The 230,686-nt window shown below is 60.0% G+C and carries 208 protein-coding genes and 1 tRNA gene (2 of these 209 only partly in view); 73 read left to right on the forward strand and 136 right to left on the reverse strand.

Annotation, left to right across the window (positions count from 1 at the left end; genetic code table 11):
* The 9 genes from IEV53_RS06100 to IEV53_RS06140 form a co-directional block, all read left to right on the forward strand.
* Positions 1 to 9, forward strand: partial view of a hypothetical protein gene (locus tag IEV53_RS06100; RefSeq protein WP_188425919.1) — the 3' portion only. Its footprint begins 402 nt before the window's first position; the window shows 9 of its 411 coding nt (coding positions 403-411); its start codon lies beyond the left edge, outside the window; the stop codon is at positions 7 to 9.
* A gap of 36 nt (positions 10 to 45) precedes the next feature.
* Positions 46 to 726: a cell division ATP-binding protein FtsE gene (locus tag IEV53_RS06105; protein WP_188425920.1), complete on the forward strand. Its 681-nt coding sequence runs from the start codon at positions 46 to 48 to the stop codon at positions 724 to 726.
* Positions 723 to 1,631, forward strand: a complete 909-nt coding sequence (locus IEV53_RS06110) for a cell division protein FtsX (RefSeq protein WP_188425921.1) — start codon at positions 723 to 725, stop codon at positions 1,629 to 1,631. The genes IEV53_RS06105 and IEV53_RS06110 overlap by 4 nt, the downstream gene beginning before the upstream one ends.
* Positions 1,628 to 2,218, forward strand: a complete 591-nt coding sequence (locus tag IEV53_RS06115) for a YdcF family protein (protein ID WP_229719706.1) — start codon at positions 1,628 to 1,630, stop codon at positions 2,216 to 2,218. Before IEV53_RS06110 ends, IEV53_RS06115 begins: the two co-directional genes overlap by 4 nt.
* Positions 2,219 to 2,450: 232 nt before the next feature.
* Complete coding sequence (locus IEV53_RS06120) at positions 2,451 to 3,194, forward strand: lysophospholipid acyltransferase family protein (RefSeq protein ID WP_188425922.1); 744 nt, start codon at positions 2,451 to 2,453, stop codon at positions 3,192 to 3,194.
* 330 nt (positions 3,195 to 3,524) lie between these two features.
* Positions 3,525 to 4,586 carry a hypothetical protein gene (locus IEV53_RS06125; protein ID WP_188425923.1) on the forward strand — a complete coding sequence of 354 codons (1,062 nt, stop codon included), beginning with the start codon at positions 3,525 to 3,527 and terminating at the stop codon, positions 4,584 to 4,586.
* An 84-nt stretch (positions 4,587 to 4,670) separates the two neighbouring features.
* Positions 4,671 to 6,080, forward strand: a complete 1,410-nt coding sequence (locus IEV53_RS06130) for a cytochrome ubiquinol oxidase subunit I (protein ID WP_188425924.1) — start codon at positions 4,671 to 4,673, stop codon at positions 6,078 to 6,080.
* An 8-nt stretch (positions 6,081 to 6,088) separates the two neighbouring features.
* Positions 6,089 to 7,111 (forward strand): cytochrome d ubiquinol oxidase subunit II, encoded by a 1,023-nt coding sequence (cydB, locus tag IEV53_RS06135; RefSeq protein ID WP_188425925.1) that lies wholly within the window; start codon positions 6,089 to 6,091, stop codon positions 7,109 to 7,111.
* Between the two features lie 12 nt (positions 7,112 to 7,123).
* On the forward strand, positions 7,124 to 7,255 hold the full coding sequence (locus IEV53_RS06140; protein WP_188425926.1) for a DUF2474 family protein: 132 nt from the start codon (positions 7,124 to 7,126) through the stop codon (positions 7,253 to 7,255).
* Here the strand turns inward: IEV53_RS06140 and IEV53_RS06145 are convergent.
* Positions 7,236 to 7,835 carry an HAD family hydrolase gene (locus IEV53_RS06145; RefSeq protein WP_188425927.1) on the reverse strand — a complete coding sequence of 200 codons (600 nt, stop codon included), beginning with the start codon at positions 7,833 to 7,835 and terminating at the stop codon, positions 7,236 to 7,238. The genes IEV53_RS06140 and IEV53_RS06145 overlap by 20 nt on opposite strands.
* A gap of 17 nt (positions 7,836 to 7,852) precedes the next feature.
* Positions 7,853 to 8,572: a hydroxyacylglutathione hydrolase gene (gloB, locus tag IEV53_RS06150; protein WP_188425928.1), complete on the reverse strand. Its 720-nt coding sequence runs from the start codon at positions 8,570 to 8,572 to the stop codon at positions 7,853 to 7,855.
* Between the two features lie 192 nt (positions 8,573 to 8,764).
* Here gloB and IEV53_RS06155 point away from each other — a divergent pair, with 192 nt between their 5' ends.
* The 3 genes from IEV53_RS06155 to IEV53_RS06165 all read left to right on the forward strand — a co-directional run bounded on the left by IEV53_RS06155 (position 8,765) and on the right by IEV53_RS06165 (position 11,214).
* Positions 8,765 to 9,529 (forward strand): methyltransferase domain-containing protein, encoded by a 765-nt coding sequence (locus IEV53_RS06155; RefSeq protein WP_188425929.1) that lies wholly within the window; start codon positions 8,765 to 8,767, stop codon positions 9,527 to 9,529.
* Between the two features lie 34 nt (positions 9,530 to 9,563).
* Positions 9,564 to 10,289, forward strand: coding sequence for a phosphatidylserine decarboxylase (locus IEV53_RS06160; protein ID WP_332362575.1), 726 nt, complete (start codon positions 9,564 to 9,566; stop codon positions 10,287 to 10,289).
* 142 nt (positions 10,290 to 10,431) lie between these two features.
* On the forward strand, positions 10,432 to 11,214 hold the full coding sequence (locus tag IEV53_RS06165; RefSeq protein ID WP_188426271.1) for a CDP-alcohol phosphatidyltransferase family protein: 783 nt from the start codon (positions 10,432 to 10,434) through the stop codon (positions 11,212 to 11,214).
* Between the two features lie 175 nt (positions 11,215 to 11,389).
* On the opposite strand, the gene IEV53_RS06170 is transcribed toward IEV53_RS06165, so the two are convergent.
* The 8 genes from IEV53_RS06170 to alkB all read right to left on the reverse strand — a co-directional run bounded on the left by IEV53_RS06170 (position 11,390) and on the right by alkB (position 21,074).
* Positions 11,390 to 13,825, reverse strand: coding sequence for a TonB-dependent receptor (locus IEV53_RS06170; RefSeq protein ID WP_188425931.1), 2,436 nt, complete (start codon positions 13,823 to 13,825; stop codon positions 11,390 to 11,392).
* A 427-nt stretch (positions 13,826 to 14,252) separates the two neighbouring features.
* Positions 14,253 to 15,200, reverse strand: coding sequence for an ion channel (locus tag IEV53_RS06175; protein WP_188425932.1), 948 nt, complete (start codon positions 15,198 to 15,200; stop codon positions 14,253 to 14,255).
* Between the two features lie 19 nt (positions 15,201 to 15,219).
* Positions 15,220 to 16,554 (reverse strand): glutamate--tRNA ligase, encoded by a 1,335-nt coding sequence (gltX, locus tag IEV53_RS06180; protein WP_188425933.1) that lies wholly within the window; start codon positions 16,552 to 16,554, stop codon positions 15,220 to 15,222.
* Between the two features lie 75 nt (positions 16,555 to 16,629).
* On the reverse strand, positions 16,630 to 17,388 hold the full coding sequence (locus IEV53_RS06185; RefSeq protein ID WP_188425934.1) for a transcriptional initiation protein Tat: 759 nt from the start codon (positions 17,386 to 17,388) through the stop codon (positions 16,630 to 16,632).
* Positions 17,388 to 17,762, reverse strand: a complete 375-nt coding sequence (locus IEV53_RS06190) for a hypothetical protein (protein ID WP_188425935.1) — start codon at positions 17,760 to 17,762, stop codon at positions 17,388 to 17,390. Before IEV53_RS06190 ends, IEV53_RS06185 begins: the two co-directional genes overlap by 1 nt.
* Positions 17,759 to 18,964, reverse strand: coding sequence for a nicotinate phosphoribosyltransferase (locus IEV53_RS06195; RefSeq protein WP_188425936.1), 1,206 nt, complete (start codon positions 18,962 to 18,964; stop codon positions 17,759 to 17,761). The genes IEV53_RS06190 and IEV53_RS06195 overlap by 4 nt, the downstream gene beginning before the upstream one ends.
* Entirely contained in the window at positions 18,961 to 20,355 is a 1,395-nt protein-coding gene (locus tag IEV53_RS06200) for a class II 3-deoxy-7-phosphoheptulonate synthase (RefSeq protein ID WP_188425937.1), read from the reverse strand. The genes IEV53_RS06195 and IEV53_RS06200 overlap by 4 nt, the downstream gene beginning before the upstream one ends.
* 62 nt (positions 20,356 to 20,417) lie before the next feature.
* Positions 20,418 to 21,074, reverse strand: a complete 657-nt coding sequence (gene alkB, locus IEV53_RS06205; protein WP_188425938.1) for a DNA oxidative demethylase AlkB — start codon at positions 21,072 to 21,074, stop codon at positions 20,418 to 20,420.
* 137 nt (positions 21,075 to 21,211) lie between these two features.
* Here alkB and IEV53_RS06210 point away from each other — a divergent pair, with 137 nt between their 5' ends.
* The 5 genes from IEV53_RS06210 (at position 21,212) to IEV53_RS06230 (ending at position 30,284) form a co-directional block, all read left to right on the forward strand.
* Complete coding sequence (locus tag IEV53_RS06210) at positions 21,212 to 21,598, forward strand: hypothetical protein (protein WP_188425939.1); 387 nt, start codon at positions 21,212 to 21,214, stop codon at positions 21,596 to 21,598.
* A 1,243-nt stretch (positions 21,599 to 22,841) separates the two neighbouring features.
* Entirely contained in the window at positions 22,842 to 23,831 is a 990-nt protein-coding gene (locus tag IEV53_RS06215; protein ID WP_188425940.1) for a glycosyltransferase family 2 protein, read from the forward strand.
* 350 nt (positions 23,832 to 24,181) lie between these two features.
* Entirely contained in the window at positions 24,182 to 25,513 is a 1,332-nt protein-coding gene (locus tag IEV53_RS06220) for a hypothetical protein (RefSeq protein ID WP_188425941.1), read from the forward strand.
* Positions 25,514 to 26,973: 1,460 nt separating this feature from the next.
* Entirely contained in the window at positions 26,974 to 29,367 is a 2,394-nt protein-coding gene (locus IEV53_RS06225; protein WP_188425942.1) for a TonB-dependent receptor, read from the forward strand.
* 86 nt (positions 29,368 to 29,453) lie between these two features.
* Positions 29,454 to 30,284, forward strand: coding sequence for an alpha/beta fold hydrolase (locus tag IEV53_RS06230; RefSeq protein WP_188425943.1), 831 nt, complete (start codon positions 29,454 to 29,456; stop codon positions 30,282 to 30,284).
* 39 nt (positions 30,285 to 30,323) lie between these two features.
* On the opposite strand, the gene gorA is transcribed toward IEV53_RS06230, so the two are convergent.
* The 3 genes from gorA to IEV53_RS06245 form a co-directional block, all read right to left on the reverse strand.
* Entirely contained in the window at positions 30,324 to 31,715 is a 1,392-nt protein-coding gene (gene gorA / locus IEV53_RS06235) for a glutathione-disulfide reductase (RefSeq protein ID WP_188425944.1), read from the reverse strand.
* Positions 31,716 to 31,816: 101 nt separating this feature from the next.
* Entirely contained in the window at positions 31,817 to 32,701 is an 885-nt protein-coding gene (locus tag IEV53_RS06240; protein WP_188425945.1) for a ferredoxin--NADP reductase, read from the reverse strand.
* A gap of 117 nt (positions 32,702 to 32,818) precedes the next feature.
* Positions 32,819 to 34,480, reverse strand: coding sequence for a S10 family peptidase (locus IEV53_RS06245; protein WP_371869843.1), 1,662 nt, complete (start codon positions 34,478 to 34,480; stop codon positions 32,819 to 32,821).
* 101 nt (positions 34,481 to 34,581) lie between these two features.
* Between IEV53_RS06245 and IEV53_RS06250 the strand changes: the two genes are divergently transcribed.
* Positions 34,582 to 37,047, forward strand: coding sequence for a helicase-related protein (locus IEV53_RS06250; protein WP_188425946.1), 2,466 nt, complete (start codon positions 34,582 to 34,584; stop codon positions 37,045 to 37,047).
* 127 nt (positions 37,048 to 37,174) lie between these two features.
* Here IEV53_RS06250 and IEV53_RS06255 read toward each other — a convergent pair whose 3' ends face one another.
* The 11 genes from IEV53_RS06255 to IEV53_RS06305 all read right to left on the reverse strand — a co-directional run bounded on the left by IEV53_RS06255 (position 37,175) and on the right by IEV53_RS06305 (position 49,706).
* Positions 37,175 to 38,404: a Gfo/Idh/MocA family protein gene (locus tag IEV53_RS06255; RefSeq protein ID WP_188425947.1), complete on the reverse strand. Its 1,230-nt coding sequence runs from the start codon at positions 38,402 to 38,404 to the stop codon at positions 37,175 to 37,177.
* A gap of 905 nt (positions 38,405 to 39,309) precedes the next feature.
* Positions 39,310 to 39,582 (reverse strand): hypothetical protein, encoded by a 273-nt coding sequence (locus tag IEV53_RS06260; protein WP_188425948.1) that lies wholly within the window; start codon positions 39,580 to 39,582, stop codon positions 39,310 to 39,312.
* Between the two features lie 10 nt (positions 39,583 to 39,592).
* The gene (gene dld / locus IEV53_RS06265) at positions 39,593 to 41,329 is read right to left on the reverse strand and encodes a D-lactate dehydrogenase (protein ID WP_188425949.1); all 1,737 of its coding nucleotides are present in this window, start codon (positions 41,327 to 41,329) and stop codon (positions 39,593 to 39,595) included.
* A 137-nt stretch (positions 41,330 to 41,466) separates the two neighbouring features.
* Complete coding sequence (gene serS / locus IEV53_RS06270) at positions 41,467 to 42,729, reverse strand: serine--tRNA ligase (protein WP_188425950.1); 1,263 nt, start codon at positions 42,727 to 42,729, stop codon at positions 41,467 to 41,469.
* Positions 42,730 to 42,751: 22 nt separating this feature from the next.
* Positions 42,752 to 43,531, reverse strand: a complete 780-nt coding sequence (gene tatC / locus IEV53_RS06275; protein WP_188425951.1) for a twin-arginine translocase subunit TatC — start codon at positions 43,529 to 43,531, stop codon at positions 42,752 to 42,754.
* Positions 43,528 to 44,160 (reverse strand): Sec-independent protein translocase protein TatB, encoded by a 633-nt coding sequence (gene tatB / locus IEV53_RS06280; RefSeq protein WP_188425952.1) that lies wholly within the window; start codon positions 44,158 to 44,160, stop codon positions 43,528 to 43,530. The genes tatC and tatB overlap by 4 nt, the downstream gene beginning before the upstream one ends.
* 38 nt (positions 44,161 to 44,198) lie before the next feature.
* Complete coding sequence (gene scpB / locus IEV53_RS06285) at positions 44,199 to 44,774, reverse strand: SMC-Scp complex subunit ScpB (RefSeq protein ID WP_188425953.1); 576 nt, start codon at positions 44,772 to 44,774, stop codon at positions 44,199 to 44,201.
* Positions 44,774 to 45,607 carry a segregation and condensation protein A gene (locus IEV53_RS06290; protein WP_188425954.1) on the reverse strand — a complete coding sequence of 278 codons (834 nt, stop codon included), beginning with the start codon at positions 45,605 to 45,607 and terminating at the stop codon, positions 44,774 to 44,776. The genes scpB and IEV53_RS06290 overlap by 1 nt, the downstream gene beginning before the upstream one ends.
* A 5-nt stretch (positions 45,608 to 45,612) precedes the next feature.
* Entirely contained in the window at positions 45,613 to 46,695 is a 1,083-nt protein-coding gene (locus tag IEV53_RS06295; protein WP_188425955.1) for an SPOR domain-containing protein, read from the reverse strand.
* The gene (gene argS, locus IEV53_RS06300; protein WP_188425956.1) at positions 46,692 to 48,497 is read right to left on the reverse strand and encodes an arginine--tRNA ligase; all 1,806 of its coding nucleotides are present in this window, start codon (positions 48,495 to 48,497) and stop codon (positions 46,692 to 46,694) included. The genes IEV53_RS06295 and argS overlap by 4 nt, the downstream gene beginning before the upstream one ends.
* 39 nt (positions 48,498 to 48,536) lie before the next feature.
* On the reverse strand, positions 48,537 to 49,706 hold the full coding sequence (locus IEV53_RS06305) for a deoxyguanosinetriphosphate triphosphohydrolase (RefSeq protein ID WP_188425957.1): 1,170 nt from the start codon (positions 49,704 to 49,706) through the stop codon (positions 48,537 to 48,539).
* Positions 49,707 to 49,764: 58 nt separating this feature from the next.
* Here IEV53_RS06305 and erpA point away from each other — a divergent pair, with 58 nt between their 5' ends.
* Complete coding sequence (erpA, locus tag IEV53_RS06310; protein WP_188425958.1) at positions 49,765 to 50,136, forward strand: iron-sulfur cluster insertion protein ErpA; 372 nt, start codon at positions 49,765 to 49,767, stop codon at positions 50,134 to 50,136.
* A 10-nt stretch (positions 50,137 to 50,146) separates the two neighbouring features.
* Positions 50,147 to 50,914, forward strand: a complete 768-nt coding sequence (gene xth / locus IEV53_RS06315; protein ID WP_188426273.1) for an exodeoxyribonuclease III — start codon at positions 50,147 to 50,149, stop codon at positions 50,912 to 50,914.
* A 151-nt stretch (positions 50,915 to 51,065) separates the two neighbouring features.
* Here the strand turns inward: xth and IEV53_RS06320 are convergent, their stop codons facing one another.
* Positions 51,066 to 52,259 (reverse strand): globin domain-containing protein, encoded by a 1,194-nt coding sequence (locus IEV53_RS06320; protein WP_229719716.1) that lies wholly within the window; start codon positions 52,257 to 52,259, stop codon positions 51,066 to 51,068.
* 79 nt (positions 52,260 to 52,338) lie between these two features.
* On the opposite strand from IEV53_RS06320, the gene IEV53_RS06325 reads away from it, so the two are divergent.
* Positions 52,339 to 52,785 (forward strand): RrF2 family transcriptional regulator, encoded by a 447-nt coding sequence (locus IEV53_RS06325; protein ID WP_188425959.1) that lies wholly within the window; start codon positions 52,339 to 52,341, stop codon positions 52,783 to 52,785.
* 173 nt (positions 52,786 to 52,958) lie between these two features.
* On the opposite strand, the gene IEV53_RS06330 is transcribed toward IEV53_RS06325, so the two are convergent.
* Positions 52,959 to 54,374, reverse strand: coding sequence for an aminotransferase-like domain-containing protein (locus IEV53_RS06330; RefSeq protein ID WP_229719717.1), 1,416 nt, complete (start codon positions 54,372 to 54,374; stop codon positions 52,959 to 52,961).
* Between the two features lie 211 nt (positions 54,375 to 54,585).
* On the opposite strand from IEV53_RS06330, the gene IEV53_RS06335 reads away from it, so the two are divergent.
* A complete protein-coding gene (locus IEV53_RS06335) occupies positions 54,586 to 55,035 on the forward strand; it encodes a UrcA family protein (protein WP_229719721.1) in 450 nt (149 codons plus the stop codon).
* Positions 55,036 to 55,037: 2 nt separating this feature from the next.
* Positions 55,038 to 55,889 (forward strand): PhzF family phenazine biosynthesis protein, encoded by an 852-nt coding sequence (locus IEV53_RS06340; protein ID WP_188425962.1) that lies wholly within the window; start codon positions 55,038 to 55,040, stop codon positions 55,887 to 55,889.
* Positions 55,890 to 55,974: 85 nt separating this feature from the next.
* Here the strand turns inward: IEV53_RS06340 and IEV53_RS06345 are convergent, their stop codons facing one another.
* The 5 genes from IEV53_RS06345 to IEV53_RS06365 form a co-directional block, all read right to left on the reverse strand.
* Positions 55,975 to 56,775, reverse strand: coding sequence for an EipB family protein (locus IEV53_RS06345; RefSeq protein WP_188425963.1), 801 nt, complete (start codon positions 56,773 to 56,775; stop codon positions 55,975 to 55,977).
* A gap of 19 nt (positions 56,776 to 56,794) precedes the next feature.
* Positions 56,795 to 58,609, reverse strand: coding sequence for an aspartate--tRNA ligase (aspS, locus tag IEV53_RS06350; RefSeq protein ID WP_188425964.1), 1,815 nt, complete (start codon positions 58,607 to 58,609; stop codon positions 56,795 to 56,797).
* An 86-nt stretch (positions 58,610 to 58,695) separates the two neighbouring features.
* Entirely contained in the window at positions 58,696 to 60,216 is a 1,521-nt protein-coding gene (locus IEV53_RS06355; RefSeq protein WP_188425965.1) for an FAD-dependent oxidoreductase, read from the reverse strand.
* A 120-nt stretch (positions 60,217 to 60,336) separates the two neighbouring features.
* On the reverse strand, positions 60,337 to 61,119 hold the full coding sequence (gene surE, locus IEV53_RS06360; RefSeq protein WP_188425966.1) for a 5'/3'-nucleotidase SurE: 783 nt from the start codon (positions 61,117 to 61,119) through the stop codon (positions 60,337 to 60,339).
* A 130-nt stretch (positions 61,120 to 61,249) separates the two neighbouring features.
* Positions 61,250 to 61,990 carry a DUF2076 domain-containing protein gene (locus IEV53_RS06365; protein WP_188425967.1) on the reverse strand — a complete coding sequence of 247 codons (741 nt, stop codon included), beginning with the start codon at positions 61,988 to 61,990 and terminating at the stop codon, positions 61,250 to 61,252.
* Between the two features lie 215 nt (positions 61,991 to 62,205).
* On the opposite strand from IEV53_RS06365, the gene IEV53_RS06370 reads away from it, so the two are divergent.
* From IEV53_RS06370 to IEV53_RS06380, 3 genes are all read left to right on the forward strand, one after another.
* A complete protein-coding gene (locus tag IEV53_RS06370) occupies positions 62,206 to 63,078 on the forward strand; it encodes a LysR family transcriptional regulator (RefSeq protein ID WP_188425968.1) in 873 nt (290 codons plus the stop codon).
* 206 nt (positions 63,079 to 63,284) lie between these two features.
* Entirely contained in the window at positions 63,285 to 64,262 is a 978-nt protein-coding gene (locus tag IEV53_RS06375; protein WP_188425969.1) for a putative oxygenase MesX, read from the forward strand.
* Between the two features lie 50 nt (positions 64,263 to 64,312).
* On the forward strand, positions 64,313 to 65,344 hold the full coding sequence (locus IEV53_RS06380) for a methionine synthase (RefSeq protein WP_188425970.1): 1,032 nt from the start codon (positions 64,313 to 64,315) through the stop codon (positions 65,342 to 65,344).
* Between the two features lie 209 nt (positions 65,345 to 65,553).
* On the opposite strand, the gene IEV53_RS06385 is transcribed toward IEV53_RS06380, so the two are convergent.
* Complete coding sequence (locus IEV53_RS06385; RefSeq protein WP_188425971.1) at positions 65,554 to 66,960, reverse strand: glycosyltransferase 61 family protein; 1,407 nt, start codon at positions 66,958 to 66,960, stop codon at positions 65,554 to 65,556.
* A 408-nt stretch (positions 66,961 to 67,368) separates the two neighbouring features.
* Between IEV53_RS06385 and IEV53_RS06390 the strand changes: the two genes are divergently transcribed.
* From IEV53_RS06390 to glyS, 3 genes are all read left to right on the forward strand, one after another.
* Positions 67,369 to 68,220: a methylenetetrahydrofolate reductase gene (locus IEV53_RS06390; protein WP_188425972.1), complete on the forward strand. Its 852-nt coding sequence runs from the start codon at positions 67,369 to 67,371 to the stop codon at positions 68,218 to 68,220.
* Positions 68,221 to 68,361: 141 nt separating this feature from the next.
* On the forward strand, positions 68,362 to 69,249 hold the full coding sequence (locus tag IEV53_RS06395; RefSeq protein ID WP_188425973.1) for a glycine--tRNA ligase subunit alpha: 888 nt from the start codon (positions 68,362 to 68,364) through the stop codon (positions 69,247 to 69,249).
* On the forward strand, positions 69,249 to 71,318 hold the full coding sequence (gene glyS, locus IEV53_RS06400; RefSeq protein ID WP_188425974.1) for a glycine--tRNA ligase subunit beta: 2,070 nt from the start codon (positions 69,249 to 69,251) through the stop codon (positions 71,316 to 71,318). The genes IEV53_RS06395 and glyS overlap by 1 nt, the downstream gene beginning before the upstream one ends.
* A 3-nt stretch (positions 71,319 to 71,321) precedes the next feature.
* On the opposite strand, the gene IEV53_RS06405 is transcribed toward glyS, so the two are convergent.
* Positions 71,322 to 71,723, reverse strand: coding sequence for a hypothetical protein (locus tag IEV53_RS06405; protein ID WP_188425975.1), 402 nt, complete (start codon positions 71,721 to 71,723; stop codon positions 71,322 to 71,324).
* A gap of 91 nt (positions 71,724 to 71,814) precedes the next feature.
* Entirely contained in the window at positions 71,815 to 72,753 is a 939-nt protein-coding gene (locus tag IEV53_RS06410) for a LysR family transcriptional regulator (RefSeq protein WP_188425976.1), read from the reverse strand.
* A 76-nt stretch (positions 72,754 to 72,829) separates the two neighbouring features.
* Between IEV53_RS06410 and IEV53_RS06415 the strand changes: the two genes are divergently transcribed.
* From IEV53_RS06415 to IEV53_RS06435, 5 genes are all read left to right on the forward strand, one after another.
* Positions 72,830 to 73,621 (forward strand): DODA-type extradiol aromatic ring-opening family dioxygenase, encoded by a 792-nt coding sequence (locus IEV53_RS06415; RefSeq protein WP_188425977.1) that lies wholly within the window; start codon positions 72,830 to 72,832, stop codon positions 73,619 to 73,621.
* A gap of 312 nt (positions 73,622 to 73,933) precedes the next feature.
* Positions 73,934 to 74,392: a YdcF family protein gene (locus IEV53_RS06420; RefSeq protein ID WP_188425978.1), complete on the forward strand. Its 459-nt coding sequence runs from the start codon at positions 73,934 to 73,936 to the stop codon at positions 74,390 to 74,392.
* A 243-nt stretch (positions 74,393 to 74,635) separates the two neighbouring features.
* Positions 74,636 to 76,009 (forward strand): FAD/NAD(P)-binding protein, encoded by a 1,374-nt coding sequence (locus IEV53_RS06425; RefSeq protein WP_188425979.1) that lies wholly within the window; start codon positions 74,636 to 74,638, stop codon positions 76,007 to 76,009.
* Positions 76,006 to 76,380 carry a YidH family protein gene (locus IEV53_RS06430; protein WP_188425980.1) on the forward strand — a complete coding sequence of 125 codons (375 nt, stop codon included), beginning with the start codon at positions 76,006 to 76,008 and terminating at the stop codon, positions 76,378 to 76,380. Before IEV53_RS06425 ends, IEV53_RS06430 begins: the two co-directional genes overlap by 4 nt.
* Complete coding sequence (locus tag IEV53_RS06435; RefSeq protein ID WP_188425981.1) at positions 76,377 to 77,267, forward strand: LysR family transcriptional regulator; 891 nt, start codon at positions 76,377 to 76,379, stop codon at positions 77,265 to 77,267. The genes IEV53_RS06430 and IEV53_RS06435 overlap by 4 nt, the downstream gene beginning before the upstream one ends.
* 5 nt (positions 77,268 to 77,272) lie before the next feature.
* Here the strand turns inward: IEV53_RS06435 and IEV53_RS06440 are convergent, their stop codons facing one another.
* The 6 genes from IEV53_RS06440 to IEV53_RS06465 all read right to left on the reverse strand — a co-directional run bounded on the left by IEV53_RS06440 (position 77,273) and on the right by IEV53_RS06465 (position 83,442).
* The gene (locus tag IEV53_RS06440; protein ID WP_188425982.1) at positions 77,273 to 77,659 is read right to left on the reverse strand and encodes a DUF3293 domain-containing protein; all 387 of its coding nucleotides are present in this window, start codon (positions 77,657 to 77,659) and stop codon (positions 77,273 to 77,275) included.
* A gap of 12 nt (positions 77,660 to 77,671) precedes the next feature.
* Entirely contained in the window at positions 77,672 to 78,826 is a 1,155-nt protein-coding gene (gene rodA, locus IEV53_RS06445; RefSeq protein WP_188425983.1) for a rod shape-determining protein RodA, read from the reverse strand.
* Entirely contained in the window at positions 78,826 to 80,748 is a 1,923-nt protein-coding gene (mrdA, locus tag IEV53_RS06450; protein WP_188425984.1) for a penicillin-binding protein 2, read from the reverse strand. The genes rodA and mrdA overlap by 1 nt, the downstream gene beginning before the upstream one ends.
* A gap of 111 nt (positions 80,749 to 80,859) precedes the next feature.
* A complete protein-coding gene (locus IEV53_RS06455; RefSeq protein ID WP_188425985.1) occupies positions 80,860 to 81,426 on the reverse strand; it encodes a hypothetical protein in 567 nt (188 codons plus the stop codon).
* Between the two features lie 3 nt (positions 81,427 to 81,429).
* On the reverse strand, positions 81,430 to 82,374 hold the full coding sequence (gene mreC, locus IEV53_RS06460) for a rod shape-determining protein MreC (protein WP_188425986.1): 945 nt from the start codon (positions 82,372 to 82,374) through the stop codon (positions 81,430 to 81,432).
* Positions 82,375 to 82,395: 21 nt separating this feature from the next.
* Positions 82,396 to 83,442: a rod shape-determining protein gene (locus IEV53_RS06465; RefSeq protein WP_188425987.1), complete on the reverse strand. Its 1,047-nt coding sequence runs from the start codon at positions 83,440 to 83,442 to the stop codon at positions 82,396 to 82,398.
* A gap of 409 nt (positions 83,443 to 83,851) precedes the next feature.
* Here IEV53_RS06465 and IEV53_RS06470 point away from each other — a divergent pair, with 409 nt between their 5' ends.
* Together IEV53_RS06470 and IEV53_RS06475 are read left to right on the forward strand one after the other, a co-directional pair.
* Positions 83,852 to 84,121 carry a hypothetical protein gene (locus tag IEV53_RS06470; RefSeq protein ID WP_188425988.1) on the forward strand — a complete coding sequence of 90 codons (270 nt, stop codon included), beginning with the start codon at positions 83,852 to 83,854 and terminating at the stop codon, positions 84,119 to 84,121.
* A gap of 24 nt (positions 84,122 to 84,145) precedes the next feature.
* Entirely contained in the window at positions 84,146 to 84,601 is a 456-nt protein-coding gene (locus IEV53_RS06475; RefSeq protein ID WP_188425989.1) for a hypothetical protein, read from the forward strand.
* 231 nt (positions 84,602 to 84,832) lie between these two features.
* Here the strand turns inward: IEV53_RS06475 and IEV53_RS06480 are convergent, their stop codons facing one another.
* Both IEV53_RS06480 and IEV53_RS06485 read right to left on the reverse strand, forming a co-directional pair.
* Complete coding sequence (locus IEV53_RS06480) at positions 84,833 to 86,404, reverse strand: 2-isopropylmalate synthase (protein ID WP_188425990.1); 1,572 nt, start codon at positions 86,402 to 86,404, stop codon at positions 84,833 to 84,835.
* A gap of 239 nt (positions 86,405 to 86,643) precedes the next feature.
* Complete coding sequence (locus IEV53_RS06485; protein WP_188426275.1) at positions 86,644 to 87,483, reverse strand: N-acetylmuramoyl-L-alanine amidase family protein; 840 nt, start codon at positions 87,481 to 87,483, stop codon at positions 86,644 to 86,646.
* A gap of 554 nt (positions 87,484 to 88,037) precedes the next feature.
* On the opposite strand from IEV53_RS06485, the gene IEV53_RS06490 reads away from it, so the two are divergent.
* A complete protein-coding gene (locus IEV53_RS06490; protein ID WP_188425991.1) occupies positions 88,038 to 90,893 on the forward strand; it encodes an Rne/Rng family ribonuclease in 2,856 nt (951 codons plus the stop codon).
* 395 nt (positions 90,894 to 91,288) lie between these two features.
* Here the strand turns inward: IEV53_RS06490 and IEV53_RS06495 are convergent, their stop codons facing one another.
* Complete coding sequence (locus IEV53_RS06495; protein WP_188425992.1) at positions 91,289 to 92,077, reverse strand: LytTR family DNA-binding domain-containing protein; 789 nt, start codon at positions 92,075 to 92,077, stop codon at positions 91,289 to 91,291.
* Between the two features lie 209 nt (positions 92,078 to 92,286).
* Here IEV53_RS06495 and IEV53_RS06500 point away from each other — a divergent pair, with 209 nt between their 5' ends.
* A complete protein-coding gene (locus IEV53_RS06500) occupies positions 92,287 to 93,273 on the forward strand; it encodes an alpha/beta hydrolase family protein (protein ID WP_188425993.1) in 987 nt (328 codons plus the stop codon).
* Positions 93,274 to 93,281: 8 nt separating this feature from the next.
* On the opposite strand, the gene IEV53_RS06505 is transcribed toward IEV53_RS06500, so the two are convergent.
* Positions 93,282 to 93,647, reverse strand: a complete 366-nt coding sequence (locus IEV53_RS06505) for a hypothetical protein (RefSeq protein WP_188425994.1) — start codon at positions 93,645 to 93,647, stop codon at positions 93,282 to 93,284.
* Entirely contained in the window at positions 93,644 to 95,083 is a 1,440-nt protein-coding gene (gene xseA / locus IEV53_RS06510) for an exodeoxyribonuclease VII large subunit (protein WP_188425995.1), read from the reverse strand. The genes IEV53_RS06505 and xseA overlap by 4 nt, the downstream gene beginning before the upstream one ends.
* A gap of 58 nt (positions 95,084 to 95,141) precedes the next feature.
* Here xseA and purD point away from each other — a divergent pair, with 58 nt between their 5' ends.
* Complete coding sequence (gene purD, locus IEV53_RS06515; protein WP_188425996.1) at positions 95,142 to 96,398, forward strand: phosphoribosylamine--glycine ligase; 1,257 nt, start codon at positions 95,142 to 95,144, stop codon at positions 96,396 to 96,398.
* A gap of 279 nt (positions 96,399 to 96,677) precedes the next feature.
* Here purD and IEV53_RS06520 read toward each other — a convergent pair whose 3' ends face one another.
* The gene (locus tag IEV53_RS06520; RefSeq protein ID WP_188425997.1) at positions 96,678 to 97,043 is read right to left on the reverse strand and encodes a hypothetical protein; all 366 of its coding nucleotides are present in this window, start codon (positions 97,041 to 97,043) and stop codon (positions 96,678 to 96,680) included.
* 292 nt (positions 97,044 to 97,335) lie between these two features.
* Here IEV53_RS06520 and IEV53_RS06525 point away from each other — a divergent pair, with 292 nt between their 5' ends.
* Positions 97,336 to 98,055, forward strand: a complete 720-nt coding sequence (locus IEV53_RS06525) for an acyltransferase family protein (RefSeq protein ID WP_188425998.1) — start codon at positions 97,336 to 97,338, stop codon at positions 98,053 to 98,055.
* 10 nt (positions 98,056 to 98,065) lie between these two features.
* On the opposite strand, the gene IEV53_RS06530 is transcribed toward IEV53_RS06525, so the two are convergent.
* Genes IEV53_RS06530 through polA form a run of 3 tightly spaced genes read right to left on the reverse strand, consistent with a single transcriptional unit; the run spans position 98,066 to position 103,132 of the window.
* Complete coding sequence (locus IEV53_RS06530) at positions 98,066 to 99,766, reverse strand: ABC transporter substrate-binding protein (protein WP_188425999.1); 1,701 nt, start codon at positions 99,764 to 99,766, stop codon at positions 98,066 to 98,068.
* Positions 99,767 to 100,393: an SCO family protein gene (locus IEV53_RS06535; RefSeq protein WP_188426000.1), complete on the reverse strand. Its 627-nt coding sequence runs from the start codon at positions 100,391 to 100,393 to the stop codon at positions 99,767 to 99,769.
* Positions 100,394 to 100,396: 3 nt separating this feature from the next.
* On the reverse strand, positions 100,397 to 103,132 hold the full coding sequence (gene polA, locus IEV53_RS06540; RefSeq protein WP_188426001.1) for a DNA polymerase I: 2,736 nt from the start codon (positions 103,130 to 103,132) through the stop codon (positions 100,397 to 100,399).
* 190 nt (positions 103,133 to 103,322) lie between these two features.
* Here polA and IEV53_RS06545 point away from each other — a divergent pair, with 190 nt between their 5' ends.
* Together IEV53_RS06545 and IEV53_RS06550 are read left to right on the forward strand one after the other, a co-directional pair.
* Positions 103,323 to 104,306 (forward strand): alpha/beta fold hydrolase, encoded by a 984-nt coding sequence (locus IEV53_RS06545; RefSeq protein WP_188426002.1) that lies wholly within the window; start codon positions 103,323 to 103,325, stop codon positions 104,304 to 104,306.
* 136 nt (positions 104,307 to 104,442) lie between these two features.
* Positions 104,443 to 104,519: transfer RNA gene (locus tag IEV53_RS06550), tRNA-Arg, on the forward strand.
* 196 nt (positions 104,520 to 104,715) lie between these two features.
* On the opposite strand, the gene IEV53_RS06555 is transcribed toward IEV53_RS06550, so the two are convergent.
* The 5 genes from IEV53_RS06555 to IEV53_RS06575 all read right to left on the reverse strand — a co-directional run bounded on the left by IEV53_RS06555 (position 104,716) and on the right by IEV53_RS06575 (position 108,531).
* Entirely contained in the window at positions 104,716 to 105,090 is a 375-nt protein-coding gene (locus tag IEV53_RS06555) for a GlcG/HbpS family heme-binding protein (protein WP_188426003.1), read from the reverse strand.
* Positions 105,091 to 105,191: 101 nt separating this feature from the next.
* Positions 105,192 to 105,449 carry a hypothetical protein gene (locus IEV53_RS06560; RefSeq protein WP_188426309.1) on the reverse strand — a complete coding sequence of 86 codons (258 nt, stop codon included), beginning with the start codon at positions 105,447 to 105,449 and terminating at the stop codon, positions 105,192 to 105,194.
* Between the two features lie 514 nt (positions 105,450 to 105,963).
* Positions 105,964 to 106,104, reverse strand: a complete 141-nt coding sequence (locus IEV53_RS06565; RefSeq protein WP_188426004.1) for a hypothetical protein — start codon at positions 106,102 to 106,104, stop codon at positions 105,964 to 105,966.
* 241 nt (positions 106,105 to 106,345) lie between these two features.
* Positions 106,346 to 106,660 carry a DMT family transporter gene (locus tag IEV53_RS06570; RefSeq protein WP_188426005.1) on the reverse strand — a complete coding sequence of 105 codons (315 nt, stop codon included), beginning with the start codon at positions 106,658 to 106,660 and terminating at the stop codon, positions 106,346 to 106,348.
* Positions 106,661 to 107,004: 344 nt separating this feature from the next.
* Positions 107,005 to 108,531, reverse strand: coding sequence for a glycoside hydrolase family 32 protein (locus IEV53_RS06575; RefSeq protein ID WP_188426006.1), 1,527 nt, complete (start codon positions 108,529 to 108,531; stop codon positions 107,005 to 107,007).
* Between the two features lie 203 nt (positions 108,532 to 108,734).
* Here IEV53_RS06575 and IEV53_RS06580 point away from each other — a divergent pair, with 203 nt between their 5' ends.
* Both IEV53_RS06580 and IEV53_RS06585 read left to right on the forward strand, forming a co-directional pair.
* On the forward strand, positions 108,735 to 109,277 hold the full coding sequence (locus tag IEV53_RS06580) for a hypothetical protein (RefSeq protein WP_188426007.1): 543 nt from the start codon (positions 108,735 to 108,737) through the stop codon (positions 109,275 to 109,277).
* A 403-nt stretch (positions 109,278 to 109,680) separates the two neighbouring features.
* Positions 109,681 to 110,754: a PD-(D/E)XK nuclease family protein gene (locus IEV53_RS06585; protein WP_188426008.1), complete on the forward strand. Its 1,074-nt coding sequence runs from the start codon at positions 109,681 to 109,683 to the stop codon at positions 110,752 to 110,754.
* Positions 110,755 to 110,903: 149 nt separating this feature from the next.
* Here IEV53_RS06585 and imm45 read toward each other — a convergent pair whose 3' ends face one another.
* The 5 genes from imm45 to IEV53_RS06610 form a co-directional block, all read right to left on the reverse strand.
* A complete protein-coding gene (gene imm45, locus IEV53_RS14940; protein ID WP_188426009.1) occupies positions 110,904 to 111,248 on the reverse strand; it encodes an Imm45 family immunity protein in 345 nt (114 codons plus the stop codon).
* A gap of 452 nt (positions 111,249 to 111,700) precedes the next feature.
* A complete protein-coding gene (locus IEV53_RS06595; protein ID WP_188426010.1) occupies positions 111,701 to 113,119 on the reverse strand; it encodes a DUF2252 domain-containing protein in 1,419 nt (472 codons plus the stop codon).
* A 77-nt stretch (positions 113,120 to 113,196) separates the two neighbouring features.
* On the reverse strand, positions 113,197 to 113,646 hold the full coding sequence (locus IEV53_RS06600; protein ID WP_188426011.1) for a hypothetical protein: 450 nt from the start codon (positions 113,644 to 113,646) through the stop codon (positions 113,197 to 113,199).
* Between the two features lie 1,042 nt (positions 113,647 to 114,688).
* Positions 114,689 to 115,927: an SLC13 family permease gene (locus tag IEV53_RS06605; RefSeq protein WP_188426012.1), complete on the reverse strand. Its 1,239-nt coding sequence runs from the start codon at positions 115,925 to 115,927 to the stop codon at positions 114,689 to 114,691.
* A 12-nt stretch (positions 115,928 to 115,939) separates the two neighbouring features.
* Complete coding sequence (locus tag IEV53_RS06610) at positions 115,940 to 117,208, reverse strand: MFS transporter (protein WP_188426276.1); 1,269 nt, start codon at positions 117,206 to 117,208, stop codon at positions 115,940 to 115,942.
* A gap of 304 nt (positions 117,209 to 117,512) precedes the next feature.
* Here IEV53_RS06610 and IEV53_RS06615 point away from each other — a divergent pair, with 304 nt between their 5' ends.
* Positions 117,513 to 117,758: a hypothetical protein gene (locus IEV53_RS06615; protein WP_188426013.1), complete on the forward strand. Its 246-nt coding sequence runs from the start codon at positions 117,513 to 117,515 to the stop codon at positions 117,756 to 117,758.
* 66 nt (positions 117,759 to 117,824) lie between these two features.
* On the opposite strand, the gene IEV53_RS06620 is transcribed toward IEV53_RS06615, so the two are convergent.
* The 7 genes from IEV53_RS06620 to IEV53_RS06650 all read right to left on the reverse strand — a co-directional run bounded on the left by IEV53_RS06620 (position 117,825) and on the right by IEV53_RS06650 (position 125,871).
* Positions 117,825 to 119,153 carry a lipopolysaccharide biosynthesis protein gene (locus IEV53_RS06620; protein ID WP_188426014.1) on the reverse strand — a complete coding sequence of 443 codons (1,329 nt, stop codon included), beginning with the start codon at positions 119,151 to 119,153 and terminating at the stop codon, positions 117,825 to 117,827.
* A gap of 33 nt (positions 119,154 to 119,186) precedes the next feature.
* A complete protein-coding gene (locus IEV53_RS06625; protein WP_188426015.1) occupies positions 119,187 to 120,413 on the reverse strand; it encodes a glycosyltransferase in 1,227 nt (408 codons plus the stop codon).
* 164 nt (positions 120,414 to 120,577) lie between these two features.
* Positions 120,578 to 120,910 (reverse strand): hypothetical protein, encoded by a 333-nt coding sequence (locus IEV53_RS06630; RefSeq protein ID WP_188426016.1) that lies wholly within the window; start codon positions 120,908 to 120,910, stop codon positions 120,578 to 120,580.
* Between the two features lie 78 nt (positions 120,911 to 120,988).
* Positions 120,989 to 122,860, reverse strand: coding sequence for a potassium transporter Kup (locus IEV53_RS06635; protein WP_188426017.1), 1,872 nt, complete (start codon positions 122,858 to 122,860; stop codon positions 120,989 to 120,991).
* A 30-nt stretch (positions 122,861 to 122,890) separates the two neighbouring features.
* Positions 122,891 to 123,106, reverse strand: coding sequence for a hypothetical protein (locus IEV53_RS06640; RefSeq protein WP_188426018.1), 216 nt, complete (start codon positions 123,104 to 123,106; stop codon positions 122,891 to 122,893).
* A gap of 74 nt (positions 123,107 to 123,180) precedes the next feature.
* A complete protein-coding gene (locus tag IEV53_RS06645) occupies positions 123,181 to 124,614 on the reverse strand; it encodes an ATP-binding protein (RefSeq protein WP_188426019.1) in 1,434 nt (477 codons plus the stop codon).
* 51 nt (positions 124,615 to 124,665) lie between these two features.
* Positions 124,666 to 125,871, reverse strand: a complete 1,206-nt coding sequence (locus tag IEV53_RS06650) for a TIGR03862 family flavoprotein (RefSeq protein ID WP_188426020.1) — start codon at positions 125,869 to 125,871, stop codon at positions 124,666 to 124,668.
* Between the two features lie 204 nt (positions 125,872 to 126,075).
* On the opposite strand from IEV53_RS06650, the gene IEV53_RS06655 reads away from it, so the two are divergent.
* Positions 126,076 to 127,560: a mannitol dehydrogenase family protein gene (locus IEV53_RS06655; RefSeq protein WP_188426021.1), complete on the forward strand. Its 1,485-nt coding sequence runs from the start codon at positions 126,076 to 126,078 to the stop codon at positions 127,558 to 127,560.
* Positions 127,561 to 127,611: 51 nt separating this feature from the next.
* A complete protein-coding gene (locus tag IEV53_RS06660; RefSeq protein WP_188426022.1) occupies positions 127,612 to 128,664 on the forward strand; it encodes a thioredoxin family protein in 1,053 nt (350 codons plus the stop codon).
* A 56-nt stretch (positions 128,665 to 128,720) separates the two neighbouring features.
* Here IEV53_RS06660 and IEV53_RS06665 read toward each other — a convergent pair whose 3' ends face one another.
* The 6 genes from IEV53_RS06665 to IEV53_RS06690 form a co-directional block, all read right to left on the reverse strand.
* The gene (locus IEV53_RS06665) at positions 128,721 to 131,057 is read right to left on the reverse strand and encodes a TonB-dependent receptor (protein ID WP_188426023.1); all 2,337 of its coding nucleotides are present in this window, start codon (positions 131,055 to 131,057) and stop codon (positions 128,721 to 128,723) included.
* 631 nt (positions 131,058 to 131,688) lie between these two features.
* A complete protein-coding gene (nadC, locus tag IEV53_RS06670; protein WP_188426024.1) occupies positions 131,689 to 132,549 on the reverse strand; it encodes a carboxylating nicotinate-nucleotide diphosphorylase in 861 nt (286 codons plus the stop codon).
* A complete protein-coding gene (locus IEV53_RS06675) occupies positions 132,546 to 134,042 on the reverse strand; it encodes an L-aspartate oxidase (protein WP_188426025.1) in 1,497 nt (498 codons plus the stop codon). Before IEV53_RS06675 ends, nadC begins: the two co-directional genes overlap by 4 nt.
* Before the next feature lie 10 nt (positions 134,043 to 134,052).
* Positions 134,053 to 135,030 (reverse strand): quinolinate synthase NadA, encoded by a 978-nt coding sequence (nadA, locus tag IEV53_RS06680; protein ID WP_371869851.1) that lies wholly within the window; start codon positions 135,028 to 135,030, stop codon positions 134,053 to 134,055.
* Between the two features lie 165 nt (positions 135,031 to 135,195).
* Positions 135,196 to 136,083, reverse strand: a complete 888-nt coding sequence (locus tag IEV53_RS06685) for an NUDIX hydrolase (RefSeq protein ID WP_229719731.1) — start codon at positions 136,081 to 136,083, stop codon at positions 135,196 to 135,198.
* Positions 136,080 to 136,562 carry an NADH-quinone oxidoreductase subunit B family protein gene (locus IEV53_RS06690; RefSeq protein WP_188426027.1) on the reverse strand — a complete coding sequence of 161 codons (483 nt, stop codon included), beginning with the start codon at positions 136,560 to 136,562 and terminating at the stop codon, positions 136,080 to 136,082. The genes IEV53_RS06685 and IEV53_RS06690 overlap by 4 nt, the downstream gene beginning before the upstream one ends.
* 237 nt (positions 136,563 to 136,799) lie before the next feature.
* Between IEV53_RS06690 and IEV53_RS06695 the strand changes: the two genes are divergently transcribed.
* From IEV53_RS06695 to IEV53_RS06705, 3 genes are read left to right on the forward strand one after another with little or no spacing between them, the layout of a single operon-like run.
* Positions 136,800 to 137,606: a 3'(2'),5'-bisphosphate nucleotidase CysQ family protein gene (locus IEV53_RS06695; protein ID WP_188426028.1), complete on the forward strand. Its 807-nt coding sequence runs from the start codon at positions 136,800 to 136,802 to the stop codon at positions 137,604 to 137,606.
* Positions 137,603 to 138,613 (forward strand): L-threonylcarbamoyladenylate synthase, encoded by a 1,011-nt coding sequence (locus IEV53_RS06700; RefSeq protein WP_188426029.1) that lies wholly within the window; start codon positions 137,603 to 137,605, stop codon positions 138,611 to 138,613. Before IEV53_RS06695 ends, IEV53_RS06700 begins: the two co-directional genes overlap by 4 nt.
* Entirely contained in the window at positions 138,613 to 139,149 is a 537-nt protein-coding gene (locus IEV53_RS06705; RefSeq protein ID WP_188426030.1) for a hypothetical protein, read from the forward strand. The genes IEV53_RS06700 and IEV53_RS06705 overlap by 1 nt, the downstream gene beginning before the upstream one ends.
* Before the next feature lie 56 nt (positions 139,150 to 139,205).
* Here the strand turns inward: IEV53_RS06705 and IEV53_RS06710 are convergent, their stop codons facing one another.
* Both IEV53_RS06710 and IEV53_RS06715 read right to left on the reverse strand, forming a co-directional pair.
* Positions 139,206 to 139,706 carry a hypothetical protein gene (locus IEV53_RS06710; RefSeq protein WP_188426031.1) on the reverse strand — a complete coding sequence of 167 codons (501 nt, stop codon included), beginning with the start codon at positions 139,704 to 139,706 and terminating at the stop codon, positions 139,206 to 139,208.
* A gap of 215 nt (positions 139,707 to 139,921) precedes the next feature.
* Positions 139,922 to 140,449 (reverse strand): hypothetical protein, encoded by a 528-nt coding sequence (locus tag IEV53_RS06715; RefSeq protein ID WP_188426032.1) that lies wholly within the window; start codon positions 140,447 to 140,449, stop codon positions 139,922 to 139,924.
* Between the two features lie 206 nt (positions 140,450 to 140,655).
* Here IEV53_RS06715 and IEV53_RS06720 point away from each other — a divergent pair, with 206 nt between their 5' ends.
* The 3 genes from IEV53_RS06720 to IEV53_RS06730 all read left to right on the forward strand — a co-directional run bounded on the left by IEV53_RS06720 (position 140,656) and on the right by IEV53_RS06730 (position 145,687).
* Positions 140,656 to 141,486 (forward strand): ABC transporter ATP-binding protein, encoded by an 831-nt coding sequence (locus IEV53_RS06720; protein ID WP_188426033.1) that lies wholly within the window; start codon positions 140,656 to 140,658, stop codon positions 141,484 to 141,486.
* Between the two features lie 20 nt (positions 141,487 to 141,506).
* The gene (locus IEV53_RS06725; protein ID WP_188426034.1) at positions 141,507 to 142,907 is read left to right on the forward strand and encodes a hypothetical protein; all 1,401 of its coding nucleotides are present in this window, start codon (positions 141,507 to 141,509) and stop codon (positions 142,905 to 142,907) included.
* 80 nt (positions 142,908 to 142,987) lie between these two features.
* Positions 142,988 to 145,687, forward strand: coding sequence for a M16 family metallopeptidase (locus IEV53_RS06730; RefSeq protein ID WP_188426035.1), 2,700 nt, complete (start codon positions 142,988 to 142,990; stop codon positions 145,685 to 145,687).
* 212 nt (positions 145,688 to 145,899) lie between these two features.
* On the opposite strand, the gene IEV53_RS06735 is transcribed toward IEV53_RS06730, so the two are convergent.
* The 4 genes from IEV53_RS06735 to IEV53_RS06750 are packed head-to-tail and all read right to left on the reverse strand — an operon-like array spanning position 145,900 to position 148,181.
* A complete protein-coding gene (locus IEV53_RS06735) occupies positions 145,900 to 146,127 on the reverse strand; it encodes a hypothetical protein (protein ID WP_188426036.1) in 228 nt (75 codons plus the stop codon).
* A 2-nt stretch (positions 146,128 to 146,129) separates the two neighbouring features.
* Entirely contained in the window at positions 146,130 to 146,771 is a 642-nt protein-coding gene (gene upp / locus IEV53_RS06740; RefSeq protein WP_188426037.1) for a uracil phosphoribosyltransferase, read from the reverse strand.
* A gap of 32 nt (positions 146,772 to 146,803) precedes the next feature.
* Entirely contained in the window at positions 146,804 to 147,190 is a 387-nt protein-coding gene (gene msrB, locus IEV53_RS06745) for a peptide-methionine (R)-S-oxide reductase MsrB (protein ID WP_188426038.1), read from the reverse strand.
* A gap of 55 nt (positions 147,191 to 147,245) precedes the next feature.
* On the reverse strand, positions 147,246 to 148,181 hold the full coding sequence (locus tag IEV53_RS06750; protein ID WP_188426039.1) for a LysR family transcriptional regulator: 936 nt from the start codon (positions 148,179 to 148,181) through the stop codon (positions 147,246 to 147,248).
* A 128-nt stretch (positions 148,182 to 148,309) separates the two neighbouring features.
* On the opposite strand from IEV53_RS06750, the gene IEV53_RS06755 reads away from it, so the two are divergent.
* The 6 genes from IEV53_RS06755 to IEV53_RS06780 all read left to right on the forward strand — a co-directional run bounded on the left by IEV53_RS06755 (position 148,310) and on the right by IEV53_RS06780 (position 155,271).
* Positions 148,310 to 149,188 (forward strand): 3-hydroxyacyl-CoA dehydrogenase family protein, encoded by an 879-nt coding sequence (locus IEV53_RS06755; RefSeq protein ID WP_229719733.1) that lies wholly within the window; start codon positions 148,310 to 148,312, stop codon positions 149,186 to 149,188.
* Entirely contained in the window at positions 149,185 to 150,063 is an 879-nt protein-coding gene (locus IEV53_RS06760; RefSeq protein ID WP_188426040.1) for an SMP-30/gluconolactonase/LRE family protein, read from the forward strand. The genes IEV53_RS06755 and IEV53_RS06760 overlap by 4 nt, the downstream gene beginning before the upstream one ends.
* Before the next feature lie 169 nt (positions 150,064 to 150,232).
* Positions 150,233 to 151,771 (forward strand): 2,3-bisphosphoglycerate-independent phosphoglycerate mutase, encoded by a 1,539-nt coding sequence (gene gpmI / locus IEV53_RS06765; RefSeq protein ID WP_188426041.1) that lies wholly within the window; start codon positions 150,233 to 150,235, stop codon positions 151,769 to 151,771.
* Positions 151,753 to 153,051 (forward strand): murein hydrolase activator EnvC family protein, encoded by a 1,299-nt coding sequence (locus IEV53_RS06770; protein WP_229719734.1) that lies wholly within the window; start codon positions 151,753 to 151,755, stop codon positions 153,049 to 153,051. The genes gpmI and IEV53_RS06770 overlap by 19 nt, the downstream gene beginning before the upstream one ends.
* 192 nt (positions 153,052 to 153,243) lie before the next feature.
* Positions 153,244 to 154,731: a S41 family peptidase gene (locus tag IEV53_RS06775; protein WP_188426043.1), complete on the forward strand. Its 1,488-nt coding sequence runs from the start codon at positions 153,244 to 153,246 to the stop codon at positions 154,729 to 154,731.
* 54 nt (positions 154,732 to 154,785) lie between these two features.
* Positions 154,786 to 155,271 carry an RNA pyrophosphohydrolase gene (locus IEV53_RS06780; protein ID WP_188426044.1) on the forward strand — a complete coding sequence of 162 codons (486 nt, stop codon included), beginning with the start codon at positions 154,786 to 154,788 and terminating at the stop codon, positions 155,269 to 155,271.
* Here the strand turns inward: IEV53_RS06780 and IEV53_RS06785 are convergent.
* From IEV53_RS06785 to IEV53_RS06795, 3 genes are all read right to left on the reverse strand, one after another.
* Positions 155,266 to 157,041: an ABC transporter ATP-binding protein gene (locus IEV53_RS06785; RefSeq protein WP_229719766.1), complete on the reverse strand. Its 1,776-nt coding sequence runs from the start codon at positions 157,039 to 157,041 to the stop codon at positions 155,266 to 155,268. The two genes, IEV53_RS06780 and IEV53_RS06785, sit on opposite strands and share 6 nt — an antisense overlap.
* Positions 157,042 to 157,122: 81 nt before the next feature.
* The gene (locus IEV53_RS06790; protein ID WP_188426045.1) at positions 157,123 to 158,370 is read right to left on the reverse strand and encodes a CCA tRNA nucleotidyltransferase; all 1,248 of its coding nucleotides are present in this window, start codon (positions 158,368 to 158,370) and stop codon (positions 157,123 to 157,125) included.
* 45 nt (positions 158,371 to 158,415) lie between these two features.
* Positions 158,416 to 158,982, reverse strand: a complete 567-nt coding sequence (locus IEV53_RS06795; protein WP_229719736.1) for a DUF1285 domain-containing protein — start codon at positions 158,980 to 158,982, stop codon at positions 158,416 to 158,418.
* A 166-nt stretch (positions 158,983 to 159,148) separates the two neighbouring features.
* Between IEV53_RS06795 and IEV53_RS06800 the strand changes: the two genes are divergently transcribed.
* The 5 genes from IEV53_RS06800 (at position 159,149) to IEV53_RS06820 (ending at position 166,570) form a co-directional block, all read left to right on the forward strand.
* A complete protein-coding gene (locus IEV53_RS06800; protein ID WP_188426047.1) occupies positions 159,149 to 160,162 on the forward strand; it encodes an AAA family ATPase in 1,014 nt (337 codons plus the stop codon).
* A gap of 2 nt (positions 160,163 to 160,164) precedes the next feature.
* Positions 160,165 to 161,091, forward strand: a complete 927-nt coding sequence (locus IEV53_RS06805) for a DUF58 domain-containing protein (protein WP_188426048.1) — start codon at positions 160,165 to 160,167, stop codon at positions 161,089 to 161,091.
* A complete protein-coding gene (locus IEV53_RS06810) occupies positions 161,088 to 163,838 on the forward strand; it encodes a DUF4159 domain-containing protein (protein ID WP_188426049.1) in 2,751 nt (916 codons plus the stop codon). The genes IEV53_RS06805 and IEV53_RS06810 overlap by 4 nt, the downstream gene beginning before the upstream one ends.
* On the forward strand, positions 163,835 to 165,895 hold the full coding sequence (locus tag IEV53_RS06815) for a VWA domain-containing protein (protein WP_188426050.1): 2,061 nt from the start codon (positions 163,835 to 163,837) through the stop codon (positions 165,893 to 165,895). The genes IEV53_RS06810 and IEV53_RS06815 overlap by 4 nt, the downstream gene beginning before the upstream one ends.
* An 87-nt stretch (positions 165,896 to 165,982) precedes the next feature.
* Entirely contained in the window at positions 165,983 to 166,570 is a 588-nt protein-coding gene (locus IEV53_RS06820) for an ankyrin repeat domain-containing protein (protein WP_229719767.1), read from the forward strand.
* Positions 166,571 to 166,661: 91 nt separating this feature from the next.
* On the opposite strand, the gene IEV53_RS06825 is transcribed toward IEV53_RS06820, so the two are convergent.
* From IEV53_RS06825 to IEV53_RS06840, 4 genes are all read right to left on the reverse strand, one after another.
* The gene (locus IEV53_RS06825) at positions 166,662 to 168,929 is read right to left on the reverse strand and encodes a beta-glucosidase (RefSeq protein WP_188426052.1); all 2,268 of its coding nucleotides are present in this window, start codon (positions 168,927 to 168,929) and stop codon (positions 166,662 to 166,664) included.
* A gap of 328 nt (positions 168,930 to 169,257) precedes the next feature.
* A complete protein-coding gene (locus IEV53_RS06830) occupies positions 169,258 to 170,346 on the reverse strand; it encodes a site-specific DNA-methyltransferase (protein WP_188426053.1) in 1,089 nt (362 codons plus the stop codon).
* Positions 170,346 to 170,987 (reverse strand): ribonuclease HII, encoded by a 642-nt coding sequence (locus IEV53_RS06835; protein WP_188426054.1) that lies wholly within the window; start codon positions 170,985 to 170,987, stop codon positions 170,346 to 170,348. The genes IEV53_RS06830 and IEV53_RS06835 overlap by 1 nt, the downstream gene beginning before the upstream one ends.
* Before the next feature lie 200 nt (positions 170,988 to 171,187).
* A complete protein-coding gene (locus IEV53_RS06840) occupies positions 171,188 to 171,481 on the reverse strand; it encodes a CsbD family protein (protein WP_188426055.1) in 294 nt (97 codons plus the stop codon).
* 264 nt (positions 171,482 to 171,745) lie between these two features.
* Here IEV53_RS06840 and IEV53_RS06845 point away from each other — a divergent pair, with 264 nt between their 5' ends.
* From IEV53_RS06845 to IEV53_RS06860, 4 genes are read left to right on the forward strand one after another with little or no spacing between them, the layout of a single operon-like run.
* Entirely contained in the window at positions 171,746 to 173,059 is a 1,314-nt protein-coding gene (locus tag IEV53_RS06845) for an efflux RND transporter periplasmic adaptor subunit (protein WP_188426056.1), read from the forward strand.
* Positions 173,060 to 173,067: 8 nt separating this feature from the next.
* On the forward strand, positions 173,068 to 176,247 hold the full coding sequence (locus IEV53_RS06850) for an efflux RND transporter permease subunit (protein ID WP_188426057.1): 3,180 nt from the start codon (positions 173,068 to 173,070) through the stop codon (positions 176,245 to 176,247).
* Positions 176,244 to 179,522, forward strand: a complete 3,279-nt coding sequence (locus IEV53_RS06855; RefSeq protein WP_188426058.1) for an efflux RND transporter permease subunit — start codon at positions 176,244 to 176,246, stop codon at positions 179,520 to 179,522. The genes IEV53_RS06850 and IEV53_RS06855 overlap by 4 nt, the downstream gene beginning before the upstream one ends.
* Positions 179,519 to 181,057: an efflux transporter outer membrane subunit gene (locus IEV53_RS06860; RefSeq protein WP_188426059.1), complete on the forward strand. Its 1,539-nt coding sequence runs from the start codon at positions 179,519 to 179,521 to the stop codon at positions 181,055 to 181,057. The genes IEV53_RS06855 and IEV53_RS06860 overlap by 4 nt, the downstream gene beginning before the upstream one ends.
* Before the next feature lie 85 nt (positions 181,058 to 181,142).
* On the opposite strand, the gene IEV53_RS06865 is transcribed toward IEV53_RS06860, so the two are convergent.
* From IEV53_RS06865 to fzlA, 49 genes are all read right to left on the reverse strand, one after another.
* A complete protein-coding gene (locus tag IEV53_RS06865; RefSeq protein ID WP_023978976.1) occupies positions 181,143 to 181,316 on the reverse strand; it encodes a DUF1328 domain-containing protein in 174 nt (57 codons plus the stop codon).
* A gap of 89 nt (positions 181,317 to 181,405) precedes the next feature.
* The gene (locus IEV53_RS06870; RefSeq protein WP_188426060.1) at positions 181,406 to 181,816 is read right to left on the reverse strand and encodes an ASCH domain-containing protein; all 411 of its coding nucleotides are present in this window, start codon (positions 181,814 to 181,816) and stop codon (positions 181,406 to 181,408) included.
* 78 nt (positions 181,817 to 181,894) lie between these two features.
* The gene (locus IEV53_RS06875; RefSeq protein WP_188426280.1) at positions 181,895 to 183,256 is read right to left on the reverse strand and encodes an MFS transporter; all 1,362 of its coding nucleotides are present in this window, start codon (positions 183,254 to 183,256) and stop codon (positions 181,895 to 181,897) included.
* Positions 183,257 to 183,554: 298 nt separating this feature from the next.
* On the reverse strand, positions 183,555 to 183,980 hold the full coding sequence (gene rplQ, locus IEV53_RS06880) for a 50S ribosomal protein L17 (protein ID WP_062164123.1): 426 nt from the start codon (positions 183,978 to 183,980) through the stop codon (positions 183,555 to 183,557).
* Positions 183,981 to 184,018: 38 nt separating this feature from the next.
* The gene (locus IEV53_RS06885; protein WP_023978980.1) at positions 184,019 to 185,038 is read right to left on the reverse strand and encodes a DNA-directed RNA polymerase subunit alpha; all 1,020 of its coding nucleotides are present in this window, start codon (positions 185,036 to 185,038) and stop codon (positions 184,019 to 184,021) included.
* Positions 185,039 to 185,194: 156 nt separating this feature from the next.
* Entirely contained in the window at positions 185,195 to 185,587 is a 393-nt protein-coding gene (gene rpsK, locus IEV53_RS06890; RefSeq protein WP_023978981.1) for a 30S ribosomal protein S11, read from the reverse strand.
* A gap of 92 nt (positions 185,588 to 185,679) precedes the next feature.
* Complete coding sequence (rpsM, locus tag IEV53_RS06895) at positions 185,680 to 186,057, reverse strand: 30S ribosomal protein S13 (protein ID WP_023978982.1); 378 nt, start codon at positions 186,055 to 186,057, stop codon at positions 185,680 to 185,682.
* A 224-nt stretch (positions 186,058 to 186,281) separates the two neighbouring features.
* On the reverse strand, positions 186,282 to 186,857 hold the full coding sequence (locus IEV53_RS06900) for an adenylate kinase (protein ID WP_188426061.1): 576 nt from the start codon (positions 186,855 to 186,857) through the stop codon (positions 186,282 to 186,284).
* Entirely contained in the window at positions 186,854 to 188,233 is a 1,380-nt protein-coding gene (secY, locus tag IEV53_RS06905; RefSeq protein WP_188426062.1) for a preprotein translocase subunit SecY, read from the reverse strand. Before secY ends, IEV53_RS06900 begins: the two co-directional genes overlap by 4 nt.
* A gap of 110 nt (positions 188,234 to 188,343) precedes the next feature.
* Positions 188,344 to 188,829 (reverse strand): 50S ribosomal protein L15, encoded by a 486-nt coding sequence (gene rplO, locus IEV53_RS06910; RefSeq protein WP_188426063.1) that lies wholly within the window; start codon positions 188,827 to 188,829, stop codon positions 188,344 to 188,346.
* Between the two features lies 1 nt (position 188,830).
* Positions 188,831 to 189,016: a 50S ribosomal protein L30 gene (rpmD, locus tag IEV53_RS06915; protein WP_025840910.1), complete on the reverse strand. Its 186-nt coding sequence runs from the start codon at positions 189,014 to 189,016 to the stop codon at positions 188,831 to 188,833.
* Positions 189,009 to 189,590 carry a 30S ribosomal protein S5 gene (rpsE, locus tag IEV53_RS06920; RefSeq protein WP_188426064.1) on the reverse strand — a complete coding sequence of 194 codons (582 nt, stop codon included), beginning with the start codon at positions 189,588 to 189,590 and terminating at the stop codon, positions 189,009 to 189,011. Before rpsE ends, rpmD begins: the two co-directional genes overlap by 8 nt.
* Positions 189,591 to 189,603: 13 nt before the next feature.
* A complete protein-coding gene (gene rplR / locus IEV53_RS06925) occupies positions 189,604 to 189,966 on the reverse strand; it encodes a 50S ribosomal protein L18 (RefSeq protein WP_035446907.1) in 363 nt (120 codons plus the stop codon).
* Complete coding sequence (gene rplF, locus IEV53_RS06930) at positions 189,966 to 190,502, reverse strand: 50S ribosomal protein L6 (protein WP_188426065.1); 537 nt, start codon at positions 190,500 to 190,502, stop codon at positions 189,966 to 189,968. Before rplF ends, rplR begins: the two co-directional genes overlap by 1 nt.
* A gap of 10 nt (positions 190,503 to 190,512) precedes the next feature.
* Positions 190,513 to 190,911 (reverse strand): 30S ribosomal protein S8, encoded by a 399-nt coding sequence (gene rpsH / locus IEV53_RS06935; protein WP_188426066.1) that lies wholly within the window; start codon positions 190,909 to 190,911, stop codon positions 190,513 to 190,515.
* 11 nt (positions 190,912 to 190,922) lie between these two features.
* Positions 190,923 to 191,228 (reverse strand): 30S ribosomal protein S14, encoded by a 306-nt coding sequence (rpsN, locus tag IEV53_RS06940; RefSeq protein WP_188426067.1) that lies wholly within the window; start codon positions 191,226 to 191,228, stop codon positions 190,923 to 190,925.
* A 115-nt stretch (positions 191,229 to 191,343) separates the two neighbouring features.
* Complete coding sequence (rplE, locus tag IEV53_RS06945; RefSeq protein WP_188426068.1) at positions 191,344 to 191,910, reverse strand: 50S ribosomal protein L5; 567 nt, start codon at positions 191,908 to 191,910, stop codon at positions 191,344 to 191,346.
* Between the two features lie 10 nt (positions 191,911 to 191,920).
* On the reverse strand, positions 191,921 to 192,241 hold the full coding sequence (gene rplX, locus IEV53_RS06950; RefSeq protein ID WP_025840917.1) for a 50S ribosomal protein L24: 321 nt from the start codon (positions 192,239 to 192,241) through the stop codon (positions 191,921 to 191,923).
* On the reverse strand, positions 192,241 to 192,609 hold the full coding sequence (gene rplN / locus IEV53_RS06955) for a 50S ribosomal protein L14 (protein WP_025822040.1): 369 nt from the start codon (positions 192,607 to 192,609) through the stop codon (positions 192,241 to 192,243). Before rplN ends, rplX begins: the two co-directional genes overlap by 1 nt.
* Before the next feature lie 14 nt (positions 192,610 to 192,623).
* On the reverse strand, positions 192,624 to 192,905 hold the full coding sequence (gene rpsQ / locus IEV53_RS06960) for a 30S ribosomal protein S17 (protein ID WP_025885438.1): 282 nt from the start codon (positions 192,903 to 192,905) through the stop codon (positions 192,624 to 192,626).
* A gap of 13 nt (positions 192,906 to 192,918) precedes the next feature.
* Entirely contained in the window at positions 192,919 to 193,152 is a 234-nt protein-coding gene (rpmC, locus tag IEV53_RS06965) for a 50S ribosomal protein L29 (protein WP_025822036.1), read from the reverse strand.
* 2 nt (positions 193,153 to 193,154) lie between these two features.
* Positions 193,155 to 193,571 (reverse strand): 50S ribosomal protein L16, encoded by a 417-nt coding sequence (gene rplP / locus IEV53_RS06970; protein ID WP_023978997.1) that lies wholly within the window; start codon positions 193,569 to 193,571, stop codon positions 193,155 to 193,157.
* Between the two features lie 47 nt (positions 193,572 to 193,618).
* A complete protein-coding gene (rpsC, locus tag IEV53_RS06975) occupies positions 193,619 to 194,296 on the reverse strand; it encodes a 30S ribosomal protein S3 (RefSeq protein WP_023978998.1) in 678 nt (225 codons plus the stop codon).
* A gap of 1 nt (position 194,297) precedes the next feature.
* Positions 194,298 to 194,729 carry a 50S ribosomal protein L22 gene (gene rplV, locus IEV53_RS06980; RefSeq protein ID WP_188426069.1) on the reverse strand — a complete coding sequence of 144 codons (432 nt, stop codon included), beginning with the start codon at positions 194,727 to 194,729 and terminating at the stop codon, positions 194,298 to 194,300.
* A gap of 2 nt (positions 194,730 to 194,731) precedes the next feature.
* Positions 194,732 to 195,010, reverse strand: coding sequence for a 30S ribosomal protein S19 (gene rpsS / locus IEV53_RS06985; RefSeq protein WP_023979000.1), 279 nt, complete (start codon positions 195,008 to 195,010; stop codon positions 194,732 to 194,734).
* Positions 195,011 to 195,027: 17 nt separating this feature from the next.
* Positions 195,028 to 195,858, reverse strand: coding sequence for a 50S ribosomal protein L2 (rplB, locus tag IEV53_RS06990; RefSeq protein WP_188426070.1), 831 nt, complete (start codon positions 195,856 to 195,858; stop codon positions 195,028 to 195,030).
* A gap of 16 nt (positions 195,859 to 195,874) precedes the next feature.
* Complete coding sequence (locus tag IEV53_RS06995) at positions 195,875 to 196,171, reverse strand: 50S ribosomal protein L23 (RefSeq protein ID WP_188426281.1); 297 nt, start codon at positions 196,169 to 196,171, stop codon at positions 195,875 to 195,877.
* Between the two features lie 41 nt (positions 196,172 to 196,212).
* On the reverse strand, positions 196,213 to 196,827 hold the full coding sequence (gene rplD / locus IEV53_RS07000; RefSeq protein ID WP_188426071.1) for a 50S ribosomal protein L4: 615 nt from the start codon (positions 196,825 to 196,827) through the stop codon (positions 196,213 to 196,215).
* 12 nt (positions 196,828 to 196,839) lie between these two features.
* On the reverse strand, positions 196,840 to 197,523 hold the full coding sequence (gene rplC, locus IEV53_RS07005) for a 50S ribosomal protein L3 (protein WP_025822021.1): 684 nt from the start codon (positions 197,521 to 197,523) through the stop codon (positions 196,840 to 196,842).
* Positions 197,524 to 197,533: 10 nt separating this feature from the next.
* A complete protein-coding gene (rpsJ, locus tag IEV53_RS07010; protein WP_007282720.1) occupies positions 197,534 to 197,842 on the reverse strand; it encodes a 30S ribosomal protein S10 in 309 nt (102 codons plus the stop codon).
* A gap of 123 nt (positions 197,843 to 197,965) precedes the next feature.
* Positions 197,966 to 199,156 carry an elongation factor Tu gene (gene tuf, locus IEV53_RS07015; RefSeq protein ID WP_188426282.1) on the reverse strand — a complete coding sequence of 397 codons (1,191 nt, stop codon included), beginning with the start codon at positions 199,154 to 199,156 and terminating at the stop codon, positions 197,966 to 197,968.
* Between the two features lie 105 nt (positions 199,157 to 199,261).
* A complete protein-coding gene (rpsG, locus tag IEV53_RS07020; protein ID WP_025822017.1) occupies positions 199,262 to 199,738 on the reverse strand; it encodes a 30S ribosomal protein S7 in 477 nt (158 codons plus the stop codon).
* Positions 199,739 to 199,752: 14 nt separating this feature from the next.
* The gene (rpsL, locus tag IEV53_RS07025; RefSeq protein ID WP_023979007.1) at positions 199,753 to 200,124 is read right to left on the reverse strand and encodes a 30S ribosomal protein S12; all 372 of its coding nucleotides are present in this window, start codon (positions 200,122 to 200,124) and stop codon (positions 199,753 to 199,755) included.
* Between the two features lie 366 nt (positions 200,125 to 200,490).
* Positions 200,491 to 204,741 (reverse strand): DNA-directed RNA polymerase subunit beta', encoded by a 4,251-nt coding sequence (gene rpoC, locus IEV53_RS07030; protein WP_188426072.1) that lies wholly within the window; start codon positions 204,739 to 204,741, stop codon positions 200,491 to 200,493.
* A gap of 88 nt (positions 204,742 to 204,829) precedes the next feature.
* Positions 204,830 to 209,005 (reverse strand): DNA-directed RNA polymerase subunit beta, encoded by a 4,176-nt coding sequence (gene rpoB / locus IEV53_RS07035; protein ID WP_188426073.1) that lies wholly within the window; start codon positions 209,003 to 209,005, stop codon positions 204,830 to 204,832.
* Positions 209,006 to 209,243: 238 nt separating this feature from the next.
* On the reverse strand, positions 209,244 to 209,618 hold the full coding sequence (gene rplL, locus IEV53_RS07040; RefSeq protein ID WP_023979011.1) for a 50S ribosomal protein L7/L12: 375 nt from the start codon (positions 209,616 to 209,618) through the stop codon (positions 209,244 to 209,246).
* Between the two features lie 78 nt (positions 209,619 to 209,696).
* Positions 209,697 to 210,215 carry a 50S ribosomal protein L10 gene (gene rplJ, locus IEV53_RS07045; protein ID WP_062165691.1) on the reverse strand — a complete coding sequence of 173 codons (519 nt, stop codon included), beginning with the start codon at positions 210,213 to 210,215 and terminating at the stop codon, positions 209,697 to 209,699.
* Between the two features lie 292 nt (positions 210,216 to 210,507).
* Positions 210,508 to 211,200: a 50S ribosomal protein L1 gene (gene rplA / locus IEV53_RS07050; RefSeq protein ID WP_188426074.1), complete on the reverse strand. Its 693-nt coding sequence runs from the start codon at positions 211,198 to 211,200 to the stop codon at positions 210,508 to 210,510.
* 4 nt (positions 211,201 to 211,204) lie between these two features.
* Entirely contained in the window at positions 211,205 to 211,639 is a 435-nt protein-coding gene (rplK, locus tag IEV53_RS07055) for a 50S ribosomal protein L11 (protein WP_023979014.1), read from the reverse strand.
* Positions 211,640 to 211,742: 103 nt separating this feature from the next.
* Positions 211,743 to 213,365, reverse strand: coding sequence for an efflux transporter outer membrane subunit (locus IEV53_RS07060; RefSeq protein ID WP_188426075.1), 1,623 nt, complete (start codon positions 213,363 to 213,365; stop codon positions 211,743 to 211,745).
* Entirely contained in the window at positions 213,362 to 214,642 is a 1,281-nt protein-coding gene (locus IEV53_RS07065) for an efflux RND transporter periplasmic adaptor subunit (RefSeq protein ID WP_188426076.1), read from the reverse strand. Before IEV53_RS07065 ends, IEV53_RS07060 begins: the two co-directional genes overlap by 4 nt.
* Positions 214,639 to 217,809: an efflux RND transporter permease subunit gene (locus tag IEV53_RS07070; RefSeq protein ID WP_188426077.1), complete on the reverse strand. Its 3,171-nt coding sequence runs from the start codon at positions 217,807 to 217,809 to the stop codon at positions 214,639 to 214,641. The genes IEV53_RS07065 and IEV53_RS07070 overlap by 4 nt, the downstream gene beginning before the upstream one ends.
* A 239-nt stretch (positions 217,810 to 218,048) precedes the next feature.
* Positions 218,049 to 219,470 carry a sensor histidine kinase gene (locus IEV53_RS07075; RefSeq protein ID WP_229719737.1) on the reverse strand — a complete coding sequence of 474 codons (1,422 nt, stop codon included), beginning with the start codon at positions 219,468 to 219,470 and terminating at the stop codon, positions 218,049 to 218,051.
* Positions 219,457 to 220,182, reverse strand: coding sequence for a response regulator transcription factor (locus IEV53_RS07080; RefSeq protein ID WP_188426078.1), 726 nt, complete (start codon positions 220,180 to 220,182; stop codon positions 219,457 to 219,459). Before IEV53_RS07080 ends, IEV53_RS07075 begins: the two co-directional genes overlap by 14 nt.
* Positions 220,183 to 220,229: 47 nt before the next feature.
* A complete protein-coding gene (locus IEV53_RS07085; RefSeq protein ID WP_371869845.1) occupies positions 220,230 to 221,462 on the reverse strand; it encodes a DNA recombination protein RmuC in 1,233 nt (410 codons plus the stop codon).
* A 112-nt stretch (positions 221,463 to 221,574) separates the two neighbouring features.
* Positions 221,575 to 221,826 (reverse strand): hypothetical protein, encoded by a 252-nt coding sequence (locus IEV53_RS07090; RefSeq protein ID WP_188426079.1) that lies wholly within the window; start codon positions 221,824 to 221,826, stop codon positions 221,575 to 221,577.
* A gap of 94 nt (positions 221,827 to 221,920) precedes the next feature.
* Positions 221,921 to 222,457, reverse strand: coding sequence for a type 1 glutamine amidotransferase domain-containing protein (locus IEV53_RS07095; protein ID WP_188426080.1), 537 nt, complete (start codon positions 222,455 to 222,457; stop codon positions 221,921 to 221,923).
* Between the two features lie 107 nt (positions 222,458 to 222,564).
* Positions 222,565 to 223,743: a BaiN/RdsA family NAD(P)/FAD-dependent oxidoreductase gene (locus IEV53_RS07100; RefSeq protein ID WP_188426081.1), complete on the reverse strand. Its 1,179-nt coding sequence runs from the start codon at positions 223,741 to 223,743 to the stop codon at positions 222,565 to 222,567.
* Positions 223,744 to 224,412, reverse strand: coding sequence for an FtsZ-binding protein FzlA (gene fzlA, locus IEV53_RS07105; RefSeq protein WP_188426082.1), 669 nt, complete (start codon positions 224,410 to 224,412; stop codon positions 223,744 to 223,746).
* Between the two features lie 98 nt (positions 224,413 to 224,510).
* On the opposite strand from fzlA, the gene minC reads away from it, so the two are divergent.
* The 4 genes from minC (at position 224,511) to IEV53_RS07125 (ending at position 226,855) form a co-directional block, all read left to right on the forward strand.
* Positions 224,511 to 225,260, forward strand: a complete 750-nt coding sequence (gene minC, locus IEV53_RS07110; RefSeq protein WP_188426083.1) for a septum site-determining protein MinC — start codon at positions 224,511 to 224,513, stop codon at positions 225,258 to 225,260.
* 112 nt (positions 225,261 to 225,372) lie between these two features.
* Positions 225,373 to 226,188 carry a septum site-determining protein MinD gene (gene minD / locus IEV53_RS07115; protein WP_188426084.1) on the forward strand — a complete coding sequence of 272 codons (816 nt, stop codon included), beginning with the start codon at positions 225,373 to 225,375 and terminating at the stop codon, positions 226,186 to 226,188.
* Positions 226,185 to 226,457 (forward strand): cell division topological specificity factor MinE, encoded by a 273-nt coding sequence (gene minE, locus IEV53_RS07120; protein WP_127100476.1) that lies wholly within the window; start codon positions 226,185 to 226,187, stop codon positions 226,455 to 226,457. The genes minD and minE overlap by 4 nt, the downstream gene beginning before the upstream one ends.
* On the forward strand, positions 226,454 to 226,855 hold the full coding sequence (locus tag IEV53_RS07125) for a YidB family protein (RefSeq protein WP_371869852.1): 402 nt from the start codon (positions 226,454 to 226,456) through the stop codon (positions 226,853 to 226,855). Before minE ends, IEV53_RS07125 begins: the two co-directional genes overlap by 4 nt.
* A 227-nt stretch (positions 226,856 to 227,082) precedes the next feature.
* On the opposite strand, the gene IEV53_RS07130 is transcribed toward IEV53_RS07125, so the two are convergent.
* On the reverse strand, positions 227,083 to 227,442 hold the full coding sequence (locus IEV53_RS07130; protein WP_188426086.1) for a hypothetical protein: 360 nt from the start codon (positions 227,440 to 227,442) through the stop codon (positions 227,083 to 227,085).
* Positions 227,443 to 227,611: 169 nt separating this feature from the next.
* The gene (locus tag IEV53_RS07135) at positions 227,612 to 228,793 is read right to left on the reverse strand and encodes an SMP-30/gluconolactonase/LRE family protein (protein ID WP_188426087.1); all 1,182 of its coding nucleotides are present in this window, start codon (positions 228,791 to 228,793) and stop codon (positions 227,612 to 227,614) included.
* A 217-nt stretch (positions 228,794 to 229,010) separates the two neighbouring features.
* On the opposite strand from IEV53_RS07135, the gene IEV53_RS07140 reads away from it, so the two are divergent.
* Positions 229,011 to 230,686, forward strand: partial view of a TonB-dependent receptor gene (locus IEV53_RS07140; RefSeq protein ID WP_188426088.1) — the 5' portion only. It continues 670 nt past the right edge of the window; the window shows 1,676 of its 2,346 coding nt (coding positions 1-1,676); its start codon is at positions 229,011 to 229,013; its stop codon lies beyond the right edge, outside the window.

Here is a 230,686-nt window from a genome sequence, read left to right on the forward strand (position 1 = left end):
AATATGTGATTTTCCACACGAGACGTTCATGATCCAGGGCCGTTCATGATCCGGTTTCGCAATGTGAGCTATCGGCATGAAAGAGGCCGCCGGGCCCAGGGGCGCCCGGTCCTGGAGGGGATAACCCTCGATATCCCCCAGGGCAGTTTCCATTGGCTGACCGGCCCATCCGGCGCCGGCAAGTCGAGCCTCCTGAGACTGATGCATCTGGAATCCCTGCCCTGTGAGGGGCACGCCGAGATACTGGGTGTCGATGTCAAAAGCGCCAAACGGCGACAACGCGCCCAGCTACGGCAGAAGATCGGCTTTATCCCGCAGGATCTCCGCCTTCTTTCAGAGCTGGATGTCTTCGACAATATTGCGCTTCCCCTGCGACTGGCAGGCGCCAGATTTGAGGCGATCGAAAGCGAGATCGTCTCCATTCTCGACTGGCTTGGCCTGGGTGGCAAGAAAAGCAGCCTGCCTGACCAGCTCTCCGGCGGCGAGCGTCAACGTGTGGCCATTGCGCGTGCGCTTGTCATGCGGCCCTCTCTCCTTCTTGCCGACGAGCCCACAAACGCCCTTGCCGAAGAGCAGAGCTGGCAGCTTGTCGACGCTCTGCAGGCCCTGAGCCGGTCAGGCACAACCGTCATTGTCGCGACCCATAATGAAGCCCTGCTTCGTGCCGTGAACCACCCCTGCATCGCGCTGAAAAATGGCCGTCTTGCAGGAGTGGCGGCGCGATGAGGCGCGTCCTCCCCGATGGCCTGCATCTCGGCAGGCGCGACCATGGGCTGATTCCGGTCATTGCGGCCGTTGCCGCCATTGCTGCCCTCGCGCTCGGTGGATGGAATGCCGCCCGCAGCCTCTCGCGAGAATGGGAAAATGGCGCAGCGCATCATGTCACGATCGAAATACCTGACTTTACGGGCGATGCCGGAGAAACGGCGAAAAAGCTGAGCGCCGTTTTACAGAGCGATCCGGGCATTGCGCTCGTCGAAACCCTGCCGGAAGCGCAGATTCGCGCCATTTTGCGCCCATGGCTTGGAGCAATGCAGGGTGAGCTGTCGGATCTGCCAGTCGTTTTGGCTGTCACGCGCAAGGACGGAGCGCCGGCCACCGACCTGCCTGCCATACTCGACACGGTCGCCCCTTCTGCCATTCTTGAGGAAAATGCCAAATGGGGCGAGAGGCTAACCCTTCTGGGCCATAGCCTTCAGGCCTGTGCCTGGCTGGCGGTGCTCCTTGCCGGCTTCGCCACAGCGGGGGTAACCACACTCTCGGTGCGCATGACACTGATCGCCAGACGCCGGACGATCGAGATCCTTCACGGCTTTGGTGCCCGTGACGGCCTGATTGCGCGGCGCATCGCCTGGCGCAGCGCGGGGCTTGGCCTTGCTGGCGGCGTGCTCGGCACGGTCCTGGGCGGTGCGACACTCGCGGTTCTGCACCGGCTCATACTGCCCTTCATGGATCAGCACAGCATCGGGCTATCACTATGGCCTCAAGGCCTTTCTGAGTGGCTCTCCGTGTGGACCAACCTGCCGCAACCGCTGTTCCAGTCTCTGGCCTGCGTACCGATTCTGGTCGCTCTACTGAGCTTCACCGTCGCTCATTCGACGGTTCGGCTGTGGTTGCGGAGGCTGCCGTGAAGTTCTGGCTGGCGTTGCCGTTTCTGGTTCTCGTGCTTGCGCTCTCCTGGTGTGCGGGATTCGCCTGGTTCTGTGCTGACGCGCTTCACCCGTTATCCGAGCCGGTTCATTGCGACGGCATCGTCGCCCTGACAGGCGGGCGCGACCGGATAGAGGCGTCGCTTACACTGCTCGACAAGGGCATTGGCAGAAAGCTGCTCATTTCCGGTGTTGGCCCCCATGCCACGCTCGCTCAACTGGCCGAGCATGCCCCCATCACCCTCACCTCCGAGCTGGCCTCGCGAATCACACTGGGGCGCAGAGCGGTTTCGACAATCGGCAATGGCTCGGAAACGGCAGAATGGGCTGCCAGGAATGGTATCCATTCGCTGCTCGTGGTCACGGCGGGCTATCATATCCGGCGCGCCATGCTCGAACTGCATCGCGCTGCACCCGGTGTGGTGCTGCATCCTTTTCCGGTGCGCTCGCCCGCCCTCAGGCGTAGCCCCGACAGAGCGACTTTCAGGCTTCTGTTTCATGAATACATGAAATGGATCGGCTCCCATCTCGGCCTCTCACGCGGGATCAACCTGACACCGCCAGCGTAAGGCGACCAGTGACACCCGAGGCGTGACCGTAAGGATTGCCTCTTTTTCGGCACGAGCGTCCCCGCACATAATTCCATCAGGGCGCCTGTTGCTCTAGAGCTTCTCGGATCGAACGGAATCGACCGACCGGATCGGGACGCCCATCCAGACCATGTGCGCCTGCCCCGCAAGCCAGCGCAGATGAGAAGGGCGCTGGTGACGATCGGATACAGAGCCGGCACTGGGAGAGGTCATGAACCGGATACGCGCCCTTTTCTTCATCATCTATTTCGTGATCCTGACCCTGGTGATGGGGCTGGGCGCGCTGCCGATACGCGCCCTCCGCCGTCAGGAGGCCGCGCTGCGCTATGCGCAGCTCTGGTCATCGCTCACACTCAAGGGGCTTAAATTCTTCTGTGGTGTCAGCGTACGCATCACAGGAGCAGAGAACCTGCCAGACGGCGCCTGCCTGATCGCATCCCAGCACCAGGCCTATTTTGACGGCTTCATCTGGATGGTTCTGGTTAGGCGCCCAGCCTATGTCATCAAGCAGGAACTCACCAGAATTCCCTTCATCGGTCCGATGCTGCTGCTCTCGGGCATGGTGCCTGTCGAGCGCGCAGCAGGTGCCAAGGCCCTGCGCGCCCTCATGAAGGCAACCCAGGCGCATTTCGACGAAGGGCGGCAGATCGTGATCTTTCCGGAAGGCACACGCACCCGCCCCGGCGAACGTGCTGCATTGCAGCCCGGGATCGTGGCGCTGGCCAAACAGGCCGCTGCTCCGGTGATCCCGGTAGCCACCAATTCCGGATTGCACTGGCCGCGCCGAGGCTGGGTCATGACCCCCGGCGAGATCGTCATCGCCATCGGCAAGCCTCTTCCCGCCAATGCCGGACGACTCTCGCTGATCGACTCGATCTACAAATCCTGGGACGCCCTGTGTGTGGAAAACGGATTGCCACGCCCTGTGGATAACTCTGTGGACTCGCCTCGCTGAGCAGAGACTAACCTGTTAGGAAGCGGGGTATGGATTGGGGAGAAAACGCCGCCTGCTCCATAAGTGCCTGATCTGGCGGGCCGGAAAGCGAGTCAAGGGACAATCGCCTTAAATGCTGGGTTTTGTCCCGATATTGTCCCGGCAGAGACGGGCGGAGGCGGCATCTAACACAGGCATTTGCGCTTTCATAGCCCCCAGTCGAAGAGTCTTTTCCTTTCTGTCACATCCTCTGTCTCACCTCTGGGGATAAATTGTGCTCTTTCTCGAAAGATGTGTGAAATCGGCCTGTGGAGATCCCGAGTTGCGCAGTAATCGCGGGGGTTTACTCGAGTGAGAAAACCCCTCTTCTTCGCCGCATTTTCTGTTGCGATCTTGCTGCTCGCCGCGATCGGTGCAGACACTTGGCGTCTTGTCAGGCTCGACCGCCAGCTCGCTGCCCTGCCCTCTGAGCTCGACTCCAGAGGGTGGCACCTCACCTGGCAGGAAAAGCGTGTCCTCTGGCGCCCCTGGGGCTCGCAGATCGTTTTCACGCGACCGATCCTTGCAGGGCCGCAAAGCCGCCTCTGGGCAGGCGTGCAGCTCAGCATCGCAACCAGCCCGGTTCATCCCTTCTCGCTTTCCTTCACCGCGGAAGGAACGCAGATCGTCAGGTTGAGTGAAACCCTCTCGCTGACGACCGGGGCATTGCATGGTCGTTTCATCCCCTCGACGCGCATCGCAACCCTGGCTTCGGAAACCGTCACGGTTACCGGGGTGCCCATTGAGGGGATCGAAGCGCTCTCGCTCCAGACCCTGACGGCGCGGCTGATCCCCGGCACGCAGAGCGGGCCGGGCAGTTCTGCCTGGGCTGTCGACCTGCGCGCGCAAACAGTGCTGCCCCAGTTTGCCCCTGACGTCGCGGCTCCCGACCAGACCCTGCCCGGTCACGCTCTGCCCGACGCGGCTGTGATCGCGTCACCGGGGCGTCTGAAGGCGCTTCTTGCGCTGCTGCCGCCCCCTCGCGACCTGCATCTCATCGTGACCGCGCTGAACGGCGATGATCCCGAGTCAGGGGCGCAATTGACCCATGATATGGGAAATGGACGCTATTTAATTCAGGCGGCGTCTTTCAGCCTCGGTCCACTGACGTGCATCGCCAGAGGGACACTCTCCCATGAGGGCGAAGGGACGCTTTGGGCCCAACTGACAGGCTTGCAGGGCTTTGTTCGTTACGGGATCGCCCACGCCCCGGAATCGCTCCGTATCGACCCGGAATATGCAAGGCTATTCAAGGCGCTCGATGAACAAACGGCAAGGATACCGGACCAGCTCGATCTGCCTTTTCCGGTGAGCCGCCATGACATTTCATTGCAAAATCACATCTTCGCGATATTAACAGGGCATTCTCGATGAACCGGAGGGGAAGCTGACGCCTTATGGCGGATGCTGTTTCCAATTCCCCTTCACGACTGGCCTTGATGGCCGCGGATCACTGCAATGCCCGATTTGAGTGCCCTCTTCCTTGCACGATTGCAATTCGCGTTTACCGTCGGATTTCATATCGTCTTTCCCGCTTTTTCCATCGGTCTGGCCGCGTTTCTGGCTGTGCTAGAAGGCCTGTGGCTCAAGACGGACAAGCCCGTCTATCTCGACCTTTTCAAATACTGGCTGCGCGTCTTTTCGGTCGTTTTCGCCATGGGCGTCGTCTCGGGGCTGGTCATGTCCTACGAGTTCGGCACCAACTGGTCGCAATTCTCCCAGAAAGCGGGGCCAATCCTCGGCCCGATGCTTGCCTATGAGGTCATGACGGCTTTCTTCCTTGAAGCAGGCTTTCTTGGCGTGATGATGTTCGGCCTCAACCGCGTGGGCAAGCATCTGCATTTTGCTGCCACCTGCATGGTCTCGATCGGCACGCTGATCTCTATGAGCTGGATTCTGGCCTCGAATTCCTGGATGCAGACGCCGCAGGGCTACAAGATCGATGCTGCAACCGGTCGCTTCCTGCCGGCTGACTGGTTTGCCATCGTCTTCAACCCGTCCTTCCCGTTCCGCCTCGTGCACATGGCTCTGGCCGCATTCCTTTGCGTGGCCTTCATCGTTGGCGGCGTTGGTGCGTGGCATCTGCTCAAGGCCAAGCGCCAGAACCGCGCGCCGACCGATGCGGTCAAGGTCATGTTCTCGATGGCCATGTGGATGGCCGCCATCGTGGCCCCGCTCCAGATTCTGGCTGGTGACGCCCATGGCCTGAACACGCTGAAATACCAGCCAGCCAAGATCGCGGCGATGGAAGGTGACTGGGAGTCCGAGAGCCGGGCCCCGGAGCTGCTTTTCGGCGTGCCGGACATGGAACACGAGGTCACACGCTACAAGATCGGCATTCCGCTCGTCGGCTCGCTGATTTTGACGCACAGCCTCGATGGCAAGGTGCCGGGCCTGAAGGACTTCCCCAAGGACCAGCGCGCGCCGATGTACGTCGTGTTCTACACCTTCCGCGTGATGGTGGCCCTTGGCAGCCTCATGGCGCTGCTCGGCTTCTTTTCGCTGTTTCTGCGCTGGAAAGGCGGGTTCTACACCAACCCGATCCTGCTGCGCGGTGCGCTGCTCATGACGCCGGCCGGGTTCATTGCGCTGCTGTGCGGCTGGGTGACCACGGAAGTCGGCCGTCAGCCTTTCACAATCTATGGCCTGCTCCGCACTGTCGACAGTGTTTCCCCCGTGACGCTGCCGAATATGGAAATATCGATGGTCGCCTTCGTGATCGTCTATTTCATCGTGTTTACCGCCGGTATCGGCATTCTGCTGCGCGACTTCGCCAAGGAGCCCAGCTCGGACGAGCACGAACCCCCGCGTGATCAGCCGCACCGTGCTGCAGGCATCACCCAAATTTCTCATCACCCGGCGGAGTAAGCGTCTCGATGAACACCCTCGCCTATTGGTTGCCCATTATCTGGGCAACCCTCGCCGCCCTCGCCATCTTCATCTATGTCTGCCTCGACGGGTTCGACCTGGGTATCGGCATCCTGTTTCTTGGTGAACATCGCAAGGATCACCGCGATGTCATGGTCAACACCATCGCCCCTGTCTGGGACGGTAACGAGACCTGGATGATCTTCGGGGGCGCCACGCTCTATGGTGTCTTCCCGGTTGCCTATGGCACCATTCTGCCGGCGCTCTATCTTCCGATCCTGTTCATGCTGCTCGCGCTCATCCTGCGTGGCGTGGCTTTCGAATTTCGCGTCAAGGCGAGCGGTGTTTTCGGCACGACCTTCTGGGACCGCTCCTTCTGCCTCGGCTCGCTTGTGGCCTCGATCATGCAGGGCGTCATCCTGGGTGAGCTGATCCTTGGCGTGAAGGTCGAGAACAACGTGTTTGTCGGCAGCGCCTGGGACTGGGTCGCTCCCTTCCCGCTCTTCTGCGGTTTCGCGGTTGCCGTTGGCTATACGCTGCTTGGTGCCACGTGGCTGGTCTGGCGTACCGAGACCGATCTGAAGGCTGTCATGCAGCGGCTCTCGGCCCCGCTCGGCATCGCCATGCTCGTCCTGATCGCCATTGTCTCGGTCTGGACGCCTTATCTGCATGCCAATTACATGCATCGCTGGACCGATTTCCCCGAGATCATCTGGGTGGCGCCGGTGCCTGTCGCCGTGATTGTTCTGGCGGCGCTCTTCTTCCTGTCACTGCGCAAGGCAACCACCCGCCTGACGCCGTTCCTCTGTGCGCTTGGCTGGTTCTTCCTGTGCTTCTCGGGGCTCGGGATCAATGTCTGGCCCTATATCGTGCCGCCGACAGTCACGATCTGGTCTGCCTCGTCGCCGCCTGAGAGCCAGCTCTTCCTGCTTGCCGGGGCCTCGATCCTGCTGCCGATCATTCTCGCCTACACGATCTATTCCTACTGGGTTTTCCGCGGCACCGTGACCGCTGACCATCACTACCACTAAGGGAGCCTGATCATGCCTGCCACTACAGCGTCTTCTTCGTTCCTGGCCCGTCTCGGGTGGTTTGTCGGGCTCTGGGCAGGCGGGGTCGCGACCCTCGCCGTGGTCGCGACCGCAATCAGGATCGTTATTTTTCACCAATGGTGAAAGGGCGGACGTCCACGGCGTCCATCCCGGCAGCACGCGCTGCCTCAAGCCCCTCATCGGTGTCTTCAAAGACGAGACATCTTTGCGGGGCAACCCCAAGCTTTTCAGCTGCAAGCAGATAGAGATCAGGCGCCGGTTTGGGGCGGCTGACATCTTCTACTGTTACGACATGCTCGAAGAGTTCGAGCAGATCGAGCGTTCTGAGCGTTGCCGTCACCACGCTCTTCTGCCCGGCCGAGGCCACGGCCATCGGGACATGCCCGAACTGGCTTCTGGCGATATCTGCCGCAAATCCGTGTTCGCGCAACGTATCGAGATGATTTTCGTAGAGCGCACGTGAGCGCGTGAGCAGGGCATCGCGGTCGAGTGTGACGCCATGGGCCTGCTCATAAGCTGCAAACAGCTTGCCGCTCGAAAGCCCCGTGCGCGCATGGTACCATGCTTCATCGAGCGTATGGCCGTGCTCTCCGAGCGCCTCCTTGAAGGTAAGGTAATGCACGGGCAGGGTGTCGGCGATGGTGCCGTCGCAATCGAAGATGATCGCGTCGAAATCATGATCGGCCAGCGTAAAATCGGGCATGGGAGTCCCTCCTTTCCTCAGAAATGATCCTTGGCCGCACGCAGGGCCGCGAAGGTTTCGACATCTGGTGCCATCAGAAACGGATTGGTCTGCCGCTCGACGCCAAGCGTGACCGGCAGGGTGGGCAGACCCTGCGCGCGCAACGCCTGAACCTCTCCTGCACGCTGCTGCAGCGCCTTGTTGTCCGGCATGCGTGACAGGGCGAACGCCGCATTGGCAGCCGTGTATTCATGCCCGCAGCAGACCAGCGTTTCATCGGGCAGCGCGTCGAAACGGTGCAGACTTGCAAACATTTCTTCCGCCGTGCCTTCGAGAAGACGCCCGCAGCCGAGACTGAACAGCGTGTCGCCGCAGAACAAGGCCGGGACCGAGCGAAAATAGAAGGCGATATGGCCGCGCGCGTGGCCGGGAGTTGCGATCACATCACCCAGATCATGACCGATCGCGATGCGGTCCTCATCATGCAGCAGCAGATCGAGTGATGGCAGGCGGGCAGAATCGGACTCGGCACCGGCGATACGCGCGCCATATTTCTGGCGCAAGGCCTCGGCACCGCCGATATGATCGGCGTGGTGATGGGTCAGCAGAATGAGATCGAGACGTCCATCGCCGATCACGGCGCTGACCGCATCGGCATCACCCGGATCGACAATGGCCACGACACCTGTCGCAGGGTCGGTCAGAAGCCATGCATAATTATCCCGTGCATAGGGAATTGCCCTGACAGCAAGACTCATGGCGGTGTCCTCCTCTTTTCACAGACCTGTCTGTTGCCCAACATGGTTCTGATCATTCTAACTCTTGAGATGTTACGCTCGTTCATTTCCGAACGCATCAGCCTGACTGCCTATCGGTCGATCACGGTTGCGACGGCTGGAGCATTCTTTCTTGCTCTGGCCCCTGCCTGCCGTTCGGGGTAGCGTGACGCCATGCAGACGCGTCCTTCCCTGCCCGTGCCGTCAGACGCCGCCGGGTTTTATGCCAGCAGACGGGGTGAGCAGGTGACGTCTCTGCTGATGTCGCGGCTTCTGCCCCTTCTGCCGGACCCGAAGGGCTTTCGGGTTCTGGGGCTTGGCTATGCAGCGCCTGTGCTCTCGCAATGGCGCGCCCTCAGCCAGGCGCAGTGGGTGGCCTCGGCGCGGCTCGACACTCCCCTGACCAGACGGCAGGGTATCCCGTCTGTGGCAGGGCATGACTGGCCGGGCTGTGTTGTTGCTGCCGATGCGCTCCCTTTCGATGATCTGAGCATTGATCTCGTGGTTCTGATGCATGGCCTGGAACTGGTGGACCCGCACCCGCTGCTTCGCATGGTGTGGAAGCTCCTTTCCGATCACGGGCGGCTCGTTCTGGTGGTGCCCAACCGGACCGGGCTGGCCGCCAAGGACGATACGCTTCCTTTCGGGCATGGAAGCCCCTTCTCGACGGGGCAGCTCGACCGCGTGCTGCAACGCGCCCTGTTTCGTGCCGAAGCCTGCTCGACAGCGCTGAGTGCGCCGCCGGGGCTGCTCTCGCTTGGCGAGCAGGCCGGTTTCATGGGGGACAGGCTTTTCAGCCTTCTGGGGCGCCGCCTCGGCGGGGTGCATCTGGTGACGGCCTGCAAGGATCTCTATTCCGGCATGCCTGTGGAAGCCGAGCGCGCCTCGCTGAATTTTGCGCGCCGCGTCACGACGCTCGCAGGTTCGGCAAAAACCTGACCCGACCTGCCAGAAGCACCGAATTTCCGGCCTTCTGTCCCAAAAGCTTGACCGCAAACCACGGTGTCGTAAGACTGCGCTCATGTCCCTGATTCAATCGATCAAATCCGTTCTGGCTCCGCCGCATCGCGCAGCCATCCCGTTTCTCGCGCTGACAGGCGGCCTGACCGTTCTGGGCCGTGCGACGCCCTGGCGGGCCACACGCCTGATCGGCAATGTGGCGCTGGGCGGGTTTGCTTTCTGCCTGTATTTCTTCCGCGATCCTAAGCGTTTCCCACCGGCGCGGACCGATCTGGCTCTGGCACCGGCTGATGGCCGCGTGGTTTCGGTCGAGCTGGCAACGCCCCCGGCAGCGCTTGGCATGGGCAGCGACCCGGTCTGGCGTGTGGCCACGTTCCTCTCGGTGCTGAACGTCCATATCAATCGTATGCCTGCCGCGGGCACGGTAACGAAGATTGCCTATCATGCCGGTCAGTTTCTCAATGCCAGCCTGGACAAGGCTTCGGACCTGAACGAGCGCAATGAAGTGCGCCTGACGCTCGAAGACGGACGCCACATGGCGATCGTGCAGATTGCCGGCCTGATTGCACGCCGCATCGTCTGCTATGTCGAAGAAGGCAGCACAGTGGAACCCGGCGACCGCTTCGGCCTGATCCGCTTCGGATCGCGCACCGATCTGTATCTGCCGCCCGGCGTGACGCCTCTGGTGAGCACCGGGCAGATCATGGTCGGCGGCGAAACCGTCATAGCCCATCTCTGATCCGCGGTCGCCCGTGTCGGAAGCGCCCCTTACGCCCGCGCCGGATCTTCCGGTGTCCAGATCTGACAACCCGGAAAGCGGCGCCACGCGACCGGGGCGCAAGCGCCGTCGCCTGAGGCGCATCCGCCCCCGGCGTGTGCGTGTGCGTGGGCCCTCCTTCAACCGGCTGATTCCGAATCTGCTGACCATGCTCGGGCTTTGCGCCGGGCTAAGCAGCCTGCGCTACGGGCTGGAGCAGCAATTCTCCTATGCCGCTGTGGCGCTGGTGATTGCAGCGTGCATCGACGGGCTGGATGGCCGCATTGCCCGGTTGCTGCATGGCACATCGCGTTTTGGCGCCGAATTCGACTCGCTGTCGGATTTCGTCTGCTTTGGCGTGGCACCGCCCTTCCTGCTCTATCTCTGGACGCTGCATGGCGACGGTGGCCGCTATGGCTATGTGCCCTGCATTCTCTTCACCGTCTGCATGGCGCTGCGTCTGGCTCGATTCAATGCCAGCCTCGATGACGAGGAAAAGCCGGAATATTCCTATAATTTCTTCACGGGCGTCCCTGCCCCGGCAGGTGCGGGTATTGTGCTTTTTCCGATCTTTCTTGGCCTTGAAGCCGAAAAGATGCATTGGCCCCTGCTCGATTCCATTGCCCGCTCTCCCATACTGGCGGCCGGAGCGCTGATTTTGACGGCGGCTCTTCTTGTCTCGACCCTGCCCGTCTGGTCGTTCAAGAACTTCAAGATCGCATCGCGCTATGTGCTGCCGCTGATGCTCGGCACGCTGCTTTATGCCGCCATTCTTCTGGCCGATCCCTGGCTGGCCCTTGCAGCTGCCGGGCTGATCTATCTGCTGATCCTCCCCTTCAGCCGGCGCAGCTTTCATCGTCTGAAAGCCCAGGCAGAGGCCCTTTCGGAAGACGTGCCCGAAGCCTGATGCCTGGTGCCTGGTGCCTGGTGCCTGGCGCCCGATGTGGCCGCGCATGCCAGGGATTTGTCACCCTGCATGCGCTCCTTCCTGGCGGCACCGGAGCATTGCCGGGATGCCATCAGGCTTCCAACACAGGCGATACATCTGCGGATGAGCAGAACCACACCCGCAGCTGTCGCACTCAGAAGGCCAGTTCGACCTGACCACCGAACTGACGCGGTTCGTTGAAATAGCTCTGCAGACCGGTCGTGACGCCCAGAGACTTGAAATAGGCGTGCTGCTCGGCAAACAGATTGCGTGACCACAGCGAGAAGGTCGCCTTGGTGCCGGTATTACCCAGCTGAACATTCGAGATAGCGATACGTCCATTGACGATCAGGCCGCTATCACCCTTTGGCTGATAGACGTTCTTCGCGTTGCTAACACCCAGATAAACCGGATCGGTCGTATTGGCATAATAGCCGCTGTCGATATTGCCATCGAGATGGGCAAGAAGCGTGAAGCCATGAAACGGCCGCGTGTAATCGACCTGGAAACTGCCCGAATGGGCGGGCGTGTAGTTCTGGTAGATCGGCACGAGCATGGTGCTGATGACGCCGAGCGAGTTCTGGTAAGGGTTCGCGGTCGGCGGGATATGCACATAGTTATAGGCATAGGAAAAGCCGACTGTCAGATAGCGCATGGGCGAGACATTCAGCTCGGCTTCGACACCGCTCAGATCGCCATGACCGGGGGCGTTGATGGTCGATGTCGTGGTGCGCGTCGTGAGCTGGTTGCCGATCTGATAGGGCTTGCTGAAATCGACCTGGATGTCCTTGTAGTCACCCCAGTATCCCGCGACATTGAAGCGAACGCGCTGGTCGAGAAACTCGGTCTTGGAGCCGAATTCGAACATCGAGACCGATTCAGGCCCGAAAGCCTCGTAATCCTGAGCGCGTGAATTGGCGCCGCCGGGCTTGTAGCCTGTGCTCCATTTTCCATAAAGCAGCACGCGCTTTGTCAGATCGCCGCTGACTTCGAGCAGTGGATCAACACGTGACCACGCCGCATCGAAATCGATCGGACCCGAGACACCCGCCGTGTTGATGGGGGCGCTGTTGTTGACCGTGGTGAGCGTGCCATGCTTGCCGTCATGCGACCAGCGAAGCCCTGCCGTCAGATGCAGCTTGTCGTAGAGAATGGGCGGCGTATAGACCGCATTGCCATAGACACCCCAGCTTTTGGACGTGACGTGGCTGGCGCGGTCGATGGGCTGAAGAGCCCAGTCATCATAGGCTGGACCGGTGAGCAGCTTGTATTCGCTGCCGGAAGCATTGGTGAACTGATTGGTGTAAAATGCCTGCGCGTTATCGGCGGCATGCTCGCGGAAATAGATAAGGCCGCCCTGATATTTCAGCCGTTTGGTATGGCCGAAAGCCTGAATTTCCTGACTGATCTGGTTTTGCCAGAAACCGGCAAGCGAGTTGCGGGCAAAGCTTACCCCGGTGAATTTGCCACTCGTGTTGGACATGCTGCCCGCAGCCATACCGTTATCGAACTGGCTCTGGCTCAGCTCGCGATAGGCCGTGATGGATCTGAAGGAGAGATATTGCGGGATGGCCTTGTAGTCGAGCGTCATGCGGTGGCCGTTGGTCTTGCCGATGCTCGGCTCCTCCGGAACGCCTACAAAGGCGTGCTTGGCGCGGGTCGTCTGCAGCTGGGCAATCTGCGCCAGCTTGTTGGTGCCCGGTTTCAGCAGCTGCATCCACAGGGTGGTCGTGCTGTCATAGGAATTGTCATAGGCATAATCGGCGGTGAAATTATCGACCGGGTGATACATCGCTTCGACATGGAAGCCATGCTTGTCATACTGGTTGAACCCGCCCGTGTCGGGCAAGGGGTTCGTTACCAGCGGCGCACGATGGGCCGTGACGGCGTCGATCTTGATGGCGAGATCGTGGAATGCCGGAAGGTCGAGATGCAGCTCGCCCTTGTTGCTATTGTAATTGCCGAACCCGCCGAGAAGACGCATGCCGAACTTGCCGGTCGGCCTGCGCGTGATGATGTTGAGCGCGCCGGCTTCGGTATTACGCCCGAAGAGCGTGCCTTGCGGTCCCTTGAGCACTTCCATGCTTTCGACGTCGAAAAGCGCTGTGCCGAGTGCTTGCGGGCGGGCCACATAGACGCCATCGATATAGACACCCACCCCCTGATCGCGCGCAGGCTGGTTGCTGTCACCCAACACACCCACGCCACGGATATTGACGACCAGCGCCGAGTTGCGGCCCGAGAACTGCGCGATACGCAGCGACGGGATGGAACCATCGCCCAGATCGGTCAGTGAGACGACATGACGATTGGCGAGCTGTTTTGCCGAGAAGACCGTGACCGAGCTTGGGTCTTTCTGGAAGTTTCTGGCGTGTTTTTGCGCCGTCACGTCGATGCTCTCGGGGTCACTCTTGAGCATGACGGTTTTCTTGGAGGCCGACTTTTTGACCTGACCGGAAGAGCCTGTCTTCGCTGCGGGTGTCGCCGCGCCCTGTCTGGCAGCGGCGTGGGCCCGGTCATGTGCCTGTGACTTCTTGTCGCTTTTGGTCGCGGAATAGGCAGAGCCGGTGCAGCAAAGAAACGTAAACACCAGGCACAGTCTTTTACCCTTCAACACAAACATTTCTCCCGCCCCTGCCCGACTGTATTCTGCCCAGTCGAGGCTTCCGGCTTTCTTCGATCCGCACGAAAACCGGGGCATCGCTCATGGTGACGCACATCCGGCGCGCATGACTTAATGCGGTTTGAGAATAGTTTTATGTCGAAACAAGTATGTAGTATGAAATATATGTTGTAATGACTTATATATTTAACAATAGTTTTTCTTGTTTTTCATAGTTTCGTTTCTGAATGAAATTTAGCGCAACAAGAGTTTTTATATGAATTTTTTATTTACTCTCCCTGAAAACAACCTATTGCGAATTAAGAAACGTAGTGCGGTGTCGACAGGCTTCTGGCCTACCACGTCAGCAGGCAGGGACAGGGCAGCGCGCGCTTTTCATTGAAACGGTCGGGCCTCAGCTGTCGAATGCAGGTTCGCGCTCATGCACATGCAGACGTCGATAATCGATCAGGTAGTTTCCCTGACTGTCCTGCGAAACCATATCGACAAAACGCCTGCCCGCCAGAATACGGGCTGGCTCATAGGCATGTTGCGACAGTACCGCCTGACCCGTGGCCTCGTCGGTGCCGCGCACAGTGACCAGGATCTGGGCATAGGTCGCATCGAGCTGCTCACGGTTGAGCAGCGCGAGGGGGCTGTTGCTGTCGATGGGATGCGCCAGTGTCTCGATGAACCGCAATTCCGGCATGCGCGACTGCAGCAGCTTCAGCGGCGTGAAGATGCGTGTCGGATAACCGCCCTCGCCAATCACGAATTGCGAGAGGGAGAGTTCGGCATCGACCGCCAGAACAGCGCTCTTTCGCGCATTGGCTATTCTGAGACACAGGACAGGCGGGGCCGCACGCTTGCTGATGACCGCTGCCTTGCTGAACACGATCTGCGCACGCGGGCGCGAAAACCGGGCGAAGACCACGCCCGTCGAAAGCGCATTGATCATCATACCCAGCAGGGCCTCAATCGAGACAAGGGCATTGGCCATATGGCCCGTTGGGGCCATGACGCCATAGCCGACGGTCGAGAGCGTCTGCACGCTGAAGAAGAACAGCGACAGCAGATCGAGATCCGCAGCATTGTTGATGCGCGCATTGCACAGCCGATACAGCAGCGCGAAAGCCAGATTGATGACAAAATAGGCAACAGTCGACCACCCCATGAAGCGGGGCCACGAGGTGGTCAGGGCATGATGATAGAGATCGGTCCAGAAATTGCTTCCAATCCCCACGCGCGTCACAGAGGCGCGCGCGCGATCCTGCAATCCATCAGCTGAGTCGGTCAGGAGCCCAAGGGCTTCCGGGGGTGGCACCTTGCCCTGCTCCGCCTTCTCAGCCGGATCATCAGTCATGACAGCGCCCCCCGATTTCTCAGGTCAGGGCTGCTTCCTGCAGACGCCGGATGACGCGCTCGCGACCCATCAGAGGCAGAAGGGCGTGAAGTTCGGGCCCCGCATCCTCTCCTGTCAGGGCAAGACGCAGCGGGTGGAACAAGGCCTTGCCCTTGCGGCCCGAAGCCTCCTTGAGGGCATTGGTCCAGAGCTTCCAGCTCTCCGAGTCCAGAGGGGCTGCGGGCAGGGTCTGCTCTGCCTGAGCAAGGAAGGCAGCCTCATCGCTCAGAGCGGGGGGCGCGATTTCGCCCTGCACCACATCCCACCAGAAAGCGATCTCGCCGGTGAGATCGACATTGCCACGAATGGCGTTCCAGAAGGCCTCATCGGCGCCCTGCGGCAGACGCACTTTTACATCCTCGAAGGACAGGCTGTGCAACAGGCGGCGATTGAGGCCGAGCAGATGCTGCATATCGAAGCGCGCTGCCGATTTCGAGACGTGAGACAGATCGTAGCTTGCGATCGACTGCTCAAGCGTCATCGGCACCGGGTCGTCAGAGCTGCCGATTTTTGACAGATAGGAAACGACCGATTGTGGCTCCATGCCGTCATGACGCAGGGCGCGCAGCGAAAGGGCGTCAAAGCGTTTGGACAGCTTGCCACCGCCCTCATCGAGAAGCAGGGGCAGATGGGCAAAGGTAAAGCGGTTCGGTCTGCCACCCAGCGCCTCGATGATATCGAGCTGGACACCGGTATTGGTGATGTGATCCTCACCACGGATGATGTGGGTCACGCCCAGCTCCATGTCGTCGACGACCGAGGCAAGCGTGTAAAGCACCGTGCCGTCCGCGCGCACCAGAACGGGATCGGATATGGCGGTGAGCTTGACCGACAGATCGCCCATCACGAGATCGCGCCAGCTTTTGTGGCCGTCGGAAAGGCGGAAGCGCCAATAGGGCGTCTTGCCATTGGCTTCTGCCCGCTCGCGCTGCTCAGGCGTCAGGCGCAGCATTGCACGGTCATAAATGGGGGGTTTGCGCGCCTTGAGACGGGCCTCGCGCTTGGCCGCGAGTTCGAGCTCGCTCTCAAAGCACGGATAGAGACGCCCTGACGCCTTCAGAGCCTCGATGGCAAGCGCATAGCGGTCGAGGCGCTGTGACTGATGGGCAATTTCATCCCAGCCCAGACCGAGCCATTCCAGATCGGTCTTGATGCCCTGCTCGTATTCCGCCTTTGAGCGTTCGACATCCGTGTCGTCGATACGCAGCAGGAATTTGCCGCCATGGTTGCGGGCATACAGGGCGTTGGCAATGGCCAGTCGGGCATTGCCAACATGAAGATAGCCGGTCGGGCTGGGGGCGAAGCGCAGTTTCATGCTGCTTCTATGCCAAGCGCTTCGGCAATTTGCCAGAGCCTCTGCACCCCCGGATGTTCAGAAAACCGGGGGTTCTCAGAAAATCCGCGAGAACCCGGCCCGCTGCAACTCTGCCAGGGCGCCCAGCGCGCTTGGCGTCACGATGGCGCGCGGGTCGAGCGCATTCGTCAGTTCTGCGGCGAGTTGCTCCTGACTCAACCCTGCAGGCCCGGCGCCGAGGGCGATCAGCCTGCCTGCATGCGCCCAGATGGCGTTATGACAGGCCAGGAAGACAACGCCACGCGCCTGGAGCGCGGGAATGCTGCGCCCTGCAGCGCCATAGGCACCCTGCTCATCCTGATGATGGCGCGATGTGCCTGCCGGTGTCTGATGCAGTGGAGACGCGGTCTGGCCCGGGGCAACCAGCTTGGCCAGATCAAAATGGGACCAGGCAGCCTCGTTATAGAGCGCGAGCTGCGCTTCGCCCCACAAGGCCATCACCAGCAAGGCATCAGGGTGAACAAACGAGAAAATCTCGCTGTTGAGCAGGTTCTGCGCCTCGCTCGGCCAGTTACCTGCCAGCGACGTGCCCGTGCCGAGCATTTTCTGCTGGCCGCGATAGGCGAGCAGCGCATCGAAGGCCACATCGTCCCATAGATCGGGGTGATCAAGCAGGCGCGGCACGGTGGTGAACTGGCGGCGCCGCGGCAGGGATGCAAGCAGTCGGCTCAGATCCGAGAGGCCGTTCTGCGGTGCGGGGGTGGGTGGCAGCACGGTTGCGGCAAGACCTGACACAGGCGCAGCCATGCCGAGTGACGCTGCGGCGAGAAGGAGTTTACGGCGGTCGAGAGCCATCAGAGTTCGACCTGCTCGTCGTCTTCCACGAGGCGGCGCGGGTCGAGGGTGCGCCAGTCGCGTTCCATGGGAGAGGCGGGCGTTGCCGCAAAATCCTCAAGCTCTGAAGCCGATTTCCAGCCATCATCGCCTGCTTCGACAACGATCGCGTCTTCACCGAACGAGAACCAGGATTCGAGAACTTCGCGCCCTACAGCGCCGCCGACACGGCAGCGCTCGATGCTGTCACGCACATAGGCGCGCGCATAGGCATTGGCATGGGCGAGATCCTGGAAGTCCTTGACCTCCTCTACGATTCCTTCTTCCGCACCGCCCGAATTATCGAGAATGCGGACAAACCAGCCGCGATCGGGCTCTGCTTCAGAACTGCTCACGCTTCATTCTCCTTTGTTCTGGACGGGATTCTCTGCAGGAGGAACTCACGCCCGACCTTCACCCGCTTTTCGCCGTCATAGGCAACGATATCGGCTGTGGCATAGGTTTCGTTCCATTTGACCGGAATGAAAGATCCTGTCCCGACCACATCAAGCGGAGCATGAGAGTCGCGCATGGTCATGCATTTCTCAAGGCCGAAACCGGACGAGACGATGATCTTCACTTCCGTGAAACCGGCGGCGTTGAGCGATTCGCGCATCCACCAGATAGCCGCTGCCGACACCCCTGTGCCGACGAGGTCTTTCAGCTCGTGATCGGAGCGATAGCGCCTGATCGTGCCCGGCGTATGACGCTCGAGCACGCCGTAGGAAGATTGCGGGTCGAGCCCTTCGATGAAGCGCCCGCCATGGGTGTCGAGACGCACGCTGATGCGCCCTTCCGCTGCCAGTTCGGGGAAGCGACGGCAGACGGCCAGGGCATCGGTGATTTCCTGCCCAAAATAATCGACGAGCACCACCAGAGGATCATTGGGATAGACCTCATGATACATCTCGGCAGCACGCAGGGTCGAACCGGCATAGCCGATCAGGGCATGAGGCATGGTGCCCAGCCCGTGCTCGCAACCGAAGAAACCGGCAGTCACGTCATTGGCGCAGCCGATAAAGCCTTTGGCCCCCTCGCGTCGTGCGGCACGCGAACCTACGGAGGCCGCGTAGCCCATGATTTCCTGCATTTCGAAACCGGCACAATGCCGTGCTTCCATGGCAAGGAACGCCGCATCAGGCAGCGCGAGCGCCATCTGATAGGCATTATGGGCTGCGACGCAGGCAGAGCCGAGCTTCTGAAGCAGCAATGTCTCAAGCGGGGCCATTCGGGTGAAGGGGCCGGTCAGATAGACCAGTGGCTCCCCTGCCCCGACCCAGCTGCCTTCCGGTGTCACGATCTCGATTGCGACCGAAAAACCCTGCTCGCGCGCAACGTTTTCGAGCCATTCGATCATCAGACCATGGGCAGCGATAACCGGCCGACGGATGAAGATCGCATAAGTGACTTCGCACTCGCCGAAATGCGAGACGATGGCCTGGGTGCGGTTGAAATACGCATCGGTGCGCGCCGCGATCTCGCCTCTGGTCAGAGCGAGTTTCGGGCCGACCGCCGCCTTGATGGCCGTATTTTCTTCATCGGGCCGGTTCGGGCTCATTTTTGCAGCACTCCATGATCACGGAAATGCCCTGTCAGCTCTTCAGCGAGCAGAAAGGCCATTTCGAGTGACTGCTCGGCATTCAAGCGCGGATCGCAGAAGGTTTCATAGCGCCCGGCCAGATCGGCTTCGGTGAGGCACTGGGCGCCGCCGACGCATTCCGTCACGTCTTGGCCTGTCATCTCGATATGAATGCCACCCGGTCGCAGACCGGCCTGCTGGAACACCGAGAAGAAGCCCTTCACCTCGCCCAGAATGGAGTCGAAAGACCGCGTCTTGACCTTGTCTGCCGTGGTGATGGTGTTGCCATGCATCGGGTCGCAGAGCCAGGTGACCGTGCGGCCGCTGGCCTGAACCTTGTCGAGAAGCGGCGGCAGGAAATCGCCCACCTTGCCCGCACCCATGCGCGAGATGAGGGTGATACGCCCGGCCTCGTCTTTCGGGTTCAGGATATCCAGCAGCTTTTCGAGGTCATCGAGGGTCGTTGTCGGACCCACCTTGATGCCGATCGGGTTGCCGACACCACGCAGGAACTCGACATGAGCGCCATCGGGCTGACGCGTACGGTCGCCGATCCAGAGGAAATGCGCCGAGCAGTCGTACCAGTTCTCGCTCAGGCTATCGATGCGCGTCAGGGCCTGCTCGTAAGGCAGAAGCAGCGCCTCATGCGAGGTATAGAACTCGGTCTCGTTGATCTGCGGTGCGCTCTGGTTGAAGCCGCAGGCCCCCATGAAGGACAGCGTCTCGTCGATACGCTGGGCAAGATCCTGATAGCGCTCGGCCAGAGGCGAACGCTTGACGAAACCCAGATTCCAGCGATGCACTTCGTGCAGATTTGCATAGCCGCCAGAAGCAAAGGCGCGCAGCAGGTTCATGACACCCGCAGACTGGAAATAACCGGTTTCCATACGGCCCGGATCGGGCAGACGGGCGGCTTCGGTGAATTCCGGCCCGTTGATGATATCACCGCGATAGCAGGGCAGCGTCACGCCATCGAGCGTTTCAGTGTCGGAAGAGCGCGGCTTGGCATATTGACCGGCCATGCGCCCGATCTTGATGACCGGCACCTTGGCACCAAAAGTCAGCACGACGGCCATCTGCAGCAGCACACGGAACGTGTCGCGCACGATATCAGCCGTGAACTCATTGAAGCTCTCGGCACATGCCCCGCCCTGCAGAACGAACGCCTCGCCGCGCGCCGCCTTGGCGAGCTGGCTTTTCAGGCGCCGCGTCTCGCCAGCAAACACCAGCGGCGGATAGCGCCGCAGTCGGGCTTCGACAGAGTCGAGCGCGGCTGCATCCAGATAATGCGGTGCCTGGCGAATGGGGTGCGACCGCCAGCTCGACGGCGTCCAGCCGGCGTGCTGGGCGGGTTCGCGGTTCGGGTGCATGAGAGCGTCTTCCTTCGGTTCAAAAAGAGGGGGGCTAGTATGAAACGGAATATCCGTGCCGCCTAGGGGCTATCCTCGGCACAGACACGGCGGAAGGTCAGATTCCAGCGACAGGCGCCCGTCAGGGGGTGATGACCGGGGGGCAATGGCGCAATCCCGTGATAGAAAAGACGGGAGGGACCACCCCACACCACCACATCGCCACTGACAAGGCGCAATTTGCGAACGGGGTCGGAGCGCTCGCCTCCGCCGAACAGAAACTGCGCTGGCAACCCCAGTGAGACAGAAACGATCGGGGAATCGAATGCCGTTTCGTCCCGGTCCTGATGCAGCCCCATGCGCGCACCGGGAACATAGCGGTTGAGAAGACAGGCCTGTGGCTCGAACCTATCGAAACCCGCCTGCGCCGCCATGTCACGCGCAAAAGTGATCCACTCAGGCGGCAAGGCCGGCCAGTCCCTGCCGGAAAGCGGGTCTCGGGACTCGTAACGATAGCCGGCGTCATCTGAATGCCAGCCGAGCGAGCCACAATTTGTCATTTCAACGGAAAAGCGACGCCCGCCCGGTGTCATGAGCTGGCGCAACGCCGCCTGCGACACGACATCATTCACCTGCGCCAGAAGGCTTTGCTGATGCGAGGCGGCAGCACCGGGAAAAAACACCGCCCCTGGCGCGAGGACCTCGGGGGCCCGTAGGGCAGTGAACAGATCATCCATCATAATAGACTCTTGCCGCCTCCCGCCTCACCGCTTACTTGACGTTCTTACAGCGCCAGAGATCGGGCTTATTTCCGAATTGGCAACCACCGTTCCCGTACGCCATGCGAAACGGGACGAAACTGCAAGGGAATGCTTCGATGGCAAAGCTCCGACGCGGCGCCTTTCTGGCCGCCACTCTCATCGCCCTGCCAGCCGGTACGGCCTGGGCTCAGTTCACGGGGCAGAACGCCCCCAATGATGCTCATGCCCCACAGAGCACGACCAATGACGGCGGCGTCGAGTATCATGGTAAAGGCGAGCATCTGACCGCCAAGGGACGTCACTCCCTGCCCCCCGGCTATCAGGAAACGCCCAGCACCGAATTCAACCACGGTCCCGACCCCGATCACGCCGATAACGTGCAGCGCGATGCCGTAACGGGTGCCGATCTCAGCAAATTCGGTTCTGCCTATTCCAATAGCAGCCCGGTCCAGAGCGGCCAGCTCGGCGATGCCTCCGGCAATGGCTGGGTCGCCCCGCGCTGAATAAAATGAAGTAATTACCTAACCAAGATCGCGACGAAATTTCTATTTCACGCTCACCACTCACTGATTTCTTATTCAAGATCTGGCATAGATTCTGCGGGGAACCTGTAAATTGGCGAGCCGCATCGACTGCCGGACGAGCGAATTACTCGTCTGGAGTCACTTTCGCACAGGCACCGCGCAAGGCACCGCAACGATAAATCAACGCGAATAGAACAATGATTACGCACATAAGCTTTGCCAGCATGAGCGAATCAGATCCCAGCGCTAGGGCATGGCCGAGTCGCAAAGCAAACGCTAACCCGGCATTCGGACGTTTGTCATCTTATGCGATGTTCTAATGGCCAAGGCCCGCACGCTTCTAAGCAACGGCCGATAGACCTCTGATTTTAAGAGAAAGCAATCTTAATTAATGCCTACCATAGGCAGCGCGGACGCGAAATTTTATCGCAGCGCAATCGAAAACCTGCCCACTGGCTCGGCGCCTTCACAACGATGGGGCCGGCCGGTATTATACAAAAATCACGGACGTAATGGATGAGCACCTGTCGGTAGAAACGTCTCACAACCGAGCGCCGCCCAGGCGATTACGCATCACGATAAATGCCCCCATATCCTTATCCAACGTTATATATCGCCGAGGCACTCATATTGTGACCGCTGATCCCGGATCTTGGTAAGGTCTCTACGGGATGACTAGGTCACGTTGACAAAAGGTCTATACGATCTGCCCGAGATCTGATTCACTTCCTGCCTTTGGGATAAGGAGCAGGGAGAACAGGCATCGGCCGAGGCGATCTGACAGACCAGGAATGGGCGACAATTGGTCCGCTTCTGCCGCCCGAGCGAGGACGTTGGGCGCGACCGGCTGATCGCGCCCAATAACCACGTTCAGAAGGACGGCGCGGGCCAATCATCGCCCATTCCTGATCCTTCAGAACGACTCGTGCCATACCTGTTTTCTCAGACTGTTATTCCACAGGCAGGAAGTGAAACAAATCTTACCCCAAAACGATAGGCATTTTGTCAACATAACCTAAGATTAGTGCAGAGCATGAGACGACACGCCCTCCACGACTCTCGAATATTTTAAGGACGCCATGTGCCGGAAAACCAAAATTGCACTACGCCAATTTTCTACTCGAGATTGACGTGCTAAAATCGGGCAACGCAACCTCTGGCACAGTTTCGCAGGATACCCCGCTGTAATGTGCTTCGATCACGATGAAAGTATGATTATAGCATGCCTGCTAGAGTAGAAACCTATCGCGCTGATGTCGTAATCCCATGCTATCAGGAACAAGATGCGCTTCCGCTCACGGCGCCGGATATTCTCTCATACTTCCGTAAGCTGCAAGTCAGCCCCAAAAATAGTATGTCTTCCTTCCGACTGCTACTTATCGATGATGGAAGCAAAGATAAAACCTGGGATATAATCGAAAAAATCTCTAGAAATAATCATGAAGTCATAGGCATAAAGCTATCGCGCAACTACGGCCATCAAATGGCAATGCTTTCGGGTCTTTCCCACTCTAGCGCCGATATCATTATTACTATGGATGCTGATCTCCAGGACGATATTCAGGCTGTCGAACAAATGCTGGCGGCATATGAGAGCGGCAGCCATCTTGCGCTTGGTGTTAGAGAAGATCGAACCAGCGACTCTCCAGCCAAGCGGTGGACCGCCAATACGTTTTACAGGGTTCTATCCCTTCTCGGGGTCAACATTATTGAAAACCACGCCGATTTCAGGTTGATGTCCAGACGCTCGCTCGATGCTCTACTTGATCACAGCGAGGTTAACCTTTTCCTGCGCGGACTAATTCCCGCCATCGGCTTTCCAGTCACTCTAATTCCTTACACGCGCAAAGTAAGGGTAGCCGGTGAGACGAAATATACTATCAAGAAAATGCTACACCTCGCGTTGGACGGTGTAACATCTTTCTCCGTAGCTCCCCTAAGAGTAATCGCAGCTTTAGGCGGCATCATATTCACACTTTCCATATTATCTGGATTATACGTGATAGTGGAACGTGTTTTCTTTCCGCAAAATACAATACCTGGATGGGCATCAACGGTATTTCCTCTCTTATTGTTGAGCGGAATGCAAATATTTTCAGTTGGCGTGGTTGGTGAATACGTCGGGAAAATATATATGGAAGTCAAAAAGAGGCCACGTTTTATTGTGGAGGAAATTACGCCCCCCAATATTGATGGCAATACACGCCACTGATCCTGTTCAGATCAGGGAGAACGATGGTGTCAAAGGCGATCAGCCCACCGCACGATCATAGATTCCCGTGTTAATCCATAAATTTTCGAGACAAAAACACCGTCACACGTCGAGGAAAAAATGTAGAGATAGCTTTTTACTTAGTTCTAACGATATCGATTCGCGGAGTAATTATGCGGCTTGGAATCTCCGGCCACTATGTTCAACCTCCAACCCCATGCCGATATGACTTCCGACACAGACCTTCATTATTGCAACCTTATTGATACCCGCCTTCGCAGAGAAACGTCATACAAGATGAATTACACGACTTTTATAATTTTCCCTATCTACACGGTGAGAGAGTCCTCATGATAGACGCGAGACTAGACGAGAACATTCGCAATCATGCTTTTCTTACAATCGCGTTCCTCTCGATCATCTTCCTATATCTGTTAGGAAAGGGACAACTTGATCATACCTTCGTACAATTGGACGATTGGGAGTTTATGACGTTAGTTCCCAGTGATTTGCCTACGCATGGAGGGCCTTGGGAAAAAACACTTTGGGAAGGGCGATGGTTAAATTTTTTCTGGGCAAAAATTGCAACGCATTTTTCCGTTAGAGAAAATTATATTATTTTCGTATCTGGCTACAGCCTATTTTGCTTGTCATTCAGCTCTATGCTAGTCAAATCGCCCTTGTATCGATTAATAATTTCTTTGGTTGTTTTTATATCCCCGGAATATGGCGATTTATCTCTCTGGCCTGCAACACTTGCGCCTTCCGTCTGGATCATTGCGATTTCTATCTTCCTCTTCAAGAAGACAGAGAACCTTTATATTATTTTCATCTCTCAGATCCTCCTAATCTTATCCTACCCCCCGGTGTCTTTATTGCTGTTCGTTTCGGTATCTCTAAAATGTGATACCACTCTTCAGATTGCGAGAAACGCTCTCAGCTTTTGCGTTGCATACTTTATATCCGTGATATCCATTTATACGCTCAACTATTTTTTCCATGGCGTGTTTGGGGTGCAAATAGCCGGATGGCGCCATCCGCATAGCATCCATGACTTTACAGACCTCATAGCTAATTTCGCAAACTCATCGAAAGGTTTATACCGCCAGTATGCTACTGAAGGTCATTATATTCAAATATTGTTTATATCTTTTCTTGTATCGGCATTAATTCGTCCGCTTGGAAAGATTAAAATATTTATTCCAATATCACTATTCTGTGTTTTTGTAGATTTCTCTATACCTTTCCTTACTGGCACCGACGTCGTCGGGCGTACCATTTTGTGGCCTTGGCTGGTCATTGTAGCCATTGCTTTGGGCAATTTGGAAAATATGAACACTAAAGCTCACGCTATGGTAATACTTTCATTTTGTATTGGTATATTAGTATACGGGAACGTTATGTGGAACAAATATTACATTCCCGCAGTTCATAAAGAATCCGTAATCGAAAATATAGGGAATACAATTTTGCAACATGGCGAGGAAAGAGTCTTTATCTGCGGAAATGTTGCAGACATGAATCCATTTAAAGGAGAAGACTATTATAATACCTATATCCCATTCGTATTAAATATATGGAAAAATTATCACGTAAAAATATTTCCATATTATAACTGCAATGCAGTTTCCAGCTACGGATTCAGTCAAATGGGGAATGATCTCGTACTCAAAATCAATTAGCATTTAAGATAAAATTTGATGACGCTGAACGAAACTGATTGCACTCCGTCACTTAATAATTATATCGGAATAAAATCGGATACGACAAATACTGATTGACCGGAAACTACCTGCTGAGACGGGAAATAGTTGCAGTCCTTCTGACGCTGATTATTATTTCTTCAAAGGAATAATCAGCGTTGCGCTAGGAGGCTCTCAGCAGCGTCATCTCCGGCAACGGTCTGGCAAGGGATGTTGCTGAGTTGAGCAAGGCTCGTTCAAAGTTTCGCTCAGCACCTTGGAAAGAATGGTCAATTGTGACCCGTCGGAACGCTCGATCGGCAGCATCTTGGCACGCGCCGCGCGCCAGGCCGCTAGGATAGCAAGTAGACTGATCATCAAGGAACGCGGGCTCTGGCTGACCTTCAATCAGGCACAGATTCAAGCTGGGGGTCATGTTCAGAAGGATCTTGGACTGCAGTGTCGGGCCTTTGGCGCTTGTCCCGACACATCTCTAGTAAATCTCAAAGACGACGCCAGACCAACATGACCTAAACCAATACCGCTCGGTGATCCCAGCCAGACGAGAGTCCCCGCGCCGCCAGCCGCGATCATCATACTAAGTCACGTTGACAAGAGATCTGACCCAGTGTTTTGCTGCGGCGAGGTTGAGGAAACTCATCAAATAGAGGGCGGCCTTATCGTAGCGGGTTGCGATACGGCGCATCTGCCTGGCCTGTTGAACATCCGCTTGATACGATTTCGGCCCCGATAGAGTTGCCAGTCTGTTTGCTGAGGCGCTTTACGACCTTTGGGTGATGAAATAACCGGCAGTGTCCCCTATACTATAACAAAAGCGCCTGACGGAAACAGTCGCTGTCATAGCTCCGATCAGCCAGCATGGCCTTCGGGTTTGGGGCAGGCCAACATGAGCAGAGAGTCTGTGGCTTTGTAATCCGGGACCTGGCCTCCGTTCAGGACAGAGCCAAGAGGACGCCCCCAATTGTCGCATCGGGCATGGATTTTGTTCGTAAAGCCGCCGCGTGATCGACTAAAACCCTCCGAATGAGCCCCCCCTTCTACGCCTGTGGCCTGTGAATGAGCACGAGCCACGATGCTGTAGAACATAGGTTGCCAGTTATCGGTCAGTCCCAGATCTACCAGCGTTTGTAGGTGGGCATCTCAGACACGCCGTTCAGCCCAGCGTCGAAGCCGGACATAAACCGAGTTCTATTCATCGTAGCCCGCATGCATATCCCGGCAGGGATAGCCTATGCGCAGAACGTACAGCATGCCATTGAGAACTTATATTCAATATCAAGAGTCTAAATACAGTCCGGGTCGCAAGAAATCCAGTTAACAAATCCATCATAAAAACGAAATAAAATCGTGGTTTGAAAGAAAACGATCGTTTCGACACCGTCGCGTCCGCATCGGGCGGCGTGAGGTTGCGTCTGCCCTGAGACCATCAGGATCAGGCCATGTCGTTTTCGCGTTCCGCCCGCAAACGGGCTCTTCTTCCTCTCGGCACGTTCGGGTTTGTCGCTCTCGCAGCTGCCGGGACGTGTCATCCGGCAGTCGCGAAGGCGCATCACAAGCCCGTTCCGGTAGCCGCACGGCGCAAGGCGGCGCCAAAGACACAGGCAAAACCGCATGACCTCATGGCCACGCATGACGAGAATGTCAGCGTCTCGGCTCATCGCGCCGTGCAGGGAGGCGGCCTCATGACCCGACAGACCGAAGCAAAATCGGTCAGCATGGTGACGCAGGACTATATCGCCAAGCAATCGCCTCTGGTTAACCCCGGTGTGCTGGTGTCCAGCCTTCCCGGTGTTCAGGGCACAAATGAAGGTCCGCTCAGCACCACATCGGAAACCGTCCATATCCGTGGTCTCGATCAGACGCAGATCGGCATGGTCTATGAAGGCATGCCACTGGCCGACCCATTCACCTACAGCGCCTATACGTCTGCCATGGTGGATAATGAGGACCTTGCCAATGTGGCCGTCAGTCAGGGGTCATCAGACCTCACAGCACCGACCTATAATGCCGATGGCGCGCAGATGACCATGAGCCTGCGACACCCGGGAGCGCATTTCGCTGCCTATGCTGAAGGCTCGGGGGGCACCCACAGCTCGAACAAGGAATTCGTACGCATCGATACCGGCGAGTTTGGTCATAGCGGTGTCACGAGTTTCGTATCGGGTTCCTATTCCAGCGGCAATCTGTGGCGTGGGCCCGGCAGTCTTTATCGCTGGCATCTCGACGCGGCGGTCGAAAAGCACTGGACGCCCAAAAGCAGTTCCGAGCTCATTTTCGGCTATAACTACGCCAACCAGACGGAATGGCTTTATCCCAATCTCGCGCAGTGGCGCCAATATGGCACCAGCTATAACACCCATGGCCAATACACGCCTGGCGATACGCTTTACTACAAGCTCAACACCAAGGCGACGAATGCTGTCGTCGGGACACTGAAGAACCATTTTGATCTGGGAGACGGGTTTGCGCTCGATGCCCAGCCCTATGCGGTCGAAACATACGGGCCCAATAATTACGGTGCCAATATTCCCATCACAAACGGCTATCGCGGGACCGAACAATATGCCGTGCTTGATGGCTATACGCCCGCGAAAGGGTCCGTGACGGCCATCAGTATCCATCCCTGGGTGCAGACATCGAGCGGCCTGAACCTGATTGGCTCATGGCACCGTGGCATCAACACGTTGAAATTTTCCTACTGGTACAGCTATGCAGTCCATACCGAATTTCAGAACCACTACGCGGTCAGTGCACAGGGGCAGTATACTCAGAATAACGGCTACCTGACCGCAGGCGGCAAGGCGATCACCCAATATGACATCAACGGTTTCCAGCAGCTCAACGCGCTAGGCTTCGAAGACCAGATCAAGCTGTTCCATGACCGTCTGACGATTGATGCCGGGCTGCGGGCCAACATGATTTCACGCAGCTTCACCGAAGATCTCCCCGGCGCCCAGCCGTATAAATCGGTGAAGAACATGTTCATCCCGGCCCCTCAGGTGCTGATTTCCTACCAGCTTACGTCTGACAACCAGATCTATATCAACGGGACCACGGGCTATCGCGCGCCCTCTTCCTTTCAGGCGCAGGTGCCTGTCTATACCTTCACGACGCCGGTGCCGGTCACCCAGCCTCTGGCCAATTTCACGCCAGAATACATGATTGGTGAGGAAATCGGCTTTCGTCATTACGGGCCAGTCATGGCGACGATTTCGGGCTTCAATTACAACCTGACGCACCACCAGATCAGCAGCGTGTCCTATATCCCCGGCACAAGCATCCTGACCTCACAGCCTATCGATGCTGGCGGTGAATCGGCCATGGGCATTCAGGCTGAACTATCGACCCGCCCCTGGCACCATCTGAGCGCCTATGCCTCAGGCCAGTACATGCATACGAAGATCGGCAATAACATAGCCTATATGGGCGATGTGCTGCCGACCAAGGGCAAGCAGGAGGTCGCTTCGCCCAAATTCCTGGGCGCGCTGGGGCTGACCTATGATGACGGCACGACTTTCGGCAATTTCAACCTTCGCTACTCTGACTCGCAATATTCAACACTGATGAATGATCAGAGCATTCCGGCCTATTTCACGGCCGATGCCTCGATCGGCCGCTGGCTGCCCCGTTTCGGCCGCGTGCGCCCCAAGGCCATGGTGAGCCTGATGAATATCGGTGACGTGCATTATCTGTCTTCCATCACCGGATTTACCCCGACAGCCGCCGCCTCGATCAAGGGCATGGGCGGCAAGACCCTTGTCGGGTCGCAGCCCGCCTATGCGGTTGGCACGGGCTTTGCGGCCATTGCGACGGTCTCGGCCAGTTTCGAGTGATCACGCTCCTGTCGTAGCGGGAACTCCCCGGTTTCAGGCCAGTTCTGGCCTGAGACCGCTTTGGCTCTCTTAAAAAGGATGCAACCATGCCTTCGCTGAAACTGCGTGACGGAAACAGCCTCCATTACAAGGATATGGGCGCAGGCCGCCCGGTCCTGCTGGTTCATGGATGGCCCCTGACCGGCGATATGTGGGAATATCAGACACTGGCCCTGCTCGAGGCCGGTTATCGTGTCATCACCTATGACCGACGCGGCTTTGGCCAGTCGAGCCACCCTTTCGGCGGTTATGATTACGAGACGCTTACCGCCGATCTCGCCGAGCTGATCGACTATCTCGACCTGACCGATCTAACCCTTGTCGGGTTCTCGATGGGTGGTGGTGAGGTGACGCGCTATGTCAGCCGTTTCGGCACGACCCGTCTGGCTGGCGTCGGGCTGATCGCCTCTGTCGTACCGTTCCTGCTTCAGACAGATGACAATCCCGATGGGGTGCCCGTCGATGTGTTTGCCGAGTTCAAGGCGCAGATACGCCGCGACCGCTTTCACTTCCTCGCCGAGTTCCTGAAAGGGTTCTACGGCGTCAGTATGATCCGCAAGCCGGTCAGTCAGGCCCTGATCGACTGGAGTTTCACGCTGGGCATCATGGCAAGCCCGAATGCAACGCTGGATTGTATCGACAGCTTCAGCCGCACCGATTTCCGCCCTGATCTGGCCGCTCTCACCCTGCCCGTTCTGGTGGTGCATGGCACGGGCGACAAAACCGTGCCCTATGAGCTGACAGCAAAGCGTGTGAGCGAAGCCGTGCCTCATGCGCGCTATGTCGAATATGACAGCGCCCCGCATGGTCTGTTTGCTACCGATGCCGAGGCGCTCAATCGTGATCTGTTTGCCTTCCTGAACAGCACGAGAGGCTGAGCGCGGTTTTCCCGGCCCTTAGCCGGGCCGGGAAAAGAGTTACGAGGTGCGGCTGACCTGACGGGTCGGGCTGCGCATTGTCACAAACTCCTCTGCCGTCGTCGGGTGGATACCGATTGTGCGGTCGAAATCGCGCTTCGTCAGCCCGGCCGTTACGGCGATGGCCACACCCTGCATCAGTTCGGCAGCAGCATCACCCATCATATGCGCGCCGACGACCTTCTGACTGTCCCGTGACACGATCAGCTTCATGAATGCCTTGCGGTCACGGCCGATCAGCGTCTGACGCAACGGACGGAAAGAGGCCGTGAAAACGTCGAGATCCGACTCTTTCGCGGCTTCTTCTTCCGTTAGCCCGACACTGGCCAATGTTTCAGAGAAGAACACGGCCTTCGGGGTGGTCTCATAAGCCCAGTCGCGCGGCGTGTGCGATGAGAACAGGCGCTCGGCCAGCGTATGCCCCTCCGCAATGGCAACCGGCGTAAGGTTGATGCGATCGGTGACATCGCCAATGGCGTAGAGGTTCGAAACCGATGTGGCCGAGTGTGCGTCGACGACGACCGCCCCTTTCTCGGTTTTGACACCAAGCGTTTCGAGGCCCAGCCCGTCGGTAGCAGGCTTGCGGCCTGTCGCGAAAAACACGCAGTCAGTGTCGATCGTGGTGCCATTGGAAAGGCTGACTCTTCTGGCGCCAGCCTCCAGCGCCTCGATCTTCTCGGGAGAAACGCCCGCATGGACGGTAATCCCGTGTTTCGGGAGCGCCTCGAGCAGCTTCTCACGCAATTCCTGATCGAAACCGCGCAATGGCAGATCCTGGCGGAAAACGAGATCGACCTTCGATCCGAGCCCCGCGAAGATTCCGGCAAACTCGATGCCGATATAGCCGCCACCGATAATGCAGACGCGCTCGGGCCGCTCTGTCAGATGAAAGGCCTCGTCGGAGATAATTCCGAGTTCAGCGCCTTCGATTGGTGGGCGCACGGGGCGGCCGCCGGTCGCGATGACGATCTTCTCAGCCGTGACACGTTGAGGCGTTGCCTTTTCATCGAGCGGGCCCGGGCCGATTTCGATCGTATGAGCGTCGATCAGCTTTGCCCTGCCGACAAAGAGACCGACCCCGGCCTTGTCGAGCATGGATTTGTAAATCCCGTCGAGCCGCGTGATTTCCTTGTCTTTTGCCGCGATGAAGCGGGTCCAGTCATGTGCGCCGATCTCGACATCCCAGCCATAGGCGCGGGCGTCTTCAGCGGCTTCGGCCCCCTCGGAGGCATAGACCATCAGCTTCTTGGGCACACAGCCCAGATTGACACATGTGCCTCCCCAGTGGCGGCTTTCAGCTATGCCGACGCGAGCCCCATTCTGTGCTGCAATACGGGCGCAGCGCACGCCGCCCGATCCGGCACCTATCACGAAAAGATCGAAATCCGGCATGTGGCCTGTCTCCAAAAGAAAACGCGGCCGGAAAAGCTCCCGGCCGCGCATGTCATGGTCATCAATAAGGTCTGCGCCCGTCCAGAACGGACAAGACGGGCTCAGCGTTCCGCAAAAGCCTTTTCGACAACATAAGAGCCCTGCTTGCTCATATTGCCTTCCTCGAAGCCCATCGAAACGAGAAGCTTTTCGGTATCGGCCAGCATTTCAGGCGACCCGCAGATCATCACGCGGTCATGCTCTGGGTCGAGCTTCGGCAGGCCGAGATCCTCGAAGATCTTGCCGTTTTCAATCAGCGTGGTGATGCGGTCGGTCACGGCAAAGTCTTCACGCGTGACGGCCGGGTAGTATTTGAGCTGCTTGGACACGAATTCGCCAAGGAATTCATGGTTCGGCAGGTCGTGGCGGATATGGTTCATATAAGCCAGTTCGCCCGAGATACGCACGGTGTGGCTCAGCACCACATTCTCGTAGCGCTCGTAGCACTCGGGGTCTTCGATCAGGCTCATGAACGGTGCAAGACCGGTGCCGGTCGACAGGAAATACAGGTTGCGACCCGGGCGCAGATTGTCGAGCAGCAGCGTGCCGACCGGCTTGCGACCGACCAGAACCGTATCGCCCACCTTCACATGGCGCAGACGCGAGGTTAGCGGACCGTCTTCCACCGCGATGGAGAAGAATTCCAGCTCTTCCTCATAATTGGCCGAAGCGATGGAATAGGCGCGCAGGAGAGGCTTGCCCTCAACCTCGATGCCAATCATCGTGAACTGGCCGTTCTCGAAGCGCAGGCCGGGGTCACGCGTGCAGGTGAAGGTGAAGAGACGGTCGGTCCAGTGATGGACGCTCAGCACTTCGCAGGCCTGAAGGTGACCATATTCCTTGCTGGGCGGCGCCAGATGGTACTGGCCCGGATGGCCATCGACGGGCAGGAGCCCGGTCAGTGGCTCGGAGATAGTCGGCATGGGCAGAGAGACGGGGGCGTTCATCTGGTATCTTTCGAAAGGCAGCAGGGGGCGGGCGGTCTGACACCGCCCAAAGTGGCGAAATTTCTAAAACATCCTCTCGCCCTTTGAAAACCCCACAGCCCCGCCTGTTCTAAAATATTACGACGATTTCGGATGCGTCCTTGCGATAAACTGCGAAACATTATCGTGCATTTCATGCAGCGCCGGCAGATGCGCATAGACCATATGCCCCGAGGCATATTGCTTGATCTCGATATTCTTCGCGAGCGCACGCGGGATCGGCAGATGCCGCATCTCATAAACACCCTCGAAATAGGGCGTCCCGAGATCGTAATACCCCTGGTTCAGCATCACCTGAAGCGCCGGATTGGCCTTCATGGCCGCTGCAAGATCGGGCAGCACATTCGGCTCTCCCCGTGCAGGGCCACGCTGGTCGGGCTGCTTGTGCGTAAAGCTCCATTTGCCGATGCTATGGGCGCTGACGCGATATTCCATATAGCCGTCACCAAAGGACGGGTCGGCGCCATAATGCAGCGTCGTATGGGCGTAGTCATTGAACGCCGCCACATAGGCGGACTCCATGGCGGCCGATTGCGGGTCATATTCGGGCGTCTGGCCCAGCGGGTCCATGCTCGGGCCGGAGAAACGACTGTCTAGACGACCCGTATCCATGCCCTGATCGCCCAGCAGGGTCTTGGCAAATTCGCCGCCATTGACGCGCAGATTGGCCTTGATGATGTAATCGACCGGCAGGCCGGTATAGCGGTGCAGTTTTTCTGCTGTCGCTTTCAGCTTGTCATCGCTGATGCCGGTGCCATCCTGGAGCGCCGATGTGTAATCGGTCAGCGCAAAATGCTCGACCTCGGCCAGAAAGGCTTTCAGATCGGTGGGCTGGTCGGGCAGCTTGTGGTGATACCAGGCTGTTGCGGCAAAGCTTGGCAGGCCAAGCACATAAGGCTGATCGTTGCTCGGGTTATTCTGTGCCCGGTCGATGGAATTGCCGTAATTCAGGATCTGCGATAGCAGGATGACGCCGTTGAGGTCGATCCCCTTATCCTGACGCAGCGCATTGGCGATGATGGCCGAGCGCGTCGTGCCATAGCTTTCACCAAAGAGATATTTGGGCGAATTGAAGCGCCCGTGCCGCGAAAGGAACTGCGCGATGAAATCGGTAAAGGCGGCGGCATCGGGGTCTGTGCCATAAAATGCCTTGTCGCGATCCTTGCCAATGACGCGGCCATAACCCGTGCCGGGCGCGTCGATGAAGACGAGATCGGTCGCATCGAGCAGGGAGTCGTCGTTATTGACCACCTTGTAGGGGGCGGCTGGGGTTGGCTGATCGTCCACCGTCACGACGCGCTTGGGGCCGAGCGCGCCCATATGCAGCCAGACAGTCGAGGAACCGGGGCCACCGTTATAGACGAAGGTGATCGGGCGGTTTTCGGGATGCGCGCCCTTCTTGAAATAAGCGACATAGAAAACCGAGGCGACAGCCTGAGGCGCCTTAGGGTCCGGATTGGCGTCATCCCACCCGGCCGGATGGATGATGAGCGTGCCGGATTCTGTCTGGTACGGGATCGCCTGCCCGCGAATGGTCACGCTGCCCTCGCTCAGCACGTGCTGCGGCTTCATCAGGAAAGCTGGTCCCGGAACGCCACCGGGGCCACCATCGGGGCCGGGCGGCGGCGGGGGCGGTCCCATATGGGGCGGCATGTCGGGCGCGGCCAGAGCCGTGCCTGCGAGAAGGGTCGTCAGACCGAGAATAGCAGAGAGTTTCGGGGCTTGCTTGAACCGCACCATGGGCTCCTTCAGATCGTTTCGCACTCGTATAGGAGAACGAAACGCCCGCTCGGACAAGTCTGCCGTTGCAGCAAACCGTGTCATAACGCACAAACACATTCATGGATTCTGCACGCTCCCCCGCCGATCACGCTCTCGCTTTGGCCGTTGAGGACACTGGCCTTTCTCCTACGCCCAAAGAGGAGCCGCGCCTTCTCAAACTGATCGCCCGAAGCCTTGTGCCGGGGGCAGAGCGCATTCTGCCTTCGGAATATGAGCGTCTTCTCTGCGACGTGCGCCGCAAGGACTGGGCCGCCCAGCTGATGAACGCCACCCGACGGGCGGGCGAGTTGTGGATCGGCAAGGCGGATATTCTCGATGCGGTAGGCCGCGTGCATGACCCGCGCGCCGGGCTCGACCTGCTGCGCAGCACGCTCGATGACACGCTGGCAGGGCGCCTGCGCGAGATGGGTCATACGCCGCGTGACGTGCTCGAGGCCGTGCAGGCCGATCTGAGCGATGCCGGGACTTTCCTTTCGGGCGGGCAGATCGACCGTCTGGCCCAGATTGTTGCTTCCGCCTTTGGCGTTGAGGATACGGGGTTCGAAGCCGAGCTGATCGCCAGCGAGAAAGCACGGCGGGAAGAAGAAGAACGGATCGAGGCACGCGCCGAAGCCCGTCGCAAGCGCGAGAATGAACGCCTCAAGGCCTGGGAAGAAAGCCTTGTCGGGTTCGATCAGGTGCCAACCATTCTGCATTGCACCCCACGTGAAGCCTTGCGCTGGATTGCTGAAAACCGCCTGCCGGTCACGCGCCGCACGCCGCAGCCCGATGGCACGGAAAAATTCGAATTCGACCCCGAGATCCTCAAGCGCCTGCGCCCGCAGCTTGCGGAATGGCGCGGCGGCGCACGCGGCACCCCTGCCCTCACGGGTCGCAAGGTCGGTAATGCCGTCATTGCCCGCGTAGCAGCGCTTGACCGTTACGTCGCGCATTTCCGCACGGCGCGCTCGCTCAAGCGACGGATCACGCTCGTGACCGGGCCCACCAATTCCGGCAAATCCTATACGGCGCTCAATGCGCTGGCCAATGCCGAGAGCGGTCTGGCCCTCGCCCCGCTGCGTCTTCTGGCGCATGAATTCCGGGAGTCGCTTCTGTCTCGCGGCGTGCCTGCCTCTCTGGCGACTGGTGAGGAACGCATCGATTTCCCCGGTGCGCGCCATCTGGCCGCGACGGTGGAGATGTGTCCGTTCCATAATCCGGTCGATGTGGCGCTGATCGATGAAGCGCAGATGCTGATGGACCCTGACCGTGGGGCTGCCTGGACGGCGGCGATCATGGGTGTCCCTGCACGCCATCTTTATATTCTGGGTGCGCCTGACTGCATTCCTCTCATCAGGCGCATTGCCGAACTCTGCGACGACCCGCTTGACGAGATCACCCTTGAGCGCAAATCGCCGCTGCGGGCGGCCAGCGCCCCTGTGCGGCTGCGCGACCTCGAGGCAGGCGATGCGCTGATCGCATTCTCGCGTCGAGAGGTACTCGACCTGCGCGCCGAATTGCTGACACTCGGCAAGCGCGTGGCTGTGGTCTATGGCGCACTCAGCCCGGAAGTGCGCCGTGCCGAAGCGGCGCGCTTCAATAACGGTGAGGCGGAAATTCTGGTGGCGACTGACGCCATCGGCATGGGCCTCAACCTGTCAATCAAACGCGTCGTGTTCAGTGCGCTGCGCAAATATGACGGCAAGCAGACCCGCGACCTGACAGCGCAGGAAATCAAGCAGATTGGTGGGCGTGCCGGGCGATACGGGCACCATGAGAACGGCATCGTGGCCGTTCTGGGTGAGGCGGGAACCCCTGCCCATATCCGCAAGATGCTCGCCGCCCCGCCTGAGCCGATCACCGAACTGCGCCCCCTTGTGCAGCCCGATTCCGATATCGTGCGCGCTGTCGCCGAGGAAATCGAAACGGACAGTCTTTACGGTGTTCTGGTGCGCATCAAACGCGCCGTTTTGCGCGCCGATGACCCGAATTACCGTCTTGCCGATATGGATCAGGCCTTCGAAATCGCCTCGGCACTGGAAGGTGTGGAAGGGCTCAGCCTCACGCAACGCTGGGTCTATGCGATGTGCCCGATCGACGAGCGCGATAACGGCATTGCCCGGCTTGTCGGCTGGGCGAGCGACCATGCCGCCGGCAGACGCGTGCCACCGCCTGGCACAGGACGTCTCGTCCAGCCGTCACAGGCAGGCCGAGAAGAGCTGGAGCGCGCCGAAAAGCGCCATAAGCGCCTTGTCGCGTGGCGCTGGCTCTCGCTGCGCTTTGCCGATGCCTATACCGACAAGCAGGCGGCAGAGGATAATACAAACGCGCTGAATGACTGGATTGAAGCGGTTCTGCGCCAGCAGAGCCGTGAGCGTGAACATCAGCGGCGGGCAAGACCGGGGCAGAGACCCGGAGGTCAGCGGCCGGGCAGCCAGAAGCCGGGGGGCAAACGCCCCTTCGGGAAACGCCCGGCAGAACGGGACGCGCAGCCGCCCCGCGATGGCCGTGGACCAAAAAGCACAAGAAAACGCGGGCGCAGCTGAAGCCGCGCCGTCGCTCCTCTGACCCGAAAGCTGAACTGACAGTACCCTTCTGCTCTGGCCCCATCACCACGCCAGAACACAAGGGTCGCATCTCGACACAGTCAGGTCATGACACGACCTGAAAAGGTCAGGCCTTCCTGCGCCAGTCGCCCCAATCTGTTGAGACCGGTCGACGCGTCGCAGCGGATTGATAAATGGCCTGTATCAGCCTGATGTCCTGCATCCCCTCCTCACCCGTGGCGAGCGACGGCTTTCCGCTTCCGAGAACATCCGGCAGGTGATCGAGCTGGGCAGAAAACTGGTTGAGCGCCGGAATCTGGAACATGGGATCGGAAAGGATATGCGTTTCCTCTCCGGCAACGGTTTCGAAGCGATTATTATAATATCCGGTGGCAGGGTTGAGCATTCCGGAGAGCTTCTCCGCCTGAATGCCGAAGCGCGATGTCGCGGCAGCGGTGAAGGACGAATTGCCATGGGCGAGAGCGCCCGAGCGATAACGGAATGTCCAGGAAATGATGTCTTCCACCTCGTGGAAAACAGGATTGGTGCTCTCGGCCCTGATAGCGCTGACTTCGATCGGCTCTTCATTCAGCAGATAGCGTGCACCGTTCACGCCATAGATACCGAGATCCATAAGGGAGCCGCCGCCTGAGAGGCTGCGTTTGACACGCCACTGGCCGGACGGATCATCAATGCTGAGGACATCGGTATTCTCGGTCGTCACGGCACGCAGCTTGCCGAGCTTTCCCGCACGGATAGTCTGGATCGCGCGCTGGGTGATCGGGTCGAAATGGCAGCGATAGCCGATCATCAGCTGCTTGCTGGCGCGCCTGGCGGCGTCGATCATGCGCTGGCAATCCCCGACGCTGGTTGCCATCGGCTTTTCGCACATCACATGCTTGCCCGCACGAAAGGCCCGCACCGCGAAATCGGCATGGAGCGCATTGGGCAGGATGATATAGACAGCATCGATCTCGGGATTGTTCCGGATGTCGTCGAAATTGTCGTAGCTGTAGATGTTCTTTTCGGGCACGCCATAGGCCGATGCGACCTTGCGCGCCTTTTGCGGGTCGCCACTGACCAGACCGGCCAGTCGCGCATGCTGGCACTCGCCGAAGGCGGGCAGGATCTGATTGATCGCATATTTTCCCAGACCGACAATGGCATAGCCAAACGGGCGGCGGCCTTCCGGAAGCGGGCGTATCGGCTGGGGCGACGGGCGGGGTGCCAGATGATCCGGCGGTGTCGTCTGCGCCGAGGCGCTCTTGCCCAGAACCAGCCCTGCAACACCTGCGGCCTGCAGGAATCTGCGACGTATCTGCGACGCAGGCTGTTGGTGAGTGTCGTTGTCGCTCATCTCATCTCTCTCAGCGTTTCAGAATCGTTCCGCCTCATTCGGCAGCCCCACTTCACAAGCGCGTGATGAGCGTCGTGGTTCGCCATGGGATTGGCTCAGACCGATGACAAAGTATGACCTTTGACGGCCTGTACTCCCGCGCCACAATGGCACTCAGCCCGCTTTCCGGGTCTGGCTGGCGATGGAATCAGACGGACCTAGCAGCATGTCGTGCTGTCATTCAGATGTGGCGGAACGAGATCGCCGCCGCTGGTGACCGATCAGACGGATGCCTCCCCTTAGCCGCAAGGCGCTTAAATGGGCAGGTTCATCCCCAAGCGGGAGATTCCGGCTCCCGTGGCTGGATACGCAGAACCTCTCAGACACAAGACGCGTCAAACGGCACAGCAAGATCGGTAGGGTCCGACGCGAAAAGGGAGCGTCAATTGCCCGTCGACTCGCTTTTGAAGCCTTTTTTTGCCCTCTCACATCGCTAGAAAACCCTTGTGCCATCTGGTTTTTGGGCAATTGTGCTTTCTACGGGGCAGATTTTTCGCCGAAACGACGCAGAAAGTTCTTCCATTCTTCACAAAAACCGCGCTAGCGTTCTTTTGCGGCAACCGAGGTTGCTTCAAATAATTCTTCGAGAATCACTTCGAAGAAGAAAGTAAAGTACGGCCGCCGCAAAATAGTGCGCATTTCGCGCCATGTGAAGAAGGAATACAGATATGTCGTCTGGTCTTTCCGTAAGCACATTTTCGTCGAAAACCATGATTTCGGTCAGGGTTTTCTCCGCAGAAGCCAAATATCAAGGGGTCGGCCCCCCATAAGGGAGCCACGCAGTCCTTAGGTTTCTCTCATCGGCTAGAGTAATCACAGGATCTGAAACACCCGTTTCTTCCTCAACCTCTTTTCGTCTCTCTATTTCAACCCTTTGCCAACACTCCAACGCCAATACTTCCATAGCATTGACGATAGTGAAGTAAGTCAAACACGAAATAGGGCGCATCTGGCGCCATGTGAAGAAGGAATACAGATATGTCGTCTGGTTTTTCCGTAAGCACATTGTCTTCGAAAACCATGAAAGCGTTCAGGGTTTTCTCCGCAGATGCCAAATATAAAGGCGTAGGGCCGCCGTAGATCAGCGAACCGGCTCCGGCGTTTGCCTCCTCATGCAGGTGCAGCGCCGGGCCCCTCATATTCGGTCCTTCAGACCTCTTCTGCTTTCCAGTTTCTCTTTCTTGTCGACTTCCCGATACCGGGATTGAGGCAATTGCACGGGTCGAGATCCCGGTAATGGCTGAGTATTTCAGCCCCTGCTTCATAAAGATGCCCGAGATTATGCTCTGCCGGATAACGCGCCCCGCGTGCATCCAGCAATTTGAGCATTTCGTGCTCCACATCTTCCGCTGACTCGCCGGGCTTCAGAACATAATCCTGATGCATCACGTGGCACAGGAAATGACCGTAATAGAGCTTGTGCTCTATGCGTTTCTCAATCGCTTCCGGCAAAGTCTCGAACCACGCCTCGTCATTGCGTCGCAGGGCGATATCCAGAGCGACGATTTCCCCCGCTTCCTTTCCCAGCACATTTCTGCAGCGTAGCGCTGCACCAGCAGCCGCAAAGCGATGCAGGAAGGCGCGTTTGCCCTCATCATCGGTACAGGCAAACCAGTCGAACGCGTCCTTATCACCCACCTGCCCTGCACTGAGCGTTGCAAAATAGGCCTGGAGCTTTTCCGCCAGAGAACGGGAAACGCGCAGCATCAGATGATGCTCGAACCGCTTTTCGAACGCGTGCATCTTTGCCGGAATCTGATTGGGCAGAAGGCGACCCAGTTTCTGCATGATCCGGTCGGTCAGATGCGGGGGCAGAAATCTCGACCCGGAGAAGAGATCATCGAGCCATGCCTTGGCGGCGAAAAGACGCGGAATGGACCGCGTGCCCGCATAGCGGATGAGGGCCACCGTATCGCGACCATAGATCTCGGCGATGCGAAAGGCATCGCGATGCATGTATTCGCCCGCGATGGGCAACTCGTCATAGGCCGTCAGCAGGTGGCGGCGCAGGGATTCGAGCGCATTGGTGCTGTTCGTACCGATGTAGAAAACCTGGCTGTTCTTCTCAGCCGGGAAGGTATCGACACGCACGGCAAAAACGATCAGCTTGCCAGCACAGCCCGATGCATCGAACCAGCGGGCGCTGTCCTGATTGTAGCGTGCCGGGGTGTCGGCTTCGACGTCGCGCACATGGGTGACATAGCCATCGTCATGCCCCCTGGCGTCAGTCCACTCGATCTCCTCTTTGCTGAGAGCCCCGCTCTCAAGGCGGGCGAGAGCCTTGACCGGATCGGCATCGAGCCTGATGCCCAGACGATTGACCAGTTCCAGCCGCCCGTCTGCCGTCACCCGGCCAAACAGTGCCATCTCGGTATAGGCGGGGCCTCGCTGCACCAGCGCACCACCTGAGTTATTACTGATCCCTCCCAGAACCGACGCGCCGATACAGGAAGACCCGATGACCGAATGAGGTTCGCGCCCATGGCGTGCAAGGACGGTCTCGAGCTTGTGCAATGTGGTACCGGGCAGGCAGATAACCTGCCTGCCGCCTCCGAGCAGATGTATGCCGCGCAACCGGCGGGTATTGATCAGAATGACGGGGCGATCATAATTCTCGCCATCGGGGGTCGACCCTCCGGTCAGACCCGTATTGGCAGCCTGCACGATCATGATCTGATCGGCGGCTACGCAGAGTTCGGCCACACGCCAGAACTCGACCAGGGTTCGGGGGCGAATGACCGCCCTCACCTTGCCCGAGCCGAAACGGTACCCCTTCGTATAGGGTGCTGTCGCATGGGGCGCGACCAGCACATGCGGCGTACCGACGACCTGCCGCAGCAGAACCAGCAGGCGGTCTGCATGCAAGGTGGGTTCTGTCAGGCGCATGATCGTCTTCCTCTGTCTGGCGATGCCAAAGGCCGGTTCAACCCCGGCATCGATCGTTCGACGCGTGCGCTCGAACGGGAAAGATAGGGCTTCTCGCGAAGCCCTGTCACGCCCTTGCAGGCGCGACAGGACAAGGCTCAGCCGATACGGGTCAGCCCGCCCATATAGGGCTGAAGGGCTGCCGGAATCTCGATGGTACCCTCTGCCGTCTGGCCGTTTTCCATGACTGCAATCAGCGTGCGACCGACAGCCAGGCCAGACCCATTGAGCGTATGCACGAAGGCGGGACCGTTCTCGGTGCGATAGCGCGCATTCATGCGGCGGGCCTGAAAATCACGCGTGTTGGAGCAGGAGGAAATCTCGCGCCACGCCTTCTGCCCCGGCAGCCAGCCCTCGAGATCGAAAGTCCTAGCAGCACCGAACCCGGTATCGCCCGCGCAGAGCAGCATGCGACGATAGGGAATATTCAGACGCTCGAGAATGCTCTCGGCGCAGCGTGTCATGCGCTCATGCTCGTCAGCGCTCGCCTCTGGCGTCGTGACAGAGACAAGCTCGACCTTGCTGAACTGATGCTGGCGCAGCATGCCGCGCACATCACGCCCCGCGGAACCCGCCTCGGAACGGAAGCAGCTGGAGAGCGCCGTCATGCGCAGCGGCAGCATTTTGGCGTCAAGTATTTCACCCGCCACACTGGCGGTCAGCGGCACCTCGGCCGTGGGGATCAGCCAGCGGCCATCGGTCGTCTGGAATGAATCCTCGGCAAATTTGGGCAGCTTGTCGGTGCCATACATCGCGGCATCATTGACGAGCAGCGGCACGATGGTCTCGCTATAGCCGAATTCCTGCGTGTGGGTATCGAGCATGAACTGGCCCAGTGCCCGCTCGAGACGGGCAAGCGCCCCGCGCAGCACGGTGAAACGCGCGCCCGAGAGCTTGGCAGCGGTCGGGAAATCCATCAGGCCGAGCTGTTCACCGAGTTCGAAATGCTGCTTCGGCTCGAAATCGAAAACCGGCACCTCGCCCCATTGATGAACGACCTGATTGGACTCTTCATCGCGGCCTTCAGGCACGGTCTCGTCAAGACGATTGGGCAGGCTGGCAAGCACGCCGCTGATATCGTTTTCAATCTGCGCGGCGCTGGCCTCAAGGGCAGCGATATGGTCGCGCAGCTCGACGGCTTTCTGCTCAAGCGCGGTCGTGTCCTGACCAGTCTTCTTGCCCTGGCCGATTTCCCTGGCCAGCACCTTGCGCTGTGCCTGCTGTTCCTGCAGGGCCTGAAGGGCTGCACGACGCTCTTCATCACGACGGACCAGATCACCGGCAACGGGCGACAGGCCACGACGGGCCAGAGCGGCATCAAAACCGGCCGGATCGGCGCGAAGGGCGCGCAAGTCATGCATCGTAGTCGTTTCCCGTTATTGCCTAGTCGATCGCGACAGCGCGCGGCTCGACAAGTCGTGCCGTAAAGATCGAGATTTCATACAGAAAGATCAGCGGCACGGCGAGACCTACCTGGGTAATCACATCGGGGGGCGCCAGTATGGCAGCGATAACCGTGGCCCCCACAATGGCATAGCGCCTGAATTTCTTGAGCCCTGCCGAGGTGACAATTCCGACACGCGCAAGAAGCGTCAGCACCACAGGCAGCTCGAAAGCCGCGCCGAAAGCCAGGATCAGCTTCATGACCAGCGAGAGGTAGTCGGACACCTTGGCCTGCAACTCGATATGCATGCCATGAGATCCCACCGGCGCTGTCTGGAACGACAGGAAAAAGCGCCAGGCGATGGGGAAGATGAAGTAATAGGCCATCGTTGCCCCAAGCAGGAACATGGCCGGCGTGGCGATCAGAAAAGGGGCGAAGGCACGCTTCTCGTTCCTGTAGAGGCCCGGCGCGATGAAGATCCAGGCCTGCATGGCGACGATCGGGAAAGACAAGAAGATCGCGCCGAAAACGGCGACACGCACATAGGTAAAAAATGCCTCTGACAGGGCCGTATAGATCAGATGCGGCTGCTCACCCTGCTGCCGCATGATCTTGGCCAGTGGATCGGCCAGGAAGAGATAGATCTGCTCGGAGAAATGATAGCAGACCAGAAAGGCAACAATGAACGCCGCCAGTGACCAGATGAGGCGCTTGCGCAACTCGACCAGATGTTCGAGCAGCGGCATCGCCTTGTCGTCGATGGAGTTTTCGTTCGTCATGGCGCGGTCGGGCAGTCTGGCTGGGTTGGGGTCGCAGGCGACAATATGGGCGTTTCCGCTGGCGTGGCGGAGAGCGGGGCAGCCTCTGGGGGCGGATCGAGCGCAACGCGACGCCCATTATGAATGACACGCAGGGGCGGTATGACCGCAGGGGCGTGCCAGAGCGTCTTTTCGTGATTCAGGCGTCGCGCCGTCAGAGGCGGCAGGATTGCGGGGGCCGATGCTTCTTCCTGCCGGGCCGGAACAGTCTCGGTATTGCTGACGCCCGGCCCGCTGACCGGAATAACGGCAGGCGCTGTTGACGCAACCGATGCCGAGGCGGGCGCAGACAGCGATGGCGGTGGCCTGAAATCGAGGCTCTTGCTGATGGTCTGGTCTGAATCGATGGTGCGGGCGATGCGATCGCGAAAATCGAAACGTTTGAGATCACGCAAATGATCGCGTGCCTCACCGAGATCGGCCTCACGCACCATTTCGTCCACATGGCCCTGAAACTCGGAAGCCATGCGGCGCACGGCCTTCAGCCCCCGGCTGACAGCGCGTATGGCGGTCGGCATGTCCTTGGGGCCGATGAAAACCAGCGCCACAATGACGATCAGCGCAATTTCCGACCAGCTAAAATCGAACATCTTCCCCACTCATACCAAAAGCCCGATCAACGAGGCGCCTACTGAATGCCCTGCTGGGTCACGACACGCCCCGTCTGCCCCGCTGCGTCAGGATCGAGCAGCAACTCGTCACGACGTGGAAGGGCGCCGAGATCGCTCAGGCCGAAACTGCTGAGAAAATGCGCCGAGGTTCCCCAGAGAATAGGCCTTCCCGGAACTTCCTTGCGCCCTTTCGGCATGATCAGTCCATCCTCGATCAGCGTGTCGAGCACGGTCTGACTCAACGAAACACCGCGTATGCCTTCGATATCGGCACGTGTGCAGGGCTGATGATAGGCGATGATCGCGAGCGTTTCCATGGCGGAACGGCTCAGGCGCCGGGGTTTCTCGATGATGCGCGTCAAAGCGGGGGCGATTTCGGGCCGGGTGCGGAACTGCCAGCCCTTGGCGATCGCTATGAGCTCGACCGCGTGATCCTCGTAACGGGCCATGATTGTCGCGAGAACAGGCCCGAGAACGGTTTCTTCAGCACCTTGCGTGACAAGAAACTGCCTGAGCGCGTTCTCCGATACGGGTTCTGCACTGGCAAAGATCAGCCCCTCCACCAACCGGGACAGGGTCATCAGCGCATCCATTACGTTTCGTCCTTTTCGGAAACCTGCCCGGCGGATGCTTTTTCGAAAACATCGTCCTTCTGCGGCGCCCTGAGCATGATCTCGGCGAAAATACCTTCCTGCTTCAGCTCGACCGCGCCGCTCTTGGCCATTTCCAGCCCTGCCACAAGCGCGCTGGCCAGAGCGGCAGCGCGCGCACGTGGCGCTGTGCTTTCCTGGGCAGGCAGCAAGGCGGTCAGTTTCTGCCAGCCAGCCACTTCGCTCGCATTGAGCAGACGCTGCAGCGCCGATACCGCCTCGGTCACGGTCCAGTAGCGCGGGCGTGGCGGCGCATAGAAACGTTTGCGCCCCCTCCGACGCGTCATGGCGAGATAGGCTGTGATGAGCCCGATCATGTCGACACGCAGGCCGGAACGGTCGATCTGGGTCATGCTCTCGCCGCACCCACGGGCAAAGACATGCTCGCCAAGGCGGGGACGGTTATCCAGCCACCGGGAAAGACCGCGTATGGCCTCAAGCTCGAGCAACCTGCCCTGAAGCAGTTCGGCCGCTTCTTCGGCTTCGCCATCGGGTTCGTTTTCAGCAGGCAGCAGGAGGCGCGATTTGAGCCAGGTCAGCCATGCCGCCATGACAAGCCAGTCTGCTGCCAGTTCGAGCCGGATCTGGCGCGCGCCTTCAACGAAGGCGAGATATTGTTCGACCAGCTGCAGGATCGAGATCTGGGCCAGATCGACTTTCTGGGCGCGCGCAAGATCGAGCAGCAGATCGAGCGGCCCCTCGAAACCCGTCAGGGACAGGTGGGGCGCGGTTTCCGGTTCCGCGCCCGTCGGAAAGACGAGACCCCCCTCACCCATTGCGATCAGAAGACCGCCGGTGTGCAGGCAATGGAGCGGGCATGCAGACGCACGCAGAAAGCACGGGCCGCCTGTGCTGAGTCGAACCCGCCAACGCGCAGTCTATAGAAGACATGACCATTGATCGTCTTCTGCTCGATGACCGGCTCATGGCTCGACAGCAGATCGCTCGCTTGCTTCGAAAGCCTGGACCAGGTCGCCTTCGCGTCGGCATCGCTGCCCAGAGCCGCCAGCTGCACCATGTGACCGGCGCTGTCCGCCTTGGCCGCAGGCGCCACCGGAGCCGTCTCGGGGGCAGGTCGGGCTGCTTCCTTCTGCGCCGGGGGTGCGGCCTTGGCAGCAGGCTCGGCCTGACTTGATTCCGTCTTGCGAGCGGGCGGTGAAGCAGGTGCCTCTTTCGGCTCAGGTGCGGCGGCGGAAGGCGCTTCGGGGGCGGCAGAAGGCCCGGCATTGTCTGACGCGCCAGCGCTCTCTTTTGGTGCCGTGCCGGATGCCGCGCCTGTCGAAGCCGCCTCACCGGAAGTAGAGGATGACGCTGCCGGTGCCTCGGGGGCTGTGCGGGCAGCAAGCGCCTCGGGGCGCGGCTGTTCGGGCTCGGGCGCCAGATGCGCTTCACCCTGCCCAGTCACATCGAGATCGGTGCCATCGCCCATGATCTGCATCCCGCCCGGATCGGCGGGGCGATCACGCACGGGGCCAGGGGGCGGCCCGATGACGGGAATACCGCCGGAATGACCGCCGAGTAGAGACCAGCCCCCCACGCCCACGACCAGAAGCGCGCCAAGCCCTGCTGCGCCATAGACCAGACGACGTGTCATCACGTCAGAGCCGAGCAATGCGCCCAGACCGCCACCCGTCGCAGCACGACGGCGAAAGACGGGCTCTTCGTCATAATCGGCGCTCAGGCGCTCGCGCGGTGACGAGGCGCGGGAATTGTCGCGCGCCGATGAGGACTCAGCGCTGTAAGACGGGGGCCGCGTATCGGTAAAACGCGGGTCATTGGCGCGTCGGTCATTGCCGCCGGGTTGACGGGGGCGCTCATCGCCCCCCTGCCGGTCGTCGCGCCAGTCTGGCGTGTCGTCGTTCATCGCATCTCCTCAACCGGCTCGACACCGAGAATGGCCAGGCCACAGCGCAGCACGCTGGCAACCGATGCCACGAGCGCGAGCTTGGCCAGACTCGCCGCCTTGTCCTGCTCATGCAGGAAGCGCAGCGTCGTATCCTCACGCCCCTTGTTCCACAAGGCATGGAAATCCGCTGCCAGTTCACCACAGTAATAGGCGATGCGGTGCGGTTCGCGCGTCTGGGCTGCGCCTTCGACCACGCGGGGGAAAGTCGACAGACGGCGCAGCACGGCAAGCTCGACATCGGAGTCGAGGCGTGACAGCTCGGCACCGGCCAGGGACGCATCGCTCGTGACCTCGGCGCCAAACATGGTCTCGGCACTCCGCATGACCGAGCGGCACCGCGCATGGGCGTACTGCACGTAGAACACGGGGTTGTCGCGCGTCTGGGCTACGACCGCATCGAGATCGAAATCCATCTGCGCATCGGCCTTGCGGGTCAGCATGGTGAAACGCACAGCGTCACGTCCGACTTCGTCAAGCAGGTCGCGCAGCGTGACGAACGTGCCCGCGCGCTTGGACATACGCACAGGCTCGCCGCCCTTCATGATACGCACGATCTGGCACATCACGACTTCGAAACCCGTCTTGCCATCGGTCAGGGCACTGACGGCCGCACGCATACGAGAGACATAGCCGCCATGATCGGCGCCAAGAACGTCGATCAGCTCGTCGGCGTTGCGGGCCTTCTGGGCGTGATAGCCGATATCATTGGCAAAATAGGTGTTGCTGCCATCGGATTTGCGCAGCGCACGGTCGACGTCATCGCCGAACTGCGTGGAGCGGAACAGGGTCTGGGGGCGTGGCTCCCAGTCTTCCGGGGTCTTGCCCTTGGGGGGCTCGAGTACGCCTTCATAAAGCAGGCCCTTGGCGTCGAGGGCGTTGATGGCCTCATCGACCTGACCGCTGGCCAGCGTCTCGGCCTCGGACGAGAAAACCTCGTGATGGATACCCAGAAGGCCGAGATCGGTGCGGATCTCTTCCATCATGACCTTGAGCGTGGCTTCACGCACGATCTCGAACCAGACAGACGGATCGGCGGGCTGACCTGCTGCATCGGCAAGGCCCTTGCGATGCGCGGCGGCCAGGGACTCACCGATGGGGATCAGGTAATCGCCCTGATATTGCAGACCTGTCGGCGTAAGCGCCGAGAAGGCCTCGACATCGATCCGGGTGCCGATGGCCTGCAGATAGCGCCAATAGGCCGCCCAGGTGAGCGCGATGACCTGCGCTCCGGCGTCATTAATGTAATACTCCTTGGTGACGATGTGCCCGGTCTTGGCCAGTAGATTGGCCAGCGCGTCACCCACCACGGCGCCACGGCAATGACCGACATGCATCGGGCCGGTCGGGTTGGCCGAAACATATTCCACATTCACGCGGCGATTGGCGCCAAGGCGCGATTCACCAAAGCGCGGCCCGGCCTCGATGACAGAGCGCGCAACGGATTGCAGCACGTCCGGGCTGAGCGTCAGATTGACAAAGCCTGGCCCCGCCGCTTCTGCCTTGGCGACACCGGGCAGCGCCGAGAGCAGCGGCACCAGATCAGCCGCGATATCGGCCGGGCGGCGACGGGCGAATTTCGAGGCCAGAAGCGCAGCATTGGTGGCCATGTCACCATGGGAGGCGTCACGCGCCGGGGTGAGTTCGACACGTGCGGCAATCTCGTCCGGCAGATCTGCCACGACAGATCGCAGCGCCTCTCGCACCTGCCCCTGGTAACGGGCGAAAAGGCAATCTGTGGTGGGCGCTTGTGTATCGGACATGAGGGCCTTGCGTTCCTGACGTGGTTCTTGCTGCCTGTATCAACCCAGCATGGAGAGTTCCGTCAACCGTCGATGTTCATCCATCGCAAAACGATCGGTCATTCCTGCTATGTAATCCGCCACCACGCGACGCCGGCCAGCCTCGTCTGCGGTCTTTGCCTTCTCCCGCCAGCCATCGGGCAGCAGGCTCGGATCTTCGGACAATATTTCGAAAACCTCGGTCGTCGCCAAGCGCGCCTTGCGCGTCATGCGGTTCACCTTCCAGTGACGATACATGCGCGCATAGAGAAACTTGCGGATCTTCTTGTTCTCACGCGCGATCGTCTCGCTGAAAGCCACGACAGGCATCGGCGCATTGCGGATGTCGTCAGCCGATTCCGGTTTCAGCGCTGTGATATTCGCCCGTGTCTGCTGCGTCAGATCGGTTGCGAGGACATTGATGACCTGACGGATCGTCTCATGCCTGATGCGGCGTTCGCGCTCATAGCGGTCATCTGTCCGGGCTCCTGCCATGGCGCGTTCGAGCGCGGGGCCGACAATGGGGAGGCCCGCAATATCCTCGAGCGCCAGCAACCCGGCGCGAAGCCCGTCATCAAGGTCATGACCGTGATAGGCGATATCATCGGCAAGAGCGGCCACCTGCGCTTCGGCCGAGGCATAGCTGGACAGGTTGAGATGATGGCGCTGGTCGTATTCGAACAGATAGGGGGTCGGGCGCTTGACCGGACCGTTATGCTTGGCGAGCCCTTCAAGCGTCTCCCATGTCAGATTCAGTCCGTCGAAAGCGTGGTAACGGCCTTCGAGATGGGTCACGAGACGCAGCGATTGGGTGTTATGATCGAACCCGCCCCAGTCTTTCATGCAGAGCTTCAGGGCATCTTCGCCCGCATGGCCAAAAGGCGTGTGACCGAGATCATGCGCAAGCGCGAGTGCCTCGGTGAGATCCTCATCGAGCTGCAACTGGCGGGCGATGGAGCGCGCAATCTGGGCGACCTCGAGAGAATGGGTCAGCCGCGTGCGAAAGAAATCGCCTTCGTGATTAATGAAGACCTGGGTCTTGTATTGCAGAGTACGAAACCCTGCCGAGTGGATCACACGATCGCGGTCCCGCTGCCAGGGCGAGCGCGTGGGAGCGTCTTCCTCGGCGTGTAGACGGCCTCGCGCGGTCTCGCGACGCACGGCATAAGGGGCGACATCCTGGCTGATCATCCGCTTTCTCCACATCACCCGCTTTGAGCGGGCGCACTGGCGCATTATATGGGAAAAAATGAGCCAGACCACGCCCCCCTCCGCAGCGCCCCTCGCGGGACGCTTCTCGGTTTCCGCCGGTGCCGCTGCCCGGATTTCGGAGATCATCTCGCAGCAGGCCGATCCGTCGGGACTTGCCCTGCGCGTGGCGGTTCTGGCCGGGGGCTGTAACGGCTTTCAGTATCAGTTCAAGCTCGACACCGAGCGGGCGGCAGATGATGTCGTAATCGAACAGGATGGCGCGACCGTTCTGGTCGATCCGGTCAGCCTCGATCTGCTCGAAGGGGCGCAGCTCGAATTTATCGACAAGCTGATGGGCGCGCATTTCGCAGTGACCAACCCCAATGCCGCCTCGTCATGCGGTTGCGGCACCAGCTTTTCGCTGGCGTGACCCGTCTGCCATGAGCTTCACTTTTGCCAGCTGGAACGTCAATTCCATCCGCCAGCGCGAACGCCATGTCCTTGACTGGCTCGATCGCGTCAAACCTGACCTGCTCTGCCTGCAGGAACTAAAATGCGAGACCGGGGTCTTTCCGGCAAGCTTCGCCGAGGCAGGATATCACCCGGTTGTGGTCGGGCAGAAAGCCTATAACGGCGTCGCCATGCTGACGCGCGAACCGGCTGAAGTGATCAATCTGAGTCTGCCGGGCTTTGAAAACGACGCCTCGCGCTATGTCGAGTTGCGCATGGCGGGCATGGTGATCGGCAATCTCTATCTGCCCAATGGCAATTCGGGCGGCGCAGCCGGGTTTGAGACAAAACTCAACTTCCTCGATGCCCTCGCCCATCGGGCAAAAGAACTGCTCGAGGCTGAAGAGGATTTTCTCTTCACCGGCGACTTCAATGTCTGCCCGACCGATGAGGATTACGCCCCCGGTGCGCTCAGCCCCGATGACGCATTGCTGCGGCCGGAGAGCCGGGCGGGCTGGCATCGTCTGCTCTGGCTTGGCCTGACCGACGCCTTGCGGGCGCTCCATCCGACCGGACGCCACTATACTTTTTACGACTATCAGAATGCGGCGTTCCAGCGGAATGCCGGACTGCGCATCGATCACGCGCTTCTATCGCCCCGCCTGGCCGAGCGCCTCGTTTCCGTCACGCCCGATCGTGACGAACGCGCCAGGGATCAACCCTCGGATCATATTCCCCTCATCGTCACCCTGTCCTGAACATGTCGCTCCCGTGATACCCCTGGAGGCGTGACGGGAGCGACTGCCCCAGCGGATGGCTGGGGATCTGGCGATGAAAGGCCTGCCGGTCAGCCCCTTGATGACGCGGCAGGAATGAGGAGAGCCGCAAAGGGCCGCCTGAAAAACGCGTTCAGGCAACACCCTCGTCAGAGCCGAAGAACTCATGATGGATGCGCGCCCTGTCGACACCCAACCGGCTCAGCCCCCCTATCAGATCACGCTGGAAGCTGCGCGGACCGCAGACAAACACATGCGTGTCAGGACTCATCCGGGCGAACACCCATTCAGCCGAGACCCGTCCCTCATGGGTCGACATGGCAAGATGGCGATCCTGCCCCAGCGTACCGAAGACGTCGATTCCCGGTGCTGATTCTGCGGTCGCCAGCTCTGCAAGAGCCGATCGGAACGGCATATGGTGCAGATCGTGATCGCCATGGACAAGATGGCGTTTGCCGCCTTCAGCACCGCCTTTACTGGCAAGGAGCATGCTCAGAAACGGCGTGATGCCGATCCCGGCACTGACCAGCATGGCAGGCGCCTTGCCGATTGCCGCCAGGGTAAAATCACCCGCAGGCGGTGTCGCATCGAGCACATCGCCCACTGCGAGCCTGTCATGAAACCAGCGTGACACCAGCCCCTGCGGGTCGCGCTTTACCGAGATACGATAGCCGCTTGCGTCCGGTGCGCTCGAAATACTGTAGCTGCGCCTTGTGTTGATCCCATCCCGTTCGAGGCGGAAGGTCAGAAACTGGCCCGGCTCATGACGCAGGACCGGTTTGCCATCGACGGGAGCAAGCCAGAACGATGTGACGCTGTCGCTTTCCTGAACGCGCTTCTCGACCCTAAAGGCCCGCCAGTCGCGCCAGCCACCCGGAAGGGCTGAGCGTTCATCATAGACGCTGGCCTCACGGGCAATGAGCACATCGGCAAGAAAGCGATAGGCATCGCCCCAGGCATGCATGATTTCCGGCGTTGCAGCCTCTCCAAGAACGGTCTTGATCGCGCCGAGCAGGGCAGCTCCGACGACCGGATATTGTTCCGGTTTGACCATTACGGCGACGTGGCGCTCGACGATGAGGCTGAGCGCCGCCTCGAGTTTCTCGGGATGCTCGATATGGCGCGCATAGGCCAGAACCGCAGCGGCGAGCGCATGGGGCTGACGCCCATTGGCCTGATCTGTCTGATTGAACATGGCCGCTATGGCCGGGTCGCGCATGAGAGAGGCGTACATGGTTCTGGTGATCGTGACGCCATGCGCCTCGAGGGCTGGGATCGTGGCTTTGACGATCGCCGAGGTGCCGGATTCGAGCGGTTTGACCATCATGCGACTCCTAAAAGATGTATATCACGCACATCTTTTAGGCCTGATGCATAAAAGATGCAAATCTGCTACATCTTTAGAAATGCGCCTGACCCTCCACACAGATTACGCCTTGCGCGTGCTGCTTTATCTCGGCCTCAACCAGGAAAGGCGCGTCTCGATTCACGAGATTGCCGAGCGCTACGGGATTTCGGAAAACCATCTGGTCAAGATCGTTCATCGCCTCGGACAGGGCGGTTTTGTCACCACGACGCGTGGCCGTGGCGGGGGGCTTGTGCTTGCCCGCTCCCCCGCCGAAATCGGGCTTGGCGATCTGGTGCGTTTTACCGAGGAGGATATGGCGCTGGTCGCCTGTTTCCAGACAGGTCAGAGCTGCCTGCTGACAGGTGCCTGTCGGCTTCAGACCCTTCTTGGAGACGCACTGGGCGCTTTCATGGCCGTTCTGGACGGACAGACACTCGCAGACCTGCTCAAGCCGCCGGACTGGTCAGCGCTTGCTGCACGTTTGCACCCCCCAGCCCCTGAGTAAGGCGCAGCGGGCCTCAGTGCCGACAGACAATCAGCCCTTTGCCTGATTCGCGTCTTTCATCAGGCGCCAGACAGACGCGCTTTGGTTCGGACAGCCTCCTGTTTCTGCTGCCGGTAAGAATTGACCAAGGAGCTCCTGGCGGATGGTCCGTTTCGCCGTTGGATCAATGCGGACTAGACGATGCCGTCGCGATCAGTTCGGCCATGACCGGCAATGACCTCGGTAATGATCGTCAGGGCCTCGCCAAGCTCGGCCTGACTTTCCGGCGCCCCGAAGCAGAGCCGCAACCCTGTATCGGCATCGCGTGAGACCAGGGCCGCGTCTGGTGGCGTCACCTCGACGCCAGCGCGTAGCAGACGCGTCGTTACCCGCTCGGCTTCGAGTGCCTGCATGGGCAGGAAGCCATGGGGCGAGTGGTCGGCGCCGGGCGGCGTCATCAGAGACCCCAGGGCCTGATGGGCCATCTTCCAACGCGAGGCAGCTTCTTTCTGGATGGCCTGCGCGATGTCGTCGATACGACCCTCTCTGACCCATTCCTCAAAGACCAGGGCCCCCAGCGCAGGTGGGCAATATCCGAAAGCGCGCACACCGCGTATCAGACGCTCGCGCGCCACGCCCGGCGGAAGAGCCAGAAAAGCAACGCGCAGGCCGGGGCAGATGCCCTTGGACAGGCTGACGAGATAGAGCGTCCGTTCCGGTGCGAGAGAGGCAAGCTGCGGCGGCTTGCGGGAATAGGCGTAATAGGCATCGTCTTCGAGAATGGTCAGGTCATGACTGCGCGCTATCGCCGCAATGGCCTCTCGACGCTGCACCGACATTGTGCGCGTGGTCGGATTGTGAAGCGTGGGGAGCGTGAACAACAGGCGACTTCCGGTTTCAGCAACCGCGCGGTCGAGCGCTTCTGGCAGAATGCCTTCCTCATCCATCGGCAAACCGTGCAGTTTCAACCCGAGATGTTCTGCCGCCATACGCGCGCCGTAAAACGTCGAGGACTCGCATAAGATCGTGTCACCCGGACCGCAGAAAGACGAGAAGGCCAGAGCAATGGCATGCTGCCCTCCGTTGCACTGGACAAGATTGGCCGCATCGACCTCAAGGCCGTAGGCATTTCTGATCCAGAGCGACGCAGCCTGCCTTACAGGCGCCAGCCCGGCCCCCTGGATATAATGCACTGCCGGATCGAGCGCACCACGTGCCATCAGGGCCATGAGGGCTTCATTCAGATCCTGCATGAGGGAAACAGGCGGCGGCGTATTGCAACGCAGATCGATCGCCCCTGCCCCCCTTGGCCCGGCATTTGTCAGGCGCGCCACGCCCCGCTCAGTGGTGGGAATATCGGGCACGGGCGACGCGTTCGTTTTTACGAATGACCCGCGGCCTACATGGGCAACCAGCAGCCCGCGCCGCTCGGCTTCGGTATAGGCGCGCGTGACGCTTCCCACGCTCACCCCCAGTCTGAACGCGAGTTCCCTGTGCGGCGGCAGACGCATGCCAGGGGCAAGCGTGCCGCTTCTGATATCGCCGGCAATGGACTGGACCAGCCGTTCATAGAGCGGCGCAGGGCCGGGCTTGAGCTCAGGAGTCCACATGAAGGTCACTCTCGGCAATATTGTCATGAGACATTAAAGTCATTGCTCTTTTTATCGCCTCAAGCAGAATAACACAATCGAATCGATTCGTCACTATTGTACCAATACAATCGAGGTGATCATGTTTTCTTCCGGCGCGGATTCCGCGCATTCCTCCCCATCCCCTGTGGAGCGGAGAAAGACGCGCCATGAGACGGGCGTCAGGCACATCATGCTTGCCCTGATCTTGGCCAGTTGGGCGGTATCGCCCTGCGCCCATGCTCAGGACCATAGCGAGAGACAAATAGTGCAAGCAGAAACAGCTGACGACCTGACGGCGCTGGATCTGGCAGGCTCTTCCGGGCGCATGTCGGATCGCTCACCTCTGGACAGCGAGGAAAGCCTCGACCAGCTTCGAGTGACGTATCGACCGGAGGCTCTGGCCGACAAGTCTTATATCCGCCTTCTGCTTCGCCGTCTCGATCGCGCTGCCCTGCACGTCTGTGGTGAGATGGATGGTCTTTCATTGCCGGTTCGTCTGGCTATCGAACGGTCTGATTGCCACCGGGAGAGTTTGCACCGCAGCGTAACGGCCATTCACAATCCGCTTTTGACACAACTCGCTGACGAGACCCTTCTTCAGCTTCCCACCACCCCCACGCCGCCCCAGGAGGAGCCCTGATCATGGAATTACGTTTTCAGCAGGTCGATGTGTTTTCGGCAGAGCCCTTCAAGGGCAATCCTCTTGCCGTTGTTACCGGGGCAGATTCCTTGACCGACGCGCAGATGGCCGCCATCGCCAACTGGACCAATCTGAGCGAGACCACCTTTCTGCTCAAACCCACCTCGCCAGAAGCTGATTATCGCGTGCGTATCTTCACACCGCATAGCGAACTTCCTTTTGCCGGGCACCCTACGCTTGGCAGCGCGTATGTCTGGCAGACTCTGGCCCGCTCATCGGGCGATGCGCCGGAAAAGGATCTGATCGTGCAGGAATGCGCCGCCGGTCTGGTGCCGATCCGCAGACAGGCGGGTGGACTGGCCTTTGCCGCACCGCCACGGCGACGGTCCGGTCCTGCCAGTCAAGAAGAACGCGAACGGGCAATTCAGGCATTGCGGCTCGACACCGATGCCGTGCTCGACATCCAATGGGCCGATAACGGCCCTGGCTGGCTGGTTGTGCATGTCGATGATCGTGACACGGTGCTTGCCATAAAGCCTGACTGGGCCGCGCTGGTAGGGCAGAAACTCGGCGTTGTGGGAGAATGGCACAACAGCCCTGCCGCCACCGGGGCCTGTTTCGAAGTCCGCGCCTTTGTCGGGGAAAACCCCGGCTATGAAGACCCTGTGACAGGAAGCCTCAATGCCTCCATCGGCCAATTGCTGATCGAAAGCGGCAAGGCCCCTGACTCCTACACCGCCTTTCAGGGAACGGCTCTGGGTCGTGCCGGGCAGGTTTCGGTGAAAAAGCTGGGCGATGACATCTGGGTGGGTGGCGCCGTGGTCACGCGAATCAACGGCACTATCACCCTCTGATGCTCTGGACGGATTGCTCGCAGGCGCTGCGTTACCGTGCCCTGCAAGCGATCTGTGCCAGCGCCCTTGCTGCGCACCCCATACCCTAGTGGCAGGAAGCCGCTGGCAGGGATGTCAGGGAATCCAGTGTGCCGGACAAGACGTAATCACCGAAATCGATCAGAAGCCGGTCTTCCACACCATTGGTCCAGAGACGATCGCTATAGGCGGAATCGGGCAGAAGCGCGCCTGTGCCCGCCCCGAAACTGGCGATCGAGACCGGCACGGCCTCCTGCCCTTTCAGAAGCGGGCTTGAGAGGCTGGCGACCTGCGGAGCCAGCCTGCCCAGTGTGGCATAGGTGGGGATACTGCCTGTCTCGACACTGCCGTCGAACAGGTCGGTGGCGAGATGCAGTTTCTTTTCACGAGCGGCCTTCAACAGGGCCTGGGCCTGCTGCAACGGGAAAACCGTTCTGGCGGGAAGCGTTACGCTGCTTGTCTGCGGTCTGGTGTAATGCACCACGACCTCGCCCCGACGGTTGCGTGTCGCCTCGCCCGATGTCTCGCTCGTGACCTGCCCATCCTGACTCATGATGGTGCGGAAAACGAAGCGATGGGTGTTCTTGTCTTCCAGGGTCGCGGACTGAAAACCGATTGCGCTCGAACCGCCATCGCCGTTGATGATGTCGATATCGAGCTTCTGGCTGACAGACCAGGCGGTGCAGAGGTCGCGTATCTGATAGGTCGCTGTTCCGCTGGCACCAGCCAGCGCGCCTGCCTTGAGGCGCGACAGGCTCAGGCTATAGACGGCCTTGTGGGGCTGCAGACTGTCTGCCAGCGCAGGAGATGGCAGGGAGACTCCCCCTGCCACCAGCCCTGCCATCAGCCCGGATAAAAGCCGTCTCACGCAACACCGCCTTTCCGGCTCAGTCCTTCTGGGCGGTCGCCGCAGGCTGAACGCCTGCCTTGGGCTTGGGCGGCAGAATAGCCAGAGAAAGCTCCTTCAGACGGGCAGGCTCGACCGGGGCCGGGGCTTCCATCATCAGGTCTTCGCCGCTCTGGTTGAGCGGGAAGAGAATGACCTCACGGATATTCGGCTCGTCGGCCAGCAGCATCACGATACGGTCCACACCCGGTGCCGAACCGCCATGCGGCGGGGCGCCGTAGCGGAACGCGTTGAGCATGCCGCCAAAGCGGGCCTCGACCACATCCTCGCCATAACCGGCAATGGCGAAGGCGCGGATCATGACTTCCGGCAGATGGTTACGGATGGCGCCCGAGGAAAGCTCGATGCCGTTGCAGACGATATCGTACTGATAGGCCTTGATGGTCAGCGGATCCTGCGAGTTCAGCGCCTCAAGCCCGCCCTGCGGCATGGAGAACGGGTTATGCGAGAAATCGACCTGGCCCGTTTCCTCATTGCGCTCGAACATCGGGAAATCGACGATCCAGCAGAAGCGGAAGGCATCCTGCTCGATCAGATCGAGTTCCTGGGCAATGCGCGTGCGCACCTGCCCCGAGAACTTGGCCACGGCATCGCCTTCGCCTGCGGCGAAGAACACGGCGTCACCCGCCTTGAGACCACAGGCTTCACGAATGGCCTCGACGCGATCGGCTTCGAGGTTCTTGGCAATCGGGCCCTTGCCGCCATCTTCCTCGAAGATGATGTAGCCCAGACCGCCCGCACCGGCATCACGCGCCCAGCTGTTGAGCTTGTCGAAGAAACCGCGCGGACGCGTACCGGCACCGGGGGCCGGAATGGCGCGCACTTCGCCGCCATTGGCAGCGATACGGGCAAACAGGCCGAAACCGGAATTGGCGAACGCTTCGGTGACCGTGCTGATCAGCAGCGGGTTGCGCAGATCGGGCTTGTCGGAGCCGTAAAGACGCATAGCCTCGTCATAGGGAATACGACGGAACGGCGCAGTATCGACCTTGCGGCCTTTGCCGAACTCGGCAAACAGACCGCTCAGCACGTCTTCCAGAACCGCAAACACGTCTTCCTGGGTGGCGAAGGCCATTTCGAAATCGAGCTGATAGAACTCGCCCGGGCTGCGGTCAGCGCGTGAGGCTTCATCACGGAAGCAGGGGGCGATCTGGAAGTAGCGGTCAAAACCCGCCACCATGGCGAGCTGCTTGAACTGCTGCGGTGCCTGGGGCAGCGCGTAGAACTTGCCCGGATGCAGACGCGCCGGAACGAGGAAGTCACGCGCGCCTTCCGGCGAGGAGGCGGTAAGGATAGGCGTCTGGAACTCGGTGAAGCCATGGCCGATCATGCGCGAGCGCATGGAGGCAATGACCGCCGAACGCAGGCGGATATTGGCGGCCATCTTCTCGCGACGCAGGTCGAGATAGCGATATTTGAGGCGCAGATCTTCGGGATAGTTCTCGCTGCCAGCGACCTGGAAAGGCAGGACAGCAGCATGGGAGCGCACTTCGATCTCGCGGGCACGCAGTTCGATGGCACCGGTAGGCAAATGCGGGTTACGCTGGCCTTCCTCACGCGCCACCACGTCACCCGTGACCGTGATCACGCTCTCGACACGCAGACGCTCGACGATATCGAGCAGATCGGTGCCCGAGGGGATAACGATCTGCGTCATGCCGGTCTGGTCGCGTAGATCGATAAACAGAAGCCCGCCGTGATCGCGCTTGCTGTGAACCCAGCCGGACAGACGCACGGTCTGGCCGGCGTCGCTCTCGCGCAGGGCGCTGCAGCTATGAGTGCGATAGGGATGCATGGGCGTCTTCCTGATTCGAAACAGCGGGGGCGCAGGGGGCGAACCCCTGCCAATGGAGCGCAGGAAGCCGCTCCACCCCTTCCCTGTCAAGCATCGTCGAAGGTAACGGCGGCTTCACCCATCTCTTTTGGCCGCCCGGCGGTGGCCAGACCGACGATTTTGCCCTCTTCATCGATATAGCGTGCGGTGAAATCAAAGCGGTCGACATCGCCGTCGATCTCGACGCGCTCAAAACCACGCGGCCAGCCTAGATATTCGATTTTGCGATCATATTGCTGCGTCCAGAACCAGGGCGTCGTAAGAGCGCCACCCGGCAGACCGAGCATGGTACGCGCCGCGATGCGCGCCTGGCTCTGCGCCGTGCGCCAGTGTTCGATACGATATTGCCTGCCCTCATGCGTGACACTCGCGATATCGCCCGCCGCATAGATATGCGGCGCAACACGCATGGCCTGATCGACTTCAATGCCACCATTCTCGCTGAGTGCGTGGGAAGGCAGATAATCGAGCGCTGGCACCGCCCCGACGCCGATGATCACCAGATCGGCGTTGATCTGGCTGTCATCTTCCAGGGTCACGGACTCGACCTGCGTCTCGCCGTTGATGGCTTTGACGCTGCAGGACGAGATGAACGCCACACCCTTGCTCTCATGCAGAATGCGCATTTCAGTGGCGATTTCGCGCCCGAGCTGCTTCTGGAACGGCAGAGCCGAGTTGGACAGGACGGTCACCCCTGCCCCGCGCTTGCGCAGAGCCGCCGCCGCCTCCATGCCGATAAAGCCGGAGCCGATCACCACGACCGTCGTGTTCTCGCCCACTTTCGAGGCGATCTCACGCACGTCATGCGCGCTTCGCAGCGTATGCACCCCGGCAAGGGCGCTTCCGGGAATTTCGAGCTCTTTTGCGCGGGAGCCGCTCGCCAGAAGCACATGATCGGGCGTGAGGCTCACCCCTGCTTCAAGAGTGATCCTGCGCGTCTCGGTATCGAGCTTCACCACACGATCCATCACGCGTTCGATACGCTGCTCGATATACCAGGATTCCGGACGCAAGAGCGGGGGTGACGCCTCAGGATCCGGATTGGCGAGGGTCATCTTGCTGAGCGCGGTGCGATCATAGGGCAGATCTTCCTCGGGTCCGATCAGAAGAATGCGCCCGGCATATCCCTCGTCGCGCAGTGTGACGGCTGCTGCGATTGCGGCCGCACCGGCACCGATAATGGCGACGACCTCATGCTCGCGCATGGGCGCGGGTGCGTCAGGGCGCATGGCCACCTTGCCGACGAGAATGCGGCCATCATGAACCTCGACCGGGTAACGGGCGAGCGGGTCGAGCGCCGGTGGCTCGATCAGCCGACCGCTTTCTGCCGAGAAACTCGCCTTGTGCCAGGGGCAGACAAGCTGCACATCGCCATGACGCGATTTGCACGCCACACCCTGCTCCATCGGGGCGCCTTTATGCGGGCATTTGCCATCGAAGGCCCGCACTTCATCGCCCGACCGGTAAAGGACAAGGGCCTTTTCACCGATAGTGACAGGTGTGATGACACCTTCCTCGAGATCGTTCAGCGGAAGGACATCTGTCCAGTCCAGAAGTTCAGCGCTCATTTCCCTGTCCGTTCACTCGAAATTGGCTCTTTGTCTTCGAATGCAACGTGAGGAACGGGTTACGGTTGAAACCTATATTTTCTTTTCACCGTGCAACCGGCGGGTGGACCTCACCCGCTATCAGGCGAGACCGATCTCCTGCTTCAGCAGCCAGTCATGCATCTTCATGTTGGTGCGCCCGAAGGAGAGCGGGGTGACACTGACGTGATTGGCTGCAATGGCTGCAGTTTCAGTGCCATCCTCGTCTCCCGCATGATCGCGTTTGAGATGCAACCAGTGATAGGCGAAACGACGCATGTCATCACGCGACACCACCTCGATATCGCGCAGGAAGCCACGCCCCTGTGTGGTGGTTTTCAGCGGTCTGGCTTCCTCGACTGTGCAGGCGGGAAAATTGACATTGAGACAGGCCTGCTCTGGCATGGGCCTGCGGGCGAGAAGCCTGAGAATATCCGGTGCAAGCGCCCGGGCGGTCTCCCAGGGAACGGCCTTGCCTGCGGTAAAGGTCTGGCTCAGGGCGATGGACGGCAGATCGAGCAGCATGGCGGTCATGGCCGCACCTACCGTGCCTGAGAAGACAGTCTCCACACCGAGATTGGCGCCGCGATTGATGCCTGACAGCACGAGGGTTGGCAGGGCATCGCGCAGGATATGGCGGGCAGCAATCGCCACGCAATCGCCCGGCGTGCCAGTGACCGCAAAGCGCTTGGGGCCATGCTGATGGACGCGCAGCGGGTCATGCAGGCTGAGCGCATGGGAGATACCGCTCTGATCCTGCGCGGGCGCGACAACCCACACATCATCGCTGAGTTGCGACGCGACGTCATGCAGCACGGCAAGGCCTGGCGCATCGATACCGTCATCATTGGTCAGCAGAACACGCTGGAACAGGGACCCGCTCATTCAGGGATTTCCTTCATGCGATTATGGCAAGGCAAGATGACAAACAAAAACCCGGCACGAGGGCCGGGTTTTCGATCAAGCCCATCACAAGCCTGACAGAGAGATACTGCCAGAGGGGCGCATCGGGCGATCAGAAGGAATCGTCGCCCCAGCCACCTCCACTATCGCCGCCCCAGTCACCAGCGTCATAGCTCTGACCGGCATCCTGCCCGCCGCCCGCGAAGGGATCATTGCCGCCAGCGTCGCCGTAATTATTGTTGATGATGGTCTCACCACCGCCAAACCCGCCAGCGCCTGAATCGTGATGGCCGGAGAAGAGGCTCTCAATCGCGTTGGCTGCCAGCATACCGCCAGCGACGCCCGTCGCCGTTGTCAGGGCCGAGCCCAGAAAGCCTGAACCGCGCTGCTGGAACATGCCGGTAGAATAGCCAGGCGGCAGATTGGCCTGCGGCGGCGGGGCATAACCCTGACCATAACCCTGCTGCGGCTGACCACCCCAGCCCGGCGGCGGACCAGCCTGCTGCTGGCGATTGGCGCCACCACCGAACAGGCCGCCAAACAGACCGCCACCACCCTGCGGGCGCTGCTGCTGCGCCTGCTGGAGCTGCGACTGGGCCTGCTGAAGCTGGAATTCGAGCTGGCGAATGCGGTTCTGCGCCTCGGCCAGAGCCACTTCCTGCACGACAGCCATCTGCGTCACGCGGTAACGGGCCTCGGGATATCTCTGGAAATTATCCGCAATCCAGCGATCAGCCTCAGGATCGATGGGGGGCAGATTGGCCGGGGCCTGAGAGCCACCAAACCCGCTATTGGGCGCACCGCCGACGCGGGCGACGAACTGCGAAATGAGATCACGCTCTTGCTGGTTCATGGGGATGACTCTCCATCCGGTCAAAATGATAACGCCCTATAATGTGGTCGGAGGGCGTCTGAGTTGCAAGAGGCGAGCCCTGCGGCCGGGCTCCCTCGTCGCACTTCCCTGTAGACGGTATTGCGGCGATCAGGGCAGTGCAGCAGGCATGCGGGCGCTGGAGCGAGACGGGCGGAACGATTATGATCCGTCTGTATGACGGGAATTCATGAACCATGATCGACATCCAGCCTCTGGCGATATTGAGAGAGATTCACCGCACCGGAAGTCTGACTCAGGCAGCCGAACAACTCTGCCTGACACAATCAGCCGTTAGCCATGCCATCCGCCGGTTCGAGGATCGTCACAGCGTCAAGCTGCTTGAGCGAGAGGGGCACAAGCTGCGGTTCACGCTGGCGGGTGAGTATCTTCTAGGTCTCGCGCATCGTGTTCTGCCGCAGCTCGAACACGGCGCAGGCGTGCTTGAGGACTACGCACGCGGGCGGCGTGGCTCGATCAGGATCGGAATGGAATGTCACCCCTGTCAGGATTGGCTGATGCAGGTGGTCGACCCGTTTCTGGCTGCCTGGCCCGACGTGGAACTGGATGTCACAACGGCCTTCCAGTTTGGCGGGCTGACCGCGCTTCTGGGGCATGAAATCGATATTCTCGTTACCCCTGACCCTATTGAACGGCCCGAACTCGAATTCACACCCGTCTTCGATTACGAGCTGGTGCTGGCCGTGTCTGAAACGCACCCTCTGGCACGTAAACATCATGTCGAGCCAAAGGATCTCACGACCGAGACCCTGATCACCTACCCGGTCTCCCGCGAGCGGCTCGATATCTATACACGGTTTTTGGTGCCGTCACACACACAACCGCGCCGACATAGAACGGTCGAAACGACGGACCTCATGCTACGCCTTGTCGCCTCGGGTCGCGCCGTCAGCGCCACGCCTGACTGGCTGCTGCGCAAGGTGAAGGGCGTGAAAGGCGTGAGGATCGGGGACGGTATTCTCAAATCCATCCATCTCGGGCACCGAACAGGTACGGCGCCACCTTATCTGGAAGGTTTCATCAGCCTCGCCTCCAGCGTCGAGATCTGAACCAGATCAGACCTCTTCGAAGACGGGTGCGTCCCTCCCGAAAAGGGACCCAGCTCACAACATGACAATAAGTCATGTTATAGCGAAATATAATCATTTGTTTTCATGCCTTCCTCTGCGGAATAAACGGGCCTCGCTCGCACCGCGCGGCGGCATGAAGAGCGTGGCGCGGAGATTCTGGATCCAGAAGAGGATACCCGCCCATCATGACCAATGATTTTGCCTTCACGATCAAAAGCCTGCGCTTTGACGAGAATTACGCTCCCGCCGCTGGCACGAGGCTGACGACCAATTTCGCCAATCTCGCGCGAGGCGCCGCCCGTCAGGAAAATCTGCGTGCAGCCCTGCACATGATCGATCATCGCTTCAACGACCTTGCCTGTTGGGACAATCCGGAGGGCAATCGCTACAGGCTCGAACTCAATATCATCTCGATCGAGATGGATATCGCCGGATCGGGGGAGAGCTTTCCGGCCATCGAACTGCTTCAGACAACCATCTGCGATCTGTCGACCGGCAAACGCCTTGAGGGGATCATAGGCAATAACTTCTCGTCCTATGTTCGCGATTACGATTTCAGCGTGCGCCTGCCAGAGCATAATCGCGGACGTGACGGCTTTGCCGTGCCTGATGATTTCGGCGTGCTGCATGGCCGGATTTTTCAGGAATTCATCGCCTCAGAAAGCTACAGCAGCCGTTTTGCCAAGCTTCCGGTGATCTGCCTGAGTGTGTCCGAGAACAAGATTTATACCCGCACCACCAACCAGCACCCTGTGCTGGGTGTCGAATATGTGCCCAACGAGACATCGCTGACTGAAAGCTATTTCGGCAAGATGGGCATGCAGGTGCGCTATTTCATGCCGTCTGGCGTGAAGGCTCCTCTGGCTTTCTATTTCTTCGGCGATCTGCTGAACGACTATTCTCCCCTCGAACTGATCAGCACGATCAGCACGATGGAGACGTTCCAGCGCATCTACCGCCCCGAAATCTACAATGCGAATTCCGGCGCCGCTGCGGTCTACAAGCCCAGCCTCAAACAGAGCGACTTCTCCAATACCCGCGTCGTTTACGATCGCGAGGAGCGCACGCGTCTTGCCACCGAGCAGGGAAAATTCGCGGGCGAGCACTTCATTGCGCCTCACAAATCCTTTCTCGACGAATGGGCGACAAGACACGCAGCCTGAGCGCCATTCTGCCTGCATTCTGATCTGACTATTCTGGAAAACCACGCCTCATGACCAAGCTCCTCCCAACCGCTACCGCTGGCAGCCTGCCCAAACCATCATGGCTCGCCGAGCCGGAAAAACTCTGGTCTCCCTGGAAAATGGAAGGCGATGCCCTTGTCGAGGCAAAGCAGGACGCGTTGCGCGTCTCACTGCTCGAACAGCAGGTTGCCGGGGTCGATATCGTCAGCGATGGCGAGCAGACACGCCAGCATTTCGTGACGACCTTCATCGAGCATCTTGCCGGTGTGGATTTTGAAAAGCGCGAGACAGTCACGATCCGCAACCGTTACGAGGCCAGTGTGCCGACGGTTGTGAGTGCCGTTGCTCGCGAAAAGCCTGTTTTTGTCGAAGACGCAAAATTCCTGCGCCAGCAGACAAAAGCCCCCATCAAATGGGCGCTCCCTGGCCCCATGACGATGATCGATACGCTCTATGATGCCCATTACAAGAGCCGCGAGAAACTGGCCTGGGAATTCGCTGCCATTCTCAACGCAGAGGCGAAGGAGCTGGAACAGGCCGGCGTCGATATCATCCAGTTCGACGAGCCTGCGTTCAATGTGTTTTTCGATGAGGTGAATGACTGGGGCATCGCCACACTCGAACGTGCCATTGAAGGGCTCAAATGCCAGACCGCCGTGCATATCTGCTACGGTTACGGCATCAAGGCCAATACGGACTGGAAGAAGACGCTCGGCCATGAGTGGCGCCAGTATGAGCGCACCTTCCCCAAGCTTCAGGCCTCGGCGATCAATATGGTCTCGCTGGAATGCCAGAACTCGCATGTGCCTATGGAACTGATCGAATTGCTGCGTGGCAAGAAAGTCATGGTGGGCGCCATCGATGTGGCCAGCAACCGGATCGAGACACCGGAAGAAGTTGCCGCAACGCTGCGCAAGGCGCTGCAATTCGTCGATGCGGAAAACCTCTGCCCCTGCACCAATTGCGGCATGGCACCGCTCTCGCGCAATGTGGCCAGAGGCAAGCTCAAGGCGCTGGCCGCCGGCGCCGAGATCGTCCGTCGGGAACTGACCTGTTCCTGATCGACACAGCCGCAAAGACGGGCTCGTCAGACAGCCCGTCTTTGCCTGCCCGGAAATACTTGCCTAGGTATTCCGGGCCTCTGGATGTCTCGAGCACAAGGATACTCGCCCGGTTATGAGGCTTACGGTTTTCGAGGCTGACCCCATTCACCCCACACAAGTTCTGAACACACTGCTTATCGTGGCTTCCCGACCCGCATTATACGGTTTCACAGGACTTCGAGGGTGAAACACTCCCAATCACTGGGTTCGAGACGGTCGCAGCAAATCCGCCCGTCAGATACGGCACAGAGAAAACGATCTGTCTCATTATGGAAAAACGCTATCCTCCCATCGGGAAAACGATGATACCGATAGTAAATTTCAGCTCCCTGATTGTTGTCTTTCTCTACTGACAGACAATCGCCTAACTGAGTAGTAAAGGCTGCCCAGCCTTGGTGGCCAAGATGGGCTATCAACTGGACTATACGCTCGCCGTCACCGGCACCATGGTGCACGATGCCGGTCTGGCGATCAATTTGAACCACGCTCTGATGGAAAGTCTTTATTCTATAGGATTGTTCTCTACTTATACCCTCAGGTTCGTTTACTTTCTCATTACGCCAGACCTGCGCTGCAATGAGATCGATCAGACCACGGGCTGTGTTAGCTGGATCTTCCAGACGGTAGAATGCCGGTTGCCCTGGATCGCGTCTCATCAGCGTGATCCCCGGCGCAGTCACGTAGCGCATACGGGCATTATTTACGCGATCCATGAGGACGAAGTTAGAGGACACCAGTCCATCGCACGTCATGGCAATACCAGCTGGACACTCACAAAAGATATCATTGTGAAAAGCCGAACCAACGAAGCCCACTGTGGGTCGATGCTCAGAAAACAGGCGTAACTGCTGCCTGACTCCCAATGTCTCTGGCGCGATGATCGTCAACCCTTCACGCGCGAGATAGGAAACGACCTCACGCTCGCCCTCAATATGACGCATCTGACTATTGAATTCTGCCCTGGAAAGATAAATCGCTTTCCCTTCGCCAACGTCTTCACCGAATTCTTGGCCAATATTATTGCAAAACTTCGCGAAAGCTCGATGGGCAAAGTGGTTTTCCTCAAATGAGGTGCCTGCAATCATAAGCGCTTTGACCCGGGTCGGTCTTTCGAAGACAACAAAATCATCCCGCTTGAGGCCGAGAAAGGAGAAAAACTCAGCGAGCCAAGGTATGGCAAAAAGGAAGTCCACGGTCTTTTCAGCATGAACGAGTATCTTGAGACCTGCGTAGACCTGACGCCCACACCAATACCGCGGGAGAGTTTCCGTAATGAAATGCCCATAGTGCGGAACAATATTGCCGCCGTAATAATAAAATGGCTCGGGAGACAAGGGGTAGCCGGGCGATGGACTTATGCAAGAACTCTCAGACTGACCAAGCGCATAGTTCGGCCAGCCTCTTCGGGGACCAGCACTTTGAATCATCCGACCGTACGGATCGTAAATTCCATAGTGCGAGTCATAATGACCCGGTATTCGAGGAATATATAGAACATCACGAAAGGTATCTACGTGCGGATCATTCTCAAAAATCTTCAGACCATGATCTACGCAATGAGATTCGAAAATCATAGCAAAACCCGACCCCACAATTACCTTTAATGATCAATAAAATATAAGATATATTTGTCAATTATTTTATTTATATAATAAATATCTTTGACAGCCTGTTGCGTGGGATAATTTCATCTCATAATGACGCGCATACTCCATCGGGTCGCAGAGTATTGCTCAACAAAAACTGGGGAAATCTTACCGCCATCAGCTCCGGACAGCACAGGGCTTCCATTGTCCAAGCCCCGCTATAGAGAGCATGACATGTGCCTGCACCTGTACCTTTACGGATATCAAAGCATGACCCGGTAAGCCTGCCGCTTTTGCACTCATGGCGGGACGTCTGGGCGAATTACCCGATAAATTCTTTCGGTTCAGGGGCTCATGACATGGGCTATAAAGGTCGTGCCAGGCCGGAGGAAAGCCATGACGACATCATTGACTGACCTACAGGCCTCAGTGGCGCTGCTTCACGGCTATTCGCTGGAAATCACCGCGAAAGAGCTGTCCGCCGCCCATGACATTGCGTCGGCCCTTCCACCGTCAACCCTGATGATGGTGCCTCATCTGGCGAAAACCCCGGATCAGTCGCGTATGGCCGCTGCCTGCGCCATCAGACAGCTGGGGCTGAGCCCTGTGCCCCATTTTTCGGCGCGGCGCATCGCCTCAGAAGAAAGCTGCGCGCACTTTCTGGCGCAATTGGTGGCGGAGGCCGGGGTCGATCACTGTTTTGTCGTGGCGGGCGATCCAGCAGTGCCTGCCGGTCCCTTTGCCGATAGCGCGACCCTGATCGGGACAGGCCTGTTCGAACGCGCCGGTATCAAAGTTCTTGGCGTTGCAGGCTACCCCGAGGGTCATAAACATATGGCGCCTGCCGAGGCATGGCATGTTCTCGAGGCCAAGTGCCGGGATATCGCGGCACGGGGCATGCAGCCCGAAATCGTGACTCAGTTCTGTTTCGATGCGCCGACCATACTCACTTGGCTTGCCGCCCTCAGAACACGCGGGATCGATTGCCCGGTCAGGCTTGGCATTCCCGGCCCGGCCACGATTGCGTCGCTTCTGCGCTTTGCCGCAAGTTGCGGGGTGGGCGCCTCGGCATTCGTGCTGGCTCATTATGGCATTTCCGCCAGCAAGCTCCTCTCAAGCGCCGGGCCGAACAGGCTTGTCGACGATCTGGCAGAGGGGCTTGGCGACGCGCATGGCAGGGTGAGCCTGCATTTCCATCCTTTCGGTGGCCTTGCGCGCCTGATCGACTGGCTCGAACAGTATCGCTGAATAAAACGCCTCCTTGCGGTTTTGTCTGCACCCGCTCCCGGAGGAAGCTGCGCAGACAAAGCGCGGCAAATGACCCGAGATTGGCTTGTTCCCCTCATCAGGCTAGAACGGATCGACTGAACAAGACCGGAGCCTCGATCCTTGACCCCCTTGCCCGAAAACGGCGGACGCCTCCTTTCCTTTCAGGATCTGATCCTGCGCCTGCATCAGTTCTGGTCGGCACAGGGCTGCGCCCTGCTCCAGCCCTATGATACCGAACTGGGTGCGGGTACGCTCTCGCCGCATACGACGCTGCGGGCATTGGGGCGCAAGCCGTGGAAGGCCGCCTATGTGCAGCCCTGCCGCCGGCCGTCAGACGGGCGCTATGGTGAAAACCCGAACCGGCTCCAGCATTATTACCAGTATCAGGTGCTGCTCAAGCCGACACCCGAAGACAGCCAGCGCCTGCTGCTCGACAGCTATCGTGCCATCGGCATCGACCCAGAAAAGCACGATATCCGCTTTGTGGAAGACGACTGGGAAAACCCGACAATCGGCGCCTGGGGGCTGGGCTGGGAAGTCTGGTGTGACGGCATGGAAGTCACGCAGTTCACCTATTTCCAGCAGGTTGGCGGCATTCCGACTGTCGTTCCCTCGACCGAACTGACCTACGGGCTTGAGCGTCTGGCCATGTATGTGCAGGGCGTCGAGAATGTCTATGATCTCGACTTCAACGGTCAGGGTCTGAAATACGGCGATGTCTTCCTGCGCGCCGAGCAGGATTATTCGCGCCATAATTTTGAGCTGGCCGATACCGAAATGCTGATGCGCCATTTCCGCGACGCCGAAGCGGAGTCCGTGCGTCTGGCAGAAGCTGGCGTGGCCCAGCCCGCCTATGACCAGTGCGTCAAGGCCAGCCATCTGTTCAACCTGCTCGACTCACGCGGTGTCATTTCGGTGTCCGAGCGCGCCTCCTATATCGGGCGCGTGCGCAATCTCGCAAAGCTCTGCTGCGAAACCTGGCTTGCTGGCGACGAGGAGTCGAAATAATGGCCGAATTCCTTCTCGTTCTCGATTGCGAGGAAATTCCTGCCCGTATGCAGGAAAGCGCCGGTCAGGATCTGGCGCGTCTCGTTTCCGAGGCGCTGGCACCGCTTTCACCGCGCGATGTCACACCGTTCTGGGGCGCCAGACGGATCGGTGTCAGCCTGCAGATCGACGAACAGATCGCAGAATCCACCCAGTCGGAACGTGGCCCCCGTGAGAGCGCGCCCGAACAGGCACTCGCCGGATTCCTGCGCAAGCATGGCGCCGAACGCGACGCTCTGGTTCTGGAAAACGGTTTCTGGGTGCTCAACCGCACCCTGCCTGCCATCGGTGCCGCACAGCAGATTGCCGAGACCATTCCGGCTTTGCTCTGGCGCTTTCCCTGGCCGAAATCCATGCGCTGGGGCCATGGCAGCGCCTTTACCTGGGTGCGTCCGCTGCGCCGCGTGATCTGCCTGCTGGACGGTGCGCTCGTGCCGTTCAGCCTGGCGACCGAAAATGACGATGCCCATGGTCTGGTGGCAGGCGCGCAGACCGTTGGCCATCGCTTCATGGCGCCTGAACCCTTTGCCGTGACGTCGTTCAAACAGCTCAGAGACGAGCTGTTTGCGCGCAAGATCGTGCTTGACCCCGCACAGCGCCTGTCGATCATCCGCGACGGGTTGCAGGCCCAGGCAGACAAGGCCGGTCTGACACTCGTGCAGGATGACAAGCTGGTTGAGGAAGTTTCGGGTCTGGCCGAATGGCCGGTCGCGCTCCTAGGCCGTATCGACGACGCCTATATGGATCTGCCGCCTGAAGTGATGCAGGTGTCGATGCGCATCAACCAGCGCTATTTCGCCCTGCGCAATGCAGACGGCAAGGCAGCCCCGCATTTCGCTTTCATCGCGAATATGGATTTTGCCGATGGCGGCGCCCTGACGATCGCCGGTAATGAGCGCGTGCTGCGCGCCCGCTTTGCCGATGCCCGCCATTTCTGGGATCTCGACCGCAAGACGAAACTGGCCGAACGCGTGGCCGCGCTGGATGGGGTGACCTTCCATGCAAGGCTTGGCAGCCAGGGCGCGCGCGTGCAGCGTATCGTGGCGCTGGCCGGTATCGTCGCTCAGGCGATGGGGCTGGATGAAACGGCGCAGAAGCAGGCGCAGCGCGCGGCCCTTCTGGCAAAAGCCGATCTGACGACTGGCATGGTCGGCGAATTCCCCGAATTGCAGGGTGTGATGGGCGGCTATTACGCCCGTCATGACAATGAGGGCGATGCGGTTTCCGACGCTGTGGCCGAGCATTACATGCCACGCGGCCTGAATGACGACACACCCCGCGCGCCCGTCTCCATTGCTGTGGCGCTGGCCGATCGTCTCGATCTGCTGACGGCCTTTTTTGCCATGGGTGAAACGCCAAGTGGTTCGGGCGATCCCTATGCGCTGCGACGCGCCGCACTCGGCATTATTCGCATCATTCGCGATAACGGACTGCGCCTCGACCTGACGACGCTCATCGCCCAGGCCGCACAGAACCTGCCTGAAGGGCTGCGCGACGGTGGCGAACTCGAAAGCCTGCCCGGCTTTCTGACCGAACGTCTGCGTGTGCAGCTGCGCAGCGAAGGTGAGCGTTACGACGTGCTGGCCGCTGTTCTGGCCGGTGGTCTCGATGGCGATCTGGTGCGGCTGCTTGCCCGTACCGCAGCCTTGGCGGAAATGGTCGGCACTGATGACGGGCGCAATCTGCTCGCAGCGGGCAAGCGCGCGGCCAATATCCTGCGCATCGAAAACCGCAAGGACGGCCCGCATCAGGGCGCGCCCGACAACGCGCTTTACGTGCAGGATGAGGAACGCGCTCTGGGCGAGGCGCTGGCCTCTGCACAGACAGCGATTCATACGGCTCTTGAGCAGGAGCGTTTTGCGGAGGCCATGATCGCGGCAGCGTCCCTGCGCCCCGTGCTCGATCGCTTCTTCGAGGTCGTGACGGTCAATGACCCCGAGCCTGCCCGTCGTCTGAACCGCCTGCGCCTGCTGGCGCAGATTGGCGAAACCCTGACTGAAATTGCCGATTTCAGCCAGATCGAAGGCTGAGCGTTACCGCCCCACCGTTTCACCCGGTGGGGCAAGGCCGTGTCCTACCAGACTGGCGTTTTGATAGGCCGGTCCAAAAACCCCTATGGCCGCGCCCGTCACGGGATCATGGCCGGGGGTGCCTTCCCCGATGGGAAGGAATTGTTTCACGAAATCGACGGCTTTACCCGCGGTGGTGCGCCTTATCGGCGGGGCTGCCATGGCACGGGGCAATGGTGAGGGTTCCCACTGGGCCGCCCCTGCCCCCGACGGCGATCCCCTCGACGCCGGAGAGACAGTCGTTGGCACCTCGACATGAAACGGCAAGACGGTGGAAAAACCACGCGCCACGCACAAAGTGCTGCTGGCTGGCATACCGCCGAGCGTTACGGTCACAAGTGTCAGGCACAGGTTCTTGTTCCTCATTTCGGGACCCTTTTCTGCCAGAAGCGTGATTAAGCCGTTTCTCTGGAGCCCGACGCAACCGGAAAGAGCGAAAGGCGGCGGACTCGTCTCGTCAGGACCCCACCGAAAGAGCCTTCCCTCTCTTCTCCGCGCGTGTTGAAAATCGTGTTCTGAGATCATCGAGCAGCCAGCTGCCTGCGCGACCCAGCGCGCGATCGCGCATGGTCGCCGCAAAGATACGCCTTGGGGCCGGGGCATCGGGGTCATCATCGACGATTTCGAGCCTGACCAGCCTGCCATCGCGCAGAGGGGCCTCGACGAGATAATCGGGCATACGACACCAGCCGAGCCCACCCAGAAGAAAATCGAAGCGTCGGCCCAGTTCGACAAAGCGCCAGCGTCTGGGGCTCAGAACCCCGTAATGGGGGCCACCGGGCGCGGAGGGATCAGACAGAACAAGTTGAACATGCTCTGCCAGATCGGCCCGTGTCACAGCCCGGTTCAGACGAGCCAGTTCATGATCAGCAGACACGACGGGCACCAGCACAACATCGCAGACCGGCACGGCAATCAGATCCTCAGGCACGCCGAACAACAGCACACAGAGCGCCAGCGAGGCATCGCCCTGACGCAGACGCCGCTCGGCGCCGCCCAGCCCCTCGGTCGAAAAGCTGACGGGCAAATGGGGAAACTGCTCTTCGAGGGCATGCAGGCTTTCGATGAAGGCCCCGGTCGGCACGAGGGGGTCGATGGCAACGGCAAGTTCCGGCTCCACCCCTTCCCTGATTGCTGCAGCAAGCGCCTCGAACTGGGCAGCACCGGACAGGACGCGACGCGCCTGCGCCACCAGAACCCGCCCCATTCCGGTCAGAACGGGCCGATGGCCCGACCGGTCGAACACGACAACACCCTGTGTCGCTTCAAGCGTGGCAACGGCCTGGCTTATAGCAGATTGTGCCCGTTTGAGCCTGCGACCGGCAGCCGAGAAACTGCCTGTCTCGTCGATCGTGACCAGCACACGCAGCTGGTCAAGGGAAAGCGTTCCCAGCATCCATCACCCCACACGATAGAATCGATCGGTTTTTTATCACTGATAGTGAGAGAGCAGACAGGATAGGCTTGCCCTCATGCAACCCAGTTTCTTCATCAATCACGGCGGTGGCCCGTGCTTCTTTCTCGAACCCGGCCCCATGCGCCGCGCCTGGGCTCCGCTGGAAGACTATCTCACAGGCTTTGCTGCCAGATTACCGAAGCGACCGGATGCGCTGGTGGTGATTTCGGGCCATTGGGAAGACAAGGTGCCACGCATTCATTTCGGCGGGTCGCCATCGCTGCTTTACGATTATGGCGGGTTTCCGCCTCACACCTATGCGCTGGAATGGCCCGCGCCGGGGAGCCCCATCCTTGCCGCTCGTATCGCAACCCTGCTCGACGATGCCGGTATCGAGACCGCACGCGAAACAGCACGCGGCTGGGATCACGGCGTGTTCGTGCCGCTCAAGATTGCCTTCCCCAACGCGGAGATCCCCGTGGTTCAGCTTTCGCTACGGCAGGATCTCGACCCAGGGGCACATCTCGCTCTTGGCCGCGCGTTGGCGCCGCTTAGAGCGGAGAATGTGCTGATTATCGGCAGTGGCCAGTCCTATCACAATATTGGCGGCTTCTTCTCAGGCACAATGTTCGACCGGGCCGCGGAATCTTTTGATCGCTGGTTGCAGGCATCGATGAACGACCCGGCCACACGCGAGCAAGCATTGCGCGACTGGCGCCACGCCCCCGGTGCCTGCGCCGCCCATCCACGCGAAGAGCATCTTCTGCCACTGATGGTTGCCGCTGGCGCCGCGACAGGGGAAGCAGCCCATCTCGATTTCGCCGCAACCGTGCTCGGCAAACCGCTTTCGGGCTACCGCTTTGGATAAAACCAGCCTTCCATGACGGCTCTGGCGCCCTCACCTTGAGCGGGGCGGGCCATATCGCTCTGAGGCATCGACAACAGTGCGGTCTGGTTTTTACCGGGCGTCATTGTCGCTTATGATGACCGAGAGACGAATGGCGCCATCCGGAAGACGGGTAATGACGTTCCTCATCGTTTCAATTTGCTCCTGGACGCATTGGAAACGGTCATGGCGAGATTTGCACTTATAATTCTGGCGTTCGTCCTGGTCGCTCTTGTCGCCGATATAGGCGTCATCTTTATCAACGGATTCAGCACGCCCTCTGAGGAGGCATCCGTGGCAGTCATTCTTGGCAATAAGGTTTATGGCGATGGCACCCCCTCTCCCCGCCTTCAGGCGCGACTGGATGAAGGGGTGCTTCTTTATCAGACTGGGAAGATCAAACGGATCATTGTCAGTGGGGGTGTCGAGGAGAATGGTCTGAGCGAGGCTCAGGTCATGGCTGGCTATTTGTCGGCGCATGGCGTTCCATCGGACGTAATTGCCATGGACGATACGGGACGCAACACGCATCTGTCCGCCGTAGCGCTATCGAAAATCTTCAGCCGAGAGACGCCCATCATCGTAGTAAGCCAATGGTTCCACATAGCGCGAACCAGATTGGCGATGCGTCAATGTCACTTCACCAAGATATCCGGTGCAGCACCGCATTATGTCGATGCCAGAGATATTTATTCTCTTTTGCGGGAAACACTCGCCCTACCCTATTACGCAGTCACCCATAAGGGCTGTTGACGCCTCGAATTAAGCCGGAACGACATTTTCTCGATGATTTTAGGCAGGCGTCAAACCACAAGCGGTCGCGGTGGATGCTGGACGGCTACTCGATTCCCTCGCTGAGCGACCACATAGGGTACTATCGGTCAGCACAGGGCATCTAAAAATCGAATTTTTCGAACGTTTCTGCCAAATCAATCAATTGGATTGATTTGAAGCGCTGCCGGATACTCGGCCTTACAGAAAGCAGTGAGGCAGATCATGACAGAGATCCACGATATCGCGATTATCGGCGGAGGGGCGAGCGCCACCCTGCTTGCCTGGAATTTGCGCCAGCACCATGGCAGGTCCTGCATCGTGATCGATCCCACCGACCAGCCAGCCCTCGGTCTGGCCTATGGCACACGCAGCGTCGAAAATCTGCTGAACGTCCCTGCCAGCGGCATGAGCGCGCTCGCGGATGAGCCGGGCCATTTTCTCGACTGGCTGAGACAGAAGATCGACCCGCAGATCGACTCACAGGCTTTCATTCCACGAGCCATTTACGGGCTCTATCTGCAGGATCTGTTTCGTCAGGCGCGGCCGCTTCATCTGCGCGCACGGGTCACGAGGCTGACCTGTGACGCCGACAGCACGACACTGCATCTCGATGCCGGGAATTCCGGCGAAGGGCGTTGTCTGCGTGCGCGCCATGTCGTTCTGGCGCTTGGCCATTTTGCGCCCCCTCTCCTGCCCGGTATCCCGACAGAGCTGGCGGGCGGCGGACGCTATCATCATCAGGTCTGGGCGCAGAACGCCCTCGAGGCAATTGCACCGGAAGACCCGGTGCTGCTGATCGGAAGCGGACTGACCGCCATCGACCAGATCATGCAGCTTCGGGCCGCAGGGCATAGCGGCAAGATAACGGTCATTTCGCGCCATGCCCGTTTTCCGCAGCGCCACGCCCCCGCGCCGGTTCTTTCAGCGCCTGTCATCGAACCCGGCCAGTGTGCACCGCGCTGCACCGCCTATCTGCATCGTCTCAATGCTGCGTTGAAACAGGGCATTCCCTGGCGCGCCTGTATCGACAGCCTGCGCCCGGTTACCAATGATCTCTGGGCCGCCCTGCCGCCTGACGAGCGGGCACGTTTTCGTCGCCACCTGCAAAGGCGCTGGGATGTCGTGCGCCATCGCATGGCCCCCCGCATCGCCGAAGCGCTCGATGCCGAGCTGGCAAACGGCACCCTTTCGCTGCGCGCAGGGCACCTGCAGAAAATCACGAGCGTCGCAGACGGGTTATGCGTGACACTTCGCTGCGGTGCACAGCTCGATCACGTCACTGTCGCCCATGTGCTCAACTGCACCGGACCGAACCTGCGTTATGACAGGGTGGACTCACCGCTCCTGCGCGACCTGCTCGACAGAAAGCTGGCCCGCTCCGGTCAGGGCGGCATCGGACTGGACACAACGCGTGACGGGCGGGTTATCGCGGCCGATGGTACGGCGCGGCTCCCGCTTCATACGTTGGGGCCTGCGCGACAGGGCACATTGTTCGAATCCATTGCCATTCCCGAGATACGTGGTCAGGCCTATGATCTTGCCCTGACACTCGACGGGCTTCTGAACGAGGCCTCACCCCAGGATCTGTGCGCATGATAAGCCGATATACCGATCACGCTGCCAATGAGCGCACATTTCTTGCCTGGGTCCGCACGGCGCTTGCCATGGTGGCCATTGGCTGCATGCTGGCAAAATTCACCATCTTCCTTCGGCTGATCAGTTCCGAGCATCCCGATGCCATGCCGGCCGGGTCGGGATCTTCTGCCTGGGTCGGGGTGCTGACGATCTGCGCCGGGCTGATGCTTCTGCCGGCAAGCTGGTGGCGTTTTCGCAAGGTGAAGGCCGCACTCTCTGCCGATGAGCCAAGAGAGATCGCCCTCAACGGGCTGGAAGGCCTGTTCTGCCTGCTTCTCTCCCTGCTGGTCGGCGCCATTCTGCTCTCGCTTCTCGGGGTTCTGCCCTCGTGACCCTCGAGCAACTGCGTATCTTCATTGCCGTTGCCGAGCGGCAGCACATGACGCGTGCTGCCGAAGCGCTCGCCCTGACGCAGTCGGCCGTAAGCCACGCCATCATGACGCTCGAAAACAGCTTCGGGCTGCGCCTGTTCGACCGGGTCGGTCGGCGCATTCTGCTGACAGATGCCGGTAAAATCTTTCTGCGAGAGGCACGCGCCGTACAGGCACGGGCCCTCGCCGCCCGCGCCTGTCTGGAAGATCTGGGCGGGCTGCGTGCAGGCAGGCTGCATGTCTGGGCCAGCCAGACATTGGCAAGCTACTGGTTGCCCGCGCGCCTCAACCGTTTTGCGGCACTCTATCCCGAAGTGACGCTGGGCATGACCATCAGCAATACGGAAGAGATCTGCGCTCAGATCAGCGCTGGCACCATAAGCTTTGGCCTGATCGAAGGGGCTCCCATTGGCCCGTCTGTTAGAACCGAAACCCTCGCACGCGACCAGCTTCTGCTTGTGGTGGGCCCCGATCACCCCTGGGCGGAATCCCCACCCGAAATATCGGCACTCGACCAGACGCCCTGGGTGCTGCGTGAGAAAGGCTCAGGCACCAGGGCGAGCTTCGAGAACGCCCTGCAGGGCTGGGGCCTTACCACGGACCGCCTTGATATCGTCATGGAGCTGCCCTCCAACGAGGCCATCGCCACCATGGTCAGCACTGGCCGCGCCGCCACAGTGCTTTCGGCGAGCGTGGTTTCAGGATTGATCGAGAACGGGCTGCTCTGCTCCGTTTCCATGCCCTTTCCGGATCGGCATTTTGCCTTCGCCTGCGGCGCGCGCAGTTTGTCACCGGCAGAGCAGGCTTTCTGCACGCTTCTGCGCGGTGACGCATCGCGTACCCCCTGAAACGCTCAGGCCAGCCAGACGAGACGGACGCGACGATGGGGCTGGGCTAGCACTACGGCATTCTGTCCGAAGAGGCGCGCCAGAACTCGCGCTTTGGGGAGTGGACAGGCCACCGCGAAAAAGGGCTCAGACCACGCGTGCCAGCTGCCTTGACCACGCCATGAAGGGGCTCGACCCAGTCGTGCCCGCAATTGCCGCATGAGACGGATATTGACCCCATCGGGCAGGCGCTGCCCACTGGGGTTGCAGGCGCCAATCAGAACGAGGCTTCTGGCGTCAAAGGGCCAGTCTGATGGCCGTCGCCCGATATGAAGGACAACCGGGCCGATGGCATAGTGGGTGCGATGATAGGCTGCTCTGGCAGCCTGGGTCGGCGGCCTGACGCGGCTCATCCTGATGCCGGATCAGTGATCGTCACGCGCTGCTGGCAGATCGCGATCATTGCGATGCACCCAGGAGGAGAGCAGCAGACCAAAACCGAACATCATGGTCAGCATGGCCGACCCGCCATAGGAAATGAGCGGCAGCGGCACGCCACCGACCGGGATCACCCCCATGACCATGGAAAGATTGACCGCACAGTAGAGGAAGAAATCGACCGAAATGCCGAGGGCGAGAAGCCGACCGAACTGGTTGCGGCTGCGCATGGACATGAGCATGCCGCCCACGACCAGCAAGGCCAGAAGCCCTATAACCGAAACCGCGCCTGCATATCCCCATTCCTCACCGATCATGGTGAAAATGAAGTCGGTCTGCTTCTCAGGCAGGAAGTTCAGCTGGCCCTGCGTTCCACGCAGATATCCCTCACCCCACATCCCGCCCGAGCCGAGGGCGATCTTGGACTGGATGATGTTATACCCCGCCCCCAGCGGGTCATGCTCGGGATGCAGAAAAGTGTCGATGCGCGCTTTCTGGTAGTCATGCAGATGGGCGTAGATGAACTTGCCCAGAAAGGGCACGGGGGCGACAAGCAGGGCGATCTGCCACAGACGCATACCGGCAGCGAAGAACATCGTCGCGCCGATCAGACCGATAATGACCGCCGTGCCGAGATTGGGTTCTTTCAGCACAAGCCCGACAGGAAGGAGCGTCAGCAAGGCTGGCGGTATCAGGCGCAGCGGATTGCCCATGCGCTTGTTGTCGATACGATGAAACCAGCTTGCCAGCGCCAGTACCAGCGCGATCTTGGCAAATTCGGAGGGCTGGAACTGCAACCCGGCCAGATTGATCCAGCGTTCGGCCCCCTTGCCCACATGGCCCATATGCAGAACCAATGCGAGCAATATGACGGCCACCAGATAGACCGGGATGGAAAGAAGCCGCAGCAGGCGCGGGCTGGTAAGGGCCACGGTGATCATCATCACCAGACCGAAACCGAAGCGCACCATCTGCGGGCGGGCAAAGGGTTTGGCTGAGCCACCACCAGCAGAGTAGAGCGCGAGATAGCCCACACCAGCCAGAACGCAGATCAGCAGAACATAGAGCCAGTTGATCTGAAGCAGCTTGCCCAAGAGCCGGAAACTCGGCTCAGGGCGCCAGAGGCGTTTTTGCCAGTTCACTATTCGGCGTCCGCGACAGCCTGACCGGGGGCGTGGTCATGATTGACCGGGTCGCGCAAAAGCGTGTCCGTCATGATATCGCGTGCCAGAGGGGCCGCAGCATCGGCACCGCCATTGCCATGCTCGATGACCACCGCAATCGCATAGCGCGGCGCATCATAGGGCGCAAAGCAGATGAAAAGCGCGTGGGGGCGCTCTTCCCAGGGCAGGTTCATCGAGTTGAAGTGACCGCTCTCACGCAGGGCGCGTGAAACGCGTCGCACCTGGGCAGAGCCCGTCTTGCCCGCCATGGCGACATCGGGAATGCTCAGCTTTGCCTTTGGCGCCGTACCACGTGGCGCGTTGACCACGTCAAACATGCCCTGACGGATGACGGCAAGATGCGCATCCGGGATGTCGAGCGCCGGTGCGGCATCAAGCGGCGTATGCTCGGAATCATGCTCGTTGATCTTCCGCACCAGATGCGGCGCGACGTTACGACCAGAGGCGATGCGCGACACATAGGTGGCAAGCTCGAGTGGCGTGACTTGAACGAAGCCCTGACCGATACCGGCATTGACCGTATCACCGCCATTCCAGTGAAAGCCGTGTTTCTGACGCCATTCGGGCGTGGGGATGACACCGGCGCGAGTATGGGGCAGCTCGATATCCAGCTTGGTGCCGAGACCAAAGCCGTTGGCCATGGCCTTGATGGGCTCCATGCCGATCTTGCGCGCCGCTAGATAGAAATAGACGTCGCAGCTATACATGAGCGCCTGCTGCATGGTGATGCTGCCATGCCCCCAGCGCGACCAGCAATGGAAACGCACACCGCCCATGTCATAATAGCCGGGGCAGGTAAAGCGGTCCTGTGAGCTGACAAGACCGGATTGCAGCGCGGCCAGCGCCACGGCAGGCTTGAAGGTCGAGCCCGGTGGGTAGACACCTGCAACCGTCTTGTTGATGAGCGGCGTGCGGACGTTATTGGTCCACTCGATCCACTGGGCGTGGCTCACACCTGAGTCGAACAGGGACGGATCGAAAGACGGCGTGCTGACCATGGCCAGCACCTCGCCATTGCGGCAATCCATCACCACGACGCTCGCCGCCTGGTCGCCAATGCGATTGAGCACCATCTGCTGCAGACCGGCATCGATGGTCAGAACAACCTCGTCGCCCTGCTGGCCGTCGACGCGATCCATCTCGCCCATGACGCGGCCCTTGGAATTGACTTCCATCTCGACCGAGCCCGGTTCGCCACGCAGCAGCAGATCCTGGGTCTGCTCGATGCCGGCGCGGCCGGCGCGCATGCCGGGCAATGCCATCATGGGCGTCGAGGCGACATCGCGTTCATTGGGGGGCGCGACATACCCGACGATATGGGCCAGTTGCGGCCCATAGGGGTAAAGTCGCGTCGTGCCGACATCGATGAGCACACCGGGCAGGCTCGGCGCGTTCAATTCGATACGCGCCATGTCATCCCAACTCAGGAAGTCCTTCAGGGCAACGGGCACATATTTGCGTATATGACGCAGATCACGCTCGATACGGGCCTGATCGCGCTCATCGAGCGCGATGATCTGGCCGAAACGCGCGATGGTCGCATGGATATCGGTCGTCTCCTCGGGCATGAGGAGGGCGCGCCAGTTTACCTTGTTACCCGCAAGCTGCAGGCCAAAACGATCGACAATCTGGCCGCGAGCAGGCGCCAGAAGACGCTTGCTCGTGCGGTTTCGGGCCGCGAGATCGCGTAGATGATCGCCTTCATGTACCTGAAGATCGTAGAGCTTCTTGCCCAGCACACCGAGCACGCCCGCCTGGGTGGCCAGCACCAGCAGCGCACGGCGGGTAAAGACACCGCGTGAGGGCTTTACCTCTTCGCGCTTGGCCCGCAGGCGAGACGGATTACGGGACCGGGAGGATTTGTCGCGTCGGAACTTCATTGCGCGATGACAATCCCGCATCGCATTCCGGCCATGGCGACGCGTTCGCCTGTCGGGCGTCCATCAGGAAGCGCTGCGCTGCGACGGAACATCATGCTCAAAACCGGGCCTTCAGGCTTGTTCAGGGTCTGCCACCGTGCGACGCGCCCAGGCAAACAGGGCGCTCAATGTCGGATAGATACCAATTGTCACCGCTGCCTGAAAGAGACTCGGCACCGGAGACATCATTGCCAACGTCCCGATACACGCGATGATCCATCCAAACAACGACAAAACAAGGGCGAGCCCACCCAACAGAGCCCAGCCGAACAGGAAGCTGATACGGCTGAGCCCGTAGCGCCACAGATGCGCCACGCCATGAAAAACGAGTAACGAAAACACAAACACACCCGGAGGCCCAAAGCTCAGCACCTCACAGACCAGCCCCACGCAGAAGGTCATGAGCGGCGTCATGGATTGCGGCCTGTGCGCCGACCAGAAGAAGACCGTACTCGCCGCGATACCAAAACACAGCTCGTTCTGCCCCGGAATACCAAGCCCCGCCGAGAGAACAAGCGCGCAGAACACGATGAACAAGGAAGGCAGCAGCGCCCGCATGAGCTGGTCGATACGGCGACGCAGGGTCGGGCGTGGCGCGATGCCGGGGTGGATCTCGGGGGCGTGGCGATGGCCAACCATGGTCTAGCCCTGCCCTTTCGTCGGTTTCTGGAACGGCACGAAAGGCAGTTCGGGGGCAACCGGCATGGGCGGCATCAATCTGACGCGACCCGGCGCCTCGGGGCCAGCGTGATCGGCACTCATATAATTGAACACCCGGATGATGTCGGGATGATCGAGCGAGGCCTCAGGCACCACCACAGGCGTACCGGGGCGCAGATAATGCACCGTACCCACGACCAGCCCGCCCGGCATACCGGCAAATGCGCCGTGCTCATGCCCGTCAGGCGCAGGCTGCTCGCCCGTAACCACGCGCTCACCCTCCACTGGCCGATTATCCTGGGCGTAATAGATCAGCCTCGGATAGGGCGAGCCGTCACCCGCCATGATGGCATTGCCACGCGAAGCGGTGAGCATGACCGGAATACGGCTCGCATCGTCATTGATCATCAGGATACGCACTGTGCGCGCGCCTGTCTCCGTCACGCGGCCAAGCAGGCCTGACGCGTCAAGCGCAACGTCACCCGGTACGATATTATGGTTCTCGCCCACCGCCAGAAGAACGGAGCGCCCATACAACCCGCCTGCATCGCGCAGTGCATGGCCGCTGACAAAATTCGGGGCGTTATCGGGAATCCAGTGCAGGCTCGCCTTGAGCTGGGCATTTTCGTCAGCCAGCGCGACCGCCACATTATACCAACGACGCAGCTTCTGGTTTTCGGCCCGCAGCCGTGCATTTTCACCGGCAATATCGGTCAGCCCCGTGACGGTCTGGCGCAGATGCGCAAAAGCCGTCTCTGGGGCTGTCAGGAGCTGATAGGCTGGTGTTAGGCCGTCAGCCAGCCTCATGCGCAGGGAGTCGACGGCCTGACGACGGGTCAGACCGAGCATGATCAGGCCGATTGCCAGAACGAAGAAGAACGGCAGCATCAGCTTTGCGAGTGCGTGTCGCCCCTGAATCGACAGCATCGACCGGATGCTCCCTGGTTATCAGTACATCGAGATCAGGACATTCCGCAGACGACGCATCTCTTCGAGCGCGCGCCCTGTGCCCAGTGCCACGCAGGAAAGAGGCGATTCACCGACAGTCACCGGCAGACCAGTGGCACTGCGCAGCACATCGTCAAGACGATAAAGCAGCGCGCCACCACCGGTCAGCACGATCCCCTTGTCGACGATATCGGCCGCCAGTTCGGGCGGGGTGTTCTCAAGCGCTGTCGCCACGGCATCGACAATCTGCTGCACCGGCTCGGCAAGGCTTTCCGCCACCTGGGCCTGGCTCACCAGAACCTCGCGCGGCACGCCATTGATGAGATCACGCCCCTTCACTTCCTTGATCGGACCGGGATCACGCGGATCATCAGGCAGGCAGGCCGAACCGATTTCCATCTTCACGCGCTCTGCCGAGCTTTCGCCGATCAGCAGATTGAACGTCTTGCGGATGTAGGAAATGATCGCGTCATCCATCTTGTCGCCGCCAACACGCACCGAGCGCGCATAGACGATACCACCAAGAGAAATGACCGCGACTTCTGTCGTGCCGCCGCCGATATCGACGATCATGCTGCCGGAAGGCTCGGTGACAGGAAGACCGGCGCCGATAGCGGCTGCCATGGGTTCTTCAATCAGCATCACCTTGCGGGCGCCTGCGCTCTCGGCGCTTTCCTGAATGGCGCGACGCTCGACCGCTGTGGATCCCGACGGAACACAGACGATGATCTGCGGGCTCGCGAAGGCGCGACGGTTATGCACCTTGCGGATGAAATGCTTAATCATTTCCTCCGCCACCTCGAAATCGGCAATCACGCCGTCACGCAAAGGGCGGATGGCCGTGATGTTGCCTGGCGTGCGCCCGACCATCAGCTTGGCTTCATCGCCGACCGCCAGAACCTGCTTCTTGCCACGCACTTCAGCGATGGCGACGACAGAGGGTTCATCAAGAACGATGCCGCGTCCCTTGACGTAAACGAGCGTGTTGGCGGTGCCGAGGTCGATAGCCATGTCTGCCGACATGAGACCCAGCAGACGTGAGAACATTCAAGCCTCCTGGCCGAAAGATGTGCGCGCACGGGTCGCATTCCGCCCCGTCCTGCGCGATGGCACCCCCGGAAAGATTTCAGGGAACCACATGACAGATGGGAGCATGACGCGAGATATTCTGGCGGAGGGATTACCGGGGCCGCGATTGGGGGGCAAGTCCCGATCAGGAGAAATTGCAGTTTAATGACCAAAAATGCCCCGCGCGGAAGCATGCGTCACGCCGGGGTGAAGCGCGGTTACTTTTAGTTACAAACCATCCTAAACTGGCCATGGTCGCGCCACGCTTCGAACGCGGCCCGGCAGGAATGATCTCCCCAAGCTGATCACGAGGCAGTGGCGACAGGAAACTCGCGAAATACCGCCCCGTTGAGCCAGAGTAGAATGAATTTTTAGGATAGTAGACATCATGACCAAGCGTGCATTCATCCTTCGTCCGCGCAATTTCGCAGCACTTGCGGCCTGCGTTGGCATGCTGGGGCTGAGCGCCTGTGGCAATCCGTATGACCCCGGCGCACGTGCTGGCTCGGGTGCGCTGATCGGCGCAGGTGGCGGCGCTGCTATCGGTGCTCTGGCCGGTGGCGGTCGTGGCGCCGCCATTGGGGCCCTTGCCGGTGGTGCACTCGGTGCAGCCGGTGGCGCCGCAACCACGCCCAACCGCCCGCGTTCCGGCTACTGATCTGTTAGAGCCTACGAGACCACGATGAGCGCACCCTCCCTTTTCTCTCCTGCACCCATACGGCGCCTTGCCGCCGGAGCCAGCCTCTGCGGGCTGTGCCTCATGCTGAATGGCTGTGGCAGTCCCTACGATCCGGGCGCACGCGCCGGTTCCGGGGCGTTGATCGGCGGTGGTGCCGGTGCCGCGATCGGTGCGGTGGCTGGCGGAGGGCGTGGTGCCGCCATCGGCGCGCTGGCGGGCGGATTGCTCGGTGCGGCAGGTGGTGCCGCCACAACGCCGAACCGCCCGAGCGGGCAGAGCAGCTACTATAATCAGGGCGGTTATTATAATCAGGCACCCCAGCAGGCCTACCCGCAGCAATATCCAACCGGCTACGCCCAGCCTGCCTATCCTGCCCAACAGGCTTATCCCCAGCAGGCGTACCCGCAGCAGACCTACCCGACCCAGCAGGGTTATCAGGGCTATCAGAACGGTTACTGACCCCTCCTGCCACCTGACCGGAGCCCGACGCGGGAGAACTGACGCTTTTACCGCAGCAGGCGCCTTCGGGGTGGCGAAATTTTTGGGCCAGAAACCGCTTAAATCCAATAAAAAACCTCCCGCCGTCTCTGACGGTCGGGAGGTTTTTTATAACTATAGAATACTTTGACGATCAGCCTGAAGCGGCGCGCCGAAGTCACACAGCGCGCCTGTTCAGCCCTCCGCGAGTGATCAGACCGACAAAGCCTCAGGCTCGGCGCGGGTGCGCTTGACCACCAGCTTGTTCAGGGCATGCACATAGGCACGCACGGCAGAAACGATGGTATCCGCATCGGCGCCCTGCCCGTCGACCATCTTGCCCCCTTCCTGAAGGCGGACGGTGGTCTTGGCCTGGGCATCGGTACCCTCGGTCACAGCACCGACAGAGAACAGCTCAAGCGCGGCTTCATGCGGGAAGATCTCGCCGATTGCCTTGAAGGCGGCGTCGACCGGACCATTGCCCGATACCTTGGCCGATTTCACGACACCATCGACAAGCAGTTCCAGCTCGGCCTGCGCCGGGCGCTTGGACCCCGCCAGCAGCTCGAGCGACACGAAGCGGATACGATCGTGATCGCGTGTTTCGTCATCGACCAGAGCACGGATATCATCATCGAATACCGTCTTTTTCTGGTCAGCCAGAACCTTGAAACGCTCGAAGGCATCCTGGATCTTGTCGTCAGGCAGGTCGTAACCCAGCGCCTTCAGCTTGTCGCGGAAGGCAGCGCGGCCCGAATGCTTGCCCAGAACCAGCGAGGTCTTGCTCCAGCCGACGCTCTCGGGGGTCATGATCTCATAGGTGGCGGCGTTCTTCAGAATACCGTCCTGATGGATGCCACTTTCATGTGCAAAGGCATTGCGCCCGACGATGGCCTTGTTCGGCTGCACATCGAAACCGGTGATATTGGCCAGCAGGCGCGAGATACCGAGCAGGCGTGGTGTCTCGATGCGGTTCTGGAACGGGATCTTGTCGCGACGGGTACGGATGGCCATCACGATTTCTTCAAGCGCAGCATTGCCCGCGCGCTCGCCGATACCATTGATGGTGCATTCGATCTGACGCGCACCGCCAGCAACAGCCGCAAGGGTATTGGCGACGCCCAGACCCAGATCGTTATGGTTATGCGTCGAGAAAATCACCTTTTCCGCACCCGGCACGCGCTCGCGCAGCATGGTGAAAATTGCCTGCAATTCGTCAGGCGTGGTGAAGCCGACCGTGTCGGGAATATTGATGGTGGTTGCGCCATGGCGAATGGCAGTCTCGACGCATCGGCACAGGAAATCGGGCTCGGTGCGCGATCCGTCTTCTGCCGACCACTGCACGTCATCGGTGAAATGACGCGAGGCCTTGTTGCCCTCGGCAATCAGGTCCAGCACCGTTTCCGGCTCCATACGCAGCTTGTATTTCATGTGAAGCGGCGAAGTGGAGATGAAATTATGGATACGACGACGCGGCGCCCTGGCGATCGCCTCGCCCGCGGCCTCGATATCGCGCTTGCCGCCGCTGCGAGCCAGGCCGCAAACCACGGCTTCGCGCACGGTTTCCGCAATTTTCTGCACGCTTTCGAAATCGCCCGGAGACGCGACGGGAAAACCCGCCTCGATCACATCCACACCCAGCTCTTCAAGCGCCTTGGCCATGCGGATCTTCTCTTCGAGATTCATCGAAAAGCCGGGTGACTGCTCACCGTCACGCAAGGTGGTGTCGAAAATAATGACCCGGTCGTCAGCAACCGTGCCGAAAGAAGGATGGGTAATGGTCATGGTTTTTTCTTCTCAACGCTTTGAACAACACAATCATGAACCCCCTGAACGCGCCAGACCGGCTGGCGGCGAAATGCGCTCAGGGGCTGATAAGTCGAAGCGTACGAAGAAGGAGGCCCGGGCACAGCGAAGCGCGTGCTGATGCACAACGCGAGATGCCAAAAGAGGGGGCCGAGATAATCATGGAACTCGTCTTACTGCACAAACCAGCCCCTTGCCTAGCGGAACCAGACGATTTTCTAGCCCGATCGCGCAATATTCGTGCCTGCACCCTGAAAATAACGATCGATTGCAGCATTCATGGCGCTGGCGACCTGTTGCCGATACGCCCCCTGACGCAGGGCAGCCTCATCATGACGATTGGACATGAAACCCATTTCGACGAGCACCGAGGGGATATCAGCCGATTTCAGCACCACGAACGCCGCGTGCCTGGCGGGATGACGCAGCAGGCCGATACGTGGCTGAAAGGCAGAGACGACACTGGCCGCCATATGGGCGGAGCCACGACGCGTTTCTTCATGAACAAGACTGGCGAGAATATCCTGAACCTCTGACGACATGCCGTGAAAGGCAGGCCCGGCGAAACGGTCGGCACTGTTCTCCGTCTGGGCAAGCGAGGCGGTCTGGGCATCGGAAGCCCCGTTGGAGAGGGTGTAAACGCTTGCGCCACGCACATCAGGATCATGCAGCGCGTCGGCATGCATGGATATGAAGAGCTGTGCCTTGTGCCGATGGGCAAGATCGACACGCCCCTCCAGCGGAATGAAATGATCATCTGCGCGCGTCATGACGACATCATAGCGCCCGGCGGCCTTGATCTGGCGATAGAGCTCTTTCGCTGCGGCCGCGGCAATATGCTTTTCATAAGTACCGCTCACCCCGATGGCACCGGGGTCCTTACCGCCATGACCGGGGTCGAGCATGATCACAGGCTTGGTCTGCGCCGCCTTGCCTGTGATTGCTGGTGCCTTACCGGGCGCCAGAGCATGTCCCTTTTTGTGCCTCGACGTTGCCAGGGCCGCCGAACAGGGCAGAAGCGTGGCCGTCGCTACAGCGCTGCCAATCAGATGGCTCATCTGACGGCGTGTCGGTTGAGAGAAGGACATGACGGCGACCTTGCAAGGAGAGCAGGGAAACTGCGAAGACTGGCCATTTTCTGGCATCACAATGCGGTGTCAACATGGCAGGGCTGCGAGTCTTGCACGAGGCGGGTTTTTCGGTCATCCTGCGGGAGAAGAATTGCGAAACGGTCGATCCGGCATCAATGACAGGGCTTAGCTCTTCAACCCGCCGCTCCCGTTTTATGCCGTGCTTCACGTGTCATCATGGTTTGCAAGAGCCCCCTCCCTTCCGCTGGCCCATGCCGCAGGACTGTAAGAGAGGTCAGTCTTCGAGCCAGTGACGCAGATGACAACTCGCTGGGGCCGCATGAAATCTGCCAGTCTCGTTTTGTGGAAAACTACCGGATCGGGTGATGCCCGGGTTCCGACGCTGTTCCGCGAGCGCTGGTCTGATGGCTCCTTTTCTTTCAAACGTCCTCGACATTCTGCCGCGCGCGCCGGAACAGCCACTGTGTCTGCACAGGGCCTGAGACCGGGCGTGACAAGGGCCGACCGGAGTTTTCCTTTAAATGAACAAGCGTATGCTGATCGACACCACTCACGCGGAAGAAACCCGCGTGGTGGTCATGGATGGTGATCGTCTCGAAGATTATGATATCGAAACATCGTCCAAGAAGCAGATCAAGGGCAATATCTACCTCGCCAAGGTAATCCGGGTCGAGCCGAGCCTTCAGGCCGCTTTCGTCGATTACGGCGGCAATCGCCATGGCTTCCTGGCTTTCAGCGAAATCCACCCGGATTACTTCCAGATCCCGGTCGCCGATCGTGAAAAGCTGCTCGCCCTTCAGGACGAGGATCTCCGCGCCGATGAGCGTGTCGAGAGCGAAAGCGACAGCCAGAGCGGCGACGAGACCGAGACGGCAGAAGCTGGCGATCAGGCCGAGTTCGAAGCCCGCCCCGAAACAGTCGGCGGTGAGCATGATACGGGCGATGAAGGCGCAGCCGCCCGTCGCACGGCCCGCTTCCTGCGCAATTACAAGATCCAGGAAGTCATCCGCCGCCGCCAGATCCTGCTGGTTCAGGTCGTCAAGGAAGAGCGCGGCAACAAGGGTGCGGCGCTCACCACCTATGTATCGCTCGCGGGCCGCTATTGCGTTCTGATGCCCAACGCCCTGCGTGGCGGCGGCGTATCGCGCAAGATCACGTCGGACAGCGATCGCAAGCGCCTGCGCGACATCATCGCCGAGCTCGACCTGCCGCGTGGCATGGCCATGATCGTGCGCACCGCTGGCGCCCAGCGCCCGGGGCCAGAAATCACCCGCGACTGCGAGTATCTGCTGCAGCTCTGGGACGATATCCGCAACCACACGCTGTCTTCTGTCGCCCCCACGCTGATTTACGAAGAAGCCAATCTGATCAAGCGCGCTATTCGCGACCTGTTCAGCAAGGATATCGAAGAAATCATCATTGATGGCGAACCGGCCTGGAAGAACGCACGTGAATTCATGCGTCTTCTGATGCCGCATAACGCCAACAAGGTGAAACTCTGGCGCGACCAGAGCCAGAGCCTGTTTGGTCGTTATCATGTCGAGGGTCATCTCGACGCGATCGCCTCGCCCACGGCCCAGCTCAAATCCGGCGGCTATCTGGTCATCAACCAGACCGAAGCGCTCGTCTCTATCGATGTGAACTCCGGCCGCTCGACGGGCCAGCGCAATATCGAGGATACGGCAGTCCGGACCAACCTCGAAGCTGCTGAAGAAGTCGCCCGTCAGCTGCGCCTGCGTGACCTTGCCGGTCTGGTCGTCATCGACTTCATCGACATGGAAAGCCGCAAGCATAATTCCATGGTCGAGAAGCGCCTCAAGGATGCGCTGCGCAGCGATCGCGCCCGCATCCAGATCGGCCAGATCTCGCATTTCGGCCTGCTGGAAATGTCGCGCCAGCGTCTGCGTCCTTCGATTGCAGAAGCCGTTCTGGTTCCCTGCCCGCATTGCCAGGGCACTGGCCATGTGCGCGGCGTCGAGAGTGCTGCCCTGCACGTTCTGCGTGCGGTTGACGAAGAGGGTCTGAAGCAGAAGGCTGCCGAGATCTGCGTTCACATCACCTCGGGCACCGCGCTCTATATCCTCAACAACAAGCGCGAGTGGCTGGGCGAAATCGAACAGCGTCATCGCATGCATGTGTCATTCCAGCCGGATGACAGCCTGACGCCTGCCGATCTGCGTATAGAGCGCCTGCGTCCGCAGGTTCCTGCCGAAGCACGCCCTGCCCAGAGGCACGAAATCGAAGCCCCAACGCCTTCGGTCGAAACCGTCACGCAGGATGACGAGATCGAACAGGGTTTCGACAATGTCGTAGAGGCAGAAGAAACCCGCGACGCCGCACCGCGTGAAGAGGGAACGAGGGAAGATGGTGGCCGCCGTCGCCGTCGCCGTCGTCGTCGCAATGGCCGTCGTTCGGACGACACACGCGATACCCAGAATGCGTCGGATAACGGTGCCAACGATGAGGGTGAAGAAGCACCGCACGAGGCCGCCGCTGAAGAAAGCACTTGGGAAGCGCAGGGAAGCAGCGATGCTGAAGCCCTGATCGTTCCCGGACGCCGCCGGATGCGCACACGTCGCGTGTCACGTGACGAGCGCGGCCAGAATGAGCGCGCTCAGGCTGAACGCCCCCAGGCAGAGCCGGCTCGCGAGGCGCGTCATAACGACGAGCGTCGTACACCTGCCGAGCGGCATGAAAACCGCTGGGTGGGACCGACACCTGCCAATCCGTTCGGTGGCGGGTCGTTCGACATTTTCGACATGATCGAACAGGCTGAATCGCGTCTGGGTGCGCCATCTGCCCTCAACAACGAGCCGAAGCCGACCCTCGCGGTCGAGCCCAAAGACGAGGCAGAGGGCTCCGCCGTTGCAGCACCGGTCGCTGCACAGGCAGAAACCTCGCGTCATGGCGTCGAGAATGAGGGTCGCAAGAGCCGTTCGCGCCCTCGTCGCAAGCCTGTGGCTGCCGAAATCGCGGAACCTGCTCCTACTGAGCCGACCGCTATCGACGCAGCCCCCGTGCCGGAACCGGTTGCTGTTGCCGAGGCCGATCAGGACAAGCCTGCTCCCCGTCGTCGCGGTCGCCCGCGCAAGACACCGGTAGCAGCCGAGATCGCCGAAGCATCAGGTGAATCGGCAGCCGCTCAGCTCGCCCCGACTGCCGTGGTGAGCGAGCCCGAAGCCCCGAAGCCCCGTCGTGGCCGCACGTCGCGCAAGGCAGAAGAGGCCGCAGCTGCTCCGGCAACCGAAGCCAAGGCCCCTGCTGCCAGGACGCGCGCAGCTAAGGCCAAGCCGAAGGCTGAAGAGCCTGTGGTGCAGCCGATCAATGTCGATGACGTTGCTCCGGCCAAGCCGCGCACAGGCTGGTGGAAGCGTTGATCCCAACGCGGCTCATCTGAGTGCATGAAAAACGGGGCGGCTCACACCGCCCCGTTTTTTTATGCACGATCACCGCCGAGACAGGCAGAATACCCTGCCTTGTGCCCGTCAAACGTGACCAGCCGCCTGCTCCCCCTGCTTCAGAAATGCGATCTGCGCTGCCGGGCTGTTTTTTCCGCGCAAGAGCGAAATCTCCGCAAGCGCCTGACCCGGTTGAGGAAGGATTTTTCCAGGGCAGCCCATTTCTCTCATCACTGGAGCGATGCACGTCATCATCGTTGTCACGCGGTCAGGATCATCATCTGGCGTTGCCTAAGGAAGTCTCCCTGACTGACGGGCGATCAGATCGACCGGGTACCAACTCCAGACAACCAGAGAGCCTTACCGCCCGGTGTTCAGGGCGTTTCGAGCCAGCCAGCTTCGCGCAGTTTCGCCACATGCGCGCGTGAGACAGGAACGCGATCGCCATTGATAAGGATAAGACGCAGCGCCCGTGGTGTTCCTTCCCATCCAGCAACGGCCTTGCGGGCCACCCACCATGAACGATGGACCTGCAGACCAGCACAGCCTGACTGACGCAACAGCGCCTCGCGAAATACGCCGTGTACCAGACGTGACCCCTCGCGCTGATGGCAGCGTATGTAATGGTCTTCCATCTGCAGGGCGAAAATCGTCTCCGGTCGCGGATAGTCGTCGGCAAGCCTGATGGGTGGTGTCTCATTCCCGACCAATGCCGGGACGCCCTGCCCTACAGCCACCTCTGCGATAGCAGCTGACCTGTTTCGATAGCGAAGGGCAAGCGTCACGAGCACGACAGACGGCCAGGCGATCAGCAGGACCTGCCCATACCATTGCCCCCATCCCGGCAGACGGGACGACAGACCCGGCCAGACCGACAGAGCCAGATCACGCGTGATCAGTGTCTGAAGCAAGCTCAACACCATCACGAGGCCGGTCATGCCGACCCAGAATTTTAGGCCATGCCATGCGACCCCGAGGCGGCGCATCAGCAAAACCGGGCCGGCATAAAGACCAAGGCCGATAAGCGCGCAGCATGACCAGTAAAGGATACGCGCAACCAGACCCGGATTGAGATAGCTGCCATAGGGGCCGAGCAGCCCCAGAAAGATACCGACCGCCACGACGATCAGGGCACTCCTGAGCACAAAGCCGCGCCCGGGCAAGCGCCTGAACGCTTCCTGTGGGTGAGCTGTCTCATTCTGCGCAGCCTGATGCAAATCAACGCCCTCTTACGAAATGAATGTCCTGCGCCTGCAGGGAGACGCCGCTGCGCCGCATACGGATATGCCCACTCGCCCATTCGCGAAATGACGCTGGGCATCAGCGTCTCCAGAGGTTTTCTGGGCATTCCCCTCTCAGGAGTCCAGCCACGATGTCGCCCTTGTCCCGCCTCGTTTTATGCCTCTCGCTTCTTACCATACCCATCATCTCAGATCAGGCTCTGGGCGCTCCAGTCGGTTGCCAGCATATCGTGACACATGACGGGCTTGAGCTTGGCCTATGGTATCCGAGCACCGGCACAGTCACGCACCAGAACCTCGGCCCCTATGAGCAGGACTGCATCGCTGACGGTCCCCTCACGGGACAACATAGACCGCTGATCGTCATTTCTCACGGCACAGGTGGGTCCTGGACGAGCCATCTCGATACCGCCACGCAACTGGCTGCTTCTGGCTATGTGGTGGTGGCACTCACCGAACCGGGGGATAACTGGCGCGATCAGTCACGTGTCACCGACCTGTCCGGCAGAACGCATGCTCTCAGTGCAGCGCTCGATTATGTGCTGTCGCAATGGTCTGGGGCCGCGAAGCTGGACAGCAACAGGATCGGGGCTTTCGGCTTTTCGGCGGGCGGATTGACAGTGTTGCTTGCGCTGGGCGCGAAGCCGGACCTTTCACGCCTGACGCCATGGTGCGCAGCGCATCCAGACAGTTTTACATGCGCGATGATTGCCCACCAGAAAACACCGATAAATGGCCCTCTGCCCCATCTGACCGATCGACGCATCAGGGCTGCCGTCATCGCAGCACCGGCTCTCGGCTTCACAATGAGTCCTCAGGCATTGGCAGGACTGCGTCAGCCGATCCAGCTATGGCAGGCACAGAATGATCGTATCCTGCCCGAACCCGGCTCGGTCGAACCCGTGCGCGATGCCTTGCCCGGCCATCCCGCAATCCATCTCGTGGAAGGGGCAGGACATTTCGATTTTCTTGCACCCTGCCGCCCCGGCCTTGAGACGCTTCCGATCTGTCAAAGCGCAGCCTCATTCGACCGGACCCGCTTTCATGAGCGGTTCAACGCGGCACTGGTGGCATTCTTCAACGAGACGCTGCCTGCCTCGCCCCGGTCAGGCGGATGACAGACGCCCTAGCGGCAGACGCTCGGCGCGCCCGTTGCCGCAATATAGGTGCCTGTCAGAGGGTTGAAACAGGCGTTTTGCGGGCAGGTGCTGCCAGAGCTGATCCCGTCAGGAAAGACCTGTCCGCCCATGCGGTTGGTTTCCTGCTGCACCGCGCCACAAAGGGGCGTGTTGGTCGGCGCGGAAGGATCATTGGTCAGTTGCGCCTCATTGGCTGGCGGCGTCTCAGTCGTCATGCCCGGCGCAAAATCCTGCGGGGGCTGGCGGGTGGGCACCTGTGCCACAGGCTGGGGCTGGCTGGGTTCGGCGCAGCCTGAGAGCAGGGCAAGGCCCAGAAATCCGGCGCCAAGGCCGGTGCGATAGAAACGGTTCATAACCCGAGATCCCCCTGTTCTTCCTTTTCCGTACCCAGAGGGTCGAGCCGTCCCTGACGGGTGCCATCGGCAAAGCGCAGGGTAATTGCGCCGCCGCGTGGTCGCCCAGAGGCTGTCGTCACCGGTTTTCCGCGAGCATCCTGCACCAAGGCATAGCCTCGCGCCAAGACGGCCTCTGGTGAAACCGCCTCAAGCCGACCGGCAATGCCGGTTAATCTTGCGCGATCAAGCCCGATACGGGCGATGAGCGTCTCGGTGCCGAGCCTTGCATGCACAAAGCCAGCCCGCTCCTGCTGCATTCTGTGCCGTATTCCTGCGGCCAAGGCAGCGCTGGCCAGACCGAGCCCGGCCTGTTTCTGCCCCAGAAAATGGGCAGCAGAGGGCATCCGCGCTTCGAGCCCCATCAGTTTCTGTCGTGCGCGCGAAGCCACCATCGGCAGGGCAAGCTCCAGACGCTGGCCGCGTTCATCGAGTCTGAAACGGGCGGTGTCGAGCAGGCTCGGCAGATCGGGCAGTCTTGCTGTCACCTGCTCGGTGTGCGCCCGGGCCAGTTGCAAATGGCGCGACAGCCCCCCGGCCAGACGCGCGCCACGATGCGCGAGATCGGCAATCATCTCCGAGCGCAAAGGCACCGCCATCTCGGCGGCCGCTGTGGGCGTGGGCGCGCGCTGGTCGGAAACATAGTCGATGAGGGTCGTATCGGTTTCATGACCCACCGCAGAGATGAGCGGTATGGGGCAGGCTGCGACGGCGCGCAGCACATTTTCCTCATTGAAGGCCATCAGGTCTTCGAGGGAGCCGCCACCACGCGCCACGATCAGCAGATCGGGCCTTTGCGGCAGGGTCGAAAACCCGGCAATGGCCGAGGCAATCTGGTCCGCTGCCCCCTCACCCTGCACCGCGACGGGCCACACCAGCACCGAACGCGGGAAACGACGCGAAAGCGTGGTCAGGATGTCGTGCAGCACGGCGCCACGGCTCGACGTCACGAGGCCGATCAGCTCCGGGAGGAACGGAATTTTCTTTTTGCGCTCGGGGTCGAAAAGCCCCTCTGCCAGAAGCTTCTGCCGCAGTTTCTCGATTTTTGCGAGAAGCGCGCCCTCACCGGCAAAGCTCATCTGGTCGATGACGAGCTGATAGCTTGAGCGATCGCCATAGGCCGAGACACGCCCGGTGGCGATCACCTCGATGCCATTCTCAGGCACGATGCCGAGACGTGAGACTGACCCGCGCCAGATGACACCGGAAATCTTGCCGCCCTGATCTTTCAGCGAAAGATAGACATGGCCCGACGGATAGCGTTTGAGCTCGGTAATCTCGCCACGCACGCGCACGCGGCCAAAGCTGCCCTCGAGGATGCGCTTGATCGCCCCCGAGATTTCACTGACCGAATATTCGGGAACGTTGCCGCTCGCGCTCTGATCGTTTTCGCTCATGAGCGCAGTCTATGCTACGGAACGCGGGCTACGACCAGTCAGAACAGGAAGAATGACGATGCGGGTGTTACTTGTCGGATCAGGCGGACGCGAACATGCTCTGGCGGCCTGCCTCTCCCGCTCTCCCGAGCTTGAGGCGCTGTTCATCGCCCCCGGTAATCCGGGTATGGCGCCCCTCGGTACGCTGGTGCCGATTGCCGCCGATGATGTCGCGGCCCTTGTCGCCTTTGCAAAAGAGCAGCGAATCGATCTCGTCGTGCCCGGCCCGGAAGCGCCGCTCGTCGCCGGGCTGACCGATCTTTGCATCGAGGCAGGTATTGCCTGCGCGGGCCCGAGCCAGGCGGCCAGTGCGCTTGAGGGCAGCAAGAGCTTTACCAAGGATGTCGCCGACGCCGCGGGCATCCCGACTGCGCGCTGGGAACGGTTTGAGGAAGCCGAGCCTGCCCTCGCTTTCGTTCGCCGCCGCGGTGCGCCTATCGTGATCAAGGCCGATGGTCTGGCTGCGGGCAAAGGGGTGATTGTGGCCCAGACGCTCGAAGAGGCCGAGGCTGCGATCATTGATATTCTGACCGATCGCAGCTTTGGCGAAGCTGGCGCCAGCATCGTGATCGAGGAATGCCTCGTCGGTCAGGAAGTCTCGCTCTTCGCGTTCTGCTCGGATAGCGAGGCTGTGCTGATCGGTGCGGCGCGCGATCACAAGCGTATCGGTGAAGGGGATACCGGGCCGAATACCGGAGGTATGGGCGCGATTTCACCGCCGCCCCATTTCGACCGTGAGGCGCAGGAACAGGCGCTCGATATCATGGTACGCCCGATGCTGGCCGAGATGGTCCGTCGCGGCACGCCATTTCGCGGAATCATTTTCGCCGGGCTGATGCTGACCGACGCAGGCCCGAAGCTGATCGAATATAATGTGCGTTTCGGCGATCCGGAGGCGCAGGCGCTGCTGATCCGTCTCGACTCCGACCTTCTGCCGGTTCTCAAGGCGCTTGCGGAAGGACGGCTCGATAATGCGTCGATCCGCTTTACCGACGAGGCCTCGATATCGATCGTTCTTGCCGCACGCGGCTATCCGGGCACACCGGTCAAGGGCGGCGCCATTCGTGGCATCGAGCGCGCCGAAGCCGTGCCCGGCGTTTCGGTCTTTCAGGCAGGCACAGCCTTGCGTGACGGCGTGCTCGTCGCCTCTGGCGGACGCGTTCTGACCGTATGCGCCAAGGCCGAAACCGCAGTACAGGCCCGCGCGCGTGCCTATGAAGGCGTTGCGGCTATCGAATGGGAAGACGGCATTTTCAGGCGCGATATCGGCCTCTGATATCAGGCCGGCAACCAAAAGCCGCGTCTGTGGCATGACAGGCGCGGCAAAGGCACTTTCTTGTCTGGCTCGCCCGCAGGAAAACGGGCGCGCCGGTTATTTGGACAATGCTCTGGGGCTCAGGTTGCGACGGGTCCATTTGGCTTTCTTTCTCAGGCGACGTGTCCGCATGTGACTTCTCCTCAGAGGGGTTGTTCTCGCCTCACAATCAGCGAGAACCTGCTTGAATGATCCGACAAGTTCAGGCCGTTCGAGGTTTTCTCACGGCCCGGCAAGGCGTTAATGCATGGTCACGCGAAGGGGGGCGTGATCTCCAAGAATTTTCCTGATCCGGCTTTCTGTCAGCGTCGAGACGGCAATCGTCACGACCATTGGCTCGTTGCGGCTCTGGCTCTCACGGTAGAGCGCTGCCTGCTGTCGACGAAGCGCTGCCGGTGGGGGGTGGTCATTGATAAGCCATGCCCAGGCCCCGAAAGGTCGATGGACCTCGTTTTCGAGCGTTATGGCAGAATCCGGCTCGACCCCCATGGCCAGCCGGTATTGATGAATTGATTCTGACGGAATGTCGCACACCAGAAGGTCATCGACAGCGATCTGGGCATGACGGGCGGTGTCGAACACCGCCATGAGCGTTGGCTGCATCATCCTGTTCTCCGTGTCGTCGCGATGGAATCGACGACATGGCCAGAGTAACATCAAACCTGTTATATAAAACACTTTTCACGTTGTTTTGATGTTACGGAAACAGATTCACCCGCCAGTGCTCATCCGTCCTCGTGCCTCCTCCTGACGATGGATGATGTGCTGCCCAGCCATGCTGAAGCCATGATTGCGCGCAAGAAATGACTGGTTCTTTCCGGTCAAGGCATCTACATTTTCATGAATTCCAGTATTGTTGCCACTGGTCGCGATGCGCCAAGCAAAGTCATCCGGCGCAATGACGGTATCGATTGCCTGCGCGGCATGCTGGGACGTGCTCTGGTCGCTTTCGGTAGAGGAAGCCTTTTATGTCGTGTTTCCGTTTCTCTGCCTTATGCTGGGCAGGCAACGCCACGGTCTGCTGCTCTGCGCCATTGCGCTCGCGCTCGCTGCCCCTTGGTGCGACTGGTCTTTACGCCACGCATCCGAAATCTGGCAGGAAAAAGCCTATGGACCGGGTGTCTGTGCCATTGCAACAGGCATCGTTGCAGCCCTTCTCCTGCACCATGCGCCGCGCAATGAGCACGGCCTCCTCACGGCTCTGGCCGGATGGGGCGGGCTGGCAGGAATGACTGCCTACCTGTTCTGGGGCGGGCTGATCTGGCCAGTTCTATCCTGGGGAACAGCGCTTTTCTTCAACAGCGCCATCGCCCTTGCCGTCTGGGCTTTTGCCCGTGGCTGGGGCGCCCGGACAACGCAAAAGGGAACGCTATGGTTACGTAGCTGGGGGCAACGCAGCTATGAAATCTACCTGACCCATATGTTTGTCATTTTGCCGGTTGTGGGGATAGCGCATGGTCTGGCTCTCCCCGCCCGTTGGGGCTGGGTGCTGTTCCTGCCGGTTCTGCTTGTGGCTTTTGCGCTGGGCAGCATTGTCGAGCGCGTCTATTCGCGTCCGCTCGACCGGCTGCTGCTCGCTGGTTTCGCCCGCTGGCGCGCCTCTCCTGCGGGTTCTTAAAGCGGTTTTTTCACTGCACCCAGATCTGCGAGAGCAGCATGTGGTTGAGCAGCGAATAATGGTAATTGCCGAGGCGCTTCGAAACGAAATCGACATAACGCATCTGGATGAGCGGAACGAGCGCGCTCTGGTCCATCGCCATGATTCCGGCCTGCTCCCACAGTGATCTGGTCAGTTCAGGATCGAGGCTTTTGCGTGCGCGCTCCATCAGCGATTGCAAAGGCGGATAGCAGAAGCCACTGGCATTGGTCGCGCTTTCGGTGTGCAGCCGGGCATTGTCACAGCCCAAAAGCGCGTCGAGAAAGGTCGAGGGCGACGGATAATCGGCGTACCAATAGGACAGACTGATCTGGACATGATTATCCGAATTGCGCGCATAACCTTCTGCCGTTTCCGGCGTCATGGGCCTTACGCTCGCGACAAAGCCGAGGCTCTGCAGCATGTTGCGCAGATAGACCCCCATACCCAGACCGATTGCCTGATTGGGCACGATCAGCGTGACGCGCCGCCCCGCCTGACCGCTCTTGCGAATGAGTGCGCGGGCACGATCCATGTCCGGCCCTTGCCACGCGCCTGATGGGTCTATCTGACCGAAGCGACAGGGAATATCCGCGCCCGCAATACCATACGGCACGATCTGGCAGAGCGGCTCAGCAATTGCACTGCCGCCATAGAGAATGGCCATGGCATGGCGATCGACCGCATGATTGATCGCCTGTCGTACCTCCAGCGAGTCAAAAGGGGCTTCGTGCACATTAAGCGCGAGATAATAGAGACCGAGCAGTGGTTGCAGATGGACCTGATCGGTATAGCGCGCGCCAAGTTCGCCCAGCCTGTCCTGAGGTTTGGCATCGAGCATGGAATCATACTGCCCCTGCTCGACCGCAGTGACCTCTGCCTCGTCTGACAGACCGAAATCATAGACCAAGCGATCAACATAACCCTCGCTCTGGGCCTGAGGATTCCACACATGGAAATACGGATTGCGCTCGATCACGAGCTGATGCGACGGATCGTAATGCGTGATGCGATAGGGACCAGTACCCGGCAAGGGCGTAAGGGCTGACTCGGTCGGTGGGACCCCTGCGGGCAGAATGACCGCATGGGGAAAAGCGAGTTTTTGCAGAAATTCACCATCGGGGGCGCTAAGACGGATCGTGATGCGGCGTGTCACCGCATCGGCACTGACCCCTTCGAGCGCGCAATGGGCCGGATCGGTCAGGCAGGCTTTGGCGCCGATGATCGCACCATAAAACGAAGACGCTGTCGGGCTGCCAACGCGATAGAGGCGTTTGAGCGATGCGACGACATCTTCGACCGTGACGCGCGCGCCATTGGAAAAACGCAGCCCTTCACGCAGGGTAAACACCCAGACCAGCCCGTCGGCGCTGACTTCCGGCAGGGCCTCCGCCAGATCGGGCACGACCTCGAGCCCCTTCGCGCCATCGGCCTGGCGATAGGTCACCAGCCCGTCATACATGTTCACGAAAAGCTGGATATATTCGCTGGTATAATTGATCTGTGGGTCGAGCGTGCCCCCGGACGCATCGGCGGTCAGATGCAAAGTGCCGCCACGATGCGGGCTGCCAGTAGTGCGCCCGTTTGCCGGGTCAGGCTCGGCGAGCGCATTTCCGGCAGAGACAACCGACAGCGAGGCGGCGAGAAAGACCGCGCCGCTTCTGCCCGAAAACCGGAAACGCCGCGCGCTCATTCAGCCACGATGCGCGAACTGATGAATGCCTGTCACGAGCGCCTCTGTGCCCGCCGTGGACTCAATGGTCCCGGCATAGCGCCCCTGAGGGTCCATGATCACGATACGCGGGGCAGGCACGTGATAGCTTGTACCGTCATCGCCTTTCACGAGCTCATTGGGAGCGTGGAATTCTTTCGCCACCTGTTCGATCATGCTCGGTGAGCCCGTGAGCGGCACCACATGATCACCCAGCGTCAGGGCATATTTCTTGAGTTCTTCAGACTCGTCATGCAGCGGGTCTAGGGTAATTGCCAGAGGGGCCGTCTTGATCCCCTCGCTCGCCAGCGCCTTCTTGGCATCGCTCATGGATTTCAGCACAGGGCCGCAGAGTGTCTTCGGGCAATGCGTGTCGAAAAACCAGACCATGACCCAGCTTCCCCTGAAGTCGCCTTCGGTGACGTTGCCCTCACCCAGCGCCACGAGGCGATAACTGCCACCGATCTCATTGCCCTGCGTCGAGACGCTTCCCCCGAATTTGACGGAGAGACGATAGCCGCTCCAGCTCAGGGCAGCCGCGAGAATGAGAACGACAACGGCAATGCGCGGGGCAGTCCATCTCGTACGGGAAGTTTTGCTGTTGTTCATTGTTTAATGTGCTTCCGCCCAGTTTGCGCCAATACCTGTTTCCACAACCAGCGGCACACTCAGTGTCGCGGCTTGTTCCATTTCGGTGCGTACGAATTCTGCCAGAGCTTCGGCCTGATCGGCACGGACCTCGAACAGCAACTCGTCATGCACCTGGAGCAGCATTCTGGCGTCCAGCCCAGTCTGTGGCAAGCGCGCGCCCAGGCGCACCATGGCGCGTTTGATGATATCGGCCGCCCCGCCCTGAAGCGGCGCGTTGATGGCCTGACGCTCGGCATAGCCGCGTCGGGCGCCATTCTTCTCATTGATGCCGGGCACGTAGCAGCGGCGCCCCAGCGGTGTTGTGACATAGCCGTCGCGCTTGGCGTCGTCCTTGGTGCGGTCCATGTAGTCACGGATACCGGGATAGCGGGCGAAATAGGCGTCGATGTAACGACGGGCCTCTCCTGCCGGAATGCCGAGCTGACGCGCCAGACCGAAAGCGGAAATGCCATAGATGATGCCGAAATTGATGGCCTTCGCGCGGCGACGGGTCAGCGGGTCCATGCCTTCAAGCGGCAGGTTGAATACTTCTGATGCCGTACGGGCATGAATATCCTGCCCCAGCGTGAAGGCTTCCTTCAGCGGGCCGATATCGGCCACCTCGGCGAGCAGGCGCAACTCGATCTGGGAGTAATCGGCAGAGACCAGCACATAGCCTTCCTCGGCAATGAAGGCGCGGCGGATGCGGCCACCTTCTTCGGTGCGGATGGGGATATTCTGCAGATTGGGGTCGTTCGATGAAAGGCGCCCGGTCGTGGTAATGGCCATCTGAAACGAGGTATGAACGCGATGGGTGCGGGCATCCATCTGCTGCACCAGCGCATCGGCATAGGTCGATTTCAGCTTGGCCAGCTGACGCCAGGACAGAATGCGTGCAGGCAGATCGTGCCCGGCATCGGCAAGCTCCTGCAACACGGAAGAATCCGTACCCCAGGCACCGGCCTTGGTGCGCTTGCCGCCCGGCAGATTCATCTCGTCGAACAGGATTTCACCAAGCTGCTTGGGCGAACCGAGATTGAAGCTGCGCCCGGCAAGCTGATGGATCTCGATTTCCATCTCGGCCATGCGGCTGCCGAAATCCGCCGACATGCGGCGCAGTTCGGCGGCATCGAGCTTCACACCTGCCTGCTCCATCTCCTTCAGGATCGCGATGAGCGGGCGCTCCATCGTCTCATACAGCGCCAGGGCCTGACGCTCGCGCAAGGCCGGTTTGAGCGCGAGCCACAGGCGCAGCGTCACATCGGCGTCTTCGGCCGCATATTCCGTGGCGCGCGCAATCGGCACCTGGGCGAAAGGCACGCGATTGCGTCCTGTGCCCGTCACGCTGTCATAGGAGATAGGGTCATGCGCCAGATGCAGCCGTGACAGCTCATCCATGCCCTGACCATGTTCCCCTGCCGACTGGGCGTAGGAAATAAGCATCGTGTCATCGACGGGGGTGATGGTGTCGATGCCTGCATGAGCCAGAACAAGCAGGTCGTATTTGGCGTTCTGGAAGATCTTCAGCACCGATTCATCAGCCAGAAGAGGACGCAGGGCATCAAGGACCGCTTCCACTTCAAGCTGCCCGCCAGCAGGATGCTCCAGCGTGCCCTCATGGCGCAGCGGGACATAGGCGGCCTCGCCCGGTGCCGTTGCCAGAGAAAGACCAATCAGCGTGGCCTGACGGGCATTCAGACTGTCCGTTTCGGTATCGAACGCGAAATAGCCGGTCTTGCGCGCACGCGCGATCCAGGTTTCGAGCGTTTCTAGAGACTGAATGGTCTCATAGGGACCATAGGGCTTGTCGCCTTCAGCCACCGGCTCTGGCGTGGCCTGGGCACGCGGTGTGGCGAGCGCCCCGAGACCCATGCGCTGGATAACCGAATGGAACCCCATCTTTTCAAGGAAATCCCGCAGCACCGCGCCTTCAGGCTCACGGCATCCGAGAGCCTCGACGGGCTCTGGCAGCGGGACATCACGCGCGAGGGTGACCAGTTTGAGCGAGATACGGGCAGCCTCGGCATGATCGATGAGCGATTGCTGGCGCTTGGACTTTTTCATGGTCGGCGCAGCAGCCAGAATGGCTTCGAGATCGCCGAATTCCTGAACGAGTTGCGCGGCCCCCTTCGGGCCGATTCCGGGCACGCCAGGCACGTTATCGGTGGGGTCGCCCATAAGCGCCTGGACGTCGATCACACGATCAGGCGCCACGCCGAACTTGGCTTCGACCTCTTCTGACCTGATCGGCTTCTGCTTGATCGGATCGAGCAGGGACACACGCTCTGTCACGAGCTGCATCAGATCCTTGTCTGACGACACGATGGTACAGCGACCGCCTGTTTTTTCAATGATGTCGGCATAGGACGCAATCAGGTCATCCGCTTCGAAACCCGGCAATTCGATCATGGGCACGTTGAACGCTTTTGTCGCGTCGCGAATGAGCGAAAACTGCGGGCGCAGGTCTTCGGGCGCCTCGGGGCGGTGAGCCTTGTATTGCGGATAGATCTCGTTGCGGAAGGTATGACGCCCCGCATCGAAAATCACGGCCAGATGCGTGCCGACATGATCGCGCAGCAGGCGTTGAAGCATGTTGGTGAAGCCGAACACTGCATTGACCGGCACGCCTTCAGGGCTGCTCATGGGGGGCAGCGCATGAAAGGCACGGAAAATGAAGCCCGAGCCATCGACGAGAACGAGATGGGGCGTAGTGCTCATGCGGCAACCGATCGGAATGAGGTCAACAAGAAGCGCGTCTCCTGAATGGGTCTGGCCTGAAAGCAGTCTTTGTTACCGCGCTCTGGCCAGCGCGCCCGGAGGACGCAATACTCTGCCAATGATACGAGAGTTCCGTCCGCATTCAAACCGCTGCCGCGCATTCAGGCCCAGTTCATGGCGCAGCTTCGCGATGGTTTTCGGTCTGTCGCTGCTCGTCGCGTGCGCCTCTCCCAAACCGGCGAGGGCACCGCAACCCCGCTTGCAGGAAGCAGCGCTCATTCCTGCCACGCTGCATCTTGCCCTTTCCGACGGGGATATCGCGCCCATGCGCGTCTGGCCCGCAATCGGTCGGCCCCGCGCCGTCATTCTGGCCCTGCATGGTTTTGGCGATAGTCGCGACGCCTGGGAGTTTTCGGCCCCCCAGCTGGCTGCTGCGGGCATAGAGACCATGGCTCCCGATCTGCGTGGCTTTGGCGAAACGCGCAGCCGTGGCGCCTGGAGCAGCACGGCACGCATGGTGCAGGATGCCCGTGAAGAGGCGATATGGGTGCATGCCCGAAACCCCGGCATCCCGCTCTATATCATGGGTGAGAGCATGGGTGGTTCCGTCGCGACCCTGCTGGCCACCGCCCCACCACCAGACACAATCAGCGGTGTCATCCTGATTTCTCCCGCTATCTGGCGTTTCGATCCGCTCTCGCGGCTTGTGCTCGGAGGGCTGGATATCATCGCGCCCGATTGGGTTTTCACCGGCGCGCATGTACCGGGCGAGCATATCGCCACCAATAATCTGGCAGCCCTGAGGCGCCTCTATTTCGACCCGCTCACCATGCACGGCTTTCGGCTTGATACCTTGCGCGGCCTCGTGCAGCTGATGGCCTGCGGGCAGGATGCCGCCCCGCGCGTGCGCCTTCCCCTGCTCGTGCTCTATGGCGATCAGGACCAGATGATCCCTGCCCCGCCCATGGCCACTTTCTGGAAACAACTGCCGCATTCGGCCCGTCGCGATCTGATACCGGGCGGGCATCATCTGCTTCTGCGCGACCGTAACGGGCGCAACGCCACGGGAGATATCGCGTCCTGGGTGCTGACACCCGACAAGCTTTTACCTTCTGGCGGCGACGTGGCGGCAGCGGCATGGATGGCTGGCGATCCAGAACATTTCGCGCCCTGACGCCCGGGTATGCGGGACGCTGTCCCGCGCCCTCAGAAGAGCCGCCGCCCTCTGGAAACCCTTGAAGGGGAATATCGGCGATGCAGATTTTGGGACTGGCGCGTTTTCCGAATTCTGGCTATGAAGCAATCCAGCGGGACCCGTAGCTCAGCTGGATAGAGCGTCGCCCTCCGAAGGCGAAGGTCGAAGGTTCGAATCCTTTCGGGTCCGCCATTTCCTTGAAAATTCAGTGCCAGCTCTGACAGCGGCTTTCCGGGTGACTCTGCATTGTGGGCGAGACATGTCACCGGTAGCCTGCAGGGCGTTGGCACGCGCTGGTTGTTGAGATGCGCGATTGTTAAGCCCAGGCGAGAGGGGCAAGGCACCACAAGCTCCATGCCCGTTCTGCTCTGTCGGGAAGTAGTCGGAACTAGCGAACAGCCGCCTCAGCCAGTCGGGCATCCGTCTCGCCTTCGCCGCCGCTCAGGCCAAGGGCGCCGATGACAGCACCGTTCAGGACAATCGGAACGCCGCCTCCTGCGGGGAGCATGTTCGGCAGGGTGGCGATCATTGTTTTGCCCGCATGAAGCGCGGTTTCCATGGCTTCGGTTGGGCGCAGGAACAAAGCAGAGGTTCTGGCCTTGAGCAGCGCCAGTTCGATGCTGCCAAGCTGGGTGCCGTCATCTTTCTTGAAAGCGACCAGATGGCCGGCTGCGTCAACAACCGCCACAGCGACAGGCACGCCACGCTCGCGGGCAAGATGAAGCGCCTTGTCGATATAGTCCAAAGCCAGGGTGAGCTGCATGGGGAAACCTCTCTCAGCAATGATCGCCAAGAGTATAACGCTGAAAATCTGAGCCGGGCGATTAGCGGGAGTTTAAAACTATTTATACGCCCTCGACCCGGTCAGTGATGAAGAAAACCCATGCCCGTCTGAAGGGCCGTGCGGGCGATTTCAGGCCAGATGCTGCCACCGGAAAGGCCACCACCCGCCCTGCCCTGCTGCATCCTGTCACTCTGCCCCGATTCATCAGATGTTCCATTGACGTCCATATCGGGCTGGGTGCGCTGCGCACAGCCCGACAGGATGAGCGCCAGGCAAAAACACAGCGACACGTAGCGGCTTACTGAAGCATGAACCCGCAGCCTCTTTCCACTAGCCATGTTCATCGTTCCCCCGGTCCTTCTCCTGGCGGGGGTGGCGGCGGACGGCAACCATGGGGTGGTCTTCCATGAGGCCCTTCGCCAAACGGTGGACCGCGTCTGTCATCACCATCCGGAGGAGGCCCGTCATATCCATTTCCCGGGGGTGACGGAGGGCGATACCCCCGCGGCGGCCGTCGGCAGCGCTGGCTGGAATCCTCTCCGTCGGGCGATGCTCCGTCGACAGCACCAGCGGAAGGGGCAGCAGCATAGACCTGCCCGTTATATACCGTACCACTCTGCGCGCGGGCCGCTCCCGAGGGCAATGCCACGAAAAGCAGGAAGAGAGCGGATAAGGTCATCCGGCGTGTCATTGAATGGCGCAACCCCGTTCTGAAGTTTCCTACACCGCCCTATGACAGGCACGCTCGATCCGCACGAGGAACGAAGCGAAAGGGACTGTAACAAAGACCGCCCCAGCGTGTCGTATCGGAACAGAATGACGGATAAGGACCCGCATCCGGGTCGGATTATCTCAGAACTGGTTATCGATCACGATTGTATCGCTATACGCGCCGGGTGCGGGCGTATCCTGCGTGGTCAGGATATGCGCCGTATAGCTGAAAATCTGCTGTGAAACGCCATCCAGCGCCGTCGCATTCGTATCGGCTGACACTGCCCCCGCCTTGATTGCCGTCACTGAGACCGGCCGTATCGCTCTGCCCCCCTGCCGCACCTTACAGCGAGGGACTGATGCACATCCCTGAAAGCCGTCCCGAGGGGGCAAGGGGTATTTCTCCTCCGCAGTCATGAAAGATGAGGCTTCGCCATGAGAGGGGACGATCAACAAACGTTTTATCGCCGATAACGTGTCCAATGAGTCCGCCTATCCCGGTACCAGCAAGGCAAGTCCGGCATCAGCTTGCGAATTTCATCAACGCTAGGCCCATGACAATCAGCAGGGCCGCCAGGACACGCGCAGGACTGAGGGCCTCGCCTAAAAAGGCAACACCGACCAGAAAGGCGCCCAGGGCACCAATGCCGGTCCAGATCATATAGGCTGTGCCTAGCGGCAGGGTTTTCATAGCCCAGGCGAGAAGCGCGACGCTGACAGCCATGCCTGATACAGTCACCACGCTCGGGACGAGACGTGTAAATCCAGCCGACTGCTTCATGGCAGACGCCCAGACGATTTCACTCAAACCTGCAAGAAAAAGCACGACCCACGCCATGACGGCCTCCATAAATCGGGTTCCGCCGGGCCGTCCTGGTCTTGAAACTCCACTGGAGGCAGGAACGTCGTCTCTGCCCGCCTGATATAGCGCGTGAGGCTTTAGACTGCAATCGCCTGCCCTTTTGCTGAACGCCGATCAAGCAAGGAGCGGTTTTTCAACTGCACCAGAACAGGCACTGCGCGCGGTATAAGCCGCGTTAAATAGATACCTGCGCAAGCTGGTATGTCGCTTGGCGCTCTCCTTAGGAAAAGCTGACGCCTCTAAACGGCGCCAGCTCCCGGAACAGTCAGACGCTTACAGCGAGCGCCGCCTTATCGGTCAAACACACCGCAGAAATACGGCTACAGTGTCTCCCGGCACATTGTCTTATCGAGCGTATAGAGCTCAAAATGGTCGATCGTGACACCAATTCCATCAGCCTTCAGTCGAAGCATGTCGAGTGGCTTGCTTGGATAGACGAGCGCCGTACCGGTTTCGAGATGCTCATTGGCATAGATCTCGAAAGCGCAGCCATCGAGAAAAAGATGCAGGTCGAGCATACGAGCATCTGGATAGAGCGCCGTGTTGATCGGCGTGGCAAAACGCCCGGTATAAAAAGGATGATCGAAGCCGCGCAGCTTGCTGCGATCAAGCCAGATCTGCGCACTGGGTACATCATAGCCCACAGAGAGTTTTTCACCCGCATCATTGGCGAAAGCTATCTCGAAGCGGTTGATCTCAGGACCGCTGATCGCAGGATCGGTCTGGAAAGACTCATCGACCTTTAGGCGAATTACCAGCTCGATGGCCCTGCCTGTGGGTAGCGAGATGTCACGATGCGCGCCCTTTGGCAGGTAAGCCGCTTTTTCGCACAGCAGCGTGCGACGCAGTTTCTCGATATTCATGGGCGTCTGGACCAGACGCGGATAACCATTGGGGTCCTGGCGGATCGACAGACGACGCGGCAGCGACATGGCACCACGCCAGTCCTGCGTCGGCAGTTCCTGGCAATATTGCCAATTGCCCATCCAGGCAAAAGTCACGGCCTCACCCGGCTGCAAGCCGCTATAGACCTGCATGGCATAGGCGTCCTTCGCAAAATCGGTCAGGCGCAGAATGGCATCCGAGGGGGTGAACACAGCTCCATCGAACTCACCAATGAAATACTGCGTGACGCTGCCACCCATCGGGCTACCTGGATTGATCGAGACGAACAGTACCCAGTGCAATGCCCCATGCTCATCACGTATCTGGATGAGATTGGGACATTCGTAATTGACGGTCGGCAGACCCGCCGGGCCGAAATTACTGAGATGCGTCCAGTGAATCAGATCGATCGAGCCGTAAAAGCCGATCTGGTGTTTCTCGACCTCAGCAAGCGCCATGACCCATTTGCGCGTAGGCTCATGAAAGAAAACCTGTGGATCGCGAAAATTCGGGCTGCCAATATCCAGAACGGGGTTACCCTGATACTCTTCGAAGCTCTGACCGTTATTCGTACTGACCGCGAGATACTGGCTCTGCCTCGTCGGGAGAGAACGCGTGTAAAGCGCCGCGATGTTTGTGCCATGGGCATTTGGGAAAAGCCCCGAGCTGTTGTCGCGATCCAGAACGGCACAGCCCGTATAGGCTTGGCCATCGATCGTAGCCGGCACGGCAATCGGCTGGTCTTTCCAGTTCAGCAAATCGGTGCTGATTGCATGGCCCCAGCAGATATTAGCCGAAAAGGCGGCGTCGGGGTTATGCTGATAATAGAGATGATATTGCGCGCCATCGAAGATGAGGCCGTTGGGATCATTCATGAAGCCCGCTGGAGGGGTGAAATGGACTGAGGGCCGATACTGACGGCTCATCTTGGAGAAAACGCAGTCGTTCTTCTTTTCAGTCATTTTTTTCCAGATTTTTTTTCGTCAAAATCGCTTCAACTTGCATCAAAGCAAATTTTTTATATTGGCAAAATGCCAAAATGTCAAGAATTTCTCAGAGCCTGCTTCTTATAACGGGAAAAATGGCATTTCATTGAACCAGGAAATAGAAAATAATAATTAAATCCCGGAGACAATACTAAAATCAGCTCTTAAATTCCGAAGGTATGATGAAGAAAAAGAAAAACCCCATCAAAACATTCATCGGCAAGTTCATCCTGCTTGAAGCCATCGTGGCAGCCTTCATAAGCGGAACAAGCGAGCATTTTGATTTTCGCATCACACCGATCATCATCCTGTCGCCAGTTCTCGCCCTTACGTTGCTGTTGCTCCTGCGTCGATTCAATATTCTCTCAATGCGGATCGTTTCGCTCGATAATCTGGCTTATTTCGTCACGCTTCCCCTTCTGCTTGCACGCGTCATCGGCCAGCTCATTAGCAGAGGTAATGCCTGGCTCTTGACAGCGCTTCACCCTGAAGATGCGCTCCAGATCGTGCAGTTAGGCCATGAAGTTGATCCCAGCCCCACGGTGAAACTTCTCTTTTTCCCTTTGACCGGGTCGATCGCCTGGATGGCCATGAGCTGGCGCCTGAACGGGACGAAACGCCAGGTTATATTCCTGCCCCTTCTCTGCCTCGTCGTGTCAGCCCTGTGTTTGTTCGTCCCCTTGATGGGCGCGTTTATCGTGCTTTCCCCTCACCATCGCTGAACGCCCCTCTTTTTAGGCCTAGTGTTTTTCCGTCCAGGCAGCAGGCAGGTTTCCTTTCTCGATCGCCTCGTTGAAGGCTTTCCAGTCCTGCTTCGTCTGCCCGGCATAGCTTTGTGAAAAGGCGACAACAGCCTCGGCGAAGTTGCCAGCCCCCGGATAACCAACGTTTCCCCCCGCAGATGGGGGATATCAGGGAGGAACAGAGGGGGCATCAGGACGCACTCCCCCTCGCCTGACGTTCAGGCGGTAACGATCAAGCGGAGCTTGACCCTCCTTTTTCTCTTATGCGCCACGGGTTCTGGCGCTTCCGGTCGAAAAAAAAGCAGATGGCATCTGTGGTTACATGATGTACTCATGGGACATGATGAATTGATTATATTTGTTTTGTGGTCAGAGAGTTTTCATGGAAACATATGAAAAATTTCTTGAGAATGCCCGGGAGTATTTCCCTAAGAAGCCCCCTAAAAATCTTCTTACTCTCATGGGGGTCGATCATTATGAAAACCAGATCACCAACCTGTTATCTTTTTTTCTGTTCGAAGAAAATGAGCATGGTCTCGGTAATATCTTCCTGAGGGCCTTGATGTCTGCGCTGGATCTGGACGGAGATGATTACAGAACACTTTTGCGCAAACCCAAGCGTGAAGTGGTAACGGAAGATGGAAAGCGCCTGGACCTGATTCTCGAAGGGCACTCATGGTCCATGATCATAGAAAACAAGATCAGACACAACCAGGTAAATCCATTCATTTCTTACGAAAGATATGCGGTTCAGAATCTTCAGAAAAATAATGAGATCTTACATTATGTAATCCTGTCACCTGCCGGTTGGAGCGAACACGCAGGCTGGAAGGGTATAAGCTATCCTGTTTTCATCAAAGCCGTGCGCAGAAGACTTCCAGCCGTCAACGACCAGACATATAGACAGAAATGGCTCATTTTTGCTCATGAACTACTTGAGCATCTGGAGAATATTACATGGGAACATCACATGGAAAACAGAAACCAGAAATTCGTATTCAACAACCTTGCCGATATTCGGAAAATCAAAAATCTCCAGGCTGAAGTCGTCAAACTCTTTACAGGGGAGATATCGAGCGTGATTTCCTCTGCTATGGAAGGACGCAGAAAAGACGTCATCTCAGGATATTGGCCCAACGGCCCGCGATGGGACATCAAATCCTGGAATGGCAGCCTAGAAGTAAAAATATACTTCAGAAGCCTGACGAATACCATAAAACCGCAAATTAGGGTTTATCTCGATGGAAAATCAAAAGCAGAAAACAGGACAGAAGAAAGAAGAGAGATTTTTATCAAACACTTTTCGGACTGGATGACGGAGAGAGGAGTAAAGGAGAAAGAAAACTTTTATGTTTCCTGGAAATCCGATATTTACGAGAAAGAATTACTCTTCAATAAGCTGCAAGAATGCATAAAACTTACCAATTATTTTTATGATACCTATAATAAACCATGATTATTTCTGGCATAGAACTATCGAACCCGTCGTAAGCATCGCGACAAATAACCATCGGTAATATACCGGAGCCTCGGTTTGCTTGCCAGTTAACTCTCTGGACGAATAAAGTTCGACAATAACTGGCCTCAGGCTCTTCCGACCCGGTTCTACCCTTCAGACGTACCTTGATCAGGCTCTGCGAGATATCCTTCTGAAAATAAAACCTCGTCGATAGAACAGTCTTCATAAATCCACTTGTTCCAGTTATCTTTAATCCAAGACAAGCTTACCGCTGCGCTATCGTGCAAGCACTCTGCAGGCAATAATTGGAATATTATCCCTGCCTTATAACCCGTTGTCACAATGAGCCCGAAGTAGCTATCGCTAGAAGGCACTCTACAAAGCATAAAATCGACTATAGACTCATAAGGATATCTTGCAGGTAATCTGAATACACAACCACTACTTACAAAATCTCTCTTCAATAAAGTTATTTTAGTAAAATTATTCACTCATTCACCTGCGCGTTATTTATATGCCACCACACCATTTTTTAATGGCTCGAACTCAAATCCAGGTTCCCCCAAGCTGCGGCCCCATTGGTGCAAGTATGGAGGTCTTATCCAAACTCTGTGTGAATATAAGCGATCTATATTGGCTGACGCACGAGAAGATGGCACGTCTGGAGCCATTCATTCACCAGGGGCAGCGACCAACCAGAGGTTGATGACCGGCATGTATCGCAAGGAAGCATTCTTGTGAACCATAACGGGCTGCCCGGGCGGTATGTCCTGCAGCAGGATGAGCCATCCAGAACACCCAACAATCGCTGAAAGCGCCGCAGGGATTTCACCCCGATAACGGGGAGCATAAGGACTGGCACCATATTGCCACGCGCTACGACACAGAGCCGAGCTCTTTTCTGCCATCTGCTGCGCCGCCGCCCTCACTATGCGTCATGCACCTAGTGTTTTTTCGCCTGGGCCGCAGGCAGGTCTCCTTTCTCGATCGCCTCGTTGAAGGCTTTCCAGTCCTGCTTCGTCTGCCCGGCATAGCTTTGTGAAAAAGCGACAACAGCCTCGGCGAAGCTGTCACCTGAGCCCAGATAACCGGCAATCATTGCCACGTCGCCAGAGCGGGCATGGGCGCGGGCCAAGGCACGGCCACAAAGCGCCGCATAATCATCAAGCCCTTCCTGCGCCACATCGGCGCCGATAGCCGCGAGGCGACTATCCTTGAGACGCCTCACATAGAACTGCCGGTTTGCGCCATCGAGTTTTCCGGCTCGGCGGTCCGGATTGGCCGGTTCGCTATGCGTCCAGCCAAGGAAAGTATCCGAACTGGCCTGCATCAGTCTCTGCCCCATCACGACGCGCTGTCCCTGATTGTCGTAGCGCGGCCCGGCGAGGTGGGAGGCGAGCACCGATTCCTGCGCCTCCTTGATCTGCAGCAGCAGGGTTTCGCCGTCCGGCGTTGCAAACAGACCGATGGCGCAATAGGTGCCGACACTCCCCACCCCGACGACCTTGAACAGGATGTCGCGCAGCCTGTAGCGCGACAGCAGCACCGCACGCTCTGGTGGCTGGGTCAGAACATAGCGGTCAAAAGCCTCGCGAATGGTGTCATCGCGTGCGGGCAGACGCATGACAAGTGGCGGCTTGACTTTCAGACTCGGTACATTCTTGTCGAACGATACGAGTCCAAAATGGTCGCGCGCACTTTCCAGACGGGCCTCGAGACGAGCCGCAATGCCCTTGCGTGTGTGCTTGTCTGCAAAACCCTCTATGGCAGCCGCCAGATCGATCCGGTCGGACCAGATTTCCAGCGGGCTCATTGGCGCGAGGCGGGTCATTTCGTGCTGATAGGTTTTGGCCATGATCAGCGCATTCTGACGCGCCTGACTTTCTGATGACCCGCTTTCAAGACTGGAGAGAATGAAGGACGTGCCCAAGCGCTTGAGGTCCCATTCAAAAGGCGCCGGATAGGTCTCGTCGAAATCGTTGATATCGAAGACTGCCCTTCCCTCTGCCGAGGCATAGCTGCCGAAATTCGCCAGATGGCAATCGCCACAACTCTGCACTACCGGCCCGGTCGCAGGCGTCGTGGCCAGATCAGCGGCCATCACGACCGCACTGCCGCGCAGAAAGGCAAAAGGCGAGGCGCGCATACGCTCGTAACGTATGGGCAGGAGGTCCTGAATGCGGCTCTCCCCCTGCTTGACCAGTAACGAGACAGGGTCGGCCCGGTCTGGCGCTGCGCTCCATTCGGCATGGGAACTGCGACGAGTCTGTTTGCGCAGATCCTGACCACGGTCATGACGTGCCTGCCGTGGTTCGATTACCGGCCCCGCCAAGCCGGAAGCGGAGAACGAAAGTTCAGTCATAATCATGGAGCTCCAGCAGAAAGGATACGGACGTACCGTCATCCTCTATCAGATTGCGAAAACTTGAGGCTTTCGCCTCATTTTGAACCGAAACGAGCCGAACACTCGGACAGTGCCACAATTTCTCCGTCAGAGATGACCAGTTTGAGGTCTTCTATTCGTCCGATCCGCAGGCCTCTCTCTGCTGCACTCGCCTCCAGGGCACGCCTCCAGCCTGGGATGTCGCCATCATAGGAAAGATCACGAAACATTTTCCCGGATGGCAAGGTGAGCGTGCATAAACCAAGAAGACAGGTACCGCCTTCGATATCTATCTTTTTTCCTGAACTGAATATGCTCGTATTGAGAAGGGCACGAAATTGAGTAGACATTGCCGGTTTTTTTGTGCACTCGAAATACATCACTTCTAGCTTTTCATACCTTTCTATTCCAGCGATTCCAATCTCAGATTGAAATACAATCGGACCACCATATCTTTCTTCGAGACTTCTCCGATTTGCCTCAACAATATCGTCATTATCTTCCATGCCCATTCTCCCCACCAGCTTTATCAAGTCGATCTTATACTCTCGAACTGAATGGTGTTGATCCTTTGCCTTGCCATAAGACCGTAGGCGGAGAACGAAAGTTCAACCATAATCATGGAGCTTCAGCAGAAAGGATACGGACGTACCGTCATCCTCTATCAGAGTGCGAAAACTTGAGGCTTTCGCTTCATTTTGGACCGCGACGAGCCGAACACTCGGACAGTGCCACAATTTCTCCGTCAGAGATGACCAGTTTGAGGTCTTCTATTCGTCCGATCCGCAGGCCTCTCTCTGCTGCACTCGCCTCCAGGGCACGCCTCCAGCCTGGGATATCGCCATCATAGGAAAGGTCACGAAACATTTTCCCGGATGGTAAGGTGAGCGTCCACAAACCAAGAATACAAGTACCGCCTTCGATATCTATCTTTTTTCCTGAACTAAATATGCTCGTATTCAGAAGGGCACGAAATTGAGTAGATATTGCAGGTTTTTTTGTGATCTCGAAATAAATTACTTCTCGATTTTCATACCTTTCTATTCCAGCGATTCCTGTCTAATAGTCGAATACAATTGGCTCCCCAAAAATTTTTTCGAGACCTCTCCGATTCTTTTCAACGATATCGTTATTATCTTCCATGCCCATACTCCTTATCAGATTCATCAAGTCGAATTTGTGCTCTTATGTTTGATATTCCTGATTTCTGGCCATGCCACCGGACAACTATCAGCCGATTGAGATCTGATTGTACTACCTGGCCCACAATACACCTTTCCGTACGCCATCTCTCGCGTCTGGAAGATCCTGCAGAAGATCGATCTGATCACAATTTCATCCCCCCCCTCCGATCAAGAAGGCTTTTACTTCCGTCAGATGGTCTGCATGATAGGATCAACCTGACCCATGTGGCAGGAAACAGTGATTTCAGACCCTGGCAAGACGACAACGCTCGCCAGCTACGCCGCCTGCGCCGAGCCGCACGATATTTTCTGGCGCGCACACGCTATTCGCGCTTTTCACCGTAATGGCGAGGCAACGGCCTCTCTACAGCATCAGGACCAGCAAAGACGCAGCAAGAGCTGGCAGAGTCAGTATGACGCCATAGCGCATGAAGCGCGCATAACTGATGTTCAGCCCGTGCTTGCGCAGGATAATGAGCCACAACACGGTCGCCAGAGAGCCACTCAGCGTCAGATTGGGCCCCAGATCGACCCCGATCAGCAGCGCATCCTGCAAGGCAGGGCTATGGGACGCCAGCAAAGGTGCAAGCTGCGCGGCAAGCAGGCCGGAAGGCAGATTATTGATGACATTGCTCAACAGACCTAAGCCGAACCCCGTGACCAGAATTGCCGTCGCCCCGTTCCCGTATGACACTATGAGCGAAGCCAGTTTCTGAATGACGCCGCTCTGTTCGACAGCCGAAACAAGCACGAACAGGCTCGCCACGAGCGGAAAGACCGACCACGAAATCTCGCGAAGCGCCGGGAGTGGTGACTGACGACGCAGCATCGTTGCCACCACACCAAGCCCTGCCCCGCTCAGTGCTGTCGCCCAGCCGAGCGGACCATGCAGAAAGGAGACGAGGGTCAGAAGCACGATCACCCCGAAAAGCGCCAATGCGACGAACCTCGCTATCGGGTCGAGGCTTGGCAGATCGCAGGCGCCAGTAAACCGGCTGGCGATCTCGCGTCGCACCAATGCAAAAAGCAGAATGAAGCTCACACCGACCGCGAGGCAGGAAGGCACCAGGAAGCGCTCGAGCCAGGGCAAAAGACCGGGCGGTTCGCCCCCGTAAAGCACCAGATTGGCCGGATTACTGATGGGCAGCAGAAAGCTCGCTGCATTGGCGACAAACGCACAGGCCAGCAAGGAAGGGAATGCGTCGATCCGCGCCTTCTGCGCTACGGCAATGACGGGTGGCGTCAGGAGAATGATCGTGGCGTCATTTGACAGAAATGCCGTGGTGACGATTGCGACGGCAAAGACAAGCAGGAAGAGCCGCCGCCCCGATCCTTTGGCATGGAGCAGCGCCGACGCCGCGAGCCAGTCGAATAGTTTTTCCTGACGGGCGACCTCGCTGAGAACCATCATGCCAAAGAGGAAAAGATAGACTTCCTTGCCTGAGGCGATGGCCTTGCCCGCATCATGCCAGCTGCACAGGCCAAGAAGCGGCACCATCAGCGCCGCAAGAGACGTCCACAGCGCCTCTGGCAATTGCCAGGGTCTGAAAAGCAGCCCGGCAATCGCAAAAGCGCAAAGCCCCCAGAGACTATATTCAATCATCTGACGACGCCCTCAAGCCGCCTGCGGCAGCTTTGACGGAGACTCATCGGACTCCCGCGTTTCAGGCATGAGGCAAAGGAAAAAGACGAAAGCCAGTATGGCAATGGCCGTCAGGGACAGGAACCCCACACGATAGCCCTCATACTGCACGATATAGCCACCGATGAGATTGCTGAGCCCGCCCCCGATCCCGACAGCCAGCGCCACCATCCCCTGCAGGAAATTGAAGCGTCCGGTGCCATCAGTCAGGTCAGAAGCAATGATGACGGCAATCACCCCGAAAATCCCGGCAGCGATACCGTCCAGTATCTGAATGGCCACAATGGCGTAAGGCGCATCGAACCAGGAAAACAGCAGGCCGCGTATCGGCAGGATGGCAAAAGCGAGCAGAAAGATCGGTTTACGCCCGATCCCGTGCGCCATGGCGCGGCCCACCCCCCATGCCACGAGCATCATCACGAATTGCGCAACGATCACGCAGGCACTCAGCGTCACCGCCTCCGCCCCCGGATGGCTTTTCGCCATGACCTGCGCCGCGAAGGGCAGCATGGCTGCGTTACCGAGATGGAAAAGGACGATCGCGCACAGAAACACCCAGACCGGGCGCTGCGAGAGCAGGCGACCGATCGCTATTGGCGGCTCATTGTTATCGTCCTCGCTTCCGCGAGCGATTTTCTGGTCGATTTCTGTCGGGCGTATCAGCAGCAACCCGCAGGCACTGGCGATGGCTGACCCGCAGACGAGATAGAAGATCCAGTTCAGGCCGAGATACTGGCCACACACCCCGGCCAGAATGGCCGAGACGAACGACCCGCAATGGTTGATGCCCTGGTTGCGGCTGATACGCCCGGGCAGGCGCCTGCGACCGACCAGACCCAGAGAGATTGCCGCCAGCGCGGGGGGTATGACCGCCGCCGCCGCCCCCATCAGAATCTGCGCGGCCAGCACAGGGGCCATGCCCGACATCGAGATGATAAGAAGGCAGGCAAGCGCCGTGACGAGCGCCGACACGGCAACAAGCGCACGTTTGTGAATGCTTGAATCGACAAGCAGCCCCGCCGGTATCTGACACACGGCAGCGGCAAACCCGGCCATGGCCATGGCGATACCGATCGGCCCGGCCTGCCAGTGACGCGCACTGGAGAGATAGACCGTCAGGTAGGGCCCTACCCCGCCCTGAACATCGGCTAGGAAGAAATTGGTGAGATCGAGCCCTGTAATGCTGCTAGCTGAGGGAGTTTTACCCGCCCCTTCCGGTTTCTTCCTGTTTTCTTCCTGCATGATGGTCACGCAATCACTTCCTGCATTACTTTTCGCCTGGTCATCAGAGGGTCTTTCGCTACTCGGATAACCGAGAGAATTCTAGATCAATACATATAAGAGGCGTCTTTTTTCAGAAGAGCCAGCAAAACGGGATCGTGAGGGAAAATGGCCGGACGCGCTCAACAGGGACGTTGAAGAGCGACGCGAGAACGTGCTTTCCTGCCATGGCGTTCCTTCAGGCTGCGGAACGTTTTCGTGTTTCATCCAAATCAGCATCGTCTGCCCTCAGGGCGACGGGCTTACGGGCAGAGGCAGTTTCAAAATGACCCAGCTCCTGCGTGCATCGGCCTGGCTTGTCTGCGCCGTGTTTGCCCTGATCGGGCTCGCCAAACCCTATTTCCCGACTCATGTCGGGTTCTTTGTCTATCCCGACCGTCACTGGGCCTTTGGCCTCATCAGGGACACGCAGGGCAGTAGCGAGATACTTGGGGTTTTCGTCATACCGATTGCCCTGAGCGTGGCCGCCTTTCTGTTGCTGACACTCGACAGAGACCGCGCCTGCTCCTGAAGCGGGCCGAAAGACCCGCGCTTGCCGCGGGGGATTCCTGCTGACGGCAGCCCGCTTCCCGAGCGCTCAGGCCTCGCCGTATCTTGCAGCATGGCGTGGCGAGATCCAACGGGCCGCCAGCACGAGACAGATGACGAAAATCATGATCGAGCAGGCAACGCTGGCCAGCGCCGCCCCGGTTACCCCGCAGAGCGCCATCAACCCGGCCAGGATCGCAAAATAGAGGGCGATCACTGCCAGACGGTATTTGAGAATGATGGCCAGACGCCCCATCACGGTCAGTAGCGTTTCGAGCGGAATGATGCAGACTTCCAGAAGGGCACTGAACACCATCAGCAGGATGATCGGCATCTCATTGGCAAAGCTGTCATGCAGCATGAGATGGACGATGGCCTTGCCGCCAAACAGCGCCACGACAACCGCCAGCGCGGAAAACCCGAAAATGACCAGAGCCAGTCGACGCGCGACATGACGCAGTTCGCTCCAGTTCTGGTTGTCCCTGAAGCGCACGAATTCGGGATAGAGGCTGGGAATCATCATCTGGGCGGGTTTGGCGAGGCCGTCGCATATCTGCTTCGTCACGCGATAGATCGCGACATCGCGCGCCCCAAGCATGGCACCGATTATCAGTGTGCCGCCCTGTCTGAACAGCGCATCGAGGATCTGGTTGACACTGACCCGCAGCGTAAAGCCCCAGATACCGAGCGTCTCGGATGGCGTCAGAAATGACGAAACAAGCCTGATATCGCCACCCATATGCCGTCGCAGCAATACGAGGCCACCAAGACTGGTCAGGGCGAAGAGGGCAAACTGGTGCAGGAACCAGATGAACAGGAAAAATTCGAGCGGCGCATGGCAGAGAGAACCAATCAGATAGCCAAGCGTACGCACGCAGGTCGAACCGAAATCGAACAGGGCTGCCAGACCGAAACGATTGCACAGCCTGATTACGCCGGTAGACCAGCCCGTATTCATGAAAGCGACCGTCAGCATCATCCAGCTCGCATCGCGCTTGACCGGGTCTGACCAGCCCAGAAAATGCGTGCCGGTCAGGGCAATCACGATCACCCCTCCGACAAGGCCGATTGCTGCGCTGATCATGTCCGAACGGATGCAATAGCCAAGGACAGGCATGAAACGACGCCGGTCACGCGCCTCAAACGCGGCGGTACCGTAATGAAGCAGGGTCTGCCATGACTGCAGATGCGTCATGTCGGAAACCAGCGTCACAAAGGTGGTGATCAGCAAAAGCACACCGAACGTCTTGAGCCCGAGGGCGTGAACAGCCCATGCCACATAGGCAAAGCTGCACAGCGCGTTGATGATCCGGCTGGAAATCAGAAATCCGGTATTGCTGAAAATGCGGTGCAGCGCCGAGCGTGGTTCAGAAGCCATGGGGCGGCAAGAGATCGCGATAGAAAGGTTTTGTCAAAGGGCATGCCCAGTGAGCCCTGCATGGGCCATCGAGGCCATGGGGCTCTGAGCTGGCATATCGAGACGCTCCATCAGGCGCGGCTCCCCTGACCGGAAACGCATGAGGGCGAGAAAATCCTCGCCCCCTCGCGAGACATGAAAGGGCGCAACGAGGGAAGCAAGGGCTTCGCAATCCGGCGCAGGGTCTGAAAGCAGCGCGCTCATGGCCCCGGCGAGTGCCGCGACATCGCGTGTCGGTACGCTGCGCCCGGCAATGGCGTCGGCAGTCAGAGTGTCGACAGCGGGTGAGCAACGCGTCGAGACGATCTGCCGCCCAGCAGCCAGGGCTTCGAGCAGAACAGCACCGAAGCTCTCGCAATGAGAGGACAGGACGAACAGGCGCGCCTGCTCCAGATACGGGCGGATGCTGGGCACATAACCTGTCAGCGTCACACGCCCGGCAAGACCGAGCCCATCAATCAGGCTTTCGAGCGCGCCGCGTTCCGGCCCCTCGCCACAGATCACCAGCCTTGCCTCGGGGCGCCGGGCGGCGACCGCATGAAAGGCGTTGATCAGCAGATCGAACCCCTTGATCGGCACGAGGCGCCCCGCTGCAAGAATGGTCGCCGACCCTTCGGGCACAGGGCATGGACGCCCCTCATCCCATAATGCCGGCAAGGGCACGACATCGACATGGGCGCACCCCACGATCTCACGCGTCTCACGCGCCAGAGGTTCGCTGAGTGTGGTGATGACATCGGCCTTGCCGAGCAATCGACGCATACGCCAGTCATAACCAATCTGGACCAGACGCGAGCGATTGCTGCGACAGACCGGCGAACTCACCTGCGCCACGATATGAGGGGCCTGTCCGGCGGGCAGGGATTTAAGCATCGGAATGACGGGCCAGTGGCTGTTGCCCGGCACGTAGCAGGACTCGATCCTGCGCTGGCGCAGCACCGCGCGTGCGTGAAAGGCGAGAGACCAGGCGAGACGCGTGTCACCCAGAGCAGGGCTAAGGCCCAGGTCAACAATCTCGACCGAAGGGTCGAGCAGCGCCCTTAGCGGGCCATCGTCGCGACCCACCAGAAGGGTGACGGCAATCTGGCGCGACGCCCAGTAATTGGCGAGACCGATAGCCACGCGTTCGCTGCCGCCAAGACGGAAATCACGCAGGACGATGGCGATGGAGCCCGGCACCGAAGCCGACGGGCCGCACTTGATAGGGGTAATGACGGACATAAGAATCAGTCGTTCTGGCCTGCGAGGGAAGACCCGCCCTGATTGTCATAGTTTGACACAAGATACAATGCGTTACTTTTCCGGATACGGCAAATCCGGCCGGACTGCCCTCGCAGGCATAATACCATACGAGAGCAGAACGCAGTAAGGACCTCAGACCGCAATCAATCCTTTGTTGCAGGCGCGTCCGAAGGGGCCGATTTACCAGGCCGGGTCGAGTGTTCGACATCATAGGCCGTGGCTTTTTCTTCATAGCTGCCCTTTGCGCCCGGATGCTCCTTGTCATAGAGCGCGGCCTTTTCACGAGCTTCCTTGCGGTATTCGTGACGCTTGTACATGCCCGTGGCACACCCACCGACAGCGCCGAGCACGCCATGATTGACCAGATGGCCGCCGACAGCACCGGCAGCCCCGTATTTCAGGCATCCGCCCGGTTCGGCATGGGCGAGAGGGGCGACGACGAAGGCCAGCAGGGTGAGGCCGAGAAATGGACGCATGGACTTTTCCTTGAATTATCAGGGCCTCCTCACGTTCGAAGACGCCCTGATGGTAGAAGAGTGAAAAACCGCTCGGGTTCAGATTTCGACCTGATGCCCGATTTCAACCAGACGCTCGCGCGGCAGGGTGAACCGATCGGAAGCACGCACCGCGTTGCGATAGAGAAACCCGAACAGAATGCGACGCGGCGAGACCATCTTGGGTGTCTTGAGATCTGGCACAACGTCGTCATCGCCAGCAAAGAACACCAGCTTGTCGAGGTCCAGCGTGCAGCCCTGCTCTTTTGCCTGACCGAGCACGTAATAGAGATTGGGTATCTCGACGAAACCGAAGGTGACGTTGATCTGCCAGATCCCGTTGCCAAGATCCTTTGTTGTCATGCGCTCAGCGGAAGGGATGCGGGGCACAGTGTCGAATTTGACGTTGAGCACCACAACCTGCTCCGGCAGGCAGTGAAAATCGGCCACATGACGCATGACGATGGGCGGCAGGGCGCTCTCATAGCGCGAGAGAAACACAGCAGCCCCCGGTGTTCTGATCATCTCGCCATTACGCAGTTTCTGCAGAACCTTGTCCGAACGCTCACCAAGGGGCGCCAGACCGGCTCGAAGCAGAATGATACCACGGCGCCATGTTGTCATGATGATGTAGATGAACAGGCCTATCAGAAGCGGCACATAGCCGCCCTTGTCGATCTTGAGCAGATTGGCAACAAAGAACGCGACATCGATGATCGCAAAGAACAGGGCAATCGGCAGCGCCTTCCAGAGCGGCCATTCCCAGCGTTCGCGCATCACATCAAAGACGAGCAGTGTCGTCATGAGCATGGTTGTGGAAACTGCCGTGCCGTAGGCCCCTGAGAGCGCATCGGAGCTCTTGAAGCTCAGAGCGATCAGCAGCGTCACGACCATCAGCATCCAGTTGACGACCGAAACATAGATCTGGCCGTATTCGCTGTCCGACGTCTGACGGATATTGAGGCTTGGAAACCATCCGAGCTGCATCGCCTGACGCGTAAGCGTGAAAGCGCCCGTGATGATGGCCTGGCTGGCAATGATGGTCGCAAACGTCGCCAGCACCACCATCGGCAGTACCAGTGCATGGGGCATGGACGCGAAGAACGGGTTGTCCTTGATCTGCGGGTGGCTGACCAGAAACGCTGTCTGCCCGGCATAGCTCAACACCAGCATAGGCAATACGATAACAGCCAGAGCTAGCCTCACACTGGGGCGCCCGACATGGCTCATATCGGCATAAAGCGCTTCGGCACCCGTCACGGAAAGAAAGACGGCACCCAGAATGACGAGACTATTGGCGCCATGCTCATAGAGAAAGTGCAGCCCATAGAACGGATTGAGCCCGATCAGCACTGACGGATCATGGAGCAGCGAGCTGAGCCCGATCCCGCCCAGGGCGAGAAACCAGAGCAGCATGATCGGCCCGAAGACAGCGCTGATGCGCGCCGTTCCCAGAGGCTGGATAGCGAAAATGCCGAACAGGATAACGGCAGCAATCGGCAGGATGTAGGGCTGGAGTGATTTGGTCACGACCCCGATGCCCTCGATGGCACTCAGAACCGAGATGGCAGGCGTGATCGCCCCATCACCGTAGAGCAGGGCAGCACCGAACAGCCCCGCCGCGGCAAGAAGCGTGCCGCGCGTGTACCAGTGCTTGCCGAACGAGCCGCCAACAAGAGAAAAAAGGGCAAGAATACCGCCCTCCCCCTTGTTGTCGGCGCGCATCACGACGGTCGCATATTTGACCGCCACGACCAGGATCATGGTCCAGACCAGCAGAGAGAAACCGCCGAGAAGCGTCTCGCGGTCTGTCGAGCCTGTGTCGTTCAGGACGGTCTGGAGGGTATAAAGTGGGCTGGTTCCGATATCACCAAAAACGATGCCAAGTGCTGCCAGCGCGCCCGGCAGCACCTTCCTGTTTTCTTCGGCCATACGGCTCCCCGTTTTATGCCGCCTCGGCCCTCATTCGTGATGGGAGGCGTCGGCGTCCAGAAGTTTGACGTCGATGATCATCGCGCCTGAAAAATACATGGGCTTGACGAGATGCTTGATGATGTAGTGCCCATCGCCCCCTTCGATCCGCACCGGCACAGTGATATCGTAACCGGAGAGACGGGCGTCGTAGGTGGCCTCCTCGCCATTAAGCGAAACTAGGGCGATCAGTTCATCATTTGTCATAATTTTCTCCACAATCCCGCGTCGGGCTGGCAGCAACTAATGACCAAACGACGCGCCAGCCAGCGCGGTTGCACTTATCCGCAGGTCTGCCAGCCGCAACCGATGAAGGCAATGCGCCGACCCGAGGGCATATCCTGCACGACAATGATCTGGCGCTCTTCCAGATAGGCGAGTTGTCTGCGCGCGCGACCGAGGGAATGCGTGCCATAGGCTTCGGCAATCGCGTCATCTCCGGGACAGGGGGCACCATCGAGCGCGGCACGGGCCAGAAGCAGCACCACGCCCTGCACGTCTTCCGGCACTGTGCGGGCAATCTCGAGCGCCTGCTCCCAGCTTTCCTCCTGCGCCTGCTCGAAGCTGGAGCCCGAGCGCACACTGGCAAGAAGCAGGCGGAAGGCCCCGAGATCGAGCACGTTCCGGTCGAGGCGCTCGATACGCGCTCGCAGCTGGAAATCCTGATAGAGCGTCGCCAGCGGACGATAGGCAGAGTCGTTTTCTGCCACCACGGCTTCGGTCAGGCGCCAGAGCAGATCGGGGGCAGCCTCAACAACAGGCGCAGCCTCCTCGACCGGCGCTGCGGCGGCGTAGGAATCGAGCTGGGCCAGCAGATCGGGCGCCGGCGCACGGCGCTCTCTGGGGCGTGGCACGGTTTCGACCACGGGTTCGAGAATGAGGCTGTAATTATCCTCGGCAGGGCGCGCCTCGAATGGCGTCAGGACCGGCCCCGTCGCATGGCTTGCTGTCTCTACCGCACCGATGGACACCATGAGCGGCCTGCGGCTCAGCGCCGGGCCGAGCGCCATGAACTGCCCACGCGCAAGATCGCGGAAGCCTTCTGCCGTGCGCCGCTCCATTCCCAGCAGATCGGCCGCGCGCAGCATGTCGATATCGAGGAAGGTGCGGCCCATCAGGAAATTGGAGGCCTCTGCCGCAACGTTCTTGGCCAGCTTGGCCAGACGCTGGGTCGCAATCACCCCGGCAAGACCGCGCTTTCTGCCACGGCACATCAGATTGGTCATGGCACCGAGCGACAGGCGACGCGCCTCGTCAGAGGTGTCACCACTGGCGACAGGAGCAAAAAGCTGTGCCTCGTCCACCACGACCAGCACGGGATACCAATGGGCGCGCGGCGCCTCGAACATGCCGTTGAGGAAAGACCCGGCAGCACGCAGCTGCATTTCAGCCTCAACCGATTCCAGATTGAGCACGACAGAGGCGCGATGGGCACGGGCGCGCTCGCCTGCTGCGCGCAGCGTGGCTTCTGTCTGCTCTGACGCATCGATGACAAGATGGCCGTATTTATCGGCCAGGGTCACGAAATCGCCTTCCGGGTCGACAATGACCTGCTGGACGAGTGTTGCCGTCTGCTCCAGCAGGCGGCGCAGCAGATGCGATTTTCCCGAGCCCGAATTACCCTGCACCAGCAGGCGGGTTGCGAGAAGTTCTGTCAGGTCCAGCTGGACATCCGCGCCGTCACGGCCACGGCCCATCGTGATCGATACGCTCATGCGGCTGTCCCTAGCGCAACTCGCCTCCGGAGTCAGCCATCGCAGGGGCGATTACGGGTTTTGTCGCAGGTGGTTTTTCACCCCCTGTGCTGCATGACGCCCGGTGGCAAAGCAGGCCTGCAACAGATAGCCGCCTGTCGGCGCTTCCCAGTCCAGCATCTCTCCTGCCACAAACACGCCCGGGCGCTGTCTCACCATCAGCCCGTCATCGAGCGCCGCCTGCCTTATGCCACCAGCCGTCGAAATGGCGCGGGCGAGGGAATCCGGTGAGATGAGGTCGAGCGGGCAGGATTTGATGCACTGGGCAAGCCTGTCGGCGCTCGCATGGGCGGGTGTGGCCTCACGCAGCAGCCAGCGCGCAGCAGGAGACAGGCCCAGACGGCGCAGCTTGCCTGACTGGCTCTCACGCGCCCGAAACCCTTCAAGGCGAGCCTGCAGGACCTGCTGCGTCATACCGGGTCGCAGATCGAGCATGATCTGCAAACGCCCTTCACGCTGCAAGGCATCGCGCCAGAGTGAGGAGAGCCGATAGACGGGCGCACCCTCGATGCCCTGGCGGGTGATCGTCACATCGCCTCTGGCACTCTGCCCTGCCCCGTTGATGGTTATGGAATGCAGCACCTCACCATGAAACTGCTCGTGAAATGCTGGAGGCAGGCCTGTGATGAAACCGCAATTGGCAGGTTGCAGCGGCGTCAGGCTTTCCGGCGGCAGAAACCGGGTCCAGCCACCATCGCTGCCTAGGCGCGGCCATGACGCGCCGCCCAAAGCGAGAACGGTCGCTGCGGCCGTCACTGTCTTTTTGCCCTGCGGGGTCTCGAACAGCAGGCTTCCGGCTTCATCCCACCCTGCCCAGCGATGACGCAATTCGAACCGTGTATTGCGTTCGGCCAGTCGCGCCAGCCATGCCCGCAGCAACGGCGAGGCCTTCATCGCCTCGGGGAAAACGCGCCCGCTGCTGCCGGTAAAGCAGGGCTGGCCGAGAGCCTCTGACCATCGTCTCAATGCCTGCGGAGGATAGGCCCTGATCATCGGCGCCAGCCAGGAAGCTGCGGTGCCATAGCGGGTAAGGAATTTATCGAGATCTTCCGCATGGGTCAGGTTGAGACCGCTGCGCCCGGCCATGAGAAACTTGCGCGCAGGGCTTGGCATCTGATCATAGACGACCACATCGAACCCGTCGGAAGAGAGGCTTTCGGCAGCGGCAAGACCGGCAGGCCCGGCGCCGATCACGGCGATGGTTTGTGGTGTCAGCATGAGGCGGGTTTAAGCCTCTTCACCAAATAGTGCCATAGAACGCCGCTTTTACCTCTTGAGCCTTTTGCGGGAACCGCCACATCATCCTGCGCGCTGCACTCCAGATCCGCGCCCAGACAGGGCCAGTTTCGAACACGCTGCTTCAGCCACGCCCCTTTTGCGCGATTTTTCCTTTCCATGTCTCGTGATCCTTCAGGACAGCCCATGATCGCTCTCAATTCAGAGACCCTCTCGACCCTCCCTGCCAGTGTCGAGGTTTTCCCCTATGATCGAGCCTCCCTGAAAGCAGGGATCGTGCATCTGAGCGTTGGCAATTTCCATCGTGCCCATCAGTGCTGGTATATTGATCGTCTTCTGAGCCAGCCGGGTAATGAAAGCTGGGCCTTCTGCGGGGTCGGCCTGATCGATGACGCGACCGAACGCCTTAAGCTCGAAGCCTTTCCCGCACAGGATAATCTCTACACACTCACGCGCTATGCGCCTGACGGCACGACACGACATCAGGTGATCGGCTCTATGCTCGATTATCTTTTTGCGCCTGCCGACCCGCAAGGCGTTCTTGCCCGCATGGCAGACCCCGAGACGCGCATCGTGTCGATGACCATTACCGAGGGCGGGTATAATCAGGACCACGCGACCGGCAGCTATCGTCTGGAAACGCCACTGACCCGGCGTGAACTCGCCGCACCGACCAGGCCGGAATCGGCTTTCGGCTATATCGTCGAGGCCCTGCGGCTGCGTCGTGAGGCAGGCATTGCCCCGTTCACTGTCATGTCCTGCGACAATCTGCGCGATAATGGCGTCGTGACGCAGCGCTCGGTCGTCAGCCATGCGCGCGCGCTCGACCCGGCACTGGCGACGTGGATCGAGGAGAATGTCTCCTTCCCAAGCTCCATGGTCGATCGCATCACCCCTGCCGTGCTCAAGGAAGATGCCGACCGGGTGAACATGGAATGCGGTGTTCATGACCGCCTGCCGGTCATTTCGGAAGGATTCGCCCAGTGGGTGATCGAAGACCGCTTCGTCAACGGGCGCCCGGCGCTCGAGAAAGTCGGTGCGCAGATCGTGCCTGACGTGCATCCGTATGAGCTCGCCAAGGTACGTATGCTCAATGCCTCGCATTCCATGCTTGCCTATCCCGGCCAGCTTTCGGGGCTCGAGACCGTGCGCGATGCCATTATCGACCCGCAGATCGGCAAGCTGGTCGAGCGCTTCATGAGCCTCGATGTCATTCCGCATCTGAGTGCCCCGCAGGACATGCCGCTCCCGGCCTATCGCGATCTCGTCATTGCGCGTTTCAGCAATCCGAATGTCGGCGACAGACTGGCCCGCATCACTGGCGATGGCGGCAGCAAGCTGCCCGTTTTTCTCGCCCCGAGCTGGAACAAGCTCGTGGAATCCGGCGGGACGCTCGATCGCATGGCGTTCGTTCTGGCCTGCTTCATTCGCTATCTCGGCGGGCGTACCGATCAGGGAGCAGGCTTCACGCCTTTCGAACCCGCCCTCTCCGAAGCGCAGCGCAAGCTGGCCGAAAGCTGGGATACGGTGTTCACCATGACGGTTTTCGAGAGCTTTACACTCGACGACACCCATCGCCGGATGATTCGTGAAATGGCGGAAAGCATGGAACAGAGAGGCACAGAGGCCGTTCTGGCTGAACTCCTTGCGGCAGCACCTGCCAGCGCCTGATCCCTCAGGCCGGAACGAGACTGCCGCCTTTTTCGTCCAGAGGCGCCTTTCATGCTCGCATTCTCATCAGCGGGACGCTCATTCCTGCGCTATTCCGGCCTGAGCCTTGCCGTTGCGCTTTGCGCCGCTCCGGTGGCGCGGGCGACACCCCTCGCCTCGCTTTCCGGGGCGACATCATGGCTTAACACCCAGCCCCTTTCTGCCGATGCGCTGAAGGGCAAGGTCGTGCTGGTGGATTTCTGGACCTATTCCTGCATCAACTGCCTGCGTGAACTGCCTTATGTCGAGGCCTGGGCCGACAAGTACAAACCCTATGGGCTGGTCATTATCGGCGTTCATGCGCCGGAATTCGCGTTTGAAAAGAACCTCGACAATATCCGCAAAGCGGTCACGCGGTTTCATATCGGCTTTCCTGTTGCCGTCGATAACGACCGGGCCATCTGGAATGGCTTTGGCAATGAATACTGGCCAGCCGCCTATTTCATCGGCGGGAATGGCAAGATTCAGGCCCATCATTTCGGCGAGGGCGATTACGACAATTCTGAACGCCTGATTCAGACCATGCTGCGTGAAAACGGGGCGAAGGATGTTCCGAGCGATCTGGTCCATCCCAAAGCCGTCGCCGAACAGGCCGAGGCCGATCAGTCGGATATCGGATCGCCCGAGACCTATATCGGCTATGAACGCGCCAGCAATTTCATCTCGACCGGTGGCGCGATTCAGGACGCCCCCAATGATTATGTCATCGAGCGGGCCCCTGCCCTCAACCAGTGGGGTCTGAGCGGTAACTGGAGCGTGGGGCCGGAATCAGCGCGTCTGAACAAGGCAGGCGGCGCCATCGTGTTCCGCTTCCATGCCCGTGATCTACATCTGGTGCTTGGCCCCGTGAAGGGCGACGCTCCGGTAAAATTCAGAGTGACGATTGACGGCATGGCACCCGGGGCCATGCATGGCAGTGATTGCGACGAGAATGGCAACGGGACGGTGATAGGCCAGCGCCTTTATCAGCTCGTCCGTCAAAACGATGACGCTGTAGGCGAGCACGAATTCAGGATCGAATTCCTCTCGCCCGGCGTCGAAGCCTTCTCTTTCACCTTCGGCTGAACAAGAGGGGCGCTTTCGCCAGCCTGTGGCTCAGGGGACTTTCGCCCCCTGTCCGGTCAGAAGCTGGTGGAAACCGTACCGGTCATGGTGAAGCGGGCGGCAGTCATGAAGGAATTGCCATAGCCGGTATAGGAGGCAAGGCTGCCGCTATAGACCGTGCTCGGATCCTTGGCGCTGTAGATGGCGCCCATCGCCCCGGTGCGCACGATCGAGCCTGTGACATTGGCAAAGTTCAGCTTGATGGTGGGCGACTGGGCAATACCCATCGGCTTGAAGCGATAGCCAAGCGAGATGGTATTGGTCACAAAGCCCGGCATGCGCTGGTCGCCTGCCACGCTGACCGATTGCGGGCCGGTATAATGCAGGCTCGCATTGCCGAAGAACCCGGCATATTTATAGGTCAGACCGAAATTCGCCAGAACGCGCGGCGCCATGATCGCCTGCGTCCCCTTAGAATTCAGCATGGTGTTCGTATAGGGGTCGAGCACATTGCTGTCCTGCACGGCATGCAGATATTCGACCGAGGCATAGGGGCTGAAACCGTGGATCGGGCGGCCCGAAATCATGAAATCGAAGCCGCGCATATGCTGGTTACCGATCGAGAACGGCTTGAACTGGTTCATGCCGAGATACTGGTTCACGATGCGGTTGGTGACATTGTAATTGAAGAATGAGGCATCGAGAATGATGTGCTCATCATGATAGCGATAGCCCAGTTCTTCCTTAATCGAATACTGGTTCTTGGGGATCGGCACGCTCGTATAGAGCCAGCCAAGATCGACTGCACTCGGCTGACGATAATCGCCCTCGGCATTGAGATAGATCTGGCTGTGTTCGTCGATCGTATAGCCGACCGAGAGCTGAGGCAGAGGCTCGGTACGGTTATTGGCCATACGGCCATAGAGATCCTTGTTCCAGGTATTGGCCATCACGAATTTGAAGCCAGCCTGGATATCCAGCTTGTCATGCAGATATTTGGCGTGATCTTCGACAAACAGGCTGTGGATCTCGGTGCCGGCATTCTGCTGATCACCCGCGTCGATACGATAAGCCGCCCAGTTCGGGCTCGGGGCTGCCCCGTTATCCATGGTATAGCTGGTGGGGTAGGATTGCTGGGTATAGTTGTTTTCATACCAGTAGCCGAACGCCACATGGTTATGCCGGTCGACATCGATCCCGAGCTTGGCAACGGCACCACGACGCTCTGTTGCGCCTTGCAGGAAGTAGCTGGTGACATTGCGCGTCGAACCATCAGTCTGTGTGACGGTGCCGCCCGGTGAGGCATCCCAGCCCCTGCCAAGATTGTAATAGGGCTGCAGATCGAAAGCGAGACGACGGGTCAGAACGACATGGATCGGGGCCGAGATGAAGACCTGATTCCAGTAATCGGTGTTGTTCTTCCAGTAGTTGATATTATTGGAATTGGCGGACCTGCCGTATCCCTCTCCCGTGTGCTTGTACCGGTAGAATTCCTGCTGGGTCGGGTAATTGTCGATCGTGAAATCTTCCCAGTTCCACGAGACGAAAGTCTTGGCGAAAGAGCCGTTCTGCCAGAACTTGTTCAGGCCGAAATCGACATGGCGACGGTCATTGATACCCGCTCCCATCCAGCTGCGCGTATGGGTGTTTGAAAAGGAGACATAGCCACGCACACCGCTATGACCGATCTCGCCCGTATCGAGACGGATGAACTCACGAGACAGATTATTCGTGCCATAGGAGAAATCGACAAGACCGCCGAATTTCTTGTCGGGCGTATGGGTGGTTTCATTCATCGTGCCGCTGGCCGCAGACATGACTGGCAGCGCAGTCTCTGAACTGCCGGGTGTCAGCGAGACGGATTCAACGTTTTCGGTATCGATATTCTCGGTGATGTATTTCGCTGCGGCAGCTGGTGCGCCATCGACCAGAAGCGCCATATCCAGATCGGTCAGGCCGCGGGTCTGGATCTGCCCACCCTGCATGCCATACGGATCCGGCGTGCTGATGCTGACGCTGGGCAGGTTCTGAATCAGATCGAGCGCCGTGCTCGATGGGTTGCGCATCGAGATATATTCATGATCGACGGTCTGCACGTTGCGCGGGGCATGTTCGATACGCATCATGCCGCCACCGCCATTGAGCGCCTGCCGACTGGTCGTGACCGAGATCTGCTCTTCCCCCCTGGCTTCAACCGGCCCGGTGCGCGCGCGCCGCGCGGCGGGTGCCGTCTGCGCGACCGGCTGACGGGCACCCTGTGGCTGAGCAGCAGTTCTGGCAGCGGCCTGCTTGTGAGAAGTCTTTGCATGGGCGGCAAAAGCAGAGCCTGAAAGCGCGATGGTCGACATCAGGCTCGTCGAAACCATCAGACAGGCAAAAGCCATGTAGCGCGGCGAGGGGCTGCGTGACGTCATACAGAATCCTATCGTTACGAACGTGGTGAGCCACTGGCTGCGTCCAGACCGGGGGGCGAAAACGCCAACCTCCAGCCGGGCCAGACCCGGAAACCGCTTTTTTGTATACAAGACGAAATGATACCGCAACGAATCATTTCACCTGACTTTCACAAAATTCGCAGCTTCGTTGTGCGAAAGTCACGCTCACAGACAGAATAGATCAAGAAACCATCTGTTTTTTCCGTTTAATTTCTTTTGCACGAATTTTCGTCGTTTATTGCGCGTATGAGAGCGATGTCCGGCGCCCTGAACGGCAAGGAAACCAGCCGTGGCGTTCGCCGATCTCTAGGAAATTGTCGGTCTGTTGAGAGCGAGGATCAGGGCAGAAAGATTAGCTCTGGCCCCTCGCCATGTCTCTCGCGAAAGAGCGGGCGCCGCCCCGTTCGCGCGCGCTGTAGCGAAAAGCGCGCGCCCTTGTAGCCCCGTCCTCGCCGGGGCAAAACGCCCATCACCGACAGGCCCCCTCCTATGCTGGCAGATGCAATGACAGATCTCGTGACCTGATCGCACCGCCACTTCAGGAAAAGGAGGTCATCCCTCCCCTGCCTTCCTCGAGAGGCGGCGCTGGTTACCGGGCTGAAGCCGCTTTTCAGAGATCGATATCGAGGCCGATATCCAGCGCCTTGACGCTATGGGTCAACCAGCCAAGCGACAGCACCTCGACACCCGTTGCGGCAATAGCCGGGGCCGTTTCCGGCGTGATGCCACCGGAAGCTTCTGTCACAGCGCGGCCATTCACGAGCTGCACGGCCTGACGCAGCATGTCGACAGGCATGTTGTCGAACAGATAGGCATTGGCCCCGCCATTCGAGAGCGCGGTCTCGAGCTGATCGAGCGTATCGACCTCAAGCGCTACGGCCATGAGGTGGCCCGCGCGCTTTCTGGCGCCTTCGAGTGCTGCGGCCACACCACCGCAAAGCGCGATGTGATTGTCCTTGATCAGGATCGCATCATCGAGGCGATAGCGGTGATTGCTGCCACCGCCTGCCATGACCGCATATTTCTGTACCGCACGCAGCCCGGGCAAGGTCTTGCGGGTGCAGCAGATACGCGCATTCGTATCCTGAACAGCATCGACCACCTGACGTGTGGCGGTAGCGATACCGCTCAGATGCGACAGCAGATTGAGGGCCGTGCGCTCACCACCCAGAATGGTCTCGGCACCTCCCTCGACCTCGGCCAGAATATCGCGTGGGGCGATACGGCACCCATCCTCCTTGAGCGCTGTGAAGCCGATCCGGGAGTCGAGCAGGGTAAAGGCAAGGCGCACCGCGCTCATGCCAGCCACCACCCCTTCATGACGGGCGCGAAACACAGCGCGCAAACGCTGTCCGGGCTGTGCGATGGCATAGGTGGTGGCATCACCCCCTATGCCAAAATCCTCGACAAGACCGGCGCGGACAACAGGTTCCCACATCAGATCCGGCAGGGGAGAAATGAAAGAACTCATGCGTAGACAATGCTCCGTTCCTGAAGACCGATATCCTTCAGGGTAAAATGAAAACGCTCGGCCTCGGTGGCCCCCTGACAATCGACACGCCAGTGACTACCCCGGCTTTCGCGTCGGCGCAGGGCCGCAGAAGCGATGGCAGCACCAACCAGCGCGTGATCGTCGCGATCGGCGAGCGGGGTAAGATAGGTGGCCAGCGCCTCCAGCCCATCCTGATCGCGAAGAATACCCGCCCCTTTATCCATCTGCTGGCCGAAACTTGCTGCCCCCAGCCGCGCCGGACGCGATGGATCCTGACAGGAATGGCGCTCGCGCGGCCCATTATTGACGTCCCAGGCAACAGCCCGCCCCATGACGAACGCCTCAAGCAGCGAATTGCTCGCCAGACGATTGGCACCATGCAGCCCCGTGCATGCCACCTCGCCACAGGCCCAGAGCCCGGCAAGACTGGCGCGACCATGCAGGTCGGTCGCGACCCCGCCCATATGATAATGCACCGCCGGACGCACCGGGATGGGCTCGCGATCCGGATCGATCCCGTGCTGTCGACAGGAAAGCGCAATACCGGGGAACTGACGTGAGAAGATCTGTTTGAGCCCCTTGCCCGCCTTGCCGCTTCTGGCATCGAGAAAAACGCGATGCCCTTCGAGGCGATGCCGTGCAATCGCCCGCGACACCCGGTCGCGTGACTGCAACTCGTCGGTGAAACGGGTGCCGGTCTCGTCAATCAGTACGGCACCAGCGCCTCTGACGGCCTCGCTGATCAGCGGCGAGCGCGCACCGCCCGTTTCAACATCGAGTGCGGTCGGATGAAACTGCACGAATTCCATATCCGCCAGTTGCGCCCCAGCGCGGGCCGCTGCGGCAAGGCCGCGCCCTGTATTGCTGTTGGGGCTTGTCGCCCCGGCATAGAGCGCCCCTGCCCCGCCACACGCCAGAATACAGGTATTGGTCGGAATGAACTGCCCCGTGTTGAGCCAGACACCACGCACCCGTCCCTCGACCGCATGGACATGTTCGAGTGTCACGCCATCGAGCACCACAATGCGTGGCAGGCTTTTCACCTGGGCAATGAGCGCCTGCATGATGCCAGCGCCGCTGCCATCGCCGCGCACATGGGCGATGCGGGCACGCGAATGCGCGGCTTCGAGATGCAGATCGAGGCTGCTGCTCCCTTTACGGTTGAAGGCGACGCCCCAGTCGAGCAGGGTCTCGATGGCAGAAGGCCCGGCTCCGATAATGGCCTCGACGGCCCTGCGATCGCACAAACCGTCACCGGCAGCCAGCGTATCGCGAATATGCAGTGCCACATCGTCATCATGACCGATGGCGGCAGCCAGCCCGCCCTGCGCCAGCATACTGGCGGCTTCCTCACCGAGCGGGGTCGGGCTGAGAACCACACAGGGCCGGTCGAGATGCAGGGCAGCGGAAAGTCCGGCGAGCCCGGCACCTGCAATGACCGGCCAGCCTGCAAACCGGGTGAGCGTCATCATCACGGCGCCCTCAGATGGCCAGCATCCGCTCGACCGCTCGACGCGCCTGCGGAAAGAGCGCCTCCGGAATGGTGACTTCCTCTTCCATATTTTCCAGCGCGCGACGGATGGAAGACAAGGTGATGCGCTTCATATGCGGGCAGAGATTGCAGGGACGCACGAATTCCACTGCCGGGTTGAGCGCTGCCAGATTATCGCTCATCGAGCATTCGGTCACGAGGAGCACCTTGCGCGGCTGTTTTACGGCCACGAATTCCATCATCCCTGCCGTCGAGCCGGCATAATCGGCCTCGGCCACCACGTCAGGCGGGCATTCGGGATGAGCCAGTACAACCACGCCGGGATGCATGCGGCGATACTGACGGATTTCGAGAGGGGTGAAGCGCTCATGCACCTCGCAATGACCGGGCCAGGTGAGCATCTCGATGCCGGTCTCGTTCTGGATGTTCTGCGCCAGAAACTCGTCAGGAATCATGATGACACGCGGCACACCGAGGCTTTCGACAACCTTCTTCGCATTGCCGGAGGTGCAGCAGATATCGGTCTCTGCTTTCACAGCGACCGAACTGTTGACATAAGTGACGACCGGCACGCCGGGATAGGTCGCCTTGAGCGCGCGCACATTCTCGGCCGTGATGGATTCTGCAAGCGAGCACCCGGCCATCGAGTCAGGAATGAGTACCGTCTTTTCCGGGTTCATGAGCTTGGCGGTCTCGGCCATGAAATGCACACCCGCCATGACAATAACTTGCTCCTGGGTGTTCTGCGCCTCTCGCGCCAGAGCAAGACTGTCACCGCGTATGTCGGAGATGCAGTGAAAGATCTCCGGGGTCTGATAATTATGCGCGAGGATCACCGCATTGCGCTCGCGCTTCAGGCGCAGAATGGCCCTGATGTCATCGGCGAAATTCTGCTCCCAGTCCTCGCGGGTCATCAAGCGGGAAACGGGCTCGTAAAGCGCATCGCTGCGGTCTCTGACGAGGGTCATCTGATCCATGAGATCCACTCCGCTCTTTATGCTCTTATTGAGCATAATAGGGATAAAACTGTTCGTTCCCCTACATTGGGATCGCCCCCCGGTATTTCAAAGCCACGATCCCGTGATTTCGATGAATTTTCCAGCCTTGGGAAATCAACTCGCCACCGCGTGGTTTCAGATCGATCGTGCGATGGGCAGTTTCGACCCCATGAGATGACGCGTGCCAATCACGGCGCCCTTGAAGCGATAGAGCCGCGCCGGACGCCCCTGCGCCTGCATTTCCGCCTCGCCGGTTTCTTCCACCAGATCCTGGGCAAGAATGAGCCTGCGGAAATTCTGTTTATGCATCGGGCGCCCGGCAATAGCCTCGACCGTGCGCTGCAACTGCCAGAGGGTGAATGTCTCTGGCATCAATTCGAACACGACGGGGCGATAGCGTATCTTCGCGCGCAATCGGGCCAGAGCCGTGGCCAGAATACGCCGCCTGTCCGATGGCATGGAGCGCCCTGGCGCGAGCCATGACGCCGGATGGCGCGATTCCGGCAAAAGCCCTGCTTCCCAGAGCAGCTCGTAACGGTGCAGCACCAGCTCGTCGTTCCAGGGTTGCCCGTCGAGCCCGAAGGTTTCGGCACATCGCCACAACCGGGCCGCATCACGCCCTGCCCATTGGGAGAGAGCACGGCCTATTTCCGCATCGAGCTGCTCGGCGCCTTTTTCGCGACGGTTCTCCCATGGGAAATACTCGTAAAGCCCCCGCCAGCCTTCCTGCGCATCCTCGAGCCGGGTGAGCCCCATATAGGAGATACGGATCAGCCTTGGCTGATCCTGACCACCGGCCTCTTCTCCCGTCGCCTCGGCAAAGGTGTAGAGCTGTTCGATATGCCCGAGATGGCATTGTGTCTGCTGTTCGACCCAGAGCCTCATCCCCCGCTGCAAGGAACGATGGGCGGTTTCGAGCGGACCGGAGGGCAGATTGCGCCCATGATCGAGAGTCAGGACCAGAGGCATTTCATCCTGCACCGCAATCAGCACGGCCACGAGTTCCGAGCGTATCTCATTCATGCCGAGACGACCCGACCTGTCGTGAGCAGAAGCAGGCCGCGCAGGATTTCTGCCGGTGTCGGCGGACAGCCTCTGAGCGCCACATCACATTGCTCCACCCCGGAGAGACCGGCCTCCATGATTCCCCCGAGCGTTGCATAATTCGTGCTGAACGGCCCCTGCCCCAGCGCGCAATCGCCAATGGCAACAACGCCCTTGGGTGAGGGCATGGCTGCCCAGCGGGCCTGAAGCGCAGGCAGCAGGGCGCGTGTCACACACCCGACGACAAAAAGCAGTTCGGCATCATGAGGGGTATCAACAAAACGTATGTCATGCCGCGCGAGATCATACGCTGCCCCCTGCAGGGCATTGGCCTCGATCAGACAACCATCGCAACCGCCACCGGCAACGAGATGCAGCGTCAGGGGGCGCGGTGCCGGTGGCAGGGCGCTGCGGGGCCGCCAGCGATGGGCGTCCAGAAGCGCGCGCAGGTAAATCATGGACAGATCCGCTCATTCAATTCGACCCGGATTTGATCACAAAGAATGCGCGCGAAAAACCCCCGCCCCCGTCGCGTCATCGGTTCACGCCCTGTTTGCCCCGCCCGGTCGACAGGACCGGAGCACGCCTGACCGCAACCAGAAGCCAGCGTGGCGCGCCATCAACAACGGGGGCAAATCGCCGGGCTGCGTCGTTTTGCCCATGACGATATGCACAAGTTGCGGTAAGCCGGAAACATGACCTGCGACACTGCCCTCCCTTTCGATGCCGATGCCTTGCTCGCCCTTGCCGCCCGACTGGCAGATGAGGCGGCAACGCTCATCAACGCCATTCGTGACCGTGGATTTGAGACGATCATCAAGGCTGACAAATCACCGGTAACAGAGGCTGATCAGGCAGCAGAGCGTCACATTCTGGCCGGTCTGCGCGCTGCCACTCCCAATATTCCTGCCATCGGGGAAGAGGAAGTTGCCAACGGCACCTTCGTTGAACCCGGCGAGACCTACTGGCTGGTCGACCCGCTGGACGGCACGCGCGAATTCGCGGCCGGACGCGATGATTTCACGGTCAATATCGGGCTGGTTCACCAGAACCGTGCCGTTCTGGGCGCCATGGCGCTGCCCGCCTATGGCCAGCTCTATACGGGTCTGGTTGGCAAGGGTGCCTGGCGTCGTGACAGCAATGGGCTGAACGAGATTTCTGCGGTTCTCCCCCCGGAAGGCGGTTTGCGCATTCTCGCATCGCGCCATTATGCCGATGATCCGAGGCTGAAAGAGTGGCTGGCAGGTCGCAAGGTCGGCACGCTGGGCAATATCGGCTCTGCCGCAAAATTTGCCCGTGTGGCTGAAGGCGCCGCCGATTTCTACCCGCGCCTTGGCCCGACCATGGAGTGGGACACGGCCGCGCCCCAGGCCATTGTCGAAGCCGCTGGTGGCCATATTCTGGATGAGCAGGGCAAGCCGCTCACTTATGGCAAGCCCGGCTGGTTCAACCCGCCCTTTCTGTGCACTGGCCGTCATCCCGCAGGAGAGCACGACGCATGACCGAGATCCTGAAAGCCGATCCCGACGCCATCGCCCGTGCCGCCGCGCTTCTGCTCGACGGCAAGCTGGTCGCTTTTGGCACCGAGACCGTTTACGGGCTTGGCGCTCTGGCCACGTCGAACACGGCGGTTGCGCATATCTTCGCTGCCAAGAACCGCCCGCGCTTCAACCCGCTGATCAGCCATTTTGCCCGTACCGAAGCGGCCTTCGCCCATGTCGAGCCGACAGAACTGGCCTATCGCCTTGCCGAAAAATTCTGGCCCGGCCCGCTGACCATGATCCTGCCGCGCAAGAGCGGCTCGACCATCTGCGATCTGGCGACTGCAGGTCTGCCGACAGTGGCGTTGCGTGTGCCACGCGGCAAGACGGCCCTAGCCCTTCTTGAGGCGGTCGGTCAGCCCGTTGCTGCGCCATCTGCCAATCCCTCAGGCCGTGTCAGCCCGTCCGACGCTTTTCATGTGCTGCGCAACATGCATGGCCGTATCGATGCCATTCTTGACTCCGGCCCCTGCTCGGTCGGGCTGGAAAGCACCGTGATCGATCTGTCGCGCGAAGTGCCTTTCCTGCTGCGTCCAGGCGGAATCACGCTTGAGCAGCTCGAATCCGTGTGTGGTACGATCCGCAACCCCGATGATTATGCGACCAAGCTGCCCTCATCGCCGGGCATGCTCGCCTCGCATTACGCGCCTGGCCTGCCCGTGCGGCTGAATGCTGAATCGGTTAGCGAAAACGAGGCCCTGCTGGCTTTCGGTGACACGCTTCCCGGTGCCGGACTCGTGTATAATCTCAGCGAAACGGGCGATCTCGAAGAAGCCGCCGCGCGTCTCTTTGCCGGGCTGCGCTTTCTCGATGGGGAAGGCCAGCGCCGGGGGCTGCAGACCATCGCCGCCATGCCGGTACCCCGCCATGGGCTTGGCCTGGCCATTCTCGACCGTTTGCGTCGCGCAGCGAGCCCACGCCCTGTCGCCGGTGGCGATGACGACGATCTGGAGAGCATGATCGGCTGATGTCCGGCTCGTTCGACCCCAAGGAACTCAAGGTTCTCTCGGATATTCTTGCGCTCGTTCTCGAAGAGCAGGAAGGGCAATCCATCGCAGCGCTCAGCGCGCTGCGCTCACGTGCGAAGAAAAGCGCCATGACCGGGGGGGCACTGAAAAATCTTTTTGTCGCGATTGCCCCCAACCCACCACCTCGCGCCAAACCCAGAGCGACACGCACGACAAAGACCGCCGAGAGCGGTGCCGACACACTGGCTGCCCGCCAGCAGATCGTGACGCTCACCAATAATCTGCGCCAGATGGATCTCGAATTGCGCAATTCCCGCGCAAGACTGGAATCCGTGAGGTCGGAACTGTTCCAGACCCAGCAATCCCGCGCTGAGCTTCAGTCGAAACTCCTCACCAAGGAGTCACGCAAGCCTTTTGCCAGAATTCTCATCTGGTGCGGTTTTGCTGCGGGCATTCTGATCGGCATTGCTGGTACGCAGTTCATTCATTCGGTCGTGGATACACCGCGCATGGATCGCTCGATCTATCTTCGCTAAATTTCCGGGCACTGCGTTGCTACCCTGAACAAAACCATTCGGGCCTTGCGACCTTGTTAAGGCCCGGCGTCCAGTTCCGACGGAGCTTTTCCGTGATCGAACACTTGGTGAAACGAGACGATCGGCCCGTAATTCTGTTCCGAGTTTATGTACTCCACACAAAAATTACGGTCTGGGAAGGTCCGCCTCAAAGATACATCCCATGCAAAGGCGATTATTTTTCCAGCGTCTTCATATGACCTCTCTTCTGCCCCCCAAGGAAACAGATCCCAGATCTTCACCAAATTGAAGCTACGCTCATCCTTCCCCTTGGCTTTACATTGCGGGAAACGCGCTCTCACCATATCTTCATCCACGAAATCAGAAAGGAATACGACATCATCAAATATAAAAAACTCTGGAAATAACACTTTCGAAAAGACGACAATATCACTCGCATCGACCCTGTCCTGTATGTAGGACATGAAACCGAGATCATTAGGCTTTATGAACTGATCAACCCAACCAGAAACCTTCTCTGGAATATCGATCCCACGTATAGTCTCTATTCGTTCCATTTGAATTTACACCTTTATTCGCGACGAGTATTGGCCCGCACAAGGCTCTGGAACAGATCGATGAGGTGCCACGTATGCATCGCCCAATCTCAGTTGGGCGGGTGAACAATCGCAATACAACAGATAATCCCGCAATACTGCGCTCGTCAGCTTCAATTAAAGGTGCGGGAGCAAACTTGTCTGACGCAGTTTCGCGCAGCGCCCGCAGTCAGGTTTCAGTCACGCAACCCACCCATGATGGGTCGGAGCTCAACGCGGCTCTGGCTGCGTCGCCGGGCGGGCGGGCGGGGCTGGCAGGAGACGAAGTAGAGCCCCATCGTAAAAATCATGTTCGATACGATCATGAAAAGACTGGCCAGCATCAAAGCGCCGCTGCCGGTTACGCCAACCCATAATGAGTAGATCAGAAAACCGACATTGAGCGGGCGCATACCAAACAGCATCGAACGCAGCGGATTGGCCTGACCCGGCTTGACCAGCCCGCGCATTCTCATGATGGCGAGATAGAAAGCGACGAACAGGACCCAGTTCAGGATATTGAATACGGAGTCACCAATCGAGGCATAGCCGCTGATGGAAAGGATGACGATCGCCGCCAGGAAGAAGACGATCGCCCCGAGTTGCAGGCTCATCCCGAGTTCCGCCGAAGGGAGCTTTTCGGGCAACCTGTCTGAGACCGGCTGAAAGACCCTATCGAGCAGCCAGAGATCGGCCTGATTGATGCGTTCGACAAATGTGGACATGGGACTGATTTACCGCGCTCGCGCTCTTCACGCACCCGTTTTCTTCGTCGCCGCAAGAGGGGTCCCCTCCCACCGGACGCCCCCGACAGAAGCGCAGGCATATCCCAATACAAGATAAAATCTCTGAAAGTTAATCATATAATTTTTGACAATAAATACCGTTAAAAAGATGATAAACGTTCCGAATCGATAAAGGTTATCCCTCTATGCTTCATCCGGCCCTTCTCGATCGTCTCTGCAAGACTTACGACGGCAGGAAAATTCTGGATGATATCAGCGTTTCTCTGGCGCCCGGCAGTATCAATGCGCTCCTGGGGCCTAACGGCGCCGGTAAGACGACCCTCATTGGATGCCTTCTGGGGTTGCTCGTGCCTGACTCAGGCGCTGTTCGCATCTGGGGTGAAAACGCCGACAAACTGAGCCCTGAAACGCGGTGTCGCATCGGCTTCGTCCCCCAGACAATGACAGGCCTTACCTGGTTTCGCGTGCAGGAACTCAAGGATTATCTCTCCGCCTTTCGCAACCAGCCGGACGGCGCGGAAGACAGGCGCTGGGCAGATTGGGCGGCACTCGATCCCAAAGCCCGCATCTCCACCCTGTCAGGTGGAGAGCGCCAACGCCTTGCCATCGTGCTGGCCCTGCGCTTCTCACCCGATCTGATCATTCTCGACGAGCCGGTCGCGAGCCTCGACCCGATGGCACGGCATGATTTCATCGCGCTTTTGTCTGAGACCGTACAGCGACGCGAGACGACAGCCCTGATCTCGTCCCATATCATCTCCGATCTGGAACGCATCTGCGATCGCTTTCTCGTCATGAAGAAAGGAAGATTGATCGGCGATCTGAGCGCCGAGGTTTTTGCCGGTGAGATACGGCGCCTCGCCATATGGCCCGATACGGCGCTCGGTCTGGAGGTCCTGGCTGACCTGCCCGATGGCAGTGTCTGGGTGCGTGGCTGGCGACCTGAACTGGACGCGAGGAATCTGCCGGTTCTTGCAGGCGATATGGAAGCCTATTTTCTGGCGCTGACACGATGAACGCCGCCAGAAACCCCTCGATGACACAAGTCCTTCAAGACTGCCTCCGCTCCATGCGGCTTTATGTCTCGCCTGTTTTCCTGCGCGAGAACCCTCTCGTTATCCTGGCCGTTTTTTATACGGCTCTTTGCTTTACTCTCGCATTCCTGTTCTGGAATGTCCGGTCCTGGCATAGCGGGCACTACGCCATTCCCCCTGTTCTGGCCCCGACCTGGTGGGTTTCGCTTTATGCCGGATTTTCGGCAATCAGCCTGCATTACTGGCGACAGGTTCGAACACCGACGACCTATCTCCTCAATCGGCTGCAGCGCGCTGAATATCTTGCCATCCTTGTCATGGCGCTGGCCTTGGGTGTCCTGCTTGCTCTTCCTCCTCTGCTGACGGGCGCCCCCGCGGTCAACTGCTTCGCGCTGGAAGCCATTGCCATGGTTCTCTGGTGCAGCCCCAGGCCCGTCAACCGCGCAGCGGCCCTGCGAAGCGTGATGACGCCACTGGGTATTGTCAGAGCGCTCGGGTTTATCTTTCTGCTTGTTCCCAGAATGCAGAACTATCTGTTCTCCATGCCCTGGTACACCGCAATCGGCATCATGATCGTCTGTCTCGGTATGGTCCTGCACCTCTATCGTCTGAGCGATTACCGTCTGGCAGCCCAAACGCCTCGCCCTATCCTTGATGGCAGCACGAAGCGCATCTCCACTGTCGTTGAGCGTCTCAGCGCCGTCATCCTCTGGCGCCCTTCATGGCTTGTCCGTCTGCCTCTCGCCGATCCTCTTCAGACCGGCAGCCCGATTGCCGTCATCCTGATGGTTGTCGTCGCAACGCTTATTTTCGGAGGCGTGACAGAAATCATTGCGTGGATGGCAGACGGGGTCGCCCCCTCTCTCATCGCCCTGCGCCATCGTTTGCCTGACCTCGCGCGTCAGAGCCTCCTTCTGATCGGCGTAAGTCTTTCAGCCTGGATGACCCAGCGCGCAGACTGGCCCTTTCTCCTGACGCTTGGGCCTTACGGAAGCAAACGCGCCTTTGCCCAGGCAGTCTATCGTCTTCATCTGCAAAGGGCCCTTCAGGCCAGTCTCATCGCGGGTACGATGATCGCCCTGACTGGATGGTTCGATCATCGGGCAACGCTCACCTGGGCTTTGGCGGCAGGCTGGTCCTGTGGCCTGGCTCTGATAGGCACCAGTTGTCTGCCTACGCTCGCCTTTATCATCCCGCGACTCAATCGTCGGGCGACAATCGCGTTTCTAAATATCGGCGCCATGGTGCTGGGATTGCAACTCGCGACATCCCTCATCCTGCAGACAGGGTTCTGGTGGCGCTGGCTGCTGGCACCGGCATCGCTCATCATTGCCGCCCTGTTTTATGTTTTTGTCCCGCCACGTCTTGCCGCACAGGACTGGCCGATCGAACCGCCCCGTTAGCCGCAAGCAACATGGACAGACTACGACAAGCTGTTACGCTGCCTGCTATTCACCGCTTTTCCTGCCATCAGGAGTTCAACATGGCCGTGCTGCCTCATCTGCGCAAAATGCTTCTGGCGTCGAGCCTGCTCGTCGCCCCCGCACTGACCCTCCCCGCTCTGGCAGCCCCCGCCACTCCGGCCCCTCATGCGGCCACTGCGATGGACAGTGCCGTAAAGGCCACCCTGCCGAACGGGCTGCGCGTCGTGATCGTGCCCGATCGCCTTGCCCCGGTGGTGCAGACACAGGTCATCTATCTTGCCGGTTCGGCAGCTGCACCCAATGGCTTTCCGGGTACGGCGCATGCGCTCGAACACATGATGTTCAATGGCTCCAAGGCCCTCAGCCGCGACCAGCTTTCGACCGTCAGTGCGCGCATCGGCAATGTCAGCAATGCCTTCACGACTGAAGACACGACACAGTTCTATTTTCAGGCACCCGCGCATTACCTCGATCTCCTGCTCAAAATCGAAGCCGATCGCATGCGCAATGTCCTGCTGACAGACGCTGATTGGGGACATGAGCGCGGTGCTATCGAACAGGAAGTCGCCCGCGACCTTTCGATGCCTTTCCAGCGCTATACGATCGCGCTGAATCGCGCCCTGTTCGGGGGCACGCCCTATGAGCACGATGCGCTGGGTACGCGTGACTCCTTCGACAAGACCGACGCAAAACTGCTGCGCGGCTTCTATGACAGCTGGTACCAGCCAAACAACGCGATCCTGCTCATTGTCGGGGATATCGATCCGGCGACCACGCTCGACAAGGTGCGCAGCCAGTTCAGCGCCATCCCCTCGGGCAAGCTCCCCGCCCGCCCCGTGGTCGAGCCGGCCCCCGTCACGCCGCAGACCATCAAGATCGACAGCGACTACGCCACAGGCATTCTGAGCATCGCCTATCGTATGCCCGGCTCACAGAGCCCGGATTACGCAGCGGCGCAAATTCTTGCGGATGTCCTGAGCAGTCAGCGCGGCGCCCTTTTCGCTCTTGTGCCCCAGGGCAAGGCATTGGGAACCGAATTTTCCTATAACGCCCGCGTGCATGCCGGTGTCGGCAGTGCGCTGGCCGCCTTCCCCAAGGGGCAGGACCCCAGCGCGCTGCTGGGCGAAGTGCGCGGCATTCTCGAAACGATCCGCCAGAAAGGCGTACCTGCCGATCTGGTCGAGGCGGCCAAGCGCAAGGAAATTGCCGCTCTTGAATTCAACGCCAACAGCATTACCGATCTGACCCAGAGCTGGGCCGATGCCTTGGCCTATAGCGGCGTGAATTCGCCCGCCGATCTGGTGAAGGCCTATCGCGGCGTCACGCTTGAGCAGGTCAATGCTCTTGCCGCCCGCCTGCTCGACCCGGCTCATGCTGTGACCGGCATTCTGACTCCGTCGGGCGGCAAGTCACCCCAGATCGGTGGCGCCAAGGGGCCGGAATCGCTTCTGCCGCCGCCCAGCAAGAATATCACCCTGCCCGACTGGGCTGCGACGGCTCTGGCCGATCTGCCCAAGCCCGAGCCACTCAGCCTGCCCGCACGCTACACGCTCAAGAATGGCATCACGCTTCTGGTGCAGCCCGAGCATGTCAGCCATACAATCCGCCTCTACGGCTCCATCCGCCATAACAGCTACCTGCAGCAGCCCAAGGGCAAGGAAGGCGTTGCCGATCTGACGAGCGATCTTTTCCTGTTCGGCAGCACGAGTCATGATCGCCTCGCTTTCGCAGCGGCCCTCGACGCCCTCGCCTCTGATGCCAGTGGGGGTGTCTCCTTCTCTCTCAGCACGCTAAGCGCCAATTTTGACAAGACGCTGGCGCTCCTGGCTGAAAACGAGCTTCACCCGGCTTTTCCCGCGCAGGCTTTCATGATCATGAAGCAGCAGGCCATCGCGACGCAGGCAGGCGTTCTGCAATCGCCCGGCTATCGCTTCCAGCGTGCCGTGACAAAAGCACTCTCCCCCGCTGATGATCCGTCACTTCGCGAAACCACACCCCAGACGCTCTCGTCGATTTCGCTGGCTGATGTGCAGGATTTCTACAAGGCGGCCTATCGCCCCGACCTGACCACCATTGTCGTGATCGGTGACATCACCCCCGAAAAAGCCAGGGCTTCGGTTGAATCGGCGTTCAGCGCCTGGGCCGCGACAGGCCCACAACCTGCGGTTGACCTGCCCGCGCGTCCCCAGAGCAAGCACTCGCAGGCGATCATCGACGACCCGGGTCGCGTGCAGGATTCCGTCTACCTTGCCCAAACCGTCGCCAGCGGCGTGAAGAACCCCGATCGCTATGCACTTGAAGTCGGCAATGAAGTTCTCGGCTCAGGCTTTTCGTCGCGTCTCATGCAGGATCTGCGCGTGCGCAGCGGCATGGTCTACACCACAGGCTCCGACTTCGCCTGGTCGGCCAATCGCGGCGCTTTCATGATCTCTTACGGGTCGGACCCGGACAAGACCAGCAAGGCCCGCGATGCTGCCCTGCGCAACGTCTCGTCCATGCAATCCAGCCCGGTCTCTGACGACGAACTGCTCAACGCCAAGGCGTCGATCCTGCGCGCTATCCCGATGGAGCGCGCCAGCTTCGGCGGTATTGCCGGTCAGTATCTGTCGCTTGTCGATCTCGGCCTACCCCTCACCGAGCCCGATGACCGCGCCAGGGCCGTCTACGCCATGAGCGCCAGACAGGTGCAGGAAGCCTTCCATCACTGGGTTCGCCCTGATGAGATGGCCCAGATCATTCGTGGTCCTGCGCCGAAATAACGGGTCTTTTCGGGGCTTTGCCCCGAGCCTTGCGAACAGGCAGTCGGCCTTTGAGGACGCCAGAGTCAGCAAGACGAGAGAGGGTACGCCCTCTCTCGTATGGAACAGGGCTCAGCCCGGCAGCGCGGCGGGGCGTTCCTGTTTCAGAAGGTGCTTTAGGGGCTCTGCCCCGAACCCCGCCAAAGGGCGGTCGCCCTTTGGATACCCGTTTTTCAGAAGTCTGAAGGGGCGGCGCCTGAGGCTTCAGCAATCGCCGCAGCCTCCTCTTCAAGATAGGCTGCCAGATCGCCGCCAGTAGCCGAATTCAGATCGCGTTCGGAAATACCGGCCTCACCAGCCGCAGCAACACAGGCCTGAGCGGCCTGCTCTGGCGTGCCCCAATGCTGGTGATGCGTTTCGACCCAGCTATCGAGCCATTCATCAATATCTTCGCTGGTCATGATCAGCGGGTTCCAAACAGGCGGTCGCCTGCATCGCCCAGACCCGGGCGGATATAGCCTTTTTCGTCCAGACCGCGATCGACCGCACAGGTCACGACACGCACATCGGGATGACGCTCTGCCAGGCAGGCCACACCCTCAGGCGCAGCAAGCAGGCAGACAAAAATGATCTTGCGTACGCCGCTGGCCTTGATGCGATCGAGTGCCGCCGCCGCGCTGTGGCCAGTGGCCAGCATGGGATCGACCACAATGCAGTCGCGCTCGGCGACGTCATCAGGCAGCTTCATGTAGTATTCGACCGCTTCGAGCGTATCGTGATCGCGATAGAGCCCGACATGGCCCACACGGGCTGCGGGAATGAGGTCGAGCATACCGTCCAGAATGCCGTTGCCCGCACGCAGGATCGACACGAAGCAGAGCTTCTTGCCGGAGAGCTGACGCCCCTCCATGCGCTCGAGCGGGGTATCGATCTCGACCGGCTCGGTGCTGAGGTCGCGCGTGGCCTCATAGCACATAAGCAGGCTCAGCTCGCGCGTCAGCCTTCTGAACCCCGCAGTCGAGGTAGAGGCCTGACGCAGACGGGTCAGCTTGTGTTGAACGAGCGGGTGGTCGAGCACGACCAGGGAGTCAGGAAGGGCAGTCATGGCGCGATCCTTACCGAAAAATCGTTGCGCTGTCAGCTTGGTTCGAAGCGAAGCGCTACACCATTCATGCAAAAACGCAATCCGGTCGGTTTCGGCCCGTCAGGGAAGACATGACCCAGATGACCCTTGCACCCGGCGCAATGCACCTCGATACGTGTCATGCCCAGCGTCTTGTCGACCGTGGTTTCGGTCATGCCGTCGCGCGGTCTGAAAAAGGACGGCCAGCCACTGCCGCTCTCATATTTGGTCGAGGAGTCGAACAAAGGCTCGCCGCAGCCGGCACAATGATAGACGCCCTCGCGCTTTTCATCATTGAGCGGGCTCGAACCCGGTCGCTCCGTGCCATGCTCGCGCAGCACGCGATGCTGCTCGGGGGTCAAGGGCAGGCCACAGCTTGGCATCTGGATATCGTCGCTCATGGAAAGGATCCTTTTCCGGGGCGGGTAGACGGGAGAATACGCCAGATATGGCGCCTCAGCGTGTTTTTTCCAGCGCCTCACTCTGCTTGCGGTTCAATTTCAGCCGGTCGACAAGACGGGTGAGAAAGTCATCGGCAATGGGACGCGTATGATGCCTCATGGGCTGGGCTGCGAAAAGCGCACCCGATGGCAGGCGATAGCCAGGCAGGACGCGCATGAGCCTGCCCTCTGCCAGAGGCTGCGCACATAATTCGAGACTGGCTGCAATGATGCCGCTGCCTGCACAGGCAAAATCGAGACGGATCGGCGCGGGTGTCGCAGCAATGCGACTGTCGAGCGGAATATCGATCTGCCCTGCCGCACATCGTCCCTCCTCCTCTTCGATCGGAATAAGTGTCCAACTCTGCTCGCCGGGGCGGGTAAGGCAGGGAAACGAGGAGAGATCCTGCGGTATGGCGGGATGGCCCTGCCTCGCGAGAAACTCCGGCGAGGCGAACAGGGCGATGTCATAGGTGCCAATACGCCTGATGCGATAATCGCCCTCATTCATCTCATCTCGCCGGTGGCTGAGAAAGATATCGCATTCGGCGCGTTTGAAATCGGGCAGACTAACGCTGGCCTCAAGCGACACCCGCATGGCCGGGTTCTGCGACAGCATTTCCCTGACAATCGGATTGACGCAGGAAATCAGAATTTCGGGCGGCGCCGCAATGCGCAGCACACCACCGCTGCGGGCATCACGACAGAGCGCCGCCACACCATTATCGAGCGTATCAAGCAAAGGCGCCACAAAGGCACTGAGACGCTCTCCGGCTTCGGTCAGACGCAGGCCGTCAGCCCCTGTCTCGACAAGGCTCAACCCGAGACGGGTTTCCAGCCGCTCGACACTGCGCGAGACGCTGGTGGCATGCACACCGAGCCGTCTGGCAGCGCGCGTGTAGCTCAGACTATCGGCGACTGCGACAAAAACACTGTATTCGTTCCGGCTCATCCCTGAATTTATGCAGTCATGACCTGCGTTATTGCAAGATTTCGGCCTTTCGAACTGCGTTATGATCTCTCCAATTCAGTCGGAAAGGCGGCAGTCCTTGCCGTCTCCTGACACAAAGGAGATTTCCCGTGACGAACACCATAATCGAACGGGCCAGAACACGTCCCGCAGCAGTCATTGGCGCGGGTACGCTCGGCAGACGCATTGCGCTGATGCTCGCGGCGCGTGGCGGGCAGGTACGTCTGTTCGACAGCAACGCCTCAGCGGCCCAGGCCGGTCTCGACTACGCACGACAAACACTTGCGAGTGTGGTCGCCACACTCGAGGGTGGCGTGGCCGGTCAGATCGACAGCGCCCCCACGCTGGAGGCCACAATCGACGGCGCCTGGCTGATTATCGAGGCGCTTCCCGAGCGACTGGATCTCAAGATCCCTCTTTTCGGCACGCTGTCGCAAAAAGCCGCACCCGACGCGATTCTGGCCACGAATTCATCGTCTTACCCTTCCAGCAAGATGGCGGCGGAAGTTGCGGACAAATCTCGCATGCTCAATACGCATTTCATGATGCCACCCGAGCAGCGTGCGGTGGAACTCATGTCTTGCGGCGCCACGAGACCGGGATTGATGGAAGAACTCGCTGGCTATTTTTCGACGCTGGGGCTTTCACCCTATATCGCGCAGAAAGAAAGCATCGGCTTCATCGAAAACCGTATCTGGGCCGCCATCAAGCGTGAGGCGCTCTGCGTTGCCGCCGAAGGGGTCGCCACTCCCGAAGTGATCGACCGCATTTACTGCGAGACACAGGGCACGCCCATGGGGCCGTTCCGTGCCATGGACCGGGTCGGGCTCGATATCGTGCTGCAAATCGAGGAGCATTATGCGCGCGCCTATCCGCATCTGCCCGAGGCGCCGCGTGTGCTTCTGAAAAAGATGATTGCCGAGAACCGCCTTGGCCTCAAGACAGGTCGCGGCTTCTATGATTACAGCGAAAAGGGAACCGCATCATGAGTGACGATCCCATCCTCTACACACTCGAAACCGCGCCGCCTGCCATCACGGCGCTGTCGACACGCGACGGGCGCGTCGTTGGGCATGTCGACGCACGCTGGGGAACGCCTGACGGAATCTGGGTCGATCAGGCTGCAGGTCAGATCACCTGGACGAATATGGGGGCAGACTGGGAGGCCCCCGACGGTACGATCGAGCGTGCCCGGCTTGATGGCAGTCAGCATGAGATACTGGTGGGCAAGGGCCAGATCGTCACTCCCAAGCAGCTTGCCGTCGATCAGCACGGCGGGCATCTCTACTGGTGCGACCGCGAGGGCATGAGGATCATGCGTAGCGCTCTCGACGGAACGGCCGTCGAGGTGCTGCTGAAACGCGGAGACTATCCGCAGGACATGCCCGACTTCTCGCGCCAGTGTGTGGGCATCGCCCTCGATCTGGTCAACCGTCAGATCTATTGGACGCAGAAAGGCTCACCCAAGGGCGGTATCGGCCGGATCTTTCGCATGCCCATGGCAATGGCTGACGGCGACGATCCGGCAGACCGCCACGATATCGAGATTCTGGCCGATCATCTGCCTGAGCCCATCGACCTGCATGTCTTTCCCGGCTCCGGTCACCTTTACTGGACCGATCGTGGAGCGCCGCCGGATGGCAACAGCCTGAACATGGCGCGCATCGACCGAAGAGGACTTTTCGACCGCAAGGTAATCCTGCGCGGCCTTGACGAGGGCATCGGCCTCGCCATCGACAAGGCAGAAAAACAGGCCTTCGTCAGCGATCTGGGGGGAACGATCCGTGTGGTCGATCTGGAGACGGGCGAGAGCCGCGTGCTGCGCCAGCAATCAGCGACGACAGGCGTTTATCTGGTGGAATGAGCGCAATTCCCTCCATCCTGAAGAGCGTCTAGAGGGGCCAGCGCCTGCTGGCCCCTCACTTTTCTTGTGATCGCAGTAACCTCAATAAAATTGCCTCCGCCCTCGGGGGGAGAGTTCGCATAAGCGCCGAAATGCGTCATGATACGCGCAAAATTGCAGGAGACTTCTCATGTCCGCATCGCATTCCGGCACGCCACGCCCGGTCATGCTCGTCATCCTCGACGGGTTCGGTGACAGCGCAACCCATGAAGACAACGCTGTTGCCCTCGCCAACACGCCGAATTTCGACCGTCTTTGGGCCAGCTCCCCCCATGCCTATCTCAAGGCCTGCGGTGAAGATGTGGGTCTGCCCGAGGGGCAGATGGGCAATTCCGAAGTCGGCCATCTCAATATCGGTGCCGGTCGCGTGGTCATGCAGGATCTGCCGCGCATCACCCGCGCCGCACGTGACGGCTCTCTGGCCCAAAACCCGGCTCTCTGCGCCTTCATCGATGCGCTGAAAGCCAGCGGTGGCACCTGTCATCTCGTCGGCCTTGTCTCGCCGGGTGGCGTTCATGCCCATATGGATCACATCGCTGCCCTTGCGAAAATCGTGGCTGCCGCCGGGGTAAAGGTGGCCCTGCACGTGTTCTCTGACGGGCGCGACACGGCTCCCGATTCAGGCGATGGCTATATCCGCACCCTTGCTGCCGAACTGCCCGCAGGGGCGTCGATCGCAACCATCAGCGGGCGCTACTACGCCATGGATCGCGATAACCGCTGGGAGCGGGTCAGCCTTACCTATGACGTGATCGTATCCGCCAAGGGCGAGCACGCCGCCGATGCGCTCTCCGTTCTGCCCGCCAGCCAGGCGAAGGGCGTGACCGATGAATTCGTCATCCCGACCGTGATCGGTGACTATGCCGGCATGAAGGATGGCGACGGCATTCTGTCGGCCAATTTCCGCGCAGACCGCATCCGCGAACTGCTCGACGCCATGCTCTTCCCTGATTTTGACGGGTTTGTGCGCTCGAAGATCGTCAAGTTTGCCTCTGTCTGCGGCATGACAGCCTATAGCTCAGCTCTGGCGCCGTTCATGAGCGTGATGTTCCCCAAGCAGTCGATGGAGCATCTTCTGGGCGATGTCGTCTCGCAGGCCGGCCTGGCACAGCTGCGCATGGCCGAAACCGAGAAATATCCGCATGTGACCTACTTCCTCAACGGCGGGCGCGAAGCCATCCTGCCGGGTGAAGAGCGCATTCTGGTCCCCTCACCCAAGGTCGCGACCTATGACCTTCAGCCGGAAATGTCGGCACCTGAGCTGACCGATCGTGCGGTTGAGTCGATCGAGAGCGGCAAATTCGACCTGATCGTCCTCAATTTCGCCAATCCGGACATGGTGGGCCATACGGGCGTGCTGTCTGCCGCCATCAAGGCCTGCGAGGCCGTCGATACCGGTCTTGGGCGTATCGTCGACGCCATCGACAAGATGGGCGGTGCGCTTATCGTCACGGCTGATCACGGCAATTGCGAAACCATGCGCGACCCGGTGACGGGTGGTGTGCATACCGCGCACACGCTCAACCGCGTGCCGGTCATCCTGCATGGCGGGCGCGGCATTCCCGCGATCCATGACGGCCGTCTGGCCGATCTGGCCCCGACGCTGCTGACCCTGATGAACCTGAAGAAGCCGGCAGAAATGACCGGTAAATGCCTCATCAACGGCTAAGCCTGTACATGCCGGTCAAGAAACCGCTCCTGACCGGTTCCCTGCTGCTTGGGGTCTGTCTCATGGGACCGACCCCGACGCTTGCCGCGACCAACGCCAGACATGTCGCCCAGAGCGCCAGCCAGAAGGCCCTCGACAAGGCAAAGCATGACCGCGAGGCTCTGCTTTCGCGCAAGGCCCGCGAAGCAGCGCTGATTGACGCCCAACGCAAGGCCCAGACAAAAGCCGCTCAGGATGCCGCTTTGCAGGCGGAACGCGCGCGCCATTTTTCAGCCCTGAGCGATCAGGCTGCGACAGCGCTCGCCGAGACAGAAAAACAGATCGACAGCCTCACGCAGGAGATTGCGCAGCTCACCGAGCAGCAGAAGCGGCAAACGGCGGCTCTTGCCCGCAGACGGGCCAGCCTGCAGGCCATTCTGCCCGTGGCGCTCCGTCTTGCGCGCTACCCGAGCACGTCATTTGTCGCCCTGTCCGGTCAGGCAGATGAGTCGGTTCAGGGGCTGAGCCTCATTGCAGGTCTGGCCCGCCTCACCACCCGGCAGGCAGACGATCTTCGCGGACAGGAAACCCTTCTTCGCCAGACCGCGCAGCATCTCGCAGAGCGCAACGAGGCACTCGAGACAGCCAGAAAGACGCAGGCAAGACTGCGTGACGCCAATGCGCGCAAGATGGACGATGCGACGAAGCAACAGGAAGAAGCCGAGGCCCGTCTGAAAGAGGCTCGCGCCGAAATCGCTTCGGCCACAGCCACTGCCGCAACACTCGATGACGCGCTCACCGCCATAGACAGGACTCAGGCCCGTCTGCGCGCGCGTATGGAAGAGGAAGCAAAGGCGCTTGCGCTGCAGAACCAGAAGGAAAAGGCCCAGGCCATGAGCAGCCAAGCCAGACGCCTGAGCAGCTCGGCAGGCGGCGGCATCAGCCATGGAGGCGGGCATGGCCCGGTTGCAGGCAGTGTCGTTACTGCGTGGCATCAGGACACGGAAAGCGGCCCGGCCACGGGCATCACCTATATGGCGCAGGCATCGAGCCCGGTCAGCGCGCCCTGCGCCGGTCAGATCGATTTTGCGGGGCCGTTTCGCTCTTTCGGCAATATGATCATTCTCGATTGCGGGCGCCATTACCGCTTTGTCCTGTCCGGCATCGGGCAGCTTTCCGTGGCGAGCGGTCAGAATGTCAGTCGCAACATGGCGCTGGGCGCCATGGACGCTGCGGGCGGGCGGCTCTTCGTGCAGTTGCGCTCTGGCAGAAAGATCATCGATCCGCGCCCCTATCTCTGACGGGAGGCGCGACAGGATCGGGCAAACCGAATTGCATGATCGCGCTTGGCGAGTCTGTGTTGTTTCGACAGACTGCGTTAAGAACGCTATAGATTTCAGACTTCCGCCCGGCAGGGTTCCCGGTTTTCGGGTCCTGCAGGCAAAGAGACGCTAACAGGATCGGCTCCGGGCCGGATTCAAGGGATGAATTGCATGAAGCTCCGCACTGGTCTGCTGCTCGGAACGGCATTCCTGGCCGGAATCACCGCCGGTCCGACGTTGGAAGCCCTGATGGCGCCAAGCCTTGGGCAGATGATCAGCAGCAAGGCCTTCGCGAAGGAGGTCGCCGCCGACCCCGATAATCACAGCGAGACCCTGCGCCTGCTGACCCTGTTCGGCACCGTGCTCGATCTGGTGCGCGCCGAGTATGTCGAACCGGTCAGCGACAAGGATCTGATCAACAACGCGCTCGACGGCATGGTCGGCGGTCTCGATCCGCATAGCTCCTATATGAACGAAAAGCAGTTCAAGGACATGCAGATCCAGATCAGCGGCAAGTTCGGCGGCCTGGGCGTTCAGGTCCAGCAGCAGAACGGCCATATCCGTGTGGTTTCGCCCATCGATGGCACCCCCGCCTCGCGCGCCGGGCTCAAGCCGGGTGACTACATCACCGAAGTCGATGGCAAGTCTCTCGAAGGCATGACGCTTGATCAGGCCGTCACCAAGATGCGTGGCGATCCGGGCACCAAGATCACGCTGACGATCATTCGCGCCAAGGAGCCCAAGCCGCTCAAGATCACCATGACGCGTGAAGTCGTGCATGTGCAGGTCGTGCGTTCGGCGCTCTATGGCAATATCGGCTATATTCGCATTTCCGAATTCGACGACGACACCGAAACCGCAATGCATGAGGCCTTTGACAAGCTCAAGGCCAAGGCGGGCGGCAAGCTGCAGGGTCTCGTGCTCGATCTGCGTCTCAATCCGGGCGGCAAGCTCGATCAGGCCATTTCGGTCAGTGACGATTTCATTCCCGAGGGTGAGATTGTCTCGATCCGCGGGCGCCATGCTGAAAACAACCGTCGCTGGGATGCCAAGGGCACCGATATCACCGGCAAGCTGCCCATCGTGGTCCTGATCGATGGCGGTTCGGCCTCGGCTTCGGAAATCGTGGCCGGTGCGCTTCAGGACCATCGTCGCGCCGTTCTTCTGGGCGAAAAATCCTTCGGCAAAGGTTCGGTCCAGTCACTTATCCCCGTGCCCGGTCATGGCGCGGTGCGCCTGACCACGGCACGCTATTACACGCCCTCCGGGCGCTCGATCCAGGCGCTGGGCATTGCCCCGGATATCATGGTGAAGGAGAGCAAGGAGGACGATGGCTACGGCTATCGAGAGGCCGATCTTGCCCATATCATCACCAATACAGGCGGCAACAAGAACAAGGCACCGGTACGCACCGATCTGCCGTCGATCTCGACCAGCATTCCCAATGCCCCGCCGGAAAACTGGCCGCGCTTCGAACTGTCCAAGCCCGCGACGGATTTCCAGCTTCAGCAGGGTCTGCGTGTGGTGCGCGCCATGGCCTCTCTTCCCGACGAGGCGCTTCCTCTGGGTCAGCCAGCCGCCGACAAACCGTCGGACAAGAAAGACCAGAAACCGGCCCCGGCACCTGCCGCTCCGCCGGCACCGGCACCCAAGCACTGATCTCACCCCTTGCCGGCCCCCTCAGTGGGGCCGGTTTCTTATGAGCCTTCCGTCATGATCGATCCTGAAACCCTTCCCTATCGCCCCAATGTCGGCATCATGCTGTTCAATCGCGCGGGCGCGCTTTTTCTGGCCAGACGCACTGACCTCAAGGATGTATGGCAATGCCCGCAGGGGGGCATAGACGACAATGAAACCCCCGAAGAAGCCGCTATCAGGGAGCTGCGTGAAGAGACCGGCCTGCGTCATGCCACGCTGCTCGGCAGTTTTCCCGGCTGGTTGTCCTATGATCTGCCGCCCCATCTGATCGGCAAGGCGCTGCATGGCAAATATCGCGGCCAGACACAGCGCTGGTTTGCAATGCGCATGACCGAGGAGGACAGCGCCATCGACCTGATGGGCGACGGCACCGAACCAGCAGAGTTCGACCGCTGGGAATGGGTCGCACCTCAGGACGTCACGCGTTTCAATCTGGGCTTCAAGCAACCGCTCTACGAAAAGCTTCTGCCCGTTCTCACTGCGCTCGCCCCCGCCTTATAGGGGCGCGTTCTCCATCGCCTGCTGCGGCGCGTCCTGCGGGACAGCGACAGGCACGTCCACAAGGTCGAGAGACTGGTTGCGTACGAGGCGGGCGTATAGTCCGCCTTGGGCCTGAAGTTCGGCATGGGTACCAAGTTCGACAGCCATGCCCTCGCTCATCACAATGATCAGATCGGCGCTTTTGACCGTCGAGAGACGATGCGCCACGATGATCGTGGTGCGGTCGCGCCTGAGATCGGCAAGCGTCTTCTGAACCTTGGCTTCGCTCTCAGAATCGAGCGCGCTGGTGGCTTCGTCGAGCAGCAGAAGGCGCGGGTCACGCAGAAGCGCACGCGCCAGGGCCACGCGCTGACGCTGGCCACCGGACAGACGCTGCCCGCCCGGCCCGACACGCGTATCCAGCCCCTCAGGCAAGGTGTCGGCAAAATCGACGGCAGCGGCGAGGGCTGCTGCCTCGACTTCGGCACGGCTCGCATTCGGACGGCCGATGCGGATATTTTCCAGCACCGACATATCGAAAAGCGTGGTGTCCTGGCTGACATAGGCGATGGCATCGCGCAGATCGGCAAGACGCAGGTCACGAAGATCGACCCCGTCCAGCAATATCCCGCCGCCATTCACATCATGCAGACGAGGGATAAGCGACAATGCCGTCGATTTCCCTGCGCCTGACGGCCCGACAAGCGCCACGGTCCAGCCTGGACGCACATCGAAATTCAAGCCCTTCAGGCCGATCCGCCCATCGGGATAGGCAAAATGGGCATCCTGAAAGACGAGACGACCATGACCCGGTGGCAAGGGGCGCGCATCGGCACGTTCTGCAACGGCGGGAGGCTCGTCGATTACGGAGAAAACGCGCTCAAGCCCGCCAAGCCCTTCCTGAAGGGCCGCATTCAGCGAGCCAAGCGACCGCAACGGACGCGAGGCGGCGAAAAGCGCTGCGATGAAAGCCGTGAAATCGCCAAGCGTGGCGCCGCCCATGGCCGCACGCCACCCGGCAAATCCGAGAACGGCGGCAATAGCTGTACCACCCAGCACTTCAAGCACGGGATCGACCCGGGCGCGACCGCGTGAGATGCGCCAGAACGCGTTGTGCAGCAGGGTGAGCGAACGATCGATACGCGTCGCTTCGCTGTCTTCCATGCGGTAGACACGAACCTGACGCGCCAGAGCGAAGCTCTCATTGAGCAGGGTCGCCGTCTCACCGATCTGTTCCTGCATGCCGCCAGAGGCACGACGCACACGCTTGCCGAGCTTCTGGATAGGCACAGCCGCGACGGGATAGAGCACGAGCGCAATCAGGCTCAGTTCCCAGTCAGTATAGATCATCGAGGCAACGAGGCCGACAACCGTCACCACATCGCCCAGCGCATTGACCGCTCGGATCATGGCCTCGCGTATCGACACGGCATCGGTAGTGAAACGCGCGGCCCATTGTGCCGGTGCCTCACGCTCGATACGGGCGATATCGGCCGTCAGCGCGTGGGCGAACATGCGCGATTGCAGGCCGCGTATGACCACCAGGACCAGACTCTGCACGGAAAGGGTCTGTCCGTACTGGCTGGCGGCCTTGAGCCCTGTCACTAAAACCACAAGTGCAGGCACCTGATAGAGGATGCGCGGATCATGCACGGCAAACATGTCGACAGCGCGCTTGATAACGAGAGGATAAAGCGCGGTCAGACCTGCTGTCAGAATGGTCAGAACCACCACACCAGCCAGCCGACCGACATGCTGGCGCACTTCTTCGCGCCAGATACGCCAGAGCATCTGTCGGCCCTGCGCACCCTGAGGATCGATGCGGCGCAAAGGGGGCTGGCTTGCCTGCTGCGGTATTTTCATTCCTGCCATTTACCGCCCAAGGCCTTGCGGGGAAAGGGGCAGACGGTTTTTGAGTTCCCTCAGGCAGGCGTCTCGATCGGGCAGGCAGCCTCTGGCGCGCCACCAGCGCGTCACCGCCCCTATCAGCACGCCGATATCCTTGCCTGCCGGAACCCCGAGCGCCACGGCATCGCGGCCCGCAATGGGAAAGACCGGCACGACCATTGCCGCAAGCCGCGCCCGGAGTATGTCCCAGCCTGACTGGCCCTGCTCACCAGAATCGGCCTGGGCAGACCAGCTTCGATCGATCAGGCTTTCTTTCGGGTGGCAGGATAGAAGGCGACGAAGGCAATCATCGCTCAGCTCCGGCACAAACATTGCAGCCTCGGGCATGACACCCCCATCCCGATCGAAGGATGTCAAGCGGTTTGCCGGGTTCATACGTGCCAGACGCTCGCTCTGCTTGCCTGACAGTCGCAGTTTTCTCGCCAGATCGGGCGCATCGCTCAGCACGCCCAGACGCAGCAGCCCGTCTTCAGGCAGACCGTTATCGAGCGCTCGCGCCAGCCGGTCGAGACGCGGGGCAGGAACGATCGGCGCCAGAATGCCAGCCTCATCCATATGCCCGAGCGTGCGCATGAGATGCGGGCCGACCAGAATGCGCAGCATCTCGCTGGCCAGTCTTTCGCCAGACAGCCCCGCAATAAGCCCGGCACGGGCAGTTATGGCAGACAGGGCCTCTGCATCCGGCTTTTCGCCGCCGAACCGGGCATCGAAACGGAAGAAGCGCAGGATACGCAACGCGTCTTCCTCGATACGCTGACCGGCATCGCCGACAAAGCGCAATCGATGCGCCTTCAGATCGTCCTGTCCACCGAAATAGTCGTGGATCTCGCCGTGACGGTCGCAGAACAGTGCATTGATGGTGAAGTCGCGCCTTGCCGCATCTTCCTGCCAGTCTGTGGTCCAGGCTACCTCAGCATGACGGCCGTCAGTCGTGATATCCCGGCGCAATGTCGTGATCTCATAAGGCACGCGTGCGATCAGCGCAGTGATCGTGCCATGGGACAGACCCGTAGGGATGGTCTTGACCCCGGCGGCTTCCAGCCTCGCCTGCATCTCTTCTGGCGGTTCGGGTGTCGCCAGATCGAGATCATGCACATCCTGCCCGCCGAGCAGAAGATCACGCACTGACCCTCCGACCAGACGCGCCTGTGGCAGGATCGACCAGATGCGGTCGAGGCCGGAACGGTCAGGCAGGAGATCGAGAATCGTCACGTCAGATCCAGTGGGAGGGAACGAACCCCCGCCCTGTCTTCAGGATCAGGGCATGGGGGCGAGTGGAAAGAAGCAATCCTGGCTCCACACACCCATGCAGGGCCGGCAGCCAACATGACCCGGCACAGCCAGGGCAACGAGTTCATAATAGACCGGGCGCGACAATCGGGCGAGTATCGGCTTGTCACCATCGCCACGCCTGACCTGCACATAGGGAATCGCTGCACAATCCTCAGAGGGTGGGCGCTGCCAGTCGACGATCAGCGGATGGGCCGGGCCGACGCAGAGCAGTTCATCCATGTTCGTGCGCAGACAGAGATTCTGCTGCCGACCGCATACACCTCTGAAATCGAGCTCGCGCACGATGAACGGCACATCCTCGACCTGAATCGTTCCGTTCTCACTCGGGGTGCGCAGCCAGTACGCCCCCTCTGCGTCGCGTGTGAGCATGGAGCCAAACAGACAGAGCATCTCCTTGCGTCGCACCGGAGAGCCCCGATAGAGCCATGTGCCGTCACGCTTGATGAGAAAAGGCAGCACGCGGGGTGTCACTGCCCCTGCCGCAATCCCGTCATGCCTTTCGACACCGGAAAGACACTCGACCTCATGCATGCCCTGCATCTCTGCGCAATCTGGTGTTTCTGCGCAGTCTGACGTCCGTTTTGCCACTCCGTCTTTCAACGCTCTCTCCGCTTGCGGTCCAAAAATCTCGTCTCATGCTGCAAGTTGGGTCGTCTTATGGCTTGATGAAACCCCCGGAACTGTCAGATTGACAAATATGAGCCAGAACGACCTCTCTTCCTTTTCCGCCGATAGTCCTGCCGATCTCGCCATGGCCGAGCGCCTGACCGCGCAACTCGGCGCTGTCAGAGACGCAATCGGGCAGATTGTGCTCGGGCAACGCGATGTGATCGACCGACTTCTGGTCACCATTCTGTCTGGTGGTCACGCGCTTTTGATCGGCGCACCCGGTCTGGGCAAGACGCTGCTTGTCAGTACGGCGGCGCAGGTGCTGGGGCTCGACACACGGCGCGTGCAGTTCACACCCGATCTGATGCCCTCCGACATCACGGGCAGCGATATCCTCGATGAGGATGAAAACGGCCGTCGTTTCTTCCGTTTCGTGAAGGGGCCGATCTTCACGCAGCTTCTTCTGGCCGATGAAATCAACCGCGCCAGCCCGCGCACCCAGTCCGCCCTGCTTCAGGCCATGCAGGAATATGAGGTGGCTCAGGCTGGCACCAATCACAAGCTGCCGCGCCCCTTCCATGTTCTGGCAACCCAGAACCCGATCGAGCAGGAAGGCACCTATCCGCTGCCGGAAGCACAGCTCGATCGCTTCATGCTGCGTATCGCCCTGTCCTTTCCCGAGCGTGATGCCGAGCGCGACATGCTGCTACAGACAACCGGCGCCCTTACTGCAGAAGCGCCTGTGCTGCTTTCGGAACGCAGTCTGATCGAGGCACAGGCGCTCGTACGTCGCCTGCCCGTAGGCGAAAAAGTACTTGAGGCCATTCTTACCCTTGTGCGCGGGCTTCGTCCGGAAACCGCCTACAGGCCCGAACTGGCAAGCTCCCTTCTCTATGGCCCCGGCCCGCGTGCGGCACAGGCGCTCATGCTGAGCTGCCGCGCCCAGGCCCTGCTCGACGGACGACTGGCGCCAAGCCTGGACGATGTCGCCGAACTGGCCGAGCCCGTGCTCGCCCACCGTATGGCGCTGAGCTTTTCGGCCCGTGCCTCGGGGCTCAAGGTCGAAGAGCTCATCGCCAAGGCCGTTGAGGCGCTTCTCTGACCGTGAGCGGTTTTTTCGGGAAGTGGCGGCGTCAGAAAAGCACCGCCAGCGCTTCGTCGGCCCAGACGCCCGCGCTCACGCTAGAAGCCGAGGCCCTTCTGCCTCCTCTGGTGATCGAAGCCGAACGCATCGGGCAGCAGCTTCGCGCAGGTGTGCATCATCAGCATCGTGCCGGTGCAGGCGAGGATTTCTGGCAATATCGCCCGGCCCATGATCATGAGCCCGCCCATCGCATCGACTGGCGCCAGTCGGCGCGCAGCGACCAGCTCTGGGTGCGCGAACGTGAGGCCGAAGGCGCGCAGCAACTCACCTTGTGGTGCGACCCCTCGCCTTCAATGGACTGGCAGTCACGCCCCGACCTGCCACGCAAGAACGCTCAGGCGCAGCTCGCCACTCTGGCCCTTGCCGCAGCGGCGCTGCATGGCGGCGAGCGCGTCGCCCTTCTGAACGGACCGGAACAGGGACGATCGGTCAGCGGCCCTCATGCGCTGCCCCGCCTCGCCCAAAATCTCGTTCTCGGCCCGTCTGTTGCCCTGCCCTCACTCGATACGCTGCTCCCCTATGGCCAGCTCATTCTGGTGAGCGATTTTCTGATCACGCCTGAAGCGATGGAAAAACTGCTGGCCGATGTTGCCGCACGACCGGCACGCACCGAACTGCTCTGTGTGCTCGACCCGGCAGAGCGCAGCCTGCCCTATGCAGGGCGCATCACCTTCGACAGTCTTGAAGCCGAGGGAGATCTGACGCTGCCCGCCGTAGAGACGCTTGCGGAATCCTATGAGCGCGAAATGCGCGCCCATCTCGACCGGCTGTCTCACATGGCCGAAGCCCATCGCGCAGGCTTCACGCTGCATCACACCGATCAACCCCTGTTGCCTGCCCTGCTCGCGCTATATGCGCGGCTCACAGGGGGGCGTCTGCACGCATGATCTTTCTTACCCCCCTTGCGTTGATCGGGCTGGTTGCCCTGCCCGTCATCTACTGGCTGGTCAAGGCGACGCCGCCCCCGCCAAAAGAGCAGGCCTATCCGTCTCTTCAGATCCTGCGCCGCCTGCGAGCTGGCCGGGCCGATACGGCACGTTCGCCACTCTGGCTGCTGGTTCTGCGCCTGCTCGCTGTCGCTCTTCTGGTGCTTGGCCTGTCCCAGCCTGTCTGGCTTGGTCGCGATCTCAGCGCACAGCCTTCCCAGGATCTGGTGCTGGTTCTCGATAATGGCTGGGCAGCCGTCCCTCACTGGCAGGAGCGCCTGCGCGCTGCACGCAGCCTTGCCGAAAGACGGTTTCGCGCCGGACATGAGGTCACGCTTCTTCTGAGCGCGCCCGATGCCGATGGCAGCATGGCTGCGCCGTTTACCACCCGTGACCGTGCCCGTTTCGAAGAGCGTCTTCTCGCGCTCACGCCACATTCCTGGCCTTCCGACCGGGCACAGAGCGCAAGACAAGTCGATGCGCTTCGGGACAATACGTCGCAGGGCACCGTGCGCGACATCGTGCTGCTTTCGGATGGTGTCTCGACCCCGGCCGATCCGTCACTCGCCAGGGCCCTGCATGCCTCAGGCAGTCGCGTGAGTGACATGCGCTGGCCGGGCTGCGACACGATGCTGCTTTCGGCACATCAGGGTGATAACGGGGCCCTGACAGCGTCTTTCAGCGCGCTGCCCTGCCCCACACGCCCTCTTGCCGTGCGGGCACGTGACGAGAATGGCGGTACGCTCGGCATTTTCCCCCTCACCGGGAAAGATGCCAGCGGCACTGACCTCCCCCTGCCGCCTCTACTGCGCGATCGCGCCACCCGTCTGGCGCTGGAAAGCGACACGCTGCCTCTGCCCGGCCCTTCTGCGCTCTATCTGCTTGACGCAGGACAGCGCCGTCACCCGGTGGGCCTGCTGACCCCCGGCACGCAGGACACGCCCCTGACAGGTCAGGGATTCTTTCTGGCACAGGCCATCGAGGGCGTCGGCGAGCTTCATCGTGGCGCGGTGCCTGATCTGCTGAAGCAGAAGCTCTCGGTTCTGATCGCGACCGATGGCACGCTTGCCGATGACGACACCCACAGACGCGTTGCCGACTGGGTGCGTCATGGTGGCGTGCTGATCCGCTTTGCCGGTCCGGTTCTCGCATCGGACCCGAACGCATCATCCCCCGACAAGGCCAAAACCCTGCTGCCCGTGCCGCTGATGGGCGGTATGCGTCAGCTCGGTGGCCCTATGTCATGGGGCAAGCCGCAAGTGCTTTCGGCCTTTGCCGAGCATTCGCCTTTCGATGGCCTGGCCCTGCCCAAGGAAGTCACTGTCACCCGTCAGGTTCTGGCCCAGCCCACCGCCGAGCTGGGCGACCATGTCTGGGCACGGCTGAGCGATGGCACGCCGCTGGTGACCGCAAGCGCCTTCGGGCAGGGTGAGCTTGTGCTGTTTCATGTGACAGGCACAGCCGACTGGTCGAGCCTGCCGCTTTCCGGGCTTTTCCCTGCGATGCTCGAGCGGCTGGTTCAGCGCTCTGTCGGTCAGAAAGACCAGTCCGAACTGCGTCAACTCGTTCCCTTCACCATGCTCGACGCGCATGGACAGCTCGTTGCCCCGCCTGAAGCCGCACGCCCGCTATCGGTTGAGGCCTTTGCCACGACCAGACCCGATGTGCAGCATCCGCCCGGCTTTTACGGCCCGCGTCTGTCGCGTCGTGCGTTCAATCTGGGCGACCATCTGCCCCCCATCACGCCGGAAGCCCTGATGGGAACGGCCCTGACGCCCGATCATGTCTCACCCGATCATGCACTTGCCCCGTATTTGCTGGGTGCGGCGCTGCTTCTGCTGCTGGCTGATTTTCTCGTCGCGCTCTGGCTACGCGGGATGCTCGGGCGTCTGGCAATGCTTGGTCTTCTGGTCGCAGCACCAGCTCTCATGGCGCCCCACTGCGCCCTGGCGCAGGAAGATGACGAAGCCCCGAAAACCCAGGCCGTCACCCATGGCACCGTGCCGGGAGCCGCACTCGAAACCCGCCTTGGCTATGTGCTCACAGGTCATGACGATATCGATGAAGCCTCGCGCGAAGGGCTTCAGGGCCTGTCGAATTATGCCTCGGATCGCTCATCTGCCGTGATGGGCCATCCTGATGGGGTGACCCCCGGCAAGGACGATCTGGCCTATTATCCGATGCTCTACTGGCCCATCACCGAAGACGTGCAGGAGGACCCGAAACGCTCTGCGGCCCTGAACAGCTTCATGGCGCATGGCGGTATCCTGATGCTCGACACGCAAGGGGTCGGCTCGGAACTCTCGACGCAGGATGAAGGTCAGACACGCTCGGCCCTCAAACGGGCTACCGCGGGTCTGGTCGTGCCGCCGCTGAGCAAGCTCGACGACCATCATGTTCTGGCCCACAGCTTTTACCTGCTTCACGATTTTCCCGGCCGCGTGCAGGGTCTGCCCGTCTGGGTGGCGCGCAGCGGCGATGACAGCAATGACGATGTCAGCCCTATCATCATCGGTGCGGGCGACTGGGCTCATGCCTGGGCCATGGATGCGCAGGGCAATACACCCTATGCCGTCATTCCCGGCGGTGACGACCAGCGCACCCAGGCCTATCGCTTTGGCGTCAATCTGCTGCTCTACGCCCTGACCGGCAATTACAAGGCCGACCAGATGCGTGTTCCCGAACTTCTGAAGAGGATGGAACAATGATCCATCTCACCTTCATGCCCCTCATCCCGGTCTGGCTGCTCGCACTGGCCGCCGGGCTGGCCGTCATTGTCGGCATCTACGCATTGCTGCGCCGGGTTCCGGGCAGTCTGGCACGCGTGCTGGCGCTGCTGCTGCTCGTCTTCTGGCTGGCCGGCCCGCGCCTGAGCCGTCCTTTATTCGAACCGGCTCCGCAGGATATCCTGCTGGTGGTCGATCACTCACCCTCCATGGCGCTGCGCAACCGCCTCGACAGCGCCGAAAAAGCCGCTGCACGCCTTCAGGAAGAGGCGCGCGCCATACCGGGCCTCACCCTGCACACCGTCACTGTTCAGGGTGGCGAGGGTCATGGCACACGTCTTTTCGACGCCATCGACCAGGCGGACCTCCCCCCGGGGCGGTTCAGCGGCGCCATTCTGCTGACCGATGGCATGGTGCATGATGCACCCTCTGCCCTCCCCCCGCTTTTCCAGCGTGACGGCAGGATTCTGCCGCTGCATGTTCTGCTGACGGGCAAGGGTGAGGAAACAGATCGCAGACTGCGCATCCTGCAGGCGCCCCCTTATGCCCTTGTCGGCAAGGATGCGACCCTGCGCATGGTGGTGGACGATCTCGGCGCAGCAGGAAAGCAGCCCGTCACGCTCACCCTGCGTCAGGGAGACGAGCCGCCACGGCAAATTCCAGCCATTTCCGGCGAACCGCTCGAACTGACCGTGCCGGTCAGGCATCCGGGTGAAACGCTGATCACGCTCTCGGCTGCGCCTCTCGCCGGTGAGGTCAGCCCGCGCAACAACAGTGCCATCGTGCGCATCAACGGGGTGCGCGACAGACTCAAGGTATTGCTGGTTTCCGGCACACCCAATCAGGGCGAGCGCGTCTGGCGTCGTCTGCTCAAGGCTGACCCTTCCGTCGATCTCGTGCATTTCACCATTCTGCGGCCACCGGACAAGGATGACGGCACGCCGCTTTCCGATCTCGCCCTGATTCCGTTCCCGATCAAGGAGCTGTTTCAGGACAAGATCAAGCAATTCGATCTGATCATTCTCGATGGTTTCCACAATGCCGGAATCCTGCCGCAGGATTACCTCGCCAATATCGCCGATTACGTGCGTGAGGGCGGCGGACTGCTGCTGACTGCCGGGCCGGAATTCACCGAGGACGGCACGTTGCAGGATACGCCTCTGGCCGACATCCTGCCCGCGCATGTGCCATCGAATGGTGTGATCAACGAACGTTTCGTACCGAAACTGACCGAGTCAGGCCAACGTCACCCGGTAACGGCGGGCCTGCCCCAGCCATGGGGACCGTGGTATCGCGGGCTGGCATCGGATTCGCTCCACGGCACGTCCCTTCTGACGGGGCCCGAAAACCAGCCTCTTCTTGTGCTCGACATCGTGCGCAAGGGGCGCGTGGCACTGCTTCTGTCCGATCAGCTCTGGCTCTGGTCACGTGGCGAAGGCGGTGGCGGCCCCCAGGCCGAACTGCTCAAGCGGCTGTCTCACTGGCTGATGAAAGAGCCTGAGCTGGAAGAAAACCAGCTTCGTGCCTCGATCAAAGAAAACAGCCTGCATATCGAACGTCACAGCGATTCGACCCGTCTGACCAGCCCTGCACGCGTGACGGCGCCGGATGGCACCATTTCATCCGTCACCCTCAAACCGGCGACAAATGGCGTGTTCACCAACACTGTGCCGACCAATGGTCAGGACGGTCTGTGGGTGGTGCGGCAGGACGGTCTCACGGCTGTCGCCGCACAGGCGACGCGCAACCCGATCGAGGATGCCGATCTGCGTGCTACGGCGACCATTCTCTCGCCTCTGGCCAGGCAGACCCATGGTGCCACGCTCTGGCTGGGTGAGAATACGGCAACACCGCAGATCAGGCAGGTCACGTCCGGCAATTTTGCGGGTTCGGGCTGGATCGGGTTTCCGCGTCAGCTTGTGCCGGTTGCCTCTTCGAGCCGCCTGACTGAACTCTGCCCGTCCTGGCTTGCCCTTTTGGGTACGCTGGCCCTTCTCTTTATCGGATGGTGGCGCGAAGGCAGACTTCGCCGCCGATAGGGAGTCGCCAGCTTCTTAACGATCGCTTATAGTCTTCTCATGCGCCACTCGAGACGTCACATGAATGTCAAACGACTTTTTCCCCTGATGCTGACGACGGCTCTGGCCGCGTCGCCCGTGTTCTTTATTCCGTGGCATGCCGCGCATGCGCAGTCTGCCGACGATGCGGAAGCGGAACAGGAAGCCGAAGAGGCGCAGAAGAAGGCAGAGGCACGCCGCGCTGCCAAGGCTGCTGCACCGCCATCGGCCCTTCCCGGAGCTGACTCTCAGGAATCGGATGCAGGTCACGCCAATGTCGACCTCAACCCGACCGAGGCCCTTTTCGACGCCATCAACCGTGGCTCGCTGAACGCCGCCAAGGAAGCGCTCAATCGTGGTGCGGACATGAACGCCAAGAACGTTCTGTTCCAGACACCGCTCGATATGGCCATCGATCTGAACCGCAAGGACATCATGTTCCTGCTGCTCTCAATGCGTAACTATGGTGATAACGGTTTCGCCGCCGAAACCACCCATTCTGAGATCGAAACCGACTCTAAGGGCAATGGTCACCTGACCATCAAGGGCAAGGGCCGCAAGGGTACTTCCGCCATGGCTGTTGCGGGCAAGCCCCGGCACGATGTGTCCGGCGGTCAGCCCCAGCCCGCCATCGGCTTTCTCGGCTTCGGCGGCTAATCTTCTCCTTGGCGTTCGATCGCCCCGTCTCCTGACGGGGCGTCGAATACCGGCGCGGATGATCTGAATCGATCCGCGCCCCTTCATATCTTCAGTCTATCGGCGCGTCATGGCGCAGGGAACGCGTCCAGCGCGGCAGAGCAAGGGTAGATCCTGTGATCGGGGTCAACGCATCGCTGCGCACTTCAAGACGATAACGCCCTGCCTCTCGTACCCATTCCTCCCCTTCAATCCGGGCAAGGAGGCGCTTTTCGATCTCTACGGCGACAGAAGCCGTCTCACCCGGTGCGAGCGAGACTTTCGAGAACCCGACCAGACGCGGCTGGAACGACGCATCACCGTCGCGCAGGGCGTAGATCTGCACGACTTCCGCACCAGCAACCGGCCCGACATTGGTGAGGACCACGCTGACGGAGGCGAGATCGGCCTCGGATTGCAGCGGACCGTACTCGAATTGCGTATAGCTCAGCCCGAAGCCGAAGGGATAAGCGACGCTTTTTCCGGTACGGGAGAACCAGCGATAACCGACATCCGCGCCTTCAATATCATAGTCCCGATGCACGATCGGCTTGTCCACGGGCTCACCGGGATTGGAAATGACGGTGTCCGGGTTGATCTGCTCCGGTCTTGGCAGATCCGCCTCACTCAGCGGCGTAGTATAAGGCTGACGTCCTGAAGGGTTGACCTGACCGAACAGGATCGCGGCGATGGCCTCGCCACCACCCGAACCGGCATAGAAGGCGTTCAGAATGGCCGGAACCTGCTCACGCCACGGCATGAGAACAGGCCCTCCGGTTTCCAGCACCACGATCGTCTTCGGGTTTGCCGCAGCCAACTCGGCAATCAGTGCCTCCTGCCCATCCGGCAGGGCAAGCCCCTGAACGTCCTGACTTTCTGTACGCCACAGCTCGGCAAAGAAGATGACAACGTCCGCCTCACGCGCCTTCTCAGAGACGGCGGCATGGTCCTTGCCATCGTCATAGATTACTTCCGTATTGGGCACGAGCTGGCAGATTGCCTGAACAGGCGATGACGGATGATAGACTTTCTCAAGCGGCACACCGGCAAATTCTGCGCCCTTCAGCTTCAGACTGCCTGTTGGCGTGACAGAGGATGACCCACCGCCGGACAGCACACCGCTATCGGCATGGGCCCCCACGACCAGAATACGATCGAGAGTCTTGCGCAGCGGGAGAAGCGCATTTTCGTTACGCAGCAAAACGATACCGCCTTCGGCCGCACGCCTGGCGATTGCCTTATGCGCCTCGTAATCGATCGTCCCGCCCGGTTTCGCAGGATGATCGACAGCACCGACGGCAAACAGACTGCGCAGCTGACGGGTGATGGCTTGATCAAGACGCTCGGCAGGCACGGTGCCGGTCCTGATCGCCTCGTTCAACGGCGCGCCAAAAAACGGCTCGGGATCGATATTGGCGCCGGATTGCACATCCAGCCCGGACATGATCGCCTTGACGGTCGTATGGGTGGCGCCCCAATCGGACATGGCCCAGCCGCGATAGCCCCAGTCATCACGCAGCACCTGGGTCAGCAGAAACGCGTTTTCCGACGCCCAGACCCCGTTGACCAGATTATAGCCCGGCATAACGGCACCCGGCTGACCGATCTCGATAGCCATTTCAAAAGCCAGCAGATCGCTCTCACGCAAGGCGGCCTCGCTGATATCGGAGCTGATCATCACACGACCCGTTTCCTCGGGATTGATCGCATAATGCTTGATGGTCGACACGACATGACAGGACTGGATGCCAGCAACCGATCCACCGGCGATATGGCCGGTCAGGAGGGGGTCTTCCGACACATATTCGAAAATACGCCCGCCACGAGGCTCACGCAGCAGATTGGCGCCGCCACCCAGCACGACATTAAAGCCTTTTGCGCGCCCCTCACGCCCGACGACCTGTCCGGTTTCTCTTGCCAGGGCAGGATCGAAAGAGGCGCCGAGCATCAGTGAGGAAGGGAGCGCCGTCGCTGTATCGCCCGGCCTGACATCGGCCAGATTGCCTATGCCCAGACTTGCATCGCTCTGCTGCTGCGCTGGCAGACCCAGCGCAGGCATGGCGGGGAAATAACCGGCTGACCCTATCGCGCCTTCGGGCTTCTTCGCGCCGTTGCCGGGAATGGCCATCGGACCGGAAACCCACGACATTTTCTGGTCGTGGCTCATGGCGCGGGTTGCAGCACGGGCGCGGCTGTCGGGGTCGCGGGCCGGGTCCAGCCATTCCTGAGCGTTTTCGAGCTTTTTCTCGTCCATGATCGCTTGATGCTCCTGCGGTCTCAACTCGTACCCGCCCTGCCCCATGGCTGCGCCCTTGCTGCCGGGAAGAGGGATCCGTGCCAATGCGGCGGCACGATCCCCCCCCCCCTAAATTCGGAGGCGGGAGCACAGGCACTAAGGTCATCAGAAAGCAGGCCTGTTTTCTGAACGCAGAAAAAGACGATGTTTTTCACAGGAAAGACGCAGGAAGACGCCCGGCAATCATTTGTAAAGTTTTTTATTTCGATATAATAACGAAGTGTCGATCATCATCATTGAGCGAATCCGGTCAATCGTCACCGTGAATACAGGGTGCGAATACTTTCAACTATACCGGACCCATCATCATCCTTTGGTCTTGTTATCGCAAAATCGCCAACAAGACCCGGGATTTACCTGATCGACTTGGCGTTCAGCCAACGTTGCGCAGGGGCGTCTGGGCCTGCTCGGTACGCAGGATATCGATCTGCAGGACTTCACCCTGGCGTTCGAAATACCAGAAGGTCCAGCCATTGCATGAAGGCGCATTGGTCAGAATGGCCCCCATCTTGTGGATCGACCCGCGATGCGAGCCGGAAACAAGACTACCATCGGGCATGACGGTGGCGCTCAGACGACGCTGGCGGTCGAACAACTCCGTTCCGGCAGGCAGTGCCCCCTGCTCGACGAAGCTTCCGAACGGAACGCGCGGCAATTCGCGCTTGGCTGGTGTAATGGCCAGCTGGTCGTCCGACAGACGGGTTTCGGCTTCGACGCGCGCCCGTGCCGCCTCGATATAGTCGGGGTGGCGCTCGATACCGATGAAACGACGCCCGAGACGCTTGGCCATAGCCGCTGTGGTACCGCTGCCCGAAAACGGATCGAGCACAATGTCATCAACGACGGTCGAGGCAATCAGAACGCGATGCAACAGGCTCTCGGGCTTCTGGGTCGGGTGCAGCTTCAGACCATGGGCGTTGCGCAGACGCTCATTGCCGGTGCAGAGCGGCAGGTACCAGTCACTGCGCATCTGCATATCGTCATTGAGGGCCTTCATGGCCTGATAATTGAAGCGGTATTTGCTCTCCGGCCCACGCGCTGCCCAGATCAGGGTTTCATGCGCATTCGTGAAGCGGCGGCCGCGGAAATTCGGCATCGGATTGGCCTTGCGCCATACGATATCGTTCAGGATCCAGAAACCGAGATCCTGCATGATGGCGCCGAGGCGGAAGACGTTGTGATACGAACCGATTACCCAGATCGTGCCATCCTTGGTCAGGAGGCGACGCGCTTCAGCCAGCCATTCGCGGGTGAAATTGTCGTATGTGGCGTAATCGGCAAACTTGTCCCAGGCGTCATCGACACCGTCGACAACGGTTTCATCGGGACGGCGCAATTCGCCACGCAGCTGCAGATTATAGGGCGGGTCGGCGAAAATGCAGTCGATGCTCGCATCGGGCAGGCTGCGCATCGTTTCGATGCATTCACCGCACAGGATCTGATCGAGGGGAAAATCCTGCATTAGATGGCTCCGACCATATGGGCTGCGCCAGCGAGATGGGCGCGTATAGGGGCAAATTCGCGACGGTGATGAGGCGTGACACCAGCCTGTTTCAAACCGGCCATGTGCAGGGCCGTGCCGTAACCGGCATTCTTTTCCCACCCATAGGCATTGTGACGCTCGGAAAGACGCGTCATGAGCCGGTCGCGCGTCACCTTGGCAATGATGGACGCGCCGGCAATAGAGAGACTTTTGCGATCGCCGCCGACAACCGCCACGGCAGGGCAACCCAGATCAGGCAGGCGATTGCCATCGACCAGGGCGCAATCGGGAATGATGCCCAGATGCTGCAACGCCCGCTTCATGGCGAGATGGCACGCCTTGCTGATATTGATCGCCTCGATTTCTGCAACCGATGCGGCGCCCAGCCCGACACGCACCGATGGTGTCTGCATGAGGGCCGCATAGGCGGCATGACGACGCTTTGCCGTCAGCTTTTTCGAATCATCGATCAGCGCGGCCAGAGCCGCGACGGGCGGCGTCAGGAAAATCAGCGCTGCGGCGATGACGGGACCTGCCAGCGGACCGCGTCCGACCTCGTCGAGGCCGACCACGCTCTTTTCAGGTGCCCCATTGGCAGATTCGAGAGCGTAGTCTGGCATGAGCGGTCGCAGGATCCTTGACGAGAAGAAACAGGTCGGACTGCCCGAGTCGCACAGTCATTCGAATCGCTTTTGAATCACCCGAATCGCGCTGTAAACCCCTGTTACGCGTCGCGGATTCTTTTTTCCTCTGTCAATACGAAGAAAGGGGACCGCATCACTGCGATCCCCCCTCCGATATACGTCCCTGACGGGCGATATTATTTCTTCTTCGAACGGCCGAAGAAGATCGCGCCAAGGATCGTGCCGACCAGAATGGCCACGCTGAGCGAGATCAGCGGACGGTCCTGCACAAAGGCGGTTGCCTTTTCGAGCGTGGTCTCGGCATCATCGTAAAGATCGGCGAATTCCTGCTGCGCCATGCCGGAAAGCTGGTCGATCTTGCCTTCGGCCTGAAGCTTTGCGTCGCCCGTTAGGCCACCGGCAGCATCCTTGAGACGGCCCTTGGCCTCGTCGAGCAGGCCTTCACCCTTGTTTTCAACTGCATCGGCCATTGTCATAATCCTTTCACTAAACGGAATGCGAAACATCCGTGACGATAAGAGCAACGAGGCATAAGCAAAACGGTTTCGTTCGGCTACACGCAATATCGGCAGCCATGCGGCGATGCGACGTAACGCAGTGTGTTTTGAATTGTTTCGTCATTGAACTAGAATTTAGCTGACGTCATGATAGGGCGGCCTCAAATAACGTATGTCTCAGACACCAGAACGCACATGTGACCGCGCCTGGATTTGGGTGATGGAAGACGAGAAGAGATGACTGACCAGACGGGCCCCGATCGGACCCAGCCTGCGCGCCATACTGCGCCCCATGCCTCAGCTTCGCCCATGCCGGGCAAGCCGCGCCGGAGGCGCCGCCTGCTCTTCGTGATAGGCGGGGTAATCGTTCTGCTTCTTGCCGTCGCGTTTCTGCGCCCGCACAGCACAACCCATCACGCGGGCCGTGGCAGCCACAGGAGCGGCGCAAGCGCGCAGCGCAATAGCGATGCGAGCCCCGTTGCGGTGGCCGTGGTCAAGACCGGCAACATGCCCGAGATCCTGACCGAACTCGGCACGGTTGTGCCCATCACCAATGTCACGGTGCAGGCGCGTGTGAGCGGCTACATCATGAATGTCGAATTCAAGGAAGGTCAGCACGTCAAGGCAGGTGACGAGCTCGTGCTGATCGATCCGCGCCCCTATCAGGTGGCGCTCGAGCAGCAGCTCGGCACGTTGCAGCAGGACAAGGCCCAGCTTGCCGACGCCCAGGTCAATGCGGCCCGTTATGCCAAGCTGATCGCCCAGAACTCAATCGCGGCCATGACGGCAAAAGACGCCGAATACAAGGTTCAGCAGCTCGAAGGCACGGTCAAGCTCGATCAGGCCAATGTCGATAATGCCCGCCTCAACCTCTATTACTGCCACATCCTGGCGCCTGTTGACGGTCGCGTCGGTATCCGCGCGGTCGATATGGGCAATTACTTTACGGCAGGTCAGTCGGGTGGCCTCACCATCCTGACCCAGATGCAGCCGATCTCGGTCATCTTCACCCTGCCTCAGGACCAGCTGCCGCAGGTCATGGATCGCCTGCGACAGGTGGGCGAGCTGCCGGTCGAGGCCTGGGACAGCGCCAATCTGAACCGGATCGCCACCGGCTCGGTCAAGGCTGTCGACAGCCAGATCGATACCGCCACCGGTACGGTGCGTATGCGCGCCATCTTCTCGAACGAGGATGAGCATCTCTTCCCGAACCAGTTCGTGAATGCCCGCCTGCTGGTCGACACGCTGCATGATGTGATTCTGCTGTCGTCCAATGCGCTGCAGACGGGGCCTGACGGGCAGTTCGTCTATGTCGTGAAGGATGACAACACGGTCGAGATGCGCACCGTCACCACCGGCATTGCGAGCAATGACGTGACCGTCATCAAGTCCGGCCTCAAGCTGGGCGAGCGCGTCGTGACCGATGGCACGAACCATCTGCGCCCCGGTGCCAAGGTGACCATTCCGGCTGATGACAGCGACAAGAGCGCAGACAAGGACGATGCCAAGCCGGCAACGCCTTCCGCTCCCGCCGCCAAGCCCGCGCAGTAAGCCCGCCCATGAACCCGTCACGCCTCTTTATCGATCGTCCGGTCGCAACCTCGCTGCTGATGCTGGCGATCATGCTGACCGGGTTTCTCGGCTATCACTTCCTGCCGATATCGGCCCTGCCTCAGGTCGAATATCCCACCATCACGGTCTCGACCTTCTATCCGGGCGCTGGCCCGGATGTGATGGCCACCTCCGTCACGGCGCCGCTTGAGACGCAGCTCGGCCAGATGCCGGGCCTCGACCAGATGACCTCACAGTCTTCCGGCGGTGCCTCTGTCATCACGCTGCGCTTCGGGCTCGACATGTCGATGGATATCGCCGAGCAGGAGGTGCAGGCGGCCATCAACCAGTCCAATTCGCTGCTGCCGACCGATCTGCCTGCCCCGCCGATCTATGCCAAGGTCAATCCGGCCGACACTCCCGTCCTGACCCTTGGCATCACCTCGCGCACCCTGCCCCTTACCGAAGTGCAGGATTTCGTGAATACGCGCCTGCAGCAGCGCGTCAGCCAGATTTCGGGGGTTGGTCTCGTCACGCTTTCGGGCGGCAACCGCAAGGCCATCCGGGTCAGGCTCAATATTCCCAAGCTGACTTCCTATGGCATCGCGATCGATACGGTTCGCACCACCATCGGGACGGTCAACATCAATTCGCCGACAGGCACGTTCGACGGGCCGCATCGCTCGACCACGCTGCGTATCGATGGCCAGATCTCTTCTGTCGACCAGTTGATGAACCAGATCATCGCCTATCAGAATAACGGCCCGATCCGCCTGCGCGATGTCGGCACCGTCGTTCAGGGGCCGGAGAATGATCAGCTCGCCGCCTGGTCGGACAAGACACCTGCGCTCATCCTGAACGTTCAGCGCCAACCCGGCGCCAATGTCATCTCGGTGGTCGACAATGTGCTGGCCGTGCTGCCGGAACTGCGCAAGACCCTGCCCCCCGGCATCGAGATCACGCCGCTGACCGATCGCACCACCACCATTCGCGCCTCGGTGTCGGATGTGGAATTCGAGCTGGCCATGGCCATGCTGCTCGTTGTCGCGGTGATCTTTGTCTTCCTGTTCAACGTGCCTGCCACGATCATCCCAAGCCTGAGCGTACCGCTGTCACTCATCGGCACGCTGGCGGTCATGTATCTGCTCGATTTCTCTCTCGATAACCTCTCGCTCATGGCACTCACCATCGCGACAGGCTTCGTGGTCGATGACGCCATCGTCGTGATCGAGAACATCGCGCGCTATATCGAGATGGGCGAAGACCGCTATACGGCGGCCGTCAAGGGATCGCAGGAGATCGGCTTTACGATCATCTCGCTGACGGTCTCGCTGATTGCCGTGCTCATTCCGCTGCTGTTCATGAGCGATGTCGTGGGACGCCTGTTCCATGAATTTGCCATGACGCTGGCCATCACCATCGTGATCTCGGCCATTGTCTCCATCACCCTCGTGCCGATGATGTGCGCCCGCCTGCTGAGCGAACGCCCGCATGATGCCGAGCATGGCACGCGCTTCCAGCGTCTGGCTGCGAAGGTTGGCAACGCGATCGATCGTGTCATCGCCGGGTATGCGCGCTGGCTCGATTTCGTGCTGCGCCACCAGACGGCCACGCTCATTGTGGCGCTGGGTACGTTCGTGCTGACCTTCGTGCTGGCCATGGCCATTCCGAAGGGCTTCTTCCCCCGTCAGGATACGGGCGTGGTGCAGGGCATCACGGAAATGGCCCAGGCCATCTCCTTCGACAGCATGAAAAAGCATCAGGAAGCGGTGATTGCCGAGGTCCTGAAAGACCCCGACGTCGCCAGCGTGTCGAGCTTTGTCGGCGTTGATGGTCAGAACATGACGCTCAATGTCGGGCGTATGCTGATCAATCTCAAACCGATGGAACAGCGCACGAGCGGGCTTTCAGCCATTCTCAAGCGCCTGGCCGCCAATGGCAGCGCGACGCCCGGCGCCCGGCTCTATCTGCAGCCGGTGCAGGATCTCTCGCTCGATTCAACAGTTTCGGCCACGCAGTATCAGTTCCTGCTTGAAAACCCCGACTACGACACGTTCAAGATCTGGGTTCCCAAGCTCCTGACCGCGCTGCAGAACGAACCCGCTCTGGCCGATGTGACCTCGGACCTTCAGGCTGAAGGACTGGTGGCCCATGTCAATCTCGACCGCACCAATGGCGCGCGTTATTCGATCACACCCCAGACGATCGACAACCTGCTCTATGACAGCTACGGCCAGCGTCAGATCTCGACGATCTACACGCAGTCGAACCAGTATCGCGTGATCCTAGAAACCGAACCGCGCTTCCAGCACGATCTGGCGAGCCTGAACCAGCTTTATCTGCCCGGCATCTCCAGCGAGGCAGGCCAGAGCTCTTCAGGCCCCACACGACTGCCGACATCGGGGCTGGTGCCGCTACATCAGGTGACGACCATCACCAAGGGTCTGGCACCGCTGCTCATCACGCATTTCGGCCAGTTTCCGGCAACCACGATCTCGTTCAACGTGGCCGATGGCTATTCGCTCGGTACGGCGACCAATGCCATCGATCATGCGGCGACAAGCATCGGCCTGCCGCCAGCCTTCCAGAGTGCGTTCCAGGGCACGGCAGCGGCTTTCCGTTCGTCGCTCAGCAATGAGCTCTATCTGGTGATTGCGGCCCTCATGGCGGTCTATATCGTGCTCGGTGTGCTCTATGAGAGCTTCATCCATCCGATCACCATTCTCTCGACCCTGCCCTCAGCCGCCATCGGGGCGCTGCTAGCCCTGTCGCTTTGCGGCATGGATCTGGATGTAATGGGCATTATCGGCATCGTGCTGCTGATCGGCATCGTGAAAAAAAACGCCATCATGATGATCGACTTCGCCCTTGAGGCGGAACGTCTCGACGGGCTTGCGCCTCTCGATGCGATCCGTCGCGCTGCGCTACTGCGTTTCCGCCCGATCCTCATGACCACGCTGGCTGCGTTCTTCGGCGCGCTGCCGCTGATGCTGGGCCAGGGTGTCGGCTCCGAACTGCGCCGCCCGCTTGGTGTCGCCATTGTCGGCGGGTTGCTGCTGTCGCAGCTCCTGACGCTGTTCACCACGCCGGTCATCTATCTGCTGATGGATCGCATAGCTGCGGCCACACGCCGTCGCTTCGGTATGCGCAGCATGTCCGAGCGTCTTGCTGAACAGGGTGGCGAGTGAACATCACCCGTCCCTTCATCCTGCGGCCGGTCGCGACCTCGCTTCTGACCGCAGCGATGCTGATCGCCGGCCTTCTGGCCTATACGATGCTGCCCGTGGCCGATCTGCCCAATGTGGATATGCCCGTCATCATGGTGCAGGCCCAGCAATCGGGCGGCTCACCCACTGAAATCGCCAGCACCATCGCGGCGCCGCTCGAGCGCCATCTGGGCGCCATTGCCGGTCTGTCCGAGATGACCTCGCAATCGATGGTCAATCAGGCCCGGATCATTCTTCAGTTCGATCTATCGCGTGACATCAATGGTGCCGCACGTGATGTCGAGGCGGCGCTGCAGGCGGCCCGCGCCGATCTGCCCACCACGCTGCGCACGAACCCGAGCTATCAGAAAGCCAACCCGAACGGTGCGCCCATTCTGGTCATGGCGCTGACCTCGCCCACCAAAACGCCCGCCATGCTCTATGATCAGGCAACGAATGTGCTGCAGCAGCAGCTCAGCCAGGTGCAGGGCGTGGGCGAGGTTGAAGTGGGCGGCGGCGCGCTACCTGCCGTGCGTGTCGAGGTCAATCCGCTTCTTCTCTACAAATACGGCATCGGCTTTGAGGACGTGCGCGCCTCTCTGGCCTCTGCCAATGCCAACACCCCCAAGGGCTTCATCGATTCCAACGGGTTTCGCTTCACCCTCGATACCAATGATCAGGCAGAAAAGGCGCAGGCCTATCGCGATCTGATCATCGCCTATCGCAATGCGCGCCCCGTGCGCCTGTCGAGCGTGGCCGAGATCAATGACAGTGTCGAAAACCTGCGCACGCTCGGCGTCTATAATGGCCAGCGCGCCGTCGTGGGGCTGGTCTTCGCGCAGGCAGGGGCGAATGTCGTCAAGACCACGGATGAGATCAAGGCGCGGCTGCCGCTCATCCGCGCTGCCCTGCCGCCCGATATCGACCTGCATATCGCCGTCGATCGCTCTAAAACCATCCGTGCCGCGCTCGATGACACCAAGCTGACGCTGATCCTGGCCGTCATTCTGGTGGTGCTGGTCGTTCTCGTCTTCCTTCAGTCGGCACCGGCCATTCTGGTGCCTGCCATCGTGGTGCCCACCTCGATCATCGCGACATTCGCAGCCATGAAGCTCATGGGGTATCAGCTCGACAACATGTCGCTGATGGCCCTGACCATCTCGACAGGCTTCGTGGTCGATGACGCCATCGTGGTGCTGGAGAACATCACCCGCTATCTCGAGCAGGGATTGTCACCGCTCAAGGCCGCCCTGACCGGCGCTGGCGAAGTCGCCTTTACGGTCGTCTCCATCACGCTTTCACTGATCGCTGTTTTCGTTCCCATCATCCTGCTGGGGGGTATTGCCGGACGCCTGTTCCACGAATTCGCCATGACGATCTCGATCACGCTGGTGATCTCGATGATCCTCTCGCTCTCTCTTACCCCGATGATCTGCGCCCTGCTGCTGCGCCCTGCAAAGGCAGAACACAAGCGCGCGCGCATCGCGATCTATCTCGACCGCCAGATCACCCGCATTACCGACGGTTATGTGGTCTCTCTTGACTGGTCGCTGCGCCATCGCTGGCTCATGCTGCTGAGCCTGCCGCTCACCCTGTTCATCGCTGGCGCCCTTTTCGTGAAAATGCCGAAAGGGTTTTTCCCGGACGAAGATACCGGCATGATGATGGGCCACATCATTGGCGACCAGTCTTCCTCCTTCAGCCAGATGAGCGACAAGACCTATGAGGTGGCCAAAACGGTCTCGCAGGATCGCGACGTGGAGGCAATTGTTGGCTTTCTTGGCGGCAGACAGGCCAATCAGGCCAATCTTTTCGCCTCGCTCAAGGACAAGTCCGCGCGCAATGACACGGTGACCCAGACCATCGAAAGACTGGGCCGTAAGTTCAGCAAGATGGTTGGCGCCGAGATCTTCTTCATGGCTCCGGGCGCCGTGCGGGCAGGAGCCCGTGGTGGCAATGCCTCCTACCAGTATGCGCTGCAGGGCCCGGATGCCGACGAGCTTTTCACCCTGACGCCGAAAGTCGTCGAAGCCTTCCAGAAGCTTCCCGAGCTGATGGATGTCTCATCGGACCTCAGCGAGGGTGGCTCGGCGCTTGATGTGAAGATCAATCGCGACCTCTCCTCGCGCTTTCAGATCACCCCGCAGCTCGTCTCCAACATTCTCTATGACGCCTATGGTCAACGCACGGCGTCGGTTATCTACAAACCCATCAACCAGTATCATGTGATCATGGAAGCCGCGCCGCGCTTCTGGAAAGACCCGACCTCGCTCAATCAGGTCTGGATCAGCACATCCGGTGGCACGGCTTCTGGCAGCGTGGCGTCGAACCGTATCCGCGTCGTCACGACCAGCACGGATTCGACCAGTGTTTCGACCGCCGATTCAAATTACCAGAACCAGATGGCCAATAGTCTGGCCGGGGGCAGCAACACCTCATCGGGTTCTGCCGTTGCGACCAGCACCGAAACGATGGTGCCGCTTTCCCTCACCTCTCATATCCTGCCCGGTACGACCGCGCTCAGCGTCAATCATCAGGGGCAATCTGTCGCCACGACCATTTCCTTCAACCTGCGTCAGGGCGTATCCTTGGGTGATGCCGTGACCGCCATCAACGCGGCGCTGGTCAAGCTGCACGTGCCTTCTGACATCCAGGGCGGTTTTGCAGGCAATGCCGCGCTGTTCCAGAAATCGGTCAATGACGAACCGCTGCTGATTCTCGCAGCGCTGGCAGCGGTCTATATCGTGCTGGGCGTGCTGTATGAGAGCCTGGTGCATCCCATCACCATTCTCTCCACCCTGCCCTCTGCCGGTGTGGGTGCCATTCTGGCCCTGCAGGTTTTCGGCGAGGAGTTCTCGCTGATCGCCATGATCGGGGTGATCCTGCTTATCGGCATCGTCAAGAAAAACGCCATCATGCTGATCGATTTCGCTATGCAGGCCCAGCGCGAGGGCGCCACGCCCGAAGAGGCCATCCGCATGGCGAGCGCGCTGCGGTTTCGCCCCATCATCATGACCTCGCTCGCCGCAGCGCTCGGGGCGGTTCCGTTGATCATTGCCAATGGTTATGGTGCAGAATTGCGCCGCCCTCTCGGCATTTCCATTCTCGGTGGTCTGGTGGTCAGCCAGGCCCTCACCCTTTACAGCACGCCCGCCGTGTTCCTGACGCTCGACGCCATGGGACGCGCGGTCAAACGCCGCCTTCATTCTCTCGTCGCACTCTTCCGCCCGCGCCATCAGGATCAGACTCAAGGATGACTCCCTTTCCGTCCCGCTCAGCCCGACGCTTCAGCCTCCTTGCCGCATGTTGCACGCCCCTGCTTTCAGGCTGCTTCATGGTCGGTCCTGACTATCACCGCCCTCATGCTGTCATCTCGGCCAAGTTCAAGGAGGCCCCAAAGCCACCGCCGGGCTGGGGCGTGGCACAGCCACAGCTCGCCGAGGCCTCCAAGGGGGCCTGGTGGGAGATCTATCATGACCCGCAGCTGAACTGGCTTGAGTCGCAGGTCGCGATCTCGAACCAGAACGTCAAGCAATACGAAGCCCAGTACCGCAAGGCGGAAGCCACGATCGATTCGATCCGCGCCCAGCTCTTTCCGACGCTTTCGGGCTCGTTCAGCTTCAGCCGGAACGCACAGGGTAGCAGTTCGCGCAGCGCAAGCACGGGCTCGGTGGTCAATTACTCGTCCACCACTACGGTCAATACCTGGAATACAGGTCCTTCGGCTTCCTGGACGCTCGATGTGTGGGGGCGTATTCGCCGGCAGATTCAGCAGCAGGTTACCGCCACTCAGGCCAGCGCGGCCGATCTGGCCAATGCCCAGCTCTCCTATCAGTCGCAACTGGCGAATGCCTATTTCAACCTGCGCTACCAGGACAGCCTGAAGAAGCTCTATCAGGACAATGTCGGCTATTTCCAGCAGGCCCTGACGATCGTGCAGAACCAGGTCGATGCCGGCGTGACTGACCCGAGTTCGCTCTGGCAGGCGCGTTATCAGCTGCAGCAGACACAGGCCCAGGCCACACAGGCTGGCGTGGCGCGTGCCCAGTACGAGCATGCCATTGCCGTCCTGATTGGCCGCGCCCCTGCCGATCTGAGCATTCCGGTTGGCACCCTGACGACAACGCTGCCGACGCCTCCGACGGCCGTTCCGTCGCTGCTCTTGCAGCGTCGCCCCGATATCGCTGCGGCAGAACGCAACATGGAAGGGTATAATGCCGAGATCGGCTATTACATCGCCGCTTTCTATCCGGAGATTTCGGTCAGCGCGACTTATGGCTATAGCGGCAACCCTCTGCAGACCCTGATCCAGGCAGCCACACGTTTCTGGTCGCTGGGTGCCTCATCGACCGAGACCCTGTTCAATGGTGGCGCTCGTACGGCGGCAGTGCGTTCGGCCCGTGCCGATTACGACGCCTCTGTCGCAACCTACCGTCAGACCGTGCTGACCGCCTTGCAGGGCGTGGAGGATAATCTCTCCAATCTGCGTATCCTGAACGAACAGATGATCGATCAGGATGTCGCGGTGAAATCTGCGCAGGAAGCCGTTCGCGTGTCGATGAACGAGTATATTGCTGGTACGCAGACCTACACGACCGTGCTGACCAGCCAGCAGAACGCCCTGAGCTACGAGGTGCAGGCACTGGGCATTCACCAGAATATCGCCATCTCACATGTCGACCTGATTGTGGCCCTTGGGGGTGGCTGGGATGTCTCGCAACTGCCGAGCAAGGCGTCGCTCCAGACCAACAACCCGCTTCTTCCCGAATTCATGTCCAAGACGAAGCAATAAGGCTCGGGCGTTCAAAGGCCGGAGCACAAAAAAAGGGGAAGGCCCAAAGGCCCTCCCCTTTTTTGTTGTTCAGACTGCTGGTCGGTCAGGTCACGGCCTTGCCGACGAACACCGCAATGACGAGAAACAGCACGAACAGCGCGATGAACAGGAAGAAGAGAATCTTCGCGATACCGGCGGAAGCGGCCGAGATACCGGTGAAGCCGAACAGACCCGCAATCAGCGAGATGATCAGAAAGAAGATAGCAAGCTTGAGCATGGGAGAGCCCTCATTGTTCTGTCCGGGGTCAACGCGATGTCGCAATGAAAGTTCGTCCTGTAATCTCCCTCCGGTTGGCGCATGTCTTATCAGATTTCGGGAAACACAAACACGACAGCAAATTCCTCGCACCAGAGCTCCATCGTCTCATTGAACTGGTTCAGGCGGCTGAAATAACGCTCATGCTCGCGCCGCCAGTACGCGAGGCTTCTGTCGCCTTCCCCTTCCTTTGCAGCGAAATCCTCGCCCACATCGCAATAGCGTCTTTTCTCGAGGCTGCGCGTCTGCGTAATCGCCCGAGGCTGATCCCTGCCGTCACAGACGACGCTCAATTTGCCGATATACGTCTGCTGCCCGTCGGAGGCAGCCCAACAGGTTCCGGTCTTGAGACCGCGCAGAACGAGATCGAGAAGTTCGTCGGCCAGGGCCGGACTATCGCCGAAGGAGAAGCGCTCAAGGCTTTCCCAGTCTTCTGGCGGTTTGGGAAGAAGATCAGACATCGACCCAGAAAAAAGGCGCCGTCGACAACTGTCAACGGCGCCTTGCGAGTGCAACAGATAACCTCGCTGCGGCGGGGCCTAGTGCCCGACTGCCGTGATGCTCTCACCCCGGGCGAGCGCCTCCTGCGTATAGCGGCGGGCTTCATCAGAGATGCGCAGGGTGACCGTCATGCCAGCGGCGGCGAGATAGATCAGGGCGAAAGCCCAGATGATTCCCTCCATGCCGAAGCCGAAGACACTCTCGCAGATACCGGCAATGGCAGGGCCAACCCAAGTGCTTGCACCCGCGCCCAGACCAAGAATCGACAGCGCTGCAGCCTTCTCCTTCGGGCAGATCTGCGGCATCAGGCCGGAGAGCGGCACGAAGGCGGCTACTGTGGCGCCATAGAAAATACCAACTGCTGCCGCCGCGGCGAAATTGCCCGGATACCAGACAGGAATGTAATAGAAGAGCGGGATCGAGACAAAACCACCAACGCCGCCGAAGACCGACACGATGAACCGGTGACCCAGCGCATCAGCCAGCATGCCTGATACCAGATTGAACAGGATGTTGCTGAGGAAAATCAGGGAGAGCAGGTTCAGCCATTGCCCCTGGGTGAAGCCCAGATGATCAATGAAGAAGGCGGGCATGATCGCAAGGAAGGCATATTCCGACGACGTGTCGATGGTGCGCACGATACCCGCAATCAGGGTCTTGGGCTCACGCCACATGATGCTGATCGAGCCAAAGAAGATGTCTTTCGTGCTCACATGGTCGGGCAGGAGACGCTTCTTGCCAGTGGGTTCATGCGTAAAGAGCAGGGCCACCAGACCACCCAGAATGACGAGGCCGAGCGAGCACCAGAATGTTGCCAATTCGCCGATGGCAGGAATGGCATAGCGCGCAAACTGCGAACCCAGCGTCGGCAGACCGGCCGAGAAGGAAAACCAGAACCAGCCAGCAGCGGAGCCCAGCATGTTGGCTGGCGTAGCGGCCGCAATCCACACGAGAAAGCCGTAGGCAAAGAGCGGATAGGCAAAACCGCGCAGCGTGTAGAACAGGAGCGTCATCGTGAAGTTGTTGGGGCCGAGGCCGAGCGCGAGCAGCCCGACTTCCAGAACCGCCCAGAGGATCAGACCGATCCACATCACCTTCTTGGGCCCGTAAAGATCGGAAAGCGGCCCCGAGAACCAGGCCGAGATCATGACCGTTATACCATAGGTCGTGAACAGCAGGTTCACGTCGCCCTGGGTATGACCGTTATGGAGCATGAAGGTATCGAGATAGCCCGCCTCAACGCCGTCACCGATCATGAACAGCAGCAGGCCGACGAAGCCGAAGAAGAGAGGGCGTGGAATACCGAGGATCTCTGCGATCCCGCGTCTCTGGGTGGTGGTTGCCTCAGACAAAGAAGCTCTCCTGTATCTACACGCAGCACGAGCGTTGCCGGACCTCATTGCCCGGGGCGGCATGGGATGCGTGGTGACTGGTCCTACGAGAGTGCTCGGACCTGTATGGGGGTCAGGATCGATGAACGCCGTGATGCGCCCAGATATCCGTCCTGACATCGCAATTCCGCATGAATACGGCGATGCGACCCAATCTGCTCATATATCCCACGCTTCGCGCTCAGATTGATCAGATCGGCTTGTTGAGACGGTCTTAACCGAATTGAGAAGAATTTGTAAGCCAAAAACAAAAAGGGCCGGACAGATCCCTGCCCAGCCCTCCCTGCACTCACTGAAGCGTGTAGCTTCAGGCAGCCATCGGCTCTTCACCGGACTGGTTGAACACCGGGCCGCTATCCTTGCCCTTGGCGTCAACGTCGCGGTCAACCATTTCGACAACAGCCATGTCAGCGTTGTCGCCATAGCGAACGCCAGCCTTCAGAACGCGGGTGTAACCACCCGAACGGCCCTGATAGCGCTCTGCAATGGTCGAGAACAGCTTGGTGACGATGGTCTCGTCGCGCAGCTGGGCAAAAGCCTGGCGGCGAGCGTGCAGCGTGCCACGCTTGCCGAGGGTGATCAGCTTCTCGACGATCGGGCGAATTTCCTTCGCCTTGGGCAGCGTCGTCGTGATCTGCTCGTGCTTGATGATAGCCACGGCCATGTTGCGGAACATGGCAGCGCGGTGGGTCGAGGTAACATTGAGCTTACGCCCAGCAACACCATGACGCATGATCGGGTTTCCTTACTCTACTTTCTTCCGGATGGGGCTCAGAACGTCTCGTCGAGACGCTTTGCCAGATCCTCAATGTTCTCGGGAGGCCAGGCCGGAACATTCATGCCCAGCGACAGACCCATGGAAGTCAGGACTTCCTTGATTTCATTCAGCGACTTGCGTCCAAAATTCGGCGTGCGCAGCATTTCCTGTTCGGATTTCTGCACGAGATCGCCGATATAGACGATGTTGTCGTTCTTCAGGCAGTTCGCGCTACGAACAGAGAGTTCGAGCTCGTCAACCTTGCGCAGCAGGTTACGGTTGAACGGCAGATCGTCACGCGGCTCTTCCTGACGGACCGGGCGCGGCTCATCGAAATTGATGAACAGCTGCAGCTGGTCCTGCAGGATGCGGGCTGCGAGAGCGAGGCTGTCTTCCGGAGTAACGGCACCGTTGGTCTCGACCGTGAGCAGAAGCTTGTCGTAGTCGGTGACCTGACCAACACGGGTCGGTTCAACCTTGTACGAGACCTTGCGAACCGGGGAGTAGATCGCGTCGATGGGGATAAGCCCGATCGGTGCGTCTTCCGGACGGTTTGCAGCAGCCGGGACGTAGCCCTTGCCCATGTTGACCGTGAATTCCATGCCGAGCTTCACGCCGTCATCGAGCGTGCAGATCACGAGGTCGGGGTTCATGATCTCGATGTCATGACCGGCCTGGATCTGGCCTGCACGCACTTCGCCGGGGCCAGTGGCCGTCAGCACCATGCGCTTGGGGCCTTCGCCATGCATGCGCAGGGCAAGCTGCTTGATGTTCAGCACGATATCCGTCACGTCCTCGCGGACGCCCGGCACGGACGAGAACTCATGCAGCACGCCGTCGATCTGGATCGCCGTTACAGCGGCGCCCTGAAGCGAAGACAACAGAACGCGACGGATCGCATTGCCGAGCGTCATGCCGAAACCACGCTCCAGCGGCTCGGCGATCACCGTGGCTGTCTGCGTGGGCACGGAGCCGGGCGCGACTTCCAGCTTTTCCGGCTTGATAAGGGACTGCCAGTTCTTCTGGAGGACCAATGTCGTGGCCTTTCAAACAACTTGTCCCGCTGGGGCCCAACGGAACATCAACCGCGCCAGAGCGCGGTCAGAACGTGCCGGTGGCCTCTCCCGGGGGAGAAACCACCTACGGACGGGTGGTGACAGACGAGCGGCCCCCGAGGGGGCCGCAGTCAATCAGACGCGACGACGCTTGCGCGGACGGCAGCCGTTATGCGGCACCGGGGTCATGTCGCGGATCGACGTGATGGAGAAGCCAACGGCCTGAAGGGCGCGAAGCGCGCTCTCACGGCCCGAACCCGGACCCGAAACTTCAATTTCCAGCGTCTCCATGCCGTGGTCGCGAGCCTTGCGGCCAGCGTCTTCAGCAGCAACCTGAGCGGCATACGGGGTCGACTTACGCGAACCCTTGAAGCCCTGGGCGCCAGCCGAAGACCAGGCAATCGAGTTGCCCTGGGCGTCGGAGATGGTGATCATGGTGTTGTTGAACGTCGAAAGAACGTGCGCGACACCAGAGATGATGTTCTTGCGCTCCTTCTTGCGGATACGCGGAGTTGCGGCCTTGGCCATAGTGAGGTCGTCCTGTCAGTCTTGGCAATGAGCGAAGGGCAGAGGACAGCCTGTTGGCCGCCACTCGCCACGATCCGCTTAAGATGCGCGAATTAGCGCGTAGCTTTCTTCTTACCGGCAATCGCCACGGCCTTGCCCTTGCGGGTGCGGGCGTTCGTGTGCGTACGCTGGCCGCGCACCGGCAGACCACGGCGATGACGCAGGCCACGATAGCAACCAAGGTCCATCAGACGCTTGATGTTCATCGCGGTTTCGCGGCGGAGGTCACCCTCGACGCGGTAGTCGCCATCGATCAGTTCGCGGATCTTCACGATCTCATCGTCGCTCAGCTCGTTAACGCGCTTCGCTTCAGGTACTTCGAGCTTGGAGCAGATTGCCTTCGCCGTCGACGGACCAATGCCGTAGATGTAGCTCAGGGCAATGACTACCCGCTTGTTCGTCGGAATATTTACGCCGGCAATACGCGCCACGCCACTCACTCCCTGCCCGACCGAGTAGGTCAGGCTCTCTTTTTGCTTCGACCCAAAGCTTGGGCCAGTTCAATCGAAACTGTTCAGTCCGCTAAAGAATCGACCGCTCTGAAAGGGTCGATCACCGCGTCTGACAGCACCTGTGTCGAGGGCGCGCAATATATCGAGCACCCCCTGCGAGTCAAATAAAACCGTTCACTTTTGCGTGATCGACTTCGTGAGCCTCATTTGTCAAGGCCGAGCGCCGCCACGATTGACGCATGCACAGCCTCAAGGCTCTGCATGCCATCAACGCGGCGCAGGCGACCAGCATTCTCATAATAAGGCAGGATAGGGGCCGTCTGGTCCTTGTAGACCTGGATACGACGACGCACCGTCTCCGGCTCGTCATCCGCACGCCGCGAGCCATCAGGCGCACGACGTGACGCAAGACGGGCCACAATCTGCTCAGCATCGACCTCGATGAGGATCACGGCGTCAATCTTGACCCCGCGCTCCTGCAACATGACGTCGAGTGCCTCTGCCTGGCTTTCCGTACGCGGGAATCCGTCGAGGATGAACCCCTGTGCACAATCGGCCTTGAGCGTGCGGCTCTTGATCAGGTCGATCATTACCTCGTCGGAGACAAACTGCCCGGACTCGACAATGCTCTTCACCTTGAGGCCGAGCGGTGTCCCCTCTGCCATCTCGCTGCGCAGCATATCCCCGGTGGAGATATGAGCGAGCTTGAATTCCTGCTCCAGCAGATCGGCTTGGGTGCCTTTTCCTGCACCTGGCGGGCCAAGAAGGATGATGTTCATCGACGACGCATTCCTCTTGCCTGATCCGCCTTGCCGTTACCGCGACCGCGCTGCTTGCGAATCAGACCCTGATAGCGATGGGCAACGAGATGCGACTGAACCTGGGTCATGGTGTCGATCGTCACCGAGACGATAATGATCAGACTCGTGCCACCAAAATAGAAGGGCACGTTGTAACGGCTGATCAGGATCTGCGGAAGCAGACACACCGCAACAAGATAGAGAGCGCCGATCGTCGTCAGACGCGAAAGGATACGATCGAAATAACGCGCCGTGTTCGACCCCGGACGGATGCCCGGCACGAATCCTCCCTGCTTGCGCAGGTTCTCAGCCGTTTCTTCCGGGTTGAACGTCACCGCGGCATAGAAATAGGAGAAGAAGAGGATCATCACCGCGTAGAAGACCATATAGAGCGGCTGGCCCTGCCCGAACTCCTGCCCAAGGGTGTTGACCCAGCCAGGCACGTTCTTGCCGTTCATGAAGCCCGAGATCGTGACAGGGATCAGCAGCACCGACGAGGCGAAGATCGGCGGAATGACGCCAGCCGTATTCACCTTGAGGGGCATATGCGACGAATCACCGCCGAACATCCGGCTGCCGACCTGGCGCTTGGGATACTGGATGACCACACGACGCTGCGCCTGCTCCATGAACACGATGAACGCGATCGTAGCACCGGCAAGCACCAGGAAGAGCAGCACGAAGAAGGGCGACAACGCCCCCGTGTAGCCCAGCTGGAAGAGGCTTGAGAGCGCGTGGGGCAGATTGGCAACGATACCGGCGAAGATGATCAGCGAAATGCCGTTGCCCACGCCACGCGAGGTGATCTGCTCACCCAGCCACATGAGGAACATCGTTCCGCCCACAAGGGTGATCACACTCGACAGGATGAAGAACGGACCCGGTGAAACCACCGCAAGCGTACCGGTCTTCGTCGCCATGTGCTCGAGCCCGACCGCGAGACCATAGGCCTGGAACAGGGCAATCAGCACCGTGAGGTAGCGCGTGTAAGCGTTGAGCTTCTTGCGCCCCTGCTCACCTTCCTTCTTCAGCGCTTCCAGCGACGGCAATGCTGTCGAGAGCAACTGCACGATAATCGAGGCGCTGATATAGGGCATGATGTTGAGCGCAAACACGGCCATACGACCGAGTGAGCCACCGCTGAACATGTCGAACATGCCGATGATGCCGCCCTGGTTCTGCTGCAGCAGCTGCCCCAGGACTGTCGCGTCGACACCGGGCACCGGAATATAGGTGCCGAGGCGATAGATGATGAGCGCGCCCAGCGTGAACCAGATACGCTTTTTCAACTCGGTCGCCTTGGCGAACGAGCTCAGATTGAGATTGGCGGCAAGCTGCTCGGCTGCGGAGGCCATCCACCGGTCCTTTCAACAAAAACAGCGTCACCGCGCAGGCGCGGGACGCTGTTCATGATTACCTGTGCCCGCCCTGCACCGCAACGGCACAGAGCGTTCTTATCGGGCGATCAGGCCTCGGCGGGAGCCTCGGCCTTGGCGGCAACCTTGACAGAGCCACCAGCCTTCTCGACAGCCGCGATAGCGGTTGCGGAAGCACCGGAGACTTCGACGGTCACAGCGCGGGTCAGCTCGCCCTTTGCCAGCAGGCGGATACCGGCATACTTGCCAGTGCCAACCAGACCAGCGGCGCGCAGCACCTCTTCCGTGATCGTCACGTCTGCCTGAAGCTTGCCATCAGCCAGTGCACGGTCGATAGCGCCCAAGTTCACAGGAGCAAATTCCTTACGGAAGATGTTCTTGAACCCGCGCTTCGGCATACGGCGATACAGCGGAAGCTGACCACCTTCGAAACCATTCAGGGATACGCCTTCACGAGCCTTCTGACCCTTGACGCCGCGACCCGAGGTCTTGCCTTTGCCCGAGCCGATACCACGACCCAGACGCTTCTTGCGGTAACGCGCACCGGCGTTATCGCGCAGTTCATTAAGGTTCATATCAACCCTCCACCTGGATAAGGTGGGCAACCTTGCGGATCATGCCGCGAACTGAAGGGGTGTCCTCCAGCTCGCGCTCACTGCCGATTCCGCGCAGACCGAGACCCACGAGGGTATCAGCCTGGCCGGGCTTGCGCCCGATAGCGGAAGCGATCTGCTTGACGCGAACAGTCTTGTTCTCAGCCATGGGTCGCCTCCGCTGCGTCTTCGGTCTGCGAATCGCGCTTGGCGAACAGCTCGGAAGCCTTCTTGCCACGGCGGCTTGCGACAGCGCGGGGGCTGCTGCAACGCTCGAGCGCGTCGAAGGTCGCCTTGACCATGTTATGCGGGTTACGGGTCCCGAGGGACTTCGCAACAACGTCGTTTACGCCCAGCGATTCGAAGACAGCGCGCATCGGGCCGCCTGCGATGATCCCGGTTCCGGCTTCAGCTGCACGAACCACGACCTTGCCAGCACCGAAATGCCCGAAAGAATCGTGATGAAGCGTACGGCCTTCCTTCATCGGAACGCGGATCATGGTGCGCTTGGCGCGTTCAGTCGCCTTGCGGATTGCCTCGGGAACTTCACGAGCCTTGCCCGCACCGTACCCAACGCGACCCTTCTGGTCACCAACCACAACCAGAGCGGCAAAAGCGAAACGACGTCCGCCTTTCACCACCTTGGCCACGCGGTTAATGGTTACCAGCTTGTCGACCAGATCGTCGCCTTCGCGTTCCCGCTCGCGACCACCACGGCCGCCTTCTCTTGGCTCACGTGCCATGTGTGATCCTTCCTTAGAACGAAAGGCCGCCCTCACGGGCAGCTTCGGCCAGCGCCTTGACGCGGCCATGATAGAGATATGCACCGCGATCGAACACGACCGCCGTCACGCCAGCGGCGAGAGCGCGCTCTGCAACAAGCTTGCCGACAACCGAAGCGGCTTCGACATTCGCGCCGGTCTTGCCAGCTTCGCGCAGGGTCTTTTCGAGGGTCGAAGCGCTGGCGAGCGTTACGCCCTGCGCATCGTCGATGACCTGTGCATAAATGTTCTTGCCTGAACGGAAGACCGACAAACGCGGCCGGCCACCGCTCTTGCGGCGAAGCTGGAAGCGAAGCCGCTGACGGCGCCGTTCCTGCAATCCATGCTGCGTAGCCATTATTTCTTCTTGCCTTCCTTACGACGGAGAACTTCGGTCTCGTAACGCACGCCCTTGCCCTTATAGGGTTCCGGCTTGCGGAAGTTACGGATGTCGAGCGCAACCTGACCAACACGCTGCTTGTCGTTCCCTTCGACCGTGATGGCCGTAGGACGAGGCGTGGTGATCTTCACGTCGGCGGGGATCGGATAGACGACGTCATGGGAATAACCCAGGTTCATCACCAGGTTCGAACCCTGCACGCTGGCACGGAAACCCGTTCCGGTGATTTCCAGCGTCTTGCTGAAACCCTCGGAAACGCCCTTGACCAGATTAGCGACGATAGCGCGGGTTGTGCCCCACATCGTCCAGGTCTCACGCGAACGGTTACCGACCGGCTTGATCGACACCTTGCCGTCTTCAACCTTGGCCTCGACGAAACGCGTCAGCGGCATGCTCAGAGAGCCACGCTTGCCCTTGGCCGTCAGCGACCCGTTGGCAATGGAAACGTCCACGCCTGCAGGAATGACAACCGGATACTTGCCTACTCGTGACATGTGATCCTCCTTAGAAGACGCGGCAGAGGACTTCGCCACCGACATTCGCGGCGCGAGCCTCGATATCCGAAAGGATACCGCGCGGGGTGGACAGGATCGACACGCCGAGACCGGCATACACGCGCGGCAGTTCCTTGATCTTGGAATACACGCGACGGCCCGGCTTGGAGACGCGGTGGATTTCCTTGATCACGGGCTGGCCGTCAGCATATTTCAGCTCGATGCGCAGCTGGGAGATACCGGCACGCAGCTCTTCCGTGGTGTAACCACGAATATAGCCTTCGCGGCGCAGCGCTTCCAGAACGTTTGCACGCAGCTTGGAAGCAGGTGCGATGCAAGCCGCGTGACGGGCACGCTGGGCATTGCGAATGCGGGTGAGCATATCACCCAACGGATCGGATAGGGACATTCGCTTCTACCTTACCAGCTCGACTTGACCATACCGGGGATCTGGCCGGTTGAGGCCAGGTCGCGCAGAGCGATACGGCTCAGCTCGAACTTGCGGTAGTTCGCGCGGGGACGTCCCGAAACCTTGCAGCGCAGACGGAAACGAACACGCGACCCGTTGCGCGGCATTTCTGCCAGCTTCAGGGTTGCGTCGAAACGCTCCTCTACCGGAAGGGTCCGGTCCTTGATGATATCTTTCAACGCGGTCCGCTTCGCCTTGTCGCGCTGCGCCATATAGGCGCGCTTGGCGTTGCGGTTCACGGCGGAGATTTTTGCCATGCTAAATCTTCTCCCGGAACCTGTCGGGCCAATCCCAACGGTTTTCCAAACAGCGTGTGTATATAGGGAGCCGGGATTGCTTTGGAAAGCAAAAAACCCGGCTCAACCCGATAAATCAGGCAGTGAAGGGCAGATCGAACGCCTTGAGCAGCGCTTTTGCCTCTTCATCCGTCTTCGCCGTGGTGACGAAGATGATGTCCATGCCACGTACGGAGTCGATCTTATCGTAATCGATTTCCGGGAACACGATCTGCTCCTTGATGCCCATGGCAAAGTTGCCACGACCGTCAAAGCCCTTGTTCGGGGGCAGACCGCGGAAGTCACGGATGCGCGGCATCGCGATCGTCACGAGACGATCGAGGAATTCGTACATACGCGTGCGACGCAGGGTCACCTTGCAGCCGATGGGCAGGCCTTCACGAATCTTGAAGCCGGCGATTGCCTTGCGGGCAACCGTCTTGACGGGCTTCTGACCGGAGATGGCTGCCATTTCGGCAACGGCGGCATCGAGCTGCTTCTGGTCGCCGGCGGCTTCGCCAACGCCCATGTTCAGGACGATCTTTTCCAGCTTCGGAACCTGCATGATGTTCTTGTAGGCAAACTGCTCACGCAGCTGGCTACGAAGGACATCATTGTAACGCTGCTGCAGGCGCGGCTGAACGCGGATAATGGTCTCGCTCATGGTCGCCCCCTTAGCCTTCGATTACTTCGCCGGTCACCTTGGCGACGCGGACCTTGCGCCCGTCCTCGAGCTGACGGAAACCGACGCGGGTCGGCTTGCCGCTCTTCGGATCGACGAGCTTCAGGTTGGACAGATGGACCGGCATTTCCTTGGCGATAATGCCGCCTTCCTGGTTCATGCGGGTCGGCTTCTGGTGACGCTTGGCCACCGCAACACCGCGCACGATGGCCTTTTCGACCTTCGGCAGAACAGCAAGGACCTCACCGCGCGTGCCGCGCGACGAGCCGGAGAGGACCAGAACCTGGTCACCCTTCTTGATACGAGCAGCCATTATAGCACCTCCGGAGCCAGGGAGATGATCTTCATGAACTTGCGCGCACGCAGCTCACGAACCACCGGGCCAAAGATACGCGTGCCGATGGGCTCCATCGACTTGTTGATCAGCACAGCCGCATTCTTGTCGAAGCGGATGGCGCTGCCGTCAGCGCGACGAACAGGATAGGACGTGCGAACGATGACGGCCTGATGGACGTCACCCTTCTTCACCTTGCCGCGGGGAATCGCTTCCTTGACGGACACGACGATCACGTCGCCGACCGAGGCGGTTTTCCGCTTGGAGCCGCCCAGCACCTTGATGCACTGCACCTGACGAGCGCCGGAGTTGTCGGCGACTTCCAGATTGGTCTCGGGATGGATCATTTCTCAGTCCCCTCTTACGCTGACGCCTGAGCCGGTGCCGTCGCCGCTGCCTCAAGGGCTGCGCCGTTACGGGTGATCACCGTCCAGGTCTTGCGCTTGGAAATCGGAGCGCATTCTTCAATGCGCACCGTGTCTCCGATCTTGCACTCATTCAGCTCGTCATGCGCCGCATATTTTTTAGAGCGACGAATGAACTTCTTGTAGAGCGGGTGCATAATGCGGCGATCAACAAGAACGGTAACCGTCTTGTCCATCTTGTCGCTTGTCACTCGCCCTGTCAGGACGCGCCTCGGCATCGTCCGTCTCCTCTCAGGACTCTGCGGTGGACGTTTTTGCGCCCACCTTGTTCTTCGATTGATGCGCAACCGTCTTGATGCGAGCAATCGCACGACGGAGTACGCGAACGCGGCCGACTCCCTCTGACTGGCCCGTGGCAGCCTGGAACCGGAGGTTCAGCTGCTCACGCTTCAGGTCGAGAAGAAGGGCATCGAGCTCATCAGCGGATTTGGCGCGCAGATCGGCTACCTTGTATGCGTCAGCCATGATCAAGCCTCCCCAATCCGGGTGATGAACTTGGTCTTGATCGGCAGCTTTGCTGCGCCAAGAGCCAGTGCCTCACGTGCCACTTCAGGCGGCACGCCTTCGATTTCAAACAGCACGCGGCCAGGCTTCACGCGGGCCACCCAGAACTCGGGCGAGCCCTTGCCGGAGCCCATTCGGACTTCGGCAGGCTTCGTGGAAACCGGCAGATCCGGGAAAATCCGGATCCACACGCGACCTGCACGCTTCATGGCGCGGGTGATCGCGCGACGTGACGCTTCGATCTGGCGTGCCGTGATACGTTCGGGTTCGAGAGCCTTAAGGCCGAACGCGCCGAAATTCAACGTCGTTCCGCCCTTGGCCAACCCATGAATGCGGCCCTTGTGGGCCTTGCGAAACTTAGTCCGCTTCGGGGAAAGCATGGTGTCGTATCCTCATGCGCCTCGCGGCGCTTGTCATAATCTACTGCTCAGCGCTGCGGCGCTTGTTCCGCTGCACGACGGTCCTGAGCCATCGGATCATGGGCAAGGATTTCACCCTTGAAGATCCAGACTTTCACACCGCACGTACCATAGGTCGTCTTGGCAGTGGCGATACCGTAATCGATGTCGGCGCGCAACGTATGAAGTGGCACGCGACCTTCGCGATACCACTCGATACGAGCGATTTCCGCACCACCGAGACGGCCGGAGCAGTTGATACGAATACCCTGTGCACCCAGACGCATGGCGGACTGAACCGCACGCTTCATGGCGCGACGGAAGGCAACGCGACGCTCGAGCTGCTGCGCGATGTTCTCGGCGACCAGGGTCGCGTCTATCTCGGGCTTGCGAATCTCGACGATGTTCAGCGCAACATCAGTCTTGGCCAGACGGCTAAGATCCTTGCGCAGAGCATCGATGTCCTGCCCCTTCTTGCCGATGACAACGCCCGGACGTGCTGCATAGATCGTGACGCGCGGCTTCTTGGCCGGGCGTTCGATCACAACGCGGGAGACGCCTGCACCTGACAGTTTGCGACGCAGGTAGGCGCGCAGCATCAGGTCTTCATGCAGCAGACGGGAATAGTCGTTGCCAGCGTACCAGCGGCTATCCCAGGTGCGGTTTACGCCGAGCCGCAGCCCGATCGGATTGACTTTGTGTCCCATATCAGGCTGCCTTCTGCTCTGCTGCGTCCTTGCCCTTGCCCTTCGGCGCAGGCGCTTCGTCTGCAGCGCGCTCGGCAACGACGATCTTCAGATGGCTGAAGAACTTCTCGATGCGCGAGGAACGACCACGGCCACGAGCGTGGAAACGCTTCATGACGATCGACTTGCCAACTTCTGCGGTCTTGACCACGAGCTGATCGACATCGAGCTGATGATTGTTCTCTGCGTTTGCAACAGCGCTCTCGAGGGTCTTGCGGACCTCCTGAGCGATGCGACGACGCGAGAACGTCAGCGCTGCGATTGCCTTGTCTGCCGGCTGGTTGCGAATCATCGCTGCAACCAGGTTCAGCTTGCGCGGGCTGACGCGGATGTTGCGGGCAACTGCCTGCGCTTCCGTGTCAGCGAGTGTGCGAATGTGCTTCGGCTTGCTCATGATCAGCCCCGCTTCGACTTCTTGTCGGAAGCATGACCCGGGAACGTGCGCGTCGGCGAAAACTCACCGAACTTGTGCCCGACCATGTTTTCCGTCACCTGCACCGGCAGGAACTTGTGGCCATTATAAACGCCGAACGTGAGTCCGACGAACTGCGGCAGGATGGTGGAACGACGCGACCAGATCTTGATCACCTCATTACGACCCGAAGCGCGTGACGCCTCGGCCTTGCCGAACAAGTACCCGTCAACGAACGGGCCCTTCCAGACGGAACGTGCCATCTCTGTTTGCCCCCTTCTTACTTGCCGGTCTTGCGGCGACGGATGATCAGGCTGTCCGTCTTCTTGTTAACACGAGTCTTGTAGCCCTTGGTCGGCTTGCCCCACGGCGTAACCGGATGACGGCCACCAGAGGTACGACCTTCACCACCACCATGCGGATGGTCGACCGGGTTCATGACGACGCCGCGGTTATGCGGACGACGGCCGAGCCAACGGTTACGACCGGCCTTGCCGAGATGCTGGTTCATGTTGTCGGGGTTCGAAACCGCGCCAACAGTCGCCATGCATTCGCCACGGACGAGACGAAGCTCACCGGACTGCAGCTTGATCTGCGCATAGCCGGCATCCTTGCCGACCAGCTGGCAGTAGGTGCCGGCCGAACGGGCGATCTTGCCACCTGCACCGGGCTTCAGCTCGATGTTGTGCACGATCGTACCGACAGGCATCGCGCCCAGCGGCATGGCATTGCCCGGCTTCACGTCGGTGCGTTCGCCAGCGATCACCTGATCGCCAACCTTAACGCGCTGCGGCGCCAGGATGTATGCCAACTCGCCGTCTTCGTACTTGATCAGTGCGATGAAGGCGGTGCGGTTCGGGTCATATTCCAGACGCTCGACCGTACCGGCAACGTCGAACTTACGACGCTTGAAGTCGACATAGCGGTAGGACTGCTTATGCCCGCCGCCACGGAAACGCGACGTGGTGCGACCGTGGTTGTTACGACCGCCCGTCTTGTTCTTACCCTCGGTCAGCTGCTTGACCGGCTTGCCCTTATAGAGCTCGCTGCGGTCGATCAGGACCGTGCCACGTGTGCTCGGCGTCGTGGGATTAAAGTGCTTGAGTGCCATGGTATCCTATCCCGCGTCAGCCCAGCTTCGCGGTAAGGTCAATGGACTGACCTTCCGCAAGCTGAACATACGCCTTCTTGATGTCCGAACGGCGACCAGGACGGCCCTTGACCATCTTGGTCTTGCCCTTCTGCACCAGCGTGTTCACGGAGACGACCTTGACGCCGAAGAGCGTCTCGACCGCAACCTTGATTTCCGGCTTCGCGGCCGTCATGGCCACGCGGAAAACAACCTGGTTGCGCTCGGAAAGGGCCGTCGCCTTTTCGGTGATGAGCGGCGCGCGAACGATGTCGAACATCGATTCGCGTGTCATACGCAGCGCCTTGTTACGGCGCGCAAGAACGATGCTCGTGGTCATGCCAGGCGCTCCTTGAGACCCTCGAGCCCAGCGCGCGTCAGCACGAGAACGTCGTGGTTCAGAATGTCATACACATTGGCACCGATCGTGGGCAGCACGTCGATCTTGGGCAGGTTGCGCACAGCGCGACCGAAAGCCACATCGACGGCACCGTCAACGATCAGGGCAGAGGACCAGCCGAGCGCTGCCAGCTTTGCAGCGGCTTCGCGGGTCTTGGTCACACCTGCGGCCTGATCGATCACGATCAGCTTGCCTGCAGCTGCCTTCTGCGACAACGCAGAGATCAGACCAAGGCGACGCACCTTCTTGGGGAGGTCATAGCCATGATCGCGAACGACCGGACCATGAACAACGCCACCGGTACGGAACTGCGGAGCGCGCAGCGAGCCCTGACGAGCCGAGCCGGTGCCTTTCTGGCGGAACGGCTTCTTGGTCGTGCCAGAGATTTCGCCCATCCCCTTGGTGCGGTGCGTACCGGCGCGGCGCTTGGCCAGCTGCCAGTGGACGACGCGCGCCATGATGTCCGCACGCGGAGTCGCGCCGAACAGTTCCTCTGGCAGAGACACCGTACCGGCGCTGCCATTATCGAGGGTTTTGATATCGTATTCCATCGCCCTCAGTCCTTAACCGGCGGCCGCTGCAGTCGCTGCCGGGTACGGCGCATCTGCATGGCGGGCCTTCTTGATCGCATCGCGGATCATCACCAGGCCATCCTTGGCACCCGGAATCGAACCACGAACCATGATCAGGTTGCGTTCGGCATCAACGGCTGCCACTTCGAGGTTGAGCGTCGTGATACGCTCGTCGCCCATGTGACCGGCCATTTTCTTGCCCTTGAAGACCTTGCCCGGATCCTGGCGCTGACCCGTCGAACCATGCGAACGATGGCTGATGGACACGCCGTGGGAGGCTTCAAGACCAGCGAAGTTCCAGCGCTTCATGACGCCGGCGAAGCCTTTGCCCTTGCTGGTGCCGGTGACGTCGACCTTCTGGCCAACGACGAAATGGGCCGCAGAGAGCTTCGTGCCAGCCTCAAGCACGGCATCTTCTGCCACGCGAAACTCGACAAGAGTCTTCTTCGGCTCCACCTTGGTGCGAGCATAATGGCCACGCATCGGCTTGGTGACGTTCTTCACCTTAGCCTTGCTCATGCCGACCTGTACTGCCGTGTAACCGTCACGCTCCTGCGTGCGGGTATCCACAACCTCGACTTCGTCGAGATGCAGCACTGTGACCGGCACGTGTGTGCCATCTTCCTTGAATAGCCGGGTCATACCCAGCTTTTTTGCGATCAATCCGGTACGCATCGTCTGGACCTTAAAGTTTGATCTCGACATCAACGCCAGCGGCGAGGTCGAGCTTCATGAGGGCGTCCACGGTCTGCGGTGTCGGCTCGACAATGTCGAGCAGGCGGCGATGAGTCCGAATTTCGAACTGCTCGCGGCTTTTCTTGTCCACATGTGGGGAACGGTTCACGGTGAACCGCTCGATATGCGTCGGTAGCGGGATAGGACCCCGAACCCGCGCACCCGTACGCTTCGCCGTGTTTACGATTTCCTTCGTGCTGTTGTCGAGCACGCGGTGATCGTACGCCTTTAGGCGAATGCGGATGTTCTGGTTGTCCATCTTACCAATAATCCAACTCGTTGGGGTTCGGGTCTTACCCTGCTCCCTCCTGGCCCCTGGTAAAGCCGACCCCGGCCGGATCACTCCGACCGGGGCCAGCCAATTCAGGGCCCGTGCTTAAAATCAGGCGCTGATCGAAGAGACCACGCCTGCACCGACGGTGCGGCCGCCTTCACGGATAGCGAAGCGGAGACCTTCGTCCATGGCGATCGGAGCGATGAGCTCGACGTCCATGGCGATGTTGTCACCCGGCATGACCATTTCCGTGCCTTCCGGCAGCTGAACGACGCCCGTGACGTCGGTCGTGCGGAAATAGAACTGCGGACGGTAGTTTGTAAAGAACGGAGTGTGACGTCCGCCTTCTTCCTTCGTGAGGATGTAAGCCTCAGCCTTGAAGTTCTTGTGCGGGGTGATCGAACCCGGCTTAGCAAGAACCTGGCCACGCTCAACGTCTTCACGCTTCGTGCCACGAACCAGCGCACCGATGTTGTCACCGGCTTCACCGCGATCAAGCAGCTTGCGGAACATCTCAACGCCCGTAACGGTCGTCTTGATGGTGTCCTTCAGGCCGACGATCTCAACTTCGTCACCAACGTTCACAACGCCGCGCTCAACACGACCCGTAACAACCGTACCACGACCCGAGATCGAGAACACGTCTTCGATCGGCATCAGGAACGGACGGTCAACCGGACGCTCCGGCTGCGGGATGTAGGTGTCGACAGCTTCCATCAGCTCAAGCACGCGGTCTTCACCGATCGTGGCGTCGCCGTCTTCAAGCGTCACCAGAGCCGAACCCTTGACGATGGGGATATCGTCGCCGGGGAACTGGTAGGACGAGAGAAGCTCACGGACTTCCATTTCGACGAGCTCGAGCAGCTCGGCGTCATCAACCTGGTCGACCTTGTTCAGGAACACGACGAGGGCCGGAACGCCAACCTGGCGAGCGAGCAGGATGTGCTCACGCGTCTGCGGCATCGGGCCGTCAGCAGCGGACACAACCAGAATCGCGCCGTCCATCTGGGCGGCACCCGTGATCATGTTCTTGACGTAGTCAGCATGGCCCGGGCAGTCGACGTGGGCGTAGTGACGGTTCTTGGTCTCGTACTCAACGTGAGCGGTGGAGATCGTGATGCCGCGAGCGCGCTCTTCAGGAGCAGCGTCGATCTGGTCATACGCACGGAAGGTCGCGCCGCCGGACTTGGCGAGCGTCTTCGTGATTGCAGCCGTCAGTGAGGTCTTGCCATGGTCAACGTGACCGATGGTGCCGATGTTGCAGTGCGGCTTCGTCCGCTCAAATTTAGCCTTAGCCATCATTCTCTCCATAACCCACCGCCGAATAAGCGGCGGGGAAGATTGCTAATTCGTACCGGGCGCTCCGTAAAGGGGCCCCCGGGGAAACAGGTCAGCTTTTAAAGCTTACCAACGATAGTGGCTGAATGCCTTGTTGGCTTCAGCCATGCGATGCGTGTCTTCGCGCTTCTTGACGGCGGAGCCGCGATTGTTGATCGCGTCCATCAGCTCGTTGGAAAGGCGTTCCTGCATCGTGTTTTCACCGCGCTTGCGCGAGGCGTCGATCAGCCAGCGAATGGCGAGTGCCTGACGGCGCTCGGTGCGAACCTCGACGGGGACCTGATAGGTCGCACCGCCGACGCGGCGGGAGCGAACCTCTACGGCCGGCTTCACGTTGTCCAGGGCCGCATGGAACATGGCAACCGGGTCAGCCGTAGCACCACCACGGCGGCGCACGGACTCCAGCGCGCCATAGACGATGCCTTCGGCTGTGGACTTTTTACCGTCGTACATCAGGGCGTTCATAAAACGCGTGATGACGACATCTCCGAATTTCGGATCGGGAAGGATCTCACGCTTAACAGCGCGATGACGGCGACTCATGCCTGAATTTCCTCTTACTTCGGACGCTTCGCGCCATACAGCGAACGGCGCTGACGACGCTTGGCGATGCCCTGCGTGTCAAGCACGCCGCGCAGGATGTGATAACGCACACCCGGCAAATCTTTTACACGGCCGCCGCGGATCAGCACGACGCTGTGTTCCTGCAGGTTATGGCCTTCACCGGGGATGTAGCTCACGACCTCATACCCGTTGGTCAGGCGCACCTTAGCCACCTTACGCAGGGCCGAGTTCGGCTTTTTCGGGGTAACCGTATAGACGCGCGTGCAGACGCCGCGCTTCTGGGGGCAACCCTGGAGGGCCGGCACTTTATTCCGCTTGGCGGCAGGCTCGCGGCCTTTGGCGATCAACTGGTTGATGGTCGGCATACGCCCTTCCCGATCCTTGTTCACTGCGAGACCGGACCAGGGCCCGATCTGCTCGCTTCCAACAAAATGCAGCGCGCGACAGAATGTCGCCCGCTTTGACTCTTTCACTACCGGCCTGAGCCTCACCCGAAGGCGGCGGCACCGTTAGCGTTTGATGCTGTCTATCAACGGCTCAGACGCCTTACGAGACGGGGGTAGCCGAGGGCGCGAACCCTATGACCGCTCCGAACGAAAGTCAAGCATTCTCTAGAGTTCTGCCCGATTCTCGTCCGAGTCCCGTTTCGAATCGCCGGATACGAAATCGGGCGGGTATTACCCCGCCCGATCTCAAACGTAAACTAGTTTTTCCGAGGTGACGCGGCGTCTTTACTCTGCCGCGTCATCCGTCACTGCCGGGGTGGCCCGGCTGACGCGCTGACGGTCCTGAGAGGCCGCCATGGCGCGCAACTTGTTCATCACACTACCCGTACCCGCCGGGATCAGACGCCCGACGATCACGTTCTCTTTCAGGCCATTCAGCGTATCAACCTTGCCGGCTGTTGCCGCTTCGGTAAGCACGCGTGTGGTCTCCTGGAAGGAAGCCGCAGAGATGAAGGACTGCGTCTGTAGCGAGGCCTTGGTGATGCCCTGCAGGATGGGCATGCCACGAGCCGGCTCTTCACCCATCTTCACGCGCTTCTCGTTCTCGACCTCGAACTCGATACGATCGACCGTCTCACCGATGAGGTAGGTCGTATCACCCGGCTCAAGGATTTCCACCTTCTGCAGCATCTGACGAACGATGACTTCGATGTGCTTGTCATTGATCTTCACGCCCTGCAGTCGATAGACGTCCTGGATCTCGTTGACGAGATAATCGGACAGTGCCTCGACGCCCATGACCTTGAGAATGTCATGCGGCACGCGCGGACCGTCGACCAGCGGATCGCCCTTCTGCACGAAGTCGCCTTCCTGCACCGAGACGTGCTTGCCCTTCGGGATTAGGTAGTTGGTCTCTTCCCCGGTCTCGTCGTTCTTCACGATGATGCAGCGCTTGGACTTGTAATCCTTGCCGATCTCGATCCGGCCTTCGGTCTCTGCGATGATCGCATGATCCTTCGGGCGACGGGCTTCGAAAAGCTCGGCCACGCGCGGCAGACCACCCGTAATGTCACGGGTCTTCGAGCCTTCACGCGGGATACGTGCCAGCACGTCACCGGCATGGACCGTGGCGCCGTTCTCGATCGAAAGCAGCGAGTCGGGCGACAGGAAGTAGCGCGCCTCATTGCCATTGGCGAGACGAACGACGTTGCCAGCCGAGTCCTTGAGCTGCAGGCGCGGACGAAGATCCACACCCTTGCTGCCCTGCTTGTAGTCAACGACCACCTTCGAGGTCAGGCCCGTCACTTCGTCCATACGCTCGACAAGTGTGATGGAGTCGATCAGGTCGAGATATTCGACCGTACCGGCCTGCTCGGTGATGATCGGCAGGGTGTATGGATCCCACTCGGCCATCTTCAGACCGCGTGTGACATCCTGGCCCTCATTGACCATCAGACGGGCGCCGTAAGGCACACGATAGCGGGCGCGCTCGACACCCTTCTCGTCAGTCAGCAGGATTTCGCAGTTACGCGACATCACGATGGTGACGTTCTGGCTGTTCTGAACCACGTTGCGGTTGCGGATGGTCACCTTGCCGTCACGCGACGCCTCGACCATCGACTGCTCTGCACCACGTGTAGCCGCACCACCGATATGGAAGGTACGCATGGTCAGCTGCGTGCCAGGCTCACCGATGGACTGCGCGGCGATAACGCCCACGGCCTCACCGATATTGACCGGCGTACCGCGAGCAAGGTCACGGCCATAGCAATGTCCGCAGACACCGACGCGGCTGTCACAGGTCAGCACCGAACGGATCAGGACGCTTTCAACGCCTGCCTTCTCGATGATCTCTGCTTCGGCTTCCTCGATCAGCGTGTTGCGCGGGAAAAGAACCGCACCGCTCACCGGATCGGTCACGTCAGCCGTCAGGGTACGACCCAGGATACGCTCGGAAAGCGAGGAGATGACCTCACCGCTATCCATGACCGCACGAATCGTCAGGCCACGCTCGGTGCCGCAATCGTTCTCGACGATGATGCAATCCTGCGCCACGTCGACGAGACGACGAGTCAGGTAACCCGAGTTAGCCGTCTTCAGAGCCGTATCCGCGAGACCCTTACGGGCACCGTGGGTGGAAGTGAAGTAATCGAGAACCGAAAGGCCTTCCTTGAAGTTCGCGATGATCGGCTGCTCGATGATCTCACCCGACGGCTTGGCCATAAGGCCACGCATACCGGCAAGCTGCTTCATCTGTGCTGGCGACCCACGAGCACCGGAATGGCTCATCATCCAGACCGAGTTCGTCGGCTTGCCGATGACCTGACGGGAGATCTCCTTCATCATCGCTGCCTGGACTTCGTCCGTGCAACGCGACCAGGCGTCAACCACCTTGTTGTAGCGCTCGCCAGCCGTGATCAGACCATCCTGATACTGCTGCTCGAATTCCTTGATCTCGGCCTGGGTGCGCTCGACCAGTTCCTGCTTCTCGACGGGGATGATCATGTCATCCTTGCCGAAGGAGATACCGGCGCGTGCAGCGTGACGGAAACCGAGGCCCATCAGACGGTCGCAGAAAATCACTGCTTCCTTCTGACCGCAGTGACGATACACGGCGTCGATGACGTCAGACACGTTCTTCTTGGTCAGCTGCTTGTTGACCAGCGAGAACGGAATAGCGACGTTGCGCGGCAGGATCTGCGCGATGAGCGCACGGCCCGGCGTGGTGATCAGGGTCTGACGAACGGTCTTGCCGTCGGCATCCTGTGTCTCCATGCGCAGACGGATCTTGTCGTGCAGCTTGAGCGTGCCTTCGTTCATGGCCAGCTCGATCTCGGCCACCGATGCATAGGCAGACGGACCGGCCTTCACGAGACGACCCTCGGCATCATACTCGGCCGTGTCAGGCGTCGTGTGATACTCGGGAACCTCGAGGCTCAGATAATAAAGGCCAAGCACGATGTCCTGCGACGGCACGATGATCGGCTTGCCGTTCGCGGGGCTGAGGATGTTGTTGGTCGACATCATCAGCACGCGGGCTTCAAGCTGAGCTTCGAGCGACAGCGGCACGTGAACGGCCATCTGATCGCCGTCGAAGTCGGCATTGAACGCGGTGCAAACCAGCGGGTGAAGCTGGATGGCCTTGCCTTCAATCAGCACGGGCTCGAAAGCCTGGATGCCGAGGCGGTGGAGAGTCGGGGCGCGGTTCAGCATCACGGGATGCTCGCGGATGACCTCTTCAAGGATATCCCAGACTTCCGGACGCTCCTTTTCCACCATGCGCTTTGCAGCCTTGATGGTGGTGGCGTGGCCGTATTTTTCCAGCTTGCTGTAGATGAAGGGCTTGAACAGCTCGAGCGCCATCTTCTTCGGCAGGCCGCACTGATGCAGCTTCAGCTCGGGACCGACCACGATGACCGAACGGCCAGAATAGTCGACACGCTTGCCGAGAAGGTTCTGACGGAAGCGGCCCTGCTTGCCCTTGAGCATGTCAGAGAGCGATTTCAGCGGACGCTTGTTGGCACCTGTAATGGCGCGACCACGACGACCGTTATCGAACAGCGCGTCAACAGCTTCCTGCAGCATGCGCTTTTCGTTACGGACGATGATGTCCGGCGCACGCAGCTCAATCAGACGCTTCAGACGGTTGTTACGGTTGATCACGCGACGATAGAGGTCGTTCAGATCGGACGTCGCGAAACGACCGCCGTCCAGCGGCACGAGCGGACGCAGTTCCGGCGGGATGACCGGCACGAGGTCAAGAATCATCCATTCCGGGCGCGAACCGCTCTCGGAGAATGCTTCGAACAGCTTCAGGCGCTTGACGAGCTTCTTGCGCTTGGCTTCAGACGTTGCTTCACGCAGGTCTTCACGCAGCAGGTCGCCGTCAGACTTGTCCTGATCACGGCCGTCACGATCGATCAGACCCGGACGATCGGTCTCGGTGGAGAGCAGACGGGCTTTCCACAGGATCTTCTTGACCGCCTCGGCGCCGATACCGACTTCCAGGCCTTCATCGGCATAGTCGTCCATGGCGTCGAAATACTGGTCTTCCGACAGCAGCGAGTAGCGCTTGAAGGGGCTCGTGCCGGATTCGAGAACGATATAGCTCTCGAAATACAGAACCTTTTCCAGATCCTTCAGCGTGATGTCGATCATCGTCGCGATGCGGCTCGGCAGCGACTTCAGGAACCAGATATGCGCAACCGGCGACGCCAGCTCGATATGGCCCATGCGCTCGCGACGAACCTTAGCGAGCGTGACTTCCACGCCGCACTTCTCGCACACGATGCCGCGGAACTTCATGCGCTTGTACTTGCCGCACAGGCACTCATAGTCCTTGATCGGGCCAAAGATACGCGCACAGAACAGGCCGTCGCGCTCGGGCTTGAACGTACGATAGTTGATGGTCTCGGGCTTCTTGATCTCGCCGTACGACCAGGAACGGATCTGCTCGGATGAAGCGAGCTGGATTTTGATCTGGTCGAAAGACAGGTTCTGGCCCGTCTGACCAAGGATCTTCATGAGTTCGTTCATGCGCCGAAATCCCATTTCACGGAGCGGGCCGGAAGACCGGCCGCGCCCGCGTTAGCAACAAACACAGAAAAGACAGTGGCGGAAATCATCAGACGCCGCTCTGCTCCAGATCGACATTCAGGCCGAGCGACTTCAGTTCCTTGATCAGAACGTTGAAGCTCTCGGGGATACCTGCCTCGAAATCATCCTGCTCACGCACAATGGCCTCATAGACCTTCGTACGGCCGGAAACGTCATCGGACTTGACCGTGAGCATTTCCTGCAGGGTGTAGGCGGCACCGTAAGCTTCAAGAGCCCAGACTTCCATCTCACCGAAGCGCTGGCCGCCGAACTGCGCCTTACCACCCAGCGGCTGCTGCGTGACGAGCGAGTACGGACCGATCGAGCGTGCATGGATCTTGTCATCGACAAGGTGATGCAGCTTCAGCATGTAGATGTAGCCCACCGTCGTACGACGCTCGAAAGCCTCGCCCGTACGGCCGTCGATCAACTGCGACTGACCCGACTTGTCGACACCGGCCTTGACCAGCATGTCTTCAATGTCAGGGATCGACGCGCCGTCGAACACCGGGGTCGCAATCGGCACGCCCTTGCGCAGGTTACCAGTCAGCTCAAGAAGCTGCTCGTTCGGCAGGGTCGCAATGTCGCTTTCGAACACGGCATCGCCATAGACGTCACGCAGGCTCTCGAGCAGCTCAAGCTTGCGCTCACCGGTGCGCTGGTAGTCATCGGCAATCTTGCCAATGTTCTGACCAATATTCGCACAGGCCCAGCCCAGATGCGTCTCGAGAATCTGACCGACGTTCATGCGCGACGGCACGCCCAGCGGGTTCAGCACGAGATCGACCGGTGTGCCATCCTCAAGGAACGGCATATCTTCAACCGGCACCACGCGCGAGACGACACCCTTGTTGCCGTGACGACCGGCCATCTTGTCACCCGGCTGAAGCTTACGCTTCACGGCAACGAAGACCTTGACCATCTTCATCACACCCGGCGGCAGCTCGTCACCGCGCTGCAGCTTCTCGACCTTACTGTCGAAACGGGCCTGAATCTTGCCAACGGCAGCGTCATATTCGCGACGCAGCGTTTCCAGCTCGGACATCACGCTGTCATCGGTGACCGTGATGTTGCGCCAGGCGCCACGCGGCTGCTCGTCCAGCACCTCATCAGTGATGACCGTACCAGCGCGGATACCCTTGAAGCCGGCAGCTGCCGTCTGGTTGAGCAGACGCTCGCGCAGACGCGCAATGAAGCTGCGCTCCTGAATGGCGCGCTCGTCATCGCGATCCTTGGTCAGGCGTTCGATTTCCGAACGCTCGATGGCCATGGCGCGCTCGTCCTTGTCGACACCGCGACGGGAGAAGACGCGAACATCGACGATCGTGCCGCTCGTGCCCGGGGGCAGCTTGAGCGAGGTATCGCGAACGTCCGAAGCCTTTTCACCGAAGATGGCGCGCAAAAGCTTCTCTTCCGGCGTCATCGGGCTTTCGCCCTTCGGCGTAACCTTGCCGATCAGGATGTCGCCCGGATTTACCTCGGCGCCGACATAGACGATACCGGCTTCGTCGAGGTTGCGCAGGGCTTCCTCACCGACATTGGGGATGTCGCGGGTGATTTCTTCCTGACCAAGCTTCGTGTCGCGGGCCATGACTTCGAATTCCTCGATATGGATCGAGGTGAACACGTCATCACGGGCAATACGCTCGGAGATGAGGATCGAGTCTTCGAAGTTGTAGCCGTTCCAGGGCATGAACGCGACGAGCACGTTGCGGCCCAGAGCCAGTTCACCCAGCTCGGTGGACGGACCGTCAGCAATGATGTCACCGGCATGAACCGTGTCACCCACGCGCACCAGCGGACGCTGGTTGATGCAGGTGGATTGGTTGGACCGCATGTACTTGCGCAGACGGTAGATATCGACGCCCTGGGTCGAACCGGCTTCGTCGGTAGCGCGCACAACGATACGTGCACCGTCGATCTGGTCGATCACACCATTGCGCTTGGCAACGATGGTCGCACCCGAGTCATGGGCCACAGCGGCTTCCATGCCCGTTCCGACCAGCGGCGCATCGGCGCGCACCAGCGGCACGGCCTGACGCTGCATGTTCGAGCCCATCAGTGCGCGGTTGGCGTCATCGTTCTCAAGGAATGGGATGAGCGCGGCGGCGACCGAAACAAGCTGCTTGGGCGAGACGTCGCAAGCCGTGACCTGCTCAGGCGGCACCAGGCGGAAGTCACCCGAACGACGGACAGAGACCAGCTCGTCTGTCAGACGACCCGTGCTCTTGTCCTGCGCGGCGTCAGCCTGGGCAACGATCAGCTTGTCCTCTTCCATGGCGGAGAGGTATTTCCAGCCGGCCTGCAGCACGCCGTCCTGAACGAGGCGATACGGCGTTTCGATGAAGCCGTACTTGTTCACCTTCGCATAGGTCGAGAGCGAGTTGATCAGACCGATGTTCGGCCCTTCAGGCGTCTCAATCGGGCAGATACGGCCGTAATGCGTCGGATGAACGTCACGGACTTCGAAGCCTGCGCGCTCACGGGTCAGACCGCCCGGGCCAAGCGCCGAGAGACGACGCTTATGCGTGACTTCGGAGAGCGGGTTGGTCTGGTCCATGAACTGACTGAGCTGCGACGAGCCAAAGAACTCACGCACGGCAGCAGCGGCAGGCTTGGCGTTGATCAGGTCATGCGGCATGACCGTATCGACATCGACCGAACCCATACGCTCACGAATGGCGCGCTCCATACGGAGCAGACCGACGCGGTACTGGTTCTCCATCAGCTCGCCGACAGAGCGAACACGACGGTTGCCGAGATTGTCGATATCGTCGATCTGGCCGCGACCGTCCTTCAGCTCGCACATGATCTTCACGGCGCGCAGGATGTCTTCCTTGCGCAGGACGCGCATGGTGTCAGGCGCATCGACTTCGAGACGCATGTTCATCTTCACGCGACCAACGGCCGAAAGGTCGTAGCGGTCGGCATCGAAGAACAGGCCCTGGAACATGGCTTCAGCCGTTTCCGGGGTCGGCGGCTCGCCGGGGCGCATGATGCGATAGATATCGATAAGGGCTTCGTCACGACGGTTGTTCTTGTCAACCGCGAGCGTGTTGCGGATCCAGGGGCCATGCGAGGAGTCGACGGCAAGCATTGGCAGCTCGGTGACGCCCGATTCCTCAAGCGCTTCGAGGCGTGCTTCGGTCAGTTCTTCACCGGCTTCGGCGTAGATCTCACCCGTCTCTTCATTGACGAGGTCCTGCGCCATGAAACGGCCCAGCAGATCGGCGCGGCCGACGAGCACGTCCTTGGTCGTCTCGGCGATCTTGCGCACCATGCGGGCGGTGAGCTTGGCATCGGCTTCGGCAACAACCTCACCCGTATCGGCGTCATAAAGCGGCTCGAGCAGCTTCATGCCACGGAAGGCTTCGGGATCGAAGGGACGGGCCCAGCCCTTGGGCATGCGGGTGAAGGGCACGGTGCCGTAGAAATAGGCCAGGATTTCATCCTGATCCATGCCACGGATCGCCATGGACTCAACGTCGCCACCCTCTGCCGCCTTGGCGGCGCGGGCTGCGATGGAGTGCTCGCCTTCAAGGGCATAGAGCAGCGTGGTGACCGGCAGCTTGCGCTTGCGGTCGATACGCACATAGATCAGGTCCTTGGCGTCGAATTCGAAATCGAGCCAGGAACCGCGATAGGGGATGACGCGGGCAGCGAAGAGATACTTGCCGGAAGAATGCGTCTTGCCCTTGTCGTGATCGAAGAACACGCCGGGGCTGCGATGCATCTGGCTGACGATGACACGCTCGGTGCCATTGATGATGAAGGTGCCGTTATCGGTCATGAGCGGCATGTCGCCCATATAGACCGGCTGCTCCTTGATATCGCGGATCGAGCGCGATCCGGTATCTTCATCCACGTCCCAGACGATCAGACGCAGGATGACCTTCAGCGGCGCTGCAAAGGTCAGACCACGCTGAATGCATTCCTCGACATCATATTTCGGCTCTTCGAGTTCGTAGGAAACGAACTCGAGACGGCCACGTCCCGCAAAATCGTTGATCGGGAAAACCGACCGGAACACTTCCTGAAGACCCGTCTGCTGACGGCTGTCAGGCGCCACGTTCATCTGAAGGAACGTCTCGTAGCTTGCGCGCTGCACGTCAATCAGGTTGGGCATCGGCGCAACTTCGGGGATCCGCCCGAAGCTCTTGCGAATCCGCTTGCGTCCTGTGAACGATTTGGTGATTGCGTTCATCTATCCCTGCCCTCTCGCACCAGACCTTCGGGTCGTCCACACGCCAGGAACCCTGCCATGTCGGGCGACCGGAACGACCGGCACCGTGAATTCGTGATGTTGTTGCGTGACAACCGGCCCTTATACAGGGTTTGTCCGCAACGGCAAATCGGGCGGAAACCCGAAAGGATTTCCGCCCTGACCTGTCTCAATCCACAACCGGCCCCGCCCGAAGGCGAAGCGCGGTTCGTGGGCTTGATTACTTGACTTCGACCTTGGCGCCGTTGTCTTCAAGCAGCTTCTTGATCTTGGCTGCTTCGTCCTTGGAAACGCCTTCCTTGACGGTCTTCGGAGCGCCTTCGACCAGGTCCTTGGCTTCCTTCAGACCCAGGCCCGTGATGCCACGGATTTCCTTGATCACGTTGATCTTCTTGTCGCCGGCTTCGGCGAGGATCACGGTGAACTCGGTCTGCTCTTCAGCAGGAGCAGCGGCAGCAGCCGGGCCAGCAGCAGCAACGGCAACCGGAGCAGCAGCGGAAACGCCCCACTTCTCTTCGAGCAGCTTCGAGAGTTCAGCAGCTTCGAGAACGGTCAGAGCGGACAGTTCGTCAACGATTTTGTTCAGATCGGCCATGATGATGGTCCTATATGGTAACTGGTTTTCGATTCACAACCCGCGCCCCTGAAGAGGAGCGGCGCTGCGTAAGACAATTCAGGCGGCTTCGCCGGTCTTGGCATAGGCGCCGAAAACGCGAGCAAGCTGGCCGGCCGGAGCCTGGACGACGCCTGCGATACGCGTAGCGGGGGTAGAAATCATACCCACCAGCTGCGCACGCAGTTCGTCCAGCGACGGCAGTGCGGCAAGAGCCTTGACACCATTCGCATCAAGCGTCTGGCTACCAAGGGCACCACCGAGCACCACAAGCTTCTCATTCGTCTTGGCGAACTCGACGATCGCCTTCGCAACTGCAACCGGATCCTCAGACCACGCAAGCGCGGTCGGGCCCTTCAGCAGCGGAAGAATCCCGTCGAATTGGGTCCCATGCAGAGCGAGGCTGGCCAGCCGGTTTTTCGCAACCTTGTACGTCGCACCCGCCGCACGAACGCGTCGACGCAGCTCCGTCACATCAGCTACCGTGAGACCTTTGTTTTCGGTCACGACAACCATGGACGTGCTGTTGAACACGTTGGCGAGGAATTCGACGAAGGCCCGTTTTTCCTGACGGTCCAAATCCATTCTCCTCGTCAGTCCGGAAACCTTGGCTTCCAGACCGGGTTACCCATGGCACTTCCCCGCAATCGGAAAAGTACCGCTCGCCTGTCCATTCAATCGGAACCCAGCATTCCGGCAGGTTACCCCGCCCTGTCTGCTGGCGCCCCGTCTCCCGCTCGCGGATCTCTCTCAAGATCCCTTAGACTGTTCCGTGGAACAGCACGCCCGGTCTCGGACAGGTTCGGAAGCGGGAAAAACTCCCCGCCCCTGCGCCGCCGCACGGTCAGACCGTACGGCGTCATCTCTCAAATCAGGCCGTGAACGTCGCGACGTCGACACGCACACCCGGACCCATCGTGGAAGACAGGGCTGCCTTCTTCAGATAGGTGCCCTTGGCGCCGGTCGGACGAGCCTTCTGGACGGCATCGACCAGAGCCTTGATGTTCTCGACCAGCTTGCCTTCGTCGAACGAAGCCTTGCCTACGCCGGCATGGATGATACCGGCCTTCTCGGCGCGGTATTCGACCTGGCCGGACTTGGCTGCCTGAACGGCACCCTTGACGTCCATGGTCACCGTGCCCAGACGGGGGTTCGGCATCAGGCCACGCGGGCCGAGGATCTTACCCAGACGACCGACCAGTGCCATCATGTCCGGGGTCGCAATGCAGCGATCGAACTCGATTTCACCGTTCTGGATCTTCTCGGCCAGATCATCTGCACCGACGACTTCTGCACCAGCTGCTTTGGCTTCTTCAGCCTTCGGGCCGCGGGCGAAAACGCCAACGCGCAGGGTCTTGCCCGTGCCGTTCGGCAGCGAGATCAGACCACGGACCATCTGGTCAGCATGACGCGGGTCGATGCCGAGGTTCAGCGAGATTTCGATGGTCTCGTCGAACTTGGCCTTTGCATTGCCCTTTACCAGAGCAACAGCTGCGGCGAGGTCATACTGCTTGTCGGTGTCAACCGTCGCGCGGGCGGCGGTCAGCCTCTTGTTCTTGGCCATAGGATCAGCCCTCCACCACGTTCAGACCCATCGACTTGGCCGAACCGGCCAGCATGCGCACTGCGCCGTCGATGTCATTCGCGTTCATATCCTTGAACTTCTCTGCAGCGATCTCGCGCAGCTGCGCGGTCGTGACAGAACCGACTGCGGCGGCCTTGCCGACGGTCTGGCTGCCCTTGGAGACCTTGGCGGCCTTGAGCAGGAAGTAGGTGTTCGGCGGGGTCTTGGTGACGAAGCTGAACGTACGATCCGCATAGGCCGTGATGACGACCGGGATCGGCATGCCGGGCTCGAGGGTCTGCGTCTTGGCATTGAACTCTTTGCAGAACTGCATGATGTTCAGGCCGCGCTGACCCAGGGCCGGACCGACTGGCGGCGACGGATTCGCCTTACCTGCCGGGATCTGCAACTTGATGTAGCCAACAACTTTTTTGGCCATATCCGGGACTCCTTGATGGTTTGCCCGAACCGCGGTTCCAGTGAGGGGCTGCCCGCCTTGCGGCTGGCACACCCTCTCCCGCGTTCCGAATTGGAGCGGCCCCTTAACGCCCCGAAGACGCGGCTGTCAAGTCTTTCATGGGGGGATTCGCTGGCGTCACCCCGCTCAAATCCTGGTCGGCAGGGCTTGTACGGGTATCGACATCGCCCGCCGGACGGGGGTGATGCAGCCCGTCATATTGCAGGATACCAAAGGGATTGATGTCCTTGACCGCAGGCAGGGCGACCTTGTCCCAGCCACCGCCCAGCGCCTTGATCAGACGGACGCTGGCCTGCACCTGAATGGTCTGGGCCTGCACCGCATCAATGCGCGCCACAAGAGCCGCCTGCTGCGCCACGACGACGTCGAGGTAATTGGTCAGACCACCCGTATAGAGCGCCATGGTCATGCGCTGTGTCCGCAATGCGGCATCGACAGCAGCCATCTGCTGCTTCTGCTGGTCAGCAAAGGCCTGCGTCTGGGAGATGCCATCCTCGACATCCTGAAACGCGGCCAGCACGGTCGAGCGGTAATGATCGGCGCTCTCGCGATATTGCGACCAGGCACGCTGCAGGGCGGCACGACGCAGACCACCCGTGAAGAGCGGCTCGACCGCCTGCACGCCATAACTCCACATCGAATTGCCCAGACTGGCGAGGTCGAAGCCGTTATTCATGAAGCCACCGTTCAGGCTGAACGTGACATCCGGATAAAAGGCCGCACGAGCCACACCGATAGCCCGGCTATTGGCCGCCAGATTGCGCTCGGCAGAGGCAATATCAGGGCGACGCTCGAGCAATTGCGACGGAAAGCCCGTCGGAATACGCAGGATTGTATAGGGCAGCGTCTGGCTTGTTGACGGGGCGATATGGAAACTGCCCGGCACGGTATTCACCATGACGGCAATGGCATGTTCCATGACCTGACGCTGTGCGCGCACATTGCTTTGCGACGCCATGGTCGCGAAGAGCTGGTTTTCAGCTCGGGAAACGTCCAGTCCGGCTGCAATCGCACCAGCCTGACGTAGCCGGGTGATCTTCACCGCGGTCTGGTAGTAGCGGATCGAGTCGTCATAGACCGCGTATTGCGCATCGAGCCCGCGCAGGCCGAGATAATTCGAGGCCAGCTCTGCCTCGAGCATCAGGCGAAGATTGGCGTAATCGGCCGCACTCGCCTGAGCCATGTTCTTCTGCATGCGCGTGGCGTTGCGGATGCGGCTGAAGAAATCAGGCTCCCACGTCGCAGCGCCGCTATAGAACACGCTGGACTCGGTCGTCGGCGAGTTCGCATTGGCGCCTCGCCACAGCCGGGTAAGCGATGTCTTGTTGTTCGACATCCCGGCTGACCCGTTGAGCTGCGGCGCCAGCTGGGCCTGTGTCTCGCGGGCGATATCGCGTGACTGGGTAAAGATTTCAGCCTGGGCCTGCAGGTCGGGGTTCGAGGCCAGCATCTTTTCTTCAAGAGCATTGAGCTGGGGATCATGGAAGACCTCCCACCATTTGCCCTTGGGAACGTCATCGGCAGGCTTGCCGTCTACCAGCACGCCCTTGCCGCTCCACCCATTGGGATAGATGAATTTGGGGGCTTCATATTTCGGCGCCAGATCGCAGCCGGACAGGAGAGACAGGCAAAGAACCGCGCTTGCCACACCGCCGCGCAATGCGCGGCGCTTGAAACTCTCTCTCATCGACGCGCCCCGTTCTCGTTGCCACCATCATCGTCTTCAGGAGCGACGGGTTTCGGTGCGGGCGCAACATTCTTGCGAGGCGCTGCCGTCGCATCGTTATAGCCGCGGGTTGCGGCAACCACCTTGACCTCATCGCCTTCAAGCATATCGGCGGTCGGGTTGGCCACGATCTGGTCCTTTGCCTCGATGCCCCCAAGAATCTGGATGGTCATGCCGTAATTGATGCCGGTCTTCACGTCGATCAGATGAACATGATTGTCGACAACAGTGGCAAGCTGGGTGCCCTGGGCTCGGAAAATCAGCGAGTTGACCGGCACGATCAGCACGCCCGGCTCACCCGGCGCGGTGAAATGCGCTGTTGCGTAGGAATCAGGCCAGAGTGACCCGTCCTCATTGCTGAGTTCCAGCTCGGTCGTGACCGTGCGCGTTGCCGCGTTGAAGGCCTGAGCCGTGGCGAGGAAGCTCGCATCATAAACCCGCCCCGGGAATTGCGGCAGGGTCAGTTTGGCAGCGAGCTTGTCGGAAATGACCGCCGCATAATCCTGCGGCACGGAAACGAAGACGCGCATGCGATGCGTGTCGGCAACCGTAAAGAGCTCTGATGCATTGCCACGAGAGTTGAGATCACCCCCACCCGCATTCACGTAGTCGCCCACGTTCACCAGACGCGACGTCACGATGCCATCGAACGGCGCCACGATGCGCTTGAAGTTCTCCAGCGCCTCGAAACGCTCGACCTCGTGCTGTGCCTGATCGACCTGCGCCTTCTGGGCGGCGGCGTTAGCCGCCTGCACATCGACTTCCTGACGCGACACGGCCTGGGTGTCTCGCAGATCGGCCCAGCGCTTGGCCGTAATCACGGCCAGTTTGTAGCGGGCCAGCACGACATTGTAGTTGGCTTTTGCTGCCTCATACTGCGCATCAAGGCTCGGCGTGCTGATTTCGGCCAGGAGATCGCCCGATTTCACATGGGCGCCGTAATCCTTGTACCACATTTTCACATAGCCGGAGACCTGCGCGTAGATCGGCGCCTGATACCAAGCGGCCAGATTGGCCGGCAGATCCAGATGGCGCACGGCAGGGCCAGGTTGCGGGTTGATCAGGCTGACACGGGCGCGGGCATTGTCGTCCGCCTCTTTCTCGAGACTGCTGTAATGCACCGAACGGGTGAGTATCCCCCAGGCAGCCACAAGCAGGGCAATACCCAGCACGATGAGGATGACAAGGCGGCCCCGCTTGCGGTTCGGCTCGGCACCGGGATTCTGGTGCTGGGTCATGCGTGGGCTCCCTCATCTCCGCGTTCGCGCGGCTTTCTGTAATGGACGATGGCAAAGACACAGGGGACGAACAGAAGCGTCGCTGCGGTCGCTACAATGAGGCCGCCGATAACGGCCTTGCCGATCGGGGCGTTGTCGGAATTGCTCATGGACATGGGCACCATGCCGATGATCATGGCGAGTGCTGTCATCAGCACGGGGCGGATACGTTCATACCCGGCCTCGAGTGCGGCCTTCAGCGCGTCGCCGTGAACCTCCATACGTTCACGCGCAAAGGAGACCACCAGAATGGCGTTGGCTGTGGCGGTACCCATGCACATGATGGCACCCGTCAGGGCAGGCACCGAAAGTGAGGTATGGGTCAGGAACAGGCTCCAGGCGATACCGCCCAGGGCTCCGGGCAGCGCCGTAATGATCACGAACGGATCGAGCCAGGACTGAAAATTCACCACGATAATCAGATAGACCAGCGTGATGGACATCGCGAGGCCAACGATCAGCTGCGAATAGGCATCTGTCATCGTGACAGCCTGACCACGCACGACCAGATGCGAGCCGCGCGGCAGTTCGGACTTCATGGAATCCGCCACGCGCTGCACCGAGCGTGCCACCGTGCCGAGATCGATATCCTCGTTTGAGGCGTAGATATCGAAGACCGGCATGATGTTGTAATGCGCGACTTCCGCCGGTGTGCCCGTCTGCTCGATATCGGACAGCGCGCCCAGAAGCTGGGGCTGGGCATTGGTCGGGTTGCCGTCGCCACGGTCGATCGGGAGGGTCTTCAAATCGTTGAGCGTCTGCAGGTAGTTCGCAGGCGTCTGCACGTCGATGAGCTGCGCCACACCCGAGGCGTTCAGATAATATACCTGCCCCACCTGAGCTGAACCCGACAGGGCGACGAGTGCGTTCTGCGCGATATCCTGCTCGGTGATGCCTGTGCCGAGCGCGAAGCTGCGCTTGGCGTTGATGCTGAGCGTCGGCTGCGTCATAGGCTGCTGGATCGCCACATCGGTAATGCCCGGTATGGCGGCAAGCTTGCGACGCAGCTTCTTGGCGAAAGCAAAATTGCCGTAGAGATCGCGCCCGACAACCTGCACATCGAGCGGTGCAGGCAGGCCGAAATTCAGGATCTTTGCCGTCAGATCGGCAGGCTGAAAGGTGATCTGCGTGCCGGGGAAGGCTTCGATCAGACCCGCGCGTATCTTGCGGCGATATTCGGCTGTCGGGCTCTCGTCATTCTTGAGCGAGACAGTGATATCGCAATCTTCCGTACCGACGGTTGGTGTCGGGATGAACGCCTGATTGAGCTGCGAGAAGGGCAGACCGCAGTTATTCAGCACTGCATCGATCTGGCCCGGCAGAATTTCGTGCATCTTCTTTTCGATCAGCACGGAAATCTTGCCCGACTCCTCAAGGCGCGTACCGATAGGTGCGCGCATATGGAGCTGCAGCGTGCCGGATTTGATCTCCGGGAAGAAATCCTGCCCGACGAAGAAATACAGCCCGCTGGAGGCGATCGAGACAGCCATAAAGAAGGGCACGAATTTTGCGCGCTCTTCTATCAGGCCACCGAGCACCACCTTGTAGCGCTCGCGGAAACGGGTGAAGCCGTGCTCGAAGCCGCGCTGGAAGCGGCCGAAAAATCCGGGCTCTTTGCCATCGTCGCCGCGCTCATGGGCAGCAACCTGCGCCGCGAGCATCCAGTTTGCCATGGTGGGCACCAGCGTACGCGACAGGATGAAGGAGGCGATCATGGCGAAGATGATGGCTTCGGCCATAGGCATGAACAGCCAGCCTGCAACGCCGGTCAGCTCGAAGAGCGGCAGCCAGACGATACAGATACAGGTGGTCGAGACGAAGGTCGGTATGACGATCTGGTTGGCAGCATCGATGATGGCCATTTCCAGATCCTTGCCCATCTCCAGATGGGCATCGATATTCTCGATCATGACGGTCGCGTCATCGACGAGAATACCGACCGCCAGCGCAAGCCCGCCCAGCGTCATGACATTGATCGACTGCCCGGCAAGACTCAGCCCGATGACCGAGCAGAGAATGGCGAGCGGGATCGAGGTCGCAACAATCAGCGTCGAACGCCACGACCCGAGGAAGAGCAGGACAGCCAGAGAGGTCAGAAGTGCCGCGATGATCATTTCGCGCACAACGTCTTCAACCGAATCCTTCACGAAGCCGGAGGCATCGGTCAGGATCTTGATGCTTGTGCCCTTTGGCAGGGTGTCGATGACCTGGGGCAGCAGTTTCTTGACGCCCGCCACCACGTCGAGCGTCGATGCATCGCCGCTTTTCATGATGACCATCATGACCGCCTGACGGCCCTTCACCAGCACCATATTGGCCTGTGGCGGTCCGCCGCGATGCACATAGGCCACGTCGCGCAGATAGACCACCGCATTACCCACCTGCTTGAGCGGCAGGTTGTTGAAGGTTTCCACCTCTCGGGGCTGGGCGTTGGTACGGACCATGTAATCGAATGGCCCGACACGCTGGTCGCCGGCAGGAAGAACGATATTCTGCTTGTTGAGCGCCGCGCTGACATCCACCGCCGAGAGATTATGCGCCATCAGCTTGGCAGGATCGATATCGACCGTGATGTAGGGCGCAAGACCGCCATAAGGGTTCGGGATCGAAACGCCCGGCACTGAGATAAGCTGCGGCCTGATCAGGTTCGAGGCCATGTTGTACAGCTCTGAACCGTTCAGCTTGTCCGAATTGATCTGCAGCGTGAGCACAGGCACGGACGAGGCATTATAGGCCAGGATAAGTGGCGGCGTGGCCCCTGTCGGAAGCTGCTTGATGACGGTCTGGGAAACGGAAGTGATCTGCGTCTGGGCGACCGACGTATCGGTACCTGGCTGGAAATAGACCTTGACGATACCGCGACCGTAATACGACCCGCTTTCGATATGCTCGATATTGTTGACGGTCGTGGTCAGGGTGCGTTCGTAATAATAGACGACGCGCCCCGACATATCCTCAGGCATGAGCCCGAGATAGGACCAGACAATCGCGACAACCGGGATGTTGATGTTCGGGAAGACGTCTGTCGGTGTCTTGATGACCGACCTTACGCCGAAAATCACGATGAAAATGGACAGGACAACGAAGGTGTAGGGCCGCTTCAGCGCGGTGATGACAACCTGATTCATGCAGCTGTCCCGAGACGCGATGCCCGCCCTGCCCGATGCCTGTGCTCATAGACCGGCATGAGGAATCCCCATCCGTTTCCCGATATCATCAAGGACATTCCTTTTCCTGTTACGTCCAGAAATACAAATACGCCCGGAGGCGACAAGGAAAATTCCTTTTAAGTTCCGATCTGGAACGACCTTTCATCTCTCTGTCACAGCTCCGCCCCTGTCGGCGACAACAGCGCAGAAGCCCGCGTTCATGCGCCTTCGGAGACCGCCGAAAGCTGGAACACCATCTCGAAAGCGCATCCCGGCATTTCGGGTGAACCGTCTCCATCAGCGATGGCAAGATCGACCCCGTGCAGCCTGAGAATGGCCATGACGAGGCTGAGCCCGAGTCCGCTGCCCGGCACGTGGCGGCTTTTGTCCGACCGATAAAAACGCCCCAGAACAGCCTCACGTTCCGCCTCGGGAATACCGATGCCGGTATCGGCAACGCGAAGCCTGATCGCACCCGGGGTCGAGACCGCCGAGACGGTCACGCGACCACCGGCAGGCGTGAATTTCATGGCGTTGTCGAAAAGATTGGCCAGAACCTCGACCAGCAGATCACGATCCCCGAACGTCGTCATGGTTTCGGACGTAGCGGGATCCTGCGCGATGGCATTGGTCAGAACGAGACCGTTCGTCTCGGCGATGGGCTCGTACAGATCGACGATATCGGCCACGAGATCGCCCAGATTGACCTGGGCAAAGCCCGCGCGGCGACGGCCGTTCTCGATTTCGCCAATACGCAGCAGCGCCGTGATGACGGAAAAGCACTGGTCCAGATCGAGCGTTGCCCGCTCGATGACCGAATTCAGATAATCGGCGTCATGAGGGCTCGACGTCGCCCGCTCCAGCCGCGCCCGCACTCTCGAAAGCGGTGTACGCAGGTCATGGGCGATATCGTTACCCACGTCGCGTATCTCATCCATGAGATGTTCGAGCCGATCGAGCATACGATTGACCGATCCGGCCAGCCGCTCCAACTCGTCACGCTCGCGCGCTGCAGGCAGGCGCTCATGCACATCGCCCTGCATGATACGGTCGATCGCCTCATGCATGGTCTTCACACGCGCCAGCGCCCTGTGGCTCAGCACGACACCCGTCAGAAGGGCGAACATCACCACAGGAAAGACCGAGAGCAGCGCGCCTCGACGGATCATGTAGCGCAATTCGGAAAGCAAATGCAGCGAATGGGCCAGCACCAGAACACGGCCACCCGGCACCCTGACCGCGAGAAACCGCATTTCATAGGGTTCATCATCGGTGGGCGAGAGTGTCAGACGATGTACCTTGCCATCGACGACCAGCCCTTCAGGCCAGCTTTTGAGATCGCCCGCGATATGACGATAGTGACCGTCGAACAGCCCCACCCAGTTGATGACCACACGCAGGTCATTAGTGGCGCGCTCGCGCACCTGATATTCGAGCCGCTCGGGTGTTTCCTGCACCAGCACATCGGCTTCACGATGCAGGATGCCGCTCGATCTCTCGGCCTCGAAATGCGTCATCTGCACGAAAAGCAGGACGAATTGCAGCACCATGCCGCAGATGATCGCGGCAACGAATGCCAGTGTCAGCCGGAACGTCGCCGTCCGGAAAATGCCGAAGCGGGAGTTCTCAGAGAGCGACACGCAGCATGAACCCCGATCCTCTGATGCTGTGGATCAGGGGCGTCTCACCCGGTCCATCGACCTTGCGACGCAGCTTGCCGATATGCACATCCACCAGATTGGTCTGGGGGATGAAGCGGTAATTCCAGACATCTTCGAGCAGCATGGTGCGCGTCAGAACCTGATTGGGTCGGCGCATCAGATATTCGAGCAGACGGAATTCACGCGGCAGCAATTCGATCTCGCGCCCTTCGCGCATGACGGTGCGATCGATCAGATCCATGTCGAGCGGACCAACGCGCAGCGTAGTCGCACGGGTATCATTGGGGCGGCGCAGGAGTGCTTCGATACGCGCGACCAGCTCGTCCATGGCGAAAGGCTTGGTGAGATAATCATCCCCTCCTGCCTTGAGACCCGTCACGCGGTCATCGACGGCAGAGAGTGCTGACAAGACCAGAACCGGAGACTGAACATTCTGGCTGCGCAGTTTCTCGATGACCGAAAGCCCGTCCAGAAGGGGCAACATGCGATCGAGCACCATCAGGTCGTAGGACTCACTGATGGCGGCGTCGAGCCCGGCCTGGCCGGTCGAAACATGGGAAACGGCAAAACCGCGCGCCGAGAGTTCCTCGACCACTTCACGGGCGAGAGTGTCGTCATCCTCGACAAATAACAGGCGGGCCTTGGCAGGCACCTCAGGCGGGGCAAAAGAGAGGCTCTGATCCGATGTCATGCTGTCATCTCTGCCCAAACCCTTGCTGCTTCGATAGTAAATTCGACTTAAAGCTCTTCCAGTGTCTCAAGGTCGTCGCCCGGCGCCTGTCCGTCAAGTCCTCGCAATTTGCGCCCCAGCACACGGGTGCGCCGCCTGGCTTCATCGATCGTATTGCTCATGGCACCCGCGCCACGCGAGAGTTTTTCAAGCACGCCATCCATGCGCAGCATTTCCTGCCGTGTCAGCCCGAGCAGGCGCGCAATCGCATCCGTCCGTTCCTCAAGGGCCAGAGTCACATATCCGAGATGAACAGTGCGCAGCAGCGCAGGCATGAGAGACGGCCCCATGATGATCACCCGGTGCAGACGCCCGATCTCATCGATCAGCCCCGGAATGCGCGCGACTTCCATGTATAGCCCATCAGTGGGCAGATAGAGCACCGCAAACTCGACGGTGATGGGCGGCTGGATGTATTTCTCACTGATCTTGCGCGCTTCCAGACGCACCGCATTATCGAGGGCACGGCGGGCGATACGCTCGGCTGCCTGATCCGTCCGATCCACGGCGTCGAGCAGACGCTCATAGGCTTCAGTCGGAAACTTGCTGTCTATGGCCAGCCTTGGCGGCACGGCACTGCGAACGGGCATGCGCAGGGCGAATTCCACAGCCTCGGTGCTGTCACCGACACGGAAATTGCTGTCATACGACCCGGCAGGCAGAATATCGTCGAGAATGGCGCGCAGCTGCGCCTCACCCCATCCGCCACGCGTCTTGACGTTGCCGAACAGCCTCTTGAGATCGCCGATCTGGGCCGTGACAGCCGAGACCTCGCCGATCGCTTTCTGCATGGCTGAAAACTGCTCGACCACGCGCTGGAACGAGGTCTGCATCTGCTTTTCGACGGTGACGTGAAGCTGCTCGCTGACAGAGGCCCTGATCTGCGCCAGCTGTTCCGCATTTTCGCGCATCATGTCGCGCAGCATTTCCGATTGCGCCAGCCTCGTTTCGGCCAGTTCCTGACCCAGACGGTGGCTCAGGCTAGCAAGACGGTCGCTCGTATCGCTGCGCTGCTGGTCGAGCCTCGCAGCAAGGGCGCGCTCGGTCTCGACCAGCGCCTTGCGCTGGAAGTCGAGATCGGCGCTGCGCTCGGCAGCCTCACGCTCCAGCAGTACATAGATGCGCGAGAGAAGATCGCGATCAGTCCCACGCCGCGAAAGACGCGACCACAGAAAGACGGCGACGGCCAGAGCCAGAACGGCCACAAGCCAGGGGAAGAAACTGAAGAAATCCTGCGACAATTCGGGCTCCGTATTCTGCTCCCTCTATAAGAACAAAATAGGAATAGCGAAAGGCGTTTCGGCTTTGCCAGCCTCCCCCTGCACCTCAGGGCAAGGCTGGCAGGGAACGAACTCAGGGCTGATGGATATTCCCGTAGGAAGCCGCACCGATACCGGGGCAGGAGCACGGATTGCCGAGCGGCACCTGGGTTGGCATCTTGCAGGTATAGATGCCAGCCTTGCAGGTGTAGCCATAACCGACCACCTGCATGCCCGGCGGCGTCGGACCCGGCGCTGCGGTGCCCTGGCAGGCAGCGAGCAGCATCAGCCCGGCCAGACCGCCAAGCATGCGGGCGGAACGACGAAATGATGTCGGTGATGTCATGATAATCCCTTTTCTGCTTCGGGTCCGTCACCCATCAGACTGGATGGGTCCGGACCGCTTTGCTGCGAAGAACGACCGAAAATGAAGGCAGTTTTCAGGCAGTTTTGTCACGATATTGCGCTACCACGGCATCGCAGAAAGCAGGCAGATCATCAGGGCAGCGCGAGCTGACCAGATTGCCATCGATCACGAGCTCACGGTCCAGCCAGTTTGCACCGGCATTGAGCAGATCGGTCTGGAGCGAGGGCCACGAGGTCAGGCTGCGTCCCTTGACACCACCCGCCTCGATCAGCGTCCAAGCACCATGACAGATACTGGCAATCGGCTTTCCCTCAGCCACAAAGCCACGCAGAAAGGCGACGGCCGCCTCGTCCATGCGCAGCTTGTCGGGGTTGGTTGTGCCACCCGGCAGCACGATACCCGCCAGCTCCATATCGGCGGCAACGCCGATGGCCGCATCGACCTTATGCCGCGACACCGGCGTGACATCGCCTTCCATCGCCTGGATCTCGCCCTTAGCGGGAGAGACGAGCAGCGTCCTGATGCCGGCGTTTTCGAGCGCCTGACGCGGCTGGACGAGTTCGCATTCCTCGACACCGTCGGTTGCGAGAATGGCCACGCAAAGAGTCATGAAATCGACCTTCCTGAAACGGGTCCGCATTGCTGCGGCCTCTAGATGAGCGTGGGCTCAAGACGTATCAGGACCGGACAGGTTCGAAAACCCGGAGCATCAGACGCTCAATGTCGCTCTGCAATCGCCCTGCCTGCTGCGACGCCGCTCGACCATGCCCACTGGAAATTATAGCCGCCCAGCCAGCCGGTCACGTCGACGGCCTCGCCAATGGCAAACAGCCCCGGCACATCCCGCGCTTCCATGGTCTTGGAAGACAGCACCCGTGTGTCGATACCGCCCTTCATGACTTCTGCCTTGGCATAGCCTTCGGTGCCCGAAAGCTTCGGCTTCCAGGCCGAAATCTGGGCGGCCAGCGAAGCGATACGCTTGTCCGGCAGATTGGCGAGCGTGCAGGTGAGATCGGACAATGTATTATCGGCGATATGACGCGCCAGACGCTGGGGCAGATCCTGCAAAAGAGAGGGCGGCTCAGCGCGTGGCCGCGCCTTCTTGATGGCGCCCAGCGCTTCCCTTGCATCGCGCCCAGGCAGCATATCGATCACGGGCGCATCGAGCGGCCCGTTCTGATAGGACGAAATCTGCAGAATGGCCGGACCGGAAATGCCGCGATGGGTAAAGACCATGCCATCGGTAAAACCGATCTTGCCCATGCTGGCCCGCACCGGCAGCGAGACACCGGCCAGTTCGGGCAGAGGGGTCTCAAATGTCAGCGGCACGAGGCCCGGCACGGTTGGCACGACAGACAAGCCGAACTGACGCGCAAGGCGCAGAGACAGATCGCTCGCCCCCAGCTTGGGAATGGACAGACCGCCCGTCGCCAGCACCACATTGCGGGCGCTGAATTCGCCCATATCGGTCTGGATATGAAAGACATCGCCCTTGGTAACGCTGCGTATGGCGGTGCTGAAACGCATCTCGCAGCCCTCAGCCTCACGCAGCAGAAGCGACACGATGTCGCGGGCCGAATTGGCGCAGAAAAGCTGCCCCTCGGCTTTTTCTTCCCACGAAATGCCATGACGCTCCACCAGCGTCAGAAAATCACGCGGCGTATAGCCTGCCAGCGCCGAGCGCATGAAGTGGCGATTGGCTGAAAGGAAATTATCCGCCTTTGTCGCCAGATTGGTGAAATTGCAGCGCCCGCCGCCGGAGATCAGGATCTTGCGACCGGCTTCTGCCGAGTGATCGAGCACAAGAACGGACGCCCCGCCCTTGCGCGCGGTGGCAGCCGCCATCAGCCCGGCAGCACCCGCCCCGAGAATGACAGCATCGAAAATCTTGTTCATTCAGAAATCCAGATCGGCGTAATGCGCAGGCGGGTTAAACCCGTTCACACGGTCATTGAGCAGCGAGCGAAAGCTCGGACGCGATTTCATGCGGGCGTACCAGTCCTTGGCCGCAGGCGCCTTGGACCAGTCGATATCACCGATGAAATCGAGACAGGAGAGATGCGCCGCCGCGGCAAAATCGGCGATCGACAGCATGTTGCCCGCCAGCCACGAGCGCGTTTCTGCCAACCAGCCGATATAATCGAGATGGAAGCGCATATTGGCATAACCGGCGCGCAAGGCCGTTCCGTCGGGGTTGCCACGACCTGCCAGACGCTTGTCTACCTTCTCACCCAGAAGATTGCGCGAGACCTCGTGTCCGAACTTGCCCTCGAACCACGCCATCAGACGACGCACCTCGACACGCTCGGCCAAGGTACGCCCCATGAGCGGTGCATCGGGATAGGCCTCTTCGAGATATTCACAGATCACCCAGGCATTCGGAATCGACAGCCCGTTCTCTTCGACGAGGAGGGGCACATCACCCGCGGGGTTGAGCGCGAGATATTCCGGGCGATTTTCCCAGACCTTTTCGGTCTTGGGTTCATAGGGTAACCGTTTCTCGGCAAGAACAAGCCGGACCTGACGGCTTTGCGGCGAGAGCGGCAGATGGTACAGAATGCGCATCCTGCATTCTTAAGCGTCTGCCCCGTGGCGAAGCAAGAGAGCTGCATAGTCAGACCGACCGAATTCCCGTTCATGAGCCCTCAGAGCGTTCCCAGACGATGACAGACCAGACGACAAGCGCCGATCTCGACCCTGCCCCCGCCAGAGCGCCGATGCGCATCAGGGCACGCGGGCGTTCCTTTCTGGCGCTCGTCCTGTCTCCCGAAGCGCCGCTCGATGCGTGGCTCGAGGGGCTCGACAACCAGATCGCCCGCTCTGTCGGTTTTTTCGCCGGCCGCCCCGTCATTCTCGATCTTGGCCTCGTGGCACAGGATGCCGAGGGGCTCGAAGGCCTCCAGACAGCGCTGAAAGAGCGCAGCATCCACATGATCGGTATCGAGGGGGCTGACCGCAGCTGGCCGGCACTCGCGGCATGGGACTGGCCGGCATCGCTCGAAGGTGGACGCGCAAGCGGCGCCGTCGAGTTTCCCGAAGCCGAAGGTGAGGCCCCGGCGCCGGTCGAAGCAGCACCCCAGCGTGCTGAAAGCCTCATCATCGACCGGGCCATACGCTCGGGCCAGAGCATCATGCATCTGGATGGCGATGTCGTGGTCATCGGTTCGGTCGCCTCTGGCGCCGAACTGGTCGCTGGCGGGTCGATCCATATTTATGGCGCGCTGCGCGGGCGCGCCATCGCAGGCGTGGGCGGTCAGCCGAATGCACGTATTTTTGCTGCCCGCATGCAGGCTGAATTGCTGGCGATCGATGGTTTTTACATGATTGCCGAAGAAATGGACGCGGAGATTCATGATCAACCGGCGCAGGCCCTGCTCTCGGAAGATCGTGTTACAGTAACAAAACTCCCCTGAAGGGAACTATTTGCGCGCAAGAGATTGCGGCGCAAACCCTTTCCTCATTAAGATTGCGACGCCGCACCATCGGGATTGCGGTAGTTACCGTTAAAGTTTTGGTGGAGCGCACATGGCCAAGGTGCTGGTAGTCACTTCCGGTAAGGGCGGGGTCGGAAAGACGACCACGACAGCAGCACTGGGTGCCGCTCTAGCCCAGTCGGGACAGAATGTCGTCGTGATCGATTTCGATGTCGGTCTGCGTAATCTCGATCTGGTGATGGGTGCCGAGCGCCGCGTCGTGTTCGACTTCATCAATGTCGTTCAGGGCGATGCCAAGCTGTCGCAGGCGCTTATCCGTGACAAGCGCTGCGAAACGCTCTCGATCCTCCCGGCCTCGCAGACGCGCGACAAGGATGCCCTGACCGCCGAAGGCGTTGCGCAGGTCATCGACGAACTGCGTGAGAAATTCGACTGGATCATCTGTGACAGCCCGGCCGGTATCGAGCGCGGCGCACAGATGGCCATGTACCATGCCGATGTGGCCGTGGTCGTGACCAACCCCGAAGTCAGCTCGGTGCGTGACAGCGATCGCATCATCGGCATGCTCGACAGCACGACGGAAAAGGCCAAGAACGGCGAGAAGGTGGAAAAGCACCTGCTCATGACCCGTTATGACCCGTCGCGCGCCGCCAAGGGCGAAATGCTGAATACGGAAGACGTGCTGGAGATCCTGTCCATCCCGCTGCTCGGCATCGTTCCCGAAAGCGAGGAAGTGCTGCGCGCCTCCAATGTCGGCTCGCCCGTCACGCTTTCGAATCCTGAATCCGCTCCGGCACGCGCCTATTTCGATGCAGCGCGCCGCCTGCAGGGCGAGAAGCTCGAAATACAGATCCCGATTGAGCGCAAGGGGTTGCTCGACTGGCTGTTCAAGAAGAGGGTCGCATGAGCCTGTTCGGTCTTTTCACCAAACGCAACACCAGCGCCGTCGCCCGTGATCGCCTGCAGATCCTGCTGGCCCATGAGCGGTCGGGAAATGGCAACTCCGAACTGATCAGCCAGTTACATCGCGAGATCCTTGAAGTGATCAAGCGCCATGTCGCGGTCGATCAGGACAAGGTGCAGGTCAAGCTCGATGGCGGCCTCGATGGCTGCTCGGTTCTGGAAATCGATATCGAGATGCCGCAGATCGACAAGGAAACACGACGCTCGGCCTGAAATCTCCGGGCCGGGCCAGAAACGGGAGACAAGGTTTGAGCGGTTTTTTAGGTTCCATGATCAATTCCGCCCTCGGTTCCATGGGTGACAAGCTCAGGGAAAAGCTCGGTGGCGGCCTTGGTGAGTATCTCACCAGCGAGCAGGGCCTGCAGATGCTGATCGATCAGGCACGCAAGGCCGGTCTCGAAGACAAGGTGCGGTCATGGATCGGCTCGGGTGAGAACCTGCCGATTTCCGCTGACGAACTGCGTGCGCTTCTGACCGACGAGCAGATCCAGATGCTGGTTTCAAAGACCGGCCTGCCCGCAGGTGCCCTGCTTCCGGCACTGGCCCAGTTCCTGCCGGGTGTGGTCGACCAGCATACCAGCGAGCAGAACGGGACGCCGTCAGCTTCCTGAGAGCGCTAACAGGTTTTTGCGAAGGGCCGGATCGTGATGCGATCCGGCCCTTTCTCGTTTCAGGGCACTTTTTCGACTGACGCTCAGCCCTCAGCGCTCTCTCGCTGGCAAATAACCGATCGCCTTTTCTTCTCCCCAGGCACTGAGGGTCTGTTTCCCGAAAACCGCTCTCCGATTCAAGCTCGTCGTCATGGACCGAAAAGCGGGGAGACTGATCCTGCCTGTATTCACCGGGAGCGTTTTCGCCTGGTCTTCAGTCGCATCAGAAGACGCGCTTTCACGTTCAGCATGGATGACCAGAGATGTCGAAACCGCATCAGGGCCGAGGCGGTGGCAAGCATCATCACCACGTCCAGATAGGTGCTGACCTCAAACGTCGTGAGCCAGACAACGGCATCTGGCAGGGTGCTGGCAGCAATGCGTATCCCGTCGCCTCGACCGTACCACGCGAGAACTGCACCAAGACCGATGACAGCGACCGCAATGAGTATGTGCAGAGGCGTGATTCGGTTAAGCATCCGAGCTGGCATGACGACCATCAGACGGTGCAGAAAACGCCCTGTCGGCGTTTCGTCCGATACGGTCATCAAGGCCAAGACTGTCAGAAATATCACCACAACCGACATTGCCTGCCCTGCGCCCTGCCTTCTTCCTCCCTACACCCTTTCTTTGCGTCTCTGCTCAGTTTTTAGTTCATCAGGGATGCGCAACGTTACGCATCCCACCCGACGACGCCGGAAGCCTCGTGCTCACTATCTATTTCCGGGGCGCCTCTGGCGCGGCGTTGAGCGGCGTGAGCGGCTCGACCGGAAAACGTATCAGCAGATAGGGCGGCCTGCGACGGTTCTGCCCCTCATTGAACGACGGCAGACGATTCCATTGGCCAAGAGTGCAATAGATCCAGTCCTTCGTGGCGCAGATGCCGTCGGGCGACAGGATGCGTGAATCCCTAACCGCCATCGCAAAGGACCCATCCGGGTCCCGGCGCAGGATGCAGTCATGCTCGTAATTGGTCGTATAGAGACGATCATGCCGGTCGAAGCACAATCCGTCTGCCGTGCCTTTTTCACCCTCATCACGCACCAGCGCCCCGAGGGCCTGATCACCGAGAGCCTTGTCTGCAAGCGCCTTGGTGGGCAGGCTGTAAAGACGGCGGCTGGTGAGCGGCGAATAGTAAAGCCGCGATTCATCGCTGGGCAGGGCGATGCCGTCTGCCCCGCCTGAAACCATCTGCGGGTGATGGGGAATATAGCGCCTTGGCTCCCCTTCAACGATCGCCATGAAGCCCTCCACTGCCTGGGTGGAAGGGTGATGGGACAGCACCCGCCGCGCTTCACCGGTGGCAATATCGGCCACCACAAGCGCAGGCTCCGTGCCAAAGGAGGAATCCGTCACGAATACCGTCCCCTTCTCGCCCACAGACAAGGCCACGCGCAGGTCATTCATATGGCTGTCAGGCCGCATCGCAGGAGCCTTGAGCACGATGCGATGCACGACCTTGTCCGTCGCCGGGTCGATGCAGATGATCTTCGCGGCCCCTTCGGGGATATCGTGCTTGGCCAGCTTGCCGTCATCAATGAGCCAGAGCCGGTTCTGACTGTCGAGCGCGAGCCCATGCACTGACATCAGCCTGTCAGCCGGAGCGCGATTGGAGGGGAGGCTTACTTCTGCGGAAGGATAGGGAATGATCTTGCCGTTTTTCACCTCTCCCAGCGTCGCGCCGGGATGGTTGTCAGCATGTCGGGGGAAGCTGACAAAAAGGCGTCCGTCGGGCAGCACCGCCACGCCCGATGGCCCCGGCCCTGTAAATTCGGCCACGATATCGAATACGCCTGACGAGCTGGTGCCGTCATCGGCATTACCGCTTGCCTTCGCCTCCCCCGTCATACCGAGAAGAGGCGCGCAGGAGGCAGCAGAGAGAAAGGACCGGCGTTTCATGGCATGGCACCTTGGCAGAAGCGTGGACGGATCAGGGCTGAACGCCCCATCGTCACGCAGGCTCCCCGATTAAAACGCTTTTCACAGCGCCAGCCCTGTCGCCAATTTGTCACGCTCTGACACAATATGGGCAGAGAACACCGTGAGGGATTGTTATGTTATATCATACACAATAGGAACGAGATCGATCTGTTTCGCTTCCAGCCCGTGGATTGTCATGATGTCTCCCCGATCCCTGTGGTCGTCCAGCCTGCTCCTCTCCTGCTCGGTTCTGGCACTTACCCTGCCCGCCCATGCCCAGACGAGCGACACGACCACTACGCCTGCCTCGACCCTGCTGCCTGAAACGAAGCAGGCCAAAAAGGCTGCGGCCTCGCCGTCACAGGGCACGACCGGACAAGGCGCAGCGCGTTCCACCGATCAGGCGTCGCGCACCTCTTTCGATGGCGACCAGACGGCCCCGGCACCGGTCGAGGCCACTCATGAGGAGCACATCATCGTCAATGCGCGCCTTGATGAGATTCGCTCGGCGCTACAATCCTCGACCGGTGCCACAACCTATCGCTTCACACGTCGCGATATCGAAACCAATCCCGGCGGCGATAACGCTCCTCTGAACACGCTTCTGCTTCAGGCCCCCGGCGTCGCGCAGGACAGTTTCGGCCAGATCCATGTGCGTGGTGACCATAACGAGGTGCAGTTCCGCCTTGATGGCGTGCAGCTACCCGAAGGGCTCAGCGTTTTCGGTCAGGCGCTCATGACGCGTTTTGCCCATTCTGCCTCGCTCACCACAGGGGCCCTGCCCAGCGAATACGGATTTCTGCAGGCTGGCGTAATCGATATCACCACGAAGAATGGCAGCGCCGATCCGGGTGGCGATGCCTCTATCTACGGTGGCGCACGCGATTATTTCTTCCCGTCGCTGCAATATGGCGGTCATGCGGGCAAATGGGATTTCTTCGCGACCGGCGATTTTGTGCATAACCGCGTGGGTGTCGAAAACCCGACCCCGAGCTTCAACGCCATCCATGATCTGAGCAACCAGTACCATGCGTTGGGCCATCTGCGGTACACGGCGGACGAAAACACCCGTATCAGCCTGACCGGTGGCGTTTCGAACGCGCAATATCAACTGCCGAATAATCCGGGCCAGCAGCGCCAGTTCGCCAACCCGAGCTTTCTCGACTCCGCCCTGTCGCAGCAGGTCTATGGCAGCGTCGATAGCGCGAGCCTGAACGAACGCCAGAAGGAAATCACCGATTTCGGGATTCTGTCGCTGCAAAAGGACATGGGTAAGGTCAGCCTGCAAAGCTCGATCATCACCCGCTATTCCTCGCTCGGCTATTCACCGGACCCGCTGGGCGATCTGGTCTATAACGGCATCAGCCAACACGCCGCGCGCTCCGTCTTCTCAACCGGCTCGCAGACCGACGTAACCTGGAAGGCGACGCCCAAGCACACGGTGCGTTTCGGCTATCAGGTCTATGTCGAGCGCAACAGCTCCAAGACGGATTCCATCGTCTATCAGCAGACAGGTGCCGAAGATGACGGCACGCCGATCTATGACGGCAGCACCACCAATGTGCATGACGGCAGCGGGCGCACCGGCTGGATGTATGGGCTCTACGCCCAGGATGAATGGCGCCCGGTACGCGATCTGACCATCAATTACGGCCTGCGCTTCGATGGCGTCGATGAATACACCCATTCCAAGCAGGTGAGTCCGCGCATCAATATCGTCTGGCGTGCCTGGCGCGGCGGCGTGCTTCATGCCGGTTATTCCCGCTATTTCACGCCCCCGCCTTTCGAGCTGGTCGCCAACACCTCGCTCAGCAAATATGTCGGCACGTCCAACGAGCCCCAGACCCTGCAGAACAACACGGTCAAGGCCGA

Origin of the sequence: Asaia siamensis (genome assembly GCF_014635085.1) — a bacterium.
In the GTDB taxonomy this organism is placed as follows: Bacteria; Pseudomonadota; Alphaproteobacteria; order Acetobacterales; family Acetobacteraceae; genus Asaia; species Asaia siamensis.

Bases quoted from the DNA above. Each gene is read 5' to 3' on its own strand.
- IEV53_RS06105 (WP_188425920.1), top strand. From the start codon at position 46: ATGATCCGGTTTCGCAATGTGAGCTATCGGCATGAAAGAGGCCGCCGG.
- IEV53_RS06110 (WP_188425921.1), top strand. From the start codon at position 723: ATGAGGCGCGTCCTCCCCGATGGCCTGCATCTCGGCAGGCGCGACCAT.
- IEV53_RS06120 (WP_188425922.1), top strand. From the start codon at position 2,451: ATGAACCGGATACGCGCCCTTTTCTTCATCATCTATTTCGTGATCCTG.
- IEV53_RS06130 (WP_188425924.1), top strand. From the start codon at position 4,671: ATGCCCGATTTGAGTGCCCTCTTCCTTGCACGATTGCAATTCGCGTTT.
- cydB (WP_188425925.1), top strand. From the start codon at position 6,089: ATGAACACCCTCGCCTATTGGTTGCCCATTATCTGGGCAACCCTCGCC.
- IEV53_RS06140 (WP_188425926.1), top strand. From the start codon at position 7,124: ATGCCTGCCACTACAGCGTCTTCTTCGTTCCTGGCCCGTCTCGGGTGG.
- IEV53_RS06145 (WP_188425927.1), bottom strand. From the start codon at position 7,835: ATGCCCGATTTTACGCTGGCCGATCATGATTTCGACGCGATCATCTTC.
- gloB (WP_188425928.1), bottom strand. From the start codon at position 8,572: ATGAGTCTTGCTGTCAGGGCAATTCCCTATGCACGGGATAATTATGCA.
- IEV53_RS06155 (WP_188425929.1), top strand. From the start codon at position 8,765: ATGCAGACGCGTCCTTCCCTGCCCGTGCCGTCAGACGCCGCCGGGTTT.
- IEV53_RS06175 (WP_188425932.1), bottom strand. From the start codon at position 15,200: ATGACTGATGATCCGGCTGAGAAGGCGGAGCAGGGCAAGGTGCCACCC.
- gltX (WP_188425933.1), bottom strand. From the start codon at position 16,554: ATGAAACTGCGCTTCGCCCCCAGCCCGACCGGCTATCTTCATGTTGGC.
- IEV53_RS06185 (WP_188425934.1), bottom strand. From the start codon at position 17,388: ATGGCTCTCGACCGCCGTAAACTCCTTCTCGCCGCAGCGTCACTCGGC.
- IEV53_RS06195 (WP_188425936.1), bottom strand. From the start codon at position 18,964: ATGAGCCCGAACCGGCCCGATGAAGAAAATACGGCCATCAAGGCGGCG.
- IEV53_RS06200 (WP_188425937.1), bottom strand. From the start codon at position 20,355: ATGCACCCGAACCGCGAACCCGCCCAGCACGCCGGCTGGACGCCGTCG.
- alkB (WP_188425938.1), bottom strand. From the start codon at position 21,074: ATGATGGATGATCTGTTCACTGCCCTACGGGCCCCCGAGGTCCTCGCG.
- IEV53_RS06210 (WP_188425939.1), top strand. From the start codon at position 21,212: ATGGCAAAGCTCCGACGCGGCGCCTTTCTGGCCGCCACTCTCATCGCC.
- IEV53_RS06215 (WP_188425940.1), top strand. From the start codon at position 22,842: ATGCCTGCTAGAGTAGAAACCTATCGCGCTGATGTCGTAATCCCATGC.
- IEV53_RS06220 (WP_188425941.1), top strand. From the start codon at position 24,182: ATGATAGACGCGAGACTAGACGAGAACATTCGCAATCATGCTTTTCTT.
- IEV53_RS06225 (WP_188425942.1), top strand. From the start codon at position 26,974: ATGTCGTTTTCGCGTTCCGCCCGCAAACGGGCTCTTCTTCCTCTCGGC.
- IEV53_RS06230 (WP_188425943.1), top strand. From the start codon at position 29,454: ATGCCTTCGCTGAAACTGCGTGACGGAAACAGCCTCCATTACAAGGAT.
- gorA (WP_188425944.1), bottom strand. From the start codon at position 31,715: ATGCCGGATTTCGATCTTTTCGTGATAGGTGCCGGATCGGGCGGCGTG.
- IEV53_RS06240 (WP_188425945.1), bottom strand. From the start codon at position 32,701: ATGAACGCCCCCGTCTCTCTGCCCATGCCGACTATCTCCGAGCCACTG.
- IEV53_RS06245 (WP_371869843.1), bottom strand. From the start codon at position 34,480: ATGGTGCGGTTCAAGCAAGCCCCGAAACTCTCTGCTATTCTCGGTCTG.
- IEV53_RS06250 (WP_188425946.1), top strand. From the start codon at position 34,582: ATGGATTCTGCACGCTCCCCCGCCGATCACGCTCTCGCTTTGGCCGTT.
- IEV53_RS06255 (WP_188425947.1), bottom strand. From the start codon at position 38,404: ATGAGCGACAACGACACTCACCAACAGCCTGCGTCGCAGATACGTCGC.
- IEV53_RS06260 (WP_188425948.1), bottom strand. From the start codon at position 39,582: ATGAGGGGCCCGGCGCTGCACCTGCATGAGGAGGCAAACGCCGGAGCC.
- dld (WP_188425949.1), bottom strand. From the start codon at position 41,329: ATGCGCCTGACAGAACCCACCTTGCATGCAGACCGCCTGCTGGTTCTG.
- serS (WP_188425950.1), bottom strand. From the start codon at position 42,729: ATGCATGACTTGCGCGCCCTTCGCGCCGATCCGGCCGGTTTTGATGCC.
- tatC (WP_188425951.1), bottom strand. From the start codon at position 43,531: ATGACGAACGAAAACTCCATCGACGACAAGGCGATGCCGCTGCTCGAA.
- tatB (WP_188425952.1), bottom strand. From the start codon at position 44,160: ATGTTCGATTTTAGCTGGTCGGAAATTGCGCTGATCGTCATTGTGGCG.
- scpB (WP_188425953.1), bottom strand. From the start codon at position 44,774: ATGGATGCGCTGATGACCCTGTCCCGGTTGGTGGAGGGGCTGATCTTT.
- IEV53_RS06290 (WP_188425954.1), bottom strand. From the start codon at position 45,607: ATGGGTGAGGGGGGTCTCGTCTTTCCGACGGGCGCGGAACCGGAAACC.
- IEV53_RS06295 (WP_188425955.1), bottom strand. From the start codon at position 46,695: ATGAACGACGACACGCCAGACTGGCGCGACGACCGGCAGGGGGGCGAT.
- argS (WP_188425956.1), bottom strand. From the start codon at position 48,497: ATGTCCGATACACAAGCGCCCACCACAGATTGCCTTTTCGCCCGTTAC.
- IEV53_RS06305 (WP_188425957.1), bottom strand. From the start codon at position 49,706: ATGATCAGCCAGGATGTCGCCCCTTATGCCGTGCGTCGCGAGACCGCG.
- erpA (WP_188425958.1), top strand. From the start codon at position 49,765: ATGAGCCAGACCACGCCCCCCTCCGCAGCGCCCCTCGCGGGACGCTTC.
- xth (WP_188426273.1), top strand. From the start codon at position 50,147: ATGAGCTTCACTTTTGCCAGCTGGAACGTCAATTCCATCCGCCAGCGC.
- IEV53_RS06320 (WP_229719716.1), bottom strand. From the start codon at position 52,259: ATGATGGTCAAACCGCTCGAATCCGGCACCTCGGCGATCGTCAAAGCC.
- IEV53_RS06325 (WP_188425959.1), top strand. From the start codon at position 52,339: ATGCGCCTGACCCTCCACACAGATTACGCCTTGCGCGTGCTGCTTTAT.
- IEV53_RS06330 (WP_229719717.1), bottom strand. From the start codon at position 54,374: ATGTGGACTCCTGAGCTCAAGCCCGGCCCTGCGCCGCTCTATGAACGG.
- IEV53_RS06335 (WP_229719721.1), top strand. From the start codon at position 54,586: ATGCTTGCCCTGATCTTGGCCAGTTGGGCGGTATCGCCCTGCGCCCAT.
- IEV53_RS06340 (WP_188425962.1), top strand. From the start codon at position 55,038: ATGGAATTACGTTTTCAGCAGGTCGATGTGTTTTCGGCAGAGCCCTTC.
- aspS (WP_188425964.1), bottom strand. From the start codon at position 58,609: ATGCATCCCTATCGCACTCATAGCTGCAGCGCCCTGCGCGAGAGCGAC.
- IEV53_RS06355 (WP_188425965.1), bottom strand. From the start codon at position 60,216: ATGAGCGCTGAACTTCTGGACTGGACAGATGTCCTTCCGCTGAACGAT.
- surE (WP_188425966.1), bottom strand. From the start codon at position 61,119: ATGAGCGGGTCCCTGTTCCAGCGTGTTCTGCTGACCAATGATGACGGT.
- IEV53_RS06365 (WP_188425967.1), bottom strand. From the start codon at position 61,990: ATGAACCAGCAAGAGCGTGATCTCATTTCGCAGTTCGTCGCCCGCGTC.
- IEV53_RS06370 (WP_188425968.1), top strand. From the start codon at position 62,206: ATGATCGACATCCAGCCTCTGGCGATATTGAGAGAGATTCACCGCACC.
- IEV53_RS06375 (WP_188425969.1), top strand. From the start codon at position 63,285: ATGACCAATGATTTTGCCTTCACGATCAAAAGCCTGCGCTTTGACGAG.
- IEV53_RS06380 (WP_188425970.1), top strand. From the start codon at position 64,313: ATGACCAAGCTCCTCCCAACCGCTACCGCTGGCAGCCTGCCCAAACCA.
- IEV53_RS06385 (WP_188425971.1), bottom strand. From the start codon at position 66,960: ATGATTTTCGAATCTCATTGCGTAGATCATGGTCTGAAGATTTTTGAG.
- IEV53_RS06390 (WP_188425972.1), top strand. From the start codon at position 67,369: ATGACGACATCATTGACTGACCTACAGGCCTCAGTGGCGCTGCTTCAC.
- glyS (WP_188425974.1), top strand. From the start codon at position 69,249: ATGGCCGAATTCCTTCTCGTTCTCGATTGCGAGGAAATTCCTGCCCGT.
- IEV53_RS06405 (WP_188425975.1), bottom strand. From the start codon at position 71,723: ATGAGGAACAAGAACCTGTGCCTGACACTTGTGACCGTAACGCTCGGC.
- IEV53_RS06410 (WP_188425976.1), bottom strand. From the start codon at position 72,753: ATGCTGGGAACGCTTTCCCTTGACCAGCTGCGTGTGCTGGTCACGATC.
- IEV53_RS06415 (WP_188425977.1), top strand. From the start codon at position 72,830: ATGCAACCCAGTTTCTTCATCAATCACGGCGGTGGCCCGTGCTTCTTT.
- IEV53_RS06425 (WP_188425979.1), top strand. From the start codon at position 74,636: ATGACAGAGATCCACGATATCGCGATTATCGGCGGAGGGGCGAGCGCC.
- IEV53_RS06430 (WP_188425980.1), top strand. From the start codon at position 76,006: ATGATAAGCCGATATACCGATCACGCTGCCAATGAGCGCACATTTCTT.
- IEV53_RS06440 (WP_188425982.1), bottom strand. From the start codon at position 77,659: ATGAGCCGCGTCAGGCCGCCGACCCAGGCTGCCAGAGCAGCCTATCAT.
- mrdA (WP_188425984.1), bottom strand. From the start codon at position 80,748: ATGAAGTTCCGACGCGACAAATCCTCCCGGTCCCGTAATCCGTCTCGC.
- IEV53_RS06455 (WP_188425985.1), bottom strand. From the start codon at position 81,426: ATGGTTGGCCATCGCCACGCCCCCGAGATCCACCCCGGCATCGCGCCA.
- mreC (WP_188425986.1), bottom strand. From the start codon at position 82,374: ATGCTGTCGATTCAGGGGCGACACGCACTCGCAAAGCTGATGCTGCCG.
- IEV53_RS06465 (WP_188425987.1), bottom strand. From the start codon at position 83,442: ATGTTCTCACGTCTGCTGGGTCTCATGTCGGCAGACATGGCTATCGAC.
- IEV53_RS06470 (WP_188425988.1), top strand. From the start codon at position 83,852: ATGACCAAGCGTGCATTCATCCTTCGTCCGCGCAATTTCGCAGCACTT.
- IEV53_RS06475 (WP_188425989.1), top strand. From the start codon at position 84,146: ATGAGCGCACCCTCCCTTTTCTCTCCTGCACCCATACGGCGCCTTGCC.
- IEV53_RS06480 (WP_188425990.1), bottom strand. From the start codon at position 86,404: ATGACCATTACCCATCCTTCTTTCGGCACGGTTGCTGACGACCGGGTC.
- IEV53_RS06485 (WP_188426275.1), bottom strand. From the start codon at position 87,483: ATGAGCCATCTGATTGGCAGCGCTGTAGCGACGGCCACGCTTCTGCCC.
- IEV53_RS06490 (WP_188425991.1), top strand. From the start codon at position 88,038: ATGAACAAGCGTATGCTGATCGACACCACTCACGCGGAAGAAACCCGC.
- IEV53_RS06500 (WP_188425993.1), top strand. From the start codon at position 92,287: ATGTCGCCCTTGTCCCGCCTCGTTTTATGCCTCTCGCTTCTTACCATA.
- IEV53_RS06505 (WP_188425994.1), bottom strand. From the start codon at position 93,647: ATGAACCGTTTCTATCGCACCGGCCTTGGCGCCGGATTTCTGGGCCTT.
- xseA (WP_188425995.1), bottom strand. From the start codon at position 95,083: ATGAGCGAAAACGATCAGAGCGCGAGCGGCAACGTTCCCGAATATTCG.
- purD (WP_188425996.1), top strand. From the start codon at position 95,142: ATGCGGGTGTTACTTGTCGGATCAGGCGGACGCGAACATGCTCTGGCG.
- IEV53_RS06520 (WP_188425997.1), bottom strand. From the start codon at position 97,043: ATGATGCAGCCAACGCTCATGGCGGTGTTCGACACCGCCCGTCATGCC.
- IEV53_RS06525 (WP_188425998.1), top strand. From the start codon at position 97,336: ATGACGGTATCGATTGCCTGCGCGGCATGCTGGGACGTGCTCTGGTCG.
- IEV53_RS06530 (WP_188425999.1), bottom strand. From the start codon at position 99,766: ATGAGCGCGCGGCGTTTCCGGTTTTCGGGCAGAAGCGGCGCGGTCTTT.
- IEV53_RS06535 (WP_188426000.1), bottom strand. From the start codon at position 100,393: ATGAACAACAGCAAAACTTCCCGTACGAGATGGACTGCCCCGCGCATT.
- polA (WP_188426001.1), bottom strand. From the start codon at position 103,132: ATGAGCACTACGCCCCATCTCGTTCTCGTCGATGGCTCGGGCTTCATT.
- IEV53_RS06545 (WP_188426002.1), top strand. From the start codon at position 103,323: ATGGTTTTCGGTCTGTCGCTGCTCGTCGCGTGCGCCTCTCCCAAACCG.
- IEV53_RS06555 (WP_188426003.1), bottom strand. From the start codon at position 105,090: ATGCAGCTCACCCTGGCTTTGGACTATATCGACAAGGCGCTTCATCTT.
- IEV53_RS06560 (WP_188426309.1), bottom strand. From the start codon at position 105,449: ATGGCTAGTGGAAAGAGGCTGCGGGTTCATGCTTCAGTAAGCCGCTAC.
- IEV53_RS06570 (WP_188426005.1), bottom strand. From the start codon at position 106,660: ATGGCGTGGGTCGTGCTTTTTCTTGCAGGTTTGAGTGAAATCGTCTGG.
- IEV53_RS06575 (WP_188426006.1), bottom strand. From the start codon at position 108,531: ATGACTGAAAAGAAGAACGACTGCGTTTTCTCCAAGATGAGCCGTCAG.
- IEV53_RS06580 (WP_188426007.1), top strand. From the start codon at position 108,735: ATGATGAAGAAAAAGAAAAACCCCATCAAAACATTCATCGGCAAGTTC.
- IEV53_RS06585 (WP_188426008.1), top strand. From the start codon at position 109,681: ATGGAAACATATGAAAAATTTCTTGAGAATGCCCGGGAGTATTTCCCT.
- IEV53_RS06595 (WP_188426010.1), bottom strand. From the start codon at position 113,119: ATGACTGAACTTTCGTTCTCCGCTTCCGGCTTGGCGGGGCCGGTAATC.
- IEV53_RS06600 (WP_188426011.1), bottom strand. From the start codon at position 113,646: ATGGAAGATAATGACGATATTGTTGAGGCAAATCGGAGAAGTCTCGAA.
- IEV53_RS06605 (WP_188426012.1), bottom strand. From the start codon at position 115,927: ATGATTGAATATAGTCTCTGGGGGCTTTGCGCTTTTGCGATTGCCGGG.
- IEV53_RS06610 (WP_188426276.1), bottom strand. From the start codon at position 117,208: ATGCAGGAAGAAAACAGGAAGAAACCGGAAGGGGCGGGTAAAACTCCC.
- IEV53_RS06615 (WP_188426013.1), top strand. From the start codon at position 117,513: ATGACCCAGCTCCTGCGTGCATCGGCCTGGCTTGTCTGCGCCGTGTTT.
- IEV53_RS06620 (WP_188426014.1), bottom strand. From the start codon at position 119,153: ATGGCTTCTGAACCACGCTCGGCGCTGCACCGCATTTTCAGCAATACC.
- IEV53_RS06625 (WP_188426015.1), bottom strand. From the start codon at position 120,413: ATGTCCGTCATTACCCCTATCAAGTGCGGCCCGTCGGCTTCGGTGCCG.
- IEV53_RS06630 (WP_188426016.1), bottom strand. From the start codon at position 120,910: ATGCGTCCATTTCTCGGCCTCACCCTGCTGGCCTTCGTCGTCGCCCCT.
- IEV53_RS06635 (WP_188426017.1), bottom strand. From the start codon at position 122,860: ATGGCCGAAGAAAACAGGAAGGTGCTGCCGGGCGCGCTGGCAGCACTT.
- IEV53_RS06640 (WP_188426018.1), bottom strand. From the start codon at position 123,106: ATGACAAATGATGAACTGATCGCCCTAGTTTCGCTTAATGGCGAGGAG.
- IEV53_RS06645 (WP_188426019.1), bottom strand. From the start codon at position 124,614: ATGAGCGTATCGATCACGATGGGCCGTGGCCGTGACGGCGCGGATGTC.
- IEV53_RS06650 (WP_188426020.1), bottom strand. From the start codon at position 125,871: ATGCTGACACCACAAACCATCGCCGTGATCGGCGCCGGGCCTGCCGGT.
- IEV53_RS06655 (WP_188426021.1), top strand. From the start codon at position 126,076: ATGATCGCTCTCAATTCAGAGACCCTCTCGACCCTCCCTGCCAGTGTC.
- IEV53_RS06660 (WP_188426022.1), top strand. From the start codon at position 127,612: ATGCTCGCATTCTCATCAGCGGGACGCTCATTCCTGCGCTATTCCGGC.
- IEV53_RS06665 (WP_188426023.1), bottom strand. From the start codon at position 131,057: ATGACGTCACGCAGCCCCTCGCCGCGCTACATGGCTTTTGCCTGTCTG.
- nadC (WP_188426024.1), bottom strand. From the start codon at position 132,549: ATGAGTTCTTTCATTTCTCCCCTGCCGGATCTGATGTGGGAACCTGTT.
- IEV53_RS06675 (WP_188426025.1), bottom strand. From the start codon at position 134,042: ATGATGACGCTCACCCGGTTTGCAGGCTGGCCGGTCATTGCAGGTGCC.
- nadA (WP_371869851.1), bottom strand. From the start codon at position 135,030: ATGACCCTCGTCAGAGACCGCAGCGATGCGCTTTACGAGCCCGTTTCC.
- IEV53_RS06685 (WP_229719731.1), bottom strand. From the start codon at position 136,083: ATGAATGAGATACGCTCGGAACTCGTGGCCGTGCTGATTGCGGTGCAG.
- IEV53_RS06690 (WP_188426027.1), bottom strand. From the start codon at position 136,562: ATGATTTACCTGCGCGCGCTTCTGGACGCCCATCGCTGGCGGCCCCGC.
- IEV53_RS06695 (WP_188426028.1), top strand. From the start codon at position 136,800: ATGACCTGCGACACTGCCCTCCCTTTCGATGCCGATGCCTTGCTCGCC.
- IEV53_RS06700 (WP_188426029.1), top strand. From the start codon at position 137,603: ATGACCGAGATCCTGAAAGCCGATCCCGACGCCATCGCCCGTGCCGCC.
- IEV53_RS06705 (WP_188426030.1), top strand. From the start codon at position 138,613: ATGTCCGGCTCGTTCGACCCCAAGGAACTCAAGGTTCTCTCGGATATT.
- IEV53_RS06710 (WP_188426031.1), bottom strand. From the start codon at position 139,706: ATGGAACGAATAGAGACTATACGTGGGATCGATATTCCAGAGAAGGTT.
- IEV53_RS06715 (WP_188426032.1), bottom strand. From the start codon at position 140,449: ATGTCCACATTTGTCGAACGCATCAATCAGGCCGATCTCTGGCTGCTC.
- IEV53_RS06720 (WP_188426033.1), top strand. From the start codon at position 140,656: ATGCTTCATCCGGCCCTTCTCGATCGTCTCTGCAAGACTTACGACGGC.
- IEV53_RS06725 (WP_188426034.1), top strand. From the start codon at position 141,507: ATGACACAAGTCCTTCAAGACTGCCTCCGCTCCATGCGGCTTTATGTC.
- IEV53_RS06730 (WP_188426035.1), top strand. From the start codon at position 142,988: ATGGCCGTGCTGCCTCATCTGCGCAAAATGCTTCTGGCGTCGAGCCTG.
- IEV53_RS06735 (WP_188426036.1), bottom strand. From the start codon at position 146,127: ATGACCAGCGAAGATATTGATGAATGGCTCGATAGCTGGGTCGAAACG.
- upp (WP_188426037.1), bottom strand. From the start codon at position 146,771: ATGACTGCCCTTCCTGACTCCCTGGTCGTGCTCGACCACCCGCTCGTT.
- msrB (WP_188426038.1), bottom strand. From the start codon at position 147,190: ATGAGCGACGATATCCAGATGCCAAGCTGTGGCCTGCCCTTGACCCCC.
- IEV53_RS06750 (WP_188426039.1), bottom strand. From the start codon at position 148,181: ATGAGCCGGAACGAATACAGTGTTTTTGTCGCAGTCGCCGATAGTCTG.
- IEV53_RS06760 (WP_188426040.1), top strand. From the start codon at position 149,185: ATGAGTGACGATCCCATCCTCTACACACTCGAAACCGCGCCGCCTGCC.
- gpmI (WP_188426041.1), top strand. From the start codon at position 150,233: ATGTCCGCATCGCATTCCGGCACGCCACGCCCGGTCATGCTCGTCATC.
- IEV53_RS06770 (WP_229719734.1), top strand. From the start codon at position 151,753: ATGCCTCATCAACGGCTAAGCCTGTACATGCCGGTCAAGAAACCGCTC.
- IEV53_RS06775 (WP_188426043.1), top strand. From the start codon at position 153,244: ATGAAGCTCCGCACTGGTCTGCTGCTCGGAACGGCATTCCTGGCCGGA.
- IEV53_RS06780 (WP_188426044.1), top strand. From the start codon at position 154,786: ATGATCGATCCTGAAACCCTTCCCTATCGCCCCAATGTCGGCATCATG.
- IEV53_RS06785 (WP_229719766.1), bottom strand. From the start codon at position 157,041: ATGCTCTGGCGTATCTGGCGCGAAGAAGTGCGCCAGCATGTCGGTCGG.
- IEV53_RS06795 (WP_229719736.1), bottom strand. From the start codon at position 158,982: ATGCATGAGGTCGAGTGTCTTTCCGGTGTCGAAAGGCATGACGGGATT.
- IEV53_RS06800 (WP_188426047.1), top strand. From the start codon at position 159,149: ATGAGCCAGAACGACCTCTCTTCCTTTTCCGCCGATAGTCCTGCCGAT.
- IEV53_RS06810 (WP_188426049.1), top strand. From the start codon at position 161,088: ATGATCTTTCTTACCCCCCTTGCGTTGATCGGGCTGGTTGCCCTGCCC.
- IEV53_RS06815 (WP_188426050.1), top strand. From the start codon at position 163,835: ATGATCCATCTCACCTTCATGCCCCTCATCCCGGTCTGGCTGCTCGCA.
- IEV53_RS06820 (WP_229719767.1), top strand. From the start codon at position 165,983: ATGCTGACGACGGCTCTGGCCGCGTCGCCCGTGTTCTTTATTCCGTGG.
- IEV53_RS06830 (WP_188426053.1), bottom strand. From the start codon at position 170,346: ATGCAGGATTTTCCCCTCGATCAGATCCTGTGCGGTGAATGCATCGAA.
- IEV53_RS06835 (WP_188426054.1), bottom strand. From the start codon at position 170,987: ATGCCAGACTACGCTCTCGAATCTGCCAATGGGGCACCTGAAAAGAGC.
- IEV53_RS06840 (WP_188426055.1), bottom strand. From the start codon at position 171,481: ATGGCCGATGCAGTTGAAAACAAGGGTGAAGGCCTGCTCGACGAGGCC.
- IEV53_RS06845 (WP_188426056.1), top strand. From the start codon at position 171,746: ATGACTGACCAGACGGGCCCCGATCGGACCCAGCCTGCGCGCCATACT.
- IEV53_RS06850 (WP_188426057.1), top strand. From the start codon at position 173,068: ATGAACCCGTCACGCCTCTTTATCGATCGTCCGGTCGCAACCTCGCTG.
- IEV53_RS06860 (WP_188426059.1), top strand. From the start codon at position 179,519: ATGACTCCCTTTCCGTCCCGCTCAGCCCGACGCTTCAGCCTCCTTGCC.
- IEV53_RS06865 (WP_023978976.1), bottom strand. From the start codon at position 181,316: ATGCTCAAGCTTGCTATCTTCTTTCTGATCATCTCGCTGATTGCGGGT.
- IEV53_RS06870 (WP_188426060.1), bottom strand. From the start codon at position 181,816: ATGTCTGATCTTCTTCCCAAACCGCCAGAAGACTGGGAAAGCCTTGAG.
- IEV53_RS06875 (WP_188426280.1), bottom strand. From the start codon at position 183,256: ATGAGGTCCGGCAACGCTCGTGCTGCGTGTAGATACAGGAGAGCTTCT.
- rplQ (WP_062164123.1), bottom strand. From the start codon at position 183,980: ATGCGTCATGGTGTTGCTGGGCGTAAGCTCAATGTTACCTCGACCCAC.
- rpsK (WP_023978981.1), bottom strand. From the start codon at position 185,587: ATGGCCAAGGCCGCAACTCCGCGTATCCGCAAGAAGGAGCGCAAGAAC.
- IEV53_RS06900 (WP_188426061.1), bottom strand. From the start codon at position 186,857: ATGAACATCATCCTTCTTGGCCCGCCAGGTGCAGGAAAAGGCACCCAA.
- secY (WP_188426062.1), bottom strand. From the start codon at position 188,233: ATGGCCTCCGCAGCCGAGCAGCTTGCCGCCAATCTCAATCTGAGCTCG.
- rplO (WP_188426063.1), bottom strand. From the start codon at position 188,829: ATGAACCTTAATGAACTGCGCGATAACGCCGGTGCGCGTTACCGCAAG.
- rpmD (WP_025840910.1), bottom strand. From the start codon at position 189,016: ATGGCTGAGAACAAGACTGTTCGCGTCAAGCAGATCGCTTCCGCTATC.
- rpsE (WP_188426064.1), bottom strand. From the start codon at position 189,590: ATGGCACGTGAGCCAAGAGAAGGCGGCCGTGGTGGTCGCGAGCGGGAA.
- rplR (WP_035446907.1), bottom strand. From the start codon at position 189,966: ATGGCTACGCAGCATGGATTGCAGGAACGGCGCCGTCAGCGGCTTCGC.
- rplF (WP_188426065.1), bottom strand. From the start codon at position 190,502: ATGTCACGAGTAGGCAAGTATCCGGTTGTCATTCCTGCAGGCGTGGAC.
- rpsH (WP_188426066.1), bottom strand. From the start codon at position 190,911: ATGTCCCTATCCGATCCGTTGGGTGATATGCTCACCCGCATTCGCAAT.
- rpsN (WP_188426067.1), bottom strand. From the start codon at position 191,228: ATGGCAAAAATCTCCGCCGTGAACCGCAACGCCAAGCGCGCCTATATG.
- rplE (WP_188426068.1), bottom strand. From the start codon at position 191,910: ATGAGCGAGACCATTATCCGCGTTCAGCCGCGCCTGCAGCAGCGTTAC.
- rplX (WP_025840917.1), bottom strand. From the start codon at position 192,241: ATGGCTGCTCGTATCAAGAAGGGTGACCAGGTTCTGGTCCTCTCCGGC.
- rplN (WP_025822040.1), bottom strand. From the start codon at position 192,609: ATGATCCATCCCGAGACCAATCTGGAAGTCGCCGACAACTCCGGCGCT.
- rpsQ (WP_025885438.1), bottom strand. From the start codon at position 192,905: ATGCCGAGGCGCGTCCTGACAGGGCGAGTGACAAGCGACAAGATGGAC.
- rpmC (WP_025822036.1), bottom strand. From the start codon at position 193,152: ATGGCTGACGCATACAAGGTAGCCGATCTGCGCGCCAAATCCGCTGAT.
- rplP (WP_023978997.1), bottom strand. From the start codon at position 193,571: ATGCTTTCCCCGAAGCGGACTAAGTTTCGCAAGGCCCACAAGGGCCGC.
- rpsC (WP_023978998.1), bottom strand. From the start codon at position 194,296: ATGGGACACAAAGTCAATCCGATCGGGCTGCGGCTCGGCGTAAACCGC.
- rplV (WP_188426069.1), bottom strand. From the start codon at position 194,729: ATGAGCAAGCCGAAGCACATTCGCACACTCGCTGACACGGAAGCGCAG.
- rpsS (WP_023979000.1), bottom strand. From the start codon at position 195,010: ATGGCACGTTCCGTCTGGAAGGGCCCGTTCGTTGACGGGTACTTGTTC.
- rplB (WP_188426070.1), bottom strand. From the start codon at position 195,858: ATGGCACTCAAGCACTTTAATCCCACGACGCCGAGCACACGTGGCACG.
- IEV53_RS06995 (WP_188426281.1), bottom strand. From the start codon at position 196,171: ATGACACGCGAATCGATGTTCGACATCGTTCGCGCGCCGCTCATCACC.
- rplD (WP_188426071.1), bottom strand. From the start codon at position 196,827: ATGGAATACGATATCAAAACCCTCGATAATGGCAGCGCCGGTACGGTG.
- rplC (WP_025822021.1), bottom strand. From the start codon at position 197,523: ATGCGTACCGGATTGATCGCAAAAAAGCTGGGTATGACCCGGCTATTC.
- rpsJ (WP_007282720.1), bottom strand. From the start codon at position 197,842: ATGGACAACCAGAACATCCGCATTCGCCTAAAGGCGTACGATCACCGC.
- tuf (WP_188426282.1), bottom strand. From the start codon at position 199,156: ATGGCTAAGGCTAAATTTGAGCGGACGAAGCCGCACTGCAACATCGGC.
- rpsG (WP_025822017.1), bottom strand. From the start codon at position 199,738: ATGAGTCGCCGTCATCGCGCTGTTAAGCGTGAGATCCTTCCCGATCCG.
- rpsL (WP_023979007.1), bottom strand. From the start codon at position 200,124: ATGCCGACCATCAACCAGTTGATCGCCAAAGGCCGCGAGCCTGCCGCC.
- rpoC (WP_188426072.1), bottom strand. From the start codon at position 204,741: ATGAACGAACTCATGAAGATCCTTGGTCAGACGGGCCAGAACCTGTCT.
- rpoB (WP_188426073.1), bottom strand. From the start codon at position 209,005: ATGAACGCAATCACCAAATCGTTCACAGGACGCAAGCGGATTCGCAAG.
- rplL (WP_023979011.1), bottom strand. From the start codon at position 209,618: ATGGCCGATCTGAACAAAATCGTTGACGAACTGTCCGCTCTGACCGTT.
- rplA (WP_188426074.1), bottom strand. From the start codon at position 211,200: ATGGCCAAGAACAAGAGGCTGACCGCCGCCCGCGCGACGGTTGACACC.
- rplK (WP_023979014.1), bottom strand. From the start codon at position 211,639: ATGGCCAAAAAAGTTGTTGGCTACATCAAGTTGCAGATCCCGGCAGGT.
- IEV53_RS07060 (WP_188426075.1), bottom strand. From the start codon at position 213,365: ATGAGAGAGAGTTTCAAGCGCCGCGCATTGCGCGGCGGTGTGGCAAGC.
- IEV53_RS07065 (WP_188426076.1), bottom strand. From the start codon at position 214,642: ATGACCCAGCACCAGAATCCCGGTGCCGAGCCGAACCGCAAGCGGGGC.
- IEV53_RS07070 (WP_188426077.1), bottom strand. From the start codon at position 217,809: ATGAATCAGGTTGTCATCACCGCGCTGAAGCGGCCCTACACCTTCGTT.
- IEV53_RS07080 (WP_188426078.1), bottom strand. From the start codon at position 220,182: ATGACATCGGATCAGAGCCTCTCTTTTGCCCCGCCTGAGGTGCCTGCC.
- IEV53_RS07090 (WP_188426079.1), bottom strand. From the start codon at position 221,826: ATGACATCACCGACATCATTTCGTCGTTCCGCCCGCATGCTTGGCGGT.
- IEV53_RS07095 (WP_188426080.1), bottom strand. From the start codon at position 222,457: ATGACTCTTTGCGTGGCCATTCTCGCAACCGACGGTGTCGAGGAATGC.
- IEV53_RS07100 (WP_188426081.1), bottom strand. From the start codon at position 223,743: ATGAACAAGATTTTCGATGCTGTCATTCTCGGGGCGGGTGCTGCCGGG.
- fzlA (WP_188426082.1), bottom strand. From the start codon at position 224,412: ATGCGCATTCTGTACCATCTGCCGCTCTCGCCGCAAAGCCGTCAGGTC.
- minC (WP_188426083.1), top strand. From the start codon at position 224,511: ATGACAGACCAGACGACAAGCGCCGATCTCGACCCTGCCCCCGCCAGA.
- minD (WP_188426084.1), top strand. From the start codon at position 225,373: ATGGCCAAGGTGCTGGTAGTCACTTCCGGTAAGGGCGGGGTCGGAAAG.
- minE (WP_127100476.1), top strand. From the start codon at position 226,185: ATGAGCCTGTTCGGTCTTTTCACCAAACGCAACACCAGCGCCGTCGCC.
- IEV53_RS07130 (WP_188426086.1), bottom strand. From the start codon at position 227,442: ATGACCGTATCGGACGAAACGCCGACAGGGCGTTTTCTGCACCGTCTG.
- IEV53_RS07135 (WP_188426087.1), bottom strand. From the start codon at position 228,793: ATGAAACGCCGGTCCTTTCTCTCTGCTGCCTCCTGCGCGCCTCTTCTC.